The sequence below is a fragment of the Pseudomonas sp. AC255 genome (assembly GCF_979258175.1).
Window position 1 is genome coordinate 2848008 of record NZ_OZ409841.1, and the last position, 227230, is coordinate 3075237.

Annotated in this window: 198 protein-coding genes, 1 tRNA gene and 14 pseudogenes (2 of these 213 only partly in view); 97 read left to right on the top strand and 116 right to left on the bottom strand. The window is 59.7% G+C overall.

Features of this window, described 5'->3' with window-relative positions:
- Positions 1 to 713, top strand: the end of a protein-coding gene (gene katG, locus ACZZ0K_RS12990) for a catalase/peroxidase HPI (RefSeq protein ID WP_463559131.1). It extends 1564 nt beyond the left edge of the window; 713 of the gene's 2277 nt are visible here — the last part of the coding sequence; the start codon falls outside the window, past its left edge; the stop codon is at positions 711 to 713.
- Positions 714 to 822: 109 nt separating this feature from the next.
- On the opposite strand, the gene pepN is transcribed toward katG, so the two are convergent.
- From pepN to ACZZ0K_RS13020, 6 genes are read right to left on the bottom strand one after another with little or no spacing between them, the layout of a single operon-like run.
- Positions 823 to 3480, bottom strand: a complete 2658-nt coding sequence (gene pepN / locus ACZZ0K_RS12995) for an aminopeptidase N (protein WP_463559132.1) — start codon at positions 3478 to 3480, stop codon at positions 823 to 825.
- A 10-nt stretch (positions 3481 to 3490) separates the two neighbouring features.
- The gene (locus ACZZ0K_RS13000; protein ID WP_186569239.1) at positions 3491 to 4321 is read right to left on the bottom strand and encodes a DUF2797 domain-containing protein; all 831 of its coding nucleotides are present in this window, start codon (positions 4319 to 4321) and stop codon (positions 3491 to 3493) included.
- Positions 4318 to 4578 carry a YeaC family protein gene (locus ACZZ0K_RS13005; RefSeq protein ID WP_016774215.1) on the bottom strand — a complete coding sequence of 87 codons (261 nt, stop codon included), beginning with the start codon at positions 4576 to 4578 and terminating at the stop codon, positions 4318 to 4320. The genes ACZZ0K_RS13000 and ACZZ0K_RS13005 overlap by 4 nt, the downstream gene beginning before the upstream one ends.
- Positions 4579 to 4612: 34 nt before the next feature.
- Positions 4613 to 5482: a rhomboid family intramembrane serine protease gene (locus tag ACZZ0K_RS13010; RefSeq protein WP_463559133.1), complete on the bottom strand. Its 870-nt coding sequence runs from the start codon at positions 5480 to 5482 to the stop codon at positions 4613 to 4615.
- The gene (locus ACZZ0K_RS13015; protein WP_095179579.1) at positions 5479 to 6450 is read right to left on the bottom strand and encodes a metallophosphoesterase; all 972 of its coding nucleotides are present in this window, start codon (positions 6448 to 6450) and stop codon (positions 5479 to 5481) included. Before ACZZ0K_RS13015 ends, ACZZ0K_RS13010 begins: the two co-directional genes overlap by 4 nt.
- Positions 6450 to 7340, bottom strand: a complete 891-nt coding sequence (locus tag ACZZ0K_RS13020) for an NAD(+) kinase (protein WP_041480619.1) — start codon at positions 7338 to 7340, stop codon at positions 6450 to 6452. The genes ACZZ0K_RS13015 and ACZZ0K_RS13020 overlap by 1 nt, the downstream gene beginning before the upstream one ends.
- Positions 7341 to 7454: 114 nt before the next feature.
- Between ACZZ0K_RS13020 and ACZZ0K_RS13025 the strand changes: the two genes are divergently transcribed.
- Positions 7455 to 8405, top strand: coding sequence for a DUF1853 family protein (locus ACZZ0K_RS13025; protein ID WP_463559134.1), 951 nt, complete (start codon positions 7455 to 7457; stop codon positions 8403 to 8405).
- A 115-nt stretch (positions 8406 to 8520) separates the two neighbouring features.
- Here the strand turns inward: ACZZ0K_RS13025 and ACZZ0K_RS13030 are convergent, their stop codons facing one another.
- Together ACZZ0K_RS13030 and ACZZ0K_RS13035 are read right to left on the bottom strand one after the other, a co-directional pair.
- Positions 8521 to 9804 (bottom strand): arsenic transporter, encoded by a 1284-nt coding sequence (locus tag ACZZ0K_RS13030; RefSeq protein WP_463559135.1) that lies wholly within the window; start codon positions 9802 to 9804, stop codon positions 8521 to 8523.
- A 149-nt stretch (positions 9805 to 9953) separates the two neighbouring features.
- Positions 9954 to 10511 (bottom strand): NADPH-dependent FMN reductase, encoded by a 558-nt coding sequence (locus ACZZ0K_RS13035; protein ID WP_039763234.1) that lies wholly within the window; start codon positions 10509 to 10511, stop codon positions 9954 to 9956.
- Positions 10512 to 10694: 183 nt separating this feature from the next.
- Between ACZZ0K_RS13035 and ACZZ0K_RS13040 the strand changes: the two genes are divergently transcribed.
- Positions 10695 to 10925 (top strand): hypothetical protein, encoded by a 231-nt coding sequence (locus ACZZ0K_RS13040; RefSeq protein WP_041480622.1) that lies wholly within the window; start codon positions 10695 to 10697, stop codon positions 10923 to 10925.
- An 85-nt stretch (positions 10926 to 11010) separates the two neighbouring features.
- Positions 11011 to 11904 (top strand): LysR family transcriptional regulator, encoded by an 894-nt coding sequence (locus ACZZ0K_RS13045; protein ID WP_460093615.1) that lies wholly within the window; start codon positions 11011 to 11013, stop codon positions 11902 to 11904.
- Here ACZZ0K_RS13045 and ACZZ0K_RS13050 read toward each other — a convergent pair.
- The 4 genes from ACZZ0K_RS13050 to ACZZ0K_RS13065 all read right to left on the bottom strand — a co-directional run bounded on the left by ACZZ0K_RS13050 (position 11870) and on the right by ACZZ0K_RS13065 (position 15076).
- Entirely contained in the window at positions 11870 to 12484 is a 615-nt protein-coding gene (locus ACZZ0K_RS13050; RefSeq protein WP_016774208.1) for a GNAT family N-acetyltransferase, read from the bottom strand. The two genes, ACZZ0K_RS13045 and ACZZ0K_RS13050, sit on opposite strands and share 35 nt — an antisense overlap.
- A 300-nt stretch (positions 12485 to 12784) precedes the next feature.
- Positions 12785 to 13543, bottom strand: a complete 759-nt coding sequence (gene dnaQ / locus ACZZ0K_RS13055) for a DNA polymerase III subunit epsilon (RefSeq protein WP_150742734.1) — start codon at positions 13541 to 13543, stop codon at positions 12785 to 12787.
- A 213-nt stretch (positions 13544 to 13756) separates the two neighbouring features.
- Positions 13757 to 14227, bottom strand: a complete 471-nt coding sequence (gene rnhA, locus ACZZ0K_RS13060) for a ribonuclease HI (RefSeq protein WP_007910572.1) — start codon at positions 14225 to 14227, stop codon at positions 13757 to 13759.
- A gap of 90 nt (positions 14228 to 14317) precedes the next feature.
- Positions 14318 to 15076, bottom strand: coding sequence for a class I SAM-dependent methyltransferase (locus ACZZ0K_RS13065; protein WP_041480625.1), 759 nt, complete (start codon positions 15074 to 15076; stop codon positions 14318 to 14320).
- A gap of 66 nt (positions 15077 to 15142) precedes the next feature.
- Between ACZZ0K_RS13065 and gloB the strand changes: the two genes are divergently transcribed.
- From gloB to ACZZ0K_RS13110, 9 genes are all read left to right on the top strand, one after another.
- Entirely contained in the window at positions 15143 to 15910 is a 768-nt protein-coding gene (gene gloB / locus ACZZ0K_RS13070; protein WP_056786790.1) for a hydroxyacylglutathione hydrolase, read from the top strand.
- Positions 15911 to 16009: 99 nt separating this feature from the next.
- The gene (locus tag ACZZ0K_RS13075; RefSeq protein ID WP_041480626.1) at positions 16010 to 17473 is read left to right on the top strand and encodes a transglycosylase SLT domain-containing protein; all 1464 of its coding nucleotides are present in this window, start codon (positions 16010 to 16012) and stop codon (positions 17471 to 17473) included.
- A 333-nt stretch (positions 17474 to 17806) separates the two neighbouring features.
- Positions 17807 to 19639 (top strand): extracellular solute-binding protein, encoded by a 1833-nt coding sequence (locus ACZZ0K_RS13080; protein ID WP_258707939.1) that lies wholly within the window; start codon positions 17807 to 17809, stop codon positions 19637 to 19639.
- Entirely contained in the window at positions 19636 to 21477 is a 1842-nt protein-coding gene (locus tag ACZZ0K_RS13085) for an extracellular solute-binding protein (RefSeq protein WP_258707938.1), read from the top strand. The genes ACZZ0K_RS13080 and ACZZ0K_RS13085 overlap by 4 nt, the downstream gene beginning before the upstream one ends.
- 4 nt (positions 21478 to 21481) lie before the next feature.
- Entirely contained in the window at positions 21482 to 22555 is a 1074-nt protein-coding gene (locus tag ACZZ0K_RS13090; protein WP_095179573.1) for a microcin C ABC transporter permease YejB, read from the top strand.
- 1 nt (position 22556) lies between these two features.
- Entirely contained in the window at positions 22557 to 23576 is a 1020-nt protein-coding gene (locus ACZZ0K_RS13095) for an ABC transporter permease (protein ID WP_252885760.1), read from the top strand.
- Position 23577: 1 nt separating this feature from the next.
- Positions 23578 to 25188 (top strand): ABC transporter ATP-binding protein, encoded by a 1611-nt coding sequence (locus ACZZ0K_RS13100; protein ID WP_258707937.1) that lies wholly within the window; start codon positions 23578 to 23580, stop codon positions 25186 to 25188.
- A 19-nt stretch (positions 25189 to 25207) separates the two neighbouring features.
- Entirely contained in the window at positions 25208 to 26002 is a 795-nt protein-coding gene (gene fabI, locus ACZZ0K_RS13105) for an enoyl-ACP reductase FabI (RefSeq protein WP_003202751.1), read from the top strand.
- Between the two features lie 150 nt (positions 26003 to 26152).
- Positions 26153 to 29275 (top strand): hypothetical protein, encoded by a 3123-nt coding sequence (locus ACZZ0K_RS13110; protein WP_258707936.1) that lies wholly within the window; start codon positions 26153 to 26155, stop codon positions 29273 to 29275.
- A 267-nt stretch (positions 29276 to 29542) separates the two neighbouring features.
- Here ACZZ0K_RS13110 and ACZZ0K_RS13115 read toward each other — a convergent pair whose 3' ends face one another.
- The 4 genes from ACZZ0K_RS13115 to ACZZ0K_RS13130 are packed head-to-tail and all read right to left on the bottom strand — an operon-like array spanning position 29543 to position 33780.
- Positions 29543 to 30505 carry a sensor domain-containing diguanylate cyclase gene (locus tag ACZZ0K_RS13115; RefSeq protein WP_463559136.1) on the bottom strand — a complete coding sequence of 321 codons (963 nt, stop codon included), beginning with the start codon at positions 30503 to 30505 and terminating at the stop codon, positions 29543 to 29545.
- Positions 30506 to 30559: 54 nt separating this feature from the next.
- Positions 30560 to 31138: a hypothetical protein gene (locus ACZZ0K_RS13120; protein ID WP_056784654.1), complete on the bottom strand. Its 579-nt coding sequence runs from the start codon at positions 31136 to 31138 to the stop codon at positions 30560 to 30562.
- Between the two features lies 1 nt (position 31139).
- Positions 31140 to 33302, bottom strand: coding sequence for a xanthine dehydrogenase family protein molybdopterin-binding subunit (locus tag ACZZ0K_RS13125; protein WP_463559137.1), 2163 nt, complete (start codon positions 33300 to 33302; stop codon positions 31140 to 31142).
- 22 nt (positions 33303 to 33324) lie between these two features.
- A complete protein-coding gene (locus ACZZ0K_RS13130; protein WP_041478642.1) occupies positions 33325 to 33780 on the bottom strand; it encodes a (2Fe-2S)-binding protein in 456 nt (151 codons plus the stop codon).
- 248 nt (positions 33781 to 34028) lie between these two features.
- Between ACZZ0K_RS13130 and ACZZ0K_RS13135 the strand changes: the two genes are divergently transcribed.
- The gene (locus ACZZ0K_RS13135; protein WP_041478641.1) at positions 34029 to 34859 is read left to right on the top strand and encodes an alpha/beta fold hydrolase; all 831 of its coding nucleotides are present in this window, start codon (positions 34029 to 34031) and stop codon (positions 34857 to 34859) included.
- Positions 34860 to 35656: 797 nt separating this feature from the next.
- Here the strand turns inward: ACZZ0K_RS13135 and ACZZ0K_RS13140 are convergent.
- Positions 35657 to 35857: pseudogene (locus tag ACZZ0K_RS13140) on the bottom strand (GFA family protein); the annotation flags it as partial.
- Positions 35858 to 36020: 163 nt separating this feature from the next.
- On the opposite strand from ACZZ0K_RS13140, the pseudogene ACZZ0K_RS13145 reads away from it, so the two are divergent.
- A pseudogene (locus ACZZ0K_RS13145) lies at positions 36021 to 36853 on the top strand (AraC family transcriptional regulator).
- A gap of 142 nt (positions 36854 to 36995) precedes the next feature.
- On the opposite strand, the gene ACZZ0K_RS13150 reads toward ACZZ0K_RS13145, so the two are convergent.
- The 4 genes and pseudogenes from ACZZ0K_RS13150 to ACZZ0K_RS13165 form a co-directional block, all read right to left on the bottom strand.
- A complete protein-coding gene (locus tag ACZZ0K_RS13150; RefSeq protein ID WP_095179566.1) occupies positions 36996 to 37583 on the bottom strand; it encodes a LysE family translocator in 588 nt (195 codons plus the stop codon).
- Positions 37584 to 37809: 226 nt separating this feature from the next.
- Entirely contained in the window at positions 37810 to 40047 is a 2238-nt protein-coding gene (locus ACZZ0K_RS13155) for an ATP-binding protein (RefSeq protein WP_252883559.1), read from the bottom strand.
- A pseudogene (locus ACZZ0K_RS13160) lies at positions 40044 to 40648 on the bottom strand (biliverdin-producing heme oxygenase). Before ACZZ0K_RS13160 ends, ACZZ0K_RS13155 begins: the two are co-directional and overlap by 4 nt.
- A gap of 147 nt (positions 40649 to 40795) precedes the next feature.
- The gene (locus ACZZ0K_RS13165; protein ID WP_463559138.1) at positions 40796 to 41116 is read right to left on the bottom strand and encodes a hypothetical protein; all 321 of its coding nucleotides are present in this window, start codon (positions 41114 to 41116) and stop codon (positions 40796 to 40798) included.
- A gap of 161 nt (positions 41117 to 41277) precedes the next feature.
- Here ACZZ0K_RS13165 and ACZZ0K_RS13170 point away from each other — a divergent pair, with 161 nt between their 5' ends.
- Positions 41278 to 42396, top strand: a complete 1119-nt coding sequence (locus ACZZ0K_RS13170; RefSeq protein WP_252883558.1) for a carboxylate-amine ligase — start codon at positions 41278 to 41280, stop codon at positions 42394 to 42396.
- Here ACZZ0K_RS13170 and ACZZ0K_RS13175 read toward each other — a convergent pair.
- The gene (locus tag ACZZ0K_RS13175) at positions 42378 to 42809 is read right to left on the bottom strand and encodes a VOC family protein (protein ID WP_236169363.1); all 432 of its coding nucleotides are present in this window, start codon (positions 42807 to 42809) and stop codon (positions 42378 to 42380) included. The two genes, ACZZ0K_RS13170 and ACZZ0K_RS13175, sit on opposite strands and share 19 nt — an antisense overlap.
- 109 nt (positions 42810 to 42918) lie before the next feature.
- On the opposite strand from ACZZ0K_RS13175, the gene ACZZ0K_RS13180 reads away from it, so the two are divergent.
- On the top strand, positions 42919 to 44001 hold the full coding sequence (locus ACZZ0K_RS13180; protein ID WP_258707933.1) for a bifunctional transcriptional activator/DNA repair enzyme AdaA: 1083 nt from the start codon (positions 42919 to 42921) through the stop codon (positions 43999 to 44001).
- 58 nt (positions 44002 to 44059) lie between these two features.
- Positions 44060 to 44677, top strand: coding sequence for a DNA-3-methyladenine glycosylase family protein (locus ACZZ0K_RS13185; RefSeq protein ID WP_258707932.1), 618 nt, complete (start codon positions 44060 to 44062; stop codon positions 44675 to 44677).
- Positions 44678 to 44721: 44 nt separating this feature from the next.
- Here ACZZ0K_RS13185 and ACZZ0K_RS13190 read toward each other — a convergent pair whose 3' ends face one another.
- A complete protein-coding gene (locus ACZZ0K_RS13190; RefSeq protein ID WP_024012475.1) occupies positions 44722 to 45657 on the bottom strand; it encodes a LysR family transcriptional regulator in 936 nt (311 codons plus the stop codon).
- Positions 45658 to 45952: 295 nt separating this feature from the next.
- Here ACZZ0K_RS13190 and ACZZ0K_RS13195 point away from each other — a divergent pair, with 295 nt between their 5' ends.
- From ACZZ0K_RS13195 to ACZZ0K_RS13205, 3 genes are read left to right on the top strand one after another with little or no spacing between them, the layout of a single operon-like run.
- Positions 45953 to 46651 (top strand): CoA transferase subunit A, encoded by a 699-nt coding sequence (locus ACZZ0K_RS13195; RefSeq protein ID WP_016774135.1) that lies wholly within the window; start codon positions 45953 to 45955, stop codon positions 46649 to 46651.
- Between the two features lie 24 nt (positions 46652 to 46675).
- A complete protein-coding gene (locus ACZZ0K_RS13200) occupies positions 46676 to 47341 on the top strand; it encodes a CoA transferase subunit B (protein WP_258707931.1) in 666 nt (221 codons plus the stop codon).
- Between the two features lie 11 nt (positions 47342 to 47352).
- Positions 47353 to 48534, top strand: coding sequence for an acetyl-CoA C-acetyltransferase (locus ACZZ0K_RS13205; RefSeq protein WP_252869193.1), 1182 nt, complete (start codon positions 47353 to 47355; stop codon positions 48532 to 48534).
- Positions 48535 to 48753: 219 nt separating this feature from the next.
- Here ACZZ0K_RS13205 and cobF read toward each other — a convergent pair whose 3' ends face one another.
- Positions 48754 to 49509 carry a precorrin-6A synthase (deacetylating) gene (gene cobF / locus ACZZ0K_RS13210; RefSeq protein WP_258707930.1) on the bottom strand — a complete coding sequence of 252 codons (756 nt, stop codon included), beginning with the start codon at positions 49507 to 49509 and terminating at the stop codon, positions 48754 to 48756.
- The gene (locus ACZZ0K_RS13215; protein ID WP_258707929.1) at positions 49509 to 50078 is read right to left on the bottom strand and encodes a histidine phosphatase family protein; all 570 of its coding nucleotides are present in this window, start codon (positions 50076 to 50078) and stop codon (positions 49509 to 49511) included. Before ACZZ0K_RS13215 ends, cobF begins: the two co-directional genes overlap by 1 nt.
- A 318-nt stretch (positions 50079 to 50396) precedes the next feature.
- On the opposite strand from ACZZ0K_RS13215, the gene ACZZ0K_RS13220 reads away from it, so the two are divergent.
- The 8 genes from ACZZ0K_RS13220 to ACZZ0K_RS13255 all read left to right on the top strand — a co-directional run bounded on the left by ACZZ0K_RS13220 (position 50397) and on the right by ACZZ0K_RS13255 (position 58608).
- The gene (locus ACZZ0K_RS13220) at positions 50397 to 51251 is read left to right on the top strand and encodes a MurR/RpiR family transcriptional regulator (RefSeq protein WP_256811151.1); all 855 of its coding nucleotides are present in this window, start codon (positions 50397 to 50399) and stop codon (positions 51249 to 51251) included.
- 2 nt (positions 51252 to 51253) lie between these two features.
- The gene (locus ACZZ0K_RS13225; protein ID WP_252869191.1) at positions 51254 to 51898 is read left to right on the top strand and encodes a cysteine hydrolase family protein; all 645 of its coding nucleotides are present in this window, start codon (positions 51254 to 51256) and stop codon (positions 51896 to 51898) included.
- Positions 51895 to 53226 (top strand): type I glutamate--ammonia ligase, encoded by a 1332-nt coding sequence (locus ACZZ0K_RS13230; protein ID WP_041478625.1) that lies wholly within the window; start codon positions 51895 to 51897, stop codon positions 53224 to 53226. The genes ACZZ0K_RS13225 and ACZZ0K_RS13230 overlap by 4 nt, the downstream gene beginning before the upstream one ends.
- The gene (locus tag ACZZ0K_RS13235) at positions 53210 to 53962 is read left to right on the top strand and encodes an N-formylglutamate amidohydrolase (protein ID WP_056784608.1); all 753 of its coding nucleotides are present in this window, start codon (positions 53210 to 53212) and stop codon (positions 53960 to 53962) included. The genes ACZZ0K_RS13230 and ACZZ0K_RS13235 overlap by 17 nt, the downstream gene beginning before the upstream one ends.
- A gap of 53 nt (positions 53963 to 54015) precedes the next feature.
- Positions 54016 to 55365, top strand: a complete 1350-nt coding sequence (locus ACZZ0K_RS13240) for an APC family permease (RefSeq protein ID WP_076567476.1) — start codon at positions 54016 to 54018, stop codon at positions 55363 to 55365.
- A 118-nt stretch (positions 55366 to 55483) separates the two neighbouring features.
- Positions 55484 to 56500: an arginine N-succinyltransferase gene (locus tag ACZZ0K_RS13245; RefSeq protein ID WP_150635707.1), complete on the top strand. Its 1017-nt coding sequence runs from the start codon at positions 55484 to 55486 to the stop codon at positions 56498 to 56500.
- Between the two features lie 49 nt (positions 56501 to 56549).
- On the top strand, positions 56550 to 57584 hold the full coding sequence (gene astA, locus ACZZ0K_RS13250; protein ID WP_041478621.1) for an arginine N-succinyltransferase: 1035 nt from the start codon (positions 56550 to 56552) through the stop codon (positions 57582 to 57584).
- A 154-nt stretch (positions 57585 to 57738) separates the two neighbouring features.
- On the top strand, positions 57739 to 58608 hold the full coding sequence (locus ACZZ0K_RS13255) for an isocitrate lyase/PEP mutase family protein (RefSeq protein WP_024012471.1): 870 nt from the start codon (positions 57739 to 57741) through the stop codon (positions 58606 to 58608).
- A gap of 132 nt (positions 58609 to 58740) precedes the next feature.
- Here the strand turns inward: ACZZ0K_RS13255 and ACZZ0K_RS13260 are convergent, their stop codons facing one another.
- The 3 genes from ACZZ0K_RS13260 to ACZZ0K_RS13270 all read right to left on the bottom strand — a co-directional run bounded on the left by ACZZ0K_RS13260 (position 58741) and on the right by ACZZ0K_RS13270 (position 61965).
- Positions 58741 to 59043: a hypothetical protein gene (locus ACZZ0K_RS13260; protein ID WP_056784599.1), complete on the bottom strand. Its 303-nt coding sequence runs from the start codon at positions 59041 to 59043 to the stop codon at positions 58741 to 58743.
- 401 nt (positions 59044 to 59444) lie between these two features.
- Positions 59445 to 60683, bottom strand: a complete 1239-nt coding sequence (locus ACZZ0K_RS13265; protein ID WP_258707928.1) for a M20/M25/M40 family metallo-hydrolase — start codon at positions 60681 to 60683, stop codon at positions 59445 to 59447.
- 208 nt (positions 60684 to 60891) lie between these two features.
- A complete protein-coding gene (locus ACZZ0K_RS13270) occupies positions 60892 to 61965 on the bottom strand; it encodes a diguanylate cyclase (protein WP_095180274.1) in 1074 nt (357 codons plus the stop codon).
- Between the two features lie 188 nt (positions 61966 to 62153).
- Between ACZZ0K_RS13270 and ACZZ0K_RS13275 the strand changes: the two genes are divergently transcribed.
- From ACZZ0K_RS13275 to ACZZ0K_RS13335, 13 genes are all read left to right on the top strand, one after another.
- The gene (locus ACZZ0K_RS13275; protein WP_258707927.1) at positions 62154 to 63608 is read left to right on the top strand and encodes a flavin-containing monooxygenase; all 1455 of its coding nucleotides are present in this window, start codon (positions 62154 to 62156) and stop codon (positions 63606 to 63608) included.
- Positions 63609 to 63629: 21 nt separating this feature from the next.
- Positions 63630 to 64556, top strand: coding sequence for an alpha/beta fold hydrolase (locus ACZZ0K_RS13280; protein ID WP_463559139.1), 927 nt, complete (start codon positions 63630 to 63632; stop codon positions 64554 to 64556).
- 163 nt (positions 64557 to 64719) lie between these two features.
- On the top strand, positions 64720 to 66219 hold the full coding sequence (gene glcD / locus ACZZ0K_RS13285; RefSeq protein ID WP_122880115.1) for a glycolate oxidase subunit GlcD: 1500 nt from the start codon (positions 64720 to 64722) through the stop codon (positions 66217 to 66219).
- A complete protein-coding gene (glcE, locus tag ACZZ0K_RS13290) occupies positions 66219 to 67268 on the top strand; it encodes a glycolate oxidase subunit GlcE (protein WP_258707926.1) in 1050 nt (349 codons plus the stop codon). The genes glcD and glcE overlap by 1 nt, the downstream gene beginning before the upstream one ends.
- A 2-nt stretch (positions 67269 to 67270) precedes the next feature.
- Entirely contained in the window at positions 67271 to 68491 is a 1221-nt protein-coding gene (gene glcF, locus ACZZ0K_RS13295; protein WP_252883549.1) for a glycolate oxidase subunit GlcF, read from the top strand.
- Positions 68492 to 68577: 86 nt separating this feature from the next.
- Positions 68578 to 69957 (top strand): 2-oxoadipate dioxygenase/decarboxylase HglS, encoded by a 1380-nt coding sequence (gene hglS / locus ACZZ0K_RS13300; protein ID WP_258707925.1) that lies wholly within the window; start codon positions 68578 to 68580, stop codon positions 69955 to 69957.
- 447 nt (positions 69958 to 70404) lie between these two features.
- Positions 70405 to 70920, top strand: a complete 516-nt coding sequence (locus ACZZ0K_RS13305) for an Hcp family type VI secretion system effector (protein WP_007949952.1) — start codon at positions 70405 to 70407, stop codon at positions 70918 to 70920.
- Between the two features lie 134 nt (positions 70921 to 71054).
- A complete protein-coding gene (locus ACZZ0K_RS13310) occupies positions 71055 to 73103 on the top strand; it encodes a type VI secretion system Vgr family protein (RefSeq protein ID WP_252869180.1) in 2049 nt (682 codons plus the stop codon).
- Positions 73104 to 73976, top strand: coding sequence for a DUF4123 domain-containing protein (locus ACZZ0K_RS13315; protein ID WP_150741578.1), 873 nt, complete (start codon positions 73104 to 73106; stop codon positions 73974 to 73976).
- Entirely contained in the window at positions 73973 to 77392 is a 3420-nt protein-coding gene (locus ACZZ0K_RS13320; protein ID WP_258707924.1) for a toxin VasX, read from the top strand. Before ACZZ0K_RS13315 ends, ACZZ0K_RS13320 begins: the two co-directional genes overlap by 4 nt.
- Entirely contained in the window at positions 77385 to 78575 is a 1191-nt protein-coding gene (locus tag ACZZ0K_RS13325) for a DUF6708 domain-containing protein (protein ID WP_258707923.1), read from the top strand. The genes ACZZ0K_RS13320 and ACZZ0K_RS13325 overlap by 8 nt, the downstream gene beginning before the upstream one ends.
- Positions 78576 to 78693: 118 nt before the next feature.
- Complete coding sequence (locus ACZZ0K_RS13330; protein WP_258707922.1) at positions 78694 to 79191, top strand: hypothetical protein; 498 nt, start codon at positions 78694 to 78696, stop codon at positions 79189 to 79191.
- 154 nt (positions 79192 to 79345) lie between these two features.
- Positions 79346 to 80173, top strand: coding sequence for a glycosyltransferase family 2 protein (locus ACZZ0K_RS13335; protein WP_258708199.1), 828 nt, complete (start codon positions 79346 to 79348; stop codon positions 80171 to 80173).
- Between the two features lie 323 nt (positions 80174 to 80496).
- Here ACZZ0K_RS13335 and ACZZ0K_RS13340 read toward each other — a convergent pair whose 3' ends face one another.
- The 6 genes from ACZZ0K_RS13340 to ACZZ0K_RS13365 form a co-directional block, all read right to left on the bottom strand.
- On the bottom strand, positions 80497 to 81081 hold the full coding sequence (locus ACZZ0K_RS13340; protein WP_073474317.1) for a hypothetical protein: 585 nt from the start codon (positions 81079 to 81081) through the stop codon (positions 80497 to 80499).
- 86 nt (positions 81082 to 81167) lie between these two features.
- Positions 81168 to 81368, bottom strand: coding sequence for a hypothetical protein (locus ACZZ0K_RS13345; RefSeq protein ID WP_041478610.1), 201 nt, complete (start codon positions 81366 to 81368; stop codon positions 81168 to 81170).
- 11 nt (positions 81369 to 81379) lie between these two features.
- Positions 81380 to 81622: a hypothetical protein gene (locus tag ACZZ0K_RS13350; protein WP_056784562.1), complete on the bottom strand. Its 243-nt coding sequence runs from the start codon at positions 81620 to 81622 to the stop codon at positions 81380 to 81382.
- A 673-nt stretch (positions 81623 to 82295) separates the two neighbouring features.
- Positions 82296 to 83363: a lipocalin-like domain-containing protein gene (locus ACZZ0K_RS13355; protein WP_258707921.1), complete on the bottom strand. Its 1068-nt coding sequence runs from the start codon at positions 83361 to 83363 to the stop codon at positions 82296 to 82298.
- On the bottom strand, positions 83353 to 85821 hold the full coding sequence (locus tag ACZZ0K_RS13360) for an ABC transporter permease (RefSeq protein WP_463559140.1): 2469 nt from the start codon (positions 85819 to 85821) through the stop codon (positions 83353 to 83355). Before ACZZ0K_RS13360 ends, ACZZ0K_RS13355 begins: the two co-directional genes overlap by 11 nt.
- Positions 85821 to 86474: an ABC transporter ATP-binding protein gene (locus tag ACZZ0K_RS13365; protein WP_016774109.1), complete on the bottom strand. Its 654-nt coding sequence runs from the start codon at positions 86472 to 86474 to the stop codon at positions 85821 to 85823. The genes ACZZ0K_RS13360 and ACZZ0K_RS13365 overlap by 1 nt, the downstream gene beginning before the upstream one ends.
- A gap of 139 nt (positions 86475 to 86613) precedes the next feature.
- Between ACZZ0K_RS13365 and ACZZ0K_RS13370 the strand changes: the two genes are divergently transcribed.
- Positions 86614 to 88587 carry an alkyl/aryl-sulfatase gene (locus tag ACZZ0K_RS13370; protein WP_463559141.1) on the top strand — a complete coding sequence of 658 codons (1974 nt, stop codon included), beginning with the start codon at positions 86614 to 86616 and terminating at the stop codon, positions 88585 to 88587.
- Positions 88588 to 88805: 218 nt separating this feature from the next.
- On the opposite strand, the gene ACZZ0K_RS13375 is transcribed toward ACZZ0K_RS13370, so the two are convergent.
- Positions 88806 to 89657, bottom strand: a complete 852-nt coding sequence (locus ACZZ0K_RS13375; protein WP_463559142.1) for a helix-turn-helix domain-containing protein — start codon at positions 89655 to 89657, stop codon at positions 88806 to 88808.
- Between the two features lie 96 nt (positions 89658 to 89753).
- Here ACZZ0K_RS13375 and ACZZ0K_RS13380 point away from each other — a divergent pair, with 96 nt between their 5' ends.
- A complete protein-coding gene (locus tag ACZZ0K_RS13380; protein ID WP_463559143.1) occupies positions 89754 to 90698 on the top strand; it encodes a LysR family transcriptional regulator in 945 nt (314 codons plus the stop codon).
- Positions 90695 to 91714, top strand: coding sequence for an AraC family transcriptional regulator (locus tag ACZZ0K_RS13385; RefSeq protein WP_463559144.1), 1020 nt, complete (start codon positions 90695 to 90697; stop codon positions 91712 to 91714). Before ACZZ0K_RS13380 ends, ACZZ0K_RS13385 begins: the two co-directional genes overlap by 4 nt.
- A 140-nt stretch (positions 91715 to 91854) precedes the next feature.
- Here the strand turns inward: ACZZ0K_RS13385 and ACZZ0K_RS13390 are convergent, their stop codons facing one another.
- A complete protein-coding gene (locus ACZZ0K_RS13390; protein WP_463559145.1) occupies positions 91855 to 93552 on the bottom strand; it encodes a sulfatase-like hydrolase/transferase in 1698 nt (565 codons plus the stop codon).
- 389 nt (positions 93553 to 93941) lie between these two features.
- On the opposite strand from ACZZ0K_RS13390, the gene ACZZ0K_RS13395 reads away from it, so the two are divergent.
- From ACZZ0K_RS13395 to ACZZ0K_RS13475, 17 genes are all read left to right on the top strand, one after another.
- Positions 93942 to 95294, top strand: a complete 1353-nt coding sequence (locus ACZZ0K_RS13395) for a UDP-glucose dehydrogenase family protein (protein WP_252869170.1) — start codon at positions 93942 to 93944, stop codon at positions 95292 to 95294.
- On the top strand, positions 95291 to 96325 hold the full coding sequence (locus ACZZ0K_RS13400; RefSeq protein ID WP_041478601.1) for an NAD-dependent epimerase: 1035 nt from the start codon (positions 95291 to 95293) through the stop codon (positions 96323 to 96325). The genes ACZZ0K_RS13395 and ACZZ0K_RS13400 overlap by 4 nt, the downstream gene beginning before the upstream one ends.
- 14 nt (positions 96326 to 96339) lie before the next feature.
- A complete protein-coding gene (locus tag ACZZ0K_RS13405; protein ID WP_016774101.1) occupies positions 96340 to 97086 on the top strand; it encodes a sugar transferase in 747 nt (248 codons plus the stop codon).
- Positions 97086 to 97733, top strand: a complete 648-nt coding sequence (locus ACZZ0K_RS13410) for a CpsD/CapB family tyrosine-protein kinase (RefSeq protein WP_024012451.1) — start codon at positions 97086 to 97088, stop codon at positions 97731 to 97733. Before ACZZ0K_RS13405 ends, ACZZ0K_RS13410 begins: the two co-directional genes overlap by 1 nt.
- Positions 97734 to 97754: 21 nt before the next feature.
- Complete coding sequence (locus tag ACZZ0K_RS13415) at positions 97755 to 98777, top strand: polysaccharide biosynthesis/export family protein (protein WP_041478599.1); 1023 nt, start codon at positions 97755 to 97757, stop codon at positions 98775 to 98777.
- Positions 98778 to 98793: 16 nt separating this feature from the next.
- Complete coding sequence (locus tag ACZZ0K_RS13420; protein ID WP_252883538.1) at positions 98794 to 100386, top strand: GumC family protein; 1593 nt, start codon at positions 98794 to 98796, stop codon at positions 100384 to 100386.
- Positions 100383 to 101474, top strand: coding sequence for a glycosyltransferase family 4 protein (locus ACZZ0K_RS13425; protein WP_252883537.1), 1092 nt, complete (start codon positions 100383 to 100385; stop codon positions 101472 to 101474). Before ACZZ0K_RS13420 ends, ACZZ0K_RS13425 begins: the two co-directional genes overlap by 4 nt.
- Positions 101471 to 102841, top strand: coding sequence for an O-antigen ligase family protein (locus ACZZ0K_RS13430; RefSeq protein WP_095179533.1), 1371 nt, complete (start codon positions 101471 to 101473; stop codon positions 102839 to 102841). Before ACZZ0K_RS13425 ends, ACZZ0K_RS13430 begins: the two co-directional genes overlap by 4 nt.
- Positions 102838 to 103806 (top strand): glycosyltransferase family 2 protein, encoded by a 969-nt coding sequence (locus tag ACZZ0K_RS13435; protein WP_150635725.1) that lies wholly within the window; start codon positions 102838 to 102840, stop codon positions 103804 to 103806. Before ACZZ0K_RS13430 ends, ACZZ0K_RS13435 begins: the two co-directional genes overlap by 4 nt.
- Complete coding sequence (locus ACZZ0K_RS13440; RefSeq protein WP_041478594.1) at positions 103799 to 104935, top strand: glycosyltransferase family 2 protein; 1137 nt, start codon at positions 103799 to 103801, stop codon at positions 104933 to 104935. Before ACZZ0K_RS13435 ends, ACZZ0K_RS13440 begins: the two co-directional genes overlap by 8 nt.
- Positions 104936 to 104948: 13 nt before the next feature.
- Entirely contained in the window at positions 104949 to 105950 is a 1002-nt protein-coding gene (locus ACZZ0K_RS13445; protein WP_041478593.1) for a polysaccharide deacetylase family protein, read from the top strand.
- Positions 105947 to 107251 carry an oligosaccharide flippase family protein gene (locus ACZZ0K_RS13450; protein WP_463559146.1) on the top strand — a complete coding sequence of 435 codons (1305 nt, stop codon included), beginning with the start codon at positions 105947 to 105949 and terminating at the stop codon, positions 107249 to 107251. The genes ACZZ0K_RS13445 and ACZZ0K_RS13450 overlap by 4 nt, the downstream gene beginning before the upstream one ends.
- Positions 107248 to 109167: a hypothetical protein gene (locus ACZZ0K_RS13455; RefSeq protein WP_463559147.1), complete on the top strand. Its 1920-nt coding sequence runs from the start codon at positions 107248 to 107250 to the stop codon at positions 109165 to 109167. Before ACZZ0K_RS13450 ends, ACZZ0K_RS13455 begins: the two co-directional genes overlap by 4 nt.
- Positions 109168 to 109235: 68 nt before the next feature.
- Positions 109236 to 109925, top strand: coding sequence for a GNAT family N-acetyltransferase (locus ACZZ0K_RS13460; protein WP_095179528.1), 690 nt, complete (start codon positions 109236 to 109238; stop codon positions 109923 to 109925).
- 4 nt (positions 109926 to 109929) lie between these two features.
- A complete protein-coding gene (locus tag ACZZ0K_RS13465) occupies positions 109930 to 111117 on the top strand; it encodes a GNAT family N-acetyltransferase (RefSeq protein WP_252877833.1) in 1188 nt (395 codons plus the stop codon).
- Entirely contained in the window at positions 111089 to 111880 is a 792-nt protein-coding gene (locus ACZZ0K_RS13470) for a carbohydrate deacetylase (protein ID WP_315435657.1), read from the top strand. The genes ACZZ0K_RS13465 and ACZZ0K_RS13470 overlap by 29 nt, the downstream gene beginning before the upstream one ends.
- Positions 111881 to 111937: 57 nt before the next feature.
- Positions 111938 to 112630 (top strand): GNAT family N-acetyltransferase, encoded by a 693-nt coding sequence (locus ACZZ0K_RS13475; RefSeq protein WP_041478587.1) that lies wholly within the window; start codon positions 111938 to 111940, stop codon positions 112628 to 112630.
- A 126-nt stretch (positions 112631 to 112756) separates the two neighbouring features.
- Here ACZZ0K_RS13475 and ACZZ0K_RS13480 read toward each other — a convergent pair.
- Positions 112757 to 113553, bottom strand: a pseudogene (locus ACZZ0K_RS13480) (class I SAM-dependent methyltransferase).
- A gap of 139 nt (positions 113554 to 113692) precedes the next feature.
- Here ACZZ0K_RS13480 and ACZZ0K_RS13485 point away from each other — a divergent pair.
- On the top strand, positions 113693 to 114040 hold the full coding sequence (locus tag ACZZ0K_RS13485; RefSeq protein WP_150741558.1) for a hypothetical protein: 348 nt from the start codon (positions 113693 to 113695) through the stop codon (positions 114038 to 114040).
- 58 nt (positions 114041 to 114098) lie between these two features.
- Here ACZZ0K_RS13485 and ACZZ0K_RS13490 read toward each other — a convergent pair whose 3' ends face one another.
- From ACZZ0K_RS13490 to ACZZ0K_RS13500, 3 genes are all read right to left on the bottom strand, one after another.
- The gene (locus ACZZ0K_RS13490) at positions 114099 to 115529 is read right to left on the bottom strand and encodes a sigma-54-dependent transcriptional regulator (protein ID WP_150741557.1); all 1431 of its coding nucleotides are present in this window, start codon (positions 115527 to 115529) and stop codon (positions 114099 to 114101) included.
- Complete coding sequence (locus ACZZ0K_RS13495) at positions 115498 to 116976, bottom strand: sensor histidine kinase (protein WP_150741556.1); 1479 nt, start codon at positions 116974 to 116976, stop codon at positions 115498 to 115500. Before ACZZ0K_RS13495 ends, ACZZ0K_RS13490 begins: the two co-directional genes overlap by 32 nt.
- A 437-nt stretch (positions 116977 to 117413) precedes the next feature.
- Positions 117414 to 118862, bottom strand: a complete 1449-nt coding sequence (locus ACZZ0K_RS13500; protein ID WP_252879830.1) for a sensor histidine kinase — start codon at positions 118860 to 118862, stop codon at positions 117414 to 117416.
- Positions 118863 to 119268: 406 nt separating this feature from the next.
- Between ACZZ0K_RS13500 and ACZZ0K_RS13505 the strand changes: the two genes are divergently transcribed.
- The 6 genes from ACZZ0K_RS13505 to ACZZ0K_RS13530 all read left to right on the top strand — a co-directional run bounded on the left by ACZZ0K_RS13505 (position 119269) and on the right by ACZZ0K_RS13530 (position 125651).
- The gene (locus tag ACZZ0K_RS13505) at positions 119269 to 120615 is read left to right on the top strand and encodes a hypothetical protein (protein WP_252879829.1); all 1347 of its coding nucleotides are present in this window, start codon (positions 119269 to 119271) and stop codon (positions 120613 to 120615) included.
- A 35-nt stretch (positions 120616 to 120650) separates the two neighbouring features.
- A complete protein-coding gene (locus ACZZ0K_RS13510) occupies positions 120651 to 122879 on the top strand; it encodes an Ig-like domain-containing protein (RefSeq protein ID WP_258707912.1) in 2229 nt (742 codons plus the stop codon).
- 71 nt (positions 122880 to 122950) lie between these two features.
- Positions 122951 to 123415 carry a curlin gene (locus tag ACZZ0K_RS13515; protein WP_150741552.1) on the top strand — a complete coding sequence of 155 codons (465 nt, stop codon included), beginning with the start codon at positions 122951 to 122953 and terminating at the stop codon, positions 123413 to 123415.
- A 27-nt stretch (positions 123416 to 123442) separates the two neighbouring features.
- Entirely contained in the window at positions 123443 to 124894 is a 1452-nt protein-coding gene (locus ACZZ0K_RS13520; RefSeq protein WP_258707911.1) for a curlin, read from the top strand.
- 276 nt (positions 124895 to 125170) lie between these two features.
- A complete protein-coding gene (relB, locus tag ACZZ0K_RS13525; protein ID WP_123463680.1) occupies positions 125171 to 125377 on the top strand; it encodes a type II toxin-antitoxin system RelB family antitoxin in 207 nt (68 codons plus the stop codon).
- Positions 125367 to 125651: a type II toxin-antitoxin system RelE/ParE family toxin gene (locus ACZZ0K_RS13530; protein WP_252879826.1), complete on the top strand. Its 285-nt coding sequence runs from the start codon at positions 125367 to 125369 to the stop codon at positions 125649 to 125651. Before relB ends, ACZZ0K_RS13530 begins: the two co-directional genes overlap by 11 nt.
- Before the next feature lie 188 nt (positions 125652 to 125839).
- Here the strand turns inward: ACZZ0K_RS13530 and ACZZ0K_RS13535 are convergent.
- The 21 genes and pseudogenes from ACZZ0K_RS13535 to ACZZ0K_RS13635 all read right to left on the bottom strand — a co-directional run bounded on the left by ACZZ0K_RS13535 (position 125840) and on the right by ACZZ0K_RS13635 (position 149033).
- Positions 125840 to 126195: pseudogene (locus ACZZ0K_RS13535) on the bottom strand (DUF6124 family protein).
- Positions 126196 to 126714: 519 nt separating this feature from the next.
- Positions 126715 to 127575, bottom strand: a complete 861-nt coding sequence (locus ACZZ0K_RS13540; protein WP_150741549.1) for a CsgG/HfaB family protein — start codon at positions 127573 to 127575, stop codon at positions 126715 to 126717.
- A gap of 29 nt (positions 127576 to 127604) precedes the next feature.
- Entirely contained in the window at positions 127605 to 128036 is a 432-nt protein-coding gene (locus tag ACZZ0K_RS13545; RefSeq protein WP_258707909.1) for a curli assembly protein CsgF, read from the bottom strand.
- The gene (csgE, locus tag ACZZ0K_RS13550; RefSeq protein WP_038364891.1) at positions 128033 to 128425 is read right to left on the bottom strand and encodes a curli production assembly/transport protein CsgE; all 393 of its coding nucleotides are present in this window, start codon (positions 128423 to 128425) and stop codon (positions 128033 to 128035) included. The genes ACZZ0K_RS13545 and csgE overlap by 4 nt, the downstream gene beginning before the upstream one ends.
- Positions 128422 to 128961: a type II secretion system protein gene (locus ACZZ0K_RS13555; RefSeq protein ID WP_150741547.1), complete on the bottom strand. Its 540-nt coding sequence runs from the start codon at positions 128959 to 128961 to the stop codon at positions 128422 to 128424. Before ACZZ0K_RS13555 ends, csgE begins: the two co-directional genes overlap by 4 nt.
- Positions 128936 to 129310, bottom strand: a complete 375-nt coding sequence (locus ACZZ0K_RS13560) for a type II secretion system protein (protein WP_122610261.1) — start codon at positions 129308 to 129310, stop codon at positions 128936 to 128938. The genes ACZZ0K_RS13555 and ACZZ0K_RS13560 overlap by 26 nt, the downstream gene beginning before the upstream one ends.
- Positions 129311 to 129315: 5 nt before the next feature.
- Positions 129316 to 129752 (bottom strand): annotated as a pseudogene (locus ACZZ0K_RS13565) (pilus assembly FimT family protein).
- Positions 129753 to 129790: 38 nt separating this feature from the next.
- Positions 129791 to 131638 carry a secretin N-terminal domain-containing protein gene (locus ACZZ0K_RS13570; RefSeq protein ID WP_150741545.1) on the bottom strand — a complete coding sequence of 616 codons (1848 nt, stop codon included), beginning with the start codon at positions 131636 to 131638 and terminating at the stop codon, positions 129791 to 129793.
- Positions 131635 to 132144, bottom strand: a complete 510-nt coding sequence (locus tag ACZZ0K_RS13575; RefSeq protein ID WP_252885721.1) for a hypothetical protein — start codon at positions 132142 to 132144, stop codon at positions 131635 to 131637. Before ACZZ0K_RS13575 ends, ACZZ0K_RS13570 begins: the two co-directional genes overlap by 4 nt.
- Positions 132144 to 132692: a GspMb/PilO family protein gene (locus ACZZ0K_RS13580; protein WP_150741543.1), complete on the bottom strand. Its 549-nt coding sequence runs from the start codon at positions 132690 to 132692 to the stop codon at positions 132144 to 132146. Before ACZZ0K_RS13580 ends, ACZZ0K_RS13575 begins: the two co-directional genes overlap by 1 nt.
- Entirely contained in the window at positions 132679 to 133224 is a 546-nt protein-coding gene (locus ACZZ0K_RS13585) for a PilN domain-containing protein (protein ID WP_150741542.1), read from the bottom strand. Before ACZZ0K_RS13585 ends, ACZZ0K_RS13580 begins: the two co-directional genes overlap by 14 nt.
- A 1-nt stretch (position 133225) precedes the next feature.
- Entirely contained in the window at positions 133226 to 134029 is an 804-nt protein-coding gene (locus tag ACZZ0K_RS13590) for a hypothetical protein (RefSeq protein WP_252879824.1), read from the bottom strand.
- Positions 134010 to 135715, bottom strand: a pseudogene (locus ACZZ0K_RS13595) (GspE/PulE family protein). The gene ACZZ0K_RS13590 and the pseudogene ACZZ0K_RS13595 overlap by 20 nt, the downstream one beginning before the upstream one ends.
- An 81-nt stretch (positions 135716 to 135796) precedes the next feature.
- The gene (locus ACZZ0K_RS13600) at positions 135797 to 136330 is read right to left on the bottom strand and encodes a response regulator (protein WP_150741539.1); all 534 of its coding nucleotides are present in this window, start codon (positions 136328 to 136330) and stop codon (positions 135797 to 135799) included.
- A 234-nt stretch (positions 136331 to 136564) separates the two neighbouring features.
- Positions 136565 to 137326, bottom strand: a complete 762-nt coding sequence (locus tag ACZZ0K_RS13605) for a SurA N-terminal domain-containing protein (RefSeq protein WP_252879823.1) — start codon at positions 137324 to 137326, stop codon at positions 136565 to 136567.
- Between the two features lie 14 nt (positions 137327 to 137340).
- Positions 137341 to 138891 carry a cytochrome c/ABC transporter substrate-binding protein gene (locus tag ACZZ0K_RS13610; protein ID WP_258707907.1) on the bottom strand — a complete coding sequence of 517 codons (1551 nt, stop codon included), beginning with the start codon at positions 138889 to 138891 and terminating at the stop codon, positions 137341 to 137343.
- 9 nt (positions 138892 to 138900) lie between these two features.
- Positions 138901 to 139521 carry an SCO family protein gene (locus tag ACZZ0K_RS13615; RefSeq protein WP_258707906.1) on the bottom strand — a complete coding sequence of 207 codons (621 nt, stop codon included), beginning with the start codon at positions 139519 to 139521 and terminating at the stop codon, positions 138901 to 138903.
- Complete coding sequence (locus ACZZ0K_RS13620; protein ID WP_258707905.1) at positions 139518 to 140168, bottom strand: SCO family protein; 651 nt, start codon at positions 140166 to 140168, stop codon at positions 139518 to 139520. The genes ACZZ0K_RS13615 and ACZZ0K_RS13620 overlap by 4 nt, the downstream gene beginning before the upstream one ends.
- Positions 140169 to 140182: 14 nt before the next feature.
- On the bottom strand, positions 140183 to 142105 hold the full coding sequence (locus ACZZ0K_RS13625) for a YncE family protein (RefSeq protein WP_258707904.1): 1923 nt from the start codon (positions 142103 to 142105) through the stop codon (positions 140183 to 140185).
- Positions 142106 to 142399: 294 nt separating this feature from the next.
- Positions 142400 to 148225, bottom strand: coding sequence for a manganese-oxidizing multicopper oxidase MnxG (gene mnxG, locus ACZZ0K_RS13630; RefSeq protein ID WP_309475378.1), 5826 nt, complete (start codon positions 148223 to 148225; stop codon positions 142400 to 142402).
- 199 nt (positions 148226 to 148424) lie between these two features.
- Positions 148425 to 149033: a lytic transglycosylase domain-containing protein gene (locus tag ACZZ0K_RS13635; protein ID WP_258707902.1), complete on the bottom strand. Its 609-nt coding sequence runs from the start codon at positions 149031 to 149033 to the stop codon at positions 148425 to 148427.
- A gap of 206 nt (positions 149034 to 149239) precedes the next feature.
- On the opposite strand from ACZZ0K_RS13635, the gene gspG reads away from it, so the two are divergent.
- The 3 genes and pseudogenes from gspG to ACZZ0K_RS13650 form a co-directional block, all read left to right on the top strand.
- Positions 149240 to 149668 carry a type II secretion system major pseudopilin GspG gene (gene gspG / locus ACZZ0K_RS13640; protein ID WP_150741531.1) on the top strand — a complete coding sequence of 143 codons (429 nt, stop codon included), beginning with the start codon at positions 149240 to 149242 and terminating at the stop codon, positions 149666 to 149668.
- Positions 149669 to 149682: 14 nt separating this feature from the next.
- Complete coding sequence (locus tag ACZZ0K_RS13645) at positions 149683 to 150870, top strand: type II secretion system F family protein (RefSeq protein ID WP_252885717.1); 1188 nt, start codon at positions 149683 to 149685, stop codon at positions 150868 to 150870.
- A gap of 74 nt (positions 150871 to 150944) precedes the next feature.
- Positions 150945 to 151346: pseudogene (locus tag ACZZ0K_RS13650) on the top strand (hypothetical protein); the annotation flags it as partial.
- Between the two features lie 149 nt (positions 151347 to 151495).
- Here ACZZ0K_RS13650 and ACZZ0K_RS13655 read toward each other — a convergent pair.
- On the bottom strand, positions 151496 to 152395 hold the full coding sequence (locus tag ACZZ0K_RS13655) for a LysR family transcriptional regulator (protein ID WP_041478583.1): 900 nt from the start codon (positions 152393 to 152395) through the stop codon (positions 151496 to 151498).
- 159 nt (positions 152396 to 152554) lie between these two features.
- On the opposite strand from ACZZ0K_RS13655, the gene ACZZ0K_RS13660 reads away from it, so the two are divergent.
- Complete coding sequence (locus tag ACZZ0K_RS13660) at positions 152555 to 153577, top strand: alpha/beta hydrolase (protein ID WP_258707901.1); 1023 nt, start codon at positions 152555 to 152557, stop codon at positions 153575 to 153577.
- Between the two features lie 107 nt (positions 153578 to 153684).
- Positions 153685 to 155111, top strand: a pseudogene (locus ACZZ0K_RS13665) (mechanosensitive ion channel domain-containing protein).
- A 222-nt stretch (positions 155112 to 155333) separates the two neighbouring features.
- On the opposite strand, the gene ycaC reads toward ACZZ0K_RS13665, so the two are convergent.
- The 6 genes and pseudogenes from ycaC to ACZZ0K_RS13695 all read right to left on the bottom strand — a co-directional run bounded on the left by ycaC (position 155334) and on the right by ACZZ0K_RS13695 (position 161533).
- A complete protein-coding gene (gene ycaC / locus ACZZ0K_RS13670; RefSeq protein ID WP_016774080.1) occupies positions 155334 to 155957 on the bottom strand; it encodes an isochorismate family cysteine hydrolase YcaC in 624 nt (207 codons plus the stop codon).
- Positions 155958 to 156025: 68 nt separating this feature from the next.
- Positions 156026 to 157864, bottom strand: a complete 1839-nt coding sequence (locus ACZZ0K_RS13675) for an amidohydrolase (protein ID WP_042609477.1) — start codon at positions 157862 to 157864, stop codon at positions 156026 to 156028.
- A gap of 40 nt (positions 157865 to 157904) precedes the next feature.
- Positions 157905 to 158531 (bottom strand): antibiotic biosynthesis monooxygenase, encoded by a 627-nt coding sequence (locus tag ACZZ0K_RS13680; RefSeq protein WP_110646470.1) that lies wholly within the window; start codon positions 158529 to 158531, stop codon positions 157905 to 157907.
- Positions 158524 to 158937 carry a DoxX family protein gene (locus ACZZ0K_RS13685; protein ID WP_024012430.1) on the bottom strand — a complete coding sequence of 138 codons (414 nt, stop codon included), beginning with the start codon at positions 158935 to 158937 and terminating at the stop codon, positions 158524 to 158526. Before ACZZ0K_RS13685 ends, ACZZ0K_RS13680 begins: the two co-directional genes overlap by 8 nt.
- A gap of 635 nt (positions 158938 to 159572) precedes the next feature.
- Positions 159573 to 160495, bottom strand: a pseudogene (locus tag ACZZ0K_RS13690) (LysR family transcriptional regulator).
- 54 nt (positions 160496 to 160549) lie between these two features.
- A complete protein-coding gene (locus ACZZ0K_RS13695; RefSeq protein ID WP_056784490.1) occupies positions 160550 to 161533 on the bottom strand; it encodes an MBL fold metallo-hydrolase in 984 nt (327 codons plus the stop codon).
- Positions 161534 to 161769: 236 nt separating this feature from the next.
- Here ACZZ0K_RS13695 and ACZZ0K_RS13700 point away from each other — a divergent pair, with 236 nt between their 5' ends.
- Together ACZZ0K_RS13700 and ACZZ0K_RS13705 are read left to right on the top strand one after the other, a co-directional pair.
- Positions 161770 to 162201 (top strand): helix-turn-helix domain-containing protein, encoded by a 432-nt coding sequence (locus ACZZ0K_RS13700; RefSeq protein ID WP_041478577.1) that lies wholly within the window; start codon positions 161770 to 161772, stop codon positions 162199 to 162201.
- A gap of 134 nt (positions 162202 to 162335) precedes the next feature.
- Positions 162336 to 165185, top strand: coding sequence for an ATP-binding protein (locus tag ACZZ0K_RS13705; RefSeq protein ID WP_258707899.1), 2850 nt, complete (start codon positions 162336 to 162338; stop codon positions 165183 to 165185).
- Here the strand turns inward: ACZZ0K_RS13705 and ACZZ0K_RS13710 are convergent.
- On the bottom strand, positions 165150 to 166622 hold the full coding sequence (locus tag ACZZ0K_RS13710) for an ATP-binding protein (protein WP_252879816.1): 1473 nt from the start codon (positions 166620 to 166622) through the stop codon (positions 165150 to 165152). The genes ACZZ0K_RS13705 and ACZZ0K_RS13710 overlap by 36 nt on opposite strands.
- Before the next feature lie 90 nt (positions 166623 to 166712).
- Complete coding sequence (locus ACZZ0K_RS13715) at positions 166713 to 167663, bottom strand: GlxA family transcriptional regulator (RefSeq protein ID WP_258707898.1); 951 nt, start codon at positions 167661 to 167663, stop codon at positions 166713 to 166715.
- Positions 167664 to 167883: 220 nt separating this feature from the next.
- Between ACZZ0K_RS13715 and ACZZ0K_RS13720 the strand changes: the two genes are divergently transcribed.
- A complete protein-coding gene (locus tag ACZZ0K_RS13720) occupies positions 167884 to 168606 on the top strand; it encodes a pirin family protein (protein WP_056784475.1) in 723 nt (240 codons plus the stop codon).
- A 41-nt stretch (positions 168607 to 168647) separates the two neighbouring features.
- Here the strand turns inward: ACZZ0K_RS13720 and ACZZ0K_RS13725 are convergent, their stop codons facing one another.
- Positions 168648 to 169154 (bottom strand): hypothetical protein, encoded by a 507-nt coding sequence (locus ACZZ0K_RS13725; protein WP_236169324.1) that lies wholly within the window; start codon positions 169152 to 169154, stop codon positions 168648 to 168650.
- A gap of 180 nt (positions 169155 to 169334) precedes the next feature.
- Entirely contained in the window at positions 169335 to 170210 is an 876-nt protein-coding gene (locus ACZZ0K_RS13730; RefSeq protein ID WP_252885714.1) for a LysR family transcriptional regulator, read from the bottom strand.
- A gap of 111 nt (positions 170211 to 170321) precedes the next feature.
- Here ACZZ0K_RS13730 and ACZZ0K_RS13735 point away from each other — a divergent pair, with 111 nt between their 5' ends.
- From ACZZ0K_RS13735 to ACZZ0K_RS13745, 3 genes are all read left to right on the top strand, one after another.
- On the top strand, positions 170322 to 171521 hold the full coding sequence (locus ACZZ0K_RS13735; protein ID WP_252879815.1) for a YbfB/YjiJ family MFS transporter: 1200 nt from the start codon (positions 170322 to 170324) through the stop codon (positions 171519 to 171521).
- Positions 171522 to 171581: 60 nt separating this feature from the next.
- The gene (locus ACZZ0K_RS13740; RefSeq protein ID WP_252879814.1) at positions 171582 to 172580 is read left to right on the top strand and encodes an NAD(P)H-quinone oxidoreductase; all 999 of its coding nucleotides are present in this window, start codon (positions 171582 to 171584) and stop codon (positions 172578 to 172580) included.
- A 114-nt stretch (positions 172581 to 172694) separates the two neighbouring features.
- Positions 172695 to 173639, top strand: a complete 945-nt coding sequence (locus ACZZ0K_RS13745; RefSeq protein ID WP_252883514.1) for an alpha/beta hydrolase — start codon at positions 172695 to 172697, stop codon at positions 173637 to 173639.
- Positions 173640 to 173669: 30 nt separating this feature from the next.
- Here the strand turns inward: ACZZ0K_RS13745 and ACZZ0K_RS13750 are convergent, their stop codons facing one another.
- Entirely contained in the window at positions 173670 to 173999 is a 330-nt protein-coding gene (locus tag ACZZ0K_RS13750) for a hypothetical protein (protein WP_150741519.1), read from the bottom strand.
- Positions 174000 to 174195: 196 nt separating this feature from the next.
- Between ACZZ0K_RS13750 and ACZZ0K_RS13755 the strand changes: the two genes are divergently transcribed.
- Both ACZZ0K_RS13755 and ACZZ0K_RS13760 read left to right on the top strand, forming a co-directional pair.
- Positions 174196 to 174471 carry a hypothetical protein gene (locus ACZZ0K_RS13755; RefSeq protein ID WP_252883513.1) on the top strand — a complete coding sequence of 92 codons (276 nt, stop codon included), beginning with the start codon at positions 174196 to 174198 and terminating at the stop codon, positions 174469 to 174471.
- A 127-nt stretch (positions 174472 to 174598) separates the two neighbouring features.
- Entirely contained in the window at positions 174599 to 174814 is a 216-nt protein-coding gene (locus ACZZ0K_RS13760; protein WP_041478566.1) for a hypothetical protein, read from the top strand.
- 82 nt (positions 174815 to 174896) lie between these two features.
- Here the strand turns inward: ACZZ0K_RS13760 and ACZZ0K_RS13765 are convergent, their stop codons facing one another.
- The 3 genes from ACZZ0K_RS13765 to ACZZ0K_RS13775 form a co-directional block, all read right to left on the bottom strand.
- The gene (locus ACZZ0K_RS13765) at positions 174897 to 175184 is read right to left on the bottom strand and encodes a hypothetical protein (RefSeq protein WP_041478565.1); all 288 of its coding nucleotides are present in this window, start codon (positions 175182 to 175184) and stop codon (positions 174897 to 174899) included.
- A gap of 174 nt (positions 175185 to 175358) precedes the next feature.
- Complete coding sequence (rtcA, locus tag ACZZ0K_RS13770) at positions 175359 to 176384, bottom strand: RNA 3'-terminal phosphate cyclase (RefSeq protein ID WP_252869151.1); 1026 nt, start codon at positions 176382 to 176384, stop codon at positions 175359 to 175361.
- A gap of 161 nt (positions 176385 to 176545) precedes the next feature.
- Positions 176546 to 177772: an RtcB family protein gene (locus ACZZ0K_RS13775; RefSeq protein WP_252883512.1), complete on the bottom strand. Its 1227-nt coding sequence runs from the start codon at positions 177770 to 177772 to the stop codon at positions 176546 to 176548.
- 195 nt (positions 177773 to 177967) lie between these two features.
- Between ACZZ0K_RS13775 and rtcR the strand changes: the two genes are divergently transcribed.
- Complete coding sequence (gene rtcR / locus ACZZ0K_RS13780) at positions 177968 to 179572, top strand: RNA repair transcriptional activator RtcR (RefSeq protein ID WP_252883511.1); 1605 nt, start codon at positions 177968 to 177970, stop codon at positions 179570 to 179572.
- Between the two features lie 419 nt (positions 179573 to 179991).
- Here the strand turns inward: rtcR and ACZZ0K_RS13785 are convergent, their stop codons facing one another.
- Positions 179992 to 180207, bottom strand: coding sequence for a hypothetical protein (locus ACZZ0K_RS13785; RefSeq protein ID WP_252879812.1), 216 nt, complete (start codon positions 180205 to 180207; stop codon positions 179992 to 179994).
- Positions 180208 to 180621: 414 nt separating this feature from the next.
- On the opposite strand from ACZZ0K_RS13785, the pseudogene ACZZ0K_RS13790 reads away from it, so the two are divergent.
- Positions 180622 to 181180 (top strand): annotated as a pseudogene (locus ACZZ0K_RS13790) (site-specific integrase); the annotation flags it as partial.
- Positions 181181 to 181280: 100 nt separating this feature from the next.
- Here the strand turns inward: ACZZ0K_RS13790 and ACZZ0K_RS13795 are convergent.
- A complete protein-coding gene (locus tag ACZZ0K_RS13795; RefSeq protein ID WP_038364722.1) occupies positions 181281 to 182198 on the bottom strand; it encodes a LysR family transcriptional regulator in 918 nt (305 codons plus the stop codon).
- Positions 182199 to 182436: 238 nt separating this feature from the next.
- On the opposite strand from ACZZ0K_RS13795, the gene ACZZ0K_RS13800 reads away from it, so the two are divergent.
- The 4 genes from ACZZ0K_RS13800 to ACZZ0K_RS13815 all read left to right on the top strand — a co-directional run bounded on the left by ACZZ0K_RS13800 (position 182437) and on the right by ACZZ0K_RS13815 (position 186353).
- Positions 182437 to 183276, top strand: coding sequence for a pirin family protein (locus tag ACZZ0K_RS13800; RefSeq protein WP_038364720.1), 840 nt, complete (start codon positions 182437 to 182439; stop codon positions 183274 to 183276).
- 72 nt (positions 183277 to 183348) lie between these two features.
- Positions 183349 to 184428: an alkene reductase gene (locus tag ACZZ0K_RS13805; RefSeq protein WP_252879811.1), complete on the top strand. Its 1080-nt coding sequence runs from the start codon at positions 183349 to 183351 to the stop codon at positions 184426 to 184428.
- Positions 184429 to 184673: 245 nt separating this feature from the next.
- Complete coding sequence (locus ACZZ0K_RS13810) at positions 184674 to 185462, top strand: SDR family oxidoreductase (RefSeq protein ID WP_258707897.1); 789 nt, start codon at positions 184674 to 184676, stop codon at positions 185460 to 185462.
- Positions 185463 to 185660: 198 nt separating this feature from the next.
- Entirely contained in the window at positions 185661 to 186353 is a 693-nt protein-coding gene (locus ACZZ0K_RS13815) for a GntR family transcriptional regulator (protein WP_224789881.1), read from the top strand.
- A 61-nt stretch (positions 186354 to 186414) separates the two neighbouring features.
- Here the strand turns inward: ACZZ0K_RS13815 and ACZZ0K_RS13820 are convergent, their stop codons facing one another.
- The 10 genes from ACZZ0K_RS13820 to ACZZ0K_RS13865 form a co-directional block, all read right to left on the bottom strand.
- On the bottom strand, positions 186415 to 187941 hold the full coding sequence (locus ACZZ0K_RS13820) for a UxaA family hydrolase (RefSeq protein WP_038364712.1): 1527 nt from the start codon (positions 187939 to 187941) through the stop codon (positions 186415 to 186417).
- Positions 187938 to 189308: an MFS transporter gene (locus ACZZ0K_RS13825; protein WP_150741514.1), complete on the bottom strand. Its 1371-nt coding sequence runs from the start codon at positions 189306 to 189308 to the stop codon at positions 187938 to 187940. Before ACZZ0K_RS13825 ends, ACZZ0K_RS13820 begins: the two co-directional genes overlap by 4 nt.
- A 111-nt stretch (positions 189309 to 189419) precedes the next feature.
- Positions 189420 to 190346, bottom strand: a complete 927-nt coding sequence (gene kce, locus ACZZ0K_RS13830) for a 3,5-dioxohexanoate:acetyl-CoA acetone transferase (protein WP_007913166.1) — start codon at positions 190344 to 190346, stop codon at positions 189420 to 189422.
- A gap of 50 nt (positions 190347 to 190396) precedes the next feature.
- Entirely contained in the window at positions 190397 to 191110 is a 714-nt protein-coding gene (locus tag ACZZ0K_RS13835; protein ID WP_463559149.1) for a 3-hydroxyacyl-CoA dehydrogenase, read from the bottom strand.
- A gap of 23 nt (positions 191111 to 191133) precedes the next feature.
- The gene (locus ACZZ0K_RS13840; RefSeq protein WP_463559150.1) at positions 191134 to 191358 is read right to left on the bottom strand and encodes a 3-hydroxyacyl-CoA dehydrogenase NAD-binding domain-containing protein; all 225 of its coding nucleotides are present in this window, start codon (positions 191356 to 191358) and stop codon (positions 191134 to 191136) included.
- A gap of 322 nt (positions 191359 to 191680) precedes the next feature.
- Positions 191681 to 192901: an alpha/beta fold hydrolase gene (locus ACZZ0K_RS13845; protein ID WP_252879807.1), complete on the bottom strand. Its 1221-nt coding sequence runs from the start codon at positions 192899 to 192901 to the stop codon at positions 191681 to 191683.
- Between the two features lie 65 nt (positions 192902 to 192966).
- Entirely contained in the window at positions 192967 to 194355 is a 1389-nt protein-coding gene (locus ACZZ0K_RS13850; protein WP_150741511.1) for an MFS transporter, read from the bottom strand.
- A gap of 573 nt (positions 194356 to 194928) precedes the next feature.
- Positions 194929 to 195906, bottom strand: coding sequence for a saccharopine dehydrogenase family protein (locus tag ACZZ0K_RS13855; protein WP_252879806.1), 978 nt, complete (start codon positions 195904 to 195906; stop codon positions 194929 to 194931).
- The gene (locus ACZZ0K_RS13860; protein ID WP_016980706.1) at positions 195903 to 196304 is read right to left on the bottom strand and encodes a VOC family protein; all 402 of its coding nucleotides are present in this window, start codon (positions 196302 to 196304) and stop codon (positions 195903 to 195905) included. Before ACZZ0K_RS13860 ends, ACZZ0K_RS13855 begins: the two co-directional genes overlap by 4 nt.
- A 14-nt stretch (positions 196305 to 196318) precedes the next feature.
- On the bottom strand, positions 196319 to 197062 hold the full coding sequence (locus tag ACZZ0K_RS13865; protein WP_038364691.1) for an SDR family NAD(P)-dependent oxidoreductase: 744 nt from the start codon (positions 197060 to 197062) through the stop codon (positions 196319 to 196321).
- Positions 197063 to 197201: 139 nt separating this feature from the next.
- Between ACZZ0K_RS13865 and ACZZ0K_RS13870 the strand changes: the two genes are divergently transcribed.
- The gene (locus ACZZ0K_RS13870; protein WP_029240836.1) at positions 197202 to 198095 is read left to right on the top strand and encodes an AraC family transcriptional regulator; all 894 of its coding nucleotides are present in this window, start codon (positions 197202 to 197204) and stop codon (positions 198093 to 198095) included.
- Positions 198096 to 198100: 5 nt separating this feature from the next.
- Here the strand turns inward: ACZZ0K_RS13870 and ACZZ0K_RS13875 are convergent, their stop codons facing one another.
- Complete coding sequence (locus tag ACZZ0K_RS13875) at positions 198101 to 198565, bottom strand: nuclear transport factor 2 family protein (RefSeq protein WP_150741509.1); 465 nt, start codon at positions 198563 to 198565, stop codon at positions 198101 to 198103.
- A 123-nt stretch (positions 198566 to 198688) separates the two neighbouring features.
- On the opposite strand from ACZZ0K_RS13875, the gene ACZZ0K_RS13880 reads away from it, so the two are divergent.
- Positions 198689 to 199072 (top strand): winged helix-turn-helix transcriptional regulator, encoded by a 384-nt coding sequence (locus ACZZ0K_RS13880; RefSeq protein ID WP_038364687.1) that lies wholly within the window; start codon positions 198689 to 198691, stop codon positions 199070 to 199072.
- A gap of 14 nt (positions 199073 to 199086) precedes the next feature.
- On the opposite strand, the pseudogene ACZZ0K_RS13885 reads toward ACZZ0K_RS13880, so the two are convergent.
- The 5 genes and pseudogenes from ACZZ0K_RS13885 to ACZZ0K_RS13905 all read right to left on the bottom strand — a co-directional run.
- Positions 199087 to 199414: pseudogene (locus tag ACZZ0K_RS13885) on the bottom strand (hypothetical protein); the annotation flags it as partial.
- Positions 199415 to 199481: 67 nt separating this feature from the next.
- A pseudogene (locus tag ACZZ0K_RS13890) lies at positions 199482 to 199661 on the bottom strand (IS66 family transposase); the annotation flags it as partial.
- Positions 199627 to 199848, bottom strand: coding sequence for a transposase (locus ACZZ0K_RS13895; protein ID WP_080750778.1), 222 nt, complete (start codon positions 199846 to 199848; stop codon positions 199627 to 199629). The gene ACZZ0K_RS13895 and the pseudogene ACZZ0K_RS13890, both read right to left, overlap by 35 nt.
- Before the next feature lie 147 nt (positions 199849 to 199995).
- Positions 199996 to 200877, bottom strand: a complete 882-nt coding sequence (locus ACZZ0K_RS13900; protein WP_463559151.1) for a LysR family transcriptional regulator — start codon at positions 200875 to 200877, stop codon at positions 199996 to 199998.
- 84 nt (positions 200878 to 200961) lie between these two features.
- On the bottom strand, positions 200962 to 201498 hold the full coding sequence (locus ACZZ0K_RS13905; RefSeq protein WP_038364682.1) for a 2,4'-dihydroxyacetophenone dioxygenase family protein: 537 nt from the start codon (positions 201496 to 201498) through the stop codon (positions 200962 to 200964).
- 352 nt (positions 201499 to 201850) lie between these two features.
- On the opposite strand from ACZZ0K_RS13905, the gene ACZZ0K_RS13910 reads away from it, so the two are divergent.
- A complete protein-coding gene (locus ACZZ0K_RS13910; RefSeq protein WP_038364680.1) occupies positions 201851 to 202855 on the top strand; it encodes an LLM class oxidoreductase in 1005 nt (334 codons plus the stop codon).
- Positions 202852 to 203799: a nuclear transport factor 2 family protein gene (locus tag ACZZ0K_RS13915; RefSeq protein ID WP_150741508.1), complete on the top strand. Its 948-nt coding sequence runs from the start codon at positions 202852 to 202854 to the stop codon at positions 203797 to 203799. The genes ACZZ0K_RS13910 and ACZZ0K_RS13915 overlap by 4 nt, the downstream gene beginning before the upstream one ends.
- Positions 203800 to 203817: 18 nt before the next feature.
- Here the strand turns inward: ACZZ0K_RS13915 and ACZZ0K_RS13920 are convergent, their stop codons facing one another.
- From ACZZ0K_RS13920 to ACZZ0K_RS13940, 5 genes and pseudogenes are all read right to left on the bottom strand, one after another.
- On the bottom strand, positions 203818 to 204834 hold the full coding sequence (locus ACZZ0K_RS13920) for a LacI family DNA-binding transcriptional regulator (RefSeq protein ID WP_007913182.1): 1017 nt from the start codon (positions 204832 to 204834) through the stop codon (positions 203818 to 203820).
- Between the two features lie 161 nt (positions 204835 to 204995).
- Positions 204996 to 205957 (bottom strand): annotated as a pseudogene (locus ACZZ0K_RS13925) (cyclase family protein).
- Between the two features lie 47 nt (positions 205958 to 206004).
- A complete protein-coding gene (locus ACZZ0K_RS13930; protein WP_463559152.1) occupies positions 206005 to 207108 on the bottom strand; it encodes a glycerol dehydrogenase in 1104 nt (367 codons plus the stop codon).
- A gap of 63 nt (positions 207109 to 207171) precedes the next feature.
- Entirely contained in the window at positions 207172 to 207942 is a 771-nt protein-coding gene (locus tag ACZZ0K_RS13935) for an SDR family oxidoreductase (protein ID WP_258707895.1), read from the bottom strand.
- A gap of 654 nt (positions 207943 to 208596) precedes the next feature.
- Positions 208597 to 209535 (bottom strand): LysR family transcriptional regulator, encoded by a 939-nt coding sequence (locus ACZZ0K_RS13940; RefSeq protein WP_122597435.1) that lies wholly within the window; start codon positions 209533 to 209535, stop codon positions 208597 to 208599.
- A 121-nt stretch (positions 209536 to 209656) separates the two neighbouring features.
- Here ACZZ0K_RS13940 and ACZZ0K_RS13945 point away from each other — a divergent pair, with 121 nt between their 5' ends.
- Together ACZZ0K_RS13945 and ACZZ0K_RS13950 are read left to right on the top strand one after the other, a co-directional pair.
- Complete coding sequence (locus tag ACZZ0K_RS13945; RefSeq protein WP_038364666.1) at positions 209657 to 210583, top strand: alpha/beta hydrolase; 927 nt, start codon at positions 209657 to 209659, stop codon at positions 210581 to 210583.
- A gap of 485 nt (positions 210584 to 211068) precedes the next feature.
- Positions 211069 to 211386, top strand: a complete 318-nt coding sequence (locus tag ACZZ0K_RS13950) for a hypothetical protein (protein WP_191622360.1) — start codon at positions 211069 to 211071, stop codon at positions 211384 to 211386.
- A gap of 618 nt (positions 211387 to 212004) precedes the next feature.
- On the opposite strand, the gene ACZZ0K_RS13955 is transcribed toward ACZZ0K_RS13950, so the two are convergent.
- The 9 genes from ACZZ0K_RS13955 to thrS all read right to left on the bottom strand — a co-directional run bounded on the left by ACZZ0K_RS13955 (position 212005) and on the right by thrS (position 219457).
- Positions 212005 to 212081 (bottom strand) — tRNA-Pro (locus tag ACZZ0K_RS13955).
- Between the two features lie 89 nt (positions 212082 to 212170).
- Positions 212171 to 212527 (bottom strand): MerR family transcriptional regulator, encoded by a 357-nt coding sequence (locus ACZZ0K_RS13960; RefSeq protein WP_003179985.1) that lies wholly within the window; start codon positions 212525 to 212527, stop codon positions 212171 to 212173.
- Positions 212508 to 212810 (bottom strand): integration host factor subunit alpha, encoded by a 303-nt coding sequence (gene ihfA, locus ACZZ0K_RS13965; protein WP_002553164.1) that lies wholly within the window; start codon positions 212808 to 212810, stop codon positions 212508 to 212510. Before ihfA ends, ACZZ0K_RS13960 begins: the two co-directional genes overlap by 20 nt.
- 3 nt (positions 212811 to 212813) lie before the next feature.
- Positions 212814 to 215192, bottom strand: a complete 2379-nt coding sequence (pheT, locus tag ACZZ0K_RS13970; RefSeq protein ID WP_258707894.1) for a phenylalanine--tRNA ligase subunit beta — start codon at positions 215190 to 215192, stop codon at positions 212814 to 212816.
- A gap of 26 nt (positions 215193 to 215218) precedes the next feature.
- Complete coding sequence (gene pheS, locus ACZZ0K_RS13975; RefSeq protein WP_003226365.1) at positions 215219 to 216235, bottom strand: phenylalanine--tRNA ligase subunit alpha; 1017 nt, start codon at positions 216233 to 216235, stop codon at positions 215219 to 215221.
- A gap of 109 nt (positions 216236 to 216344) precedes the next feature.
- Positions 216345 to 216701 (bottom strand): 50S ribosomal protein L20, encoded by a 357-nt coding sequence (gene rplT, locus ACZZ0K_RS13980; RefSeq protein WP_002553161.1) that lies wholly within the window; start codon positions 216699 to 216701, stop codon positions 216345 to 216347.
- A 27-nt stretch (positions 216702 to 216728) separates the two neighbouring features.
- On the bottom strand, positions 216729 to 216923 hold the full coding sequence (rpmI, locus tag ACZZ0K_RS13985; RefSeq protein ID WP_002553160.1) for a 50S ribosomal protein L35: 195 nt from the start codon (positions 216921 to 216923) through the stop codon (positions 216729 to 216731).
- A 60-nt stretch (positions 216924 to 216983) separates the two neighbouring features.
- Entirely contained in the window at positions 216984 to 217535 is a 552-nt protein-coding gene (infC, locus tag ACZZ0K_RS13990) for a translation initiation factor IF-3 (protein WP_169432615.1), read from the bottom strand.
- A complete protein-coding gene (gene thrS / locus ACZZ0K_RS13995) occupies positions 217535 to 219457 on the bottom strand; it encodes a threonine--tRNA ligase (protein WP_024012407.1) in 1923 nt (640 codons plus the stop codon). Before thrS ends, infC begins: the two co-directional genes overlap by 1 nt.
- Positions 219458 to 219827: 370 nt before the next feature.
- Between thrS and ACZZ0K_RS14000 the strand changes: the two genes are divergently transcribed.
- Together ACZZ0K_RS14000 and ACZZ0K_RS14005 are read left to right on the top strand one after the other, a co-directional pair.
- A complete protein-coding gene (locus tag ACZZ0K_RS14000) occupies positions 219828 to 220130 on the top strand; it encodes a hypothetical protein (RefSeq protein WP_150635742.1) in 303 nt (100 codons plus the stop codon).
- A 290-nt stretch (positions 220131 to 220420) separates the two neighbouring features.
- Entirely contained in the window at positions 220421 to 220633 is a 213-nt protein-coding gene (locus tag ACZZ0K_RS14005; protein WP_003179963.1) for a cold-shock protein, read from the top strand.
- 65 nt (positions 220634 to 220698) lie between these two features.
- Here ACZZ0K_RS14005 and ACZZ0K_RS14010 read toward each other — a convergent pair whose 3' ends face one another.
- Both ACZZ0K_RS14010 and ACZZ0K_RS14015 read right to left on the bottom strand, forming a co-directional pair.
- A complete protein-coding gene (locus tag ACZZ0K_RS14010) occupies positions 220699 to 221016 on the bottom strand; it encodes an I78 family peptidase inhibitor (RefSeq protein WP_016774047.1) in 318 nt (105 codons plus the stop codon).
- 166 nt (positions 221017 to 221182) lie between these two features.
- A complete protein-coding gene (locus tag ACZZ0K_RS14015) occupies positions 221183 to 221485 on the bottom strand; it encodes a hypothetical protein (protein ID WP_252885707.1) in 303 nt (100 codons plus the stop codon).
- A gap of 129 nt (positions 221486 to 221614) precedes the next feature.
- Between ACZZ0K_RS14015 and ACZZ0K_RS14020 the strand changes: the two genes are divergently transcribed.
- Positions 221615 to 221815, top strand: coding sequence for a hypothetical protein (locus ACZZ0K_RS14020; RefSeq protein ID WP_016774045.1), 201 nt, complete (start codon positions 221615 to 221617; stop codon positions 221813 to 221815).
- 33 nt (positions 221816 to 221848) lie between these two features.
- Here ACZZ0K_RS14020 and ACZZ0K_RS14025 read toward each other — a convergent pair whose 3' ends face one another.
- The 6 genes in view from ACZZ0K_RS14025 to ACZZ0K_RS14050 are tightly spaced (at most 31 nt apart) and all read right to left on the bottom strand, a layout consistent with a single transcriptional unit that may run on beyond the window.
- The gene (locus tag ACZZ0K_RS14025) at positions 221849 to 222877 is read right to left on the bottom strand and encodes a nucleoside hydrolase (protein ID WP_056784434.1); all 1029 of its coding nucleotides are present in this window, start codon (positions 222875 to 222877) and stop codon (positions 221849 to 221851) included.
- A 31-nt stretch (positions 222878 to 222908) separates the two neighbouring features.
- Positions 222909 to 223313, bottom strand: coding sequence for a D-ribose pyranase (gene rbsD / locus ACZZ0K_RS14030; RefSeq protein WP_041478553.1), 405 nt, complete (start codon positions 223311 to 223313; stop codon positions 222909 to 222911).
- A complete protein-coding gene (gene rbsK, locus ACZZ0K_RS14035) occupies positions 223310 to 224227 on the bottom strand; it encodes a ribokinase (protein WP_258707893.1) in 918 nt (305 codons plus the stop codon). Before rbsK ends, rbsD begins: the two co-directional genes overlap by 4 nt.
- Before the next feature lie 24 nt (positions 224228 to 224251).
- Entirely contained in the window at positions 224252 to 225271 is a 1020-nt protein-coding gene (locus tag ACZZ0K_RS14040) for a LacI family DNA-binding transcriptional regulator (RefSeq protein WP_041478551.1), read from the bottom strand.
- 3 nt (positions 225272 to 225274) lie between these two features.
- Entirely contained in the window at positions 225275 to 226252 is a 978-nt protein-coding gene (locus ACZZ0K_RS14045; RefSeq protein ID WP_463559153.1) for an ABC transporter permease, read from the bottom strand.
- Positions 226249 to 227230 carry the 3' portion of a sugar ABC transporter ATP-binding protein gene (locus tag ACZZ0K_RS14050; RefSeq protein WP_258707892.1) on the bottom strand. The gene runs 572 nt beyond the window's last position, so 982 of the gene's 1554 nt are visible here — the last part of the coding sequence; the start codon falls outside the window, past its right edge; the stop codon is at positions 226249 to 226251. The genes ACZZ0K_RS14045 and ACZZ0K_RS14050 overlap by 4 nt, the downstream gene beginning before the upstream one ends.

Here is a 227230-nt window from a genome sequence, read left to right on the forward strand (position 1 = left end):
GGCAGGCCAACCAGCCCGAACAACTGGACAAAGTGCTGAGCACGCTGGAAAGCATTCAGAACGAGTTCAACGGTTCTGCTGCCAATGGCAAGAAGATCTCGTTGGCGGACCTGATCGTCCTGGCCGGTAATGCCGGGGTGGAAAAAGCCGCGCAGAACGCCGGGCATTCGGTGTCGGTGCCGTTTTCACCGGGCCGCGTCGATGCTTCGCAGGAGCAGACCGATGTCGAATCGTTCGGCTTCCTCGAACCGATCGCCGATGGCTTCCGCAATTACAGCAAAGGCAAATACACGGTTGCGGCAGAAACCCTGCTGATCGACAAGGCGCAGTTGCTGACTCTCACGGCACCAGAAATGACCGTGCTGCTGGGTGGTTTGCGGGTATTGAACACCAATGTCGGCCAGACGCGGCATGGCGTGTTCACCGATAAAACCGAAACGCTGAGCAATGACTTCTTTACCCACCTGCTGGACATGGGTGTGGAGTGGACCCCAACGTCACGGGATGCCGATGAGTTTGAAGGCCGTGACCGCAAGACCGGGGCGCCAAAGTGGACGGCGACGCGGGTGGATCTGGTGTTCGGCTCCAATGCGCAATTGCGCGCATTGGCCGAGGTCTATGCCAGTTCCGACGCGAAGGCGCAGTTCGTCAACGATTTCGTCAAGGCATGGACGAAGGTGATGAATCTGGATCGGTTTGATCTGCGTAAATAGCTGTTTGTTGTGCCAATGAAAATGCCGCTCGTTGAGCGGCATTTTTTGTTGATCGTTCCCACGCAGAGCATGGGAACGATCAATTAAAGGCCCCAACATTTAATCGGCGTTACGCCAGGCTTTTGCTCACCACTTCATACACATCACTGGACAGCGCCCCGGACGCCAGAATCCGCTCCAGCTCAGCCTTCATCAACGCCTGACGCGCGCTGTCGTATTTGCGCCAGCGGGTCAGCGGGGCCAGTTGGCGCGAGGCGATCTGCGGGTTGAAGCCGTTCAGTTCGATCACCAGATCGGCAAGGAAGCGATAACCGGAACCGTCCGCCGCGTGGAAGTTGATCAGGTTCTGCCCGGCGAACGCGCCGATCAGTGCCCGCACCTTGTTCGGGTTCTTGATGTTGAACGACGGGTGCTGCATCAACGCCTTCACCCGCGCCAAACCGCCCGGCAAGGTGCTACCGGCCTGCACGCTGAACCACTGATCCATGACCAGCGGATTGTCCTTGAAGTGCTCGGCGAAGCTGGCCAAAGCCAGGGCCTTCTGCTCTTCGAACGGCGAGTTGACCAGCACCGCCAGCGCGGTCAGGCGCTCGGTCATGTTGTCGGCAGCCTCGAATTGCTCCAGCGCCGCTGCCAACACTTCCGGCTTGCCGCTGAGCATCAGGTACGACAGGGCGATGTTCTGCAAGGCGCGACGGGCGAAGTGCTCGGCTTCGGCCACGTACGGAGTCTTTTTCGACAGATCGCGGTTGGCCTGATAACGCAGCCACAGCGCTTCGAACAAGCCTTCGGCGAGTTGCTTGCGGGCAAATTCGCGCGCGACATGAATCGCCTCGACGTCGGCCACTTCGCTGATCTCGGTGAGATAAGCCTCACCCGGCAGCGAGAGCATTTCGGCAACCATCGCCTGATCCAGCGACTCGTCGGACAGCACCGTGCGCAGCGCCGACACCAGACGCGGATCGAGCTTCAGGCTCTCGCCTTTCTGATGCTGGCCGATCAACTCTTGAAGCACTTGCACCGACAGTTGCTGACCGGCATCCCAGCGATTGAAGCCGTCGCTGTCGTGCTGCATCAGGAACATCAGTTGATCGCGGTTGTACGGGAAGCTCAGTTTCACCGGTGCCGAGAAGCCGCGCAGCAGCGATGGCAGCGGCTGTTCGTTGATGTCGACGAAGGTGAAGGTCTGCTCAGCTTCGGTCACCGAAATCACCCGAGTGGTGCCTTGTGCCGAAGCTTCACCAGCCAGACGCAGGGCGATTTCGTTGCCCTGGCTATCAAGCAGCCCGAGCTCGACCGGAATCACGAACGGCAGTTTTTCTACCTTGTCCGGGGTCGGCGGGCAGCTCTGGCGGAAGGTCAGGCTGTAGGTTTTCGCCGCAGCGTCATAGGACTCGCTGACGGCCAGACGCGGTGTGCCGGCCTGGCTGTACCAGCGTTTGAACTGGCCGAGATCAACGCCATTGGCATCTTCCATGGCCTTGACGAAGTCGTCGCAGGTCACGGCCTGGCCGTCGTGGCGTTCGAAGTACAGATCGCTGCCCTTGCGGAAGCCTTCGGCGCCCAGCAAGGTGTGGATCATGCCGACCACTTCCGAGCCCTTTTCGTACACGGTCAGGGTGTAGAAGTTGGAAATCTCGATGAAGCTGTCCGGACGCACGGCATGGGCCATCGGCCCGGCATCTTCGGCGAACTGGTGGGTACGCAGATAGGCCACGTCCTGAATGCGCTTGACCGTCGCCGAGTTCATGTCCGAGGAGAAACCGGCATCGCGGAACACCGTAAAGCCTTCCTTGAGCGACAGCTGGAACCAGTCACGGCAGGTCACGCGGTTGCCCGACCAGTTGTGGAAATATTCGTGGGCGACGATCGCCTCGACCCGCTGATGCGCGGCGTCGGTGGCAGTTTCGGCGCGGGCCAGCACGGCGCTGGAGTTGAAGATGTTGAGGCCCTTGTTCTCCATCGCGCCCATGTTGAAATCGTTGACCGCGACGATCATGAAGATGTCCAGATCGTACTCGCGACCGTACACCTCTTCGTCCCAGCGCATGGATTTCTTCAGGCTGTTCATCGCGTGCTGGCACTTGTCGATGTTTTCCGGCTCGACATAAATGCGCAGCGCGACGTTGCGCTGGCTCATGGTTGTGAAAGTGTCTTCGACGCACCACAGATCACCGGCGACCAGCGCAAACAGGTACGCCGGTTTCTTGAACGGATCTTCCCAGGTCGCCCAGTGCCGGCCGTCTTCGCCGGGGCCGGAAGCGATCGGGTTACCGTTGGAGAGCAACACCGGGTAGCTGTGCTGTTCGGCCACGACGGTGGTGGTGAACTTGCTCATCACGTCCGGGCGGTCGAGGTAATAGGTGATCTTGCGGAAGCCTTCGGCCTCGCACTGGGTGCAGAACATCGTGCCGGACTTGTACAGGCCTTCCAGCGCGGTATTGGTTTCCGGATGGATGCGCACGCTGGTGTCGAGGGTGAAGGTTTCACTGGTCGGTTGCAGCGTCAGGTGACTGTCGGAGACTTGATAGTCAGCGGCGCTCAGCTCCTGATCCGCCAGCGTCACCGACAGCAGCTCAAGTTGCTGGCCGTCGAGCACCAGCGGCGGCAGGCCGGCGCCGCGCTCCGGGTTGCGGCGCATCACCAGTTGCGCGTGAACCAGGCTGTGGTCCTCGAACAACTCGAAGGTCAGGTGGGTTTCGTCGATCAGGTACTCGGGCGCCTGATAGTCCTTGAGGTAAATCATCTTCGGTTGTTCGGTGCGCATGCTGGAATCCTTATTGATGCACGGCGAGCTGATAAGCCGTGTATTTACGAATGTTGATCACGCCGGTGTCGAAGATCAGGTACTGGCCCTTGATCCCCAGCAGCGTGCCTTCGGCAATCGGGTTCTTGTCCAGGTTGAAGCTGACGATTTTCGCCGGGTATTGCTCGACGGGATAGCGGATTTCCAGCGGTTCGACATCGGCAATCGTCTGAATCGCCTGTAGGCCGAATCGCTCCTGCAACCCTTGCAGGCCTTCGGCGCAGCTTTCGAACAACTGATCGCGCACCTGCGCCAGATCCACCGCCGCCGCATCACCTTTGAGCAGCGCGCGCCAATTGGTCTTGTCCGCCACCTGGCTGCGGAACAGGTCCTCGACAAACCCCGATTGCTGGCGTGTCGATACACGCATGATTGGCAAGGCTTGACTCGCACCCTGGTCGAGCCAGCGGGTCGGCAACTGTGTAGCACGGGTGATGCCAACCTTGATGCCTGACGAATTGGCCAGGTAAACCACATGGTCGGTCATGCAGAATTTCTCGCCCCACTCCGGATCGCGGCAGGTGCCGGCGTCGAAGTGGCAACGCTCCGGACTCATGATGCACAGGTCGCACTGCGCCAGTTTGGTCATGCACGGGTAGCAATAACCCTGACTGAAACTGGTTTTGGTCTTGCGCCCGCAATGGGTGCAGTGGATTGCCCCCAAAAATTCCAGACGCAGCGTGCTGCCGATCAACGGATTGACCGGCACCTCGACGTCATCCAGACGAAACGCGTACTGCACGTTCGACCCGTCCAGACGCGCCGACATTTTGCTGATTGCACCGCGGCCAATCTCGATCAATGGATGGCATCCGACTTGAACAGGATATTCGGCACTTCGATCGACTTCGACGCACACTCTTGCGGGCCCATGTAGCCAGTGCGCTGGTCTTCCGGCAGGTTCTGGATTTCCCAGGCAATCATCGCCTGCAACGACAGCTCGCGCTGTTCGGCAGTGAGTTTGTTGCCGTCGGACCATTTGCCGATTTCCACGGCCAGCTTCAGGCTTTCGTAGATGTCCGGGGTGATGTTGTTGATCATGTCGTTGAAAGAGGACATCAGGGTCTCCGTGCTCTTTGCTGAAACAAAAATGTTAGACGGCCAGTTTACGGCGGTTATACAAACCGCCCAACAAACCGGTAAAGCATCCGATGAGTAACCCGCTCAGGTGCGCGGCGTTGGCGATCTGGCCGAAACCTATCAGCGAGATCAGCCCGGACATGCACACCACCAGCCACACCAGCATCATCACCAGCACGCCGCGCGGCAAACGATAGGCCGGGTTCGGCGCCAGCAACTGGAAGATCCAGCAATGCCCGAGCAAGCCGTAAAGCACACCAGACAGACCGCCGAACAGGCTCGGGCCGCTCCAGACGAACTGGGCGTAGTTGGACACCAGACTGAACAACAGCGTCAGGCCGATCAGGTTGATGCTGCCCTGGCGCGACTCGATGCGCCGCCCCAGCTCCCAGTACCACATGCCGTTCATGGCCAGATGGAGGATGCCGAAGTGGATCAGCATCGGCGTCACCAGCCGCCACCACTGCCCCGCCGCGAGGCTGTCGGCCAGCGGCGTGAAGTGGATGTACTCACCGATCACGCGGAAATCGAGGAAGGTCAGCCAGCGCAGCGTTTCCAGGTTTTCGCCGAGGAAGGTCAGACCGCCGACGATCAGGCTCAACAGCAGAATGAACCCGGTGGCTTTGGCGTGTTTCAGCTGCTCGGCGAAGCTCGGGCGCTTGAAGGTCTGGCCCATGGGTACATCCAGTTGCTGATCCGGGTCGCCGGCCGGGAAGCGCTCGTACAAGGAACGCACGTCTTCGCTGATTTCTTCTGGTGCCCACAGCACCTGTTTGCCCGCCTCTTCGCTGACGCGATGGGGCACTTGCATGCGTTGCAGCAGTTTGACGAAACCGCTCAGATCCACCGCCAACGGCAGGCGCAATACCGCTACCGCACTCATTGCAGCACCTCCGGCCGCTCGACATCGACCCAGACAAATTTTTGCGGATCCAGGCGCGTTTCCTGATCCAGACGATAGGCCACCAGTTTGCCGTAGAGCACGGCGCTGTAATCCAGGCACGCGAGGTTCGGGCGGATCGGCGCCGGTTTGCCGCTGCGCCAGTAGTGGCCGACGAACAGCAACGGCTCGTCGACGCCGTAGCGCAGCAAGGAATTCTTTTCAGTGGACGTCAGCGGCGTCTGCGCGACAGGTTCCGGCAGTGCATCGGGCTGGAACACGATGTCGCCGTAGGTTTTCGGGTCGTCTTCCCAGAACTTGGTGCGGAAGAACGAACGCACCAGACCGTCGCCGCTGGTCATGGTCAGGCCGCCCGGCAGACGCATGTCGGTACCACGCAGCAAGCGATCGAACACAGTGCAGGCGAAGCTGCCGGGAACGGCCGAGGCCTGGAGAAAGTGTTCATCGACGCAGCCATTGGGGAACAACGCCCGCAGCGGCTCGATCAGCCCGGCGTCCCAGCACGCATGCACCACGCGGAAACGACCGGCATCGACGAACAGCGGCAGCTCGTAGAACCACTGCTGGAAGTCATGCCAGTCACCGGGATGGTCCTCGAATTGGCTCAGGGTTTCCTGCAACAGCCGCGCATGGCGCTTGGTGTGTTCGCGCACGAACTGCTTGCCGCTGCCCGGTGGCGCCGGGGTGACCCAGCCGAGCGCATTGAATTCATGGTTGCCCATGATGCACAGCGCCTGCCCCGCCTCGACCATGTCGTGAACGATGTGCAGCGCCTCGCGAATGCGCGGGCCACGGTCGATGATGTCGCCGACGAACACCGCCATGCGTGACGGATGCCGCCAGACCCCGCCCTGCTTGTGATAACCGAGACGGTCCAGCAAGTGTTCAAGGGTCATGGCGCATCCGTGCACGTCACCGATCAGGTCGTAACTGCGCGCGGGATCGAGCATCAGTCGCCTCCGCCCCCCAGCTTGCTGCCCCAGCCAAGCTTGGTGCGGCACACCTCGTAGTAATTGTGATCGAGCGGATGAATCAGGCGCAGCTTCTGCGCTTTCTTGCTCACGGTAATGGTGTCGCCCGGTGCGCAGGTGAAGTGGTTCTGGCCGTCGCAGGACACCTGCGGGTAGATCTGCATATCTTTGGACACGACGATTTTCAGCTCACTGTTGCCATCGACCACGATCGGCCGTCCCGACAAGGTATGGGGGTACATCGGCACAATCACAATAGCGTCGAGCTTGGGATGCATGATCGGCCCGCCGGCAGACAACGCGTAGGCAGTGGAGCCGGTCGGCGTCGCGACGATCAGGCCGTCGGCCTTCTGGCTGCAGACGAACTGGCCGTCGATGTACAGCTCGAATTCGATCATCCGCGTCGATTTGCCCGGGTGCAGCACCACATCGTTGAGCGCATCGCCCTGGCCGATGGCCTCGCCATGGCGACGCACTTCGGCTTGCAGCAGGAAGCGGTTTTCTACCAGATAGTGGCCGTCGAGCACTTCGGCGACCTTGATTTCCAGCTCGTCGGGGCGAATGTCGGTGAGGAAGCCAAGGCTCCCGCGGTTGATGCCCAGCACCGGAATATTGTGCCTGGCCAGCGCCCGCGCAGCGCCGAGCAGGCTGCCGTCACCGCCGACGACGATAACCATGTCACAAACTTCGCCGAGCATCTTGCGCGACGAGGTTTGCAGGCCATGGCCGGGCAGGACTTCAGCGATGGTGTCTTCGAGGATCACATGCAGGTGACGGTCGAGGAGAAAGCGTTTCAGTCGGCGGACGGTATCCAGCACCTGGGAACTGCCCAGGCGACCGATGATGCCGATATTACGAAATTGCTCCATGGGACCTCTGCGGACAATCGAAAACGCGAAAAGCCGATTATGGGCGAAAGCGCCAGATAGACAAAATCCTTTCAGCCTCAAGGGTGCACTCAGGTTTAAGGCTATGCTCGCAAGATGATCCTGTTCCCCGACTTGTTGCAATTGCCCCATCGATTACGCCATCCCGAAGTGCGGGACCTGGCGTGGGTGATCCTCGCGCCGCCGATGCTCGCTGCCACGCCGTGGCCCCAGCGCCATCCGCTTGCCGGCAGCGACTGGGTGCACGACCCGCAGCGCCTCGAACATTGGCTGCACCAGCTCGACCGCGACAGTTACGGCCTGCTGCAATGGCTGTCGCAGGCGCGCACCCGGCGTCTGGGTCTGTATTACGAGCGTCTTTGGCAGTTCGCCGTCTCGCATGCGCCGGGCATCGAACTGATCGCCGCCAACCTGCCAATCCGCCGCGCTGGGCACACCCTCGGCGAACTCGACATGCTGCTGCGTGACCGCGACGGCGTGCATCATCTGGAACTGGCGATCAAGCTCTACCTTGGCCCGCAGGATGGCGATGGCCGCGATCCCGCGCAGTGGCTGGGGCCGGGTTGTCATGACCGGCTGGATCGCAAACTGGCACATCTGGCCGAGCATCAATTGCCGATCTCGGCGCGCCCGGAAAGCCGCGAGGTGCTCGCGGCACTGGATATCGAAACCTTCAGCGCGCAGTTGTGGCTGGGCGGTTATCTGCTATATCCGTGGCCCGGGCACGCCGACTCACCGAACGGCGCGCATCCACAACATCTGCGTGGCAGCTGGCTGCATCAGAAGGACTGGCCGGCGTTTGTCGCACAGCGCCCGCCGGGCCGCTGGCAACCCCTGCCCCGCCATGCGTGGCTGGCGCCGGCGCATTACCCGGCGGATCAGGTCTGGACAGATGAGCACCTGCGTTTGTGGCTTGAAGACCTGCCAGCACTGGCCCCGGCGCAGTTGATGGTACGCCTGACCGAGAATGCCCAGGGCGAATGGGAAGAGGCGGAGCGGTTGTTTCTGGTGGCGGATCTTTGGCCGAATGTCCCCGGTCAAGCCTGAGATTTGTGGTGTCTGACCCAATTCGCGAGCAGGCTCGCTCCCACAGAGAAAGCATCTCAAATGTGGAATGCGATCCCTGTGGGAGCGAGCCTGCTCGCGAAAAGAGCAACTCGGTCTATAGGGATAGCCGCACCGCCAGTGCCGCCAACGTCACCAGCAACACCGGCACGGTCAACACAATCCCGACACGGAAGTAATAGCCCCAGCCAATATGGATGCCTTTGCGCTCCAGCACATGCAGCCACAACAACGTTGCCAGACTGCCGATCGGAGTGATCTTCGGCCCCAGGTCGCTGCCGATCACGTTGGCGTAGATCATCGCTTCCTTGATCACCCCGCTGGCCTGACTGGCGTCGATCGACAGCAAGCCGATCAGTACCGTTGGCAGATTGTTCATGATCGACGACAGCAGCGCCGTCAGCACCCCGGTGCCCATCGCCGCGCCCCACACGCCGTGGCCGGCGAATACATCCAGCCACCCGGCGAGGTAACCGGTGAGTCCGGCATTGCGCAGGCCGTACACCACCAGGTACATGCCCAACGAGAAAATCACGATTTGCCACGGCGCTTCTTTCATCACTTTGCGCGTGGAGATTTTGTGGCCGCGCGCGGCAATACCCAGCAGCAGCGCGGCACACACCGCCGAAATTGCGCTGATCGGAATGCCCAGCGGTTCGAGGGCAAAGCAGCCGATCAACAGGATCACCAACACCGCCCAACCGGCGTAGAACGTCGCTTTGTCGTGGATCGCGGTATGCGGGTTTTCCAGCTGTTCCGGATCGTAAGCGGCCGGGATGTCGCGGCGAAAAAACCACAGCAACATGCCCAACGTCGCCGCCACGCTGAAGAAGTTCACCGGCACCATGACCGCTGCATAACGGTTGAAGCCGATATTGAAGAAGTCCGCAGAAACGATGTTGACCAGGTTCGACACCACCAGCGGCAGGCTCGCCGTATCGGCGATAAACCCGGCGCCCATGACGAAGGCCAGCGTCGCCGCCGGTGAAAAGCGCAGCGCCAGCAGCATTGAAATCACGATCGGCGTGAGAATCAGCGCCGCACCGTCATTGGCGAACAGCGCCGAGACCAGCGCGCCGAGCAGCACCATGAAGGCAAACAGTTTGCGCCCACTGCCCCGCCCCCAGCGCGCCACGTGCAGCGCTGCCCAATTAAAGAAGCCAGCCTCGTCGAGCAACAGGCTGATGATGATCAGCGCGACGAAGGTGCCGGTGGCGTTCCAGATGATCTGCCAGACCAGCGGGATGTCCGTGAGGTGAACGACGCCAAAAATCAACGCCAGCACGGCACCCAACGTTGCACTCCAGCCGACGCCGAGACCTTTGGGTTGCCAGATGACGAGGGTGATGGTCAGCAGGAAAATCAGTGACGCAGCGAGCATTCGCAGAAGCCTTTAAATAGCGAAACGGGTGGAAATCGAACAAATGTGGGAGCGAGCCTGCTCGCGAAAGCGGTTTGTCAGACGCGAAATTGTTATCTGACAGTCCGCCTTCGCGAGCAGGCTCGCTCCCACAGTGAGTTTCGGTAAGTTTATTTCTTGTGTTGCTCGACGAACTGGCCGTAAGCATCGATGAATTTTTGCAGGAACGGCTTCACCGAGTCGCTCAGTTTGCCCGCTTCGTCGAACGCGTTACCGGCGCCGCCCAGGTAGGCTTCCGGCTGTTGCAGGCAATGGATATCAAGGAAAACAAAGGTCTGGCGCAGGTGCTGGTTGGCGCCGAAGCCGCCGATGGCGCCTGGCGATACGCTGATCACCGCACCGGGTTTGCCACTCCACGCGCTCTGGCCATAAGGACGGGAACCGACGTCGATGGCGTTCTTCAACGGTGCCGGGATCGAGCGGTTGTACTCGGGGGTGACAAACAGCACCGCGTCGGATGACGCCACTTTCTGACGGAAAGTGCTGTAGGCTGCCGGCGGAGAATCGCCGTCGATGTCTTCGTTGTACAGCGGCAGTTCACCGATTTCGACAATCTCGAGCTTGAGATTGGCCGGTGCCAGTTCGGCGAGGGCCAGTGCGACTTTGCGATTGATCGATGCTTTGCGCAGGCTACCGACCACTACAGCGACGTTGTAGACATTGCTCATGGATGACTCTCGATGGTCCGTGGGAAGAGTCGCTAGTTATAGATGATCCAGTGACATTTTCACCAGTGGTCATTGGTTTTTCCTGCGCGAGGAATATTTTTTTCCCGTAGGAAAACTTACCGAGCTTGCTGACGGTCTACAAAGCCGCAAATCAAGCGTTTTATCTCCAGAGGTTCTAAGCAGATGGCAGCAGTACTCGTCGGTCAGTTTCATGCAAGAGATGCGGAAGGCCGCGTTTATTCCGTGCATGAATTCCAGGAATCGAACCCGTCTGCAGACGGATCCACTGGCTCGGAGCCCATTTACAAACTCGCCATTGGCGATCGGGTCAACAAGGTCAGTGACAGCGAGTTTCTCCTGGTTCAGTCAGGCATTACCCTGATCCGCGAACCCGAGCCAACCGTTGCTTCATAACCCTGCATTATGAGCAGAAGTCATGCGAGCGGACTTGGGGTAGGATTCAGCGTCTGACCCCACCTGCTGAACATGGACTTCACGCATGCGTTTACGCCACATCGAAGTGATTCAGGCGCTCTTGCAGACCGGTCACCTGGGCACCGCCGCCGAATGGCTGCAACTGCCGGTGACCGAGGTCGAAGAGCGTTTGCGCGAAGCCGAGAGTCAGCTGGGGTTCATGCTGTTCGCCAGCGTTCGCGGTCGCCTGCAATCGACCCCCGAAGCGCGCGCCTTGCAAGTGGAAATCGCGCACATCTATGAGGCGCTGGAGCCGGTGCAGCGTCTGGCCAGCAGCCTCAAGCAATACCTCGCCCCACCCCTGCGCATCATCGGCACCCCGCCGCTGGCCCAACAATTACTGCCACAAAGCCTTGCGACCCTGCGTCGACGCCTGCCCGACGCACCGTGCAGCCTGCTCAGCGCGCCGACTCGCGACATCGTCCGCAGCCTGTTACTGCGCGAAAGCGATCTGGGCCTGAGCCTGCACGATCCCGAACACTCCGATATCCACTGCCAGCCGTTGGCCCAGGGCAAGCTGCAATTGCTCGCTCCGCACGGCTGGCTGCAGCCGAAACAGAAATACATTTCCCTCGCGGATCTGGCCGGTCAGGCCATGGTCGGTCTCGAAGGTCAGGATCCGCTGAGCCCGGCGCTGGAAAACAAACTTCAGGCCCTGCGCCCGGCGCCAAGCATTCAGACCCGCGTGCAGACCCATCAGATGATGCGCAGCATGGTCGAGGCCGGCGAGGGTCTGGCCATCGTCGATCCGTTCACCGCTCTGGGCGCCCGCGCCGGTGGTCTGGACGTCTGCCCATTGTCACCGGCGGTGCCGATCAGCCTCTACGCCCTGACCTTCAAACATGCCGCGCCGTCGGCGGCGATTCAGACACTGCTGACCATCGTCACGGAACAAGCCGAGGCGATGTTGTCGAGCTGAGTGGTTTTTCCAGCGGATTATCGAACAGGCGATACCAGAACAACGCGACTTCAGCGGTATGCGGATCGATGCCGCGATAGCGCAACTGGTCGATGCCGCCGATCACATAGCCGCAACGCTCATACAGACGACAGGCGCCGAGGTTGTTGTTCTGGGTTTCGAGCATGATGCCCGGCAGCTTCTTCTTGCGACTCCAGAACTGCGCGACATCAAGCAACGCCTTGGCCACGCCGTGGCGACGGGCCGGGGCATGCACCGCCAGCTCATCGATGTGGGCAAAGCCGTTCCAGTTGGTGCTGATCACCAGGTGACCGACCGGCTCGTCGTCCAGATACGCCATAAAAATCGCGCTGTCGGGCGCGTTGTGAAAGGCGCTGAATTCTTCGGGATCAATACCGTAGCACTTGCGGTACGGCACGATCGGCGTCACCGGCCACTGCTCGACCGGTTTGCCGATCACGGCAGCGCCGTAGGCAGCGACCTCGAAACTGAAGTCGCTGCCCCAGATATACGGCGCAAAACCTTCGTCGGCGACCCGCACCGACAACCCTGGGTATTTCGGATTCATGACCGGTTGCATACTGGGAAAAGTCCTCATTCCTTGACGCAGCCGACGGTGTCGACCTTACCGTCGCGATGGATGATTGCCAGCGCAAATTTCAACTCTTTGTACATGAGGCTCAGTGTCCTGAGGCGGCAGATTTGCACCTGACCAGTGCACTCAGGGTAGAGGGTTGCGACGAATGTGGCGAGAGTGGCAACTTGGCTCCATGTCGGCAAATGCAAAAAATCGCTGCCTTCCTGGTCCCTACTATGGGATGCAATCCCCATAGGAGCTGCCGAAGGCTGCGATCTTTTGATCTTCTGATCTTTTGATTTTTCAGACCTGCGCATCAGCCTCGGCAATCTGCGTCCACAACGCCGGCGCTCCCGCCGATTTGGCGATGATTTCCAGCCGCACCAGATGCGCCGCCAGTTCTTCTTCGGTCGCCCGGATGATGCGTGCTGGCTGGCGATCGACCGGCAGGCGGCGGATTTCGGTAGCCGAGTTGTCGGCGCCCTCGCCCGTGCCATTGCCGTCAGACGCGTTGCCAGCCAGCGACAGGCTGGTCTGGCCGCCGGTCATGGTCAGGTAGACGTCGGCGAGAATCTCCGAGTCGAGCAAGGCGCCGTGCAGTTCACGGCCGGAGTTGTCGACGCCGTAACGTTTGCACAACGCGTCGAGGCTGTTGCGCTGCCCCGGGTGACGTTCCCGGGCCATTATCAGGGTATCGAGGATGGTGCAATGCTGGGTGATATCGGCGCGATCGTGCTGGCCCATCAAGGCGAATTCGTTGTTGATGAAGCCAACGTCGAACGCCGCGTTGTGGATGATCAGTTGCGCGCCCTGGATGAACTCGAAGAACTCATCGGCAACTTCGGCAAAGCGCGGCTTGCCGACGAGGAATTCGTTGGTGATGCCGTGCACACCGATCGCGCCTTCGTCGCTCTCGCGATCCGGTTGCAGATAAACGTGGAAATGCCGGCCCGTCAGGCGCCGACCGATCAGTTCGACGCAACCGATTTCAATGATCCGGTGACCATCGGTCACCGGCATGCCGGTGGTTTCGGTATCGAGTACAACGGATCTGGTGGCCATCAGTGCTCAGCTCTCAACGGGTCAATCGTGCAAAAACGCGGATGTTAACACGCTGGACTCGAACCCTGTAGGAGCTGCCGAAGGCTGCGATCTTTTGATTTTTCCTGCAACAAGATCAAGAGATCGCAGCCTTCGGCAGCTCCTACAGGGGAATGCATTCCAATGTGGGAGCGAGCCTGCTCGCGAACGGCCACGCCACGGTTAGAAGCGAAATCAGCTCTGCTTGTAACCACGCACTTCGTCAACGCCACGATTGGCCAGTTGGTCAGCCCGCTCGTTACCGTGATGACCAATGTGCCCGCGCACCCATTTCCAGGTGACTTTGTGGCGATTGACCTGCTCGTCCAGCTCTTTCCACAGGTCGGCATTCTTTACCGGCTCCTTCGCAGCCGTTTTCCAGCCGCGCTTCTTCCAGTTGGCCATCCACTCGTTGATGCCTTTCATCACGTATTGCGAGTCGGTGACCAGCAGCACTTCGCAGGGGCGCTTGAGCGCTTCAAGGCCACGAATCGCGCCGAGCAGCTCCATGCGATTGTTGGTGGTGTTGGCCTCGCCGCCCCACAGTTCCTTTTCGACGCCCTTGCACACCAGCAGCGCGCCCCAGCCGCCGGGACCGGGGTTGCCCTTGCAGGCGCCGTCGGTGAACAGTTCTACGGTGTCGACGCTTTCCACGCTTTCGCTCATGCCAGTCTTTCCAGAAAAATGCCTGTCCTGCCAATCACGGATCGACAATGACCGCGACCGGGACAAGCCCGGCCACAAATAAAAGAAGATTTACGGTTCGATGCGGCGGCGGTTGACCTTGGCCATCGGCAGCGGAATCAGCTTGCCCATCGGCTCGCGGCGTTCCTGGCGCAACGGCCTGAGCCCCACCACGATCTTGCGCGCCACCAGCAGATAGAAGCCGCCGCCGGACAATTGCCAGTCACCGGCCTTGCGTTCCCAGCCGGCCAGACGGTTCTGCCACTTGGGTGATGCGAGCGGCGGACGATAGCATCCGAAGCGGCGTTTCTCCAGCGCGAAGCCCAGCAGATTGAGCCAGTCGGCGACCCGCGACGGCGAGATGCAGCGCGCCTTGCGCAGGGCATCATTGGCGAAGAAATGCCGCAGCCCCCAAGTGCTCCAGGGGTTGATGCCGATGATCAGCAGATGTCCGCCGGGGCGCACGCTGCTCGCTGCTTCACGCAGCAAACCGTGGGGCGACAGGCAGAAATCCAGGCCATGCTGCATCACCACCACGTCGGCGGCGTGCTCGCTCAACGGCCAGGCCTGCTCTTCGCAAACGATCTCGACTCCGGGCAACGGTGCGCCGAGACGCACGTTGCGCTGCACTTGCGGCGCGGCCGGCGGGGTTTCGGCGGACGGCCCGTAATGCACCAGATAACCGCCGAAGAAGCGCCCGAGCTCGTCGTCGAGCATGCGCCGCTCTTCATCCAGCAGAAATTGCCCGAGCGGCCCCGACAGCCATTCGCGGGCGGCGCTGATCAATGCCAGCCAGTCGGGATCGGCCTGAGCGAACGCTTTATCGGTCATGTCATTCTCCAACGCGCCAGGAACTACTAAGATGCGCCAATGTTTTCTGCTTGGCGAATTCCGACGATGATACAGATCAGTGCCCTGCCCGCGTTCACCGACAACTACATCTGGTTGTTACAGGATCATCAGACCCAGCGCTGCGCGGTGGTCGATCCGGGCGACGCCACCCCGGTGCAGGCGTGGCTTGACGCGCATCCGGGCTGGGTGCTCAGCGATATTCTGATCACTCACCATCACCATGACCATGTCGGCGGCGTCGAGCGCCTGAAAGCCGCGACCGGCGCCAAGGTCTACGGCCCGGCCAGCGAAAGCATCCCGGCGCGCGACGTAGCGCTCAAGGACAACGACAGCGTCAGCGTGCTCGGCTGGGACTTCGACGTCTATGCGGTACCCGGTCACACCCTGGGGCACATCGCCTATTACCACCATGGTCTGCTGTTCTGCGGCGACACCCTGTTCGCCGCCGGTTGCGGCCGGCTGTTCGAAGGCACACCCGAGCAGATGTACCGCTCGCTCAGCCGTCTTGCGGCCCTGCCGGAAGATACGCTGGTCTACTGCACCCATGAATACACCTTGAGCAATCTGAAATTTGCCGCCGCCGTCGAGCCGGGCAACCCGGAAGTCGCCGCCCGTCTGGAAAAGGTCACGCAGCAACGGCAGAACGGCGTGATGACGTTGCCGTCGACTCTGGCCCTGGAAAAGCTTACCAATCCGTTTTTACGCACTTCTGAAACATTGGTTACACAAAAAGTGGACGAACGGGAAGGCGCTCAAAACCGGGCGCCGAGCGAGGTATTTGCGGCTCTGCGGGCATGGAAAGACAAGTTCTGACGACCGCGCCGGCCGGGGCAAAAATTCTCAATGGTTGACCGCAGGGGGTGCGCTTTCTAGAATCGCCCGACATTTTTGCCCGGAACTTACTTCCAGCCAATGTCGTCATCCATACGTAAGTCCGTCAATTCAGATGCTTTGACCCGCCTGGCGCAAGCCATCGCGGTGGCTGTGTCCGCCACGCTGGCGGGTTGCTCCAGCCACGCTCCGCAGACTGAAGCGACGCATACGCCGAACATTGCTGCGCGAGCCAAGCAGAAGCCGATCTGGCTGACCGAGAAGCCCACTCCCGTGGCGCCCCAGGACATCTGGGAACGCATGCGTCAGGGCTTCCAGTTGCAGGAAGGCCTTGGCGTCAATCCGCGCATCGAACAACAACGCCTGTGGTTCGCCAGTAATCCCTCTTTTCTCGAGAATGCCGGCGAACGCGGCAGTCTCTACATTCATTACATTGTCGAACGCCTCGAAGAGCGCAACATGCCGCTGGAACTGGCCCTGCTGCCGGTGATCGAGAGCGCCTACAACCCGATGGCCTATTCCCGCGCCGATGCGGTGGGCCTGTGGCAGTTCATTCCGTCCACCGGGCGTTATTTCAACCTGCGCCAGACGCGTTTTTATGATGGTCGTCGCGACATTACCGCCTCGACCACGGCCGCGATGGACTACCTGACCCGCCTGCACGACATGTTCAACGGCGACTGGCTGCTGGCGCTGGCAGCCTACAACGCTGGTGAAGGCACCGTAAGCCGGGCGATCGAGCGCAACGAAAAGCTCGGCCTGCCCACCGACTACTGGAACCTGCCGCTGCCGGCGGAAACCCAGGCCTATGTGCCGAAGTTGCTGGCACTGTCGCAAGTGGTACTGGCGCCTGAAGCCTACGGCGTCAACCTCAACCCGATCGCCAACGAACCGTACTTCCAGGTCGTCGAAATCAACCAGCGCATGGACCTGTCCAAGGTCGCTGCGGTGGCGAACATCGATGAAGACGAACTGTTCCAGCTCAACCCCGCGTTCAAACAGCGCACCACCATCGACGGTCCGCAGCATTTGCTGGTGCCGACGTCCAAGGCACAACTGCTGACTGCCAGTCTGCAGACCATGCGCCCGGACGAACTGATCAGCCCACGCTCGCTGAAACCGGTGTTCGAAGGCGCCGATCCGTCGGAAGTGGCGCAGCTCAAACGTGCTTATCGGGTCAAGCGTGGCGACAACCTCGGCTCCATCGCCAAGGCCAACAAGGTCGAAGTCAAGGATCTGCAGCGCTGGAACAAGCTGACCGGCAAGAATCTCAAGGTCGGCCAGACCCTGGTCATGCAGGACAACACCAAGCGTGCCCCGGCGCGCAAGTCCGGCCGGGTCAACACCGTGGTCGCGGCGAATACCAAGACCAAAGGCAAGGACGAGAGCAAGCAGCAGACCCAGTACAAGGTCAAGCGCGGCGACACCCTGTATGTGGTGGCCAAGCGGTTCAACGTCGAGATGCAACATCTCAAGCGTTGGAACCCGGGTGCGGGCAAGGCACTCAAGCCTGGGCAGATGCTTACGGTTTATCAGCCGCACTGATTGAAGAGCCCCTGATATTTCAGGGGCTTTTTTTGGATGAAGTTTTTGTGGTGTGCTTTAGATCCATCCCACTCACCCCAGCCCTCTCCCCCAGGGGGGAGAGGGGAAAGGGAGCCGATCGGGGGCTTTTCAGAAACTGATTTCGACTCGGTATCGCACGTCGGTGCAATTCGCCCAGACACCACGATCAGTCCCCTCTCCCTCCGGGAGAGGGTTAGGGTGAGGGGCTCTTCGCGCAAACGATTAACCCGCCATTAACCCACATCTTTTTCCTGTCCAGACAAGCTGTTACTGTACGGCCCACAAAGCCCAAGCCGCTGGATCGGATCTGACTTGAAGCGTGCCCTCTCCCTGCTCCTGATCAGCCTGGCCTTGAGCTCACCCGCAAGCGCGACGATTACCGAAAGTCATGGTTATGCGCAGTTCGGCACGCTCAAGTACCCGGCCAGATTTACCCACTTCGACTGGGTCAACCCGCAAGCGCCCAAGGGCGGTACGTTGCGGGTGATGGCGTTCGGCACCTTCGATACGGTCAATCCGTACACCTTCAAGGGCACCAGCCCGGTCACCACAGCGAACTTCCTCCAGTACGGCATCAACGAGCTCAACGAGCCGCTGATGGTCGGTACCGGGCAGTATTCGCCGTCCGGCGACGAGCCGGCGTCGAGCTACGGTTTGATCGCACAATCGGTGGAGTACAGCGAAGATCGCAGCTGGGTCGTCTTCAATTTGCGCCCCGAAGCGCGCTTTCACGACGGCGCACCGATCACCGCCTACGACGTGGCGTTCTCCTATCGAACGCTGCTCAAGGACGGTCATCCGCTGTATCGCACGGCCTTGCAGGAAGTGCTACGGGTCGACATCCTCAACAAACAGCGCATTCGTTTCGTGTTCAAGCGCTCGGGCAATCCGCTGCTGATCCTGCGCCTGGGCGAGTTGCCGGTGCTGCCGCAGCATTACTGGAAAGACCGCGACTTCAAAGCCACCACGTTCGAACCACCGCTGGGAAGCGGGCCGTACCGCATCACGTCGGTCACGCCGGGCCGACAGCTGATGTTCGAGCGGGTCAAGGATTACTGGGGCAAGGATCTGCCGGTCAATCGTGGCAAGTACAATTTCGATCGCATGGACGTCGAGTTCTACCGCGACAGCGATGTCGCCTTCGAAGCGTTCAAGGCCGGTGAGTTCGACATCTACATCGAGCATCAGGCGAAGAACTGGGTCAACGGCTACAACTTCCCTGCTGTACGTCGTGGCGAAGTGATCAAGGCACAGGTCCCGCATCAGATTCCGACGCAGACTCAGGGCCTGTTCATGAACAGCCGCCGCGCGACCTTCGCCGATGTCAGGACGCGCGAAGCGTTGGGTCTGATGTTCGATTTCGAATGGACCAACCGCGCGCTGTTCAGCGATGCCTATAAACGCACCAGCAGCTACTACCCCAACAGCGAATTCACTGCGTCCGGCCTGCCGGTCGGCCATGAATGGCTGATGCTCAAACCCTACAAGGAGCAACTGCCGGCCCGGCTGTTTACCGAGCCGTTCACCCTGCCGAAAACCGACGGCCGTGGCATTCCGCGCGAGACTATGCGCAAAGCCCTCGCCCTGCTCGCCGAGGCCGGTTGGAAGCTCCACGGCCAGCGCCTGCAAGACAAAGACGGCCAACCGCTGCGCTTCGAACTGCTGCTGGTCAACCCGAGCCTGGAGCGGCTCTATCAGCCGTACATCGAAAACCTCAACAGCATCGGCATCGACGCGCGCCTGCGTACCGTCGATCGCGCCCAGTACAAACAGCGCCTCGACCAATTCGATTTCGACATGATCTCGATGACCCTCGGCCAGACCTTGAGCCCGGGCCTTGAGCAGTGGCAGTACTTCCACTCCAGCCAGGTGAACGTCAAGGGCAGCAAGAATTACGCGGGCATCGCCAATCCGGTGGTCGATCACCTGCTCGAACAGTTGCTCGCCGCTCGCACCCGCGACGAGCAGGTCGCCGCCGGCAAAGCGCTCGACCGCGTGCTGCTCTGGCAGCACTACAGCATTCCCAACTGGTACCTCAATTATCACCGTCTGGCCTACCGCAACCGGTTGGCCTTTGTCACCACGCCGCCCTACACCCTGGGCCTGAGCGCATGGTGGCTGAAGTCTTCGGAGAAAGATCGATGAACGCTGTTCGCACCCTGCTCGTGCAGGCCAGCGGCTTGCTGTTCGCCGGGCTGGCCTGGGCCGCCCCGCAACACGCCGTGACCCTGTATAACGAGCCGCCGAAATACCCGGCCGATTTCAAGCATTTCGATTACGTGAACCCTGATGCGCCCAAGGGCGGCGTGTTCCGCCAAGCCGGCTTCGGTGGCTTCGACAGCCTCAACCCGTTCATCAACAAAGGCGTGCCCGCCGATGACATCGGCCAGATCTACGACACCCTGACCAAACACAGCCTCGACGAGCCGTTCACCGAGTACGGCCTGATTGCCAGCAAGATCGAAAAAGCCGACGACAACAGTTGGGTGCGCTTCTACCTGCGCCCGCAAGCGCGTTTCCAGGACGGCCACCCGGTGCGCGCCGAAGATGTAGTGTTCAGCTTCGAGACGCTGACCAAGGAAGGCTCGCCGATGTTTCGCGGCTACTACAACGACGTCGCCGAAGCCATCGCCGAAGACCCGTTGAAAGTGCTGTTCAAGTTCAAGCACAGCAACAACCGCGAGCTGCCGCTGATCCTCGGCCAGTTGCCGGTCCTGCCGAAACACTGGTGGGCCAGTCGCGACTTCAACAAGGGCAATCTGGAAATCCCGCTGGGCAGCGGCCCGTACAAGGTCACCCAAGTGAAGGCCGGCCGTTCGGTACGTTACGAGCGGGTCAAGGATTACTGGGGCAAGGACTTGCCGGTCAACCGTGGTTTCTACAACTTCGACACGATGACCACCGACTATTACCGCGACAACACCGTCGCCCTCGAAGCACTGAAGGCCGGGCAGTTCGATTACTGGCTGGAGATGACCGCGAAGAACTGGGCCAGCGCCTATAACGTTCCGGCGGTCACCGAGGGCCGTTTGATCAAGGAACTGATCCCCAACAGCAACCCGACCGGCATGCAGGGCTTCGTCTTCAACCTGCGCCGCCCGGTGTTCCAGGATGTGCGCGTGCGTCAGGCGCTGGGGCTGCTGTTCGACTTCGAATGGACCAACAAGCAATTGTTCAACGGCGCCTACGTGCGCACCCGCAGTTACTTCGAGAACTCGGAAATGGCCGCCACCGGCCTGCCCGACGCCGAGCAACGGACGATCCTCGAACCGTTTCGCAGCAAACTGCCGGCCCAGGTGTTCAGCGAAGCCTTCGAAAATCCCAAGACCGACGCCAGCGGCATGATCCGCACCCAGCAGCGCGAGGCGTATCAACTGCTGCAAGAGGCCGGCTGGAAAATCGTCGACGACAAAATGGTCGACGCCACCGGCAAACCGGTGGTGATCGAATTCCTCCTCGCCCAGACCGAGTTCGAACGGGTGCTGCTGCCGTTCAAGCGCAACCTCAGCGACCTCGGTATCGATCTGGTGATCCGCCGCGTCGACGTCTCGCAGTACATCAACCGCGTGCGCTCGCGGGATTTCGACATGATGGTCGGCAGCTTTCCCCAGTCCAATTCGCCGGGTAACGAGCAGCGCGAATACTGGATGAGCGCCGCCGCCGACAAGCCGAGCAGCCGCAACAGCATGGGTCTGAAGGATCCGACCGTTGACCAACTGGTGGAAAGCCTGATCAACGCCGACTCGCGCAAGAGTCTGGTGGCCCACGCCCGTGCGCTGGATCGCGTACTGCAATGGGGCTACTACGTGGTGCCGAACTGGCACATCAAGAGCTGGCGCGTGGCTTACTGGAATCATATAGGCCACCCGAAAACCTCGCCCAAGTACGACATCGGCATCAATACCTGGTGGGTCAAGCCTGACGCCAAGCCTGCCGTAGAAGTCGAAACCCAACTGCAAGCCGACCCTGCGGGCACGGAGTAATCAGATGCTGGCGTATATCTTTCGGCGACTGCTGCTGATCATCCCGACCCTGTTCGGCATTCTGCTGATCAACTTCGTGATCATCCAGGCCGCGCCCGGCGGGCCGGTCGAGCAGATGATCGCCAAGCTCGAAGGTTTCGAAGGCGCCACGAGCCGGATTGCCGGCGGCGGTGCCGAAGTGGCGGTGGCCGGCTCGTCCTACCGTGGCGCGCAGGGGCTGGACCCGGCGCTGATCAAGGAAATCGAGCACATGTACGGGTTCGACAAATCGGCCCCGGAACGTCTGTGGATCATGGTCAAGAACTACGCGCAGCTGGATTTCGGCGACAGTTTCTTCCGCGACGCCAAGGTCATCGACCTGATCAAGGAAAAGATGCCGGTGTCGATCTCGCTGGGGCTGTGGAGCACGCTGATCATGTATCTGGTGTCGATCCCGCTGGGCATCGCCAAGGCCACGCGACACGGCAGCCACTTCGACGTCTGGACCAGTTCGGCGATCATCGTCGGCTATGCGATCCCGGCGTTCCTGTTTGCGATCCTGCTGATCGTGGTGTTTGCCGGCGGCAGCTATCTGGACTGGTTCCCCCTGCGCGGGCTGACTTCGAACAACTTCGATGAGCTGAGCCTGAGCGGCAAGATCCTCGATTACTTCTGGCACCTGGCATTGCCGGTCACCGCACTGGTGATCGGCAACTTCGCGACCATGACCCTGTTGACCAAGAACAGCTTTCTCGACGAAATCAACAAGCAGTATGTGGTCACCGCCAAGGCCAAGGGCCTGACCCGCCATCGCGTGCTCTACGGCCACGTGTTCCGCAACGCCATGCTGCTGGTGATTGCCGGTTTTCCGTCGGCATTCATCGGTATCTTCTTCACCGGCTCGTTGCTGGTGGAAGTGATCTTCTCTCTCGATGGTCTCGGCCTGATGAGTTTCGAGGCGGCGATCAATCGCGATTACCCGGTGGTGTTCGGCACGCTGTTCATCTTCACCCTGCTCGGGCTGGTGGTGAAACTGATCGGCGATCTGACCTACACCTTTGTCGATCCGCGTATCGACTTCGCCAGCCGGGAGCATTGAGATGAACCTGTCCCCTCTCAACCGCCGGCGCTTCGAACTGTTCAAGGCCAACAAGCGTGGCTGGTGGTCGCTGTGGCTGTTCCTGATTCTGTTCGGCCTCAGTCTGGGCGCCGAACTGATCGCCAACGACAAACCGCTGGTCGTGCATTACGACAACAACTGGTATTTCCCGGCGATCAAGCGCTATCCGGAAACCGCGTTCGGCGGCGAATTTCCGCTGGAAGCCAACTACAAGAGCCCGTACATCCGCGAACTGCTCAAGGCCAAGGACGCGTGGATTCTGTGGGCGCCGATCCCCTACAGCTACCAGAGCATCAACTACGACCTGAAAGTCCCGGCCCCGGCGCCACCCTCGACGGACAACCTGCTGGGCACCGACGATCAGGGCCGCGACGTGTTGGCGCGGGTGATCTACGGTTTCCGCATTTCCGTGCTGTTTGCGCTGACGCTGACCGTGCTGAGTTCGATCATCGGCGTGATTGCCGGGGCGCTACAGGGCTTTTATGGCGGCTGGGTCGATCTCGCCGGGCAGCGTTTTCTCGAGATCTGGTCGGGGCTGCCGGTGCTGTATCTGCTGATCATCCTTGCCAGTTTCGTCCAGCCGAATTTCTGGTGGTTGCTGGGCATCATGCTGCTGTTCTCGTGGATGAGCCTGGTCGATGTGGTGCGCGCCGAGTTCCTGCGCGGGCGCAATCTGGAATATGTGCGCGCCGCCCGCGCGCTGGGCATGCAGAACGGCGCGATCATGTTCCGCCACATCCTGCCCAACGCCATGGTCTCGACCATGACCTTCATGCCGTTCATCCTCACCGGCGCCATCGGCACCCTGACCGCGCTGGACTTCCTCGGCTTCGGCTTGCCGGCCGGCAGTCCGTCGCTGGGCGAACTGGTTGCCCAAGGCAAATCCAACCTGCAGGCGCCATGGCTGGGCATGAGCGCGTTTGCCGTGCTGGCGCTGATGTTGAGTCTGCTGGTGTTTATCGGCGAGTCCGCTCGCGATGCCTTCGACCCGAGGAAGTGAAATGAATCAGGACAATCTGATCGAAGTGCGCGACCTCGCCGTCGAATTCGGTTTCGGCGAGCGCGTGCACCGCGTGGTCGAAGGCGTGAGCTTCGATATCAAGCGCGGCGAAACCCTGGCGCTGGTCGGTGAATCGGGCTCGGGCAAATCGGTAACGGCGCATTCGATCCTGCGCCTGCTGCCCTACCCTATGGCGCGGCATCCGGCCGGCAGCATCAATTACGCCGGGCAGAACCTGCTGGATTTGAGCGAGAAGACCATCCGCCATATTCGTGGCAACCGCATCGCCATGATCTTTCAGGAGCCGATGACCTCGCTCAATCCGCTGCATTCGATCGAGAAGCAGATCAACGAAGTGCTCGGCATCCACAAGGGCCTGAGTGGCAAAGTGGCGACCAGGCGCACGCTGGAGCTGCTGGAAATGGTCGGCATCCCCGAGCCGCACAAGCGTCTCAAGGCGCTGCCCCATGAATTGTCCGGCGGCCAGCGGCAGCGGGTGATGATCGCCATGGCCCTGGCCAACGAGCCGGAATTGCTGATCGCCGACGAACCGACCACGGCGCTGGACGTGACCGTTCAGCTGAAAATCCTCGATTTGCTCAAGGATCTTCAGGCTCGATTGGGCATGTCGCTGCTACTGATCAGTCACGATTTGAACCTGGTGCGAAGAATTGCGCATCGCGTATGTGTCATGCAGCGCGGTTGCATCGTCGAACAGGCATCGTGCGCAGAGCTGTTCCGTTCGCCGCAGCATCCGTACACTCGGGAATTGCTCGGCGCGGAGCCCAGCGGCGGCCCGGCGAGCAATGAAATCGGCGCGCCGCTGCTCGAAGTCGAGGACCTCAAAGTCTGGTTCCCGATCAAGAAAGGCCTGCTCAAACGCACGGTGGATTACGTCAAGGCAGTGGACGGCATCAATTTCAGCCTGCCTCAGGGCCAGACCCTGGGGATCGTCGGCGAAAGCGGTTCCGGCAAATCCACCCTCGGTCTGGCGATTTTGCGGCTGATCGGCAGCAAAGGCGCGATCCGCTTTGAAGGCAAGCAGCTAGACTGCCTGACGCAGAACGAGATTCGCCCGCTGCGGCGGGAGATGCAGGTGGTGTTTCAGGACCCGTTCGGCAGCCTGAGCCCGCGCATGTGCGTCAACGACATCGTTGGCGAAGGCCTGCGGATACACAAGATGGGCACCGCGACCGAACAGGAAGCGGCGATCATTGCGGCATTGAAGGAGGTAGGTCTGGATCCGGAAACCCGGCACCGCTACCCCCACGAATTTTCCGGTGGGCAACGGCAGCGAATCGCCATTGCCCGGGCCTTGGTGCTGAAACCGGCGCTGATCCTGCTGGACGAGCCGACTTCGGCGCTCGACCGGACGGTGCAGCGGCAAGTGGTGGAGCTGTTGCGTTCACTGCAAGCCAAGTACAACCTGACGTATTTGTTCATCAGCCATGACCTGGCTGTCGTCAAAGCGCTGAGCCACCAGCTGATGGTGGTCAAGCATGGCCAAGTGGTCGAACAGGGAGACGCGCAAAGTATCTTTGCCGCCCCCCAACATCCGTATACACAGCAGTTGCTGGAAGCCGCTTTTCTGGCACCAGCCACTGCGCAATAACCTGAAAGAGGAGCAACACATGGGTTTTCTCGCCGGTAAGCGCGTACTGATCGTCGGTGTCGCCAGCAAGCTGTCCATCGCATCCGGCATCGCTGCCGCCATGCATCGCGAGGGCGCTGAGCTTGCCTTCACTTATCAGAACGACAAACTCAAGGGTCGCGTCGAAGAGTTCGCACAAGGCTGGGGTTCGAGCCCTGAGCTGTGCTTCCCGTGCGACGTGGCCAGCGATGAAGAAATCGCCAAGGTCTTCGAAGAGCTGAGCAAGAAGTGGGACGGTCTGGACTGCATCGTCCACTCCGTCGGCTTCGCCCCGGGCGACCAACTGGACGGCGACTTCACCGAAGCCACCACCCGTGAAGGCTTCCGCATCGCTCACGACATCAGCGCCTACAGCTTCGTGGCCCTGGCCAAGGCCGGTCGCGAAATGATGAAAGGCCGCAACGGCAGCCTGCTGACCCTGTCGTACCTGGGCGCCGAGCGCACCATGCCGAACTACAACGTGATGGGCATGGCCAAGGCCTCGCTGGAAGCCGGCGTCCGTTACCTGGCCGGTTCCCTCGGTCCGGACGGCACCCGCGTCAACTGCGTATCGGCTGGCCCGATCCGCACCCTGGCCGCTTCCGGCATCAAGAACTTCCGCAAGATGCTGGCTGCCAACGAAGCGCAGACTCCGCTGCGCCGCAACGTCACCATCGAAGAAGTCGGCAACGCCGGCGCCTTCCTGTGCTCCGACCTGGCGTCGGGCATCAGCGGTGAAATCATGTACGTCGACGGCGGCTTCAACACCACCGCTATGGGCAACATCGAAGAGTGATCTTCCTGTAGCCGATAGAAAAACCCGCCGGATCCGGCGGGTTTTTTTATGCCTGCAGAAAAGCTCGCCCAACTACATATGTACCGCCAACCACCCTGCCCTGCCTTTGATACTCGGCGCTCGATGCTTATCAGCCGCCAGGAGGCGCAGATGGACGACACACCGGTACACGAACAGACGCTGATTCACAATCTCATCGCAGAATTGACCGCCGTACCGGTGGTCAGCGCCGCCACACCGGCGCGCACGCTGGAGGTTCCCCGTGCATGCCGGCTGCGCGAATGGATGGAGCTTTACTGGAGCGCCCTCGAACGCCCCGAATTTCTCGATTGGGCCAGTGGCTTTAACATCGATCTGGACACCTTGCAGATCAAGGGCGATACCCTGCAAGCGCAATCACCCTCGAACGGCTCCAACGGCGTTCGCACGTTCACGCTGGAAGATGATTCAGGCTGGTGGCAGATGGCGCCGATGCTGCTGTCGATTTCCCAGCGTATCGATCCTGCGGGGCTGGGCCTGCCCTACATCGGCGGTAAATCCGCCAACCCGCTGTATCGGTTTCCACGGCAAGTGGTGCTGGCGTTCTACGGTTACCCGGAACCGCAAAACCAGATTCAGGCCCGAGTCATCCTCGCCGAGCTGAAGAAAACCGGGCTGGCGGCCATCGATGAAAACGGCCAGAGCACGTCGGCGCTAGTGAAGGAACGCAACGCGCAACTGGAAGACTTTCGGGCGATCGCCGATCGAATCGATGAAGTGTTGCTGGCGAGCGACCCTTTCGAGCAGCGAGGCTTTCTCGACACGCCGGTAACCCTCACTTCGGCCTCTGTTTCTGCACCCGCCAGAGGGCCGCGCCTCAAACTGGGCGAGCTTCTGGGCCGCTATGAGTTTGCGTTGCCGCAAGATGCCCGCGAAGCCAAGGCACTTGCGCAACGCCTGCGCCAGCAAAGCTGGCCGGCGCTGCCCTACGTCAGCGATTACGTGCAAAGCAACGACCCCATCCGCAGTTATCGTGAAGAATTTGGCGCTCTGGAAGATAACCGGCACATCGTGCGACGCCTTGAAGCGCTGAGCTGGAACAAAGCGCCCAAGGCCAAGATCGATTACGAGGAAATCAGCGAGCCCCATCCGGATTCTGCGCTGGCGGGACGGATGAAGTATGGCCAGCGTCAATTGCAGACACTCAGCGCCGATGAGGATTTTCAAGCCATCCTGCAGCAGCACGGACTGCCTGCCGACAGTCAATTGCTCGTCACCGAATCCGGTCATGTCGGTACTGCCAGCGTAAAGGGCTGGGTCACCCTGACGGCGCAGGTGGAAAAACAGGCTGATCTGAAACTCTTTCGCGACCAGCTCAAGGCCAAGGCAAGCAAAGCCGGCGGCGCCCTGCGCTCAAGCGGTAAAGTCACCCTTGGGCAAATGCTGCGCTTCTACAATCTGCTTTTGCCGAATACTGTCGAGCAAGCCCTCGCGCTGGTGAAATGGTTCAGGATCAATCTGCACACCCGCCCCGGGCATATGAATCACTGGTATCTGCTCGGCCAGCCGTGGACACAAACCGAACGGTTCACGGCGCAACAGCGTCAGAGCATCATCGACACCACACAGGCGTTTTTACCCGTAGACTCGCCGCCGTTGATCGACTACCTCAGTGAGGGTGTCGATACCGATCTGCCGCTCAAAACGCTCCAGGCAAAAGCCGACTACCTGATCAGCCGTATTCTGATCACACCGCGCGCGCAAACGCTGGGCAATCTGCTGGTGAAGAATCTGGGCGCTCCGGCGCAGGAGAAACGCCTGCTGGCCACCAACCGCGATCGCCTGTTGCTCGCTGCATTGATTCTCAGCCTGGAGCCGAACGCGGGTGAGGATTTGAACCGTATTGTCGTGCAACGTCTGGAGGGGCGTGATTTCTGGGGCGACAGCTATGACGAGGTACGCCGCTTCATTGATCGGCAGCCCGCTCTTGCATCGGTCAAAAACAAGACGTTGGCCACCCATCTGTTGTTGTCCGGTATAGCGCCGGAGTTTCTGACCCGGCATATTCCGCCATCACTCTGTTACATGAGCTGTTCGCGTTGGGTCAGGCTGAAGCAGGTCGTGCTGTATATCGAAAGCCAAATGCCGGGTGTGGCACGCCTGATGAGCTATGAGCAACTGAGCCAACTGACCAAAGGCCCGGCCCCCACGCACTTCTACAAATTCCTGCGCGAGGATTCCTGTGCCTCACTGGTCGTTGACTGGGCGGTTGCCAGAGGGCTGATCCAGCGCAACGCCGAATTTCCGGTGACTGTTTATGACGCCACGACGCTGAAGCAGGCCGATGTCCTGTTCCGCAACCACAATCGCCTGTTGAACGATCTTTATCGGCGGGCGTTCCTTTCGGCACCGCCCACTCCCGTCACGGTTGCCCTGGCCGATCTGCGCAAGGTGTTCAGCGATTCCCCCTACCTCACGGAGAAGGCGCTGTTTGTTGCAGACGCCAACCCGCAGACCTTTTCAGCGCATTACTCGCTGAGCGAATTGCATGTCGCCGGCAAGCTGACAGGGAAGCTGGCGGGATGGCAATCGAGCAATGCACAGTTGCAACTGGCCCCCATGCTTGCCTCGTTGCCCAGACTGCACAATGTGGCGACCTACTTCCATGCGGCACTGAGCGCACGCCTGAGGCAAATGAAGGACGCACATATCGCATTTCTCAAGGAAGCGTTCTGTCGCTTGCCGTTCGCGCAGCGAATCGACATCGAAGACCACGAGCTGGAACTGCTCGCCCTGCGGCCAGTATCGGCAGCCACGGACAAGCTGGCTGACGCCAGCACTGCGCCATTCGGCATCTTGGCGCTGCTGCGTGGGAGTCCAGCCAGAGTCTTCGAGATTTTCACTGGCAGGAATGAAGTGGTGCTGCGTCGCGATATCGACCTTGCATTACTCAAACCATCGGGGGCAAATGATGCGGCGAAATCGCTGCCCGTCGACGCCGAAGCCTACAGGCACGGCTCCCAGCCTCGCTTGAATGCCACTTGTAACGCGTTCATTACTCGCCTCGATATTCAGGGCGCACCCCTGGCGCAACAGGAGCGCGCCGCCGTGCCCGATACTTTCGCCTCCAACACAGTCAACGCCATCGCCAGCACTGCCGTCAGGCATCTGTTCGATGCTTTCAAAGCGCAAGCCTTGCAAGACGCATTGCGCGTGCCCGAACTCGAGGATGCCGCTGCGAGTCACGAGAAATGGCTGGCGTTTTACCAGAAGCTGAGCCCGCCCAAGCGCTGAGCACTGGCGAATCCGGCGATAGATCGGCTGACGCGTTCGCGAGCAGGCTCGCTCCCACATAAATGGTGCTGAACTGAAAAATCCTCCGCGCCATCGAGGCCTGTGGGAGCGAGCCTGCTCGCGAAGACATTCCATCAGCCAGCATCAAATTGCCTGACCCACCGCCATCGCGGGCAAGCCCGCTCCCACAGGAATTCAAGGTGAACTCACACCTCATTAACGTCACTGGACTCTGTGGGAGCTGGCTCGCCAGCGATGGGGCCGTTACTAACAGCCTTTCAGAGCTTGCTTGTGCGCATACATTGCGCCATCCGCATCGGCGAGCAGGCGATCAACGCTTTCGTGGCGTGTGGGGTCGTATTCGATCTGGCCGACGCTGAAGCGAATCGCGTAACCACGGTGCAGCGTGGCGTTGCGCTCTTCGAGGATTTCCTTGAGCCGCGCCATGATCCGCGTGGTTTCAACGTGGCTCGAGCCGGTCAGCAACGCGACGAACTCATCACCACCCAAGCGCCCGACCACATCGCTCTCGCGAAAGGCAATGCGCAACACATCGGCGAAGGTCTTCAGCGTACTGTCGCCTTCGGCATGCCCGTACAGATCGTTGATCTGCTTGAAGTCGTTGAGATCGAAAAACAGCAGCGTCGCCGGTCGGTTCAAACGTGCGCAGGCATCCAGCGCATGCTGGGCCAGTTGCTTGAAACCACGGCGATTGGACAGCAGCGTCAGTTCATCCATGCTTGCCATCTGCACCGCCGTCAGCTCTTGCTCGGCCATCTCCGCGAGGTCGCGCAACAAGGCACGCTCTTCGTCGTCGAGATGGCGGGGTTTGGTATCGATCAGGCACAAGGTGCCCATTTTGTTACCGTCCGGCACGGTCAGCGGATAACCGGCGTAAAAGCGAATATTCGGTGCGCCGGTGACCAACGGGTTGTCATGAAAGCGCAAATCTTCCAACGCATCGGGCACCAGCATCAGCTCGTTTTGCAAAATCGCATGGCCGCAGAACGAGACATCGCGGGATGTCTCGCTGACATCCAGACCCACACAGGACTTGAACCACTGGCGATCCTTGTCGACCAGCGTGACCAGGGCGATCGGCACGTTGAACAGGCGCTTGGCCAGGCGCGTCAGACGATCGAAACGCTCTTCAGGGGCCGAGTCGAGGTTGAGGCCGTGCAAGGCGTCGATTCGTGCAGCTTCATTGGCAGGTTTTCCGGGCACCAGCATGCGCACACTCCGTAGACAGTAATGCGTTCAGCGTAGCGCTTAATCGTCGGGGCATCACATTTGCGCCACCGGACACGGCCCGCCGGCATCGGCCCAGAGTTTGAACTGCGCGACGAAAATATCGTGCGGCACCGGCACCGGTGCGCGCCCTGCCCCGGGATTCCAGCCCCAGAGCACCAGTTTGTCTTCGCTGACGTGTTTTAACAGTGCGGCAAAATCCCGATCGCCGTTGCTCGCGCGGTCCTTGATCATCGCGCAGAGCTTGTCCGAGGGCAGGCCGATCCAGGCCATTTTGTGTGCCGCTGGCGGCAGGCTCCAGTGCGGCGCACCCGGCGGCGCATGGGGGCCATAACTGGCCGGCGGATTGCTTTCAGCGTGACAGGTGGCGCAGGGCAAACCGGCGGCGCCCTTGCCATCCATGCCGCGCACTACATTCATCGCGTGAGGGATGCCAGCGTCGAACTGCAACGGCGAATCGCCGGGGATGTGGCAGTTCTGGCAGCGCGGGCTCTGAAAGACTTTCTGCACCGTGGCGAAGGCTTTCAACGCCTGCTGATCCTCGGCAAACAGGTCCGAGGCATAGCCACCGAGGCCCAGCAACACGACGGTGCCCAACACAAGATGTCGTTTCATCTCACACCCCCGACAATTGCAGTGGCAGTTCGCGCAGGCGTTGCCCGGTCAAGGCGAACACTGCGTTGGCCACCGCCGGCGCGGTCGGTGGCACGCCGGGCTCGCCGATGCCGCCGGGTTTTTCACTGCTGGGGACGATGTGCACTTCCACCACCGGCATTTCGTTGAGCCGCAGCACCTGATAATCGTGATAGTTGGATTGCACGACGCCGCCGTCCTTGACGGTGAGCTTGCTGTGCAACGCCATGCCGAGACCGAAGGTGATGCACGATTCCATCTGCGCGGCGATGCTTTGCGGATTCACCGCAATGCCGCAGTCCACCGCGCAGACCACCCGATGCACGCGGATCGCCAGATTGTCCTGCGACACCTCCGCCACTTGCGCCACGTAGCTGCCGAACGACTCGTGCACCGCCACGCCCAGAGCATGCCCGTCCGGCAACGGCGCGCCCCAGTTGGCCTTCTCCACCGCCAGATTGAGCACGCCGAGATGGCGCGGGTGCGCCTTGAGCAGCGTTCGTCGGTACTCCACCGGATCCTTGCCCGCCGCCGTCGCCAGTTCATCGATCAGCGATTCCATGACAAAACCCGTGTGGGTGTGGCCCACCGAACGCAGCCACAACACATTGATGCCGGTCTGCGGCGAATGCAGGTCGACCTGATGATGAGGCAGATCCTTGATGTACGGACTGTCGGCCACGCCCTCGACCGAGGTGGCATCGATGCCGTTCTTGACCATCGCTGCCTCGAGCATCGTCCCGGCCATGATCGACTGGCCGACCAGCACATGCTGCCAGCTCATCGGCAAACCATCAGCACCCAGTCCGACCTGCGCCTTGTGCAGGTACATCGAACGATAGTAGCCGCCGCGAATGTCATCTTCGCGCGCCCACACGGTTTTCACCGGCAGGTCCGCCGCTTTCGCCACTTGCACCGCTTCGGCGACGAAATCCGAAGTCGGATTGGCACGGCGACCGAAGCCACCACCAAGAAATTCCGTGTGAATTTCGACCTGCTCGGGCTTGAGCCCGGTGATCTTGCTGGCGACCATTTGGTCGAGGGTCTGAAACTGCGTGCCAGTCCAGATTTCGCATTTGCCGGCGCTGATTTTCACCGTGCAATTGAGCGGTTCCATCGGCGCGTGGGCCAGGTAAGGCACGCTGTATTCGACCTCGATTTTTTTCGCGGCTTTGCCGAAATTGGCCTTGGCATCTCCAGCCTGCGTGGCCGAGGTGCCCGGCGTCGCTGCCAGTTTGCGGAAACTCTCCAGCAGCTTTTCACTGCTCATGTCGGCCAACGGCCCCAGGTCCCAATCGACCTTCAGCGCATCACGGCCCAGCTTCGCCGCCCAGAAATGCTCGGCCACCACCGCTACGCCGCTGGGCACCTGCACAACCTTGTGTACGCCGGGAATGGCCAGCGCTGCGGCGCCTTCGAAGGATTTCACCGTGGCACCGAACACCGGGGCGCGGGCGACCATCGCGGTCATCAGGCCTTCAAACTGCACGTCCATGCCGAACTTGGCGCGGCCGGTGATCTTCTCCGGGGTATCGAGGCGCTTGGTCGGTTTGCCGATGACTTTCCAGTCCTTGGCTTCCTTGAAAGTGATGGTTTTCGGGTCCGGCACCGGCAGTTGCCCGGCGGCATCGGCCAGTTCGCCGTAGGTCGCGCGTTTGTCCCCGGCGATGACCACGCCGGACTCCGTGCGAATCGTCGACGGGGCGACGTCGAAGCGTTTCGCCGCCGCTTCCACCAGCATCTGCCGCGCCGTCGCCCCGGCGAGTCGATAGCGGTCGAATTCCATCCAGGTCGACGTCGAGCCACCGGTGATCTGCATGCCGCCAAATGCCGGCAACCCGTAATCCGCCGCCGAGGCTGGCGAGTGTTCGACGCGGATTTTCGACCAGTCGGCGTCCAGTTCTTCGGCGATCAGCATGGTCAGGCCGGTCCAGATGCCCTGGCCCATTTCCGAATGACCGAGCAGCACGGTGACGCTGTTGTCCGCCGCGATGCGCAGAAACGCGTTGGGTGCGAAGGTCTTGTTCTGATTTTCTGCCGCCCGGGCAAAGCGGTTGGCCCCGGGCATCACAAACGCCACCATCAGGCCGCCGCTTAACAGTGCGCTGCCCTTGAGAAACCCGCGACGCGATACAGGACTGTTCATCGTTCCTCTCCCAGAGAATGACTCAGCCGATTTCGGCGGCGCGTTTGACCGCAGCGCGAATGCGCGGATAGGTGCCGCAGCGGCAGATATTGCCGGAGAGCGCCTGATCGATATCGCTGTCGGTGGGCTTGGGAATTTTCGCCAGCAATGCGGCGGCGGACATGATCTGCCCGGACTGGCAATAACCGCACTGCACCACGTCCAGCTCGGCCCAGGCCTGCTGCACCGGGTGCGAGCCATCGGTGGACAAGCCCTCGATGGTGAGGATTTTCTGCCCATGGGCGACGGCAGTCGCCGGGGTAATGCAGGAGCGTAAGGGCGCGCCGTCGACGTGCACGGTGCAGGCGCCGCACTGGGCCATGCCGCAACCGAACTTGGTCCCGGTCAGGTGCGCGATATCGCGCAGAACCCAGAGCAGCGGCATGTCGGCGGGGACATCGAGCTCTTGGTCCTTGCCATTGATATTCAGGGTCAGCATCAGCGGATTTCCTCAGGCTCACGGTGGTGCAAAGGGGCGTCGCTGTGGTCGCAAAAACCTACGGACGCCCGCGCTTATCCCTTTCAGCAAAGCCTAATTTGCGCAGCAAGCCAGACGTTGTGACCAGCGGTCATGCAGACCCCGGCATTGCTCCTACAGTTGATAACGGCTCGCACTGAGTCGTCGTATCTCTGCGCAACCGGTCCGCGAACCTCGCGGTTGTCCATCACAGGTCAGGAGTAACGAATATGGGCTTTGTCACCACTCGAGACGGCGTCGACATCTTCTACAAGGACTGGGGGCCGCGCGACGCGCCGGTGATCCACTTCCACCACGGCTGGCCGCTCAGCTCGGATGACTGGGATGCGCAAATGCTGTTTTTCCTGGCACAGGGCTTTCGGGTGATTGCTCATGATCGACGCGGGCATGGCCGCTCAAGCCAGGTCTGGGACGGCCACGACATGGATCACTACGCCGACGATGTGCTGGCAGTGGTCAATCATCTGGGTACGCGCGACGTTGTCCACGTCGGCCATTCCACCGGCGGCGGCGAAGTGATCCATTACATCGCCCGACATGGTCAGGACAAGGTCAGCAAAGCGGTATTGATAAGCGCCGTACCACCGCTGATGGTGCAGACCGAAAGCAACCCGGGCGGTTTGCCGAAATCGGTGTTCGATGGCTTTCAAGAGCAGTTGGCGGCGAATCGCGCGCAGTTTTATCGCGATGTGCCGAGTGGACCTTTCTACGGCTACAACCGCCCTGGCGCCGAGCCGGCGGAAGGAATCATCGCCAACTGGTGGCGCCAGGGCATGATCGGCGGGGCCAAGGCGCATTACGACGGCATCGTCGCGTTCTCGCAGACTGACTTCACCGAAGACCTGAAAAAAGTCACCGTGCCGGTGTTGGTGATGCACGGCGAGGATGACCAGATCGTACCTTACGCCAACTCCGCACCGTTATCGGCGAAACTGCTGCCCAACGGCACACTTAAGTCGTACCCGGGATTTCCGCATGGCATGCCGACGACGCAGGCTGAAACCATCAATGCTGATTTGTTGGCGTTTATTCGCGGTTAACCGCCTCAATCAGGCTTACTGCAATTGGCAAACACTGATCCCCTGTGGGAGCGGGCTTGCCCGCGAGGCGTCTCTCCAGTCCAATTATCTGCGAATGACACTCCGCTTTCGCGAGCAGGCTCGCTCCCACAGTTGGGATTGGATATATCCGTCAGAGACTGGTCGGCTGGAAGGCCGCCATCGCTGGCAAGCCAGCTCCCACAGTTGAAATTGGGTGTACCCGTCAGAGACTGGTCGGCTGGAAGGCCGCCATCGCTGGCAAGCCAGCTCCCACAGGGATCAGGGTAGGTCCGCTGTTCATTCGTATCTTTGAGATAGCTATCGCGAGCAGGCTCACTCCCACAGAAAAACAAAGCAGCGCAGCTGCCCGCGGCGCAGCCGCCCCACTCAACAATGAGCGCAAGCTCGAGTGCTTTTGATCTTGCTTTTGATCCACCGGCGACGTCGGAAGGCTGAGCGGAGGGATTGATCCGGGCGTGGGAGCGCAGCGACCGTCTGGCGCAGCCAGACACAGCGGAAGGAGGTGCAGCGAAGCAAACCGGAGCCGCTGCGCCCGGATCGATCCCGCAGCGAAGGAACCCGAGCCTGCGAGGGCCGAACGCAGGAGCAAGCGTTTTGGGTTACCTTTTTGGCGTTTGAAAAAGGTGACCCGCCGTAAGGGCGGAACCATAAGCAGCCGTTACCGCAGCAACGGATATGTACCCACTCAAAAACACCCCCACCGCCTGACAACAAGCCTTAGCGAGCAGACTCGCCCCCACAGAAATCGCAAGCGTGCTGAAGGCTGAATCAATCCCCTACCCCTCTGCCCGCCCTTCGCCTTCACGATCACCACGGTAATGCCTGGCCAGCGGAAAATCCGGCAACCACGATTCACGCCGCACAATCCAGCTCTCATAGGTCGGCTTCAACTGATCCGGCGCATCCAGCGCGCCGAGGTTCACCTCGACCTCATCAACACTGCGGTTGAACACCGACGAACCACAGCGCGGGCAGAAATCTCCATCGCGCCCCTGGTGTCACGCCCCCCAGAGCCTATAACAGTCGGCGCTGCAATGCAGGCGATGTTTCAGATGAAAGAACTTGATGTCGCCGCACTGCAACGGGCATTCGACGGCCAGAGCTAATACACTCAGGCGCTGACCTGCCGGGACAATCACGATGAAACACGCCGCTGCGAAAACCCCGAGAAAGCCCCGCGCTTCTGGCGCGACGACGCCCTGCCCTTCATCGAAGCGCGGGCCATCGCGGATGGGCGTGAAGTCTGTTATGCGCGGCATTCCCATGCGCACTTTTCCATCGGCGCAATCACCGCCGGGCGCAGCACCTATGTGCATGAGCAGGCGCAGTATGAGGTGGCGGCCGGCACCGTGGTGCTGATGAATCCCGGCGATGTGCACGCCTGCAATCCGATCGATGATCAGCCTTGGTCGTACGTGATGTTGTATGTCGAAACGCCGTGGCTGACGGATTTGCAGCATCAATTGGGGTTTGCCGGGGAGCTGGAATTCCGGCGATTTTCCGACACGCATCTGGCTGATGCCGAGCTGTTCGGCAAATTGATGGGGTTGTATGAGGTTTTGCTCGACGACCAAATGGAGGCGCTGGCGAAACACAGCGCGGCGGTAGAGTTTTTCAGTGATTTGCAGGTTCGCCTGAATCCGGCGGATGAGCCCGTCGATGAGCCGAATTTCAAGCTGGAACGCGCCGCTGATTTCATCCGTGGACATTGCACAGAAGTGCTCAGCCTCGAGGCAATTTGCGCGGCGGCGCAGCTGTCGCCGTCGTACTTGATTCGCGCGTTCAAGCAGCGTTACGGGATGACGCCCCATGCCTTCCTGGTCAACCAGCGCATCCAGTTCGCCCGCGAGCGCTTGCGCAGCGGCCAATTGATTGCCGATGTCGCGCTCCAGGCCGGGTTTGCCGATCAGGCGCATTTTCAGCGAGCGTTCAAACAACATCTGGCGGCAACGCCGGGGCAGTATCGCGGCTGACTTCATACTCGAAGTTGAACACTACCCCCTTGTGGGAGCGAGCCTGCTCGCGAAAGCGGTGTGTCATTCAACACTTCACTGACTGATCCACCGCATTCGCGAGCAGGCTCGCTCCCACAGGGGGTTGTGGTGGGCCTGTCAATCAAGTGAACAGCAAATAAAGCGCACTCACCGCCAGCAACAACGCCATCAACCGATTGAACCAGCGCATCCCTGCCGCATTGCTCAGATACCCGCGCAAGAACGTCCCGGCATACGCCCAGCAGCCCACCGACAGATAGCAGATCACCAGATACACCGCCGCAAATTGCCAGACCAGCCGCGCCTCGCCGTCGGCGACAAACGCGCCCATGCCGGCGACGCATGCCAGCCAGGCCTTGGGGTTGAGCCATTGCATCACCGCGCCATAGAGCATCGACGGCGCACGGCCGGACTCGCTGGTGTTCAGTTGGCCGTCATCGCTGGCCAGTTTCCAGGCCATGAACAACAGGAACGCCACCCCGGCCCATTGCACCACGCGGGTCATGAATGGCCACAGTTGCAACACCTCATGCAGGCCCAGGCCCATCAGCACCAGCAGCAGCACAAACCCCAGCGTCGCCCCGGCCACGTGCCGTTGGCTGGCGCGGAAACCGTACTGCGCGCCGGCGCTCAAGGCGACGATATTGACCGGCCCGGGGGTGATGGATGCGGCGAGGGCAAACGCCGCCATGGAAAGAATCAGACTCATTGCACACCTGCTTCAATCGAGGAACGAGGTGGCTACGGTAGCGAGCGGGGGATTTGCGGTATTGAAGAAAATGACCCTGAGGATACGAATCTGATCTGATCGTTCCCACGCTCTGCGTGGGAATGCAGCCCGGGACGCTCTGCGTCCCATTCAGAGCCGAACGCAGAGCGTCCGTAGAGGCATTCCCACGCAGAGCATGGGAACGATCAAAACCTACAGGGGGCACTCAGGCGAGGCGCGGCACGGTGAAGCGGAATTCGCTGCCCTGCCCCGGCTCGCTCTCGGCGACGATCTGGCCGCCATGAGCTTCGACGATGCCTTGAGTGATGTACAAACCCAGGCCAGTACCGGTCGGGTTGCCTTCCTTTATCGTCCAGTAGCGGTCGAACACATGCGGCAAGTGCTCCTTGGGAATGCCTTCACCACTGTCACGCACGATAAACACGATCTCGTCACCCACCGATTTGGCGTGCACGCCGACCGTGCCCATGCGCGGGGTGAATTTGATGGCGTTGCCCACCAGGTTCGACAGCACCTGAAACAACCGCTCAGGGTCGGCGTGGATGCGCAGGTCAGGATCGGCCTGGAAGGAAATGCTGATGTCCTTGTCATGGGCCAGCGGCGACAGCAACGCTTGTGCCTCTTCAAAGATGTGCCCGACCTCCAGCGCCTGCGGGGTGATGGAGTAGCGCCCGGCGTCGATTTTCGAGGTATCGAGCAGGTCTTCCAGCAACGTGTTCATCCGCGCCGTGGCCTGCTGCATGGTGTCGATCGCCGTGGAAATACGCCGTGAGGTGTGCGCACCTTCCGAACTGAAGGTTTTTTGCATCATGCCGCAGAGCATGGAAATCACCGTCATCGGGTTGCGCAGGTCATGGGAAACCACCGCCACCAGATCATCGCGCGCCTGCACCGCCGCCTGCTCACGACGGACCTGGCGGGCCAGATCGTTTTCCAGCGCCGAGCGGCGCAGATCGTTGGCGGCGAACCGGTCACCGTGGCTCCACTTGGTGGAGATCCCGGCCATCTCGACTTTCCAGATCTCGAACGAGGTGCGCGGACGCAAGCGCATCCCGGCGTCGGAGTTTTCCAGATCCAGCGGCTTGCGAGGGTCGCCGCTCCAGTTGATGTTTTCCTTCACTTCCGGACGGAACCACAGCACGCCGTTGTCCACCGGTTTCGGCAGGCTCATGGCAAGCACACCACTGGCTACCGACTGATACTGCGCCGCAGGTGGGTAAACGCTGGACAGGTGATGGCTGGCGAACACCGGCTCGCCGCGCGCCTGCAACCACTTGTGCAGCGCGCGAATTTCTTCCGGTTCAGGGCAGTTGCCGTAACGGTGCAATTGCTTGTCTTCGATGATCGCAATACCGCCGGCATTGACCAGCGCCATCAGCGTCGCTGGCTGCTGGGCGAGGCCGTCGAAAACGTTCTGCGGCGAATCGATCATCGCCTGATTCAGCCGCGACAGCGCTTCGACCTTCTCTTCACGCTGGCGGGTCAGTTCAAGGGTTTCCATGGCACTGATCTGCAATGAAAGGACCTGGCCGATGGTCTGGCAAGCCATGCGCAATTCATGCGGCACGTGCAACGGCTGGCGATTGCCGCAGCTGATCAGGCCCCAGAGCTTGTCGCCCTTGAGCAGGGAAATGCTCATCGACGACAGCACGCCCATGTTCTTCATGTACTGGCAGTGAATCGGCGAGACGCTGCGCAGCGTGGCGAAACTGAGGTCCAGCGGCGTCTGCGTGTCCGGGCGCAGCTTCGGCACCAGTGGCACTGGCTGATAATCGGCGTTGGGGATGATCCGCAACCAGTTGGTGCGATACAGCTCGCGCGCCTGCTCGGGAATGTCCGAAGCCGGGAAGAAAAGGCCGTTGAACACTTCCATCGACGGATCGGACGCTTCGGCGATGACCTGACCGTGGCCCTCTTCCTCGAAGCGATAGATCAGCACCCGGTCGTAACCGGTCATCGCCTGGATTTCCTTGACGCTGATGTCGTACAGGGCCTGCAGCGTGGTCGCCGCTTGCAGGCGCTGGAGCATGCGGCCCAAGTGAGTGTTGACCCCGGCGACGTTGCGCGGCTGGAAATTCTTCACATGAATTTCCAGCTCCAGAATCAGCACGCCCTGATGGCGGTGCAGCAAACCTTCGAATTCAGTGCCGTTGAGCTCGAATCGCAGCGGCGCCGCCTCGGAAAACGCTGTCTGCTGCAAGGCTTCGAGCACGTGCGCGGTGTGTTCGGCGCCGATCAGGCTGTGCAGCGGCTGGCCGATCAGCGATTCGGGCGCGCGGGCCAGCAGGGTTTCGACGTTGGCGCTGACCTGAATGATCTGCAGCGCAGGCTCGGTCAGGGTCAGCAGCAAACCATGGGGCTGGATCGCGCCAGGAAAACGGATCGGCTCGTCGGCACAGTTGGCCAGCAGTTCTTCAAAGGCTTGTGGGTCTTGCGGGTTCATGCCAGTACCTCCTGGCGCTCGAGCCACTGCTCGAAACAGCTGAATGTGGTTTGTGCTGCGCTGACCACGGCCGCGCGTTCGCTGGCCGCCATGGGCCGGTTGCTCAGGTATTCGATGAACTCGCGCCAGCGCCGCCCGGTGGCCGCGCCGTAGACATCGAGGAAGGCAGCGCCATTGTCGGCGTCCAGATTCAGCCGCGCGGCGATCTCCCGACGCAGGATCTGCCCGCCGAGAGTCGCGCCTTCGAGCACGTACAAAACACCGAGACTGGCGGCGCTGGAGTCGATGACTGGCAGATCTTCACACAGCGGCAAATCATCAGCGGTTGCCCCCAGTGCGCGCAGGTCGGCGCGCAGGATGTCAGCCTTCAGACGAGGCAGCAGATTGAAATCGTCCGGGATCGCGCCACTGACGAGCAACGTCTGTTCGAGCGGCTGATAGAACCCGTAATAGGCCGCCATCAAGCGCTCGAATGCGGGGGTATCGAGGGTATCGGTAAAAAAGGAAGGCGTTTTTCCAGTGCGATGTGCAGTTCGGCTGTGCCGGCCCGCAGATCTTGCAGCACCGGTGGCACATAAACCTCACGGGCCTTTGCTTGCATGTAGATCGCTCTTGGTGGGACCCGGCAGGGGCCATTCTGGGTGGGCTCGACGTGGGGGAATTTATCACGCCACGCGGCTTTTTCTGCCTGCCGAAGCGTTTTTTCTGTCGAACTGCGACCCTATGACAGGTTCAGAGTGGCGCCGGATCAGAAAAGTTCGACCGACGCCATTATCCTGCCACTGCTGACCACCTCAATCAGCGCCGTCGTTCTGCACCGATGGGTCGCCGTTGGCCGGTACGCTGCTGTCGGCAACGGGTTTCGAAGGATTGTTTTTTCGGCCCCGGGATAACCGGGCAGACCGCGAGTATCGTCCGGCGTCATGACATCCTCGTTATCTCGACTAACGTCCCAGTCGGTGGTGGCGTTGGGGTCTTCATCGCGCCCGGCCGTGCCGATGGCGAAGCCGTCGTCGTTGGGATTGACGGTTTGGTTAAGCGCTTTGTCGTTGCTGGATGGGTTGCTCATGTCTGCCTCCAGAACACGTTGATCGGACTTGTTTGGAAACGCCTTGGCCGCTCAAGTGCAATGGACAAGACCAACGGTGCATTCGCGGGGCACTGGTCGCCTGGCGTGAACCACCGCAACGGCGCACGGTTCTCAAGAGAACCACTTGCTCGAGCACTGTCATGAGCCACCCGCGATTCGGCATTGAGGAAGAGTACTTTCTCACTGACCTGCTGAGCCTGCGCATGGTCGGCAGCCCGCCACCACAGGCCATCGAGGCTTGCCGGGCGGCGCTGGGCGTGTGGTTTGCCACAGAGATGTTTCAGGGCCAGATCGAAGTCGCTTCGCCGGTGTTCAGCGACTTTGTGCACGCTGGCGATTTTCTCCGTGGCAGCCGTCAGGCTTTGGGTGCAGCCCTTGAACCGTTTGCTCTGGGCGTGCTCAGCGCCGGCAGTCATCCGCTGGCCGACTGGCGCGAGCAGGTTCCGACCGACGAGGAACATTTCCATCATCTTTTCGAGCGCTACGGCCATGTTGCCCGGCGCAGCGTGTTGTCGGGCCTGCATGTGCACGTCGAGGTGATCGAGCCGCTGGATCGCATCGCCGTGATGAGCGAAGTCCTGCCGTGGACGCCGCTGCTGTTGGCACTGAGCTGTTCGTCGCCGATCTGGGATGGCGCCGCCAGCGGCTTCATGAGCTATCGGCAGACCGCGTGTGACGAGTGGCCACGCATGGGCATCCCGCCGCTGTTCGCCGATCAGCGCCATTACGACGAGCACTTGGCGTTTCTCACGCGCATCGGCGCGATCAGCCAGCCCGGCGAGTGCTGGTGGGGCGTGCGTCCGGCCGTGCGTTTTCCGACCCTGGAACTGCGCATGACCGACGCTTGCCCTCGCGTCGACGATGCGCTGACCCTCGCGGCGTTCTTTCGCGTTCTGGTGGCTCACGCCAGTGCGCAGCGGCGGCCAGGATTGCTCTATGACCAGACCGCACGTTCGATGCTGGAGGAAAATCGCTGGCGGGCCAAACATCAGGGGATTCATGCGCGCTTTTTGGTCGAAGGCATCGACGGCGACTGTTCGCTCGCGCAATGGCTGGAACTGGCCGAGCAGCGTTTTGCCGAAACGGCCCAGGTATTGGGCGCGGCGCAGTTGTTCGAGCGTGCCCGGACGATCATCGACACCGGCACCAGCGCCGATCGGCAACTGGCGCTGTTCAATCTGGCGTCTGAACAACCGCAAAACGGCCGTTCGGCCCTCGGGCAAGTGGCCGAGCTGCTGCTTCAGGAAACCGCTGGCTGATCGCTCTCGGACGGGCCTTTGAGTTCGACCTGATTGCCGTCCGGGTCAAAGCAGTACAGCGACAAGCCGTAACCCTCGGCGCCAAAACGCCTGGCGGCTTGTTCAACGGTCAGCCCGAACGATTGCAGATGGGCGATGAGCGCGGCTTCGTCGAACGGTTCGATGCGCAGGCAGAAGTGGTCGACATTGCGTCGCTGCGCCTGCGCCGCGCCACCGCCCTTGCGCCCGAGTTCGCCCGCCAAATCGACGAGATCGATCATCGACGTACCGGCCCGCAGGTGCACCAGCCCCAGTGGCTGGTTATGCCTGACCACTTCGGCGCCAAACACCCTGGCGTAGAAATCGATGCTGCGCTGCAGGTCGGCGACGCGCAGAACGATGTGATCAATGCGCTGAATGGAAAAGGGATGCATGGGTTGGCTTCCTCGAAAGCGGCGACACGCCCATTGTGCTGCACAAGGGAAAAAATTCACTGTCGATTTTTCGGTGGAGCCATCGACAAAGCGGATTTACTCTCTGGCTATGAACATACCAGCCGCTGCCCTGCCGCCCCACGCCGAAATGGTTCGCGCCATGCTCGAGCGCGACACTGCCTATGAAGGCGTGTTCTTTACCGCCGTGAAAACCACCGGGATCTTTTGCCGCCCCAGTTGCACGGCGCGCAAGCCGAAACCGGAAAACGTCGAATTCTTCGCCCACGCCGACGAATGCCTGTGCGCTGGTTACCGCGCCTGCCTGCGCTGCAAACCGCTGGACGCGGCAGCCATTGCCCCGGACTGGGTGCAGCGCCTGCTCAATGCGGTGGACGCCGATCCCGAACGGCGCTGGAGCGATGCGCAATTGCTCGCCGAGGGCATCGAACCGCTGAAACTGCGACGCTGGTTCAAGCAGCACTTCGGTATGACGTTCCACGCCTGGCTGCGCACACGTCGCCTCGGCATGGCCTTGGGCGGGATCAGGCAAGGCACGTCGATCGATCACGCGGCGTTCGACTCCGGCTACGAGTCGCTCAGCGGTTTTCGCGATGCGTTTCAGAAGTCCTTCCACATCACCCCGGGCCGTGCGGCCAATAGTGAGCCGTTGCTGTTCACCCGCCTGACCACGCCGCTGGGGCCGATGATCGCCATGGCTGAGCAGCGTGGGCTGGTGTTGTTGGAGTTTCTCGATCGACCGGCGCTGACCCGCGAAGTCGAAGCGCTGCAGAATCGTTATGGCTACGCGGTTGCGCCGGGGCATAACGCCCACTTGCAGCAGATCGAGGTGCAACTGGCGGATTATTTCGCCGGCAAACTGACTCAGTTCAGCGTGCCGCTGCACCTGCCCGGCAGCACTTTCGCCCGTGAGGTGTGGGCGGCGCTGCTGCAAATTCCCTATGGCCGCACGAGCACGTACGGCGCCATCGCGGCAGGCTTGGGCAAACCCGGCGCCAGCCGTGCCGTCGGCCTGGCCAACGGGCACAATCGGTTGTCGATTGTGGTCCCGTGCCACCGAGTGATCGGCGCAGACGGCTCGCTGACCGGTTATGGTGGCGGACAACCGCGCAAGGCGTTTCTACTCAGACTGGAAAACGCCGCACTGCAAATGACTCAACAATTGGCTTTTTGAGCCGTGCGATCCAACACGCAAACAGGGATTTCGATGAGTACGTTCGAATCACCGCAACATGGCTGACATGTATGAGATGGCCAGCGCTTTTCTGGCCGCGATAGACAATGACTGGCAACGCCATATCAACGCCGTCGGGCCATGTCGGCATCAGCCACATCCAGCGCGCGACCCGTATGAATCGCTGGTACGGGCGATTGCCTATCAGCAACTGCACCCCAAGGCCGGCGATGCGATCCTTGGGCGTTTGGTGGAGTTGTTCCCCGGCCAGGCGTTTCCGCGTCCGCAGCAGATTCTGGCTACCGAGGTCGAGCGCCTGCGTGCTTGTGGTTTTTCGGCGAGCAAGATTGCGACGATTCAAGGGATCGCCCAGGCGACGCTGGACGGCGTGGTGCCGGATTACCCGACTGCGCGGGCGATGGACGATGAAACCCTGATCGAACGCCTGACCAGCCTGCGCGGGGTCGGCCGCTGGACCGTGGAGATGCTGTTGATCTACAGCCTGGAACGTATGGACATCCTGCCGGCGGATGATTTTGGCGTGCGTGAGGGATATCGGCGCTTGAAGGGACTGGAGGTGCAGCCGACGCGCAAACAGATGATCGAGATTGGCCAGGCGTGGAAACCTTATCGGACGGTTGCGGCCTGGTATCTGTGGCGCGTGGCCAAGGTTTAGACCGCGTTATCGTTCTTCGCGAGCAGGCTCGCTCCCACACTGAATCAGCGTTCGACGCTCTGTTTCCGCGTTCCTGGGGTGAGGGGGAAATCGAACTGGCGCTGCAAATCTTCAGCCTTGAGAATCTCGAACAACGCCTGCGCCGCCGCCGACAGTTCATTGCCCGGCTCGGTCAACACACCAATCGCCCGTTCCACCGAATCATTCAAGGTCAGGCAATGCGCGCCCAGCTCACGCATTTGCCCCGCGCACAATGCCGGCACCGCGCTGACCCCAAGCCCGCTGGCAACCATTCGCCCTACCGTCGCCAATTGATGGCTCTCGAACTCCACCGGCAACTTCATTCCGCGCGCCTGCAAATGCTCTTCCAGCATCACCCGCACCGTTGATGGCCGCTGCAGGGTGATGAACGGTTGCTCCAGCAAGGTCTGCCAATCGATGTCGGCGCGACCGGCCAGCGCTGAATCGGCCGGCACCACGGCGACAAAGCGATCGACATACAAAGGCGTGAATGTCATCGACGTGCTCTGCATCGGCGCGAACGCCACACCGAGTTCAACCTGACGATCGCGGACCATTTCCAGCACTTGCTCGTTGATCACGTCGTTGACCGTCACGTTGACGTTCGGATAACGCGCGCGGAAGCTCTTGAGAATCGGCGGCAGCAGATTGCCGGCAAACGACGGCATCGCCGCCAGCGTCACGCGTCCGCGCTGCAGGCTGAAACGCTGGCGCATTTCGTCTTCGGCATTGTCCCAGTCGGCGATCAAGCGGCGCGCCAGCGGCAGCAGGGACTCGCCTTCCGGGGTCAACGCCACGTTACGCGTGTTACGGCTGAACAGACGCCCTCCCAGGCCCTCTTCCAGCGCCTTGATGGTCAGGCTGAGCGCCGATTGCGACAAATGCAGACGCTCGCAGGCCACAGCGAAGCTCAGGCTATGGGCCACGGCGAGAAAGGCCCGGATCTGTTTGATGGTCATGTCGCTTTGCTCCAGTTGCGAGCGGCAAGCGTCAAGCTGCAAGCCGTGATGCGATGGCCCTGATCGTTCCCACGCTCCTGCGTGGGAATGCAGCGCGTGACGCTCCGCGTCACTGGACGCGGAGCGTCCCTGGAGGCATTCCCACGCGGAGCGTGGGAACGATCATCGCCGAACGCGTATTGGTGAGATTTATCAATCAATCCACCTTAAAAATCAACTTAACAAATATATCCAGCAGAGAGACACTCCAGTCATTCGGCTAGCCAGCCGCCCGCAAATAATAAAAGAGGTGCCTATGGCAGGTTTCGACAAGCGTGTGTATTCCTACGAGGAAGCGATGGCCGGGCTGGAAGACGGCATGACCGTTATCGCCGGCGGCTTTGGTCTGTGCGGCATTCCGGAAAATCTGATCGCCGAGATCAAGCGCAAGGGCACCCGTGACCTCACCGTGGTTTCCAACAACTGCGGCGTCGACGGTTTCGGTCTCGGCGTGCTGCTCACCGACCGCCAGATCAGCAAAGTCATCGCCTCCTACGTCGGCGAGAACAAACTGTTTGAAGAGCAACTGCTCAAGGGCGAGATCGAAGTCATCCTTACCCCGCAAGGCACCCTCGCCGAAAAAATGCGCGCGGGCGGCGCCGGCATTCCGGCGTTCTTCACCGCCACTGGCGTTGGCACCCCGGTTGCTGAAGGCAAGGAAGTGCGGGAATTCAAGGGCCGCAAATACCTGATGGAAGAATCCATCACCGGCGACTTCGCCATCGTCAAAGGCTGGAAGGCCGACCATTTCGGTAACGTCGTTTACCGCCACACTGCGCAGAACTTCAATCCGCTGGCCGCGACCGCCGGCAAGATCACCGTGGTCGAAGTCGAGGAAATCGTCGAGCCCGGCGAACTCGACCCGACGCAGATCCACACCCCGGGCATCTACGTCGACCGGGTCATTTGCGGCACGTTCGAAAAACGCATCGAACAGCGCACCATCCGCAAATAATTCAGGCCTACGGAGAACAACAACATGGCACTTACCCGCGAACAAATGGCTCAGCGCGTCGCCCGCGAAATGCAGGACGGCTACTACGTGAACCTCGGCATCGGCATTCCGACCCTGGTCGCCAACTACATCCCCGAAGGCATGGAAGTCATGCTGCAATCGGAAAACGGCCTGCTCGGCATGGGTCCGTTCCCGACCGAAGAAACCATCGATGCAGAAATGATCAACGCCGGCAAACAAACGGTGACGGCACGGATCGGCGCGTCGATCTTCAATTCCGCCGAATCCTTCGCGATGATCCGCGGCGGCCATGTCGACCTGACCGTGCTCGGCGCGTTCGAGGTCGACGTCGAAGGCAACATCGCCTCGTGGATGATCCCCGGCAAACTGGTCAAGGGCATGGGCGGCGCGATGGATCTGGTGGCCGGCGCCGACAACATCATTGTCATCATGACCCACGCCTCGAAGGATGGTGAGTCCAAGCTGCTGGCCAAGTGCAGCCTGCCACTGACCGGTGCCGGCTGCATCAAGCGCGTGCTGACCGACCTCGCGTATCTGGAAATCGAAAATGGCGCTTTTGTCCTCAAGGAACGCGCACCTGGCGTCAGTGTTGAGGAAATCGTCGCCAAAACCGCTGGTAAACTGATCGTCCCGGATCACGTACCAGAAATGCAGTTCGCTGCCCAGTGAGGAATTCGCACATGCAAGACGTCGTCATTGTTGCCGCCACGCGTACTGCGATCGGCAGTTTTCAGGGCTCCCTGGCCAATGTATCCGCCGTAGACCTGGGCGCGGCGGTGATCCGCCAGTTGCTCGAGCAGACCGGCCTCGACGGTGCGCAGGTCGATGAAGTGATCATGGGCCAGGTGCTCACCGCTGGCGCCGGGCAGAACCCGGCACGTCAAGCCGCAATCAAGGCTGGCCTGCCCCACGCCGTACCGGCCATGACCCTGAACAAGGTTTGCGGTTCCGGCCTCAAGGCTCTGCACCTGGGCGCGCAAGCGATCCGTTGCGGCGACGCCGAGGTGATCATCGCCGGCGGTCAGGAAAACATGAGCCTGTCCAACTACATCATGCCGGGTGCGCGCACCGGTCTGCGCATGGGCCACGCGCAAATCGTCGACACCATGATCAGCGATGGCCTGTGGGATGCGTTCAACGATTACCACATGGGCATCACTGCCGAGAATCTGGTCGACAAATACCAGATCAGCCGCGAACAGCAGGACGCCTTTGCTGCCGCGTCTCAGCAGAAAGCCGCCGCTGCGATCGAGGCCGGGCGCTTCGTTGATGAAATCACGCCGATCCTGATCCCCCAGCGCAAAGGCGATCCGGTCGCGTTCAAGGTCGACGAGCAGCCACGCGGCGATACCACCGCACAATCTCTGGCGAAACTGCGTCCGGCGTTCAAAAAGGACGGCAGCGTCACCGCTGGCAACGCCTCGTCGCTGAACGACGGTGCCGCCGCCGTGATTCTGATGAGTGCCGAGAAAGCCAAATCGCTGGGCCTGCCGGTTCTGGCCAGGATTGCCGCCTACGCCAACGCTGGCGTCGACCCGGCGATCATGGGCATCGGCCCGGTATCGGCGACCCGCCGCTGCCTGGACAAGGCCGGCTGGAACATCGACCAGCTCGACCTGATTGAAGCCAACGAAGCGTTCGCTGCGCAATCGCTGGCCGTGGCCAAAGACCTGCAATGGGATCTGGACAAGGTCAACGTCAACGGTGGCGCCATCGCCCTCGGTCACCCGATCGGCGCATCAGGTTGCCGCGTGCTGGTGACATTGCTGCACGAAATGCTCAAGCGCGATGCGAAAAAAGGTCTGGCGACCTTGTGCATCGGCGGCGGTCAGGGCGTGGCTTTGGCGCTGGAACGCGGCTGATACGGAGTTCTAGGTTGACGGCGGATCCACGACATCCGCTGTTGGCTGGCAACAAAAAACCCGGTGCGATTTGCGTTGCACCGGGTTTCTTTTTGCCTGTCTACAATCGGTGGTGAATGTTCTGACCCCTTCGCGGGCAGGCTCGCTCCCACATTCTGCAACGCATTTCCCTGTGGGAGCGAGCCTGCTCGCGAAAGCGCTTGTTCAGGCGCCAACCACTCAAGGCTTGCGTAACAGATAGGTATCCATAATCCACCCATGCTCCGCTCGCGCCGCCTTGCGCACCCGTTCGATCTCATCGGCCACTTCCGCCAGCCGGCCGCTGAGCAGTATCTCGTCCGGCGTGCCCAGGTAAGCGCCCCAGAAAATCTCGGTCTGCCGATCCGCCACCCGCTGGTACGAATCCTCGGCATCGAGCATTACCACCAGACTGTCCGCTTCACTCACCTGCCCCGCCGCCAATCGCCGGCCTGTGGTGATTTCTACTGAGCGACCAATCGTGTTCAAAGGTATTTTGTGCTGCGCAGCCAGGGCCTGAACGCTGGTGATCCCCGGTATCACTTCGTATTCAAACTGACAGCGGCCTGATGCCTGAATCGCCTGAAGAATCCGCAGTGTGCTGTCGTATAACGCCGGATCGCCCCAGATCAGGAATCCGCCGCACTGGCCGTCGGACAATTCTTCGTTGATCAGCCGCTCGAAGGTTTGCTGCTTGGCGAGGTTCAGTGCATCGACGCTCGCCGTGTAGTCGACATCGCCGCGCTCGCGCTCCGGACTGCTGGCTTCGACAAAGCGATGTGCGTGGTCGGTGATGTAGCGCTCGCAGATCTCGCGGCGCAGATCGATCAGCGTCTGCTTGCTCTGGCCTTTATCCAGCAGAAAGAACACATCGACCCGATTCAGCGCTTTCACCGCCTGCATCGTGATGTAGTCCGGATTGCCGGCGCCAATGCCGATGACCAGCAGCTGTTTCATCAGAATTCCTCTTCAAGGGCCATGCCCGGCAAGCGCAGACGCCAGATACCGTTGAAACGCAGCTCGATCACCGACAGCGGCTCGACGTCGATCGCATTGAACGCTGCGCCCTGCAGCACCTGCATCAGCGCCGCGCGAATGACGAACGGATGGGTGACTGCCACTACATGTACTGGGGTTTCGGCGATGGAGTCCAGCCACATTGAGACCCGCTGCGTCAGTTGCCTGACCGATTCGCCGCCGTGGGGTGCGGCTTCAGGATCGGCCAGCCAGGCTTGCAAAGCCTGGTTTTCATTGGCTTGCAGATCCTTGATCGATTGGCCGTGCCAGCGTCCCCAATCGCAATCGCGCAGGGCTTGATCAAGCTGCGCATCGACGCCAAACCACGCTGCCGTTTGCCGGGTACGCAGCTCAGGCGCGCAAATCAGTCGCCGTGGCGGGGCGAATCGCGCCCTCCACGCGTCAGAAGCTAAATGCAACTCTTCAACAGGCTCGTCCGTAGGAAAACGCGCCAGTTTCTGTGCGACGGTTCGCGCATGGCAAATCAGTGTCAAACGGCTACTTGGCACAAGCAGGTTCTCGGTCGAAAGATAAAACAAACAATGGCACACAGCCGATACGCGTCGCATTGTGCCGTAAAACATCGGCGTTCAGGGTTGTCACCGGCCCGTCGCTGAGCTTGGGATAGGCAATGTCTGACACAGCAATCGGCAAAGGACTACAACAGCGCGTTACTTCGACGTAGCCCTTATTACACGGGCACCTTGCACACTTTTGGTGCTCGAAAAACCTGTACAAAAATTCGCTAGACATGTAGCACCCATTACATAAATACTCTTTTAACGGAATGTGAAACAAATTCGACACCCCATCCAGCAGGAGCCCGGATGCCCCCTCTCAGAGACCTGATCACCGACCCCGGCCTGGACCTGACGCCGTCGGAGCGCAAAGTCGTTCGCGCCCTGCTTGATCAGTATCCACGCAACGGTCTCGGGCCTATGGCGCGACTGGCCGAACATGCCGGTGTCAGCGATCCGACCATCGTGCGTCTGGTGAAAAAGCTCGGTTTCGGCGGTTATGCCGAATTCCAGGAAGCACTGCTCAGCGACATGGACCATCGCCTGCGTTCACCGCGCACGCTGTTGCAGCCGCGCTCGCAGCAGAACAAGGACGATGCCTGGGCGCATTACCTGGCGGACAGCCAGCGTTTGCTGGTCGACACCCAAGCCCTGACCCAGCCTGAGGACGTGCGCATCCTCGTGGAATGGCTGCTCGACAGCCGCCATCAGGTCTACTGTTTTGGTGGCCGCTTCAGCATTCTGCTAGCCAACTACCTGCTCAACCACCTGCGTCTGCTGCGTCCCGGCTGTTTCGCCATGGAAGATAACGCGCTGCTGCCTGACCGCTTGTTCGACCTGCAACGTCAGGACGTGGTGCTGGTGTTCGACTACCGGCGCTACCAGACCCAAGCTTTGCGCGTTGCGCAGGCGGCGAAAAACAACAACGCGCGAGTGGTGTTGTTCACCGATGTCTACGCCTCGCCGCTGCGCGAATTGGCCGACCTGATCATCAGCGCGCCGGTGGAATCGGCGTCGCCGTTCGACACCATGGTGCCGGCGCTGGCGCAGGTCGAGGCGTTGATTGCCTGCCTGACCTTGCGCGTGCCGGACCCGGCCGATCGCCTGGAAGGCATCGATGCCCTGCGCAACGATTTTGCGACTCACCTGCTGGAGGACAAATAAGGATGTTCAGCCTTCCCCACCGCTCGCCACGGGACCTGCCGTTTGCGACCGACCACACCGCTTTGTTGCTGGTGGACATGCAGCGCGCCTGGCTCGAACCGCAATTCGACCCGCACCTGAGCGGCGCGGATGCCGAGTATTTTCTCCAGCGCACGCGCAGCCAGGTGGTGCCCAACCAACAGCGCCTGCTTGGCGCCTTTCGTCAGGCGCAGCAGAACGTGCTGCACACGATTATCGAAAGCCTGACCGCCGACGGTCGCGACCGCTCGCTGGATCACAAACTGTCTGACATGCACTTGCCCAAGGGCAGCGTGCAGGCTCAGGTCATCGCTGAACTGACCCCGACCGAAAACGAAATCGTGCTGCCGAAGACCTCCTCCGGGGTGTTCAACTCGACCAACATCGATTACGTGCTGCGCAATCTGCAAACCCGGCATCTGATCATCGCCGGCATCGTCACCGACCAATGTGTGGACATGGCCGTGCGCGACGCCGCCGACCGTGGTTATCTGGTGACGCTGGTAGAAGACGCCTGCGCCACTTACAGCGCCGAACGCCATCACGCCTGCCTCAACGCGATCAAGGGTTACTGCTGGATCACCGACACCGACACCGTGCTCGGTCGTCTGCGGGAGATGCAGCCATGAGCCCGCGCCTGACGCCTTTACCGATGACCACGCTGGTGACAACTGACCTGATCGGCATCACCCGGGGCCGCTCGTTTCCTAGCGATGAGCTGGAGCATTACCAGGCGGCGGGTTGCGGCTGGGTCCCCGCCAACAGCGCGTTGACGCCGCAGGACATCATCGCCTCGAGCAGTCCGTGGGGCGCGTACGGCGATCTGCGGCTGATTCCGGATCTGAGCAGCCGCGTCACTGTCGGCAGCGGCCCGGACGCCAATGCACCGGTGCTGGATTTCATCCACGCCGATATTCGCGAGACCGACGGCCAGGCCTGGGGCGCCTGCCCACGCACATTGCTGCGCGATGAAATCGAGCGCTATCACGATGAGTTGGGGTTGCAGGTCAACGCCGCCTTCGAACATGAATTCAACCTGCACGCAGGCATTGCCGAACACGCGGCGTTCTCTCTCGAAGCGCAGCGCCAGGGCGCCGAATTCGGCGGCTGGCTGCTCAGCGCCCTGCGCGCCGGCGGCGTCGAGCCGGAAATGTTTCTGCCGGAATACGGCAAGCACCAATACGAAATCACCTGCCGCCCGACTCTTGGCGTAGCGGCGGCGGATCGTGCGGTCAACGTGCGCGAAATCACCCGGGAAATCGCCCGGCAAATGGGCCTCGACCTGAGTTTTGCGCCGAAGACTGCCGCCGAAGCGGTGTGCAACGGTGTGCACCTGCACGTCAGCCTGCTCGACCTGGCCGGCCAGCCGATGTTGTACGACGCCGGCACCAGCAACGGCCTGTCGAGCATCGGTCAGCATTGGGCTGCCGGAGTCCTGCATTTTCTACCGGCGCTGTGCGCGTTCACCGCGCCGACGCCGCTGTCCTACCAGCGTTTGCAGCCGCACCACTGGAGCGCCTCCTATGCGTGTCTGGGGCAGCAGAACCGTGAAGCGGCGCTGCGCATCTGCCCGACCGTGACCCTGGGCGGCAAGTCCGCCGCGCAGCAGTTCAACCTGGAATTTCGCGCCATGGACGCCACCGCCTCGCCGCATCTGGCCATGGCCGCGCTGCTGATTGCCGGGCGGCTGGGGATCGAACAACGTCTGGCGCTGAACGCGATCACCGACGAAATTCCCGATTCACTCAACGACGAGCAACGCAAGGCCCGGGGCATCGTCGCCCTGCCCGCCTCGCTGGCCCAGGCGCTGGATTGCCTGCGCGACAGTGCAGCGTTCAATGAATGGCTGCCCAAGCCGTTGCTCGACACGTATTACGCCCTGAAAACCGAGGAACTGGCGCTGACGGAACAGCTCTCGCCCGCTGACCTGTGTGAGCACTATGCACGCCTGTACTGAATCCGCCGAGCTTGGGTTGTATACCCGCCCGGTCTACACCCTGAGCCGCGAGGACTCGACGAATCCGTTGATCCTCGTGTGCGAACACGCCAGTCGATACATCCCCGACGCCCTGAACAATCTGGGCCTGGACGAGGCGGCCGCACGCGAACATATCGCCTGGGACATCGGCGCGCTGCAACTGGCCGAACAGTTGTCGGAACAGCTTGGCGCTACCCTGCTCAGCGCCAACTATTCACGGCTGCTGATCGACCTCAACCGACCGCGCCATGCGCCGGACAGCATCCCGCTGCAGAGCGAGATCTACCCGATACCCGGCAACCGCGAACTCGACGAAGCGACCCGCGAGTACCGCCGGCAGACCCTGTTCAAACCGTTTCATGCGCGCTTGCAGATGTTGATCGACGAGCGCATTGCCAAAGGTCTGCCGGTGCGGGTGGTCGGCATTCACAGTTTCACCCCGGTGTATTACGGCCAGCCGCGACCGCTGGAAGTCGGCGTGTTGTTCGGCCAGGCCAAAGACTATGCCCTGCGTTTGCTCGACGGGCTGCAAGTGCATCCGCTGAAGGTGGCGGGCAACCAGCCGTACAGAATTGATCCCTTGGGCGACATGACCGTGCCGGTGCACGGTGATGCCCGGGGCCTTGAGGCGGTGCTGATCGAGGTGCGCAACGATCTGCTGCGCAGCCCCGAAGCAGTGTCGCGCTGGGCCGGCTACCTCGCACCTTTGCTGTAAATGACGGACCGATAAACATAAACCGACCGATGGCTGACAAGGAGTTGCGCTTCATGGAAATTGAAGAATTCGGCTACAAGCAAGAGTTGAAACGTAGCCTGACGCTGACCGATCTGGTGGTGTACGGGATGATCTTCATGATCCCCATCGCCCCGTTCGGTGTGTATGGCTACGTCAACGCCGAAGCACCGGGGATGGTGCCGCTGGCGTACATCATCGGCATGGTGGCGATGCTGTTCACCGCCCTGAGTTACGGCAGCATGGCCAAGGCCTTTCCGGTTGCCGGCTCCGTATATTCCTACGCGCAACGCGGCCTTAATCAACACGTCGGCTTCATCGCTGGCTGGCTGATGCTGCTCGATTACCTGCTGATTCCGCCGCTGCTGTACCTGTATTCGGCGATGGCGCTCAACCATTTGTACCCGGACATTCCCAAGGTCGGCTTCATCCTGGCGTTTCTGGTCAGCGCAACATTCGTCAACCTGCGCGGCATCACCTTCACCGCGCGGATGAACATGCTGTTCCTGCTGGCACAACTGGTGGTGCTGGGGATCTTCCTGTTCTACGCCTGGAACGCCCTGCACAACGGTGGCGGTAACGGTGAGCTGACGCTGGCGCCGCTGTATCACCCGGAAACCTTCAACTTCGCTCTGCTGATGCAAGCGGTGTCGATCGCCGTGCTGTCGTTCCTCGGCTTCGACGCGATCTCCACCCTCGCCGAAGAAATCAAGGAAGATCCGGGCCGCAGCGTCGGCAAGGCAGCGCTGATCACCCTGGCGGTGATGGGCACGATTTTCGTCGTACAGACGTGGATTGCCACCGATCTGGCGGCGGGCATGGGCTTCAAATCCGCCGACACCGCGTTTTATGAAATTGCCGAAATCGCCGCTGGCAGCTGGCTGGCGACCCTGACCGCCGTCGCCACGGCGCTGGCCTGGGGCGTTGCTGTAGCGATCACCTCGCAGGCCGCCGTCTCGCGTCTGCTGTTCGGCATGGCCCGCGACGGCAAGCTGCCGAAGGTGCTGGCCAAGGTCCACCCGAAACACAACACGCCGTACCTGAGCATTTATCTGGTGGCGGTGTTGTCGCTGCTGATCTGCTACCTGTTCATCGACGCGGTCGACATCCTCACCTCGCTGATCAACTTCGGCGCCCTCAGCGGTTTCATGCTGCTGCACCTGACGGTGATCAACCACTACTGGCGTCGGCAGAAGTCGGGACAGTTTGTGCGCCATCTGCTCTGCCCGGTGATCGGCTTCATCATCGTCGCCGCCATCATGTACAACATGGGCGTCGATGCGCAGAAACTCGGCCTGATCTGGATTGCCCTGGGCCTGGTGTACCTGTTCTTCCTCAACAAGCTCGGCGCCAGCACAGCGCTGCCCGATCCGAGCAAAGGCTGACAAGAAAAAGAGCGGCGTCTGACAACAAATCAGGCGACCGCCGATTCAACGCGTGGACACCGACAGTGATAGTCAGGTTCGGCGAATCGGCCGAATCTTTTGATACAGGAGTACATCCATGCTGGTCTTACGCCCAGTCGAGCAGAATGATCTGCCCCAGCTACAGCGCCTGGCCCGCGAGAGCCTGATCGGCGTGACTTCGCTGCCGGATGACAGCGAACACCTGCGCGAAAAAATCGCCGCGTCGTGCGCGTCTTTCGACAGCGCCGCCACAGCCCAGGGGCCGGAAAACTATTTCTTTGTGCTGGAAGATCTCGAACGCCAGCAATTGGTCGGCTGCTCGGAAATCCTTGCCACCGCCGGCTTCAAGGAGCCGTTCTACAGCTTGCGCAATCGCCACTTCACCAGTGCTTCGCGGGAATTGAACATCGAGCATGGCGTGCCGGCGCTGTCGCTGTGCCATGACCTCAGCGGGCATACCTTGCTGCGCGGTTTCCACATCGATGCAGCATTGGTGCGTACGCCGTTTTCCGAATTATTGTCGCGAGCGCGCCTGCTGTTCATTGCTGCGCATGCACAGCGGTTCTCCGAAGCGGTGATCACCGAGATCGTCGGCTACAGCGACGAGCAGGGTCACTCGCCGTTCTGGGATGCGCTGGGCAAGCACTTTTTCGACCTGCCGTACGCGGAAGCCGAGCGCCTGTGCGGGTTGCAGAGCCGCACGTTCCTCGCCGAACTGATGCCGCAATACCCGATCTACGTACCGATGCTGCCGCAAGCGGCGCAGGATTGCATCGGCCGCGTGCACCCGGACGGCCAGGAAGCGTTCGACATCCTCGCGCGGGAAGGCTTCGAAACCAACAGCTACATCGACCTGTTCGACGCCGGCCCGACCCTGTATGCGCGTACCGCAAACATTCGCTCGATCGCTGGCAGCCAGACCGCCATTGTCCGCCAACAAGTATCGACCGACGCCCGTGGCCGTTACCTGCTCAGCAACGACGCCCTGCATGACTACCGCGCGATTGTCACCGAACTCGACTATCACCCTGATCAACCGCTGCCCCTGACACCCGCCATCTGCGCGGCACTGAAAGTCAGCGAAGGCAGCTCGATACGGCTGGTCGCTCTGTGAGCCGCGTTAGCCATCCGCGCCTGAATCGGTACGCCAAAGGAGTTGGAGCATGATTGTCCGTCCGGTAAAAGTCAGCGACCTGCCTGCCTTGATGACCCTCGTCGAACAGGCAGGGCCAGGTTTCACCACCCTTCCGGCCAACGAAGACCGCCTCGCACATCGAGTGCGTTGGGCACAGCGCGCATTCGCCGAACAGGTGGAGCGCGCCGATGCCGATTACCTGTTTGTCCTCGAGGATGATGAGCAGCGCGTGGTCGGTGTCAGCGCGATGGCCGGCGCCGTTGGCCTGCGCGAGCCCTGGTACAACTACCGGCTCGGGGTGACCGTCAGTTCGGCACCGGACCTGGGCATTCAGCGGCAGATCCCAACGTTGTTCCTCAACAACGAACTGACCGGGCAATCGGAGCTGTGCTCGCTGTTCCTGCGCCATGACCAGCGCAACGGCAGCAATGGCCGCCTGTTGTCGCTGGGTCGTCTGCTGTTCGTCGCCGAATTTCCGCATCTGTTTGGCGAGAAGATGATCGCCGAACTGCGAGGCAGTGCCGATGAAAACGGTTGCTCGCCATTTTGGGACAGCCTCGGCCGGCACTTCTTCCAGATGGATTTCACCCACGCCGATCACTTGTCCGGCCTGGGCAACAAAGCCTTTATCGCCGAACTGATGCCGCGCCAGCCGCTGTACACCTGCCTGCTCACCGAACAGGCGCAGGCCGCGATCGGCCAGACTCACCCGAACACCCAGCCCGCGTTGAAGATTCTTCAGGCCGAGGGTTTCACGCACAAAGGCTATATCGACATTTTCGACGGTGGCCCGGTCATCGAAGCGCCGATCCGCAGCATCCGCACGGTGCGCGACAGTCTCGAACTGACCTTGAGCCTCGGCACCCCGGACGAGCAGGCGCCGCTATGGCTGATTCACAACCGCCGATTGGAAAACTGCCGTATCACCGTGGCGCCCGGGCGACTGGTGGGCAATAGCCTGGTTGTCGATCGTCTCACTGCCAAACGCCTGCAACTGCAGCCGGGCAATTCAGTGCGCGCAGTGCTCCTGCCCCATCAACAGCAACATGCCGTGGCGGCCTGATATTTCCGGCACGGGAGATTAAACCTTTCAGCCGCCAGTCCTGCCGCGCAAATTCGTCATGATTCTTGACCCATTCGCGTGATAGCCTTTTCACTCTTCGGCGTTGACACCTTTGCTCAAGCCTTTCCATTCCTTATGTATTGGTGGAACTCGTATGACCAGGCTTTCCCATCAAGATTTGCGCCGTAACTTCCGTCAGCTGCTGGCCTCCGACACCTGCTACCACACGGCTTCGGTATTCGACCCGATGTCCGCCCGCATCGCCGCTGACCTTGGTTTTGAAGTGGGTATTCTCGGCGGTTCCGTGGCCTCCCTGCAGGTGCTTGGCGCGCCGGACTTCGCCCTGATCACCCTCAGCGAATTCGCCGAACAGGCCACGCGCATTGGCCGCGTCGCCCAATTGCCGGTGATCGCCGACGCCGACCACGGCTACGGCAACGCTCTTAACGTGATGCGCACCATCGTCGAACTGGAACGCGCTGGCGTCGCTGCACTGACCATCGAAGACACCCTGCTGCCCGCGCAATTCGGGCGCAAATCCACCGACCTGATCACCGTGGCCGAAGGCGTCGGCAAGATCCGCGCGGCGCTGGAAGCCCGGGTCGACACCGAGATGGCCATCATCGCCCGCACCAACGCTGGCATTCTGCCGAATCAGGAAATCATCAGCCGCACCCGCCAATATCAGGCGGCGGGCGCTGACGGTATCTGCATGGTCGGCGTGCAGGACTTCGATCAGCTGGAACAGATCGCCGAACATCTGACCGTGCCGCTGATGCTGGTCACCTACGGCAACCCGGCCCTGCGCGACGACAAACGCCTGGCCGAACTGGGCGTGCGCGTGACCATCGACGGCCATGGCGCCTACTTCGCCGCGATCAAAGCAACCTACGACAGCCTGCGCGAACAGCGACAGATCTTCACCCAGGCCGCCGATCTGAGCGCGACCGAGTTGACCCACACCTATACCCAACCCGAGGAATACATTCTCTGGGCCAAGGAGTACATGAGCGTCAAGGAGTGACGGTGTGCCCGGGCTGACGCCATCGCTGGCAAGCCAGCTCCCACAGGGTTTTGTGTTGCACCAATAATCCATGTTTGGTCGCATAACCTGTGGGAGCCTGGCTTGCCAGCGATGAGGCCAGCCGCGGCACCGCTAAACCGGCGTCTTATACCCCTCCTCCCGCTGCGCCGCCCGCGCCTGAATCACATTCAAAATCGCACAGCCCTCGCGCATCAGCAGATGAACCGCGCTGGTCACCCGCGTCAGATCACAATCGGAGATGCCCTTGAGGTTGAGGCTGGCGAAAGTGTCAGCCAGATCACGCACGACCAAAAACCGGTGCATCGCACAGGCGGCCATGTCGCTGAGTTCAGTGTGGGTATTGATGAAGAGCACCGGCGATTCGGCGTCGTAGGTGTCGATGGGGAGGTAGCGCGGCATTACTTGGTCGGTCATAGAGTTCACTCCAGAAAGGTCAGGTTCTGTATTCGACCGGCCAAGATCGTCGCAGAGTTATCTGCGAACCGAGACTATAAGAGCCGCGCCCAACGGCCGCAACCAGAGCTTCTGTCGGACTTTTCGGTATTTTTTGTGCGCCGTCCTCGACTGCCACTTTTCCCACAAAAGCCCCTCACCCTAGCCCTCTCCCAGAGGGAGAGGGGACTGATTGGGGGATGCTCTGGATCTACGCCGACGTGAGAGATCGCGTTGAATGCGAATTTGAATTCAACTTGATCTGGCGGTTGCCACATGGACCACAAACAACGCGGTCAGTCCCCTCTCCCTCCGGGAGAGGGTTAGGGTGAGGGGCCGATTTCTCTGGCACCCCGCCCGGCCTCGTCACACCGCAAACCCCATCACCGCGGCTTGGCCAACTCCATGATCATCCGTGACAACAAATAAATCCGCGGCGCCACGCTCGCCACCTCGGCATATTCCTCAGGCGTGTGAATATTGCCGCCGACAATGCCGAAGCCATCCAGCGTCGGCGTCCCTACGCCTGCGGACAGACTGGCATCCGCCGCGCCACCACTGCCCTCCTCGGTCAGCTTGCGGCCAATCTCGCCGTAAATTCCCTGGGCCATGGCCATCAGGCGATCCGACTCGGCCGTTTGTGGCATCGGCGGCAAACCGCGCTGCAGAGAGGTTTTCACCTCGGTCTCGGCAATCAACTTGTCCTGCGAGACCCGCGCCAGATCCTTCTCGATACGATCGAACTCCTCCGGCACCACCGCGCGCACGTCAGCCTTGGCCGTGGCCTGGTCCGGGATTACGTTGGTGCGATCACCGGCCTTGAGCACGGTAAAGTTGATGGTGGTCTTCTTCGCTTCATCGCCGAGCTTGCCCAGTTGCAGAATCTGGTGCGCTGCTTCCATCGCCGCGTTCCGTCCCAATTCTGGCGCGACCCCGGCGTGGGCGGCTTTGCCTTTGACTTCGACCAGCGCCGTCGCACTGCCCTTGCGCCACACCACCAGGCCATCGGCCGGGCGCCCCGGTTCGAGGTTGAGGGTGACGTCGTGCTGTTTGGCGGTTTTCTTGATCAGGTCGGTGGCGACGTCCGAGCCGGTTTCTTCGCTGGCATCCAGCAGGAAGGTGATCTGCGCGTAATCCTTGAAGTCGAGGTTCTTCAGCACTTTCAATGCGTAGATGCCGGCGACGATGCCGCCCTTGTCGTCCATTACACCCGGCCCGTAGGCGCGGCCGTCCTTGATGTGGAAAGGCCGCTCGGCGGCGGAGCCTTCCTTGAACACAGTGTCCATGTGCGCCATCAGGAGAATCTTCGCTTTCCCGGTGCCTTTGAGCGTGGCCAGCACGTGGTTGGATTTTTCCGGGGTGTTGGGCACCAGTTCGATGGTGGCGCCGAGTTTTTTCAGTTCATCGATGGCAATGTCGCTGACCTGTTTCAGGCCCGGCTCATAACCTGAGCCGGAGTCGATATTGACCAGTCGCTCCAACATTTTCAGGGCTTCGGGCTGATACTGCTCGGCATCGGCGAGCACTTGTTTGTGCGGTTCGGCGCAAGCGCTTACGGCCGAGAACGCCAGGGACAGACCGAGACTGGCGGCCAGCAGAGAGCGGGGAAATGAGAACGTCATGAAGCAGTCCTTGTTTCGTGTCGGGGGACTTCAACCGTAACCGACATCGGCGCAAGGCTCTATAGCGAATGCGACACTGATCTAACCGACAACACATACCCCGGTGGGAGCGAGCCTGCTCGCGAAGGCGTCGTGGCAAACGATATTGATACCGCCTGACCCAGCGCTTTCGCGAGCAGGCTCGCTCCCACAGGTATCAGCTCGCCCGTCAGACCGAATCCAGCAGCGCCTGCCTCGGCTTGTTGTCGCTGTTGCAGATCACCCGATTGCGCCCACTGGCCTTGGCTTCGTACAACGCCTGATCGGCCTCATCCAGCCAACGCGTGGCGTCGGCATGACTCGGGTCGTACGCGGCCAGGCCAATGCTCAGACTGACCTTCAACGCCGGGTTCTGCTCGTAGCCCATCACCGCAAAACGCTCGCGCAAGGCTTCCATCGCCTGAGCCGCGTTGAACAGTGGCAGCTCCGGCAAAATCACGCAGAACTCGTCCCCGCCATAGCGCCCCGCCACATCCGTGGCGCGCAGATTCTGTTTGAGCAGTTTGCTCAACTGGCGCAGGACGATATCGCCAGCGACATGCCCATAGGTGTCATTGATCGCTTTGAAGTGGTCGATGTCGATCAGCGCAATCGCCGCGCCCTGCTGCTGGCGTTTGCAGCGCTGGAACGCGAGGTTCAGCTGATCCTTCCACGCGCCATGATTGAGCAGGCCGGTCAGGCTATCGGTGCGACTCAACGCCAATAGCTCGCGCTTGTGCCGACCGAGGGTCGAGGCCTGGCGAAAGCAGATCCAGCCCAGCGCCAGCGGATACAGCAACAGCAACGGCAAACAGGCGTACAGCTGCAGCGGCGTTGTTGGCGGGATGAACGCCGGCGCAAACACCACCAGCCCTACGCCCATACCGAGCAACTGCACCGCCGTGCCCGCCAGCAAAAACCGCCCGCCACCGATGGCGACGTTGTTCATCGCCATCATCGAAATCGTGGTAGCGCTGGGCAAGGGATTGAACTGCATGGCGGCGACCCAGAAGCCGCCCATGAATGCATCGATCAGCAAATTGCGGTGTTCGGCGCGAAACGGCACGCTCGAGCTTCGCGCCCATAGAAAGGCCAGATGCGGCCAGACCAGGCCGTTGAACAGCATCAGGCCCCACACCCACAGCGGCGGATCGAGCGCGTGCATCGCCACGCTGACACACATCAGCCCGAGCAGCAGCCCGAACACCCGCGACCTGTACAGCCTCCTGGCCAGTGAAAGTCCCTTTCCTCGCGTATTTCCCATAAGGGCCTCGACCGCGCGATGCATGGTTACATCCCGACAAGGATGTGTCCGGAGTCTATCAGGGCGCCGCTAAATAGCCATCACCGGCCAGCGGCCTGAATAGAGCGCTATCAGCGCCGCACGCGCGGCCCAGAGTTGGCTATAAATGAAAGAGGGGAAATGGAAAAACAACTATAAAAAGGGGGCACATGCATACCTACGCTGTGTTGATCATCGGCAGCGGTTTCGGCGGCCAGTGCGCGGCGGTCAACCTGCTCAAGGCCGGAATCGACGACTTTCGCATTCTTGAACGACGCGATTTTTTCGGCGGCACCTGGTGCCAGAACACCTACCCCGGCGCAGCGGTGGACGTGCCGTCGCCGCTGTATTCGCTGTCATTCGCGCCCTACCGCTGGTCGCAGATGTTCGCCGAACAGGCGGAACTGCGTCGCTACACCGAACAGCTGATCGAGCAGTTCGGTTTGCGCGACCGCGTGGAGCTGGGGGCCGATGTCGAGCGGGTCGAATGGGACGAAGCGGAAAAGCGTTGGTTGGTGCACACCCGCGCCAGAGGTACTTTCCGAACCCAATTCCTGATCAACGCTTCCGGGCCGTTGAGTCAGCCGGTCATCCCCAACTTTCCTGGGATGGATCGCTTTCAAGGCAAGACTTTTCACACAAATAATTGGGATCACAGCTACGACTATCGCGGTAAACGCGTGGCGATCGTCGGCAGTGGTGCCAGCGCCGCGCAGGTGATCCCGGCGATTGCGCCACAAGTCGAACACCTGCATGTATTCCAGCGCACGCCGCATTGGGTGCTGCCGCGTGCCGATCGCAAATTCGGCCGTTTCCAACGCTGGCTGCTCGGTCTGAAGCCGGCGTACAAGCTGCTGCGCTGGCTGATCTACTGGCAATTCGAAACCCGGGTGATCGCCTTCAAATACTCGAGACCGGCGATTCATCTGGTCCAACAACATGCGCTGCGTTTTCTCAAGCGCCAGGTTCCGGACCCGCTGCTGCGGCAAAAACTCACTCCGGACTTCACCATCGGCTGCAAACGCGTTTTGGTGTCCAGCACGTACTACCCGGCGCTGAGCCGCGCCAACGTCACGTTGCACAGTCGCGAGCACGGCATCGCTTCGATCGACGAAAGCGGGATCAACACCGTGGACGGTGAGCATCTCGATGTTGATCTGATCGTCTGGTCCACCGGTTACGACGCCACCGACGGGGTGATTTCCTACCCGGTCAGCGGCAAAAACGCGGTGCAACTCAGAGATGTCTGGGCCGAATACCCGCGCGCCTACCTCGGCACCAGCCTGCCGGATTTCCCCAACCTGTTTATCGTCACCGGGCCGAACACCGGCATTGGCCACACCTCGGCGCTGTTCATCATCGAATCGCAGATGAACTACATCCTCGACTGCATCCGCACCGTACGGGCCAAAGGCCTGAGCAGCATCGAAGTGCGCCGTGACGCAGAACGTACCTACACTGCAATGATCCACCGGGAAATGCAGCGCACGGTGTGGAAGTCCGGTGGTTGCCACAGTTGGTACCAGAGCAAGAGCGGTCATGTGATCGCGATGTTTCCCGGCTTCAGTTTCAGCTATCACCTGCTGACCCGGGCGCTGAAACCGGCCGACCATATTTTGTCCTGAACACGTATAAGGAAGACGTCGATGCTTTTGCTGTTTGTCGCACTCGCGGTTTTCGTGGCCTGGAGCTGGTTGAGTTACCCAGCGGTCGGCCATTGGTTGTACAACCTAACCATGGCCAGCGAGGCCAAGTTGTACAAATTGCACAAGATCGAAGTGCCGATCGCCGAGATGACCGTGTCGACCTGGCAAGGCGGGCCGTACGAGGCGTCCAGCGCGATCCTGATGCTGCACGGCTTCAGCGCCGACAAAAACCTCTGGCTGCGCTGCGCCCGGCATTTCGTCCGTCAGTATCGGGTGATCATTCCGGATCTGGCCGGCCACGGTGAGACTGGCTTCAAGGCTGGCGGCGGTTACGACATTGCGGTTCAGGCCAAACGCATGATTCAACTGCTCGACGTCTGCGGCGTGGAGAAAGTCCATGTCATCGGCAACTCCATGGGCGGCTATATCGCCGCGTGGCTGGCGGCAACCTATCCCGAGCGCATCGCCTCGCTGGCGTTGATCGACCCGGCCGGCGTCACTGCACCGGAGCCGAGCGACATGGAGCGCCATCTGGCGCGCGGGCACAATCCGTTCCTGATCAACTCCCGCGAAGAATTTCAGCGCTTCTACGCGATGACCATGGAGTCGCCGCCGTGGGTGCCGAAGCTGGTGCTGGACGCCGTCGCCCAGCGCTACGAGCAACAACGTGACGAGCTCGAAGAAATCTTCCGCGACTTCCGCGCCAGCCCGCCGATGGAGCCGAAACTGGCCGAGATCAAATGCCCGGCGCTGTTGCTCTGGGGGCGCAAGGATCGCCTGATCGACGTCAGCAGCGTGCCGGTTTGGAGCAAAGGCATCGCCAATCTCGAAGTGGATGTGTGGGATCACGTCGGGCACATGCCGATGGTCGAACAGCCGGGAAATACCGCGCGGCTGTACGGGGAGTTTCTGGAACGACAGCGATGAAGATGGATACTCGCAATGCCCCAGGTTGCGCAACTGATCGTTCCCATGCTCTGCGTGGGAATGCCTCAGGGGACGCTCTGCGTCCAGTGACGCAGAGCGTCACGGGCTACATTCCCACGCAGAGCGTGGGAACGATCAGCGGAGACAGAAGGTTGGCGTTCCCATGAACATCCTTTACGACGAACGCCTCGACGGTCCGTTGCCCGAGGTGAACAAGGGCGAATTGCTCAAGGCTCTGCAACAAGCCCTGCCGGACCTGGACATCCTCTGGCGCGAAGATGAACTCAAACCCTACGAATGCGACGGTCTCTCCGCCTACCGCACCACGCCGATGCTGGTCGCCCTGCCCCGGCGCCTGGAGCAAGTGCAAACCCTGCTGAAACTCTGCCATCAGAACAACGTGCCCGTGGTCGCGCGGGGTGCCGGCACTGGGTTGTCCGGCGGCGCCCTGCCACTGGAAAAGGGCCTGCTGCTGGTGATGGCGCGGTTCAACAACATCCTGCACATCGACCCCGCTGCACGTATCGCGCGGGTTCAGCCGGGGGTGCGCAATCTTGCTATCTCCCAGGCGGCGGCCCCATTTGGCTTGTATTACGCACCGGATCCGTCGTCGCAGATCGCCTGTTCGATCGGCGGCAACGTCGCGGAAAACGCTGGTGGCGTGCATTGTCTCAAGTACGGCCTGACCGTGCACAACGTGTTGAAAATCGAAGTACTGACCATCGAGGGCGAACGTCTGACGCTGGGCTCCGAGGCGCTCGATTCAGCCGGTTTTGACCTGCTCGCCTTGTTCACCGGCTCCGAAGGCCTGCTGGGGATCATCACCGAAGTCACGGTGAAACTGCTGCCCAAACCGCAAGTCGCCAAGGTCCTGCTCGGCAGTTTCGATTCAGTCGAGAAGGCCGGCCGAGCGGTTGCCGAAATCATCGCTGCCGGGATCATTCCCGGAGGCCTGGAAATGATGGACAACCTGGCCATTCGCGCCGCCGAAGATTTTATCCACGCCGGTTACCCGGTCGACGCCGAGGCGATTCTGCTGTGCGAACTCGACGGTGTCGAAGCCGACGTGCACGACGATTGCCAGCGCGTACGGGAAGTCATGACAGCGGCCGGCGCCACCGAGGTGCGCCAGGCCCAGGACGAAGCCGAGCGCGTGCGTTTCTGGGCCGGGCGCAAAAATGCGTTTCCGGCGATCGGCCGGTTGTCGCCGGATTATTACTGCATGGACGGCACCATCCCGCGCCGCGAATTGCCCGCTGTGCTGCAAGGTATCGCCAGCCTCGGCGAGGAATATGGCTTGCGCGTGGCCAACGTGTTCCACGCCGGCGACGGCAATATGCACCCGCTGATTCTGTTCGACGCCAACCAGCCCGGGGAGCTGCATCGCGCCGAGGCATTGGGCGGCAAGATCCTCGAACTGTGCGTGAAGGTAGGCGGCAGCATCACTGGCGAGCACGGCGTCGGCCGCGAAAAAATCAATCAGATGTGCGCGCAGTTCAACAGCGACGAGTTACTGCTGTTTCATGCAGTGAAAGCCGCGTTCGATCCGCAGGGCCTGCTCAATCCCGGCAAGAACATTCCGACCCTGCACCGCTGCGCCGAGTTCGGCGCGATGCACATTCACGCCGGGCAACTGCCCTTCCCCGAGCTGGAGCGATTCTGATGGCTGATTTCGATGCCGCCAACGCCCTGCTCGATCAGGTCAACGCCGCGCGGGCCAATGCCACGCCGCTGAAGATTCAGGGCGGCAACAGCAAGGCGTTTCTCGGTCGCGAGGTGGCCGGCGAAGTGCTCGACACCCGTGCTCATCGCGGCATCGTTCAATACGATCCGACCGAACTGGTGGTCACCGCACGTGCCGGCACGCCGTTGTCCGAGCTGCTTGCGGCGCTGGATGAGGCCGGGCAAATGTTGCCCTGCGAACCGCCGTCCTTCGCCGACAGCGCCACGGTCGGCGGCATGGTCGCCACGGGACTGTCCGGACCTCGCCGGCCGTGGTCCGGCTCGGTACGCGACTTCGTTCTCGGCACGCGGGTGATCACCGGCCTCGGTCAGCATCTGCGCTTCGGTGGCGAAGTGATGAAAAACGTCGCCGGTTATGACCTGTCGCGACTGATGGCCGGCAGTTTCGGTTGCCTCGGCGTACTCACCGAAGTGTCGCTGAAAGTCCTGCCGAAACCGCGCCAGTGCCTGAGCATTCGCCTCGATATCGACTGCGCTCGGGCCTTGAGCAAACTTGCCGAATGGGGCCAGCAACCGCTGCCGATCAGCGCGGCATGTCACGATGGCCGGAGCCTGTACCTGCGTCTGGAAGGCGGCGAAGGTTCGGTAACGGCGGCGCATCAACGGCTCGGTGGTGAGCCGTTGGACTCGGTTTTCTGGCGCGACCTCAACGAACAGCGCCTGAGTTTTTTCGACGAAGGTTTGCCGCTGTGGCGCCTGTCATTGCCGAACAATCTCGGCCCTCTCGAGTTGCCCGGCGAGCAACTGATCGACTGGGCCGGCGCGCAACGCTGGGTGAAATCCGAAAGCTCTGAGATTCACGCACTCGCCCATTCCTTGGGCGGCCATGCAACGTGCTTTACCCACGGTGCCACCGACTCGCCGTTTCAACCCTTGGCGCCAACCCTGTTGCGCTACCACCGGCAACTCAAGGCACAACTCGACCCGCAAGGGCTGTTCAACCCCGGGCGAATGTACGCGGAGGTCTAGCCATGCAAACCACCCTCAGCGAGCAATCGCGAAAATTGCCCCGGGCTGGCGAAGCGGAAAAGATCCTGCGCACCTGCGTGCATTGCGGCTTCTGCAACGCGACGTGCCCGACCTATCAATTGCTCGGCGATGAACTCGATGGCCCGCGCGGGCGCATTTACCTGATCAAGCAAGTGCTGGAAGGCGCACCGGCCACCGAGCAGACGCAACTGCATCTGGATCGTTGCCTGTCGTGCCGCAACTGCGAAACCACCTGCCCGTCCGGCGTCGATTATCACAACCTGCTCGACATTGGCCGCGCAGTAGTCGACAGCGCGGTGCCGCGCCCGGCCGCTCAGCGCTTGCTGCGCGAAGGCTTGCGTGCGTTGGCGCCCAATCCCGGTTTGTTCAAGGGCTTGCTGCGCATGGGCGCGACCTTTCGACCGCTGCTGCCGCGCCTGCTGGAAAGCAAACTGCCGCAACACTTGGGTGTTATGGGGTCGCGCCCCGCTCCTCGGCATGCGCGCCGGGTGTTGTTGCTCGAAGGCTGCGTGCAACCGGGTCTGTCGCCGAACACCAATGACGCGACCGCGCGGGTGCTCGATCGCCTGGGCATCAGCGTCACTCCGGTGAGCGAGGCGGGTTGCTGCGGCGCGCTCGACTATCACCTCGACGCCCAGGCCAAAGGTCTTGACCGCGCTCGACAGAACATCGACGCCTGGTGGCCGCACTTGCAGAATGGCGCCGAAGCCATCGTGCAAACGGCCAGTGGTTGTGGCGCGTTCATCAAGGATTATGGGCATTTGCTTGCGGACGACCCGATCTACGCCTCGAAAGCACGCCGGATCAGCGAAATGACTCGGGATCTGGTGCAAATCATCGCCGAGGAACCGCTGGAGCAAGTGTGCGCCGCCAGCGAACGACGCATCGCCGTGCATTGCCCGTGCACGTTGCAGCACGCACTGAAACTCGGCGGCGCCGTGGAAGCCGTGCTGACCCGACTCGGCTTCAACCTCACACCAGTGCCGGACGGCCATTTGTGCTGCGGCTCGGCGGGCACTTACTCGCTGACCCAACCGGTGCTGGCGCGGCAACTGCGTGACCAGCGACTCAACGCTCTGGAAAGCGGCCGGCCCGAGTTGATCGTCACTTCCAATGTGGGCTGTCAGAGCCATCTGGCGAGCGCCGGGCGCACGCCGGTCAGACACTGGGTCGAGCTGGTGGATCAGTCGTTGGCAGAATGAAGTTCGTAGGATTCTTCGTTTGCCCGCGTGGGCGAAGGCTGCGATCTTTTTCGGCATCCATTTCGTCACCGTGGCAGGAATTTTTCATGACCGTGCAGCCGTTCGTCAGCCCCGACCTGATCCGCCAACGCTTCTCCCGAGCGATGTCCGACATGTACCGCGAAGAGGTGCCGCTGTACGGCGCGCTGATGGAACTGGTAGAAAAAACCAATCGCGAAGTGCTGGCACGTCAGCCTGACATCGCCGGACAGCTCAAGCGCACCGGCGAAATCGAACGCCTGGACATGGAACGCCACGGCGCCATTCGCGTCGGCACCGCATGCGAGCTGGCCACCCTCGCCCGCCTGTTCGCGGTGATGGGCATGCAGCCAGTGGGTTATTACGACCTGACTCCGGCGGGTGTGCCGGTGCATTCAACGGCGTTTCGCGCGGTGCATGAAGAAGCGCTGCAGGTCAGCCCGTTTCGCGTGTTCACCTCGTTGCTGCGCCTGGAGCTGATTGAAGACGCCGAATTGCGTTCGTTTGCCGAGTCGGTACTGGCCCGTCGTTCGATTTTTACTGAAGAGGCGTTGCGCCTGATTGAACAGGCGGAAACGGCAGGCGGACTGAATGACGACGAAGCCGCAGAATTCGTCCGACAGGCCCTGGAGACTTTTCGCTGGCACCACAGCGCCACCGTCAGCGCCGCGCAATACCAAAAACTCAGCGCTCAGCACCGCTTGATCGCCGATGTCGTTGCGTTCAAAGGCCCGCATATCAATCACCTGACCCCGCGCACGCTGGACATCGACACCGTTCAGGAGCAGATGCCTGCCCATGGCATCACACCCAAAGCGGTGATCGAAGGTCCACCACGCCGCAACTGCCCGATCCTGCTGCGCCAGACCAGTTTCAAGGCGCTGGACGAGCCGATCGCCTTCACCGATCAGCCCGAAACCCGTGGTAGCCACAGCGCGCGCTTCGGCGAAATCGAACAACGCGGCGCCGCCCTCACGCCCAAGGGTCGCGCGCTGTATGACCGCTTGTTGAATGCCGCTCGCGATGAACTGGGCGACTTCCCCAATGAAGCCAATGCCGCACGCTACAACGCGCTGATGACTCAGCACTTTGCCGAATTTCCTGACAGCATCGAGGGCATGCGCGAACAGGGGCTGGCGTACTTTCGTTATTTCGCTACGGAAAAGGGCATCGCGGCGCACGGACTTGGCGAATCGTCCCTGGAGGACTTGCTGCGCGATGACTACGTGAAAGCGGAGCCGCTGGTGTACGAAGATTTCCTGCCGGTGAGCGCAGCGGGGATTTTTCAGTCGAACCTGGGGGATGCCGCACAGGCGCATTACGCCGAACACTCCAATCGACATGCTTTCGAACAGGCGCTGGGGCGTTCGACCATTGATGAGTTGGGGTTGTATGCCGAGACGCAACGGCGGTCGATTGAGGAGTGTTTGACCCGACTCGCGCGTTAAAACATCAAAAGATCGCAGCCTACGGCAGCTCCTACAGGGGAAATGCATTCCAAATGTAGGAGCTGCCGCAGGCTGCGATCTTTTGATCTGAAGCTATGAGGCAATCTTTGCCTCCATAGCAATCTTTGCCTCCATAAAGGCATCTGGCCATTGTGCGCAAGAAGTTGCGCAGTGGCCCGTAATATTTCAGGGCCTAAATCCTCTGCAGCTCAGGCGGCGCAAGCCCTGCAGCCAAGTGCGCAAGAAGTTGCGCAGTACTGCGCAACTTCTTGCGCACTTTCTCCCGACTTTCCCGCTGAAAATCGCCCCGAATGATCACCGACTACCGTGGCGCCCCCGCCATCCGGGCACCGCGCAAAACCTGGCACGCTCCTTGATAACTCTCAGCCACCCACCGGGCGATTTCGCCTCCGGGCACCCTAACTTTATCCGCAAGGAGAGCACCCCATGGCAACACCAGCGTACATGTCGGTTACCGGCGAAAAACAAGGCCTGATCACTGCCGGCGCTTTCACCGCCGACTCCGTTGGCAACACCTACCAGGAAGGCCACGAAGACCAGGTTATGGTTCAGGCTTTCACCCACGACGTGATCATCCCGCGTGACCCGCAATCCGGTCAGCCAACCGGTCAGCGCGTACACAAGCCAGTTGTGATCACCAAGGTCTACGACAAGGCTTCGCCACTGCTGCAAGCAGCTCTGACTTCCGGCGAGCGCATGAGCGAAATCGTTATCCAGTGGTACCGCACTTCGGCTCAAGGCACCCAAGAGCACTACTACACCACCAAACTGGAAGACGCGATCATCGTCGCCATCAACAACAAAATGCACAACTGCCAGGATCCAGGCAACGCGCACTTCACCCACCTGGAAGAAGTGCAGTTCACCTACCGCAAAATCACCTGGACCCACGAAGTATCCGGTACTTCGGGTTCCGATGACTGGCGTGCTCCAGTCGTTTAATTACGGCTGACCGTTACACGCATCGGCCAGCTCTGCTGGTCGATGTTGTTTACGCCCCTCCAGAATTTCGCGTACGTTGAGCCGCTTTTTTGCGGCCGTCGACGAGCGCCGCTGTACAGCACGAGGAACAAGGGATGTTCGCGCCGGCCAATGAAACCCACTTTGCCCTGACCATCGAAGGGCTTTCCGCCGACTTTCAGGTGTTTACCCTCACCGGCCGGGAAGCCATCAGCCAGCCTTTTGTTTTCGAGGTGGAACTGGTCAGTGAGCAGCCGTCGCTGGACCTCGAAACCCTGCTGCACAAACCGGCCTTTCTGCAGCTGTCGCCTGACGGCAGCGGCATCCATGGCCAGATCTACCGCGCCGCGCAAGGCGATTCCGGCAAGCGCCTGACTCGTTATTCGGTGACGCTGCGCCCACAACTGGCGTATCTCGCGCACCGCATCAACCAGCGCATCTTCCAGAACCTCAGCGTGCCGAAAATCATCGGCATGGTGCTGGAAGAGCACGGCATCCAGAGCAACGCCTACGAATTCAAGACCGGTTCGATCTATCCTGAACGCATCTACTGCGTGCAATACGACGAGTCGGATCTGCACTTCATCCAGCGCCTGTGCGAGGAAGAAGGCATTCACTTCCACTTCCAGCACAGCGCCAACGCGCACAAGTTGGTGTTCGGTGACGACCAGACGGTGTTCCCGAAACTGGCCCCTGTGCCCTATCAGCAAGACTCGGGCATGGTCGCCAGCAACCCGGTGATCAAGCGTTTCGACCTGCGCCTGGAAACCCGCACCAGCCGCACCACCCGCCGCGACTACGACTTCGAAAAACCGCGTCTGACCCTGGAAAGCGAAAACCGTGGCGACGCCCTGCCCGACCTTGAAGACTACGATTACCCGGGGCGCTTCATCGACCGCGAGCGCGGCAAACATTTGGCCAAACGCGCCCTCGAACGCCACCGCAGCGACTTCCAGCTCGCCGAAGGCAAGAGTGATCAGCCACTGCTGGTCAGCGGCCATTTCCTCGCCCTGACCGAACACCCGAAAGCCAAGTGGAACGACCTGTGGCTGCTCACCGAAGTGCTGCATGAAGGCAAGCAGCCGCAGGTGCTCGAAGAGTCGGTGACCAGCGACACCACGGCGCTGAAAGACGATTTCCACCAGGGCTACCGCAACCGCTTCCAGGCCACGCCGTGGGACGTGCCCAATCGCCCGCCGCTACGCCACCCGAAACCGCGCATCCTCGGCAGCCAGAGCGCAGTAGTCACCGGCCCCAAAGGTGAAGAAATCCACTGCGACGAGTACGGCCGGGTCAAAGTCCAGTTCCATTGGGACCGCGAAGGTCAGGCCGACGACAAGACCAGTTGCTGGCTGCGCGTCTCCAGCGCCTGGGCCGGCGCCCAGTACGGCGGCATCGCCATCCCGCGCATCGGCATGGAAGTGCTGGTCACGTTCCTTGAAGGCGACCCCGATCAACCGCTGATCAGCGGCTGCCTGTACCACAAGGAAAACACCGTCCCCTATCCACTGCCGGCGAACAAGACCCGCAGCACCTTCAAGACCCTGAGCTCCATGGGCGGTGGCGGCTACAACGAACTGCGCATCGAAGACAAAAAAGGCCAGGAACAAATCTACCTGCATGCCCAGCGCGACTGGGACGAGAACATCGAACACGACCAGAAAATCCGCGTCGGCAACGAACGCCACGACACCGTCGAAAAGAACAGCTACAGCGAATTCAAGGCCGAAGAACACCACACCGTCTACGCCGACCGCAAAGTCGAGGCGCGCGCTAACGATCATCTGACCGTGGGCGTCAATCAGCACATCAAGATCGGCACCGGCCAGTTCATCGACGCCGGCCAGGAAATCCACCTTAGCAGTGGCATGAAAGTGGTGATGGAAGCCGGTGCGGAGCTGACCCTGGTCGGCGGCGGCAGCTTCATCAAGATTGATGCTGGTGGCGTGACCATGAGCGGCCCGGTGATCAACATGAACTCCGGCGGCAGCCCGGGCGTTGGCACGGGCGCCGCGCCGTTGATGCCCGGGCCGTTGAAGCAAGCTGATACGGATAAAGCCGGGCAGTTGCTGGTGCCAGCGCAGCGGCAGGCGTTGATGCAGAAGAAGCCGATTTGTGCGGTGTGCGAAGCAGCCAAACAGGCTGCACAAAGGGAGCTACATTAAATGATCGAGCTACCGCCACTTCCGATTGATCTGCCATGGGAAACCCCAGCTTATCTGCTGCTGGATGGCGTCAGTGTTCCCGATCTCGCGCAGCAATTGTTTCAATGGGATAACCAAGCCTACAGCCTGTACCAGTCCACTCGCTGGCAGGAGTTGTCAGATATTTCGCCCTATCTGATCGAGCTTAAAGGTGCCAGCGATCCGCTCTTGGCGTACTTCAGAGAACATGCGGCCGAGGAGTGGGGTTATCTGCTGTTCAGCGACGCAGATGCGCATTCGTTGTGGGGCCATTGGCGTCACTTGCTGAGCGTGAAGCACCCGAGTGGCATAGAAGTCATGCCCCGTATTGCCGACCCTGCGGTCATGCACCAGCTGTTTGCATTGGCAGAAAAAAAGGGCAGCGCGAAATGGTTCGGACCGGTCAGACATGTCTGCCTGCCGGACGGAGTTGGCATCAACTGGCATCAACACATTTGCCACCGACCCGCTATAGCCGAACCCGAGACCTATCGTTTGACGGATGAAGAACTCACTGCGTTGGGCGAAGTAGAATTTCGTAACTTCATATCTGATCTAAATGAGCATTTGCATACGTACTTTGCGGACTTCATGGCGACTTTTGCATCTGAAGATCGTCGGCCCTATGCGCAAGCACTCGCGGAAGATGCCTATCAAAAGGGTTTCGCTTCTGAACAGGAAATCACCCTCTATGCGAACGTTTTCGGCTATCTCGCTGGTGAGCCGGTCACTGATCATCCCGACATCGTTCAGCTACTCGCGCAATCGACGTCTGAAGCACCACTGAAACGCGTTGAGCGCGCTGCAGAACTGGCCGAACGCCGTGCCGCCGATCGACAAGGAAGCCAATCGTGACCACTCAACAACCGCCTAAACCCAGCGCCAACACCGCCGCAATGGCCAAGCCGGCGAAAGACACCCGAGTGCCGATGGGTGTGTGCCCGTTGATGAACAAGAAAGTGCAACTGCTACCTCTGCGCTATGGCCTGGTCCAACATCTCGATCCAGCTGCCGAGGTGTCCATGCCGTACAAAACCAAAAGCCAGCCGCTGGGCATTCGTTTGCTGCGCGATGGGTATCTGTACATCATCAATGGCACCACCGGTTACTTGCACGAATACCGGATCGAGAAAGGCCAGATCACCAAGCTGCTGTGGAACAGTCAGGAAGTATCGGCCGACACTCGGACCAGTTCAGTCGGGGAACCGCATCTGATTTTCACTCGATCTCACACGCTTTACGCCAGTTATTCCGAGATTCAGTGGACAGCTTTCAAATGCTCGCAAGTGCTCAACTCCAAGGATGAGCGCAAACGCTTGATGCAGCAGCTCGAGTTGACAAGCGCCTGCCCGGAAAAGGGTGGCGAGCATTTGCTGAGTAAGCAGCAGGCGGAGAGCTGGCTGGCCGAGGTCAAGGAGGATCAGTCTCGATCCGATGCCAAACCAGAGGGTTCGAATCAGCAGGAAAGCGTGGCCTATCACTGGGAGGATCAGCCACTCTTCAAGCAAACCACCATTGAAAGTCTGACCAGTAACGTGCAAGGCCCGTACAAGAACGACTACCTGTTTCTGGTGCTACGAGACGACATTGGCGTGATGCGTGATCTGGCCAGTGCGCAGTTGAAAGTGGCTGACTGGATTGAACAATGGAGTGCTGATGAACGATGCCAGGCTCAATACCTTACTGGCTCTTACATACAGTCGCTCTACGACGTCAATGGGCCCCGACTTGACGCTCTGAGCAAAACAGACCCTGATATCAAGTCGTTGAAAGACGACACCAACGAAGAGCAGCAGAACAAGATTTATGAGTATCTGAAGGTTCGCCGGGATAACAGAGATCCGGGGATCTATGGAGACGAAGCGCACTGGCGAAAAATGGCTGAAAAGGATCCTTATGCCCGTGCGTACATGGACATGACGGATTCGCTGGGCAATCCGTTATACCGTAAACATCAAGACACCTTGAATAAACTGAGCCTGCAAAGCTGGTACGCATTGCATGGCAAGGAGCTCGGTCAGCGTGGCGTCGATGACTTGGTTAACCGACCGGAGATGGAGGCATTTCTCCTCAAACAGCAAATACTGCTGAGCCACTGGCACGGACGGTTGAAGAACATTCGTGATGATCGCCTGACGATGTTTACCAGTGGCTACTTCCACGGAGCCGCCTGGTACTACGATTTCAAGCTCGATGCGCAAATCAAGCATCGTCTGGAGACTGAATTCGTCTGTGTCGCCGCGATGTGTGCTGACCCGAAGGCCGTCGCGAAACTTGCGGCTTACATGGAAGCCAATCTGCTGACCGTCGTACCTGGGCTGGACACGCTGACTCTGGCCGCACAAGTCGACGTAGCAAAAAAACTCGCGGACTTGAGCAGTTTCTCGATCAACGTGATCTCCGCCAAGGAAAACCTGGCCAACGTCAACGTCCTGACCAATCAGTTCCACAGTTTGATGACCGAGCGCCTGCCCAACTACGCCAAACTGAACACTCAGTTCATGGGCATGCAAAGCTTGCTGGACGAGGCCTATAACCCAGCTCGACAGATGAAAATTGCCGATCAGTTGGACAAAGCTCACGTAGCCTTCGCGCGTGCACAAACCGTCGATCCCAACAGCTACATTCGCGAAATCGGAGCGCCTGCGCGTTTACAGTTACTGCGAGAGTTTTCCCGGCAAGGGCTGACATTGCGTGCAGCGTCTGCCGCCGAAATCAACGCCTTCAACCTTGCCCGAGATCAGGCGTTGGACCTGCGCGGCCAGTTGAAGGAAACCTACAAGCTGCGCAATCGCGAATTGTCCCGGCAAACCACCGGCTCCGCCATGCCGGGCAGTGAAACGCAGTACAACCAACGGATTGCCCAGATCAAAAATTCGCTGTTACCTTTGGAACAGAGGCTCTGCGATGCGTTGACTGTAGGCGGAGACAGCCCGGCAAAAATCGGCACGGTGATCGAAGGTCTGGATCCGCAATTGCGGGCAGAGATGGGCCGGACCGTACGAGACTTCCGGGCTACAGGGACATTCAATAAGCCGCTCGCAGGGGTCATGAGGTCGAAGGGGGATGGGATCGCGTTTGCGTTGTTTGTGATTCAGGGGCAGAAGTTTATTGAAGCGCTGAATACCTTTGTAAGAAAAGAAAATCGTTCACTAAGTGACAAAATAGCTTTCACCGAATCATTCGTAGGTATGACAGCAGCTGGCTTTGCAACAGTTCAAGGCCTTTCAGTAACCATCTTTCAGTCTCATATCGAACAGATGGAAAGCGTTGGAGGTAAACTGAATACAATGAGCCGACTGGGACGATGGACCGGAATCGCGGGATTTTGGGCATTCGTATCAGGTGGCGTAGTTGCATCGCTAGACTTAGGAAAACACTCATTGCAGTGGGGTAAAGCGTTAGCGGAAGGCGATTACAAAGCCTTGGGCGCCACCACACTGCAGATAAGCGGTGACACCATGCTAGTCGGTACCAACACTTGGGCGGCCAAACACACCGGCTCAGTCGTGAAGAACATCATGAAGACACCGACTGAGCTACGTGCATTGGCATGGGCTGAAGCCAGCCCTCGACTTTTAGCGATAGGCGCGCGCGCAAATCTAATAGGTTTGATCGCTACCGCCCTGCAATTGGTAGGGGAAGGCCTTTACAACTACTTCAATCTAGACGACCTGCAAAAGTGGATGCGGAGCAGCGCTTGGGGGAACAAGACCGAAAACCGTACCGCACAGGATGAGTGGAACGAATTGGCAAAAGTTGTGCAAAAACCTACCTGCGAAATGATCCGCGATGCCAAACAGACCTATTTGAAACTGGTAGTTCCTGGTGTGAGCACACAGGAAATGGACACCCGCAAATTACAGTTGAAAGCGTACGAGCAGTATCGCGACACTCCAAAAAATATTGGATACGCGCCAGGTCCGTTCCCGTTAAGGTGGCAGGAACGCTCGTCCGCTTGGGTCACCCGCTTTGTTGTGGTTAGCAAAAGCAACGAGGCATTGACACTCCACCTGCCGATAAGTGACTCGCTGCAAACCACCGATTTTGCCTTGGCGCTGAACATCGCCTATCAATTGGAAGCCGAGCGCGACATCATGCACGAAACCTGTTTTGTACTTCGTGACCTGCATATCACTGGCGCATCATATAAACGCACCCCAACGCGAGGTGTCTTTAAGGTAGAGTCCGTAGACACATTGCCGAATGGCATAAATAAATCTCAATTCATTTTGTTCAAACAAGAAGACCTGGCGACTGTCGATGTTTAAGAGCCTTTTGAAGCGCAAAGATAAAATCGTATCGACCGAAGCCGCACCAGATATACGCAGCAAGCGCCCAAACGCGGGGGAAATCCGCGATAGCGGGTTGAATGAAACTCTATTTCTCTCGCCATTGCCCGTTTACACAGGACAGACGCAGTCCTCTCGTAGAAATTTTTCGGAGGTGAATGACACATTTTTAGAGCTAGGTGGGAGTAACTGGGGGACCGTTGAGCAGGGAAAAATATTAGCGGCAGGACTATGGTTCCCCATATTTCTGGCGTTCATAATGCCAAGCCTTGTGATTGCTTACGGAGTGATTTTTTACCCCGAGAACTTTAGTGATCCGTGGCGCGAACTATTCGGTTTTATTCAAGTGTCCATAAGTGTTTCCCTACTCTCCTTTCTTCCGATAGGCGCTTACGTCTACGGAATGATCTCTAGCGTCTACTCATCAGCAAAAACCTACCCCGTCCGCTTCAACCGCCAACGCCGCGAAGTCTGCTACGTCGACAGCAAAACCCGCCGCGTCCTCATCGTACCTTGGGAAAGCGTCGTCGCCTGGGTCTCCAACACTCAGGGCGTCACCAGTTATGGCGCTACTCGCCAGTACACGTTCGGCATGGGTCTGGAGGATGAGGAGCAGGACAAAGTGCAATTCCTCCTGCTACCACAACCCAGCGATGCACATGCTTTAGGGATGTGGACTTCAATTCGTAATTACATGGAAGACGGTCAGTTGGTAGATGCTCCAAACCCGATGCTCAAGGCACTGGGTTTGACTCCATCCGGTGATCGGCTCAAACCGTACGAAGGCCTACACACTTTTGAAATCGAACGCGAAGACGCACGCGCGATGGGGTCGCTGGACGAGGGTGGCGACGAACTGACGCCCGAGCAGCGCGAGCATTACGGTTACTCGAAAAAATCCCGTTGGCCACTGCGCCGCTGGTACATGTGGCGCGTGCTGAGCTTCTGGAAGATGCCTTACATGCTAGCCGAATGGGCGCATCGCAAAGGGCGGCCTACCCTTCCGGAGCAAGTGCAGACATGGTCTGAGGCGTTGCCACCAGAGCAATGGGCCAAGCCCAGCGCTGCATTGGTGAAAGCCAATCAAATGGTCAAGACTGCCTTGGACAAAAAAGGCGCCACGTTCGTCGAAGCGTGCAAAGCGGCGGGTTTGCATGGATGAAATGTGAGCAACCAAGGTCGTCTATTTCTTTGAATTTTTAACATCTGTTAAAACGTAAAGCCGATTTGTTTCGGTTTATCCGAGGCCATAAGTCGGAAATTTCGAGTCTGAAAACCCAATGAATATCCGTCAGATAACGCTTGCCAATCGATGGACCGCAACCTTTCAAAACATCGGCGAGTTTCGCATGGGCGTCGAGGGCTGGGGCTTGCTTCTACAGGGTCCGAATAACCAGACGATCAAATACTTCGCAGACCAGATTGTTCTAGCGAACGACGAGGACGGCAACCAAGCCAACACCTGCATCCTGCTCTCGGTCGATGGTGTTTACGGCTGTTTGCATACGGCCGTAGACGGCGACTGGGTGATCGATTTTGCACGAGGGATGATTGCCCCTCATCGAGTAACGATTCGCCACCATCACGACGCTTACGACGAAAGCCTCGCACTATACGAACAGCCGGCCTTCAAACGTGCGCGCCAGTACATCAGTGTTGTCGGAAAACACATCTATCTGACTTTTCCGCTAACCAGAGATGAGGATTTTCCCAAGGTATGGGACGAATACCTGGCAATCCGCAAGCGCCAACTGGATGAGCTTTACTTCGCAACCTGATGAACGCATGGCTACATCCGGTAAGCATCCCAACCGTTTTACGTCCTCACACTTCTCCAGTGTCCCCCCTCCCAAATTAAGCTTCACCTAAGCTTCCCCGCTAGCATCCCGGCTCATCAACCTGTCGTCTTGAGCCGTGATGAGTCCCTCCGACATGAAAGCCTTCGATCTGCCTACCCAGCCGCATCCCGACTTCAGTCTGGTTCTGGTCAATTACAAAACCCCGGACATCACTCGCATGTGTCTGGAGCTGTTGCGCGAGCATGTCCAGGCGCAGGGCATTCCAGTGTGGGTGGTGGACAACGATTCGGCGGATGCCAGCCTCGATTATTTGTGTTCGCTGGACTGGATCAATCTGATCGAGCGGCCGTCGCCCGGTAAGGAAATGGGGCATATTGCCCATGGCAAGGCGCTGGATCTGGCCTTGGCGAAAGTTGAGACCGATTATTTGTTTCTGCTGCACACCGATACCTTTGTCTACGACATGGAAGTGTTCGCGATGATGATGCGCGAATGCACGAAAAGTGCGGACATGGCGGCGGTGGGTTGTGTTGAGCAACTTGATCGTGGGTTACTGCGTGATACCTGGCGGTTAACTTCGCGGTTCTGCAAACATCATGTTCGTCGGCTAAAAGTTCATTTCGGCCTGCGTTCGAAACCACCACGCCCGTATAAAGAAACGCATCTGAAAAGTTTCTGTACGCTGTGGAATGCGCGTTTGATGAAGTCGCTCGGGCTGCACTTCTGCATGGATGAGGAGGTGCCTGGTTACACGCTTCAGGATCGAATGGTCGGGTTGGGCTATGGCGTCAGGTTCCTCTCGCCGCGGAAGATTTTCCGCTATCTGGATCACATCCAGGCCGGCACCGTCGCGGCGGCAGGCACGTATGGCAAGGATCATCGCCGGACAAAAATGTACCAGCAGACACTCAAGCGCTTGCAGGGGCAGCATGGCAAAACCGGTATGCAGGCTTCGACTTGATCGAAAACAATAAAAAAGGGCGACTGCAAAGTCGCCCTTTTTGTTTGCAGATTCTGTATACAACTTTCGCCAGTAGTGGAGTTCGCCCAGTGTTACGGCCTGGCAATCCTTGCACCGGTAAAGAGCCCTGACACTGGGCGAACGCCGAGGATTTTAATTCAAACAAGTGGACCTGTCGTCATGGGCAAACATGAAATTTTTGCACTGAAAAGTTAAAAACTGTGTTTTGCCGATTTATCCCGGGAATTGTCTTACAAAAACCTTTATATGATTGCTCTCATACATAAAGTTGTACAAGAGCAATAAACTTGTAGAGTTAATACTCAACTATCGTGCTGACTGGTCACTTTCAGGATATCGGTATAAGTGACAATAACGCTCTGCCCTACTTTCAGATCTTTCAACTTGGCCTGAATCTCCGGCTTCTTCACATCGAGCGTCTTCGATTGTCCGGACGGATCTTGGAGGGTGACCTGATTGGTCTTCAAATCGATTTTGCTGATTTTCAGCTGCACCTGAACCTGACGATAGGCCTCGCCGCCCGGGTTATCGCTGCCCGGGGCCTTGCGCAGTTCGCCGGTACGTTCGGTGGTGCCCGGCAGACCTTTATCCACGTCTGTATCGAGATAAGCGGCGACAGATCGCTGCACCTCGATCTTCACCAGGTCCCCTACTTTGAGATTGGCAAGATTTTTCGCTTTGTCGCTGAGCTGAACGTGGACCTGACGTCCCTCGGGGCCTTCCAGCACGACCTGGTGATTGGCCGGGTCGACGGCGAGCACTTTGGTGGTAACGGAATCGGCCTCAACGACGGCGGATAACGGAATGTCGGCAGCCAGAGCGCCGAAACTCGTGACAGAAAGCAGCGTTGCGAGAGTGATGGCCTTGGCCAGAGCGTCGAGCTTCATATGCATTACTTTCCCTGTGATGAAATGGCGACACCCGCCACCGAAAACACTTCAGCGGCGGGCGTGCCAGTGAGCATAGACGCTGTTCAGGGCTTGACTTGGGTTTGTGGCCCACGGGTATGTGGCTTGGCGGTCTCTTGCGCAGTGGATTCGCCACTCGGCGTGCCCTTGCCGCTGTCCTGCCGCTGCTTGGGATCGGTCGGGCGCAGGGCATCATTGTCGCGCTCGGTTTCGCCGGCCGGGCGTGGCTCGTCGGGGTTGTCGTTCTGGTTGTTGGTGGTATTCATGGCAGGAGTCCTCAGGCTTCGGGATCTTCGAGTTCGCGGGCGACGTTGACCTCGGGTGACTGCTTGTGCAGATCGTCGGCTTTGGCGCGCATCAACTGCCATTGCTCAAGATCGATTGCGCCTTGGCCGAGCAGGTCATCGGCGATGCGTTGCAGATCGAGGTAGTGAGCGTCAGGGGAGTTCTGCCAGTAGGCTTGATCGTCGAACAGGCGCTGCCAGGTGTCGAGGTCTGGGGGTTGCAGGTCGTCGCTCATGGGTGAGTCCGAAAATGGCGGGTTTCTGGGTAGAGCGTATTGGCGAAGGGAGAGTTCCGAGCGGTTTGATTAGTGGTGACCTTGCTGACGCCATCGCTGGCAAGCCAGCTCCCACAGGGATTGGGGTTAAGCTGTAATTCATCGGTGTTTTTGAGATAGCTATCGCGAGCAGGCTCACTCCTACAAGAGCAAGAGCAAGAGCAAGAGCAAGAGCAAGAGCAAGAGCAAAAGCAAAAGATCGCAGCCTTCGGCAGCTCCTACAGTCCCACGTTCACCTATAGGCCGAGTGTCAGCTCGCCTGCTCTTGATCTTGATCTTGATCCACCGGCGACGTCGAAAGGCTGAGTGGAGGGATTGATCCGGGCGTGGGAGCGCAGCGACCGTCTGGCGAAGCCAGACACAGCGGAAGGAGGTGCAGCGAAGCAAACCGTAGCCGCTGCGCCCGGATCGATCCCGCAGCGAAGGAACCCGAGCCTGCGAGGGCCGAACGTAGGAGCTAGCGTTTTTTGCTTACTTTTTTGGCGCTTGTAAAAAAGTAAGTCGCCGTAAGGGCGAAACCCTAAGCAGCCGTTACCGCAGCAACGGATATGTACCCGGTCAAGCAGAACAAATCATCGCTCGACAAAAAGCCTTCGCGAGCAAGCTCGCTCCCACAGGGAAACTGCACCTACCGTTAATATCCGGTCATTTCCAGATAGCCTTGGCCAGGATGGCTGCCATCAATCTTCACCGGCCCTTCCCAGTACGGGATACGCAAATTCATCCACGCATTGCGGTTGATCGCGTCAACGCTGATATCGAGTTTCTTGTCTGGAATGCGGATCGACCATTTCACCGGCATCGGCCGATCAGCAACCTTGGCCGTATCCTGCGGCACAAGGCTGATCTGCTCGCTGCGCAACGTCTGAATCTGCCCGTCAGCGGCGATCCAGGTGCCGGTCAGATAAGGCGCGCCGGTCTTCTGCCGCATGCGATAAAGCATCACGTGTTCGCCGCTGTCCAGATGCAGCGAGAACCAGTCCCAGCCAGTTTGATTGGCGGTGAGTGGCTGACTGCTCCACTCGCGATCGAGCCACGCCGGGCCGCTGACGGTGTAGGTCTGGCCGTCGATCTGCAGCGTGCCGCTGGCCTGGAAAAATGGCTGGCTGTAGTAATACGACGCCTGGCCTTCTTCGGATTTCTGGCTGAAACCCTGGTCGCCTTGCAGCACCAGCGGTCGGCTGGAGGTAAGGCGCAGTTGATAAGCGAAATTCTTGTCACGAGCACTGAGTTGCATATCGCGCAACGGATCCTGCGCCTGGCTGGCAAACATCCAGTCGTCGATCCACGCCTCGAACGGCGCCAAGCGCACACCAGCCTGGCCTACTCCGCCCCGGGCGTAGCGCTCGGCGGCATGATGCACCGCGCGCGAAGTGACTGCCGCATGGCCCAGCCAGATCGTTTGGTTGCCCCAACCGGCCTGCTCGGCGACGGGTTTCAGGGCGCTGCGAAACAGCGTCCATTGCACGCCGAAGTCATTGCCCTGCTGATCCTTGAGGTTGGCGGTGACGTACCACCACTCAATGCGAAAACCATCATGCGCGCCATGATCGGCCGGAAAGCTGAATACCCGACCGGGCACCACCGGGGTGAAGGATTGCGCCTGATCGCCCATGCCGGCAAAACCCTTTTCCTCGGGTGCAGGCTGATCGCAGCCAGCGAGCAGCAGCGCAATCATCAGCACGAGCCATTTAGTCCTCATGGGCAAACGTCCTCAGCAAGTCCGCCGGTTGCGTGCGGTACAGCGAATACAGCGGCCATGCCGAAGCCAACAGAGTCGCCAGCAAGGCCAGGCCCGTCAGTTGCAGCAACTGCAACGGGAACACCCGCAACGGCAAGCGCCAGCCGAACGCCTGCACGTTGATCACCGCATCGAGGCACCACGCCAAAGCGATGCCCAACGGCAGCGCCAACAGCAACGTCAATACGGCAAGCAGCCAGGTCTGACCGAGGTTGAGCAGCATCAATTGTTTGCGCGTAACGCCCAGCGCCCACAGCGGTGCGAGCTGACTGAGGCGACTCTGGCTCTGAGTGAGCAGACTGATGAACAGCGCCACGCCAGCCACGGCCAGGGTCAGGCTGTTCAACGCCGCCGTCGCAGCAAAGGTGCGTTCGAAGACTTGCACCGACCAGCCCTTGAGCCGCGCCTGATCGACGATGCGGTTGTCATCCAGCGCAAAACGCGCCTGCAAGGCGTTGAGCAGCGCTGGAATCTGTGCTGGATCGATACGCAAATTGAAGCGGTTCGGCGTGAGTTGCGGCCAGCCGCGCAGCAGGTGCTCACTGCTGATCAGCACGTGACCCTTCGGATTGCCGTAGTCGGCGTAGATGCCGACGATGCGCGGCGACCATGTGCCGTTCGGCGTGGGAATGTTCAGATGCTCGCCCGGCTTCACTTTCAGGCGTCGTGCCAGTTGTTCACTGAGCATCACCGCATCGTCCGTGGCCAGTTTGCCCCACGGATCGCTGCCACTGCTGTCGAGCAACGGCCAATGCTGGCGATAGTACGAGTGGTCGATGATGCCGTAGACATCGGCCGGCCAGCCTTGCAGCGTCACCGAAACCTGCCAGTTGGGCAGCACAGCGGTCACGTCGGGCTGCTGCTTGAGCCAACTGTGCATCTCGCGGGCCTGCGCCGGATTGGCCGGGTTGATGTACAACTCGGCGCTCAGGCGTTGTTCGAGCCAGTCGTTGAAGGTCTGGCGAAAACCGGCGGTCATGCTACCGGCGCCGATATTGGCGGCGAGCGCCAACAGCAGCGCCATCAGCGCCAGACTCAGAGCTGGCAGTTGCTGGCGGCAGTCGGCGAGAAACCACTGGCCGAGCACCGAACGACTGCGCCCGAGCAACGGGTTCAACAACGCGCTGAGCAACACCGGCAAGGCCAGAGCGGCACCGAGCAACAGCCCGGCCATGAGCACGAAACCGCTGCTCAGGCTGTCGCCCCAGATCAGCGCCGCCAGCGCAATTGTCAGCAGCGCTGTCGCCAGCCAACCCTGTCGGCGCAACCAGCGCGAATACTGTTGATGCCACGCCTGCGGATCGGCCACCGCCAGCAATGGCAGGCGCGCCGCCCGCAGCAGACTGTTGGCCCCGGCCAGCAACGCGCCGAGCAGGCTCAGCCCTATGCCGCTGAACCACCACCAGGGACTCAGGCGCAACTGCCCCGCCACTTCCGCGCCATATAAACCGCGCAGGCTGGCGGCGACGTCCGGCAGCAGCACGCTGGCCAGCCAATAGCCGCTGATCACACCGAATAATCCGCCGATCAGCGCCAGCACACCCAGTTCAACCACCAGACATGCGATCAGCATTCGTGCACTGACGCCACAGGCGCGCAAGGTGCGCAGCAAACCTCGGCGCTGTTCCAGAGCGAGGCCGATGGCGGCGTGGACGATGAACAGGCCGACCAGAAACGACAGAAATCCAAGGGCATCGAGATTGAGGTGAAAGCTCTCGGTCAGCCGCGCGAGGTTGTTTTCTTCGCCGCTACTCTTGAGCTGCAAGCGATCATTGAAACTGGCCGGTAATTCTTGATGAAAGTCCTTGGGTAGCAGCAGTCGCGACAATTGCTCGGGTTGTTCGAGCAGGCGCTGCGCTACGCCGATGTCGACCAGCAACAGGCCCGGCGCCATGTCCTTCTGCGCGAGCAGTGGCGGCAGGGTTTGGCCGTTTACGGTTTGCGGTGTATCACCTTCGCGCAAGCCGAGAATTTGCAGGGTGTCCGGAGAAATCCAGGTGCCGCCCGGCGGGCTGAAAAACTCGACGATGCGCTCGATCGGCATCGCCTGCCCGGCTACTGCCGAATCCGACGGCAGCGACACCGGCTCGATCCCCATCACTTGAATGCGTTGATCTTCCTGGCCCTTGAGCGTCAGCCGGCCCTGCAACACCGGTGACACTGGCCAGCCCTGACGGCGCAATTCGATAAACCAGCGCTGTGGAAACAGCGCCCCATTCGGCGTGCTGAGGCTGGCCTGCGGTTCGCCGCCGATCATCTGGCTGGCCCGCGCGTAGCTGTCACGTGCCTGACTGTTCAGCGCCTCGACGCCGGTGAGCAGACTGGTGGCCAGCCACAACCCGGTCAGCACGCTGAAAAACTGCACTGGATGGCGCCGCCAGTGGCTGAGCAGCGCGCGCAGGGTTTGCCGCCAGATCATCAGGCGACCCGCCCGTTCGACAACACCACACGCTGGGCCAATCGCGCCGCGACGCGCTGACTGTGGGTGACCATCAGCAGGGTCGTCGGCGTGTCATCGAGCAATTCGAGCAACAGCCGCAGCACTTCATCGCTGGTCGCTTCATCGAGGCTGCCGGTGGGTTCATCGGCCAACAGCAATTTCGGCTGCGAGGCCAGTGCGCGGCCCAATGCGACTCGTTGCTGCTGACCGCCGGAGAGTTGCTCGGGATACCGCGAGAGCAGATCGCCCAGACCCAGACGCTGCACCAGATGCGCTTGCCAGCGTGGCTCATGGCGCCCGGCGAGGCGCGCCTGAAAGGCCAGATTGTCTTCCACGCGCAGGCTGCCGATCAGGTTGAACTGCTGAAACACCAGACCGATTTCCGTGCGTCGCCAGTTGGCCAGTTGCGCTTCGCTCATGGCTTCCAGACGATGTTCGCCGCTGCGGATGCTGCCGCTGTCGACCTTGTCCAGCCCCGCTACCAGATGCAGCAGCGTGCTTTTGCCACTGCCCGATTCGCCCATCAGCGCCAGGCTGCCACCGGCCTCCAGCGTCAGGTCGACGCCTTGCAGCACCGGCAACAATCCCTGTGGCGTGGCATAGCTTTTGAAAACGTCGCGAACCTCAAGCATGGGCAAACCCGATCAGTGAACCTGGGCCTAGGATAGCGGCCCTGAATGGTTTTTGTCCGCTGATGATCATCGTCAACCCAGCGCCGCGCCCTAAGCTGCTGGCTGTTCGGCCATAACGATAAAAAAACCGGAGACACCCATGACCCGTTTCATCCTGAGCCCGCGTGGCCTGCTGACCTGCCTGATCACCACTTGCCTGAGCCAGCCGTTGCTCGCTGCTGACGGTCCGGTGGCGCCGAGCGTGCAAACCGCCGCAAGCAACGCTGCCGTACTGCAAACCCTGCCTTTCAGCGACCGCACCGATTTCGAATCCGTCAGCAAAGGCTTGATCGCACCGTTCAAGGGCCAGATCAAGGATGCCGCCGGCAAAGTCATCTGGAACGTCAATGCCTATGATTTCCTCGCCAAAGACAAGGCGCCGGAATCGGTCAATCCGAGCCTGTGGCGACTGGCACAGCTCAATGCCCACGCCGGTCTGTTCGAGGTCAGCCCCAAGCTGTATCAGGTACGCGGTCTCGACCTCGCCAACATGACCATCATCGAAGGTGACGACGGGCTGATCATCATCGATCCGCTGACCATGGCCGAAACCGCCAGGACGGCGCTGGATCTGTACTACGCCCATCGCCCGCGCAAACCGGTCGTCGCAGTGATCTACAGCCACACCCATGTCGATCATTTCGGCGGCGTGCGCGGTGTGATCGACGAGGCCGATGTCAAGTCCGGCAAGGTCAAGGTGTATGCGCCAGCGGGCTTCATGGAACACGTGATGAGCGAGAACGTCATGGCCGGAAACGCCATGAGCCGCCGCGCGCAGTACCAGTTCGGCAGCCTGTTGCCGCGCAGTGAAAAAGGTCAGGTCGATGCTGGCCTCGGCAAGAGCGCGCCCAGCGGTGGCACGGTCACACTGATCGCGCCTACCGATCTGATTGCCGAGCCGTTGGAAACCCGCACCATCGCTGGCCTGCAAGTCGAATTCCAGCTCACCCCAGGCACCGAAGCGCCCGCGGAAATGAACCTTTATCTACCGCAGCTGAAAGCCTTGTGCATGGCCGAAAACGCCACGCAGATGATGCACAACATCCTCACCCCGCGCGGTGCGCAGGTGCGTGACGCCAAAGCCTGGTCGCAATACCTCGATGACAGCCTGGCCCGGCACGGCGACAAGGCCGACGTGCTGTTCGCCCAACACAACTGGCCGACCTGGGGTGGCGAGCGGATTCGTACTTTGCTCGCCGATCAGCGTGACATGTACGCCTTCATCAACGACCGCACCCTGCACTTGCTCAACCAGGGCCTGACGCCGCTGGAAATTGCCGAAGCAATCAAGAAACTGCCCGGCTCGCTCGATCAGAAGTGGTACACCCGTGGCTATTACGGCTCGCTGAGTTTCAATACGCGCGCGGTGTATCAGCGCTACATGGGTTTCTACGACGGCAACCCGGCCAACCTCAATCCGCTGCCGCCGGTCGATGCGGCTAAACGCTCGGTCGAGGCCATGGGCGGTGCCACGTCGGTGCTGGAAAAAATGCGCAGTGCGATGGCCAGCGCTGACTACCGCTGGGCCGCGCAGTTGGGCAGCCAGTTGCTGTTCGCCGATCCGGACAACGCGGATGCCCGCAACGCTCAAGCCGAGACTCTGGAGCAGTTGGGGTATCAAAGCGAGAACGCCACCTGGCGCAACATGTACCTGACCGGTGCGATGGAACTGCGCAACGGCGTACCACCGCAGTCTGCCAATACCGTATCGGTGGACATGGTCCGGGCGATGAGTCCGGAAATGTTCTTCGACTACCTCGCGGTACGCCTGGACAGCGACAAAGCCGTGGCCCATGACCTGACGCTGAACTGGACGTTCGACGATGTGCAAAGGGATTTCACCCTGACCTTGCGCAACGGCGTGCTGACTCACCGCGCCGGTCTGAATCCGGCGGCGGATGCGAGCGTCAGCCTGAGCCGCGATACGCTGGAGAAGATCAGCCTGAAGCAATTGGACTTCCCGACGGCGATGCAAAAAGGGCTGGTGAAGTTGCAGGGCAATGGTCAGAAATTCGGATTATTGATGGGCAGCCTGGATACGTTCGGGCCGCAGTTCAATATCGTCACGCCGTAAGTCAAAAGCCCCTCACCCTAGCCCTCTCCCAAAGGGAGAGGGGACTGACCGTGTTGGATGTACGAGATACGCCGAGGTGGGATACCGAGTAGAACTCAGATTCCGAACGCCATGAAGATCGGCTCCCTTTCCCCCTCGCCCCCTTGGGGGAGAGGGCTGGGGTGAGGGGGAAATCTTGCTGGCACCCTCAATAACGATCAATCACCTCAATCCTGCTTTCAACAAACCTGCCCCGGATTCAACCGGAACTGCTTCGGCGTAATCCCGAACTGTTTGCGAAACGCGCGGATAAAGTTGCTCGGCTGGCGATAACCCAGCCGCTCAGCGATCCGCTCGATCGGTTGATCGCCCGCCGTCAGCCAGTGCCGCGCCATCGTCAGATTGTCCTCACGCGCAGGCGCACAAGTTGCAGCGTGCCAGTGGCGCAGCATGCTCTGGTGCAGAAACGGGTTGGCGCCCAGCAAAGCCTGATCGAGCCTGGAGCGCGGCAAGGTCAGGCACAGATGCTCGCCCTGCTCCACCGCGATACCCACTCCACGCAGCCAGCCACCGGCCATTTGCGCCGGGCGCAGGCTGACACTCACAAACAAATCTCCAGGCGCCCCGCCGAGTCGACGGGCAATGTTGCGCACCAGCGTTATCGCCGCCGCATCCAGAGCGAAATGATGGAGCTGCCCCTGCAGCGAACGCAGGCGCAAACGAGCCACGTCGCCTGCCTCGACCAACTCCACCGCAACGTAATTGATCACCCTTGGCAAGCAGTCAATGAAGCACTTCAGACTGGCACGCAGGGTCGCGGCCGAGTCGAGCAGAATATTCAGTCCTTGCAGGCAATCGGTCGCCATTCCGTCGGCCAGTTCGCAGCCAAACGTCGGCGCTACCCCGGCCCATTCACACTCACGCCACAACCGTTCAAGCGCTTGTGCGGCGATCAATTGAGGCTGCCCGGCGAGCACAGACGGGCAGATCCCCACGCGCGCCATCAAGCGTTGCGGGCACAGCCCGGACTGGCGAGCATGCGCGAGAATCGTGCGGGTGAACGCGCTGGAGGCGAACAGAGGCTGAGACATGAAGGCGGCCATCGAAGAACAGGCGTGTACTTATGCCAGCGGACGTGCTATCGATCCAATGCATTAAAAGTATTCACAAAATGCAGGAGACGCATGATGGATCTTCGCCAGCTTCGCCACTTGGTCGCCCTCGCTGATTACCGCAACTTCGGTCGCGCCGCCGAGGCGATCAACCTCAGCCAACCAGCGTTCAGCCGCAGCATCCAGACTCTGGAGCGTGACCTTGACTGCGAGCTGGTCGAGCGCAGCAGCCGTGAGTTTCGCCTGACCGGGCAAGGCCAACTGGTGCTGCAACATGCGCGGCGCCTGCTCGCTGGCAGTCAGGCGCTGCACAACGAATTGACGCAATACAACGGCCTCACCGGCGGCGAACTGCAATTCGGTTGCGGCCCGTATCCGGCGCAAGTGCTGGTGCCGGAAGCGCTGGCCGATTTCATTCAGGCGCATCCGGCGATTCGCACGCGGTTTCATCAGGGCGACTGGCAGCAATTGACGCTGTGGTTGCGCGAGCAGCAGATCGAGTTTTTCGTCGCCGATGCGCGGCACTTCGTCAGCGATCCGCAGTATGAGGTGCACCTGCTGCGCACGCGGCCGGGACGGTTTTTCTGTCGCGCTGGCCATCCGCTTGCCGCGCAACGAGACCTGCGCTTGCGCGCCCTGCTCGATTACCCGATCGTCGGCACGCGCATTCCACCGATGATCCGCAAGGTGCTCGCCGATATCCTCGGTGAGCAGGACTTCACCCCGAGCGTCGAGTGCGCACAATTTGACGCGATCCAGCGCGTAGTGCTGCGTTCAGACGCGGTGGGGCTCGCCACGCTTGAGGCCTTGCGTGAACAACTTGATCGAGGCCTGATCGAGCTGCTCGACTTTGTCGACGTCCCCCATGACGAGGCGGCGCTGCAATTGGGTTACGGCATCGTCAGCCGCGCCGGTTTTACCCTGACGCCAGCAGCGCGGGCGATGATCGAGGCGATCCTCAGCGTCGATCAGCGTTTGCTGGCGGCTAACGGAGCGACGGGAGACGCGCGCGCAACATGAGCAAAACCCATCCGCAACCCGTCAACGCTTTTTACGCGCCGACCCTGCTGCCGGCCATTGAAGAATTGCTCGCGCGCGGCGTTACCCAAGGCGCAATCGAAGCGCAGCTGCGCCGCAGCCTGTTCGATCTGCGCACGCCGTTCACGCGCATGCCGCTGCTGATGTCACGGCGCTTCTGGGCGTTTGCCGTGGAACAGAGCGGGGATCCACTGATCGGTCTGGCGGCGGGTGAACGTTTCGTTTCGACGGCCAGCAACGGGCTGACCTATCTGTTCGATGTCGCCGTGTCGCTGGAACGTGCCTGTGCGTTTTTCGCCGAGTACTTTGCGTTTTTCAACGGACATTTCCGTGTGCAAATCCTGCGTAAAGATGACGGCGTAACACTGCGTCTGGTCGAAGCCGGCAGTCTGGGTGCTCCGGCGGCGCTGACCGATTACCTCCTCGTCAGCCTGTGCAGCCTGGTGCGACGCAAATTGCTCGCCAGCGGCGTGAATCGTGATCCGGTGCTAGGTGTGGCACTGGCATCGGCAAGCCGCGAGCAGCATCAATCGGCATTGCGCGCCCCGGTGAGCGCAGAGCAATCATGCGCGGCGATTTATCTGGATCCTCAGCTGTTCGTGATGCCGTTGACACCGGGCAATCCGGCATTGGAGACAACGCTTGTCGATCTGCTGGAACAGACCCGACGTCTCAGTGAATCGACCTTGCTCGGACAGCTCAGCGATTATCTGATCGAAGATCTGGCGACAGCGGATTGGCAGCAGTTCTGTGTTACACAGCATTTGCTTGAGCGCACGGCGGCAAGGCGTTTGAAGGCGTTGGGCTGGACTTTCAGCGAACTGCTTGATGAGCATCGCCGCTATCGTGCCGAGGACCTGCTGCAATCCGGGGCGCTGGAGCTGGTCGAAGTGGCTGATCGGTTGGGTTACAGCGATGTGCAGGGATTCAACCGGGCTTTCGCGCGCTGGCTGGGGTGCGCGCCTGGGGAGTATCGCGCGCGGTGGCTGAAGCTTTGAATTGGCTGGTGTCAGTGCTGGCCCCATCGCTGGCAAGCCAGCTCCCACAGAGGCCAGTGCTGACACAGGATTTGTGAACAACCTCGAACCCTGTGGGAGCTGGCTTGCCAGCGAAGAGGCCCGCCCGAGCAATCAAAAACTCACTGCCCCGAAGCCACACTCGCCGGCGCCCGCTCAGGCGTAACAATGCTGCCCAGATCGATATGCTTCCACTCAGGCTTGGCCCCCAAGCGCGCATTGAAGCGGTAGTTGAAAGTGAACTCATCCGCCGTCGGCACGCTCAGCGGTTTGCCATATACCGCTTCGATTGCGCCCAAGTCGTAGCCCATCACCTGCAACAGTGTCGGGAAGATGTTGTAGTGGCTGGAGCGGTCCTTGTTTGCCGGCAGATTCGCCGCCCAGTCCGGCGCCTGCAATCCACGGCCCTGAATCACCACCAGCGGCACCAGCCCCTCCTCTTCCACCGGGTCGCCGCCGCAATGGGTATTCAAGCCCGGGTTGCCGCGCTCATGCAGATCCTGGCCATGATCGGAGGTGTAGATCAGCAGCGCATTGTCCAGGTTGGCTTGGGCAAACACCCTCGCGAAGAACTCGCCGACGTTCCACAACAGCGTGTTCTTGTAGGCGTTGCGATACAGCACCCAGTCATCCGGCTGGCCATTGAAACCGGGGCGTTCGCCAGTGTCGGCGACTTCGGTGAACTGCCCGCGCGGCAGCGTCGGCCGGTAGGCCATGAACGCGTCCGGGTATTTGTCATGCACCGGAAAATGCGCGCCGACCTTGTTGATCACGATCAGCTCGGGGCGATCGTCATTGAGCAATTCGATCAGCTTCGCCGCTGCCGCCATATCGCGGTCGCGCACGCTGGTCTGGTCGAATTGCACGAAACTGTCGATGTCGTTTTTCTCGGCAGCGGTCATCAGGTTCTGCAGGTTGCCGGCCGTGCGTTGGGCGTCGATGTACACCGTGCCGAGCCCGGCCTTCTTCGCGTACTGCCAGATCGACGGCAACGTGCTGTTGATGCGCCTGTAATCGGCGCGGGTGCCGCCGTAGCGCAAGGTGACGTTGGTGTCGGCGCTGCAGTTGGCAATGGACGCGGCATAACCGAAGTTGAAGACATCGACCCCGGCCGGCGCTTGCTTGAGGTTGCTGTGCACGCCGAACGGCGCGTTGATGTCGAGGTAATTGCCGGAAATGCTTTCGTCGATGATCAGCACGATGTCGTGGCCGACGGCGGGCGTGGCGCGCGCAAGCGTCACCGCTTCACGGGGGCCGACGGTGTCATGCAACGCTTCGTAGGCAAACAGGTTGAGGTAGGCCAGCGGCGTGTACATGATCGGCAGACCACGTGCGCCCTCACCCGCACGTAAAAACAGCAAAGCGCTGAGCATCAACACGCCGATGACCGGAGCCGCTACCCGCAACGTATTGGGTATGAACAGCGCATGACGCGGCTTGAGTCCGATGCCGAATAACAGCAGCAAGCCACTGAGCAGCGCGCGCAGGATCGCGTCGCGATACTGATAGGCCGCTTCCTGAATGAAGCCGCCGGAGTACACCAGCGAGACAAAATCGCTGTACCTCAGGTAATCCGCGGTGACCCGGGTGTAAACATCAAAAAAAACCGCTGCGGCAAACATCGTTAATGCGAACACATGTCGAACGAGAGCCTGACGTATATAGGCACTTAGATATAACGCGAAAGTAAGCGCCAAAAACATCGCGCCAAAAACAAGTGCATTGAAACCCCACCCGATAGCATTTAACCGGTCCAGATAATAGTCGGAAAAGAGCAATAGATAGGCAACTAAAAGCAGTTCCTTGGCGTATTTGAACATGGCGATACCGGCCGTCCGAAATGGGAAGTTGTCAAAGCTTTGTCGGTTAGAACCTGACACTAGCACCCGGCCATCAAAGCGCAAGAAATGACTGATAGCCGGGTAAAGCGTCAAAAAAACGGTGACTCAAATCTGACACACCCGCGGGGATGAAAGCCTTTAATTTCGGGGACTTAGACCGTCTGTCGGTTAAATTGAATCTGAACAAATCTGCAAAGAAACAACAAATTCAATCGCAGCAATGACTTGATGGCCAATCGCCAAAAACGCCTCAAGTGTTATACCCGTGCAACATGTCATTTTGCTGACACGCTTTTCAAACCCTGCGCTATACCCCTTTAACAATCTCATTCCGTAGTTAACTTTTCTGGTTTTATTGAGGTGCGCAGATGGACGTGAGCGTATTTGGCACTGGCTATGTCGGACTTATACAAGCCGCTGCACTTGCCGATGTCGGTCATCGGGTTTTATGCATTGATATTGATCCGAACAAGATCAAACAACTGCAACAAGCGGTACCGCCCATCAGTGAGCCAGGCCTGTCCGCAACACTTGAAGAAAACATCAAGGCCGGGCGCTTGTTGTTCAGCACCCAGGCCAGTGATGCGGTGACTCACGCCGAGCTGATTTTCATCGCCGTCGGCACCCCGGCGGACGAAGACGGCTCCGCCGACCTCAGCCATGTGCTCAACGTCGCCCGGCAGATTGCCGGCCTGATGGAGGCCGATCGCACGCTGATCATCAAATCCACAGTGCCGGTCGGGACTGCCGATCAGGTTCTGGCCACGGCCACCAACGAATTGCTGCAGCGCGGCAAAACCGAGCTGCAGGTGCGCGTGGTATCCAACCCGGAATTTCTCAAGGAAGGCAGCGCCCTCGCCGACTGCATGCGCCCGGACCGGATCATCATCGGCACCCGCGACGACGCTGCCCGCGAGCAGATGAGCGAGCTGTACGCGCCGTTCTGCCGCAACCACGAAAAACTGATGTTCATGGACAACCGCAGCGCCGAGCTGACCAAGTACGCGGCCAATGCGATGCTCGCCACCCGCATCAGTTTCATGAACGAACTGGCCAATCTCACCGAGCTGCTCGGCGCCGACATCGAAGCGGTGCGCAAAGGCATCGGCTCCGACCCGCGCATCGGCTACCACTTCATCTATCCGGGCTGCGGCTTCGGTGGCTCGTGCTTTCCCAAGGATCTGCGGGCCTTGCTGCACACCGCCGAACACAACGGCATGCCGTTGAAACTGCTGCGCAGCGTCACCGACGTCAATGACAGCCAACGGCACATCCTGTTCAGCAAACTGCGCGCGCAGTTTCCGCAAGGCCTGGCCGGCAAATCCATCGCGGTCTGGGGCCTGGCGTTCAAACCGAACACCGACGACATGCGCGAAGCCCCCAGCCGTTACCTGATGGACGCGTTGTGGGCCGAAGGCGCCAGCGTGCAGGCCTACGATCCGGAAGCCATGTCCGAGTGCCGACGCATCTACGGCTATCGCAACGACCTGCACTTGTGCGCGACCCGCGACGACACCCTTGAAGACGCCGACGCGCTGGTGATCTGCACCGAGTGGAAAAACTTCCGCGTGGTCGATTTCGAGCTGCTCGCCGAGAAGCTGCGTTCGAAAGTGATCATTGACGGGCGCAACCTGTACAACCCGGAACAGGTAGCCGCCGCCGGCCTGCATTACAGCGGTATCGGTCTGCGCCACATCGCCCCTGAAGGGCTGCGGCCATGAAGATTCTGGTGACCGGTGCCGCCGGTTTCATTGGTGCCCATTGCGTCCTGCGCTTGCTGCGCGACGGGCATTCGGTGGTCGGCCTGGACAATTTCAATCACTACTACGACCCGCAGCTCAAGCACGACCGCGTGCAGTGGGTGCGCGAGCAGGTCGGCGATTTTCCGCTGGCGACGGTGGATCTGGCCCACGCTTCAGCGATCGACGCGTTGTTTGCCCGCGAGCAGCCACAAGTGGTGATCCATCTGGCCGCGCAGGCCGGGGTGCGTTATTCGCTGGACAATCCACGGGCGTATCTGGACAGCAACCTCAACGGTTTCCTGAACATTCTCGAGAGCTGCCGCCACCACCCGGTCGAACACCTGATCTACGCCTCGTCGAGTTCGGTGTACGGCGCCAATCAACACACGCCTTACTCGGTCAAGGATGGCGTCAACCATCCGCTGTCGCTGTACGCCGCGACCAAAAAAGCCAATGAACTGATGGCGCACAGCTACAGCCATCTGTTCGGCATTCCCTGCACCGGCCTGCGCTTTTTCACCGTGTACGGGCCTTGGGGTCGGCCGGACATGTCGCCGATCCAGTTCGCCCGGGCGATCAGCGAAGGCGAGCCGCTGAAGCTGTTCAATTACGGCGAGCACCAGCGCGATTTCACCTACATCGACGACATCATCGAAAGCATCGCACGCCTCATCGATCAGCCACCGCAAGCCAATCCGCAGTGGGATCGCGAGCAGCCCGACCCGGCCAGCAGCATGGCGCCGTGGCGTCTGTTCAACATTGGCGGGCAGCAGCCGGTTGCACTGAAAACCTACCTCGCGCTGATGGAAAAACATCTCGATCGGCAAGCCATTGTCGAGCTGCTGCCGCTGCAACCGGGCGACGTGCTCAACACCTGCGCCGAGGCCAGCGATCTGGCCCAGGCCACCGGATTCCAGCCCCGAATAGAACTGGATGAAGGACTGGGCCGCTTCATCGCCTGGTTCCGCGACTACTACCCCACTGCCCGTGCGCCGCTTGCGGCTGATTGAATGCGGAGGACGCCATGACTGGACATGAAAGAAGTGTGTCGATTGCACAGATGCGCCCTGACAAGCGCGTCGACCCGGAACATCGCATGCGCCTCGACGCGGCGATCCATCGTCAGGGTCGCGGCTGGCTCAGCGGCCGCGATGGCGGCCGCCCATGGCAGCTGTCGCGGACCAACCGGGTGGTCGCCTGCCTCGGCGCGCTGACGATTCTCGTGCTGATCTCGCCAGTGCTGCTGGGCCTGGCCCTGGCCATCAAGCTCACCAGCCCGGGGCCGGTGCTGTTCGTGCAGAAACGCACCGGTTATCGCGGGCGCAAGTTCGGCATGTTCAAGTTCCGCACCATGGTCAGCAACGCCGAAGAACTCAAAGAGTCGCTGCGCCACCTGAACAAACACGGGGCTGACGCCATCGACTTCAAGATCGACAAGGACCCGCGCGTCACCGGCATCGGCAGTTTTCTGCGGCGCACCAGCCTCGACGAGCTGCCCAATCTGATCAACGTAGTGACCGGCGACATGCGCCTGGTCGGCCCTCGTCCGACCTCGTTCAACGCCTACCGCTACAAGGACAATCACCTCGCGCGTCTGGCGATCTACCCCGGCATGACCGGTCTGTGGCAGATCTCCGGACGCAGCAACATCGACTTCGACCAGCGCGTTGAGTTGGACCTCAGCTACATCGCCGAGCAGAGCCTTCTGCTTGATCTGAAGATTCTGTTGAAAACCCCCTTCAAAGTATTCAGCGGCCACGGAGCAAGCTAATGGACGGTTCAACCAATAAAAGCCTGAGCATCGCCAGCCCCAGCGAATCGAATCTGACTTCGACCGTGCTGGATCTCGATCTGCGCATTCTGTTCCTGACCGCCGCCAACCCCGGCGCCGGCACCACCACCAGCGCTCTGGCACTGGCCAGTCAGCTGGCGCAGATGAGCAGCGGCCAGGTGCTGCTGGTCGACGCCAGCCAGTCGGCGAACAACCTCACCCAGCAGATGAACCTCGGCAAGGAGCGCGGCCTGCGCGACCTGCTGTTCAACCCGGGCAACCCGCCGCTGTTGCAGGACTGCGTGGTGCAGGTCTCGAGCCTGCCCTTCCATGTGCTGCCCAACGGCCGGCCGATCCGCACGCTGGAACACCTGACCGCCGAGCGCCTGAGCCCGTTGCTCGACCAGTTGGGCAGCCAGTACCGCTTTGTGGTGATCGACGGCGACGCGGTGTATTCCGCCGCCGACACCCTGGTCATCAGTACTCAGGTCGACGGTGTGGTGTTTGTCGTGCGCGCCGAAGACACCCGCTGGGAAGTCGCCCAGGCCGCTGTGCAACGCCTGACTCAGGCCGGGGCGAAAGTGGTCGGCAGCGTGTTCAACCGGCGCAAGTACTACATGCCCAAATGGCTTTACAAAAACCTGTAAGCGAACGCAAAGGATGACGCCATGAACGCCAGAATGCTTGTCCTGCTGTTGCTGCCGCTTGCGGGCTGCTCCAGCACTTCCGACACCCAGAACATGCCGGTGAATATTCTCACCGCCTCCCCGGCCAACGCCCAGGCGACCGATATGCCGAAGATCGAGCAGACCCTGCGCCCGCAGGATGTGCTGGACGTGATCTTCCATATCAGCACCAGCGGCTCGGACGCCTACCGCGTGCAATCGGGCGACCAGATCGGCCTGAATTTCACCGCCGCCAGCCAGCTCAACGGCAATCAACTGGTGCTGCCCGACGGCACCATCGAACTGCCGGGCGCCAACACCTCGGTGAAAATCGCCGGGCTGACCAGCGAAGAAGCGCGCCAGGAAATCCAGCGCGTGTATCAGCGCAAACAGCTGTTCCAGCCCAACCGCAATCAGCTTACCGTGCAGATCATCAGCCCCTTGAGCAACGAGCAGAACCTTAAAAGTGCGCTGAACCACCCGGCCACCGGCATGAGCCGCGAGATCACCGTCGGCACTGACGGCTACGCGAGTTTTCCGGAAATCGGCGCCGTGCCGCTGCAAGGCATGACCGTCAATCAACTGGAAACCTTCCTCAACAAAAAGTACGCGCAACTGCCGGGCCGCATGACCGTGGACGTGCTGCTCAAGTCCACCGCAGGCAACGAGATCTACGTGCTCGGCGAGGTCGCACAACCGGGCTCGTATCCGATCCGCCGGCCGGTGTCGGTGCTCGAGGCGCTGACCCTGGCGCGCGGTACCAACGTCAAGGCGCGGCTGGATTCGGTGGTGATCATGCGGCGCAACGGCAATCAGGTGAAAGCCGTGCGCTACGACGTCGAAAAAGCGCTGTCCGGCGACGCCCCGCAAATCGCCTACCTGCAACCGGACGACATGCTCTACGTGCCAAAAACCAAACTGGCCAGCGCCGGCGAACTCGCCCGCCAACTGGCTGATGTGGTGCTGTTCCAGGGCGTCGGTTTCAGCTTCGGCTACCGCGTCGACAACAAAGACAGTGACAACTAACTCACAGGTGACCGACATGAACCCAAAGGAAAACTACCTGCATGAGTTCTTCAGGATTTTCTTCGCCAACAAGCAACTGGTGAAGCGCGTCTTCCTGACCTTTGCAGTCATCGCCCTGCTCCTGCCGTTGCTGCTCAAACAGAGCTTCGATATCACCGCGCAGGTCATCGTGCAGTCGAAAAAACTCTCTCAGGGCGACGCCACCACGTCGCTCACGGTGGACAACGCCACGTTCATTCCGCCGTCGCTGGCGGACATGGAAACCGAGAGCAACATCCTCCGCTCGCCAGCACTGATCCGTCAGACCATCAGCGAACTGCGCGACAACGGTGAATACAGCCCGCCACCCGGGGTGTTCGCCAAGTTGCTTGGCGAACCGTTCAAGCGCTACGTCTCGACACCGCTGCGCGAGTACGTCATCAACCCGCTGCGCAACGGGCTCGGCATGGAAACCGATCCGGTACGTGACACCACCCTCGACGCCCTGACCCAGCAAGCCGTCGACAGCCTGAAAATCGAAACCCTGCCCGGCTCCAACGTGATCTCGATCACCTACAGCTTCCCGGATCCGCAGCAAGGCACGACGTTTGTCAGCGCCCTGCTGCAGAACTATCTGGTCAGCCGTCAGGCCCTGCAATCGATCGACTTGCCGCAGTCGTTCTACGAGACCAAAAAGCACCAGTATCAAGTGCGTCTCGATGGCCTGGAAGGTAATCGTCAAGCACTGCTGGAAAATGTCGGCGCAGCGGATCCGAAGGAGGAAATCACCTTCCGCCTCAACGCCATCAACACTGAAGAACAGGCGCTGAACCTGTATCAGGACCGCCTGCTGCAAAGCCAGCGCTGGCTCGAATATCTGAAAACCGCGCTCGCCGCCGCCAGCAGTAGCAAGCTCAACGACTACACCTTCCCCTACACCTTCACCACCACCGTCGACAACGTGGCGTTCGAGGACCGGGAAATCAAACAGATGGGCGAGCAACTAACCAGCCAGGTCAGCCGTTACATGAACGATCTGGCGGTGTTCCAGCCCGGCAGCGAACCGATGCTGTTGACCCGCGAGCAGATCGCCCGCACCCGTCAGCAGTTTCTCAAAGTGGTGAGCAACCGCATCCAGGAACGCACCGCCGATCTGACCGTGGTCAAGCAGGTGATCGAGCAGAAAACCGCGCGCATCGCCGAGTTCAAGAACCGCATCCGCGACCTGCAGCAGACCCAGAGCAAACTGCGCCAGATGGACACCGAGATCGATGCGCTGCACGCAGCGTTCTCGACCTATGCCCAGCGTTTTGCCGAAAGCAGCACCACGCGCTCGCTCAACGATGACCTGTCCAACGCCCGGGTACTCAGCCCGCCGTTCGAACCGACCGAGGCAGCCTTCCCGAAACCGCTGCTGATCATCCCGTTCGGGCTGTTCACCGGTCTGCTGCTGGCAATCGCGTTCGTCTACGTGCGTGAGTTCTTCGATCACCGCTTCAAGCATCCGGCGCAAATCAGCCATGAGCTGGGCCTGCCGGTGCTGTTGGTGCTCAACGAAGAAACGTCGCAGCCGGGCAATCCGCACAAGAACTGGACCATGCCGAGCCTGGTTCACTGGGTGCGCAATTGAACGCGGTGTCCACCCCAATCGTCGCCCTGCCGATCATTCATTTGCTCAGCAGCGGCGGCTTCTACGGGGCCGAGCGGATGTTGCTGGATCATTGCCTGGCCACGCCGGGGCAGCATCAGGTGCTGTTCCTCGACGCACCGCCTGAGCTGATCTCGCGCTTTCGCGAGGCTGGGGTGGACGCTCGCGCTTGTTCAGGGCCGGGCGAGCTGTTGCGGCACTTGCGTCAGCGCCGTGGCGACAAACCGTTGCTCAACACCCACAACTTCAAAGGCCTGCTGTTCGGCTGGGTCGGCGCCACGCTGTTGCGCCTGCCGCTGGTGATCACTCAGCACGGCTTCACCCCACGCAGTCGCAAGCAGAAGTTCTACACCTGGCTAAGCCTGCAACTGTGCCGCACGGCGTCGGTGAAACGGGTGGTCTGCGTGGCGGAAAGTATCGCCGTGCTGCACCGTCAGGCCAACGTCCGGACGGAGAAGTTGCAGGTGATTCCAAACGGTTTACCAGCGGCGCCAGCGATGCCGTCGCTGGCAGAGCGGCAACGCTGGCTGGCCGGTTACGTCGGGCGGTTGAGCAGCGAGAAAGGCCCGGACCTGTTCCTCGATGCGCTGATCGCATTGTGTCACCAGCATCCGCAACTGGACGCGGTGATGCTCGGTGACGGACCGGAACGCGAGGCCTTGCAGGCGCGCATCGATGCTGCCGGGTTGCAGCAGCGGATTCGCCTACCGGGCTACCAGACGGCGATGCAAGGCTGGTGGCAACAACTCGATGCGCTGGTGATCAGCTCGCGCACCGAGGGCACGCCAATGATTCTGCTCGAAGCGATGCAGGCCGGCGTGCCGGTGGTGGCGTTCGCGGTCGGCGGTATTCCCGATGTCCTGCAGGACCGTCACAACGGCCTGCTCGCGGCGCCGACGGATACCGCCGCCCTCGCCCGCCAGCTCGACACACTGCTGGCCGAACCGAAGCTGGCCGCGCAGTTGCGTGAAAACGCCAGACGCACCCAACAGGAACGCTACGACCTCAAGGCTTTGGCCGAACGCTGGTCGCAGCTGTACATCCACACGGCACGGGAGACACGCGCATGATTTTCCCGCTCTCGATCGTCAGTCTGTTCGCCCTGGTCAGCCTCGGTCTGCTGGCCAGTCCCTGGCCGTATCTGGCGCCGGGGGCGGTGATTGGCCTGGTCGGTTTCACCGTCCTGTACCGCAAGCCGACCTGGGGCCTGCTCGGCATTGCCGCGCTGGTGCCGTTCGAAGGGTTCTTCAAAGACAGTTCAGTGTCGGGAAGCAAGTTGCTCGGCGCCTCGCTGGCGGTGATCGTGATGCTGCAACTGGCGCTGCACCAGATTCCATCGCAACGCCTGCGCAGCAACCTGTGGCACTGCCTGATCGGCTTCATGGTTCTGTATTTTCTCAGCCTGCTCAATACCGATGACATGGGCATGTCGCTGGGGCATCTGCGCGAACTCAGCGTTGGTCTGGTGCTGTTTGTCATTACCTTGTTGATCGGCCGCGAACTGAACCTCGACCTGTTCGCCCGGCTGGTGACCCTCGCCGTCACCGCGACCTGCGCCATGGCAATGTTCTCGGCGAAGTTTCAGGATCAGGGCCGCGCCGCCGGCCTGCTCGAAGACCCCAACGCCTTCGCTATGCTCATCGCCTTCGCCATTCCTCTGGGTCTGCTGCTGGTGATCCGCAGCCCGAACCTGCTGCACCGCTTGTTCTGGGGCACCTGCTGCCTGCTGTTGCTCGGTGGCATGACCAAGACCGAATCGCGTTCCGGGCTGGTGGTATTGGCGTTGAGCCTGCTCATCGGCATCTGGCACTACCGCGCGCAACTGACCCACATCCGCCCACGGCACCTGGGTTTCGTCATGCTCGGTGCGGCCATCGTGATTCCGCTGGCGATCTACGCCATGCCGGCCGGTTACATGGCGCGGATCCAGTCATTGAGCATCCTCAGCGCCGGCTCCAAGGCGCAGGACGAATCCCTCGGCCGCCGTGCTTCCTACATCGTCGTCGGCGGCCAGATGATCCGCGAACATCCGGTGCTCGGCTCCGGTCCCGGCACCTTCCCACTGCATTACGCGACCACCGGTTACGCCAAGGCGTTTTCCGCCAACCGCAAGATCGGCGATCTGTACCGCCGCGCCCACAACACCTATTTGGAAATCTTCAGCGAACTGGGCGTGCCTGCCGGGCTGTTCTTCGTCGGCATGCTCGGGCTCGGTCTGTACAACCTGATTCGCGCGCGGGCGGCGTGGATGCTGCGCGGTGATGGACATCGGGCGGACATGATGACCCACATGGGGGTGAGCTTTCTGTCGCTGACCCTGTTCCTGATGTTCCTCAGCGCGCCGAACCAGAAATACGTGTGGATCATGCTGGCGCTGACCAGCGTCCTGCGCATCAAGGCCGAGCAGGCGCCACTGACCCCGGAGACGCAGGCATGAAGCGGATCAGCATCGTCATCCCGATGTACAACGAGGCGCGGCACATTGGCCGTACCCTGCTCGCCGCGCAGAAAGCCGCACACGCGGCCAACGTCGAGTGCGAGCTGATCGTGGTCGACAACGGCTCGACCGATCAGGGTCCGCAGATTGCCCGGCAGTTCGGCGCAACCGTGCTGAGCTTGCCGGGGCTGTTGATCGGCGCTCTACGCAATCGCGGCACGGCGATCGCCAGCGGGGAATGGCTGGCCTTCATCGACGCCGACGTGGAAATGCCTGAAACCTGGTTGCAGCCCTTGTTCGACATCCAAGCCAGTGGCCAAGCCGATGTGTTCGGCCTGGATCTGCATACGCCGGCCGAGGCGCCATGGTTCGCCACGGCCTGGCAGCGGCGCACTTCGCAGCCGTCGCACCGCGTCAGCCACAGTGTCGATTGGCTGCCCAGTTCCAACCTGCTGATGCGTCGCGACTGGTTCGACAAGGTCGGCGGTTTCAACGAGGCCCTGCGCACTGGCGAAGACAAGGAATTCACCCTGCGCCTGCACGAACAGGGCGCGCGTCTGCTGTCGGTCAATGACAAGGTCGCGCTGCACTGGGGTTACGAGATGAACTGGCGCGAATGGATGGGCAAGGAAATGTGGCGTCAGGGCAGCCATCTGCAACTGCTGCGCACCCATGGCATGAGCCTGCGCCTGCTGCGCTTTCCAATATTGTCGTTGTTGGTGTGGATCCTCGATTTCCTGGCGATTTCCGCACTGCTAGACGGCTTTCCCCATCACGCGGCGGTGATGGTCACCCTGACCGTGATCCCCGGTCTGGTCCTGAGCGTTCGCCAGAGCATCAAGCACCGCGATCCGATTCTGCTCCTGCAACTGTGGGGCCTGCACTGGCTGCGCCTGCACCTGGCCGGCGCGGCGTTCATTTTGAGTCTGTGTCAGTGGAACGCAAGGAGGCCTGCCCGTGGCTGAGTTCATTTTCTGGATGTGCCTGTTGCTGCCGGTCTACGCCTACGTCGGCTACCCGCTGTTGCTGACGATCCTCGCGCCGCTGTTTCCAGCGTGGCGACACACGCCGGCGCCGCCGCTGAACGTCAGCATCGTCATCGCCGCGCACAACGAGGCGCGGCATATCGAGCACAAGTTGCGCACGCTGCTGGCCCAGGATTATCAACCGGCAACGCTGCAGATCATTCTCGCCAGCGACGGCTCTACCGATGACACCGTGGCCTGCGCGCACAAAGTGATTGATCCGCGCATCACCGTGCTTGACCTGCCGCGTCAGGGCAAAGCCGCCACGCTGAATGCCGGCGCGGCCCTGAGCAGCGGCGACATTCTGGTGTTTACCGATGCCGACAACCAATGGTCACGCGACACTCTCGGCCACTTGCTCGCGCCGCTGAGCGATCCACAGGTCGGCGCCTGCGCCGGGCACATGGTGATCCCGGTTACTGGTGGCGGCCTGAGCATCGGCGACAGCCTGTACCGGCATTACGAAGGCTGGTTGCGCCGGGTCGAGAATCGCACCGGCTGCATGGTCTCGGCCGACGGCGCCCTGCTCGCCCTGCGCCGCGAGCTGTTCCAGAACGTACCGGCCGAGGTCAACGACGACTTCTTTATCAGCACCTGCGCGCCGGTAGCCGGCAAGCGCATCGTCTACGTTCCCGAAGCGCAAGTGATCGACCATGGCGTCGACGAGGCGGACAAACAGTTTCGCCGCCGGCAGCGCGTCACCGTCGGCGGCCTGCAAAGCCTGGCCCAGCGCCGCGAGCTGCTCAACCCGCTCAAGCATGGCCTGTATTCCCTGGCGTTGATCAGCCACAAACTGATCCGCCGCCTGGCGCCGGTACTCCTGCTGCCATTGCTGCTGAGCAATTGCTGGCTGTGGGACGAGCACGCTTTCTATCGCCTGAGCCTGATCGCGCAACTGTTCGGCTACAGCGTGGCAATTGCCGGGCTGCTGGATGCGCAACACCGCTTGCCGAAACCGTTCCGCCTCGCCGCGTTTCTGCTGGTCACCCTCGCCGGGATGAGTCTCGGCCTGTGGCAGTTCCTGCGCGGTCAGCGGTATGCCCAGTGGAATCCGGAACAGAACCGTTAAGAGGACCGAAGCCATGGCGATCAAACAACTGATAAAAAGCACCAGTGGCTGGCTCTATCTCAACTCGCCGGTGGGCCGTCAGCAGTTGCAGGGCGCGGGGGTGATTCTGATGCTGCACCGCGTGCTGTCCAATGACCGCGCCGCCGACCTGCCGCACCGCAATGAACTGTGCGTCGGACCGAAAGCGTTCGAGCATTTGCTGGTGTGGCTGCGCAAGCATTTCGACTGCGTGCCGCTGATGGAAATTCTCCAGCCCAACGCCCTGCGCAGCGAGCGCCCACGGGTGGCGCTGACCTTTGACGATGGCTGGCGTGACAACGCCGTCAACGCCTTCCCGTTGCTGCAGAAACACCAGGTGCCGGCGAGCATTTTTCTCTCCACCGATTTCATCGGCAGCCGCCAGCGTTTCTGGTGGGAAAGCCTTGGCGAAACCCTATGGGGCAGCCATGGCGATAAAGCACGCATGCACCTGATCGAATGCCTGCATGCGCGCAAACATCCGCTGCCGGTGCTGCTCGACGACATCGATGTCGAGCGCCGCAGCCTGGCGCTGCTGCATTACCTGCAAGGGCTGAAAAGCCTGGCCCCGCAGGAGCTGGAAGAACTCACCGACGAATGCCCGAAGGACTCGCTGCCACAGGCACTGGATTGGCATCAGGTGCGGGCAATGGAAGCCTCCGGTCTGGTGCGGTTCGGCCCGCACGGCGCCAGCCACGCAATCCTCACCGGTCTCGATGATGCGCGCCTGAGCGAAGAAATCCGCCGCAGCCGCGACGCATTGAACAACGGCTGCAACCGACCTCTACCGGTCTATTGCTACCCCAACGGCGACAACGATGATCGCGTTCGCCAGCAGGTCGCGGACCACGATTACCCGTTTGCGCTGGGCACCGGCACCGGGATCTATCGCGGCGACGGCGATCCGCTGAACCTGCCGCGTTTCGGCGTCAGCCAGCGCACCGCGCGCCATCCGCAATTGCTGTCTTGGCGGATCTACCGGGGAGCGCGGCCATGAGCCGAGGCAACTACCTCAAGCACCTCGCGTTGAGCATGGGCACCAAGCTGGCGATGATCGCCTTGCGTTTGCTGCGCAACGTCTTGCTCGCGCGGATTCTCGGCCCCAGCGAACGCGGCCTGTTCGCCCTGCTCAGCACCCTGCCGGATCTGATCAGTGCGGCCACCAGCGGCGGTTTGAATTCGGCGGTCGGTTATCAGGCGGCCAAGCAGCGGCCGATGGGTTTGCTGCTCAGTCAGGTGCTGGTGTTCGGCTGTCTGCTGGCCGGTTTGCTGACTTTGCTGGTGGTGGCGCTGGTACGCGAATTTGGCACGCAACTGGACGTGACCACGCAACTGGGCCTGCTCGCCTGGCTGTTGCTGCTGGCGGTGCCGTTGACCGTTTTGAAAAGCGGCCTGCTGACCCTGCACAACGCCTCGGGTGGCGTGATCGCGTTCAACGTCTTGCGCCTGATCGAATCGCTGGCGCCGCTGTTGCTGTTCGTCGCACTGTTCTGGATGTGGCAGAGCGCGGCGTTGGAGGCAGCGCTGATCAGTTGGCTGGCCGGTATCAGTCTGGTGGTGCTCGCCGGTTGGGTCTGGTTGAAGCGGGCGCAGCCATTGCAGTTGCAATGGGATCGCGCCAGCCAGAAGGAGCTGCTGCGCTACAGCGCGCGCAGCCATCCCGATCTGCTGTTCCAGCAAGTGATTTTGCGCTCCGATTACCTGTTCATCGGCGCCCTGCTCGGCAGCACCGCGCTGGGCCATTACGCCATGGCCAGCGCTGCTGCCGAATTGCTGTTGATCGTCCCCGAAGCGGTGACCACACCGCTGATGAAACGCCTGCTGCAACAGGATGAAGGCATGGACAAGGTCACTCCGCTGGCGCTGCGCCTGACCGCGACGGTGATGCTCGGCGCCTGTTTGAGCATGGCCGTGATCGGCGAGTGGTTGATCGTCACCCTGTTTGGCGCTGCCTACCAACCGGCGTACCCGGCGCTGCTGGCGTTGCTGCCGGGGCTGTTGGGTCTGTGCTACGCGAGCATTCTGCGCCTGGACTTGCTGGGCAAGAATCGCCCCGGCTCGGTGTCGTTGTTGATGGGCCTGGGCGCGCTGCTCAATCTGGCGCTGAACCTGGTGCTGATTCCGGCCTACGGCATCGTCGGCGCCGCCGCCGCATCATCGATGGCCTATCTGGCGGTGACCGTGGCCATGCTCGTGCTGTATTGCCGTTTGAGCGCTGTGCCGTTCTGGCAAACCCTGATCATCCTGCCCCGCGACGTGCTGCCGATGTGGTCGATGCTGCAGAGGAAACCCGCATGAAAGGCTGGTACCTGCTGTTCGGTCTCGGCCTGTCGCTGGACGCTTTGGCGGCGTCGATGCGCTGGGGCGAGATTCGTGACGGCAGTCTGTTTCTGCAAACCGATCAGCCTGACAGCGTGACCGTGCGCTGGACCCCGGCGTGGCAAGCGGATGCCAACGAAGAGCAGCTGTACCTGCTCGACGGTCGCGGCAAATTGCTCGGCGAACGCGTGATCAAGGCCAGCGAAACCCGTGGCAGTCAGACCTGGCCGCTGCTGCCCGGCGCGGCGAGTTATCGACTGGAAATTCCCGGCTACAGCTTCCGCCACTACCGCATCGAACACGATGAACGCACCGTTGCCCTGTTTGCCCCGGCCAAAGTGCACTTCAGTGCCGAAAGCAAAAATGGCGACGTGCTGTATTTCAAAGTCGCGGCCGGTGAGCATGCAGTGCTCGCCGGCAAGTTTCACGGCGGCGTCACCGCGCTACAGGCGCAGCGGATCGGCGACCACCAGGCGCTGACTCTCGCACTAAAGCCCTATCGCGCCTATTGGCAGTTCGATCAGGTCGCGTTGCCAGTCAGCCCCCGCGAGCAGGTCTGGCGCCTGCAACTGCAGGGCAGCGGCAAAGCGGCGTTCTGGCTTGATGGCACGACTAATCTGTTTGCGCAGAATCCGCAGCAACTGCAACCGCTGCGCGAAGAGATCGGAGATGTCCGGCTGGTGCTGCACGACAAAGTCCTCGGGCGCACGCCGGATCTCGGTATTGCCCTGCCCTACGTGATGCCGCCCGCAGCCAGCCATGCGCTGCTCGATGCGCTGAAACCGACGGCAGCGAGCTATTACAGTTTCGTCGACGTCACGGCGCAGAACCCGCAATTCGAAGACGCATTCCGCCGGGTCTATCAGCAGCGCTTCGGCATTCGCAACGACATCACCCTGCTGGCCGGCAGTCAGCGCCAGGCCGATCTGCGCGCCGACGTGCAGAGCAACAGCGGCCTCGACGCCTGGCTGGCGAGCACCCGCGCGCTGGGCGGCAATGGCACGCATTACATTGGCTTTGCCGACGAACCCAATCTCAACTATTCCAGCTACGGGCAATATCAGGCGATTTTCACCAGCATGGCCCGTCAGGTGCGCAGCGACCCGGCGAATGCCCGCGCCGGTGTGCGCATCGCCATGCCGGCCAGTTCGCGACTGGTCAACGGCCCGTTCGCCGATAACGCGGCGGACAAGCGCGGAATCGATTGGGCACGGCGCCTGCTCAGCGAGTCAGCCGATCAGGTCGATGCACTGGCCTGGCATGAATGGATGATTCGCGATCTGCTCGCCACCCGCGTCTACCGCGACAGCGTGCGCCGTGCCGCCGAACTGGTCGGCCGCGACGCCAATGGTCAGCCGCGCAAGGCCTTGCTGCTCGATCAGACCAACCTGTCCAGCGGCTCCAGCCTCAGCCCCTACGATCAGGAAACCCACTACACCTCGCTGTGGTGGGCCTCAGTGGTGATCAATGCCTCGCAGGACGGTTTGCTGAGCATGCTCAACTGGTTTCAGGCCGCTGACGAACCGCATTACCCCAAAGGCATGTTGCGCGTGTTGGGCGACGATCGCTTCGAGCTGAAACCGGTCGGCCTGGCCCAGCAATTCATCGCCCGCCACTGGCTGCACCAGGTGCTGCAACTGGACAACGACGCCTTCGAGGTGGATGTGCTGGCGATGGCCGGCGACGAGCAGCGCACGTTGCTCGGAGTGAACAAAGGGACGCGCCTGCAACGCGTCGATCTGAGCGGCGCCAGGTGCCCGCTGAACCATGGCGCCCTGCGTTACTTCGGCGCCGACAATCGCAGCCGCGACGCACCGTTTGCCTGCGACAACGGGCGCGTGCGTTTCGAACTGCCGGGGCAAACCCTGTTTGCCCTGAGCTGGAGCGCTTCATGAGCCGCCCTTCGATGCTCTGCCGCGCGGTCTTGATGCCGCGCATGGCACCTTCATCAGGAGAAGAGACCATGGATGTTTTGCAAAAACTCAGCGGACATATTCGTCGTAAAGGCCTGCGAGCGACCTTGGGCAAGATCCGCAAACTGTACATTTTTTCCCATCAGCAACTGCTGTGGATGGAGCGCGACCTGGTCAGCCCGGTGCCGCCGCACAAGCTCAAACCCTATCCGCCGCTGCGCGTGGTCAGGATCACCGCGGACAACGCCAGCGCTTTCGCGCGTTACTTTGGCGACCGTGTCGGCACGATGGCCGAGCTGGCCAAAGAGGGCCACACCGGGCACATGCATGTCGACGAGCAAGGCGATGCCGTGGCGTTTATCTGGGGCACGCCGCGCAGTTATTTCGATCGGCACTACTACGGCTGCCGATTCCCGGTGAAGCCCGGCGAGTTCTTCGAGTTCGGCGGCGAACTGGCCCGGGCCTACTGGGGGACAGAGCTGTCGGTGGACCTGCAATTGCGCCTGTGGGAAGCCATGGCCGCCCAGGGCTGCCGAAAAGTGGTCGATGTCTGTGAGTCGACCAACATCCCGGCACTCAAGCTGCATCTGCGCATGAGCTATACCGAACAACGGCGGATCATGAATATCTACACGCTGTTCGGCCGCTGGCGCTTCTATCGCGAAACCCGCTACAGCGGTTCGCGCCTGGCGGCGCTGGGTAAAACTTCCCGTCCACCTGTCAACGCAACGGCGGCCTGAACCTATGGTGATGCGATTCGAATGGTGCACATCCCTGTGCGCCGCCGACTTCCCGGCAACCGCGTATGAAACGCTGCGCCTGGGCGTGACCGACCATACGCCGTTCAACAATCTCGGCTGGTTATGTGCGGCGGAACAGGCTCTGGGTGAGGATCAGCGCCTGCACATTCTGCTCGGTTGGGAAGCCGCAGAACTACGCCTGTGCCTGCCGCTGGTAGCCAGCCGCGAGCGCTTCGCCGGCGTGCCGTTTCGGGTCTTGCATCACTTGGGTTATCCGCTGGCTGATCGTCTGGCCCTGCTGTCGTTGCTCGGCGGCGCGGACATGCACGAGGCGCTGCTGTTGATTCGCCAGCGCCTGCCCCATGCGCTGCTGCAACTCAATGAATTGTCGGAGCCTGCGGGTGAAGAAAGTGCCGTCACCGCATGGATGGCGCGCAGTTCTACGGCCGAGCGACGCCTGAGCTGCCGGGTGCCAGTGCATCTGATCAGCGAAGCCGACCATCAGGAAGTCTCCGGCGACCCGCGCTACAAACTGCGCCGGGCACGCAAACGGATTGCCGCGTGCGGTGCGCAGATCCGCCGGATTACCCCGGATGCGCTGAGCATGGCTGCCTTGTTGCAGACCATCAGCGAAGTCGAGGCGGTGAGCTGGAAAGGCGATGAAGGCGTCGGGATTTTCGCCACACCGCGCAGTCGCCAATGGATCGAACGCGCCTTCACCGCCCTCGCCGGCCAAGGCCTGGTACGCGTGGTGATGCTCGAGCTGAACGGCCGCTGCATCAGCTATCGCCTCGGCCTGCTCGAACAGGGCCGGCTCTACGATTACAACCTCGCCTTCCTGCCGCAGTACGCCGATCTCGGCAGTGGCCGGGTGTTGCTGGAGGAATGGATTCGCTGGGGCCTGGACGAGCACTGGCGCTGGATCGATGCCTCGCGGGTCAGCCTGGAAAACTCCAGCCATCAACTGCACGAACGCATGACCGGGCAATTGGAACACTGGCGCTGGAGTTTCTATTCGTGGCGCCCAAGTGGGCTGGCATTGGGTCTGGCGCTGCGCATCTGGTATCGCTGCAAGCCCGCCGTGCAGCAGTGGCGCACCAGGCGCGCCAACAAAAAATCTGCAGCACTGGTGCAACCTGTCGCAATCACTCCGGAGGGCGGCCATGCCTCGCCAAGTCATAGTCAACGCTGATGACTTCGGTCTCAGCGCCAACGAAAACGCAGTGATCTTCGCTGCCTTCCAGGCCGGCCTGATCAGCTCGGCCACGGCCATGGCCAACATGCCGGCGTTTGAAGCCGCCTGCACCATGGCCCGCCATCCGACGCTGCAAGGTCGGGTCGGCTTGCACTTCAACCTGACCTATGGACGCCCGCTGAGCCAAGCGATCCTGGGGCGGCGGACCTTTTGCGATGGCAACGGCGTGTTCGACCTCAACCTGCCCCGCCACAGCCTGTGGCTGAGTCGCGCAGACCGTGACGCGGTGCGCGCCGAGTTACAGGCGCAGTGGCAACGCTGCGTCGATCACGGCATGCGCCCGAGCCATATCGACTCGCACCAGCACGTACACAACATCTGGCCGATCGGCGAAGTCGTCGCGAAGTTTGCCGCCGAGCAAGGCGTACCGATTCGGCTGGCGCGCAACCTCGGGCACAACCTCACGTTGCCCAAGCGCCTATTCAAGGGTTTGCTCAATGGCCGTTTGCAGAGTCTGGCGCGGGTCACCGCCGATTACGTCTGTACACCGGTGGACCTGCGCAATGCCAGCGTCCCCAGCGACGGCGTGCTGGAAATCGTCGCCCACCCGACCCGCCTCGGCGTCGATTTCGGCGATGCCTATCTCGACTCCGGCGATTCTTTGAGCGAGGTACTTGAGCAGGGTTTGAGAGGCGTCGCGCGAGTCTCGTATGCCGACCTCAATCGAGAGGAAGCGCAGGGCGCTACGGCGCTCGAATGAATCACCGCTGTAACGACACTCACCACAACATCCGGGCCAAGACCCTGGAGGGGCATCATGAGCATCATCACCAAAGTGCAAGATCGCATCAGACAGAAAGGCCTGGGCCGCACCGTCGGCACGTTGTGGAAACGCTACGTGTTCTTCCACTGGGAACTGCTGTGGATGGAGCGCGACCTGGTCAGCCCGGTGCCGCCACACAAACTGCGCCCGTATGAAGGCCTGCGCAAAGTCGACATCACCCCGGAGAACGCCGTGGCGTTCAGCAAACACTTCGGCGACCGTGTCGGCACCATGGCCGAACTGGCTGCCGAGGGCCACACCGGGCACATGTACCTGGACGCCGATGGCCACGCCGTGGGCTTTATCTGGGGCAGCATTCGCGACTACCACGACCGCCACTATTACGGCTGCACCTTCCCGGTCAAACCCGGCGAGTTCTTCGAATTCGGCGGCGAAATGATCCGCGCCTACTTCGGCAGCAGCCTGTCGGTGGACGTGCAGGTTGCACTGTGGCAAGCGATGGCGGCGCAGGGTTGCACCAAGGTGGTCGACGTTTGCGAAACCCACAACATCCCGGCGCTTAAACTGCATATCCGCATGGGTTATCAGGAACAGGGCCGGGTGACCCACGTTTACTGCCTGTTCGGCCGCTGGAAATTCTTCCGCGAAACCCGCTATGAAGGCTCACGCCTGGATCCGCTGCGCAAACCGGGCCGGCCGGTGGTAAGTGCCGCGGCGCAGGCTTGATCCGGCCTTGTGAAATGTGGCGGTCGCAAGGCCGCCATCGCGAGCAGGCTCGCTCCCACATTGGAATGCGTTTCCCTGTGGGAGCGAGCCTGCTCGCGAAGAGGCCAGCCGTCGCAAAAAAGGTTCTCAGGCCTTGCTTGCCACCAGGCTAAAGCACATCGGCAGCTGCGCCTGCTGGTTCAGGTAGCAGTCATACACCTCTTCCCGGTTCGAATGCGCATATTCCTGAAAATCCACAATGCTCAGCCCCGCTCCAATGGCGCCGCTGAAGATCGCGCCCAGCGTATGCACGAACCAGTACGACTTTGCCGCCGGCTGCTCGACTTTACCTACGTAAACGATCGGCTCTTGCTGCACAAACGGCTCGGCACGGAAATACGAGCTGGCGAGGCGGAAAGGATCTTCAGCCCCTGGATCAACCATTTCCAGAAACGGATGGGTTTCGTAGATCACCAGTTTGCCGCCCGGCTTGAGCACCTGCGCGACATGACGGAAGAATTCGCCGATGTCAGGCATCCAGTTGAGTACCCCGATGGTGATCAGGGCGACGTCGAAGCGGTTATGCAGCGATGCGGGCAGATGGTGGATATCGCTCTCGACGAATTCGGCAGTATGCGGCGAGCGGCTGTTGAGCTCGCGGGCCTGCTCAAGAAACGCTGCCGATTGATCGACGCCGACGACACTGCGCGCACCCAGCGCAAACAGCGACAGGCTCTCCCGACCGTTATTGCAGCCCAGTTGAATCACGTCTTTGCCGTCGACTTCCAGCAAGCCGCGCAAGGTGTCATCGAGGCAGCAAAACTCCCCTGCGCAACATCGCTGAGCAATGCCTGCCAGTCCGGTGAATCCTGATGATGGCGAGCGGAATCGTTCCACGCCTGTCGATTGCTTTCGATGGCGGTTTTGGGGTTGGGCACTTCCATGGCGCTACTCCGGGTGAAGCTCGTGATTGAGCGGATGCGAGTCTAGATCATCGTGGCGATCGGGCGTGTTGCAAACTTGTAAGCGGTTTCACAGCTATAGTTAACAGCCTTGGGGAAAACCGCACTCGCAGGTGCCGCCATGCTAAAGCTCGATCGGCTGCTGTTGACTGGTTGTCTGCTCGCTGCCACTGAGGCGCAAGCGCTGGACAGCAATTTCATTTATTACGGGCCCAACCAGCCCTTCGCCCACCCTGCTCCGTACTCGCTGAATGCCACGCCGCCCAGACCTTACGAGGACACCGCGCCAGGAGACTTCATCGTGCTCCCGGGGGGCCAGGAGTTTACCGATTCACAATTGCCGACCGTGGCGGATGCGACGGTGCGGGTGTTTATCCGCACCTACGATGCCGAGCGCGGCATTTACGTGAATGACGAGGTGCTGGATCCGAGTTGTGTCCTGGAGTGCCTGAGCCGGCAGCAACACTGAGGCTCACACGTCTTGCAGACACCAGGTTTCCCCTGTGGGAGCTTGCGCTGCGTCCGCTTTACCACGGCCGCTTGTCCGGACGGGCCAGTCCGAGTTTTTCGATGCGGTAACGCAGCATGTCACGGCTCAGACCCAGCAGGCGTGCGGACTTGGTGACGTTCCAGTCGGTTTTGTCGAGCATCTTGCGCACCATGTCGCGCTCGACTTCCGGCAGGTTCATCGACTCGGTATTGCTCGCCGGGCGCGGTTCGTAATGCAACGGCGCTTCATGCATATGCAACGGCGGCTCATCGACCAGGCTCATGCACACGTTCAATTGGTGCGCGGCGATGGTATCGCTGGGGGCCAGCAGCACGGTTTGCTCAAGCATGTTGCGCAGTTCCCGCACGTTCCCGGGCCAGGTGTAGCTCAGCAACAATTCCTCGGCCTGTTGACTGAAATGCAGATTCGACTTGCCATACCGCTTGCCATGGCTGGCGAGGAAATGCCGGGCCAGCAGCAGGATGTCATCGCCACGGGCATACAGGCGCGGGACCTTGATCGAGATGATGCGCAAACGGAAAAACAGATCGCGCCGAAACTTGCCCTGCTGAACCATTTGTTCCAGATTGCAGTTGGTCGCGCTGATCACCCGCAGATTGACCTTGCGCTCTTTCACCGAGCCCACACGGCGAATCGTCCGGTCTTCGAGCAGTTTGAGAATCTTCGCCTGCAGCAATAAATCCATTTCCCCGATTTCATCGAGAAACAGCGTGCCGCCATCGGCCGCTTCCACCAGCCCGACGCGACGATCCTTGGCGTCAGTGAAGGCGCCCTTCTCATGCCCGAACAATTCCGACTCGACCAGATTCGACGGGATCGATGCGCAGTTGAATTCAATGAACGGACCTTTGCTGCGCGGGCCGTCAAAGTGCAGCGCCCGGGCCACCAGTTCCTTGCCGGTGCCGGTCTCGCCTTCGACCAGGACCGGCGGCAGATCGGTGTTGGCCATGCGCCGCTCGGCATCGAGCAACTGTTCGATGGTGTGTTTCAGATACTGCATCGGCGACGAATCGCCAATCAGCGCCTGCACCCCGGATTTCTGCGCCTCGCGTTCCTGATAGAACGACAGTGTGCGTTCCAGCCGCTCGGTAGCCAGGGCTTTGTCGAGGAGCAATTTGAGTTCCTGCAGTGCGACCGGTTTGGTGACGTAATGAAAGGCGCCCTCCTTCATCGCCACTACGGCGTCTTCGACGTTGCCGTAGCCGGTCATCATGATCACTTTCAGATCCGGCGCGCTGATGCGCAGCTTCTGGATCAGTTCGTGACCGCTCATGCCTGGCAACGAGTTGTCGGTCAGGACGATGTCCGGCATGAAGCTGCCCAGTTGCTCCAGCGCGTCTTCGGCCGTATGGCAGACAGTCACCTCGAAGTCCTTGCGCTCCAGGTAGGTCTGAATATTCTCAGCCAGCAGTTCGTCATCCTCGACCAGCAGAATGCTGTGTTCCATATTCCCCTCCCGATGCCACTTTGAAGTTGAGACTGACGCGGGTTCCCTCCTGCTCGCGACTGGTCAGGACGACCGAGCCCTGGAAACGCTCCATGATGCGTTTGACCAACGCCAGGCCAACCCCGAGGCCGCCCTGTTTGGTGGTGAAAAACGGTTTGAACACCGACAACTGCTGCTGTGCGCTCATGCCCTTGCCGGTGTCGCTGAGGGTCATGCGCACGCTGTCGGGCTGCGGCGTTTCGAATTCGATGCTGAGCACCCCGCCCTTTGGCATGGCTTCGAGGGCGTTGGCAAAAAGACTGTTGAGGATTTGCGTGAGCAGCACCTGCTGGCTGACGATCGCTGGACAGTGCTGCCGGCTGAATCGCACCTCGACATTACTGCGTTTGATCAACGCATCGAACGCGCCAATCGAGTCCTCGACCGCCATGACCAGATCCACCGCTTCGCCGTCGTCACACATCGGCCGCAGCGATACCAGCAATTCGCGGACCCAGCGCGACATGCGGTCGACCTGACTGATGATGTCGCCGATGTTGCGCTGCGCCGCAGGGCTGGCGATGTCCTGAGCCAGTTCGGCGCTGGAGCGGATGGTCGCCAACGGGTTGCGCAGGCTGTGCGCGACCGCCGAGGACATCTCGCCCAGCGCGACAAAGGTTTCGTTACTGACCAGCTGTTGCTGCTGGCTCTGCAGCAGCTTCGCCGCCCGTCGCACAATCCAGAACAAAGCGAGAAAAATCGCCGCGCCACCGAAAAACGTGGCGGCCCAGATCGAGGCGAAACCGCGATCGATGCGATCGACCAGATCCGACGGCTCCTTGTATACCTCGACCATCGCGACGACTTTGCTTTTGTCGGCATTGAACATCGGGATGTAGTTTTCAATGAACAGGTATTTCGGCTCACGCAGCAGGCGCTGTTCCGGGCGCTCCTCGTCGATCTTGTGATAGCTCGACGAGACCGGCACTTTCATTTCGAACGACTCGTCGAGTTCGTCGTCATCCTTGATGTGCACGCCGATCAGCTCGGCATTGGTCGACCAGATCACTGTGCGATCCAGCGCGTAGACGGTAGCGAGAAGAATGTCCGGCAGATGCTCGACATGGTCGAGAAATTCAGTGCGGGCAGAGACGTGTGCGGCCAGATCGACATCGGGATAGTGGTTGTCCTGACGCGGATCGAGCATTTCGCCCATGGTCCGCGCCGCCGTGATGTTGGCGTGGCGCATTTCCGCCTCACCGATGGCCTGGATGAATTGCGCGGTCAGCAACGCGTCGCGCTCAACACTCTCGGTCACCACAAACCGCGTGGAGATATAGCCAAGGCCAAGTGCGACGGCGGCGATGATGGAAAAACTCGCGAGCGAAAACCAGCGCAGCAGATTGAACTGTTCGCGCCAGCCCTTGCCGGTCATTGCAGGCGCCTTTCGTGCTTCCAGTCGCTGCATGGGATTGCCCCGGGAGATTGCTGCGAGTCGCTGACAACCATCAGTGTAGGTGGCTCTGACCGCGACACACGGCTCAGTGATTGTATTTTGCCGCTATTGCAGGTGACTCATTCGCAGTCGCCTAGCGCGCTCGAACAGCCGCACAAAATCAACGACAGATAGACGCTCAGAGGCGTCAGCAGGAAGGTATTACTCGGATCACGCATTGCTCTGTCCATTTCCAGCCGCCTCGTCAAGGAAGGGGTGACGGGTGCTTTGCAATGAGCGCGCCAATAAATAATTTGAATTTAAAACAATGACTTGGATGCTCTGATTGATCGCTCGCTCCCCGTGACCGGGGCTTGACACCCATTACTGGGGGAATTCACAAATTTGCGGATTTGAACAACCCCCTGCAGAGCCGCCGAAGGCTGCGATCTGTTGATGTTGATCGTCAATCAGTGGGCCAGTTGAAAGGCCAACCGAACGGTGGTGCCCTCGCCTTCGCGGCTATCGAGCGTCACGCCTCCGCCGAAGCGTTCCATGATGCGTTTGACCAGCACCAGACCGACCCCCAGACCACCGGTCTTGGTCGTAAAAAACGGCCGGAACGCCATCATCCGTTGCTCTTCATTCATACCTTTGCCGGTATCACTGAGCACCACGCACACGCCTCGATTGTGGGTGGACTCAAGCTCGACGGTCAGGGTGCCGCCCTTGTCCATGGCCTCCAGTGCATTGGCCAACAGGCTGTTGAGTATTTGCGCCAGCTGCACCTGCTGGCTCAGCACCATGGGTATGCTCGGCGGCTGAAACACCACGCGTACACCGGCCCGGGCGATCTGCTGCTCGAAAGCGACGAGGCATTCGTGCAGCGTCGCCACCAGATTGACCGGCTCAGGGTCATCGTTGAGTGGACGCAGGGACTGCAGCAACTCGCGCACCCATTTCGACATGCGGTCAACCTGACCGATGATGTCGTTGACGTTTTTCTGTGCCGGGCCCGCGTCGAGCTCCAGGGCCAGTTCGGCGCTGGAGCGAATGGTCGCCAGCGGATTGCGCAAGCTGTGCGCTACGGCGGAGGACATCTCCCCCAGCGCGACAAAGGTTTCATTGGCGATCAGCTGTTTCTGCTGGGCAGCGAGCAGAATCGCTGCGCGTCGCACGATCCAGTACAAGCCCAGGTAGATCAAGCCGCCGCCCAGTGCGGTGGCCAGCCAGATCAGCGCCAGGCCGCGCTCCATGCGGTTAATCAGGTCTTTGGGTTCTTTATAGATCTCGACCATCGCCGTGACGTTCTTGCCGTCGGCGTCGAACAACGGAATGTAATTTTCGATGAAAATGTAATCCGGCGGCGTGAGAAACTTTTGCTCCTCACGGGCCTTGTCGACATTGTGGTAGCTGGCCGACACCGGGATCTTGTCATTGAAGGCACGATCGAGATCTTCATCGGCATGAATGTTGGTACCGATCAGCGCCGGATTGGTCGACCAGATCACTTGTCGATCCGGTGCATAGATATTCGCCAGGATGACGTCTGGCAGGTGCTCGATATGATCCAGGAACTCGCCCCGGGCAGCGGCACGGACTTGCGGGTCGACGTCAGGAACGGATCGGTCCTGACGCGGGTCGAGCAATTCGCCCATGCTCCGGACGTTGGCAATGGAGACGTGGCGCACCTCGGCCGAGGCGATGGCCTGGATGAACTGCGCCGTGAGCAAGGCATCGCGCTGCACGCTTTCTTCGATCACGAACCGCGTCGAAACCGTGCCCAGCGCCACCGCCACGGTAGCGATCACCGCCATGCTGATCAGCGAAAACCAGCGCAGCAGATTGAACGGCCGCTTGCGCGAGCCCGACTGCTGCTTGCCCTCCTGGAGCGGAAGCGAACTGGACTGCATGTTCATGGCGGCGATTCCCGAAACGTCTCCATAGGTATAGTCCACGGTTGGGGGATTGCCCGGATGCGGGGACAGCGGTGCGTTCCCCCGAACACCATCCATCTCTATGGGATCGAGCCTGCTCGCGAAGGCGGTGGTTCAGTAGACATATGCCTCCCAGGATGTTCCTTTCGCGAGCAGGCTCGCTCCCACAGGATCTACACCCGACAGCCGTTCAGTGTTCATCCCCAGCGCCCCCAACTCTGGGGGCATTCGCCCTTTCCCCGCAGGCCACGAAGCTGATCATGTTGCCCGCCACGCCCTCTATCCCGGCCATTTCCCGCCAACCCACGGCACCTTGGCATGGAAGGTGTACAGCCCCCTTCAACTGACCCGTCCCAAGGGGCAGGCACTTCGATAGAGGGCTTAACTCATGCACCCTTTACTGTCCAAAACCGCGACCGTCCTGGTCGTGAGCGCCTTGGCCCAGGGCATCGCCCAGGCCGCACTGTTTGCTGTCGATCCCGGCCCGTACACGTCGGCGACCGGCGGTTTCGCCAGTTGGTATCAGGATTCCCATGGCCGCACCCTGGACCTGTGCCTGTCGAAGGCGCTCAGCTCCCGTGTACCCAGCGCTCCGGGCGCGCCGTCGTACATGTGCTCGCTGCTGCCGACCCCCGGCGTTTTCGACGACGCGCAACCAATCGTCTTCCCGACAAACTTCCCTGACGAAGCGTTCTGGTTCACTGGCGAGACCGCCATCGTCGACGCTGCGCGCGGAATTGATCTGGGTTATGTCAGTGCCATCGAAGCCGCGTTTGCTGCCGAAGAACCGGTAGAAGGCGATCAAGTCAGCTTCGCGCGGATCCGCATTCGGGTCGACGTGCCCACCGCCGGCACCTACGTCATCACCCACCCTTACGGCGTCGACGTCTTCAACATCGATACCCCCGGGCAGCGGGCGATCAACATGACCCGCGACATCGGCATCGGCACGCCGCAAACCTACGACGGCGCGCTCAAGGGCGACATCGGCCCGTTCCTGCGCAGCGTCAACGGCCCATACACCGAGACCAACCCGGTATCCGGCGCCGCCGAGCAATTCGTCGGCGATCCGAACCTCAACGAGGCCGTCACCGGCAGCCCGTTCAACACCAACTTCGTGCGCATCGAAGGGCCCAACGGCCTCGACCTGCGAACGACCACGTTCGCCGTCTCGGGCAAATTATCAGCTGTGGTGCGGCCAACGCCGCTGATTACTCAGCGCAGCACTTACTCACGCAGGGCCGGCGCCAGTGCACCAGTGGCGCAACAGGACGTTTTCGTCCTGGCACCACCAGCCCCCGGCACCGCAGCAGTCACCAGCAACACGCCCGTGCTGAACATGAGCGAAGCCGACTCCACCGGCAGTTGGTATGCGCAATCGCCCGCCAACCCGACCTTGCCGACCACGCTGCAAGTCACTGCCGACAACCACTTGGCTATCGCCAGCAGCACACCGACCACCCTGCCGATGACCCTCACCGATCTGGTGGTGATCCAGCGCGCCGAATACAGCCTGAGTTCCGGGCAGTTGACGCTGGTGGCATCGACCAGTGACGAAACCTCGCCGCCCGTGCTTACCGCCAGTTCCGTCAGCGGCGCCGCCATCGGTGCGCTGGGCGGCGACGGCGCGGTGAAAACCCTGGCCACCGGCATCTCGCCGATCCCGCCCGCCAAGGTTCGCGTGACGTCGTCCAACGGCGGCAGCGATACCGAAGAAGTGGTCATCGTGCAATGAACGCTCACATGCCCAGATCCGCATCAGGAGGCATCATGAACAAGTGGCCACGCTTTGCGCTCAACGCGCTCGGGCTCGCTCTTTCGCTGACCGGCAGCGCTTATGCGCAACTGGCCGCCGTCGATCCCGGCCCCTACACCTTCGCCACCGGGAAATTCCCGATGTGGTATCAGGACGAAAACCAGCTGTCGATGGAGCTCTGCCAATCGCGCGCCGCCAGCTCGCGCGTGGCGGCTACCACGCCGCCGGCCTACATGTGCATTCTGCTCGCCGAGCCAGGCATCTTTGATGATGCCCAGCCGATGATTTTCCCGGACAACTGGCCACCGGAGGCCTTCTGGTTTCTGGCCGAAACCACGATTGCCGACAACGCTGCCGGTTATGGCGTGGACGCCTATGTCGCGGGGATAGAAGCGGCATTCGCCTCGGAAAATCCGGTGGACGGTGATCAGCAAAGCTTCGCGCGGATTCGCATCCGGGTGAACGTGCCCCTTGCCGGCACCTATACGATCACTCACCCCTACGGTGTGGAAACGGTCAACGTCACCGCGCCGGGCCGGCGTGCGATCAATATCACCCGCGACATCGGCATCGGCGCGCCGGGCAATTTCAGCGGTGCTGTCGGTGGTGCCATCGGCCCGTTCCTGCGCAGCGTCAACGGTCCCTACACCGAAGTGAACCCGGACACCGGCGCCACGGAAACTTTCGTCGGCGATCCGAACCTCAACGAAGCCGTGACCGGCAGTCCTTTCAACACCAACTTCCTGCGCATCACCGGGCCGGCGGGAACCATCCAGTCAAACGCGTTCAGCCTGTCCGGGAAAGTGCTCGATAACCGTCAGCAGACGCAGGTGGAAATCGACCGTGCCACCTATCGTCGCACCGCTGCAGGTGTGCGCGCTGAGGTCTTCGCCAAAGCAGACAGCAGTTCGTCACTGTGTTTCCGGGAAACCATCGCGCTGTTGCCCGGGCCGCCAGCAACGCCGTGCCAGACCAGTCTTCTGGGCGACAACAACGGTTTGTTTTTCGGCCAGCGTCTGGGCTCCGGCGCGGTACCTGCGGTGGTCGTGGTAACCGCGACCAACCCGACCGGCAGCACACGGCCGACCGCCGTGTCGGCCAAGCTCACCGACGTGGTGAAAGTACAAACCGCGCGCTACAGCTGGGACAACCACAGCCTGCTGATCGAGGCGACATCGACCGATGAAGTGGCGATTCCGGACATGGTTGCCCAAGGCTATGGACGCCTGTCGAAGAACGGCACCCTGCAACGCATCACCGTCGCCGACCTGACCCAGCCTCCGGCTAGCGTGACGGTGAAATCTGCTGCGGGCGGCAGCGACACCGAAGCTGTCGTCGTGGTCGGCACTGCGCCGGACACCGGTGAAAATCAGGCGCCGATCAGCAATGCCGACAGCGGCAGCACCAGTTTCGGTGTGCCGATCACCCTCAGCGTGCTGACCAACGACAGCGACCCTGATGGCGATAACCCGCTGGGTATCACTGCGTTGACTCAACCGGCTGCCGGTCAAGGTACCGTCGCGCTCAGCGGCAGCGCCGCTGTGGTTTACACCCCGCCAGCGGTAGTCAATGCGCCGCTGACCACCAGCTTCACCTACAAGGCGCAGGACGCCAAAGGCCTGGCCTCGGCCAATCCCGCCACCGTGACAATCACCGTCGCACCGAACCAGGCACCGACCGCCGTCGCCGACAGCGTCGCCACCCTGGGCGTGGCGATCCCGATCAACGTGCTGGCCAACGACACCGATCCGGAAGGCAACGTGCCGCTGGCCGTCGCCAGCCTGACCCAACCCGCCGCTGGACGCGGCACGGTCAGCAGCAACGGTACGGTGATCACCTACACCCCACCGGCCACCGTGACCACCGCATTCACCACGACCTTCACCTACATCGCCCGGGACGCCTTCGGTGCCCTGTCGACGCCGGCCACGGTCACCGTGCAAGTGTCGCCACGGCCAGCGGCGGAGACGTTCGCCGTCACTGCGTCCACGGTGCAGGCGCGCTCCGGCGGTCGCTTCAACTGGGACTTCACCGGCACCTCGTCAGTGACTACCGGCAACACCATCACGGTGCAGGTCAGCACGCCAACCGGCGTCGTTACGCTGGGCAGCACCACGGTACCTGTGACCGGTCGCTGGCGGCTGACGCTGAACAACACGCTGGTGGTGCCATCGGCCAACCCGACCGCGACGATCCGTTCGTCCCAGGGCACCGTGCGCACGGTGTCGGTGACCACGCTCTGAGCCTGCGCCCCGGCCGCTCGTGAGCGACCGGGGCGAGGTCTTGAAGGTTAACGCCTTAAAGGATTTACGCCATGAACACGCCGACCGCCGCCCTGCTTTGCCTGCTTGTGCTGTGCAGCACAACGGGCGCGCGCGCCGACGACCTGATGGAAAACGACGACCTGGCCCCGACCAGCAGCGACCTCGGCGAACTGCCTGCACCCGTGGGTCAGCAAGCCCTGATCGATCAACTCGGCCAGGCCAACGTCGCCCTGCTGCAACAGAACGGTCAGTCGCTGCTCGGGCAGATCGTGCAAGCGGGCAGCAATCAGGAGGCGTACATCCTGCAACAGGGCAGCGACCTGATGGCGCTGATCAACCAGAACGGTTCCGGCAACGCCGCCTACATCACGCAGAACGGCAGCCACAACCGCGCGCAGATTTCGCAAAACGGCAACAACAACGACGCCAGCATCGTGCAGGCCGGCACGGGGCTGCAAAGCGCCGTGACCCAGTCGGGCAACGGCATGAGCGTTTCGGTCAAGCAATACCGCTAAGCACTGCACATCATCGGAGAGTTCATCATGTTCAAACTGACGCCCCTCACCGCCGCCCTGCTGGTCATGATCAGTGCCCAGGCCATGGCCGACGACAGCCTGTCCAACCAGAGCCAGGCCGGCACCGCCAACATCGCGGATGTGAAACAGACCCAGGCCCCGTTCAGCAGCGCCACCCAAACCCAACAGGGTCAGGGCAACGACGCCGCCGCCGTGCAGGATCACGCCAGCAGCGCGATCACTCAGGACGCCGTCGGCGACTACAACGCGGCCTACGCCGAACAGCTTTACGAGGACAACGCCACCATCACCCAGCAACAGATCGGCGCCTTCAACACCAGCCACGCCAGCCAGTCGCTGGGTTTCGGCTCAGCGAACAGCGCGCTGCAACAGCAGCAAGGCACCGGCAATTTCTCTTTCGTCTACCAGGATTCGCAGAACGGCAGCGAGGCGAAAACCTTGCAATTTGGCGACAGCAACGAAGCCAACATCGAGCAACTGTATGAAGGCAGCGGCAACAGTTCGGTCATCACCCAATACGGCACCGCCAACTACGGCACCGCTGAACAAGTGCTGCACAACGGCGGGCAGATCGGCATCAACCAGGCCGGCGAAAGCAACTACGCCTATGGCGATCAGCGCAACGGCACCGGTGGCAACATCACCATCAACCAGTTCGGCAGCCTCAACGGCACAGAGATCTGGCAAGACGCGCAAACCGCCAGCCAGGCCACCGTCAACCAGTACGGAGACAGCAACGAAACCGTGGTCGACCAGAGCTTCGGCGAAAACAACGCCGCCGCCGTCACCCAGGTCGGCAATGCCAACGCGATCTACGCCGACCAGTTCGAGTCGGTCAACTCGACGCTGGCGCTGTATCAGGTGGGCAACGGCAACGTGCACTTTACCTACCAGAACGGCGACAGCCACGTGCTCAGCGCCACCTCCGCAGGCAACGACAACAAGGTCTACGCCAGCAACTGGAAAGGCCCGCAATCGGGCGGTCAGTTTGGCAGCGGCCAGCGTGCGACCGTCAGCCAGGCGGGCAATGGCAACATTGCCAACTTCACTCAGGATGGCGTCGGGCATGTGATGACCACCAATCAAACCGGGACAGGCAACAAGACCACGGTCAGTCAGGCTGAGTCGTATAACGAGCTGTACTTTGATCAGAATGGTAGCGACAACATTTTGATCTCGGATCAGCGCGGGACGACCAACCTGATTCAGGGTTCTTCGAATGGCACCGGCAACAGTGCTGAGTTCGATCAATCCGGGACTGGCAACCAGGCGTATACCGCGCAGTTGTATGGCAGCGACAACATGATCACGGTGAAACAGGCGGACACGATGAACGTGGCGTATGTGACCCAGGGCGGGACGGGGAACATTGCCAATGTCGATCAGAGCGGGGTGACGCAGACGGCGAATATTCAGCAGTTCGGGTCGGCTAACCAGGCGACGGTTTTGCAGCAGTAGGGGTTGGGTGTTGATGGGCCGCGATTCTCTGGTGAGGGGGTCGCGGTTTTTTTGTGGGCTGACGCTTGAGTTGCGTCCTACGGAAAACGGAACGTTTTCAGAAATTCGGGGAGTTTTCTGACAAGTTCTGGCGGTTGGCCGTCGGAAGTGCAGGCTCTAGGATTTGCCGGGACAACTTGATCCTCATGGAGCTTGGCCTACATGCAATTCATCCAGACAGCGACGACAGCGATACCGTTAACGAATAGACTTCGAGGCACCAAACCCGGAGGTTCTATGATCGACCCGTCCTTGATCGACCCACTATGCCCGGTTGTTTCGGATCTTGATCCCGAGGAGCAGGCTGCGAGTTATGACCGCTGGTTTCGGGCCGAAGTACAGGCCTCTCTCGATGATCCGCGTCCGAGTATTCCTCATGAGCAAGTGATGGAGGAAATGAATGCCTTGATGGAATCTATGCGCAAAAGCGCAGATGCAGATTAAGTGGCGACCCAAGGCCCGGGTCGAACTCTCGAAAATCCTGAAGTACATTGGCGAGCGAAATTTTGAAGCGGCGACTGCACTTCACAAGTCCGTCGTGAAAGCTACATCTGCGCTTTGTTGGCATCCACACCTGTATCGCAAAGGCCGCTCTCCCGGCACTCGAGAGATTGTGGTAAGCCCCAACTATCTCGTCGTTTATCAAGTGGCGGACCACATTGAGATTGTGAGCATCCTGCATGCGCGTCAGGAGTACCCTCGACGCGACCCCGGTTAAGATCGCTTCCTCGTCTCGACACAAGAAACCGTGCCTCCCGTGGAGGTACGGTTTTCTTGATCGTTCCCACGCTCTGCGGGGGAATGCCTCTCGGGACGCTCCGCGTTCCAACTTGCGAATTTTACGCAGAGCGTCAAGGGCTGCATTCCTTTGCTGCGCGCGGGAACGATCAATCAGCCATCCTTCAACTAGACGTGATCCAGCGCTTGATTGACGCCCAGTTCACCCAGCATGACGACTTGTGCGATGCCCAGTGCGGTTTTGCGCTGTGAGGTTTCCAGCGAGGCGGCGAAGTTGCTGAGCATTTCGCTGGCCGAGCCCAGGGTTTCGCTGGCGTTGGCCAGCAGCGATTCGGTGTTGTACCTGGGATTGGCGAGGTACATGGGTTCCGGCTCGTTGGTGCTGGATATGATATGGGCGGTGGGATTGAGGTAGAAATCGAGGACGCGGTCGGCGGCTTCGTGGAGTTTTTTACTGTCGACCGAGGCGTAGGGGGATGTGGTGTTAGTGTCTGGTTCTGGGGGTTGGGTGTTGGTTTTTTCATGATTATTTGCCCTGTATTACGGTTATAGGGGCAGCAACAACGCAAGTCAAAAGCCGAACACCCGCGCTCTTCACCACTCAATAGGCCGAGTGTCAGCTCGCCTGCTTTTGATCTTGATCCACGGGCGACGTCGGAAGCTGAGTGGAGGGATTGATCCGGGCGTGGGAGCGCAGCGACCGTTTGGCGAAGCCAAACAAAGCGAGAGGAGGTGCAGCGAAGCAAACCGTAGACGCTTCGCCCGGATCGGTCCCGGAGCGAAGGAACCCCGAGCTTTGGCGAGCAGGCCGCATGCAGGAGCAAGCCTTTTGGGTTACCTTTTTGCTGGGCCGGCACTCCGGCGTTTGGAAAAGGTGACCCGCCGTAAGGGCGGAACCCTAAGCAGCCGTCACCGCAGAAACGGATATGTACTCAGTCAAAAAGAACCCCAGCGCCTGACAAAAGCCTTCGCGAGCAGGCTCGCTCCCACAATTGGAACTGGGTACATCTGCCAGAGATTGGTCGACCCGAAGGCCGCCACGTTCACTCCGCCTCAGGATCAATCTTGTTCTGCGTCAAATACCGATTCAACACATCATCCTGCGAAGGCGTAGAAGCGTCCCCCGCCACCTGCCACAACCGCCGCTCAATCCCCTGCGCCACCATATGCCCCACCGCCGCCTCAATCGCTGACAGAACACAAAGCTGCGCAGGCTCATTCGTCGTGTACCCGACCTCAGCCTCAAGCAACTTCTTGAACTCGATGAATTTGAAAATCCCGGCACTGCGCGCCACCGAATAAATCGTCTTGCTGGTCATCACATTCGCCAGCACCTGCCCGCTACGCACATCCACCGCACGCAAATTGACGGTCACCTGATCCACCCGATATTCGCGCTGCAGATCAATCCCCAAATACCGCGCCCCTTCCCCACCGCTACGCACATTCGTGTCATACGCGATGATCCCGCCTTCGAGCATCATGTTCGCCGCCTGCAACGGTGGCAGCTCACCCTGAATATTCACCGGCGTATTCGGCTTCTTCTGCGAGGCGCGAATGATCTTGCGTTCGGTCAACAGGTTCTGCAGCCCTTCGCGCTCCAGCACGACAAACCAGCCGCTGGCCTGCATCGCATCCATCAACATCGACGCCGCGCCCTGGGTCACGCTGGTGGAAAACGAACTCGCCGGGGTCGGTTTGTATTGCCCGGTCTGGTCACGGAAGCCGTACACCACTGCCATCAATCGCCCCTTGGGTCGCGGCATCTTCAGCAAATCGTAATAGGTCGAGGCCCTGGGGGTCAGGGTCGGGGTTTCGGTGTCCTGCTCGGCCGACATCGGCTCGCGCAGACTGCACCCTTGTAACGTCGCCAACAGCAGCCCTAGCGCGATGATCTTTTTCATGTCCGTCACTCCCCGGAACCGTCAGCCCGTCATGGGTTGAGGCCGTTCACCTGAATTTCCGAAACCTCACCGGTCGCTCGGTCGGTCACTTCAATGCTCAGTGCCCCGGAGTCGTCGATGACATTGACGATAAAAGTGTCAGTGGACAGGCTCCCCGTATTGCCGGTGGAGATGTTGTCCAGCAACTGCCCTAGCAGCCGCGATTGCAATTGACTGGAAAAACGCTCCAGCGCTGACGTGCCGGCCACTGTCGAGCGGCTCTGGATGTCCGGGTCGTCGTAGTCGTTTTGCGCCTGGGCGTTGTTGAGCAGCCAGGTGCCATTGAGCGGGTTGCCGCCAAACGATGGGTTGACCGGCGTGTAGACCAGTTCGGTGGCGTGGACAGCGGCGGCGCTGGCGAGCCCGATCAACAACCCCGAGATCCAGAATCCGCTGCGCCGTGAGAACGTTGTGCTGTTCATAATTCGTCCTTCTCAAGGTCGGTGGTGTCCTGCAACAGTGCCTCCAGCTTGCGCTGGACAACCTGGCGGCGAACCCAGTCGGCGGCCGCGTAGGCCTCGTCCTTCAGTTCCACGGTGTTCGGCGGCAGGAAGCGCCGATAAACCAGGCGTTGCTGATATTCCACGGTCACCAGGCTGCCCCAGCGCGCGTCGGGGCGCTCGCGCACCACCAGGTTGAAATCCATCGGGCTTGTGTCGCGCAGGCGTTCACTGAACGAGTAGTAAAAGTCGTGGCCGATGTGCGAGATCGTGTCATCGACGATGAAGCCCATCATCTCGTCTTCTTCACCGGCCTGAGCGCAGCACGCCGCCACGGTGAAAATCAGCGCGCACCACCACTGACGAGTCATGGCTGCAATGCCTGGGGCAGGTTCGACTGGTTTTTCGCAGGCCCGCTGGCGCCATCAAGAAAGGCTTTTTCGGCAACGAACTGCCAGTCCGAATAACGCTGCATACCCTGGAAATCCGACCATTGCGTCGGGAAGTCCGCCTGCTTCAACGGTACCTCGGTCGAGGCACTGTTGAGGCCGGTGATGCGTCCGTCAAAACCGCGTTGCAGCGCCCATTCGCCCTGTCCGACCGGATCCGGGTAGAGCTGACGCAGGTGATGTTTCGCCTCGGGAAAACGTTGATCGTCGAGCAGATCGGCCAGTTCTTTCGGGTACTGCGCCAGCCCCGGCGAGCTGCGGTAGTAGCTGCGCAACGCCTGTGCATACTGGGTCCCGACCCAGAGCAACTGATGCTCACGGTCGCGACGCGCGGTGGTCGACCACAACTCGCCAGCACTGGCCAGGCCCATGCCCATCAGCACAATCAGGAACAGCACGCCCAGGTAGGTAAAACCACCCTGCTGCGCGCGGTTACCACTCCGAATACTGGCTGCCATCACGCGCCCTCCCGGTAGCACCGCTCTTGATGTCGGCCACGCCACCGGCTACACCGTCCGGTGGCGCAATCAGCACCCACTGGTCTTTGCGTTCGGTAATCGGGTCCAGGGGCGCATTACGCAGGTAACGTTGTTCGATCAGTTGCTCGATGGAGTCGGGGTAGCGGCCGGTGTCGCCGTAGAAGTGATCCAGCGCCTCGCGCATTGCCGACAGACTCTGGCGCAACGTGGTTTCCTTCGACGCTTCGAGGCTGTTGAAGTAGCGCGGCAATGCGATGGTCATCAGCGTGGCGATGATCGCCATCACCACCATCAGCTCCAGCAAGGTAAAACCTTTTTCTTGGCGCATGAGGTTCACCACTCGCGGTAGGCGATGCCGTTGAGGCCCTTGCCCCGGGCGTGGGAGTAGACGTCGAAAACGTCCTCGCCATCGCGCGGATTCTGAGCCGGACTGTCGTAGGCGCGCAGGCCCCAACCCCTTCATCGTCACGCTTGGCCGGCACCAGCGGATCGCGCGGGATGCGGCGTAAGAAGTAGAACTTGGCGCCCTTCGCGCTGCGCACATCGCGCACGCCCTCGACCAGCACTTTCAGGTTCGGCGGGTAGCCGCTGGTGTTCAGCGACTTCTCGATGTAACCGGCATCGAACGCTCGTTTGTAGGCGTCGATGGCATCGCGAATCTGATATAGCGCATTGCGCAATTCCTGCTCCTTGCCACGCCGCACCAGGGTCTCGGTCAGTGGCGCGGCCATGCTTGCCAGCAAGCCGATCAGCGCCAGCGTCACCACCACTTCGATCAGGGTGAAACCGCGTTGCGAGGCGTTCATGATCAAGGCTTCTCGACGCTGACACGGGTGGTCGCCACGGCCGAGTCGCCGACTGCACGCGGCTGCGCGGCAGGTGACGGCACCACGTAGCTCTGCGAACGATCCGGGGCCTGAATGTGCATGCTGGTTTCAGTGCCAGTGGAGAACTCCATGTCCGAGGGGCTCTGGTACGGCAGGTTGCGCACGATCCGAGGAGTGATCGACAACACCAGCTCGGATTTGCCAACGGTGTCCTTGTTGCTGCCAAACAGCCGACCCAACCCGGGAATATCGCCAAGGCCGGGAATCTTGTTACCCGTGGCGCCGTGGTCATTGCGCATCAGTCCGGCGAGGATTTGCGTTTCGCCGTCATGCAGGCGCAGTGTCGTCTGCGCATTGCGGGTATCGACCTGCACCGGAATCGTGCCCTGACGGGTCGGTTCCAGCGGCGTAGCGTTACTCACTTCGAGGGCGATCTTGATCGCCACCTCGTTGTTCAGATGCACCGTCGGCTGCACTTCAAGCTTGAGACCGACGTCCAGGTAAGTGACGCTCTCGGTGATCACCGGGCCTTGAGTCGACGGCACCGACGTGGCGCTGATGATCGGCACCCGCTGACCGATGTGAATCCGCGCCTGTTCACGGTTGCTCACGCGAATCACCGGGCTGGCGAGGGTGTTGATGTCGTTGTCCTGCGCATTGATCTTGGCTTGTGGCGAAGGCGAGATCGAGATGCGGCTGGAGTTGATGCCCTTGAGCTGGTCGAGCAGGGTCACCGCCGAGCCATCGCTGTTGACCACGCCGAAGGTGTTCGGCCATTGCAGGCCGAGGTCGAGAATGCGCTGGGTGGCGACTTCCATCACTTCCACTTCAAGCACCACTTCCGGATTGGACTGGTCTTGCGACTGCAGGAGTTTTTCGGCCATGCGCACGGCGTCTGCGGTGTCGCGCATGGTCAGGGTGTTGAGGCGTTCGTCGACAAACACGTCGCGGGTCTTGAGCATGGTCTTGACCATGTTCAGGGCGGTGTTGGCATCGATGCTGGTCAGGTAAAAGGTGCGCATCACCAGTTCCTGGTAATCCTTCACTTTCTGCGGCGAATCCGGATAGATCAGCAAGGTATTTTCGTTCACCACTTTCTGGTGCAACTGATTTTGTTGCAGCAGCAGGGTCACCGCGTCTTCGATGCGCACGTCACGCACGAAGATGGTGGCTTTCATGTCCGGGCGCAGGTCCTTGTCGAAGATGAAATTCAGCCCGGCGACCTGCGACAACACTTCGAAAATGGTCTTGAGATTGGCGTCGCGAAATTCCAGGGTCACCGGGCGATCAAGCTTGGTACGCAACTGCGGATAGACGATGACGTTGCGGCTTTGCACCAGACGGATGTTGCCCTGCAGCTCCAGCGCACCTTCGTTGTTCGGGTCGAGTTCGAGGATCTGTCTGACCTGGCGGTCGGCGCCGTAGATGTCGCCGCGACGCAAGTCGCCACGGGCCAGTTCAAGCTTCTCGTCCATGCTGCGCAGGTAGTCCATCTGCTTCAGGGCATCCTGGGCACGGCGGTTATTCGGCTCGATGGTTAACACACGGTTGTAGGCGACACGCGCGGAAGCGAAATCGCGCCGTGCGCGGTCGGTGTCGCCGGAGGTCAGCAATGCGGTGATTGCCTTGGCCCGGCCGCTGTTGAGCAGCAGGTGCAATTCGGTGTCGCGCGGGTCTTCACGCAACCCCTCCTCGATTCGGGCCAGCGCCGCCTCGTATTGCCCCTGTTCGATCAGGTCGGCGGCTTCCTTGTTGGCCACTTGTGCGGTGCTACAGGCAGCCAGCCCGGCGCACAGGCCGACACTCATCAGCAAACGGGATCGGTTCATTGCGTGCTCCCCACAGACAGGGTCTGCGACAAATGCAAAGGCAGGTAGACCAGACTCAGTTCCAGATCGGAAATGCCGGTGATCTTCCAGGTGTCGTCGATCACATCCCCATTGCGCACGACGTAGATTTTCTCGCCGCTCTGCAAAAACACTTGCAGGTCGCTGCGGTCATGCAGCTTGCCGACAAATTGAAACGGCAGCGGTGGCAGGCTTGGGGCTTGCGCCACCGGGGCGGGGTTGACGGCAATTTCAGTGACGCTGGCCAGGGTCGGCGCGGCTTTCCAGGTCTTGGCGGCGAACAGGTCGCCGGCCGGGCTCAAGTCCTTGATTGGCGCCGCCTTGACCCTGACTGCCTGTTCGCCATGGCGGGCGGATTTCACCGGCGTGTTGACGGTCACTTCGACCGATTCCGGGTCTTCGCCTGGCGAGAAGAACTCCGGCAACCAGGCCAGCGCCGCCGCCACACCGAAGAACCCGAGCCAACCTGTCACGCGCCTGGTATTCATCACGACCTCGACAGGTAAAGGGTCAAACGGATCCGCCCGTTGAGGTCGGTGTCGCCAATCTTCTTGCGCTGCAATTCGAGGTCTTCCACCACCACCGCCGGCAACTGCCCGAGCAGCGCATGCAGGAAGCGCCGCAGTTGCGGATAACTGCCACGCACCGGCAAGAGAATCTGATAGCGCGCCAGGTGGGTTTTCGGGTCGACGCCAAGGGCGTACTCGCCGCGCGCCAGGGTGATGTGTTCCTGCGCCGCGAGCGCATAGATGCGATCGATCGCCACGGTGGCCTGCGGTTGCGCCGGCAGCTTGTTGCGAAAGTCATCAAGCTGACGCTGCGGCACCACGGGCGGCGCGATGCTGCCGTCTTCGACCTGGGCGAGATAGTCGCTTGCCTCCTGCGTCTGTGACGTGAGCTGCTGCAACGACTGCCACCCAGGCAACAAGCCAGCAAGCGCCCAGGCCAGTGCAACCAGTAACAGCGCCAGCCCGGCCAGGCCCGGAATACCAAGGCCCTGCAAGTATTCGTGGACGATCAGTCTAGGGATTCGCATCGCCTGTCTCCCAGGTTGCCGACAGGTTGAATTGCACCGGTTGTTCCGGCGATTTGACGACGATCTCGTGGCTCAGCAGCGACACGTCGGACAGCTCGTCACTGGCCTCCAAGCGCTTGTGGAAATCGAGCATGGCTTGCAGATCCCGCGCTTCGGCACTGATGCGCACCTGGCCCTTGCGCGCATCCGGGGTCAGGCTCAGCAGCGCGACGTCATCACGCGGCAGCGCTTCGAACATGGCGAACAGGCGTTCCCAGGGGCGGCGCAGTTGCTGGGAGACCTTGCGCATCTCGGCGAGGTTCTGCGCCTGCTCGCGGGTTTCTGCCGGGCTTAACGTGCTCTTGCTGCTGTTATCGCCAGTGAGCTGTCGCTGGGTCGTCTGCAAGTGACCTTGCTGTTGTTCCGACTGGCCATCGAGATGCTGTTGTACGCCCAGGCACAGCAGCGCCAGCACCACACCGCCGCCGAGCAGCCCCCAGCCCAACGGGCCGGAACGTGGCCGCGGCTGAAAATCCAGATTGAGCGCGCGCATGTCAGGCCACCGCCCGGGACATGACATACAAGCCGTCACGCACGTTCATCGAAGCGTCTTCAAGGCTGCACAATTGCACTCCCGGCAAGTCTGGCTGCGCATCAAGGCGGGCTGGCGCGTGCAGGTAAACGTTGAAGGCGCGCTCGCTGGTCGAGGCTTGCAGCTGCCGTTCGCGACCGATCAACGCACTCAGCGCGCCATCGCTGTCGCTGCCGCCGACCGAGCGCACACTGGCCCAGCGCCCTTCCCTTGCGAGCAACAACACGCTGCGTTGCGGCTCGGCCACCACGAACAGGAAATCGCCGGCATCCAGGCTTTTGTCGAAACGGTTGAACGCCGCCATCAAATACGGTTGCACCGAGCGCAGGCGCAGACCGCGAGCGCTGACCAGTGTGCGCAAGCGATCGAGCAAATCCTGCGGCAAGGCACTGGCGATGCGGTCGTAACCGGCCGGTTCGGCGGACAGCACCAGACTCCACGCCTGATTCGCCGCACCGAACAGATCTTCAAAACACAGTCGGGCAAAGCCGCGCAATTCTTCAGGGCTGCTGATCTGCGCGCTCCACGGCACCAGGCAGAAACGGCTGAAGTGGCCGGAAATCACCACGCTGACTTCGGCGCCGGCGCGGGCGTGCTCACCGAGCAAGCGATCGAGGGTGTCGAGCGCCACCGCGTAGCTCTGGAAGCCTTCGTCGATGTAACCGACGCTGCCCAGCCACAGGGTTTCGCTGCCCCGCCGCTGCCCCAGGCCAACGCCGCTGGCACCGAGCACGGCGATAAAACGCTCACGCGATAAAAGTGACACGATTGATCTCCTCCAGCGTGGTGCGCCCCTGCTCTACCAGCTCCAGCGCCGATTCGCGCAACAGGCGCAAACCACGGGCGCAGGCCAGAGCCTTGATTTGGGTAATCGGTTGGCGCTCGACAATCATCTGCCGCAGTTCGTCGTCCAGGTGCAGCAACTCGGCAATCGCCGTGCGTCCGCGATAACCGCTGCCCCGGCAGTGGCCGCAGCCCTTGCCATGGACGAAGTGGTAGTGCTCGACTTTTTGCGGGTCGAGGCCCGAGGCGCGCAACTCTTCATCGCTCGGCCTGACCGGTGCGTTGCAACTGGTGCAGACCAGGCGGATCAGGCGCTGAGCAAGAATGGCGTTGAGCGCCGAGACCAGGCTGTAGGGGTCGATTTCCATTTGCGTGAAGCGGCCAATCACGTCGAAGACGTTGTTGGCGTGGATGGTGGTGAACACCAGGTGACCGGTGAGCGCCGATTGCACGGCGATCTGTGCGGTATCCGGATCGCGGATTTCGCCGACCATGATCTTGTCCGGGTCATGGCGCAGGATCGAGCGCAGACCACGGGCGAAGGTCAGGCCTTTTTTCTCGTTGACCGGAATTTGCAGCACCCCCGGCAGTTGATATTCGACCGGGTCTTCGATGGTGATGATCTTGTCCACGCCGTGGTTGATCTCGGTGATCATCGCGTACAGCGTGGTGGTCTTGCCGCTGCCGGTCGGGCCGGTCACCAGCACCATGCCGTAGGGCTCGGCGGCGAGGCGGCGAAGCTGGCGCAGGGTTTCGTCTTCGAAGCCCAGCGCCTGCAATTGCACGCCGCAGACCTTGTCGGCAAGATCCTGTTTGTCGAGCACCCGCAGCACCGCATCCTCACCGAAAATGCTCGGCATGATCGACACACGAAAATCGATCTGGCGACCACTGATGCCGATCTTGAAGCGCCCGTCCTGCGGCACGCGCTTTTCGCCGATGTCCAGCTCGGCCATGACCTTGACCCGCGAGATCACCTGCTCGGCGAACTCGCCCCCTGGACCTTGCTGATGTTGTTGAGTACGCCGTCGATGCGGTACTTGATCACCAGGCCGTTGCCCGTGGTGCCGAGATGGATGTCGCTGGCGTGCATCTTCAGCGCGTCGTACAGGGTCGAGTTGACCAGTTTCACCACGCTGCTGGCGTCTTCGCTGATACTCGTCAGCGACAGACTTTGCAGGGTGTCGATTTCGTGATGGGTGTCGTCTTGGGCATTCAGCGAGTCGACGGCGTGGAAGCTTTCTTCATGGCGGGCCAGATAGGCCTTGAGGTCATCGGCGTGGACCAGATACAGCGGCGCGCCGTGCAGGGAGTCGTCTATCCAGGCCAGCCGCGCCGAATCGAAGGGGTCGGCGAATACGCCAATGACTTCGTCGTCGTGGCGCAGCAGGATGAACTCACGTTTGAGGCATTGCGCGAGGGTGACCCGGTCGAATACCGGCGTCGCTTGAAACAGGGTGTCGGTGGCCAGCACCGGGTAATGCAGGGTGGCGCCGAGGCAATCAATGAACGGCATCGGCGCCAATTCGCACAGCACGCCGAGCGCATCGAGAACCCGTTCCCCGGAACTGGCGGCCCGCGCCCGGGCCTGGGCGAGTTGCTCACTGGAAAAGCGTACCGGCACACTTTCCGGGACCAGCGGTTCGACGACAACGGACAGACGTTCCATGGCTTGCTCTCCAACCGGGGCCTGAAGCCCTGTCGGCGCGGCAAACTCTGGCGGCTAGTGCCGGAACGTCTGATCGCGCCATTACTCCCCGGTGAGCATCTGATCGTCGTCCGGTGCCATGGCCGTCGCGCGACTTCGTCGCCGATCCGCCAACACCCAACTGCCATCGTACAACTGCAACGGGAAGCTCTCGGTCCTGCTCTGGCGTCGTTCGACAAACCCTTCGGAAGGGCTCGCACCGGGTTTCACTTCACGCTTGATGCCTAAAAGGTCGCAGACAGCTCGGGCCAGTTCCGCCAAGGGAAAGGGTTTGAACAGGATGTGGCTGACCCCCAGTTGCCGCGCCCGCTCACAGACTTCGGCGGTCGGGTGACCCGTTATCAGCACAAAATGGCACGTCCTGTTCTGGCGGACGGCGTCGAGCACCTCAAAACCTTCCATATCGGGCAAGCGGTAATCGAACACCAGTACGTCGGGAGCAAACGCTTCGGCCAAACCGATACCCGTCGCTCCGTCATGTGCAATCCGGACGTCCAGCCCTTGCGCCGACAGATAATCCTGAAGGTTCTGTGCAAGCAGCTGTTCGTCTTCGACAACCAGTACTTTGTTAACCAAGGTCGACTCCTTGAAGCAGCAGATCCGGCAGATGAAACCTTGAGCCCGGGTCTGGTGGAGTGTGCCTTACTCTCGGTAACGCACACTTCATGCCAGGCGCAATGCCAGAATTTTTAAGTCTTCATGTCCTTGAATTCAATGACAATGCCCGCTCGTCCCGGTGCCCCGTTCCCCAGAAACGGGGAAGCACCTGAATGGGCATCGAAGCCATTCCCCACTATTGGGGGAGAAGCTTCAATCGTCGTCAATTCGTTCGATCCTGTTCTGCGACCGCAATTGTGCGAGCACCTGACGACGAGCCTGGGCCTGTTGCTGTCGCGCGCGTTCGCCCCCGACTGATTCCAGCCCTTGCATACTTGAGACATCACTCGCTTCCCAGTGGTTCTGTAGATAGACCAGGTGCCAGCCGAACGGTGAGCGCACCGTTGCGCTGACGAAACCCGCCGTGGCAATGATAGACGCTCGCATCTGCATCAAGCGTAGCTGCGCTTGTGCCTGTGTGGCGGCATCGGCATCCGGCGCAACCTTGATCAGCATTTGCTGCGTGCGGGTGAAACGCTGGCGCAGCAATGCGGCAAACATTTGCTGCGCGGCCAGTTCACGAGCCAGGTAATCGCGGTACGACGCCTCGTCGAAGCCGGCTTCCTGTAACCGCCGGCTGAAGGGTTCAGCGCCGCCAAGTGCGGTGCGGGTCTGATTGATCTGTTGCTGCAGCGTTTGCTCGTCGATACGCACGCCGCGCTTGCGTGATTCCTGCCACAGCAGTTCGCGGTCGATCAGCGCATCCAGCGCGGCCCGGCGCAGTTGCCTGTAGGCCTTGGGATTACGAATGCTCGCCACGGCGCGGCCCTGATCTTCCAGGTATTCGGCGAAATAACGCTCGAGACGAAACTGCGAAATTTCCTCGCCATTGACCCGCGCCGCAGCCGGCCCGTTACTGGCCCACGCCGCCGGCAAACAGCAGATCAGCAGCCACATCAGGGTGATGAGTTTCATGAGCGGAGCCTCCGTCAGGGGCTGGCAACAATCGGTTTATACGGCGCCACCAGGTAGAAGCGCTGATCGGGCAAATCCACCGTCACCACATGGGCGCCGTTCAAGCCCAGGCGTCGCCCGGGGCCGAAATTCAGGCGCGGCGTCAGGCCGGTGTCGAAATCGTGCAGACCTTCGAGAGCGGCAACGAGTTTTTCGCGGCTGGCATCCCGGCCGGCCCGCTTCATGCCTTCGCCGAGCAGCAACATCGAGGCGTAGGCGCCGACCTGCAGCACCGCATGTTGCGCGCCCAGCCCTTGCCCCTCACGTAACGTCGACAGCGCCATGCGCCCGCTTTGCGTCCAGTCGCTGGGCACGAAGGGATAGGCGAGAAACACTCTCCGGGAAAAGCCTTCCGGTACTTGCAACAGATCGCCGGCGACCTGGCTCGAGGCGGCAAACAGATACGGCACCTGGCCGGCGTTACGCAGGCGAGTGGCCAAGCGGCTGAAACCGCCGTCGCTGCCCAGATAGAATACCGAGCGCGAACCCAGTGGCAGTTGCTCGGCTGCCGGGTCGTAGGTGTGCAAGCTGACCTTTTCCCAGCCATGCCCCTGCAGATACTTACCCAGGCTTTGCGCCGCTTGCGCCTGTACCGGGTCGTCGGGATAGGCAATCAGCGTCGGTCCCTGCAACACCCGCAAGCTGCCCGTGGCGTAATCGGCCAAGGCCAGCAGTTGCTCACGCAGCCCGGGCAACGGCTCGAAAATCTGCACGCTGCTCTGCAGGGCGCCAGGCATCGATAACGGACCGATCAGCGGCATGCCGGCCTGTTCCAGCAGCGTCGCCAATTCGCTGTCGAGGGCCGGCGCCAGCGGCGCGATCAAGGCGAACACCTGCTCGTGCTCGATCAATTGGCGCAAGGCCAGTTCGGCACTGCTGCGATCCGGGCCGGGATCGATCACCGTTAAACGCACCTGCCGGCCATGAATGCCGCCCGCCTGATTGATTCTCGCGACACTACCGTTGAGCACCGCTGCCACCGTCATGCCCTCCTCGGCCAACGGTCCCTGGCTGGGCAGCAAGGTACCCAGGTGCAAGGTTTCGTTGTCGAGGCCGGGGTCGCGCTCGTCGGCGAGCCGTTTGAGGTACGCGGTGAGGTTGCGCTGGTCCTTCATCGACAGGACAAAGCGCGGCATGCTCGGGTCGAGGCGATTGCCTGCGGGATCGCGGCCCTGTTCGATGACCCTCGCCAGACTGGTTTCGGTGTAGGCCGGGTAGCGCCGACCGTTGACCTGTTGCTGGCCGTAAATGCTGGTCAGCCGCGCCCAGTTCAGTGGCGGTGGACGCACACCGCCTTCAGGCCGGCCGAGGCCATCGGCGCCGTGGCAGTTGGCGCATGGCAGGCTGGTCGCCGGCAGCGCCACGTCCGCCGCACCCACCCGCGCCATGACTGGCTCGCCGCTGTCCGACAGCCCTTCCCGGTACAGACGCTTGCCGGCCGCCTCCTCAAGCGTCAACGGCTGAGCTGTGGCGCCGACGCTGATGCCAAGGAGCAGAATCAGGGCGAGTGAGCTGCCAGGGTTCATGGCGCAGGCTCAGCGGCCGGCCACAGGCATTGTCAGCAACTGCAAGCGCTGGGCAATGGCGGCGGCCGGGGCATCGGGGCGGATCTTGCTCCAGCGTTTGTTGGCGACGTCGCCGACGATCAGCTGCGTGGAGTGCTGCTCCGGGGTTGGCACGATCTGGCCGATGCGGCTCAGCACCAGATCCATCTGCGCCTTGTCGCCGGTAAGAAAAAACCAATGAGGATCATCGGAACCCTGCTTCAAGGTGTAAGCCTTGAGCACCGCCGGCGTATCGCGCAGCGGATCACTGGTAAGGGAAATGAAAGTGATCCCGTCAGCCTTGTCACCCAACAGCTCGCGGACTTCCTTGAGCTTGCGGGTGATCAGCGGGCAAGCATCATTGCAACTGGTGAAAATCACGTTGAGCAGGACCACGCGGTTCTGCAAGGCGTCGCTGTAGAAGCGCAAGGTCTGTCCGTTCTGATCCTGCAACGGCGTGTCGGTAAACCAGGCCTGTGCGTCGTGAGTGCCTCTGGCCGGCGCGGCGACAACGGTCGTCGGGGCGTCGGGCGCGTGGCCTTCATGGGCAAACGCGACGTTGCTGAAAATCCAGAAACACACGCTCAGCGAAATCCAGTCGAGCATTCTCATGGCTGATGCTCCATGGCGATGGCGGTGTGTCTGGCATGGGTGCGCAGGCCGCTGAGCTTTTCGACTTCCTTGCTGAGCAGCGCCGGATCGGTGAAACCGTAGTAGCGCGTCCAGTGACGGCTGTCGCCATCGCCGACCAGAATCAGCGGCTGGTGGCTTTTGAAGTCGCCGCTGAAACTGCCGAGGCCTTTGAGGGTTTCATTGATCGACTGGGGCGAGCCGGTCAGCCAGCTCCACCCCGGCCCCTGCTGAAAGCTGCGGGCATATTCCTGCAGGCGCTTGGAGTCGTCGCGCTGGGGGTCGATGCTGATCGACACCAGTTGCACCTCATCGCCGACCCGCGCACCGAGTTGTTTCTGCACCTTGCCCATGATCGACGAGACCACCGGGCACACCGTGGTGCAACTGGTGTAGATGAAGCTCATGACGACAATCTTGCCCTGCACCAGATCCGGCTCAAGGCGCACGCTCTTACCATCCTGGTCGAGCAATGGCACGTTGGCAAACTTCACCTGGGCGTGCTCCTGGCTGCTGAGTGGCGGCGCCGTATGCCCGGCATGCTCGTCTGCGGAATGGGCCCGGGCTTGTTGGATGCCGACGCTCAACAGACACAGGGTCAGCACACCACTGGATGCAAATCGGTTCATGTTCAAACTCCTCTTCAGCGCGTCTGGCCCGGCGCTACCCGAACACTGGCAAATGTCTTGTCGTCGAAACCGGCCCCCAGCGACGCTGCACGCACATGCAGGTACCAGGCGCCACTGCGGTCGAGGGTGACAGGCGCTTCATACACGCCGTCGGCGACTTCCCGCGCGGCGACCTCACGCGGGTGAGAGGTGGGCGCCAGGTAATAGCGCAATTGCACGTCTTTCACACCGCTGCGCTGTTGTTTCTGCTTGCCTTGCACAATGCGGAACCGGACCACGTACGGGTCGTTGAGCGCAGCGGTGGTCTTGTCCAGAAGAAACTCGACCTTCGGCTGACCGAGTTGTTTTGCCACCGCGCCATCGACCTCGATCAGCGCGCTGAAGCAGTGAATGATGTTCGGTTGATTTAGCAGGAACGCCACATCGAAACGCCCGGCTGGCGGCAGTTTCACCCGGGCGCTGTAAAGCCCCGGCGAGACCTCGCGCAGGCTGCGGTCGATGACCATGGCCGCGCGGGCGATCTGGCCACGATTGGGATATCCGGACATCGGCGCGTTCATGCCTTCGGCGTAGAAGTAAGTGGTGTTGTCCACCGGGTTGACGACGAACACCGCGTTGTCGTCGCGCGATACCGCGAGGCTCGACGCAAGCGGCAAATCACCGGCCATGCGCGGTGGTTGCGGGCCGGCTTCGAAGCCCTGGATGATGGCCTGGCGACCCTCGCCCAGCGAAGCCAGATTGATCATGCTGACCTTGGGCGAGGCAAGTCCGCGCACGTAGGCATAGGCTTGGGTGAACACCACCTGGTAGGGCTCGGCGGAGACTTCGAGGTCATGGATCGCCGTATCAGTAGCCGCGTCGATCACACTGGCGCGGTTAGCCAAAGTGTTGAGCACCACGCCGAAACGCCCGTCAGCGCTGAAACCCATTGGACCGAGGCCTTGCTGCAACTTGATCACCCGGCGCACGGCGTGGCTGTTGGCGTCGATCACCGTGACGGTGCCGTCCTTGCCGTCTGCCACATACACCGCGCCGGACAATGCCGAGTAGGCAACCGACAAAGGGTGGGAGCCGGTTCTGACCTGCTTGACGATGGCCAGGCTGGCGCTGTCGATCACGCTCAACGTGCCGTCGTCGCGGTTACTGACGAAGGCAAAGCGGCTGTCCTTGCTGAAGCTGATTTCGTGATGACCGCGGCCGGTCGGCAAATGTTTCAGCGGCTTGAGGCTTTGGCTGTCGATCACTGTGACGCCGGAGTCTTCGCTTTGGCTGGCGTTATTGCCGACCCAAAGCAGGCGTTCATCCGGTTGCAGCGCGACGCGCACCGGTTGGCTGCCGGCCTTGATCGAATCGAGCACCTTGAACTGCTCGCTGTCGATCACTGCCACTTCGCCGGCGGTGGGCATCGACACGAATACACGTTTGTTGTCGATCGGGGTGACCCAATCCATCGGCGGCTGTTTGAGTTCAATCCGCGCCAGGGTGCTGGTGATGCCGCCGACCGACACCGAGGGATCGACCACCGCGATGCTGGCATCACGGTTCATGACCAGCAGGAAATAGCTGTTGAGGTCGAGCAACGGGCGCGCGCCGATGTTGGACTTGAGGAACACACCGACGCGCGCCTTGCAGCTCTGATCGCGGCCCTGGGCCTGATCAGCGGCGACCGTTTGCGCATCGATCCACGCCCCCGGCGCCACACCGGACAAGGCCTGCCCGGAAGCGCTGTCGGTCACGCGAAACTGCACATCGGCGAATTCGCCTTCGCGCAGTTTGCCGTCAGCGGCAAGCGGTTTGAGGTTGAAGTCTACCGTCACGCCGTCGCGGTTCAGCGTCTGACCGGCCCCGGTTTGCGCCAGCGCAATCTCACTCAGCGTCAGCAACGACCCGGCCATGGCCAGCGTAAAAATACCGATGATGTTGATGATCCTGTTCATCTAGCACTCCCCTACCTCTTCATCTGGCAAAACACCGTCTCCTGTGGGAGCGAGCCTGCTCGCGAAGGCGTCTTCAGCGCCACCCTCGAAACCGAATTGCTCCCATTCGCGAGCAGGCTCGCTCCCACAAGGGAATTGCATCCATCCCACTCCCTCACTGCCACCATTGCCCACTGTGGGAGCGAGCTTGCTCGCGAAGGCGTCTCCAGCGTCACCCTTAAAAACCGAGTTGCCCCCATTCGCGAGCAGGCTCGCTCCCACAAGGTTTTGCATTTACAGGCCTTGCGTATGAGCTTACTGCCCCTGCGGTGCCGGTTCCGCTTCGTTGGTGACACGCAGCAACCCCCACAATCCCGAGGTGTTGCCGTAGGCGCCGTAGTCGCGGAACAGGTAATCGCCCGGTATCGCGTTGCTGCCGCCGGCGCTGGGGATCATGAAGCTGAAGTGCGCCGCCGGGAGGATGCTTTCGTGGGCGCCGATGTACATCGACATCGGGTTGTAGCCAAAGCGCACCGAACCGACGCCCGGCGAGCCCATCGGATAACCGCCGGTATCGCTCTTCTCGGCCTGGAACGGGTTGACCGACCAGACATGTCCGTCGAGCTGGAAGGTGCTGCCACGACTGCCGCCGCTGGGCATCAAAATGTGCGTGCGCAACGGTTGCCCCGGTTTCGCGTAGAGCACCGGCGTTTGTGGATCGCCGCCGACCAGCGCATTGCTGTAAGCCATGTGCGCGTTGGCCATATCGCCGTAACCGGCGCCGCCGGCATGCCCGAACGGTGCGTCAGGCGCGAGGCCGAAGCGATACCACAGCGGTTCGGTCTTGTAGTTGATCGCCATGCTCGAGTTGTCCTGCGGATCGGTCGGCACGCCGAAGCCCTCGGCAGCAATCCCTTCCACCGGCCGGCCATTGGCCCAACGGGTGTTCAACGCCTTGTGCCAGACCATCGCGAAATCACGATAAATGGCTTGCCCCGGCGCTGTGACGGTGGCGTTGACCTTGCGTACATCGTCCACCCAGGTCGCGCCGATCGGCAGGATGCTCATCGCTGCGCCAAGACCTTTTTGCGGCTGCTTGATCACGTCCGCCGGGGTGATGTTCAAGCCGCCGAACTCCACCGCCGTGGCATTGATGTTGTCGACACTGCGGCCCAACTGCGTCACCGGTTTGCCTTCACGCTCCAGATGACCGGCGTAGTACTGATAGGTACGGGTCGGGTACGCGCCGCTGTTGCCGACACGCGGTGGCACGGTCTGGATCGGGTTGGCGCCGACGTTGGCACCGTCGGATTTGGTGATGTCGTAGGCCAGCAATTGCGCGTGCAGGCCGACGTGGCTGGACGGCCGCATCAGGTTGTTGCTGAAGGTGGTCGAGCCCAGACCACTGTTGCGATCACGCTTGACCATGCCTTGCATCACCGCAGTCTGGGTCAGGTCAGGCATCACGCTCGGCAAACGGTTTTCCAGGGTGATGTTGATGCAATCCCCAGCCGCCGCGCGCAGCACCAGCGGTTCGACCGGGATGCCGGGTTTGAGCTTGCCGCTCACCGGATCCAGATCCGCTTTGCGTACATACAGAATGGCCGTCGGGTCATGCAGCGGCCCGCTCTGCCCGCCGATGGTGATGGTTTCGCCGTCCTCCGGATCGGTCACCGTGACTTGGGGAATGCTCACCGTGCGCGAGTTCAGCACCAGGGTGCCACCGGCCGGATTCAGCGGCCCGCCGACATGCTGGCCGAGTCCTGCGGAATCGCCGATTGTCAGGCCCAGGGCATTGCCGAGAATGTCGTTGGCCAGCGCGGCGACCACTTCATAGTTGCGCTGCACAGTGGGCCGCGTGCCAATGCCGTTAGGGTTGGCGCCATAGCGCGGGCAACTGCCCTCAAATGCAACGGTATTGCGCATGCCCGCCGGGCTTGGATTGTTAGGGATGGCGAACAGGTCTGCGCGTTTGGCGGTGTAGTTGCGCATCACGCCCCAGATACCGCTCCAGTAACCCTCGATCGAAGCGTCCATCGAGTACAGATAATCGCCCGTGGTCGCTGCCGAGCTGGAGAGCATCGACACCGGCGCAATGAAGCCCATCTGTTCGGAGATGCCGATCATCTGCGAGGCGCGCCAGCCGGAGTTGGAACTGTTGCCGAAACCGGAACCGCTCTGCAGCCATTTCACGCCATGCAGGGTCACGTTGTGTTCCTCCTCATGGCCCCCGGCATGCACCCGCAGCCGGACGTTGTCGCCGGTGTAGGTGCGCAGCATCGGTGTGAACGGGTCGCCCGGTTCGGCACCGCCCTTGTTGATGTGCGGCGGGAACAGCGTGGTGCCGCCGGTAGGCCCGGTGGCCGAGGTGAGCAGATTCGGCGCCAGGTTCATCGCCGGGATCGCCCGGTCGGTGCGGCTTTGCATGGCGAACGACAGATCACCGCCGAGGCCGTCGGCCTGCATGCCGCGCTTGCCATCCGGGCCGACCTTGTTCGGATCGTACACGCGCAGGGCCAGAGGCTCGTTGCGGTAATTGACGACGAACATGCCCGGGTCATCCACCGAAATCGCCTGCGGACACGGCCGGCTCGGACAGCCCGGCACCTGACCGCCCTGCACTTCCACCACGCCTTCAAGCAGAGTGCTGGCGTTGTTGCGCACCGGCGGATTGATCGCGTAGCGGAAGCTGTCGGCGGTGGCCGGGAAGGCTTGCGCATTGGGCACGCCATTGGGTCCGGCACCGACGTAGACGCCGGCTTCATAGGCGTGCTGGAAGTCGCTGTATTCAAGGAAGAACTCGCGGAAGCTGTCGTTCTTGCCGTCGCCATCGAGGTCACCGGTGTTGATCACCGCTTGCCACGACGTCGGCCCGCCGTCCTGACGCGCGCCGCTGTACAACGGCTCGCCGGTCTCGGCGTGCAGCCAGGTCGAACCGGCCGGCTCCGCCAGCACCGTGGCGTACAGCCCGATCTGCTGGTGCGTCGATGGGCCGAGGTGGTCGTGGGTGAAGATCGTGCCGAGGCCGCGATCAACACCTTTGATGTTCACCACCGGGTCGACGAACCAACGCTGCATCGCCGTGCGCGCGCCAACCCAGTCAGCCCGTCCGTACTGACCGAAGAACGGGTGTGCCTTGGCTTTCGGGCAGGCTTGAGTACCGTCGCGCGGGTCACTGCCCTCGCACTGGTTGAATGCACGGATGGCGTGAATGCGTTCCTGCACAGCGCCCGGGGAAAGCACACCGTCCTCATAATTCCAGCCGTTGGACGAACCGTCGGCGGAAGTCAGGTCCCACTTCGGCAAGTGAATGTGCTGACCGATCACGTCGGTCGGTGTGCGCACTTGGTAATCGTCCATCTCGTAGGTGGCCGGGACCAGGTTGGTTTGCTGGTACTGCACGCAGTCAAAGGTGTTCATGCGCATCACCAGCGGCTCTGGCGGACGCTGTTTGGTGATCACCGGCCAGGCGTCTTCCCATAGCGCGAGAATGCGCGCCTGCGGGAAGTGATAACCAACTTTGTTGTACACCGCATCGAACTGAATATTGGCGGCCTTGTAGATCCGTGGCCGGTCGGCGGTGAACGTCGAGGCACCGACAAACGACAGGCCATCGATGCGCTCGCCGCTGTTGAATTCACCGCTGCCGGCGCTATTGGTCAGGCGCTTCTGCCGGTCGTCCATGCACGGTTCGTAGTAGGGCGCGCCGGCCATCGGCAAGGCGCCGTTGGTACGGAAAGCCTTGGCTACCACTTGATTACCGGGCAGCAAGGCATAGCTCGGGTGATCCTTTTTCGCATGGAAGGCCATCGCGGCCTGTTCGACCTCGGTGCCCTCCTCCGGCATGTAGATCGGTTTGGCCCGCACCACTTCCTTGGAAAAATCCAGCGACGTGGTCACTGTGTGCGCCTCACCGCCAGCCGATACGCCATCAAGGGCGTGGCGCTGCAAACCGCCGTCCCAGCCACCGGACTGGGCCGGGTCAAGGTTGGCCCACAGCGCCTTGCCGCTGGCCTTGAGCGCTTGCGCGGTGGCGGCGTCGAGCATGTCCAGCGGCGGGGTTGGCGGACGTTGGCCGACCGAACTTTCCATACCGCCGATCCAGAACGGATAGCCAGGGTTTTTCAGGCTGCCATCGGCGTTGCGGTTGGCTTCGCTGCGATCGACCAGCGCCAGGGAGCCGATGGCTTGACCACCAGCGTCGCCGCCATGGTGCTCGCCGTCATCATCGCCCTCTTCTTCGTCATCCTCGTCATCATGGCCGGCGACCAGGGTTTCACCGATTTTCGGCACGACCACGACTTTGCCCGGCATCGGCGCCATGGCTTTGCCCGGCAGCGGCACGATCGCCGGAATCGGTGTGCCGGCGACGATCTCGCCGTCCGGCAAGGCCCGTGCGCCTGCTGCCGGTTTGCCGCTGCGCAGTGCAAACGGTTCGCTGTGATAGCCATCGGCGCCTTGCTGCGAAACGTCGAGCCGGGTGCCCTCTTCGAACACATCATGCACCCGCCACATGGCCCACATGCCCTGGGCAAAGTGCGGATAGAAGTGGCAGTGATAGATCGCATCGCCCGCCACCCGATTGCGGTTGCCCGAACCGCCATTGGCGATCTCATAGGTGTAACCGGCACCGGGACCGATGCCTTGGGCGTCAACGTAATCGGAGTTGTCGTCGTTGGGGTTGAACAGCCATTGATGGCCGTGCAAGTGGAAGATGTGCTGCTCGTGACCGTTGTGGGTATTGCGAAATTTGACGAAGTCACCGATGTAGCTGTGATTGACGTTCGACGGCTCGGACGGGAACAGCGCCATGGTCGCTTTCACGCCAATCTGATCGGCGTTCGGGGTCTGCCCGGGAGCGATGTTTTCCAGCCCGGCGTTGGCCGGCACATCGACCAGCATGGCTACGTCGCCAACGGTGTGCGAGCTGAGAAAAAATTCCTCATAGGCACAGGACAGGCAATCATGCATCGGCCCTACACCCAGGCGATTGGCGACGACTTCGGCGCCCATGCCGCCGGAGCCGTAATTGATCATGAACGAATCGCGGGTCGGTTCCAGCACATGGGCCATCACCGGGTCGGCCCAATAGGCGGGGAATGCCTGGGTGGCAGCGGTTTCATCCTGAAATTGCGAAGCGAAATCGCGGAACGGCTCCAGTCGATTCGGGATCGCCGGGTTGCGTTTGCCCACCGACTCCAGCGGATAAGTGCTGGGCGGGAAGCTGCCGTCGGCGTTGCTGCCCATCACGATCGCGTCACTTTCACTGGAGATGATTTCGCTGCCGTCGACCATGTTGATGATCGGCGTGCCGGCCTTGCCTTCGCGCAGCCACGGTTCGCGTTGCGGATAGCGCGCCTGGTAGTCGACGATCGGCTGCCCGGCCGGTGTGCGCCCGCTGGTGGCCAGGCGCATTTCTTCTTCGGTCAGCGTATTGCGGTAGCTGCGGCCGCCCTTGGGCAGCACCACCACTTGGCCGAACAGCCCGTTGGCGACGTTGCCCGCCGCGCCCTCGCCACCAAACGTGGCACCTCGACTGCTCACGGCAAACGCGCCTTCGCGCTCGGCAAACAGAGTGTAGGAACGGCTGGCTCCCGGCACTATCAAGGTGTTGGGGTTACGCCCGGTAAACGATGAAATATCGTCGATACTGTTGACCGCTTGCAGGCCGTTGACCTGGAAACCGATGTGGCGGTCAGCCACTTGCTCATCGACCTTGAACGCGCCAAGCGCATTGGGATTTTCCTCACCTTCCGCCCCTTCGACATGCTTGTTCGGGTTGGCCTGATAGTCGAGCAGGTTCTGCAGATTGATCGTCAGGCAGTCCCCTGCCGCCACCCGCAATACCAAGGGCCGTGGACGCTTGTCAGGCCGCAGCGCAACCTTGCCCGGCACCGCCACGCCACCGTACGCCAGCGACACGTCGTGCTCATCGACCACGTCGCGGCGCAGGGCGAACATCATGCCGTTGGCGTTTTGCGCACCGAGGCGGTTGAACATCAGCGGCTGATCGAACGCCACGACGTTGGCCACCAGGTTGCGCTCGCAACGTACCGCCGCGCCGGCCAGTTCGACGCTGAGCAGCGAGGCCATTATCAACAACCCGTTAATCAGGGATGGAGCGAGAGGAAAGCCAGCCATGATCGGTAACCTCGTGTTGGGTGCTCTTGGGAACACTTCTGGACAAATGTCCCGGAGCAAGCCGCGTGCCACAAAAAATACTTACGTATATCAACCAGTTAACGCGACGACCTGAGAATCCGGGGATATTCCCCACCCGCTTGCCCCACTTTTCGGGCCTGCCCGGTTGGCCCCGAAAGTGGGGAATCGGGTGAAGGGGTCACAACGGCGCATCCATCGCCAAACCCTGCAGACGCCGGTACTGGCGCAGCACATTCGGCACATAGCGCTGGGTTTCGGCGAACGGTGGAATCACCCGACCACGGCTGAGCACCGCATCCGGCCCGGCGTTGTAAGCCGCCACGGCGAGGGTGATGTCGTTGTTGAACAGGGTCATCAGACGCTTGAGGTATCTGGCCCCACCCTGGATGTTGGCCTTGGGGTCATAGACGTCGGTCACGCCCAGCTCCCGCGCGGTGTCGGGCATCAATTGCATCAGCCCACCCGCGCCTTTGGCTGAAGTGGCGCCGGGGTCGTAACGCGACTCGGCGTTGATCACCGCGTGCAACAGCGCTTCTGGCAATTGGTTGACTTTGGCCGCTGCGGAAACCAGCTCTGCGTAAGGCTGATTGGCGATCATTTGTGGCTGCTGATCGAGGCTGGCCACTGCGGCGTCCGCCTCGTGAATGACTCGTTCGTAAGTGCGTCCGGGCCGGTGCACGTTGGACAGTACGTAGCTGCCATTGGCTTCCACGGAGATGAAGACATCGGCTTGCGCGGCGCCGCTGAGCAGCACACATCCGAGCAATCCACTGGCGAGAAATTTCATGTCGGGCCTCCCCGGACCAGCCGCCGATAAAGTGGGGGAAATGCCCCAGTGGCCGATCACGATCGAGCCCTACGCAAGCACTGTGCCGCTTCCTGAAAGGCCCGAATGACAAGGGCTCCAGCGCGACTGATGATTTCCTGCGGGGCTGAGCATGGCAATTGCATAGGCCCTTGTGGCGACTCGATTGCCATCTATGGGAGATCATCATGAAGCTGCCCTTTCGTCCGCGTGGCCAACGCGGTTTCACCCTGCTTGAACTGCTCGTGGTGCTGGTGGTGCTCGGCCTGCTGGCCGGCATCGTCGCGCCGAAATACTTCGCTCAGCTCGGTCGCTCCGAGGTCAAGGTGGCCAAGGCGCAAATCGAAGGTTTGAGCAAAGCGCTGGATTTGTACCGCCTGGAAGTCGGCCATTACCCGTCGACCGAACAAGGCTTGCAGGCGCTGGTACTGGCACCCAGTGACGAGGCGAAATGGACCGGCCCATACCTGCAAAAGAAACTGCCGCAGGATCCATGGGGCCGTAACTACGCCTACCGCTATCCCGGCGAAAACAGCGAGTACGACTTGCTGTCGATGGGCAAGGACGGCCAGCCCGGCGGCGAAGGCGAGAACGCTGAAGTCACCAACTGGCAATGAGCGGAGCGCGGCCCATGCAATTTCATCTCAAAGCGGTCGGCAAGGCCGGCGTGGTGTCGATGCGCGTCGAAGCGCCGGGGGACAGCGAGGCGCGGCGGATTGCCGAGGACCAGGGTTTGCGGGTGCTCAGTGTGCACGCCGCCAAGCACTGGCATGCGCTGAAACTGCGTCAGCGCGAAACCTTCAACCTGGTGCTGTTCAGCCAGGAACTGACCACCCTGCTCAACGCAGGCCTGCCACTGATCGATGCGCTGGAAAGCCTCGCCGAAAAGGAAAGCGCCCCCGCCGCGCGCAAAACCCTCAGTGAACTGGTGCGCCTGCTTTACGAAGGCAAATCCTTCTCACAGGCGCTGGCCCAGTTGTCGGCGGTTTTTCCGCCGTTGTACGTGGCGCTGGTGCAGTCCAGCGAGAAGACCGGCGCGGTCGGCGATGCGTTGGGGCGTTACGTCAGTTATCGCCAGCGCATGGACGAGGTGCGGCAGAAGATCATCAGCGCTTCGATCTATCCGATGCTCTTGCTGGTGGTTGGCGGTGGTGTTGTGTTGTTCCTGATGGGCTACGTGGTGCCACGTTTCAGTCTGGTATTTGAAGGGCTGGGCAATAACCTGCCGTGGCTGTCGCAGGTATTGATGAGCAGCGGCATGTTTCTGCATGCGCACCAGGCGCAGTTCTTCGTTGCTCTGGGGGCGCTGGTCATTGCCCTCGCCGTCGCGCAAAAACAACCGGCGTTTCGCCGTGGGCTGGATCGACTGGTGGAGAAACTGCCGGCGGTGCATCAACGGATTTTCATGTATGAGCTGGCGCGGTTCTATCGCTCGCTGGGGATCCTGCTGCAGGGCGGGATTCCCCTGGTGACGGCAATGGGCATGGTCCGCGGCTTGCTCACCGTGCCCTCGCGCACGCGCCTGGATCAAGCCTGCGAACGGGTCCGCGAGGGCCAGTCCTTGTCGGCCGCGCTGGAGCTCAATCATTTGGTGACGCCGGTATCGCTGCGCCTGCTGCGTGCAGGCGAGCAGTCCGGCAACCTCGGTCAGATGATGGAGCGCAGCGCCGACTTTTACGACGAGGAAATCAGCCGCTGGCTGGAATGGTTCGTGAAACTGTTCGAGCCATTGCTGATGACGTTCATCGGCCTGCTGATTGGCGTCATCGTGATCCTGATGTACATCCCGATTTTCGAGTTGGCCTCCAGTATTCACTGACCACGGGAACGGGTCGGATCCTGGCAGCAACGCACTGTACGTTCCCAAACAAAACCATAAAGACGGAGAACGATATGCAGATCAAAAAACTCGTGCTGGCAATGGCCATCGGCGCCGTTCTGTCAGCGTCTACCGTACTGATTACGGACAGTTTGCCCGGGGTGTCCACTGCACATGCCAAGGATGGGGGAAGCGGCGGCGGTAGTGGTGGGAGCGGCGGAGGCGGAGGTGGTGGTCACGGTGGCAATGGTGGAGGAAGTGGCGGTAATGGCAGTGGCGGAGGAAGCGGTGGCGGCGGCCACGGCAGCGGTGGCAACAGCGGCAGCGGTAATGGCGGCAACAGTGGCCACAGCGGCAGCGACCATGGATCGAGCCATTCGGGCAACAGTGCGTCTTCCTCTTCCGGCCGCAGCGGCACCCACGCCGAACCCGGGGATGACCATGGCGTGCATGTCGGCGGCGAACCGGGCGATGACAAGCGCGCCAACTGAGCGACTTTAGAAGCACCGACAATTTACTGTGGGAGCGAGCCTGCTCGCGAAAGCGTTGGTTCAGTCAGCACCTCAGCGTCTGAATGATCGCCATCGCGAGCAGGCTCGCTCCTGCAACTTGGTCGGCATAGGGATCAAAGATTCACATGACTCTGGTTAAGCCGCTCACGCAAAAACTCCACCAGCGCCTGCACCGGCCGCGAAGCCTGGCGATGCTGCGGATAAACTGCCGACAGGGTCAGCGGCTCCGGGCGTAAATCATCCAGCACCGGTACCAGCCGCCCGTCCTTCAGTGCCGCACCGACGATGAAGGTCGGCAGATAGGTAATGCCCATCCCCTGCACCGCTGCGTCTCGCAGCAGTTCGCCGTTGTTGACGCGCATGCGGCCGGCGACGTTGATCAGCAGCGGTTTGCCCGGCGCTTCGTTGAAGCGCCATTGCACCGAGCGCCCGTGGCCGTAAGGCAGGCAGTCGTGGCTGTGCAGGTCTTCAGGCTTTAGCGGTGTGCCGCGTTCGGCGAGGTAGGCCGGGCTGGCGCAGTAGACCCGTTCGATGCTGGCGATACGCCGGGCGATCAGTGTCGAGTCTTCCAGTACGCCGATGCGCAGGGCCAGGTCGTAGCCCTCGCCGAGCAGGTCCACCGGGCGATCGCTCAGATCCACCTCAACGGTGACTTCGCGATAACGCTGCAGGAACAGCGGTAGCAGACAACCCAGATGCGCCACGGCAAACGACAACGGCGCGCTGAGGCGAATCGTGCCGCGCGGCTCGGCGGTTTCGCCGGCGATGCCCTGCTCGACCTGCTCTACCTCACCCAACAAGCGCAACGCCGATTCGTAATAGCTCTGCCCCAGCGGGGTGACGTCGAGGCGGCGGGTCGAGCGATTCAACAAGCGCACACCGAGGCGCTCTTCCAGTTGCATCAAACGGCGGCTGACGAACTGCTTGGACAGTCCCAACTGATCGGCCGCAGCGGTGAAGCTGCCGGAGTCCATGACCTGGCAAAAAATACGCATGTCTTCGAACGGGTTCATTGTCACTCTCTGGTGGACAGTTAAACGCTTTATAGCCGCTTTTTCGCTTTTCAGCAGCCCATTAATCTGTGCTCACGGTGTTGCTGAGACCGCAAACCCAGTGCCACAGCAGCCCACAACTCAGGCAAAAAAATCAAAATCATTAAAAGGATTTCCACCATGAACATCGTCAAGAAAACCCTAGCCGCGTCCCTCCTCGCCCTGTCCGTCAGCAGCGCATTTGCCGCAGGCAGCCCCGGCGTCGAACACAACACCCAAGCGTTCCTTGATGCCCTCGCCGCTGGCGGAGGTCGTCCGCTGGAGCAACTGAGCCCGAAGGACGCCCGTGCAGTGCTGACTGGTGCCCAAGCTTCGGTAAAGGTTGATCTGTCCGGCGTGGAAGTCAGCGACAAGGCGATCAAGGTCGACGGCCAGACCATCAACCTGAAAGTGGTGCGCCCGGCCAAGGTCAAAGGCGAGTTGCCGGTGTTCATGTTCTTCCACGGTGGCGGCTGGGTGCTGGGTGACTTCCCGACGCACCAGCGCCTGATCCGTGATCTGGTGGTCGGCTCTGGCGCTGTTGCGGTGTATGTCGATTACACGCCATCGCCGGAAGCGCAGTACCCGACCGCGATCAATCAGGCTTACGCCGCGACGAAATGGGTGGCCGAGCACGGCAAGGACATCGGTGTCGATGGCAAACGTCTGGCGGTGGCCGGCAACAGCGTCGGCGGCAACATGGCGGCGGTCGTGGCGTTGATGGCCAAGGAGCAGAAAGCCCCTGCCCTGCGCTTCCAGCTGTTGATGTGGCCGGTGACCAATGCGCAATTCGACGACGGTTCTTACCAGCAATTTGCCGAGGGACACTTCCTTACCAAGGGCATGATGCAGTGGTTCTGGGACAACTACACAACCAACCCGGCCGAGCGTGCGCAGATCCATGCCTCGCCGCTCAAAGCCAGCGCCGAACAGCTCAAGGGCCTGCCCGCTGCGCTGGTGCAGACCGCCGAGTTCGACGTGCTGCGTGACGAAGGCGAAGGCTATGCGCGGCATCTGGATGCAGCCGGCGTGCCGGTGACTTCGGTGCGCTACAACGGCATGATTCATGACTTCGGCCTGCTCAATCCGCTGAGCCAGATTCCGGAAGTCAAAGCGGCGGTGCGTCAGGCGGCGGCTGAACTGAAGACTCATCTGAATCCATAAAAGCGAAAGATCGCAGCCTGCGGCAGCTCCTACCCTGGAATACCATTTCCTGTAGGAGCTGCCGCAGGCTGCGATCTTTTTCTCACTAGCGTCGCGGAGTACCGGTCATGACTGTTTTCTACGCCCACCTGCTGTCCTGGAGCGCCGTCCTGTTGCTGCTCGACGCCGCGCTCTGGCATTTCTCGCCCTTCAGCCATCGCGCGCCGCGAGTCGGTGTGCGTCTGGCACTGTTTCTGGCATTCAGCGCGCTGGTGATCAACGCCGGTGTCAGCCCGTTGCAGGCGCCGCTTTTCGCTGATGATCGCGTGGCACAACTGGGGGCGACGGCGCTGGGGATTCTCTGGTGGTTGTACGCAGCACGGGTGCTGACCGAAGTGATCGGCCTGGCGCTGATGCGCCGCATCGGTCACAGCGGTCGCTTGCTGCAGGATGTCATCGGTGCGCTGGTGTTTCTGGTCGCGATTGTCGCGGCGGCCGGTTACGTGCTGGAACTGCCGGTCAAAGGTCTGCTCGCCACCTCCGGGGTGGTCGCCATCGTGGTCGGTCTGGCGCTGCAAAGCACCCTCGCCGACGTGTTTTCCGGCATCGTCCTCAACACCACCAAGCCGTATCAGGTGGACGATCTGGTGATGATCGACGGCGTCGAAGGCAAGGTCTTCGATATCGACTGGCGCGCCACGCACCTGCTGACCAGCGCCGGCACCATGGCCGTAGTACCGAACTCGGTGGCGGCCAAGGCGAAAATCGTCAATCTCAGCCGGCCGAGCAACATGCACGGTGTCTCGATCAGTATCAAAGTGCCGAACCACATTCGTCCGCGTCGGGTATTGGATGCCCTTGATCGCACTCTGCAGGGCAGCAGTTCGCTGTTGCTCAGCCCGGCGCCGAAAGCCGTACTCAAAGAAGCCGGCGAAACCATGTCGGAATACGTTGCCAGCGGTTTCATCGCTGAGCTGGGCAAGAAGAGCGAAGTGCGCAATCAACTGTTCGACCTCGCCCATCGCCATCTCGAAGCCGCAGGTATTTCGCGCCATCCCGACGGCGTGATCGAACCGTCGAGCCGCGCCCGTGCGTTGCTGGATGAGGTGAAGATTTTCCGCTCGCTGAGCAGTGAAGAGCGCGATCGCCTCGCTGAATCGATGGTCGCGCAGCAGTACACGGCCGGTCAGGTGGTGCTGGATCTGGACGAGGTGCCGGACAGTCTGTTCGTGATCGCCACGGGCGTGGTCAGCGCGACGGTGCCGGACGGCAATGGCCAGACCGAGGCCGGGCGCATGGGGCCGAGCGAAGTCATGGGCGAACAGAGCATTCTTGCCGATACACCGTCGCAGGCGACGTTCACGGCGCTGACGTCGAGCATCATCTATCGTCTCGACAAACAGTTGACCCGTGAGTGCATGGACAAGCGCAGCGAAGTCGGCCGGGCCTTGAACAAGTTGCAGGCGGTGCGTCAGCAGAACAGTCGCCTCGCGTTGATGGCCAAACCGGTGGCGGTGAAAAAAGGTGGTTTTTGGGGTGGTTGCAAAAACGCTGATCTGAAACTTTGAAGATCAAAAGCTCACCCCTCATCGGAACGCCGCCCGCCCAGCCCTCACCCCCTAAGGGGGCGAGGGGGAAAGGGAGCCGATCTCCATGCGTTTCAAGAGCGGAGCTCGGCTCGGTATTGCAGGTCGATGCAACTCTTGCAAACAACGCGGTCAGTCCCCTCTCCCTCCGGGAGAGGGCTAGGGTGAGGGGCTTTTGACTTTCGACCAGATTACTTGGCAGTGAACTTGGTGTAGCTGTTGATCAGGTTGCGATAGTTAGGCAGACGCTCGGACAGCAGATGCGCCAGGCCTTCCATGTCGTTGCGCCAGTCGCCTTGCAGCTCGCAAGCCACAGCGAACCAGTTCATCAGGTGTGCACCGGCGGCCGACATCCGCGCCCACGCCGCTTGTTGCACGGTGGTGTTGAAAGTACCCGACGAGTCGGTGACCACGAACACTTCGAAGCCTTCAGCAATCGCCGACAGGGTCGGGAAAGCTACGCAAACGTCGGTCACTACACCGGCGATGATCAGTTGCTTGCGGCCGGTGGCCTTGATCGCTTTGACGAAGTCTTCGTTGTCCCAGGCGTTGATCTGGCCTGGACGCTGAATGAACGGCGCGTCAGGGAATTGCTCGAGCAGTTCCGGCACGATCGGGCCGTTTGGACCTGCGTCGAAGCTGGTGGTCAGAATGGTCGGCAGCTTGAAGAACTTGGCGATGTCGCCCAGTGCCAGCACGTTGTTCTTGAACTCGTTCGGCGAGAAATCCTGCACCAGCGAGATCAGACCGGTCTGGTGATCGACCAGCAGGACGACGGCATCATCTTTGTTCAGACGCTTGTAAGGAACGCTCATGGCAAAACTCCTGGATGGATGGTTGTTGCGGGAAGCGCCGGCCCTGATGACCGGCGCTTTTTTCAAACTCAGAACGCGAAGCAGGAACAGCCGAACGCGCCCCAGAAACCGGCGAAATCGCTGACCGGCGCATTCGACATCCGCGCTTTTTCATGGCTGTGGGTGTGCACGGCGCACGGCCCGCTGCACTGGTGAACCTGCGCCTGCAGTGGCGAGTTCGGGCGCCAGTGGCCCGGGACTTTGACTACCGGCGACCAGTCCGGCAGCACCGGAATCGAACGCGGGCCGAGGTCTTCGAAGTCGCCGGCGGCGTAGACGATCTTGCCGCCGACCACGGTCATCACCGACTCGATCCACTTGATCGCTTCTTCCTCAACGCTGAAGAAGTCCGCGCTCAGTGCCGCGAGGTCTGCCAGTTGGCCGACGCGGATCTGGCCCTTCTTGCCCTGCTCCGAGGAGAACCAGGCGCTGCCATGGGTGAACAGCTCCAGTGCAGTGCTGCGTGGCAAACCTTCTTCGTAAAGCGCCAGACCGCCAACGGTACGGCCGCTGACCATCCAGTACAGCGAAGTCCAAGGGTTGTAACTGGACACTCGGGTGGCGTCGGTGCCAGCGCCAACCGGTACGCCCTCGGCGAGCATGCGCTTGATCGGTGGCGTGGCTTCGGCGGCTTGTTTGCCGTAGCGATCGACAAAGTATTCGCCCTGGAACGCCATGCGATCCTGAATCGCGATACCGCCGCCCAGCGCTTTCACACGCTCGATGTTCTGCGGGGTGATGGTTTCAGCGTGGTCGAAGAACCACGGCAGACCGTTGAACGGAATGTCGCGATTGACCTTCTCGAACACATCGAGCATACGGCTGATCGATTCGTTGTACGTGGCGTGCAGACGGAACGGCCAGCGCTGCTCAACGAGGTGGCGTACCACCGGCTCGAGTTCCTGTTCCATGGTCTGCGGCAGGTCTGGACGCGGCTCGAGGAAATCCTCGAAGTCGGCGGCGGAGAACACCAGCATTTCGCCGGCACCGTTGTGGCGCAGGTAGTCGTCGCCCTGATGCAACTTGACGCTGCCGGTCCAGTTCTGGAAATCGGTCAGCTCTTCTTTCGGCTTCTGGGTGAACAGGTTGTAAGCGATGCGTACGGTCAACTGGTCGTCTTTGGCCAGTTGCTCGATCACTTGGTAATCGTCCGGGTAATTCTGGAAACCACCACCGGCGTCGATTGCACTGGTCAGGCCCAGGCGATTGAGCTCGCGCATGAACTGGCGGGTCGAGTTGACCTGATATTCCAGCGGCAGCTTCGGTCCCTTGGCCAGTGTCGAGTAGAGGATCATCGCGTTCGGCCGCGCGACCAGCATGCCGGTCGGGTTGCCGTTGCTGTCGCGGACGATTTCGCCACCCGGCGGGTTTGGCGTGTCGCGGGTGTAGCCGGCCACGCGCAGGGCAGCGCGGTTGAGCAGCGCACGGTCGTAGAGGTGCAGGATGAACACCGGAGTATCCGGCGCGGCCTGGTTGATTTCTTCCAGGGTCGGCATGCGTTTTTCGGCGAACTGGAACTCGTTCCAGCCACCGACCACACGCACCCACTGCGGGGTGGGCGTGCGATCGGCCTGATCCTTGAGCATGCGCAGCGCGTCGGCGAGCGATGGCACGCCTTCCCAGCGCAGTTCGAGGTTGTAGTTCAGACCGCCGCGAATCAGGTGCAAGTGCGAGTCGTTGAGGCCAGGGATGACGCAGCGGCCCTTCATGTCGACCACTTGTGTGGCGCTGCCCTTGAGGGCCATGGCCTCGGCATCGTTACCGACGGCGACGAAGCGGCCATCCTTGATCGCCACCGCACTGGCCAGTGGTTTTTCCCGGTCTACGGTATGAAATTGGCCATTGAATAAAATCAGATCGGCGCTCATCGCAGTTCCTCAAGCGAAAGTGAAAAGAAGCAAACCCCGCTCAACGCGGCGAAGTTTCTTGGGAATCGAGGTGTTCATGGGCCTGACTGGCTTCCAGCCACGGGGTGAACAGACGGGTGACCGGCGGCATCACCACGTAGACCACCGAGAGGACGATGGTCAGGGTAATCAGGAACGTGGCGACCACGTAGTTGGACAGAAGCGGATGCAGCGCCAGCAGCGGGCCCCAGATCAGCGGCACCAGCAGGGTGTGCGGCAGAATCACCAACAGTGTGACGACAGCCTGCTTCCAGCGCGGCGGCGGCGAGCCGGCCTCGGCCAGCGGTGTGAACCAGAACTCATTGACCGGCGCGACTTCGGTCTGATCACCGTCAGCCAGCATCGGTGCGGCTTCAGCCACCAGCGCCTGACGCTCGGAGGATTCCAGCCAGCCCTGCATCGCTTCGGTGGAGCTAAAGCGCAATACGCAAGTGTAGAAATCCAGACGCCCGCGCTTGCCGCGCACCACGTCGACACCCAAATGCCCTTCGCGCTGCCCGGCGACGCGCACGATATTGCGCAGCCATGCTTCATACGCCGATTCGAAACCGGTTTTGACCGAGTGTTTGATGATCAACGTGACGGTCTCATCGGCCCCCGGTGCTTGTGAATTGAGGACTTCAGGCATAACGCAGCACTCCGGGCAAACGAACAGGAATCGCCAGCCGTCCCGGCCCGGCAATCAATACGGTGGTGAAAAGAATCAACAGCAACCAGCCAAACTGCCCTTCAGCCACACTCCATTGCGGATGCACGACCAGCAGCGCCACGAGCAGTACAAAGAGAATAGGCAAACAAGCCAATCGCGCCAGCACACCGGCGACGATCAGCAACGGGCAGAGGACTTCGGCGAAGATCGCCAGGATCAGGGTCAGGTGGGCGCCGAGGTGGAACGGGTCTTCGATCAGTTGCAGCTGCGCGGTGAAGTCCAGCAACTTCGGCAAGCCGTGCACCCACAACAGAAACAACCCGCCGCTGACCCGCAGAAACAGCAACCCGATGTCGCGCGCCTGTTCATCCCTCGTAGCAATCATGACCCGACCCTTTGAATGTCATTGACGGGAATCATGCCAAGGCCGGCGCGGGAGAAATTGGATGGGTGTGCTTAGTTGCTTTTCAGGTCTTTGATGTTCTGCCGCCAGCCACAAAACAATGTGGGAGCGAGCCTGCTCGCGAAGGCGTCAGGTCAGCCACATCCACATTGACTGACACACCGCTTTCGCGAGCAGGCTCGCTCACACAGGTTTTTGTGGTGACCAACAATGTTCATTCCACCCCGTATCCCTGTGGGAGCTGGCTTGCCAGCGATTGGTCGGCACATCCACCACCTTCTTTGACGGACCCACCGCAATCGCTGGCAAGCCAGCTCCCACAAGTCTATGTGCCGAATCACAAAGCCCGGTCAGCCCCGAATTTCTCTGTGGGAGCGAGCTTGCTCGCGAAGGCGTCAGGTCAGTCACATCCACACTAACTGACACACCGCTTTCGCGAGCAAGCTCGCTCCCACAGGGATTGGCGGCGTGCACTCAATTTGCAGACTGCCACAAAACAATGTGGGAGCGAGCCTGCTCGCGAAGGCGTCAGGCCAGTCACATCCACACCAACTGACATACCGCTTTCGCGAGCAGGCTCGCTGCCACAGGAGAACTGCTTGTGTAATCGAGGGCGCTTAAAGCGCCGGAATATCCAGCGGCGCCGCCATGAACTGGCTGATGCGCGAGCGCAGCCACTTCTCCGCCGGGTCGTTGTCATGCACCCCGCTCCACGCCATGGACAATTGCGCGGCATCGATCGGGAATGGCGGATCTTCGGCACGCAGGGCGCAGCCTTCAACCAAGGCACAGGCGGCGTAGTCCGGCACCGTCGCGATCATCTCGGTACCGGCGAGCAAGGCGCGCAAGCCGCTGAACTGCGGTACGCCGAGAACGACTCGGCGGCAACGGCCGATCTTGGCCAGATCCAGATCGATATTGCCGCTCAGATCACCGGAGAACGACACCATTGCATGCGGACGTTCGCAATATTCGTCCAGGGTCAACGGCCCCGGACGGTCGTCGCCGCGCAGCACTTTGCAGGGAATATCACGCAGCTTCTTGCGCTTGGCGTTGGCCGGCAGATCCGTGGTGTAGCTGACACCCACGGAGATTTCCCCGAAGCCAACAGCGCCGGCATCAACAGATAGTTGGCGCGGCGCACCACCACGACGATCCCCGGCGCCTCCTGCTGAAGCTGGCGCAACAGCGGTGGAAACAGACCGAACTCGGCGTCGTCCGACAGACCGACGCGAAATACGTCGCAACTGCTGGCCGGTTCGAACTCCTTGGCGCGGCTGACTGCGCCGGAAATCACGTCCATTGCCGGTTGCAATTCCTTGAGGATCGCCAGCGCCCGCGCTGTCGGCTCCATGCCGCGACCGTTGCGCAGCAGCAACGGATCGTCGAACAGATCACGCAAGCGCCCCAGCGCCGCACTGACCGCCGGCTGGCCCATGAACAGTTTTTCCGCCACACGGGTCAGATTCTTTTCGAACATCAGCGCTTCGAAAATCACCAGCAGGTTCATGTCGACGCGGCGCAGATCGTTACGGTTCATGGGTGTGGTTTCCTTATCGGTGTCAGACGCTTTTTGCCACAGGCGTTGGGCACTTTACTCGATCAATGGCACTTTCGCCGCGCGTTTGTAGGGGCCGTACTCCACCGGCACCCATTGGAAATGTTTGCCCTCGGCGGTGATGTGGCCGATGCCCGGGAACGGCAGATGCGCTGCCGTCACCCAGGTCTTGCTCGCTGCCGCAGCACTGAACACTGCCTGACGACTGCTGATCGCTTGCTGACTGTTGACGTCGAAACCGATCGACACTTCCGGGTGCAAAAACTGCACCGCCAGGTTATGCACCAGATCGCCCATGAACACGATGCTCTGCTGCTGCGAATTGAAGCGATATGTGGTGCTGCCCGGCGTGTGGCCGGCTTCCAGGGTTGCTTCGACCAGTCCCGGCAGTGGCGACTGCCCGGCGGCAAACGTCTTGAAGCGACCGGCGGCAACATAGGGCGCCGTAGAGTCCCGGGCTATCTTGAAAAACTCTTTTGCGCCCGCCGGGGCCTTGGCCAGCGCTGCCGGATCGAGCCAGTAGTCGGCCTCGGCTTTGGCTGCAAACACGGTGGCGTTGGCGAACACCGGTTTCTTTTCGGCGTCGACCAGACCGCAGACGTGATCGAGGTGCAGGTGCGTCAGCAGAATCGTGTCGACCTGTTCAGGCTTGTAACCGGCGGCCTGCATGTTGGCCGAGAGTTGGCCTGCGGTGGCGCCGATGCACTGCCCTGCGCCCGTGTCGACCAAAATCAGTTGTTTGCCAGTGTTGACCAGAAAGGCATTGAACGCCGTCTGCACGCCAGGGGTTTCAATCGAACGGCGCGCAAGCAGCGCGCGAATCTGACTCTGGCTCATGCCCTGCAACAACTTCGGCGACAAATCGTTGTAACCGTCGAACAACGCGGTGACTTCGTAATCGCCGACAGCCAGCCGGAAATAACCCGGCGCCTGAGTGCCAACCTGCGGTGCCTGCGCCATGGCGCCGGACATTGCCAGCACGACCGCCAGCGTCGTTGCCGCTTTCACCAAGCTTTTCATTGCATTCCCCTTTGAACCTGGCCAACGGCGGCCGTGCTTTGTCGACATCGTCGCGCAAAGCGCCGGGCGCTGACTTGCAAGGATGTGCTGAGTTCCAGCCTGAGCGAGGAAATTAACAACGATTAACTCGTCAGTCTCAAGGCATCGCCCAACAATGAAGCCCTCTGCGCAGCGTTGCTTTTTTGACCTGAGGGAATGCGCCGACCGTGCCTTCCCCACCGACACGGACCTTGGCCATGGCTTATCTACAGCAATCCGTCGCCCTCGCCCCTGCCAGCGAACCGCGTAAAAACACGACTGGCGGACTCAGTCCGCAGCGCGAACGCCAGATCAAACAGTTGATCCTGGATCGCTTGGGCGAAAGCCTCGAAGTGGCTGAACTGGCCCGGGCATGTGCACTGTCACGCAGTCATTTCTCCCGCGCATTCAAGTGCAGCACCGGCCTGTCGCCACAGGACTGGATCCGCGCCCAGCGTCTGGCTCGAGCCAAGTTGCTGATCCAGCACACCGACTTGAGCCTGACGCAAATCAGCCTCGAATGCGGCTTCTGCGATCAGGCGCACTTCTGCCACATGTTCACCCGCAGCGAGGGCATCAATCCCTTCGCCTGGCGCTGTCGAGTCATGGATAAACCGAAAAACACCGCAGCGCAGCCTGCGGTGTTTTGACTGCTGCCGTTACGCCACCCGTTGCACTGATGCTCAAACCTGAGGATTATGCCCGGACACCCTGGATCAGACGGCCTGCGCATGCGCCAGGCACTGATTCGCCCTGTCCGCCGCATCACCGCAGGAGCGCGCTGTTGAGTTTTTCCCCGAATCAGGCCATTGCGTTTGGCCCCTATCGGATTCATCCCGGGCAACGATTGCTACTTGAAGGCCAACAGCCTTTGCGCCTGGGACGGCGGGCGATGGACATCCTCCTGATTTTGCTGGCCCATGCCGGTGAAGTGGTGAGCAAACAGCAATTGATGGCCGGGGTCTGGCCAGACAGTGTCGTTGAAGACATCAATTTGCGCGTGCACATGGCGGCGCTGCGCAAAGCGCTTGGCGACGGGCAGAACGGCCAGCGCTACATCGTCACCGTGGCGCAGCGCGGCTACAGCTTTGTCGCACCGTTCGTGCTCGACAGCATCGAAGCAACGCCTGCGGTCGCCGCGCCCCGGCACAACCTGCCGCTGCGTCGTACGCGGATGATCGGTCGCCAACCCCTGATCGATCACTTGATTACGCAACTGCCGCGCCGACGCTGCATCACTCTGGTCGGCCCCGGCGGCATTGGCAAGACCACCGTCGCCCTGCGTGTCGCCGAACAATTGCTCGACCAGTATCGCGACGGCATCCGCCTGGTGGATCTGGCGCCCATCGCCGATCCCGCGCTGATCGGCTCGCATCTGGCGACGCTGCTTGATCTGTCCGCAGCTGAAGGCGATGCGCAAGCTGGTCTGGTCGACGGCCTGCGAGAACAGCAAATGTTGTTGGTGATCGACAACTGCGAGCACTTGATTGATGCGGTCGCCGCGCTCAGCGAGCAGATTCTGCGGGGGGCACCAAAGGTGCATATCCTGGCGACCAGCCGCGAGAGCCTGCGCGCTGAGGGTGAGTTCGTGCAGCGTCTGGAATCGCTCGAATGCCCGTCCATGTCGACCCCGATGGAGCCGGCCCAAGCACTGGGCTTTGCTGCGATGCAGTTGTTTGTCGAGCGCGCCACCGCAGCCAGGGAAAACTTCCGACTGAGCCACGCCGAGTTGCCGCAAGCGATCGAAATCTGCCAGCGCCTGGACGGCATTCCGCTGGCACTGGAACTGGCCGCCGCGCAGGTCAGCGAATTGGGCATGGACGGATTGCTCAAGCAATTGCGCGAGGGTTTGCCGCCATTGTCGGCCGGACACCACAGCAGCGCCGAACGCCACCTGACCCTGCGCGCGACGATGGACTGGAGTTTCAACCTGCTCAACGTCTGCGAGCAAACCTGTTTGCGGCGACTGGGGATTTTCCGCGGCAGCTTCACCCTCGCCTCGGCAGCAGCGGTGATCATCGGCCAACAGATTGATCCCGGCGCGGTGTTCACCGCCGTCACGCAATTGGTGGCCAAATCCCTGCTGAGCGTCGAAGTGGGCGACGAAGATGTTTTCTATCGCTTGCTCGACACTACCCGCCACTACGCACTGGAAAAACTCGAGCAGGCCGACGAGCTCAGCGCAACCCGCCAACGCCACGCCGAGCGCTGCCTGACACTGATGCAGCAGGCGCAGGCGGATTGGGACAATACTCCGACTGTATTGTGGATGGAGCGCTATGCCCGGGGTCTGGAGGATTTGCGCGCGGCGCTGGACTGGAGCCTCAACGGCCCGGGACCGGATGAGCTGGGGGTGCAACTGGCAGCCGCGTCGGCGCCTTTGTGGCAGGAGCTGTCGTTGCTGCGCGATTACAGCCGCTATGTGCGCCGGGCACTGAGTCTGCTGGAGGCTTCGCCAGCAGACTCGCTGCTACCGCCCTGCCCTCGCCTGCAAATCGCCTTGAAACTGGCGCTCGGTAGCGCCAGCTATCACACCTGGGGCGGCACGCCCCAAACCATTCAGGCCTTCGTCGACGCCTGCCAATTGGCCGAGGAACACGGCGATCTGGCCGGGCAACTGCGTGCGATATCGGGGCATATGGCGGTCAATCTGAGTTGCGGGCATTACCGCATGGCTTTGGCCCAGAGTGAGCAATTCGACCGCATCGGCCTGCACGGCGAACCGCTGCTGTCACTGAGCACACATCGCTTGCGCGTGCTGGCCCTGCATTATGCCGGCGACCAGCCGCAGGCACGCGTACATGCCGAGCAGGTGCTGCAACGCATGGCGCACAGCGGCCATCTCAATCGTTTCACCCATGGTTTTGGCGTGCAATACGACCAGAGCGTCGCTTCGCTGACAGTACTGGCCCGAGTGCTGTGGTTGCAGGGTCTGCCCGAGCAAGCCTGGCGCGCCGCACGCCAGGCGCTGGACATCGCCGTGCAGATCAATCACGGCACATCGATCTGTTACACCCTGGCGCTGGCCAGTTGTCTGATCGCTCATTACAACGGCGACCATGTAAACGCCCGCGCGCTGCTGCAGTTGCTGCTGGAACAATCGCAGAAGCACTCGGTGCTGCTGTTCAATAACTGGGGCCGGCAGTATGCGCAGGTGATCGATCCGGATAATGCCGTGCCCGTACCAGCACAGAGCAGCGGTCTGATTCGGGAAGTGATGGTTACGCTGGATGAGCGTTTTGTCGATGATGCACTGGTGGAGCGCGCGCGCAATGGCGATGCGGGATGGAGTGCAGCGGAGATATTGCGGGCGCGGGCGGCGGCATTGTTGAAGGGTTCATCCTGTGGGAGCGAGCCTGCTCGCGAATCGGCCCGCTCAGACACCGCTGAAACCCGAGAAGCCGAACAAACCCTGCAACAAGCTCTGGCCATCGCCAGAAGCCAGGGCGCCCTCGCTTGGGAACTGCGCAGCGCCACGGACCTCGCCCGATTATGGCAGCGCCAGTCCCGCCATCGCGAAGCATGGGATTTGCTCAGCCCCATTTACCAGCGCTTCACCGAAGGCTACGCCACACCGGACTTGCGCAAGGTCCGCCTGCTACTCGACAGCCTCCACGAGCAGTGCCCGGCCTGAAGCGTTGCGCGTTCTGCTGAGATAGCGCGCATGGCGCTGTTTCAGTTCGAACTTGTCGTCACTGCGCTCGAACTGATCACGAGCATAGCGGCGCACGGTGTTGAGCATCCAATAGCGGGCCGTCGCACGGTTGGGTTCTCGAACAAGCAACGATTTGCGCGCCAACCCTTCGATTATCGCGGACAGTCTGGAACCCGCCAGATCCGCGCTGCTGATCACACTCAGTGCGGCCTCCAGGGTAAAGCCCGCGCTGAATACCGACAGACGCAGCAGCACACGCTGCTCCATTGCCGTCAGGTACTGGAAGCTCCAATCGATTGCAGCGGCCATCGACTGATGGCGCGGTTCCGCGGTGCGCCGGCCTTGGCCAAGCAACTGCAGGCCGTTTTCAACCTGTGCCTGCAAGCCGATCAAGCCCAACGCGTCGATCTGCGCAGCGGCGAGCTCGATCGCCAGCGGCAGACCGTCCAGTTGACGGCAGATCTCGCGCACACCTGGCAAATCCTGCTCACGCAAACAGAAGCCATGCTGCCGTGCCCGCGCGCGATTGACGAACAACTGCACCGCCGGATAGCCCATGGCTTCTTCGACGGTGTTCAATGTCGAGCGCTTGGGAATCGCCAACAGAGGCACGTAATGAACGGTCTCCTGCGCGACTTGCAAGGCTTCGCGGCCGGTGACCAGAATCGACAGGCGAGGCGCAGCATGCAACAGCGTTTCCGCCAGTGCCGCACAGCTGTCGCGCTGGTGGTCGCAGTTATCCAGTATCAACAAGGCGTGCCGGCCGGTCAGTGCGAAAAAGTCTGTCTTCAGGGTGTGCAACAGGCGCTCGAGCAATGGAATGTCATCTTCGAGGCTGGCAAGGTCGACCCACCACGCGCCATCGCGAAAGTATTGCAGGAGCAATTCCGCCACGCGCAATGCCACAGTGGTCTTGCCAACACCCGGCGCACCGGTAATCGTCATCAAGCGGCATACCGGCATTTGTCGAACCAGACCACCGATCAAGGCGTCGCGCCCACTGACTGGCGTCAGTCGTGCCGGAAGATTGTGCAGGGGCGTGAGCGCGGCAGCGGGCATGGTCAGCGCATCACTGGTGCCCTGCTCCACCGGGGCGACAAAACTGTAGCCGCAGTGCGCCACGTGAATGATGAAACGCTGCCCGTTTACGCCGTCACCCAGTGCGCGTCGCAACGCCGCAATGTGCACCCGCAGGTTGATCTCTTCGACGACCGAGGTCGGCCACACTCGAGCAATCAACTGCTCTTTGCTGACCACCTCACCCGCGTGTTCGAGCAGCGCCTGAAGGATGTCCATGGCGCGCCCGCCCATGCGCAACGGCTGCTCTCCTTCAAGGACCAGACGTTGGCGCACATGAAAGGCGTAGGGGCCGAAACGCAGCACTGAACCGTGGCTTGTGTCGTTGTGATTATTCATGCCAAACATCTTGGCACTCTCGCGTGACGATACAACCGCCAGAGCCGACGCAGCACGGACATCCCGCTGCGTCAGACGGACAGAACCGCTCTAGCTGAACTGTTCGCGGTATTGTAACGGCGTAAGACCGAGCTTTTCGGCGAACAACGAGCGCATGTGCCGAACGCTGCCAAAGCCACTTTTATAAGCGATGGTTTTCAGTGGCAGATCGCTGGTTTCCAACAGGTTTCGCGCGCAGTCAATGCGGGCATTCTGCAAAAACTCCATCGGCGTCATATTGACGTCACGGGCGAACAGGCGAGCAAAGTGCCGTGCGCTCATGTTCGCCAATCCAGCCATGCGCTCGACGGTGAACGCTTCATCCAGATGTTCAAGGACGTAATTCTGTGCGCGGGTGATGGGCGTTTCTTGCGGTGAGACTGCCGCCATCAACGGGCTGAACTGCGCTTGACCGCCCTGGCGCTTCATGACCACCAACAAGACCTTGGCAACGTCCTGGGCGATTTTCTTGCCGTGATCTCTGGCCACCACCGCCAGCGCCAGGTCGATGCCGGCCGTAACGCCACCGGAGGTGATGAGATTACGATCCTCGACGTAGATCTGATCGGTGGTCACCGTGGTTTTCGGGAAAGCCTTGATCAGCCGTTCGGTGTAGTTCCAGTGCGTGGTGACGCGATAACCATCAAGGAGGCAGGCGTGGCCGAGGATGAATGCGCCAGTGCAAATCGAACCGTAACGCTCCGCGCGCGGCACGGCTTTTTTCAACCAGCCAAACAGCTCGGGAAATCTCTGGTTATAGGCGCCGGGTCCGCCCGGCACCAATAGCAGGTCATAGCGCTCGGCCGCTTCGTCGATGTGCAAGTCAGCCTGAACCTGCACGCCGTTGGACGCCCTCAGCAAGCCGCGCGCTGTGCCGAGAGTCGTCAATTGATAGTGCAGATCAGGTTTCAGATAACGGTTGGCGACTGAAAACACCTCCAGCGGCCCCGCCATGTCGAGCATCAGAAAGTCAGGGAACAGCACCATTGCCACGGTTTTCATGGGAGGTTTCACACATATTCAAGGGTCAATACGCACGCTTCAGCCAAGGCATTATGGCGGACCGAGTGTTCAGGAGCGTGATCGAATGGGTGAACCATAACGCAAAACTGTCAACCTGAGCCGGACAGTCTTTCAATTTCCATCTACTTATTGCCTCACCGGGTAACCAGTAACCTTCTCCTCACTCGGACGAATTCACGTCCCGCCAGGAGATTTCATCATGCTGACTCTTCGCAAAGCCTCCGATCGCGGCCTCGCCAATCACGGCTGGTTGAAGTCGTTTCACACCTTTTCTTTCGCCAGCTACCGCAACCCGCGTGAACAGGGTTTCTCCGATCTGCTGGTGATCAACGATGACCGGGTCGCCGCCGGCAAAGGCTTTGGCCAGCACCCGCACCGCGACATGGAGATCTTTTCCTATGTGCTCGAAGGCGCGCTGGAACACAAGGACACCCTCGGTACTGGCTCGGTGATCCGCCCTGGGGACGTGCAATTGATGAGTGCCGGCAGCGGCGTGGCGCACAGTGAGTTCAACCACTCGGCCACCAAGCCCGTGCACTTTCTGCAAATCTGGATCGTGCCGGATGTCAGTGGCGCCAAGCCGCGCTATCAACAGGAACACTTCAGCGCGCAGAAAAAACGTGGTCGCCTGCAACTGATCATCTCGCCGGACGGTAGCAATGGCTCCCTGAAAGTCCGTCAGGATGCGCGGGTCTACGCCGGGTTATTTGACGGCGAGGAAAGTGCCACGCTGAAATTGCCGGCCAATCGTTACGCTTACGTGCACGTTGCGCGTGGCAGCGTCGAACTCAATGGCCAAGCCTTGCAGGAAGGCGACGGCGTGCGGGTTCGTGAAGAACAGCTGCTCACCTTGAGCAACGGGGTCGATGCCGAAGTGCTGGTGTTCGACTTGCGGCCTCAGGAGTTGCCGGAAATGCCATGATCTGGCGCGATGCAGAACGGCCTTCCACTGAAGGCCGTTTTTTATTGCGGCGGCACTGCTGAGGGTTGTACGACAGGCTTGGGTGACGATACCTCTTTGCCAATCTGAATCGCTGCCAGCGTGGTTTGTATCGTGGTCAACACCGCCGCCTGATTGGCAAAATGTGCGCCAACCAGCAAGGAAGCCACGCCGAGGAAATGCACAGTGGTGGCAGCCCAGTAATTGGCCTTTACCGTCGATGCCTGTCTGATCGCTTCCCGCGATTCGTCGGCGATTTTCTGCACGCCCATCCACATCAGGTCATAACGCTTGTCCCGTTCCTGCAGGGCCTTGTCCCGTTCAAGATAGACCTTGTCCCGCTCTGCCTGAGCAGCCAGGAACCCGCGAATGTCGGCGCGCATTTCTGCCACGCGGCCATCCATCCTCGTCTCGATGGTTTCTATCCTGGCATCGAATTCTTCGCGACTTATGCTGCTCATGATTTGCCTGTCCCGCCCCGCGTCCGATCTGTCCGTGACTGCATATTGATTCACTTCCCTGATTTTCAATTCGACACCTTTCTGCGGCTACGCGGCCTTCCCTGGCTCTTCGTTTCGATGCGTCACTGAGGTCTGCATCGAGCTGCAGTGACAATAGAACTCATCACGGACTACAACAAGCCGGCCCATTCTGTCTCGGACGTAGGCTGTTTCGTCAGCAGTTGTAGCCTCGGCAAAACCCTGAACCACTTATTCGTTTTCCAGCGCAAAAGCCTCAACGATCTGCTCGATGACCGCCCGTACCCGCGCGGTGTGACGCAGGTCGGCGTGGGTGACCAGCCACACTTCATACGGCAGCGGCCGGGTCCGCTCCGGCCAAAGTCTGACGAGGCCATCGCGTTCGCCCATGTATACCGGTATCTCGCCTATCCCGAGGCCTGCGGCAAGGGCTCGACGCACCAAAAGGCTGGAGCTGAGCGTGGCGACGATGCGTCCGCGGGTCAACGGTTCAGAGACCAGCGTTAGGTCTTTTTTGCTCTGTAAGTACGGCTGATACACCACCAGATCATGGCCCTCGAAAGCGTTGCCGGGCTGCGGTTCTTCATGGCGCTCGACATAGGCCTGTGCTGCGAAAAGTCCTACAGGCCAACGGGCGATTCGCCGAGCGATGAGATCCGGGTTATCCGGCCGAGTATTGCGCACCGCGATATCGGCTTCGCGCTTGGCCAGACTGAGGATTTGCGTCGACGCATCCAACTGGATCTGCACGTCGGGGTGCTGGTCATGCAGGCGCGCCATCGCCGGGATGATGAAGTCGATGGCCATCGAGTCGGTGGTACTGACCCGTACGTTACCGGTCAGACGATCGTCCAGCCCGTGGATGTGCCGCTCCAGTTCCAGTGCCGAATGCTCCATTTTTTCCACACTTTTACGCGCCGCTTCACCAACACTGGTCAGCGCGTAGCCATCGGAGGTACGCAGGAACAGCGTCGCGCTCAAAGACTTTTCCAGCGCGGTAATACGCCGCCCGACAGTGGCCTGGTCCACGCCCAGAACTCGTGCAGCTCCGCGCAAGGTGGACTCGCGACAGACCGCCAGAAAAACCCGCGCATCATCCCAATTCATGCTGATCCTCATCGAAGCATTTTTGCATCACTCTGCCGCTTAATCGCTGCATATGCGCAGCCAGGATAGCCGATAAGCTGAGCGCCATACACCTCTTGTGAGATCGCTATCATGCGTACTGCAAATTCCTCCGGCATCTGGCTGCCGATCTTCGCCGGGCTTTGCGCCAGCCTGGTCAGCATTGGCCTGGCGCGTTTCGCCTACACGCCGCTGATCCCTTCGCTGATTCAGGCACAGTGGTTTTCCGCCAATGATGTCGTCTATCTCGGCGCGGCCAATCTGGTTGGCTACTTGATCGGCGCCCTGCTCGGTCGTCCCATGGCCCATCGACTGGGTAACCGCAACGCCTTGCGCCTGATGATGCTCGCGGTCACGGGAGCATTTTTTGCCTGTGCTTATCCGCTCTCGGTGAGCTGGTTCTTCGGCTGGCGTTTGCTGTCCGGCATTGCCGGTGGCGCGATCATGGTGCTGGTGGCGGCAACCGTGCTGCCTCACGTTCCGGCGGCGCGCAGAGGCTTGGCCAGTGGCGCAATCTTCCTTGGCATCGGCCTGGGGATTGCTGGCTCCGGCACCATCGTGCCGCCACTGCTGACTCTTGGCTTGCAGGCAACATGGCTGGGGCTGGGCGCGCTGGCGTTGTTGCTGACCGCGTTGAGCTGGTTCGGCTGGCCTGCGGATACCGCGCACCCTGTGGCTGCGCACGCAACGTCGGCTGATGAGCCGACACCGCCGGGCGTCTACCTGTTGTTTGCTCAATACGCGTTCATGGCCGCCGGGCTGGTGCCTGCCATGGTGTTTCTGGTGGATTACGTGGCTCGCGGACTGGGCGCCGGGGCGCATATCGGCGCAATGGTCTGGGTGATGTATGGCCTGGGAGCGATTGTCGGGCCGGTGACGTACGGTTTTCTGGCCGACCAGCTTGGTGCACGCACTGGCATTCGCGTGGTGCTGGTAGTTCAAGCCATTGCCCTCGGTTTGCTCGCCGTCTCCCATGCGTTTCTGGCGCTGGCTTTACTGGCGGTGATTCTCGGCTCGTTCCCGCCGGGCATCGTGCCTCTGGCTTTGGCCCGCGTGCATGAGCTGGTGCCGTCGCATCACCGTCAGCAGATCGCCTGGAGCCGTGCCACTGTGTCATTCGCAACCTTTCAGGCGCTGGCCGGGTTTGCCTATTCGGCATTGTTCAATGCCTCGGGCGGCCAGCACACGCTGCTGTTTGTGATCGCCGCTGGCGCAATCGTCGTGGCTCTACTGCTGGAGCTAGCCATGCGCTGGCTGCCCTCTGCTAATGAAACGCGCTGCGCGGCGAACTGAGGGGAATCATTGCACCCTGTCTGCGCTCCCATCTACACGACCTTCTCCACAGGAATCGACATGTCACTGCCTAAAGAAATGACCCGTATCGAAATCACCCAACCCGGCGGCCCTGAAGTATTGCAAGCCAGGCGCGTATCTCTGCCCACTGCTTCCGAGGGCCAAGTGCTTATCCGCGTTCACGCTGCCGGCATCAATCGCCCGGATGCCTTGCAGCGCGCCGGCAAGTACCCGATGAAACCCGGCATGGACCCGATCCCCGGTCTGGAAGTGGCTGGCGAAGTGGTCGCGGTTGGCGCCGGAGTAACGCGTTTCGCGGTCGGCGATCGGGTCTGCGCGCTGACCAATGGCGGCGGTTACGCCGAGTATTGCGCGGTTCCGGCCGGCCAGACTTTGCCTGTGCCGGATGGAGTCGATTGGGTCCAGGCCGCCGCGATTCCGGAAACGTTTTTCACCGTCTGGGCCAACCTTTTCGGCCTCGGCGCCGCCAAGGCCGGGCAGCGCGTGTTGATTCACGGTGGCACCAGCGGTATCGGTACCACCGCGCTGATGCTCTGTCGTGAATTTGGCATCGAGGCGTTTGCTACCGCAGGCAGTGCTGAAAAATGCGACGCGATCCGTCAGCTTGGCGGGCAACCGATCAACTATCGTGAGGAAGATTTCGCCGAGGTCATTGCCCAGAAAACCGCAGATCAAGGCGTGAACGTGATTCTCGACATCATGGGTGGCTCGTATCTGAACGGCAACATCAGCGCACTGGCAATGGATGGCCGACTGGTGATGCTCGGCTTTCTCGGCGGCGCCCGCGCCAACGACATCGATCTGTTGGCGATCCTCGGCAAACGCGCGGTGGTCACCGGTTCGCTGCTGCGCGCGCGTACCGCTGCGGAAAAAGCCGCCATCGCCGATCAACTGCAAGAACACGTTTGGCCTGCCCTCAGCGCCGGGCGCTGCCTGCCGATCATCGACAAGGTTTACCCGCTGGCTGACGCGGCTCAGGCCCATGCCCGCATGGAGGGCGGCGATCATATCGGCAAGATTGTGCTGCAAGTGGGGTGATCGATTGCAGCATCTTGTAATCGTTGGGCGTGCACGGTGGTCGAAAAACAGTCACGCGCAGACCGAGGCATCTGGTAAAAAGCGTTCTTTGTCTGCGCTGTGGTGAAACGATTAATGTTCCTGTCCTTCCTGACCCGCCTGCGACGCCGCCGCTTGGCATTCGCCATGATGGCCGCGCTGATCATTGGCGTGCCGACGAGTTGTGCGGTGCTGGAACACACCGAGCGCAAACTGTTGTTTCGCATCGAGCCGGGGACCGCCGGCTGGTATCGCGGTCTGCCCGGCAGCGTTCAGGAACTCGATCTGCAACCGAAGAGTTTCAAGGCCGGGCAGAACATCCATGCCTGGTGGTGGCCGGCGGAACGTGCCAATGCCCCGGCAATCCTTTACTTGCATGGTGTGCGCTGGAACCTCACCGGACAGTTATTCCGCATAGAACAACTACGCGCGGCGGGCTATTCGGTGCTGGCCATCGATTATCGCGGGTTCGGCCAAAGCAAGGGTGATCTACCATCCGAAAGCAGCGTTTATGAAGATGCCCGCGTGGCCTGGGAGCGCTTCCAGCTGCTGCAACCGGACCCGAACAAGCGCCTGATCTACGGCCACTCTCTCGGCGGTGCGGTGGCGATTGATCTGGCGGCCGAGCTCGGACAGAACGCGGCGCGCAACAACACACCTCTGCCGGTTCGCGGTCTGGTCATCGAATCTACCTTCACTTCTCTCGCCGACGTAGCTGCCGCCGTGGCCAACACCTCGCTTCCTGTGCGTTGGCTCCTGTCGCAGAAATTCGATTCCATCGACAAGATCGCCGACATTCACATGCCACTTTTGGTGGTGCATGGGCTGGCTGATGCCTTCGTGCCGCCGCGCTTCAGCGAGCAACTGTTCAATGCCGCTGAGCAGCCCAAGCGCCTGTTGTTGGTGCCCGGAGCAACGCACAACAACAGCATGGCGCTTGGCGGTCAGGGGTATCGCAAGGCTCTGGATGCGTTGATGCAGAGCAAACCGTTGCCGCGGGTGGCCGGGCCGGCAGTCGCCAAGGGTTCTGGCGATTCCTGAGCTGTGTAAATCAGTCCTGAGAAACCGGCATCAGCGCCGAGCCAACTCATGGCGTACGCATTGTTCGTAATAGGTCTGCTTGACCGCTGCCGGTTTAAGCTTGGAGCTGCTGTTGTAGGTCTGCTCGGTAATCCCCATCGCTGTCATGCGCATCCAGGGTTGCTGGAACCGGCGAACCTGCAATTGCTTGCGCGCGCCATACAGTGAAACTCCTGACAATTTCGATCGCTGCGCCCCGGCAGCGATATCCGAGCCCCAGGTGCAGGCAAAGCGATGGCCCTTGCTCAACTCTTTTGCCTGCACTCCCGAGGCGGTCAAAGCCAGGGAAAGCGTCACAACGGTGATGACAATCGTGCGCATATAGCCAACCTAACCTTTTGAAAAAAGGCGATTTTGCCGGTGCAAAATACCTATGGGGGCCAGCAATTTGCCTGCTGTCGCGAGATTTCTGATCCGGCTGAATACAATCAGGCTTCGCCGCTCGTCCAGTACTGCGCACCTTTGGCAGACAGGCTTATCCAAAGCAGTACATCCCACCGCGTAGAAGGCCCACGTGATGAACAAGAAAATCTTCGCAATGTCGTTTTTCAGTCTGTGCTTGATTGGCCCGCTCCACGCTTGGGCAGCCGAAACAACAGCGGGCGCTGCCACCCCCGCCACCGCCCTGCCCGGTGTCAATCATGCACAAAGCTCTAGTGACCATGATGAGAAGGCCAACAAGAAAGGTGAAGAGTCTTCAGGCGCCAATGCGGGCTCAGAACCGCATGAGACGGAGAAGGATGCGGCGACGTCGAGCGACTCCGACGATCTTGAGAAAAAACCCGCTCAGTAACGACGGACTTTGCTATTCATAACGAAATACCGACGCCGAACTAGCGCAATACAGGGTGATATCAATATGATGCGCGCACTGGCCACCATAGAAGGTGGCCAGAGGAAAATACATCCAAGGAATGCAAATGAAAGATTTCGTCATCGGCGTCAACAACATCGTTCTCTACATCGCACTGGCGGTCATCCTGATCGTTTCCCTCTTCATGATGAGCCAGAGCTTTCTTTCGGGTCTCGGCATGTTCGTAGGCGGCACCCTGGGCTGGTGCATCGTCTCTGGCTTCTGGTTTGTGCAATCGGCGACCTACGAAGAACTGCGCAAGCTGAACTCGAAAACCAGCTGATCTGCGCCGAGCATTCGTTAAAGAAAAAGGCCAATGTCATCGACATTGGCCTTTTTATTTCAGCTTCGAAAGGACTGATTAGTCATTGCTTGGTGCACTGAGCGCCCAGTCCCATGCCCATGGAACCCAGGGCAACCATCGGGCCGCTCGGCAGTTCGCACGTATATTCGCCACTTTCGGTTTGCGCGGTGTAGAAGGTTGTATTGAAGTCGCTGCGGATATTTGAAACCTTGATTACGGGTTTGCCGATGGTGGTCTGTGCGCGATTCTTGAGATCACTCTCTCCCGGTTTGACGGTCTGGCATCCAGTAACTGCGAGCGCCATTGTTGCGAATAAAGCGAGAACCGGGATAGTCCTTGATGAGTTCATTGCAGATCGACCTTTTTGATTTTCATACCGGAGAAATACTGGCAATAACCTGCCAAGCGAAAGGACTTTAAGGTCGAGCCAGACCGGGGGCAATTAGGTCGGATGTGCTAATGGCTGAAGGCTAGCCTCACCTGCGATGAGGTTGTGCAACTGCTTTCCGGTTGCCGGCCGCTGTTAATCGGTTTGGAAAACGTCTACCCGCAAGCGATCGCCGCCCTCCTCTCGGCAATCGATACGGACCGGCAAAAACAGGTGAATGACTTCGATGTTGCTGCGCAGATGATCAGTCATGCGCGGCGTGGTGAACGATCCGCCACCGGCCAGCGCCATCGGCAACAGCAACTGATCGGCCAGATGCTCAGCGACCGCAGCATCACTGCGCAACCAGTCGACAGCCTGATTGATTGCGGCATCGGCCACCTTCTCGGCGCGTAACGACACTTGGCCAAATGCGCTGAACACCTCAGTGACATGCTCGAAAACGTACTCCAGCAATAACACATTGCCCGGGCCGCGTGCCGGATCAAGCGCCACAGGTTGCAGCGCCTCCTCTGGCCAGTTCAAACGCTTGGCCACCTGACTCAGCTCTCGCTGAGCGACAGTAGGTGCGAGACCTGCGGTCAGCGCCAATGCGCGTCGTGAGACTGCCTCGCCGCGCTCACACAGGTCCAGGCGCGTGAGGCGCGAGGGCTGCACCTTCACCGCAATTTCGCCACCGCCAGCCGGTACGAAACCATGACGCAGCAACTCCAACTCGACATCGCCGCCCATGCGCCGCAGCAGCGGCAACCAACTGCGCGACAGGAAATCCGTCGGCGGCGCCAGCGGATTATGCGTGCCACCGGAGATCGTCACCCGACTGGCCTTCGATGCCCGCAACAAGGCTGGCAGCAACGTCTGCAGCACCAGCGTGCAGCTGCCGGCCGTGCCGATAGCGAACTGAAAGTCGCCGCCGCGAATTTCGCCCGGTTCGAAGCTCAGGCCTTGCGACCCCAGATGCGCACCAGATATCTGTGCACCACAAACCTCGCCCGCAGCCATCACGGCTGTCAGGTGCTGACGCAGCAATCCCGGACGACTGCGTCTGGCGCGAATCTGTTTAATGCGAAACGCCCGACCTGTCACCATCGACAGGCTCAGCGCACTGCGCAACACCTGGCCGCCACCGATGGCACCGTCCAGTTCGATTATCTCTTTCATTGCAAATCCTTACGCGTATAGCCCGACGGTGTCTCTGAGGTACCGTTAAACCGTCGTGGGTCTTCCTGAGTTACGATCAATATTGATAATTCGCGCTTCAGCTCAGCCGCGATGAACCGGGGCAGCGCCGGACGCAGAATTCTCGCCAGCACTGTAGTTCCTTAGCCTTTGACGCACACCACCTGACGCAGGGTGTGCAGCACTTCCACCAGCTCACGCTGGGCGTGCATGACTTTGTCGATGTCCTTGTAGGCCATCGGAATTTCGTCAATCACCGCTTCGTCCTTGCGGCACTCCACATGGGCGGTGGCGCGGATCTGATCGGCAACGGTGAAGGTATTCTTGGCCTTGGTTCGGCTCATGGTGCGGCCGGCGCCGTGGCTGCAGGAACTGAACGACTCTGCGTTGCCCAGACCGCGAACGATAAAGCTCTTGGCGCCCATCGAGCCCGGAATAATCCCCAGTTCGCCCTTCTTCGCTGACACCGCGCCTTTGCGGGTAATCAGCACGTCCTCACCGAAATGCCGTTCCTTCTGCACGTAATTGTGGTGGCAGTTGACCGCCTCCAGCGCCACTTCGAACGGCTTGCGGATGATCTGCCGCGTGGCCTGAACCACCGCACGCATCATCAGTTCGCGGTTCTGTCTGGCGAAGTCCTGCGCCCAGCCCACCGCTTCCACATAGTCATCAAAATGTCGGCTGCCTTCTTCGAAATAGGCCAGGTCACGGTCCGGCAGGTTGGCAATATGCTGACGCATATCAGCTTGGGCCATCTGGATGAACAGGTTGCCGATAGCGTTGCCGACACCGCGCGAACCGCTGTGCAACATGAACCACACCCGGTTGGCTTCATCCAGGCACACTTCGACGAAGTGGTTGCCACTGCCGAGCGTCCCCAAGTGCCCACGGTTGTTGGTGTTGGCCAGTTTCGGATACTTGTCGGTGATCAGTTTGAAGCGCGGCTGCAACCCCGCCCAGGCCTGATCGGCTTGCTGAGGAATCTCATCCCAGGCGCCTTTGTCTCGCCGCGAACGATTCGAACTGCGGCCATGTGGCACCGCTTGCTCGATGGCGCTACGCAGTCCGTGGAGGTTGTCCGGCAGATCCGAAGCCATCAGCGATGTACGGGCAGCGATCATTCCACAACCGATGTCGACGCCCACCGCTGCGGGAATGATCGCGCCGACCGTTGGAATAACGCTGCCGATGGTTGACCCCTTGCCCAGGTGCACATCCGGCATCACCGCCAGATGCTTGAAGATGAACGGCATTTTTGCCGTGTTCATCAACTGTGCGCGGGCTTCGTTTTCAACCGGGACACCTTCGGTCCAGAGTTTGATGGGCTTGCCGTTGGAGACTTCGAGAAGCTGGTAGGTTTGGTCTTTCATATCTTGGTGTCCATGTTCGTTTCCATCAGCATTGCAGCCGCTGTGCCAGCTTTGGATGCGGCCATGGTTGTTTCTGCTATGTTTTTGATTTTAATAACTTTTATCTCTGATTGGACGAGGCTCGATAATCTATGAAAGACAAATCCGGCTAGCAAAATTATCATTGCATATCGTCATTTATCTTATGAGATAAGCATGCCCAACAAACGCACGGTCGCCATCGGATTTATCGGAGCCACCCTGGATCGTGTCGGCAAAGGTGCCAGCCGTTGGAATTATTGGCGACCAAGCGTAGGTCTGTGCCAACAAACAGAACTCCCTATCCATCGGCTTGAATTGATTCACGGCCTGGACGCGCGCGACGTCAGCCTCGCCGAGCGTGTCCGAGTGGACATCCAGCAGATTTCTCCGAGCACCGAAGTGCGCCTGCATCCAATGTCACTGCGCAATCCTTGGGATTTCGAAGAGGTGTACGGCGCACTGCACGACTTCACCACTGCGTACAATTTTGACACTGAGCACGAGGATTACCTCGTCCACATCACCACCGGCACCCACGTCGCACAGATCTGCTGGTTCCTGCTCACCGAGGCGCGCTATCTGCCAGCCCGGCTGATTCAGACCTCCCCCGCCAAGCGCAAGAACGATAACGAGCCCGCCTGCGGCACTCACGCGCTGATCGATCTCGATCTGTCGCGCTATGATCGCATCGCCTCACGCTTCGCCAGCAAACGTCTCGAAGGCCTCGAATTTCTCAAGTCCGGCATCGCCACGCGCAACCCGGCCTTCAACCGCTCCATTGAACAGATCGAGCGCGTAGCCCTGCGCTCAAAAGCGCCCATGCTGCTGATCGGCCCGACCGGCGCCGGCAAATCCTTCCTGGCGCGGCGCATCTACGAACTCAAACGCAATCGCCATCAGATGCAGGGACGCTTTGTCGAAGTCAACTGCGCCACTTTGCGTGGCGACGGCGCGATGTCGGCCTTGTTCGGCCACGTCAAAGGCGCCTTCACCGGCGCGCAAAACGCTCGCGATGGCCTGCTGCGCGCCGCAAACGGCGGCATGCTGTTTCTCGATGAAATCGGCGAGCTCGGCGCAGACGAACAAGCGATGCTGTTAAAGGCAATCGAAGAGAAACGCTTCTTCCCGCTGGGCTCGGACAAGGAAGTCGAGAGTGATTTTCTGATAATCGCCGGCACCCACCGCGACCTGCGCAGCCGCGTCGCCGAAGGCCTTTTTCGCGAGGACCTGTACGCAAGGATCAACCTCTGGACATTCGACCTGCCCGGCCTCGCCGGCCGCCGCGAGGACATCGAGCCAAATATCGATTTCGAACTGGAACGCCACGCGCGCGAACATGGGCAACGCGCGCGTTTCAATCTCGAAGCACGCCGACGCTACCTGGCCTTCGCCAGTTCACGTGAAGCAGCGTGGCTGGGCAACTTTCGCGAACTGTCTGCGTCGATTACACGGATGGCGACTCTGGCCGACAGCGGACGCATCGATGAAGCGCAGGTAGATGATGAGATCGATCGATTGCGATATGCGTGGGGGTTGGCGCAACCCACTGCTGTATCAACTGAGTTGCCGGGAGATAGCGATAGCATGGACCTGTTTGATCGCTTACAGCTGAAGGCGGTTATAGAGGTATGCCGGCAGGCGGACAGCCTGTCCGATGCCGGCCGACAGCTGTTCGGTGTTTCCAGGCAGGCCAAGGCGCAACCCAATGATGCCGATCGCTTGAGGAAGTACCTGGCGCGGTTCGGACTTGAATGGGGCAAGTTAGTGGACACGAAGTGAAGCACAGCGCTCTTGATCACACTGCTTCAATGATTACTGTAGAAAAAATGAATTAGCCGCCTGATCTCTCGGTCAAGAATTATGAACGCAGTAAATCTGACGAGGTGACAGCAATGACTATCCAGGCAGAGACACTCGTACAACTGACCGAAGCGCTCCAAGAGCGAGGCATGAAAATGGTCTCAGACGTCCATTTCACCCGCGCACCCTATCGATACAACCATCGCTGGATCTGCATCGTTGAGTGAACATGCTTGTTGCCGGCGCCTGGATCGAAGCTTCCAGCCGCCGGCGCCGCTCGGCTTCGCCCACCCAAGCCCAAATAACCGTCTGCGCCCGGGGATGTCGATAGAGGGTTGGGCGGCAATAAAAACCCGGCGCGATGGCCGGGTCTCGTGAACTATTACAATTGATCGGGCTTACTTAGCGCCGCCATTATCTCGGCCCGTCTGGGCGTCCTGATCAGAGCCAGGATTGCCGGGTGGCGGATTCCAGTCCTCTGGTCGTTCGCCGGTACCCTGCTTCGGCTCAGAATCAGCCTGCTCCAGGCCGGAATCATGACCCTCGCCAGAATCAGGGGTTTGTTCGTCTGGTCCCGGATATGGCGCTTCAGGGCCATTGTTGTCGTCGATCATCATTCTCTCCCGTCAGTGGCGCAGGGGCTGCGCTTAATAAGTAAGAGAAGATCGGCGCACAGAGAGTGCTATTTGGTCGACGAGCGGACTTTCTTACTAATCCAAACACTTGGTGATGCGAGTCGCAGGCGTGATCGAGTAGCCCCGCAAATCTCACACACATGAAAAAGGCCAATGCTGTGAACATTGGCCTAGATCATTGAAAAATATGGTCGGGACGGAGTGATTCGAACACTCGACCCCTAGCACCCCATCTCCTTTTTCATACTTCTTAAAAGACTCCAGAATTTTATTGTGGATTTTTCAAGGCGAGTATTTACGTGAGCTCCAGCGGTGTTCTGCTCTACGAGAGTCCAGTAACGTCCATCAAGAGCCGACGTTTTTGTGGGGGTAAAAGTAGGGGGAGTCTGTTTCATGGCCAAAATCACCATCAAAGAACTTGAAGCACTAACTGCCAACGATGCCGGCCGAATCCTCCGGGAAGATGGCGATCTAGCCAGTCGAATTGCAGTGCACAAGGACGGCGCGTCGGTCAGCTTTTTCTATCGCAATCGGTGGGGCGGGCAAAACAAAGAGTACGCCTGCGGGTCTTGGCCGCGCAAATTACTGACGGACATCCGCAAGGTACGCAACCAAGACCGAGCGCTCACCGATGAGCAGATCAATCCCAACGAGCATAAGAAAACCGTCAAGGCATAGACATACGCCGCTGCTAACGTAGAGGCCGAACAAGTAAAAACGACGAAGGTGCAAACGCTGACCGTCCAGGACCTGATCAAGGCCTGGCTGTTGGATGGCGTCGCGCGTAAAGATGGCAACTCAGTTGGGCCAGAAAGCGCCAACTTGGCGGGCCTTGTTGGTCGAGGGCAATCCGACGGAACTGGTCGACATCACCCCACTGACCCCTGTCGACTACGAAGCCGAAAGAAACCGCTTCCTTTCACCGGCGGAGCTGTTGGAACTGCACAAAAAAGGTGTTGAGGACGGGCGCAGGCACTTCCTGACTTTTCACTGCATCCCTGCCCCCTTCTTTCGAAGACAACTGCTTGAACGATACTTGGGCAATGTGTTGATCAGGAACGAGCCGTCACGGGGAATTCTTGACCCTCTAGCTTCTCCATAACCAACTCAATGAATGCAGACACAGCTAGCGGCAAATGTTGCCGACTGGGGTAAAGCACGTGCAGGCCGTATCCGGTTCTATGGTACTGCGGAAGCACAGACACAAGGCGCCCTGTCTGAAGATCAGACTTTGTCATGGCGGGCGGCAGCAAGGCAATTCCTAGCCCGGCCAACGTCGCCTTGCGCAAAGCTTGGGCGGTGTTTCCATTGAAACGGCTAGTGACCCGCACTTCTTCCGCTGCACCATTTGGCCCATGGAGAGTCCAGGTAGTGACGCCACTAGGATGACCAAAAGTTACACAATCATGATTGACCAAATCTCCAAGCGAATCAGGTACGCCTCTTTTTCTGAGGTAATTCGGGCTGGCCACCAGACCTTCGTTACCAGCTCCAAGGAGTTGGCGACCCACATATCCTGAGTCTTGTAACGCTCCGCCTCGAAACGCAATGTCGATACGATCAGCGATCAAATCGGCGCGTGCATCACTCAGCACAAAGTCGACGTGTACCCGTGGATGCGCCTCGAGAAAATCGGCTACCCACTCCATAGGAAAGAAGTCGAAAAAATCAGCCATTGCCGCAATGCGGACGGTGCCACTCGGCTCTTGGTTTCCTGTCATCAGCTGCTCACCAGCGTCAATCAGTCCATCCACGGCTCCACAGCATCGCTCGTGAAAAGCCTCGCCAGACTGGGTGAGTGTGAGCTTGCGCGTGGAGCGCTGCAGCAGCCTTGTACCGAGTTGAGCCTCAAGCTGTTGAACCCGCCGGCTTAAGGTGTTTGAGGGCATTCCAAGCTGCCGTGCTGCCTCAGCGAAACTACCGCTGCGCACCACTTTTACAAACAATGCGACGTCATTCAGATCGATCATCTTGCTGCCACCCACTCCAAAAATGGATCAGTTCAATCCAATTATGCCATCTAATAAAGCAATCAATAGACGCATATCCTTCAGTCATTGCTGCAGCTGACCTTCACTTGCCGGAATCTCCTGCGGGCTGACCGTCAAGGCTTTTCGGCATCACTGAGTTCATCCACATCCAGTCCAGGCAGCCGGAACTCCGCTCGACGACATCGTCTGTCGGCAAGGGAGAACAAAGAGAAAACATATGACCGCCACCGTAGTAGTTCGACCACGCGCCATTGTCCATCGTACTGAAGGAACCACACATGGCCCCATAACGAGGCTTATGAGTCCAGGTGATCTAGGAGAGCTGTTGAAACCGTTTATTTTCCTGGACATTTTCAGTCTGAACGCCAGTGGTAGTAAGTCGAGTTTTGGCATGCATCCGCACTCAGGAATCGCAACGGTTACCTTCATGACAAAAGGGGATGTCTCTTATGAGGACACCACTGGGGCGACCGGTCTACTGCTCGCGGGTGGTGTTGAATGGATGCAGGCCGGCAATGGGGTGTGGCACGACGCTACGCTAGCAAGCGAGTCCGCAATACAGGGATTCCAGCTCTGGGTGGCATTGCCGCCGCCGCTTGAAAACGCTCCCGCGATGAGTACCTACCTTGATCCGTCGCAAGTTCCACAAGTGGGCCCAGCACGGGTACTACTGGGACGTTACGGGGCAGCCAAAAGCCTGATCGAAGTACCGAGTGAAATGAACTATCTCGCCGTGAGCTTAAAAGACGGTGAGCACTGGCGTTACACCCCACCGTCCGGTCACAACATTGCCTGGCTCGCGGTTAGTTCAGGAAGTCTGGATGCAGGAGGGTTGGTCAATGTCGGCGAATTAGCTGTGTTCGAAGAGTCAGAGCACCACATCAACTTCATCGCGAAAGGCGATTGCTCTTTCGTGATGGGCTCGGCGGTAAAGCATCCGTACGACCTGGTAACAGGTAACTACTCGGTTCACACGAGCAAGGCAGCTCTGGCGCAGGGCGAAACGGAAATACAGCGGATTGGTACACGGCTGCGGCAGCAAGGACGGCTCAACTAGCGCCGCTCAACCCGGCGTGAAAATCATCTCGACGATAACTATCCAACACCCCAAATCATACTGAGGCACGTCATGACAGTGAGCAATCTCAACCTTCTTTTGTCCCCCACCCGAATCGCCAACCTCCCCCTGAAAAATCACATGGTGATGGCGCCGCTGACGCGAAGCCGGGCTGGCCAAGGCGATGTTCCAACTTCCACAGTAGTCGAGTATTACCGTCAACGTGCAAGCGCCGGCCTGATCATTACTGAGGGTTCCCAGGTCTCGGCTCAAGGCAAAGGCTACATGAGAACACCGGGCATTTTCACCAACGAGCAAATCGCCGGCTGGAAACACGTGACCGACGCCGTGCATGCAGAAGGCGGACGGATATTTCTCCAGCTCTGGCACGTTGGGCGCCTGTCACACTCCCTGGTACAGATCGATAATCAGCTGCCGGTAGCCCCCTCAGCGATCAAGGCTGATGGCGAGATCTACACGCCTGAAGGATTGAAGCCTTACGAGTCGCCACGGGCTCTGAGTCTGCATGAAATTCCTGGCGTGATCGCGGATTTTCGCCAAGGTGCTGAAAACGCGAAGCGTGCAGGTTTTGACGGTGTGGAAATACATGGCGCGAACGGTTACTTGATCGATCAGTTCCTGCGCGATGGCACCAACACCCGAACCGATTCATACGGCGGCTCTGCAGAAAATCGCGCTCGGTTTCTTAAGGAGGTTGTGGAGTCGGTCATCGAAGTATTCGGGGCTAGCCGCGTGGGCGTTCGCCTGTCGCCGATTTTTAATTACTTCTCCATGAGCGACAGCGATCCCCAAGCGACTTTCAACTATGCAGCGAAAATGCTCAGTCGCTACGGGCTAGCCTACATTCACGTAGTAGAAGTCGGTGCGGGTTCATTCGACTTCAGAGAACTGAAGCGTCGTTTCGCAGGCACCTACATCGCCAATGGGGGCTATGACGCGGAACGCGCAGAAACGTCCCTCAGAGAAGGAAATGCTGATCTGGTGTCCTTTGGCACTGCGTTCCTGGCCAACCCGGATCTGGTAGAGCGATTCGAACAGGGTGTCGCATTGAATGACGCAGACCCGTCCACCTTCTATCAGGGTGAGGAGCGAGGTTATACGGATTACCCGAGCATGGCCCAGATCCGATAACGATGTAGTGCTGAGGTAAGCGCAGTCGCCGCCGGCTGCCACTCGCAGAGTAATCGGGCCGTAGATTGCAATGCTGAACCGGGGTAGGAGTCTGCGCCCTCCCCGGTAATTCACCTGCAAACCTGCGGCAAGCCTGTCTTGACAAATAAACTGTGATCACATATCACTTAATGAGGTTTTCTTGTCTACGCACGCCGTAGCCACGAAAGAACTCATGAACAAAAATAAGACAGGACGCATTAGCTATGAACGTGATGAAGCGGCTGACACCCTATACCGGATTGAGAGTTTTGATTTCCGGTGGGGCAGCAGGCATTGGCGAATCGATCGCGGCTGCATATCTCGAAATTGGGGCAAGAGTCCATGTATGCGATGTAAGTGAGCAGGCGATCGCACAATTTCGTGAGCGCTATCCAGAGGCTTTGGCCACATTGGCCGACGTCTCCGACGCTGCTCAAATTAAGCGAGTCTTCGAGATACAACAGGATTGGGTGGATGGGCTCGATGTACTTATCAACAATGCAGGCATAGCAGGGCCGACCGGCGGAATCGACAAAATTAGCGATGCAGAATGGGAACAGACAATAGACATCAATCTCAATGCGCAGTATCGCTTCGCTCATCATGCTGTCCCCCTCCTAACGAAGTCAGAACACGCACACATCATTCATATTTCATCGGTCGCGGGGCGCTTAGGCTATGCCTGGCGGACTCCATACGCCGCGGCCAAGTGGGCCATCGTTGGTCTTATGAAGTCATTGGCAGCCGAGTTGGGCGAAAAAGACATTCGAGTCAACGCACTGCTGCCAGGCATCGTCGAGGGCCCGCGCCAGGATCGCGTCATCAGTGATCGCGCCAAACAGTTAGGCATTTCAGAGCCGGAGATGCGCCAACAAACATTGAAGAAAATATCATTGCGCCGGATGACTCCACCCGAAGACGTGGCAGCAATGGCCTTATTTCTATGCTCTCCTGCTGCTAACAATGTGACAGGACAAGCGATCAGCATCGACGGCAATGTCGAGTATCTTTGATTAGTCAGACCTACACGTCTCGCCACCGACCTTGGTAGCGAGACGATTATTGCGCGTGTGCTAGAGAGCTCGTTTCTCCCGGATTCCGTCACTTTCTTTACCGACACATCCGTGATCACAGTTGTCTCATTTTCCTATGCTGGCTGATCGAACCTGCCTATAATTCTCGCCATGAACCTATCCACACTCGTAACGCCCATGATCCGCCAGACTCTCAGTGCGGACGTTTATGCCCAGCTGCGTGATCTGCTGATAAGCGGACGCGTTATGCCTGGGGAAAAGCTCTCGCTCAGATCTATAGCGGATGCTCTTGGTGTTAGCGTCATGCCAGTGCGAGAGGCTGTTCACAGGTTGGTCGCCGAGCAAGCGCTTGAAATGGCGGCTAATCGATATATTCGCGTTCCTGTACTGACAGTCAGCCAATTCCGGGAAATCACCAGTATCCGGTTGAATCTGGAGGGGCAAGCTGCAGCTCGTGCTGCGGAACTTGTTGATTCGCAGGCGCTGGCTGAGATTGAAAAGATACACGAGGCATTTTGCGCAGAGTTTGCAAAAGGCGCTCCCGATGAGTCACGGCTGATTACGCTTAACAAAGAATTGCATTTCGCAATTTATAATCAGGCGGACATGCCCATCCTGCTTCAGATAGTTGAGTCCCTGTGGCTGAGAATAGGGCCTATCATCAACTATGACCTACGATCTGGCACTGAGCGTGTGGTTCAGCGAGTGCAAGCCAGTCATCACGCAGCGATGGTTGATGCTTTAAAGAAGGGTGACTCCGTTGCCGCCTGTGAATCACTGCAAGATGACATCAAAAGTGCTGCCGAGTTTATCCTGAATACAGGGGCGCTGATCGTTGCCGATGCGCACAAGCCTGTCGAAGTTGATTAACCTCATCAACAAGGTTTAAAAAAAGGCGCCCTGATATCAGGACGCCTTTTTTGTTCGCTCATTACATCTGAGCGCCGATCATCCAAGGCACTGTTTCTTCATTGCCGACGCCCAACGCCTCGCTTTTGGATTTTTCTCCAGAAGCCACTCGTATGAGCATGTCGAAAATCTCTTTACCCTTCGATTCAAGGGTGGCATCGCCATCCATGACATCCCCGCAGTTGATGTCCATATCATCCTTCATGCGAGTGTACATTTTGGTATTCGTCGCAAGCTTGATCGAAGGAGCAGGTTTGGCGCCAAAGCACGAGCCGCGTCCGGTGGTGAATGCAACGAGGTTTGCGCCGCTGGCGATTTGGCCAGTGGCTCCCATCGGGTCGTAGCCAGGTGCATCCATAAACACCAAGCCTCGAGCTGTGATTGGCTCGGCGTAACGGTACACCCCCATGAGTGCGGAGGAGCCGCTTTTGGCAACTGCGCCTAAAGACTTTTCAAGAATGGTCGTCAGGCCGCCAGCCTTGTTGCCAGGTGTGGGGTTGTTATCGATGCTGCCTTTTTCGCGGTCTGCGTAGCTTTCCCACCATTTGATAAGGTCGACGATACCTTGGCCAACCTCACGGGTTGCAGCGCGACGAGTCAGCAGGTGTTCAGCGCCGTAGATCTCCGGCGTTTCGCTAAGGATGGCCGTTCCACCTTGCGCTACGAGCATATCGACAGCCACGCCGAGGGCGGGGTTGGCCGTGATGCCCGAGTATCCGTCTGAACCGCCGCACTGGAGCGCCACGGTCAGGTGCCGCGCCGAGACCGGCTCGCGTCGGCACTCGTTGGCAACCGGTAGCATCGATTCCACGGCGGCAATGGCGGCATCCGCTGCGTTACGGGTTCCGCCAACGTCTTGGATGACCACGGGAGCGATAAGCTTGCCGGTCTCGATGCCCTGGGCCATGAACAGCGCCCCCATCTGATTGGCTTCACAGCCAAGGCCGATGACCACCACGCCAGCGAAGTTGGCGTGCTTGATGAACCCGCCTAGCGTGCGCCGCAGTTGGTTCACCCCCTCGCCATTGTGCTCTATGCAGCAACCGAAGCTGTGGGTGATCGGCACCACACCGTCCACGTTTGGGTAAGCATCCAGCACACCGTTTCGCGAGAAGTGTTCAACCACCATTTTGGTAACAGTGGAGGAGCAGTTCACAGTGCTCACTACACCAATGTAGTTTCGAGTTGCTACTCGCCCGTCAGCGCGGACGAAACCTTGGAATGTCACAGGAGAGGCTGCAGGCGACGCGACTTTGGCATCCTCGCCGAACGCGTAGTCTCGCTCGAACGCCGCCATCTCCAGATTGTGCGTATGCACGTAATCGCCTGGCTCGATGGATTTAGTAGCAAAGCCAATGATCTGGCCATAACGCAGAACAGGATCACCTGGGTTTACGTGTGCAAGGGCGATTTTGTGCGCTGCGGGCACATCGGCGAGCACCACGATATTACCGAACTCCGTGACCACGGTTCCTTGAGGTATCGAAGCGCGTGCGATTGCAACATTATCGTCGGGATGTAGTTTAAGTGCCAGGGATGTACTCTTCATTTTGTCCTCGCATTATCAGTAATACACGGCGCAGCCTGGGGCAATACAATGTTGTCCCGCGTTTTTGTAGTAATCGTTTCTTGTGCCTGACGTAGTTTCAAACTCAGGAATGCCGCGAGCGTTAAAAGAGCCGCTACAATAATGAGTCCATTCTTCGTACTCCCAGTAGTTTGTTCAACGAATCCCAGAAGTGAAGGACCGAAGAAACCACCAGTAATACCAAAGGTATTCACTAACGCCAGACCCGCCGCCATACCTGCTCCCGCCAGTCTTGAACTGGCAAAGAGGAATATCACAGGCTGAACAACGAAAAACATCGATGCCGTAAGAGTGAATCCTATTAGAGCTATCAGTGGAGTGGTAAAGGCCGCGATGGTCAATCCAGCCGACATCAGGAGCAGCCCACCGAACATTATTTTGCGTGAAACCTTCGGAGTAGTTGCATACTTTGGAAGAAACGCTGCCCCGAGTGCTGCTGCGATCCATGGGATTGAGTTTAACAATCCTATTTGTAACGATGACAAGCCTCCATACGTGCCAATGATGCCCGGCAAGAAGAAAATTACCGAATACACACTAACTTGGTGGAGGAAGTACACCGCGATCGCAAGCCAAATCTGAGGAATTTTAAGAACGCCCTTAAAAGAATGACCTACATTGCCGGAGGCGATTTCTTCATCATGTTCTTTCTTCAGAACTTGCTCTACTTCAGTGACTTGTTCCTTTGATAGCCAACTTGCCGTAGATGGGCCGTCCGGAAGCTTTCGCCAAATCACGACGGAGAATAGAACAGCTGGAATTCCCTCCAAGAAGAACAGCCACTGCCAGCCGTGCCAACCCCAGATTCCATCCATCTCTAACAGCAGCCCGCCAACCGGCCCGCTGATGATGTTCGCGAGACAGACCCCGATTAGAAAATAGCCACTGGCTCGTGCCCTTTGCTCACGACCAAACCAATAGGTTAAATAGAGCATTACACCTGGGAACAATCCGGCTTCAGCTGCGCCCAGTAGCGCGCGGGCAATGTAAAACGTAGTCTCATCGGTAATGAAGGCCATACCGGCAGATAACAGTCCCCAGGTGATCATGATCCTGGTGATCCAGAGTCGTGCCCCTACCCGGTGCATGATCAGGTTACTGGGTACCTCCATGAGTGCATAGGTAAGGAAGAAGAGCCCTGCCCCAAAACCGTAGGCGGCAGCGGAAATACCCAAGTCTACTGCCATGTGTGTTTTGGCAAGTGAAATGTTAGTTCTGTCTAGAAAGCTTATAACGTAAGCAAAGATTAACATCGGCATTAGTTTGCGAAACATTAAAGCGTTCAGCGACTGTCCCTTTTGTATTTTTGTATGGGTCGTAGCTAACATGGTTCATTTTCTCCTCATGAGGATAAGTTGCTAAGGCTCGGGTGTTGTGCCGCGACCTTTAATTATCAAAATATCCTCTAGATAGACTTTATAGGGGGTGAGTGCCCGCGCTTAGAAATTGACGTTATCGCCACCTTTGAGCTTCAGGATTTCCCTCGCGTCAGCAGGTGTCGCCACTTCAAGTGAAAGCCCTTCGAGAATTTTGCGCATACGCGAGACTTGGTCTGCGTTGCTTTTTGCCAATTGGCCCGGCCCGTCCCAAAGCGAGTCTTCAAGACCCACACGCACGTGCCCTCCAAGCGTGGCTGATTGAGCACCAATGCTCATCTGCTGCTTTCCTGCTGGAAGAACCGACCACTGATAGTCATCTCCGAAGAGACGATCAGCTGTGCGACGCATATGCAGGACATCCTCAGGGTGACCGCCGATACCGCCCAAAATGCCGAAAACCGATTGGATCAAAAATGGGGGTTTGATGAGGCCGCGATCAATAAAATGTGCAGCGGTGTAGAGATGCCCAATGTCATAGCATTCGATTTCAAAACGGGTACCGTTCTCACTGCATGACTCGAGGATGTGGGCTATGTCGGTAAATGTGTTTTTGAAAATGCGGTCATGGCTGCCGGCGAGGTATGGTTCCTCCCAAGCGTGTTTGAACTCCTTAAACCGATTGAGCATTGGGTAAAGACCCATGTTCATCGTGCCCATGTTCAGTGAGGCCACTTCCGGTTTGAACTGATGTGCTGGACGAAGTCGATCTTCAAGCGACATTGTCGGTGCGCCACCTGTAGTCAGGTTGATCACCACATCGCTAGCCTCTTTGATAGCCGGCAGAAACTGCTTAAACAGTTCCGGATCCTGAGAGGGGCTGCCATCAATTGGGTTACGAGCATGTAGGTGAACAATAGAGGCGCCAGCCTCAGCTGCCCCAATCGCCGCTTCAGCAATTTGACCTGGTGTTACCGGCAGGTAACGGGACATGGAAGGTGTATGAATTGCGCCGGTGACCGCGCAAGTGATGATGACTTTACGAGCCATGGTGACCTCCTGGTTACTTTTATTTTGGTGTTCAGGATGAAGTGATGCCGTCAGGAATTTGGTGCTTGACGCTTGTGCGCAGCGAGAGCCATAAGGCGGCGGTCACGCCAAGCGGATCGCAATGCAATGCCTTCAAGTTCAAGTTTTTGGCGGCGCTCGTCATGTACTCGGGCGACTGCTGATTCCGACCAGTCAAAAGCATTTTCGGAATTGATCGTTTCGCGATTTTGCTGACCGTAGCGTTTGGCATAGTCAGATACGCCGGCAGGGGCGTTGAGATCGATAGTTTCGAAGGGGCCCATAAATGACCAGCGGAGGGCGAGTCCATCTTTGAGCACCCGATCAATATCCTCCGAGCTGGCAAAGCCTTCCTCATGCAATTTGAAGCATTCGTTGAGGACTGCTGCTTGGACTCGGTTCAACAAGAAGCCGTGGATCTCTCGGGATAGAACGACAGGGCTCTGCCCTGCTGCGGTGTAGATCTCATGCGCTCGAATCATCACTTCAGATTCTGTCCACGGCGCAGGGCAAAGCTCCACAAGAGGAACTAAGTAAGGTGGGTTGGTAGGGTGTGCAACTACGCAGCGCCCCCGACCTGGTAGATCTTTAGTGAACTCGGAGGCCGGTAACCATGAAGTTGAACTGGCAAGAATCGCGTCCTTGGGCGCCAACGCATCCATTCGACTGAAGATATCGATTTTCGCCTCTACCGTTTCCCGAACGTTTTCCTGTACGAGCACTACATCACGTAGCGCATCAGCCAAGTCGGGAACGCAAGTAATGCGTGTCAGTACGGTGAGGGGGCGTCATTAAGAAGATCGAATTCTGCGAGCTCATTAAGCCTCGCTTCGATGTAGGCATGGCTGTTCTGCATTGTCTGCAGATCCATATCGTGTAAACGCACCGGATGTCCTGCCCGAGCAAAAACAATCGCCCAAGCTCTCCCAATCAGGCCCGCGCCAACGATTGCAATGGGGCCACGCTCTGTCGCAGATGGAGTTGTACTTCGCATGATGTTCTCCAAATTTTGTATTTATGTTTAGGAGTAATCGTTTGAGCGGTTGGTGAACAATGCTGACGCTCAGATGTTCGCTCTGAGACAGATGCTATCTACTGTGATCACAGATCACAAGAAAATAATTCTGATTGTCTGACGATCGGCTATGCAAAGAATTCGAGAGTCGAGATGGCACCTGCAAGCGGCATGAGCCTCAGTGGGTCGGCGCGCTTCAGGTTTTTGTGCGGGAATAGAAAAGGGTTTTTCGGGATTGAACCTTCGCGTTAAATAAACGCAGAAAAGCCCGCCTGACGAGCGGGCTCCTCAATCAGATCTTTCAGCCTGCGTGGCCGTGACCCGCTTCACGAAGGAAAGCGCGTACCGTGTCACAGAACTCCAATGGGTTCTCAGTCATTGGATAGTGGCCAGTACCTGCGAGCACGGCGATCTTACTGCCGGGAATGCGAGATGCTGTCTCCTCAACCTTCTCTTGGTACACCAACCAATCCGCGTCACCGCGCAGAAGTAAAACAGGCGCTTTGATCTTTCCAACTTGTTGCCGCTGATCAAAGTTCGCATAGCCTGTGAGGTCACCCTTCATCACCTGCGGCGTGGTTCGCGAGATCTGCCACACCACCTCCCTCGCACGATCTGGTGGAGTGCGATTGCCCGTCATCGAACGAGACCAGGCACCGATGATCTCTGGCCCATTCATGAGCAACATATCGAGGAAGAACTCGGAAACCGTCGGGGTAAAGTCTGCCCCTTCAGCTGAAATGATCGCGCTGTACGCATCGGGCCGACGTGCCCCCAATTCCAGCACCAGATTGCCACCCATCGAGCATCCCATGATGGCGGGTTTCTCAAGTCCCAAGGCCTCCATAAGGTGCTCATTGAACTCCGCATGGCGAGTGAGGCTGTGGAATGGGCCTGATTCGGGTAGCTCTGATTTGCTGTGCCCGGGGGCGTCAATTGCAATGACGCGGAACTCATCTGAGAGACCGTCCAAGACGTGCCTGTACATCAGAGAATCTTGTGATGCTGCGTGGAAGCAAACGAGTGGACGACCCTCCCCTGATTCTTCGTAGTAAACGCGAATTCCATCAACAACAATGTACCGTCCTACCGTCTCTTTCCCCGACGGCTTAGGCCCGGGAGAGTACGAGACTGGTGGGTTATTATTGGCTTTCCCTACACGCTTCATTGCGTCGAACGCGCGGGCCATCACATCTACGTACTGCCATGCAGCGACCACGTTGCCCTCAAGCTCAAGTTTTCCCAATCCTGGGGACAACGCTTCAAACCAGTCGATCTTTCCGTCAAGAACGCGCTGCCACTCATCATCAGCACCAGACACGATGATGTCAGCGCCCAACGGGCTTCCTTCCGGGTAAACCGCAACGACTTTACCGGCGAGAACCGCTAGCGTTGAGAAACCTGTGCTGTGCTTGAATTGAATGCGCCCATCAAAATAGCGAGCAGCGGCAGTCCAATCAGCATCACCGTTTAACTCGTCGGCGAATTGGCTCAACCATTTGGCATCTTTAATAAGGGTCATGACTTTCTCCTAGCTTTAGCAATCCCCAAGGGGATTTTCTTGTAAGTGCAGGTACGATCGGTTCGTTACAAACCCATGTTGCAAGAGGACTTCGATACCAGCGCCTTGTCGTACTTAAGGAACCAGCCGGTAGTTTCTCGGGTGAAGAAAATGGTGATGATGGCCGCCAGTACCATGAGACCGGAGATAAAGTAGAGCGCGTAGTTGTAGCCCGCAGCCTTCTCAAAGCCACCACCTGCGCCGATGAACATCCCGATCACGAATGGCCCAAAGCCACCGGCGTAAATACCGACGTTGACGATTGAGCCCGCCAGGCCAGTCGTGCCTTGCTTCGCAGAGTCAAACGCAATGGCATACAGCAACGTGTAGGGCGCGTTCATCGCGAACCCAGCAAACAACTGAATCGCGATAAGCCAAGTCAGACTGACGGATGAGTATTTGAAGAGGTACATGCCCACCGCAAGCCACGCGAAAACAAGCACTAGGCAAAGTTTTCGGCCTGCACGGTCTGAAATCCATCCCCAAACGATCTGGCCGATACCACCGGTGATCGTGAAGAGCACCGAGTAAGCAGCTGCCTCTGCGAAGTTGTAATGGGCAACAAAAGCCAGGTACTGAGGTAGCCAGAAGCTGATGCCGAAGTAGCCAACGATTGCAAACATCGAGATTAGAGCGATAGCGGAGATGTTCGGATTTTTCATTGCGGACTTGAACGCACCTTTGGGCACCTCCACCACACCTTGTACCGCTTCCATTGATGGAGGGGTCTCACCCACCGCTTGAGCGTGTTCAACAAAAGACTCGTAACGCTTCTTCGTACTGAACCACCAGTAGGCCGAAAAGATGATGATCATCGGTACTGGGAAAAGCAGGAATGCCAAGCGCCAATTTTCCGGGCCATAAGCGTGGAGTAGAGCACTGATCGCTAAGCCACCGATCAATGTGCCCCAAGGGTATCCGGTGTGATGAAGTCCTAGGGCGAAACCACGGCGCTCCTTCGACCACCACTCGGACAAGGAGGTGACTTCGATGGCTTCGCCAGCACCGCCAAATGCGTGAGACATCACTTGCAGCGCGACAAGCACTCCAAGCGAGCCAGTCAAGAAATTGAGGCCGGTCAGAAAGGTGAATAGCGTGTAAGCAATCACGATTGGCAGGTGGCGGTATTTACGCATCCATCCCTGACCGCCTTTATCAGCCCAAATCATGCAAGGCACGGCTATCAAAGATGTAGCGATCGTGATGAACGCGGCAAGCAATCCAGTCAGCTCAGCGCTTGTCTTGAACTCGCTGGTGATGGAGGGCAATACCATAAAGAACATCTGGCGGGAGTTGGCATCCATGGCATACACGAGCCACAAAAGAGCCATCGCGCCCCACGAGGCTGCACCTGCTCCTTTTGGCACACGATTGACCGCAGGTAATGCTTCGATTTTGTCTTGAGCAAATCCCATGGGGATATCTCCGGGTATTTATTTTTATTCTCCGGCTGAGGATCGGTGTTTTGCACACATACGCCTCAACATCCGAGATGATCCAGCACTTGTCGTACTGCTCACCATGGACAGAGGTTATGGCTCAATTTCAGGGCTGAATATAGCTGGCAAAGCACACCTGCTGTGACCGCCAGGAACAGGTCAGTGGCACAAAATGAGAGAAGCGCCAGCGAAGCATTTGGCTAAGTAAATACTGGGGAGTAGGTCTCAAATTTTTGAGAGCTCTGTTGGGCACGGATCAGGAGGGGAAATTACAGAGAGGTGGAGTATTGGCTCCCTTGTGCAGGAGCCAAAGTTGCAAGCTTGCGCGGAGGTAGAGCGAAAGTAAGCGCGGGGCCGTAGTGGCTGTCAAGGTAAGCGTCCGGCTAACTCACCTTCCAAAGTCCAGCATTAAGGGCGATGGTGGCCGCGTATTTTAAGCGGGCGCGATGACCCTTATCTCCCAACGCCTGATCGCCCACAGTCGCCCCTTAGTCGTTGTTTTTCGATTAATAACGTCAGGGCAGCATTCACTCGGCTGCCCAACTCTGGCTAGAAATCGGTGATTGTTGTACCGGCTACGGTTTCGGCGAAACCGACGCCGAGCAGGTGTGCCGGGGTTTCAAAACCTGCACGCCGTTCCCCGCTCAGCACTCGGCGTGCCGCCTCAACCGCCGCCAGCGGTGTGTAGGTGTACCCGTTGACGGTCTCGATCACCGAGCGGGCCACGCTGCTATCTGCATCCACGACCTCGGCCACGGCCAATGCTCGATGCGCCAGACGCTGCTCTTCACTCGGGCCTTCCGGCAATAGCGAGAGGTCGCCCTCGGGAAACGCGGCATCCGGGATGTGCACGTACACGGCTATGTTAGGGATACCTGTGGAGCGCCAGCCCGTCACCAGATCCCCGAATGACAATGGCACACACAGCTTTGGGCCAGCGCCAAAATCAAACTCGCGGGGAGGCTGGTCGGGGGCTGCCACGAGTTCCCCTTCAATACGCACCAGAACCCCTGCGCCGATGATCTCACTCACGCTTGATGCCGAGCCGCGAGACATGGGGCCTGCCACTTGCAGCGCCAATTTCAACGATTGGGGTCGTTCAACCCTGGCTGCGACATGCAGAGCCAGGCAGTCGGTCGGCACCACGTCCCAGCCAACGCCAGGCAACAACATGACACCCGCTTGCGCAGCTTCGAGATTCAATGACTCGGCCAGCCGGTAAACGTTTATCTCTGCGGTGATGTCGAGGTAGTCCACACCTGTCCCGATACAGGCGCGCATCAAAGGCTCTGCGGTATATGCGAATGGCCCGGCGAAATTCAGCAGCACGCTGATACCGTCCAATGCGTCTGCCGTCACATCTTCAGCGCCAAATACGCGAAAAGGCAGCTCCAGTTCGGCGGCCAGAGGCGCCAGCCGGTCAGCGCTACGGCCTGCCAAAATCAGATCCAGGCCCACCGCTTTGGCGCGCTGCGCAGCCATGCGTCCGGTGTAGCCGGTCGCACCATAAATCATCAGAGTTTTCATTGGGCGTGCTGCCAGTTCTTGTAAACGAATTCGAGGCTATAGCCGTCCGGGTCGAGGACATTGGCCGCGTAGTAGTTCGGGTCGTAATGCAGACGTGCGCCGGGAGGGCCATTATCTGTTGCGCCTTGGGCGATCGCCGCTGCATAGGCGACATCGACCTCGGCACGGCTATTGGCGACGAAACCTACGTGCACCGCCTGTCCCTCCACTACCCCTTCGCGCAGCCAGAAGAACATTCGGCCATGGGCGCCAAAGCCCTTGAGGTCAGGATGACCAGGAGGCCCGTCCTTGCCGTCGTAATCCAGACGCGCCGTGATGCCAAGCGGCGTCAGTGCTGCCTCATAAAAGTGTATCGAGCGCTTGATGTCGCTTACCGAGAGAAAAATATGATCGAGCATGGAGCCTCCATGATTCAGATGATGTAGCCGCCTGCGACTTCGATGGTTTGCGCGTTGATCCAGGCGCTTTCCTGAGAGAGCAGCATCGCAATAACACGAGCGACGTCTTGCGGCTCGCCCACCCGGCCCAGTGCTGTCTGACCGGCTAGCATGGCTTCAAACTCATCGTTCAAACCGCCCCCCAGCTCAGTACGAATGGCACCAGGCGAAACCGCATTGGCACGAATACCGCGCTCACACAATTCTTTCGCCATGTAGCGGGTCAGCACTTCGAGACCGCCTTTAAATGCGGCATACGGCGCGACCCCTGCTGTCGCAACGCGTGTTGTGGCACTGGTCAAGTTGACGATGCTCGCGCCATCTTCAAGTAGCGGCAGCAGCGTTTGAGTGAGGAAGAAAGGCCCCTTGAGGTGCACTGCGAACAGACCGTCGAATTGCTCCTCGCTGACTGACTCCAGCGGGTTGAACAGACCGTAGCCTGCGTTATTTACCAGACCTGCCAGCGTGTTTGTGCCCCAGGTAATTTCCAGAGCGGAGACCACGGCATCACGAAATGCAGCAAAGCTTGAGGTGTTACTCACGTCCAGCCGCAGCGCAACCGCCTTGCCGCCAGCTGCCTCGATTTGCCGGACGACCTGGTGAGCTGCATCAGGATTCTGGTTGTAGGTAAGGATGACGCCCATCCCCCGTTCGGCAATATGGAGAGCAGCGCTGGCGCCGATGCCGCGACTGCCTCCGGTGATAACGATGACGCCCATGGTGCACTTCCCGTATCGATGACTTGAGCCTCCACAGTAGAGTCCCCGGCTATCCAGAACGTGGCCATTCCTACTCGAAACCTGCCTGTTTCTGCTTTTTGCTTGCCAAGTCCCAAACGAGACGGGCAGGATCCAGCCCATGACCACACAATTGAATGAACTGCGAGCCCTGACCTCAAGTGCTGAAAATCGGCGCACTGAGACAGGAATTCCCAGGGTAGCCATGGTGCAGGGTGAGATTCCCGAGCACATGCTGGCCGCCGTCTACGAGCCGATGATCAACCTGATTCTCCAGGGCAGTAAAACCATGACCGTCGGGGAGCAGACGTTGCACTATGACCCGGCGACGTACTTCGTGATGTCCATCGAGCTGCCCGCCGTGGGCACAGTTCATCCGGCGTCGACCGGAGAGCCTTATCTCGCGGTAAGCCTGACGCTCGACCCGGTGGCGCTAACCACGCTGCTGGCCGACCTACCTCTTCCGGCTGATCGCCATGACCAAGATCCGGGTTTTTCAGTAGCGCCGGTCACGCCTCAGTTGATGGACGCTTGGGTGCGCTTGCTGCGCTTGATGGGTGACCCGCAAAGTATCGCCGCCCTGGCGCCCGCATACGAACGCGAGATCCTCTACCGCGTACTCCAAGGCCCTCACGGCTGGATGCTGCGTGAAATCGCCGCGCCGGACTCTGCGATGGCCCGCGTCAATCAGGCCATTCAGTGGATCCGCCGCGACTTCGCCGAATCTATTCGGGTAGAACATATGGCAGAGAAAGCAGCGATGAGCGTTTCGGCATTTCACCGACACTTCAAGGCGGTAACCACGCTGAGCCCTCTGCAATATCAGAAACGTGTACGCCTGCTTCAGGCTCGCACCCTTATGGTTGCCAACGCCAGAAGCGTCACTGCGGCTGCCTTTGAAGTCGGGTATGAAAGCAGCACCCAGTTCAGCCGAGATTACGCAAAAGTCTTCGGGCTACCGCCCTCACGAGACGCTGCGCGCATTCAGCACGAGAGTAAAGTTTCAAGGGCCTGATCAGATCAAATACCGGCGAGGACTGCGGGATCTCCCGTCCGCCAGACGTTGTCCACCACGATGTGCTGAATGCGCCAGGTTTCACCCTGCCTGACCAGCTTCACGTCGTAACGGTTTTTCATGAGATAGGAACGGGAGTGATCAGTTTTCAAAACATGTTGGGCTTCTACCAACGCATCCAGCACCGCCTTATCCCCTTCAAGGGTGACGCGGGGATTGTTCACAGAGTGCGTGGTATCGACTTGGCTAAGTGACGTCATGAGGGCCTGTACGATGGTGTCACGACCTTCAAGAACAGGGTATTCGAAACCGGCTTTGGCTGCTGCGGGCCGGAAATCAGAAGCGGCACTATCTGTAAGCACCGAGGCCATAAGCCCGGCATCACGAAGATCAATACTTGCAGCGTAGTCATATAAAGCTTCGGCGACTGCAAGCTTGTCAGCGGTTTCTTGATCGTATTGAGAGGACATGGCTAACACCTTAATTTAAGTAAGGCCTCAGGGTATAAGATGCGAATCAAATAACAATTACGCACTTTAAAGTAATCAGGTATATCCAAATACACCACATGCGCGAGCGCGGGGGCGTGATCCATGATTAATACCAACATCGACATATCAAGCGGGACGGCCAGCTGTCCAAGCCGCTATTTGTTGGATCAGATCGGTGACAAGTGGACGATGTTGATTCTCACGACACTGTGTGAAAAGCCGCTTCGCTTTAACGAACTGAAGCGGTGCCTGGACGGTATCACTCAAAAAGCGCTGACCCAGGCGCTCAGAAGACTCGAACGCAACGGGATCCTTGCGCGCCGTGTCATACCCTCTTCACAAGTTGGGGTGGAGTATCGAATCACGCCGCTGGGGCGGACACTGGAAGAACCTTTCAAAGCTCTACATATCTGGACGATTGTGCATCTGGCGACAGTCGTTAAGGCGCAATTGGATTTTGATGAGCGCGAAGCAGAAGCGGAATGACACTGCTGGATCACTCAGCTCACAGCTGCAAACATGCCAGCGATAATCCTGGCATCGAGCAAAGCGTGGTGTGGCAACTCCGCACCTTCGCGGGTTGGCTGGAGCGTCGTTGCATCGGTAGGAAAATTACGAACGATCCTGGGCTAGCGTCCGTCCTCATAAACCAAGTCGCAAAATAAGCTCCCAGTCGTAATTAGGGGCGTCAGTGAAGATCTCGACTTCTTCATTGAACGACGTCAGAAATCCGAGCGGCGTTGACCTAGCGCCAACAATGGGCCGTGAGTCCCTCCCGCCCCATAGCTGCTGGAGCACGATTTCCTTAACGAACTCACTACAGTCTTCTTATCGCGTAAGCGTCCGCCCACCTCGCCTTGCGTAAGTCAGGCCGGCCCCCACTGATGCGGCAGCAGCTACGCGCATGTTCCCCGGCACGACTGCGGCTGAAGTCATACACAACTGCTTTCAGTGCCGAAAACGGCGTCGTGCTGTAAGCCCAGACGTAGGCCCGGCGGTTTTTCTTCTCGCCTGGCGTAAGTATTTGAACCGGCGTTTCGTCAGCGTGAATCACGCCCTGGTTCAGCACCGCTTTTAGCGGTACGAATGCCGGTAGTGAAGTCGCTGGAGGGCTGGTCTCGATAGAGCGGCATCCATTTGCGGACGACGTTGGCATTGATGCCGTGGTTGATGGCGACACTTGATACGATTGCGCCAGGTTGCAGGCATTCCTGAACGACTTGGGCTTTGAATGGTTTCGGATAAGAGCTTCGTTGGCGCATGGAAATCTTGGCGATGAGGGTGATCGCGTCCGCTTAAAAATACGCGGACACCATCGCCCTTAAAATTTGAGTTCGGAAGGTGAGTTCGCCGGACGCTTACCTATCAATTCGCTTCGGGTAGCCATCTCACGACCTTCCATGGATGTGCTATCCATTTTTTTGGAAAAACTCGATGAAAACTCGGATGCGGGGACTTAGATGTTTTCTATCCGAGTAGAGCAGGTAAATAGGCTCTAAGATCTCCGCTTTGTACTCGTCAAGCAGGAGCACCAGCGATCCGTCCTGAATGTCTTTTCCAATATGGAAATCCGCAAGGCGGACTATACCCGCACCTGATTTGGCCATATCTCTCAGCAGCTCACCCTGGGTAAAGGATCCTCGAGGCTTCACAGGGGTCGTCACACCTAGGCCATCTTGGATAAAGGCCCATTTGTTCCAAGGGCTGGCAAAACTGAAGTTAAAGCATCGATGATTCATCAGGTCTTGTGGCTGCTGCGGTGTTCCATACTTTTCCAGGTAGTCAGGTGAAGCACATAGCAACCATTCACATTCGCCTATCTTCTTTGCGATTCTGGAAGAGCTCGGAAGAATCCCGCTATGGATGGCTATGTCCAATCCCTGCTCGAACTGGTCAACGAACTGAGCGCCTAACTGAATCTCGACATCAAGACCGGGATAAGTGTCGAGGAATTCCGGCAACCAAGGCACGATCTGCTGCTTCGCAAAAGAGGTCATCGTGTGTATGCGAAGCGTGCCACTGACCCTTGAAGGAAGCCCTTCTGCCAGAGAGTCAGCTTCACTCATCGCCTCAACCACAGCTTTCGCACTGCGCAGATAAGCAGCCCCCTCCTCCGTCAGAGTGAGGACTCGGGAACCCCTCTGGAAAAGTCGAACCCGAAGCCGATCCTCTAGCCGTGCTATCAATTTACTGATGGCCGACGGAGTCATCTCATGCGCCCTGGCGGCAGCAGAAAAACTTCCGCACTCTGTTGACCAGATGAAGGCTAGCATTTGGGAGTATTGATCCATTTCGGTACGCTCCTTACGCGACTGAATCTACCTGTTTTTCTACACAAAAAAACGCGCCGTAGCGCGTTCTTTTTTGAACCAAAATCAGCGAATGAACTGCTCGATATAATCGTCCGGCAAGCCCAAATTTTTGTAATGACTACGGGCAGCTTCCAGTTTGGTGAAAACGTCTTCATAGCCAACCGCGATACCCTGTGGGTCGACGTAAGTGTAGCCACCCTGAACGTGGAACCAAGTAATCATTTCTTCGACATCTTCAGGCACGAACAGAGTGTGCGTCTCCCCTGGCGGCTCGAATGCAAAGGAGCCTTCATCAGCAACCCAATCGTGTTCGAGGTAGTACCAACGCCCCTTCAACACGATCGCATGTACTGCACCTGAGTGGCGGTGACGAGACAAAACCCCGCTCTGCCGCACTCGGAGCAAGTTGATGTAGTACCCACCGCTAACGCTCAGCAGCAGTGGTTTGAAAGATACTGACTTGGTGACAGGCACCCAGAGATTATCGTCTTCGAGCCAAGTGGTCATAACGCCTGGATGCACCATGTCTGGAGACATGAAAGGCACCTGCGGCAAAGCATAAGGAATGGCAAGTTCATCAGGTTTAACGGGCGTATTCATTATAATTTCTCTCAACGTGTGACTGGCGAGCGAGCCAGGATTTCAATCGCTGAGTGAGAGTAGGTGATGCTCTCGCACAGGAGAATACTCAGAAATTCACACCATCTGTGACCACTCGTCACAGCGCGTAAGACTCATCCCGTTGAAGGCCGCGACTCATCTAAGACGCCTACTGCGGACGAGTTCAAGCGATTGACCCAGCAGATTTTTCATTGAGTGGATAGCGGCCACCAGTGGATCGCGCCCCATCAGAGGGGACACATTTTCCCCAATACCTTCACTACCATGCAGACCTGTTCATCTGAAAGCCGCTTACCCAGTAGTAATCGGCTTGAAATAATGAGGTTTAGCAATGACTTCTCTCAGCCCTTCCCTTGAGCTCAGTCCCGAGCTTGCAGCTCATCCGGCCTATTCGCGAGTGTTCCAGCCCGAAGGCCTCACCTTCGGATACATCATGCCCTTGGAGGGCTATCCGAATTCACCGTTTCCCACGCTGCAGGATCATCAACGCCTTGCTCGCATCGCGGACGAGGCTGGATTCGCAAGTCTGTGGATGAGAGATGTGCCCTTCTATGACCCGAGCTTTGGTGATACTGGTCAAATGATCGACCCGTTTGTATATCTGGGATATCTGGCTGCTGTTACCAAAAACATTGCCTTGGGCACAACGGGCATCGTTCTTCCGTTACGTGAACCACTGATCGTCGCTAAGCAGTCCGTTTCGGTCGACCAGCTAACCGGCGGTCGTTTCTTGCTAGGGCTATCCAGCGGAGATCGCCCGATTGAATATCCAGCATTCGGGATTGATTTCGAAGCGAGAGAAGAACGATACCGGGAAGGCTTCGAGCTGATTAAGACAGTCACTGAAAACAGCTTCCCAAGCGTCTCAACCAAACTTTTCGGCCAGCTGGAAGGCTTGCTAGACATGGTACCCAAGCCAGTTGGCCCTCGACTCCCCATGATTGTCGTGGGCCGGGCCCGTCAGACGCTTGAGTGGATAGCGAATAATGCCGATGCCTGGATTTGGCATCTGAGCGACTTCAATCGTTTGCCGGGCCTCATCCGCGAGTTCCGTTCTGCCAGCCAGACCGGCAATGCAAAACCATACGGCTACGCGACATTTTTCGATCTGGCGAAGGATCCGAGTACACCGCTGGAACGCGGCTACAACGGAATAAGGATCGGGCGTAATGCTCTCGTGGAGCTCTGGAAACGGCAACAGGATGAAGGTGTTTCACACGTCGCACTGAATATCAAACCTCTGCAGCGACCAGCCGCTGATGTCCTGGAGGAGATGGCTGAGTATGTCCTGCCACACTTTCCCATAGGCCAACCTGCCTCGCAGGTGACCCAGTGACCGGCTCAAATGATCGCACCGAAATTAAGGGCGTTATAGCCACCTTTCTGGAAGCCTGGGAGAGCGGTAATTGGGAATCTGCCGGGGATATATTCACTGACAATTGCCAGTTGGTGACAAGCCACATGTCCGCTCATGAGGGTGGACGCAAGATTGTCAGAGCTTTCCAGCAAGACCGTGTCAAGGCTGATGGCTTTTCAGTGAAGGCAACCAATCACTATGTGGGTGGTGGAGAAACCGACGCCAATTTCAGTTTCTACGCCTATGGCCATATCAGCAAAGCCACAAAGTCGGCCACGCTCGGATTTGGTATGACTGTCACAGGCTCTCTGAAAAAGACAGCAGGCACCTGGCGCCTCGACAGCGTGCTGATTGCCTTGAATTGGGTAACCGGGGACTACTCGCTTGCAATTCACTGGCAGCTTCCACCAGGTGACGATGGATGGAGGATTGGCGATCCAGCCCCCACCATCGTTAGCGAGCTGAATTCGCCATGGCTTGCTTTCCCTAACTCAACGCCTTCGGTACCCGGCGAGGAGTGTATTGCTGAAACCTACGCTCGTTACTCATGGGCGCTGGATCAGGCTGACATGCAGCTACTTGCCCATTGCTTTGCCAACGACGCCGCTGGTGATTTCCAACCGATGGGCCTTATTGAAGGGCGCCACGCGATCATCGGCTCCTTCAAAGAGTTCCGCAGGCCCTGGCCGTGGATGCAGCATTTCGCGGACGTGCTGGAGATCAAGTCCGACGAGGAAAAGGGTGTAGCGGAAATGATTGTCGGCAGAGTCATTCCTGGAAACTCACACACGCAAGATGGCACGCCTCTCTATGGCGCGCATTACCGAATGCGGCTTCGTCGCAAGCATGAGGGCTTCTGGCAACTGACCTGGAGCGAGTACCGCCCAGGCTGGTTCAATGCCAATGAAGCACCAAGAGTTTAGTCCCTTCCTGGAACCGCTCTAGGGCCGTGGCGCCGTACTATCTCGGACGACGAGTTCGATTTGTATGCGCTCGCGGCGTGCAAGTGGGCGCCCCTCGATCAGCGCAACGATGTTGTTGGCGCTGCTGATACCAATTTTCGAAGTCGGCACCCTGACGGTCGTCAGAGCTGGCACGTAGGCAGCCGCGAACTCGATATCATCGAACCCGCTGACTGATAGTTCTTTGGGGACGTCGATCCCATTGGAGCGCGCTTCCGCCAACGCTCCGATACAGGTGAGGTCAGTGCTGCAGACAATGGCCGTAGGCTTGGGGTTAAGCTCCATAGCAATCCGCAGCCCGGCGCGCCCTCCCTCAATCGTGAATGGCTGCTCAATAATCCGTTCACTTGAAAGCTCTATCCCTGACTCGAGTAGCTGAGCGGTGATTCCTTTCAGACGGTATTTTGCCCGTTCGTTGTTAGAAACAACTCCACTGATCATGGCGATACTTTGATGACCAAGGCTAAGCAGATGCTTGGCTATCAATCGACCACCCTCCTCATTGCTGAATCCCACGCAGTGATGGTCGTGAGCACCATCTAGCGACCACATGAGAATGAATGGGCATTGGGCGGCAGTTAGTGCTTCATAAATTTCAGGACTATGTTCAGTACCCACTAACAGTAGGCCTTCAACGCCCCGCTCAATCATGTTCCTTACGTTTACCAGTTCCTGCGCCTGGTCGTATTCATGGGAAGAAATGATTAAGTGATATCCAAGCTCCGTTAGCCTTAACTGGAGGGCCTGGACAGCTTCAGCGAACGCAGGGTTGTTAAAAGTAGGAAAAACGGCTCCGATGCTGTGCGTGCGCCTGGATGCCAAAGCACGCGCGGCCCCGTCTCGCACGTACCCGAGCTCTTGAACAGCTGCTTGTACTTTGGCCAGCGTGGCAGGTTTCACTAAGTGCGGGACAGCCAATGCTCTTGAAGCACTCCCCATCGAGACGCCCGCCAATTCAGCCACATCCTTGAGCTTCGGTTTCTCGATTTTTTTCATTGGAGATTCAGCATCCTCGATCGTAGCGCGGAGACAGGACGATCAGAAGAACGCCCTCGATTTGCGCAGAGGATGATAAGCCAACAGCCTGCCGTTCGGGAGCCGTTAATTGGAGGGAAAAACCTGAGAGCAGCGTTTCTGCTGCCCCCAGGCAAAAACACTTATTTAATGACGATCGGATTCACAGGAGCTCCGGTTCCCCCAACGACCTTTAGAGGGGCTGCGGTATAGAGAAACGTCCACTGACCGTCCTCAGCGCAGTCCTCAGCGAGAGGATCAAGCTGAGCGATCTCAGTGAGAGTAATGCCCAAATTCCTCATGAGTGCGTTGTGCAACGGCAACGCAACCCCTGACACGGGATCGACGGTGACTTCGTTAGCAATGGTGTCGGTGACGATGTTCGGAATTTCCATCTCCTGAAACCACTTCACCAGCTCAGGGCTGTAGGTCAGGCCTGGCTCGATAAAGTCTTTGTAGAACTCTTCCGGGTCGCGTTTATAAAACGAGCCGATCCATCCAGTGCGGATGATGAGAATGTCGCGCTTGTTGATAGAGACACCTTGAGCCCGGGCCGCAGCCATTAAATCCTCATGGTTGAACGTTTCACCTGCATCCAGCACGTCTTTACCACGGTGGCGCGCTATGTCGATCAGAATGCCTCGGCCAACGATGCCTTTTTCACCCAATGGAGCAACGCTCGCCTTGGCCAGGGAACCGATAGTGGTATCGGCACTGTAGCCATTCCAAATCTGATCGTCGTACCAGACATGCCCAAGGGCGTCGTACTGAGTTGACCCTTGAAGATGAAAAACATCACGTCGTCGGCGAACTCGTAAGAGCCCGGAAAATGTGGGCCTTTGCCACAGTTGTAGTGACCACGATCCATGATATTCATGCGTTTTGACTGGGAGCGACCAGGCCAGACCGGGTCACCAGCAGGATCTGCCATCCGCACCTGCAAAGTAAATGTCTTGCCTTGCTTGACCTCTTTGACCCCTTGGAGAACTTCGATACCTGTAAGGTAGTTGAGTGAGCCTACCTCATCATCCGGGCCCCACTTACCCCAGTTCTTAGGGGAGTCTTTGAGCAAGTCATGAATATGCGGAACGGTCTTGTCTGTCATTTTCTGAGCCTCTTTTATTCTTGGATTAGCTGTGCTGCATTTAGCGGTTAGTTGAAACGTTCAAATCGTTGTCCCAGCTCGTCGGCACGAGCGAGTCCTCGGATGAGTCGTTCAGCCGTAAGGGCTGGCGCCATATTTTTCGCGTACACCGCACCCAGTGTTGCCTGGACGACAATGTCCAATTCCTCAGAGGTAAACGGAGACGTCTGGCCAAGGCCGTCGAGGGTGACGGGAAGATTCACATCATTCAGAAGCTGAGCGACCTCTAGGATCTCTGAGTCTGGGCGCTCTTCGACGGACATCTGCACCAGCGTCCCGAATGCGACAAGCTCACCATGCAGCATGGAAGTAATCGCAGGAATTGACGTAAGACCTCGCACAAGCGCATGGGCTAACGACAAGCCGCCACTCTCAAACCCAACGCCACTGATAAGGACGGTTCCTTCAACAACCCGCTCGACATCATCATTAACCTCGTGCCGGCCTACTGCTTGGTAAGCGCTGTACCCGTAGGTCATAAGCGTCTTAAACACAGCCTCTGTTAGCAGCAATGCCGTGTTCAACGCTGGAGTACCAAATGAGTTATTGCCTCCGGCAGACTGACATTGTTGCGCCTCAAACTTTTTACTGATGGCGTCGCCGATGCCTGCGGCGAAAAACCTTACAGGCGCACGGACAATCACTTCGGTGTCCACGACTACTGCAGAGGGGTTCATGTTCAGGTACTCGACACCAACGACCTTGTGCGCTTCGTCGTAAAGCACAATCAAACGGCTGGTTGGGGCGTCGCTGGAAGCAATGGTCGGGCATACGACAATGGGGACATTAAGCTGAGCAGCCATCCCTTTAGCCGTGTCAATTGTCTTACCCCCGCCCAAAGCGATGATGGTGTCTGGCCTGTAATCTGCTGATCGCTCACAGAGAGACGCAATTGCAGCTTTAGTGCATTCACCAGGAAAAACGATACTGTTCGCCTCGAAGCCATGCTCTGACAATGCATTCCCTACCTCAGGCCACAGATGCCTCGAGACGAACTCGTCGCACAAGACCAATGGGCGCGATTGCCCCATATCGGAAAGGATTCTGCCAAGCTGCTTTAGCGCGCCTGGCCCTTGCTCGTATCGGCCAGGAAAACCCATTGTTCGAACCATGCCACCACCCGCTGCTGAAAAACTGTGAGATAAATCGTTACGTTGAATACGAGCCCGGATGGATCAGCGCATCAACCAGCCACCCGCCACATCCACAATTTGGCCCGTGATGAAGTCGCTGTCGTTTGAAGTCAAAAAGCATGCTGCTTTAGCTACCTCAAGTGGCGTTCCAAGACGGCCCAACGGAGTCTCATCAACGACTGCCTGGTTCGCTTGCGCAGAAACGGTTTTTAGAAGCGGCGTTTCGATTCGTCCCGGAGCCAGTGCGTTTGCAGTAATGCCATAGGGCCCGAGCTCGCCTGCCAGGTGACGGGTAAAACCGATAATCGCGGCTTTAGTAGCGCTGTAATGCGCCGCGACAATAGGCAAATAGGCGCTACCGGCGACGGAAGACATGTTCAGGATTCTTCCAAAGCCGCGCTCAACCATTCCCGGCGCGATTGCCCTAACCAGGTTGAACGAGCCAGTGAGGTTGATGCCGACGACCCTTTCCCATTCCAGAGGATCCATTTCCCAAATCGGTGCGGGTGCGCCCTGATGTTTGGGTGACACGCCTGCATTGTTGATCAAGGTGTCGATCGGGCCGAGCTGCTCACTAAGCTCAAGACAGGCTCGACTGCATTGAGCGAAATCTGATACGTCAGCTTTAGCCCAAGCCACCAAATGTCCGGCAGCACTGAGTTGCCGGGAAAGCTCGGAAACTGACTGTTCGTCGAAATCTACCAAGGCAACCCGCGCGCCCTCCTCGCAGTACAGCCGGGCAATTGAGGCACCGATGCCCCCTCCTGCCCCGGTAATGAGAACTGTGCGTCCTGAATGTCGAAGATTCGTCATGCCAAATTCCCCGCGCTGAAAAAACAGAAACAAGAGGCGGTGATGCTCAAACGCGTCCGATGCCGCACTGGCTGACCGAAAATTTTGGACTCATGTAGGCGGGTGGTTTTAGGAGATTTGCGTGGCGAAGCCAGTGCCCCCGTGCCGGAGCGGTCTGTGACTTTAGGTAAGAGAGTGGCGAGGGCAGCCTGCGTCGTTGACCGAGCGAAGGCTAATGATGCAGTGATCATTATGATCTCCAGACTTGCCTAGGAAAACGGCAAATATGAATCGTTTCATTCTCACAGCCTGCGGACCTAAGCCAACAAAATCTGTGGTTTTTTCACGACTCTATTTTTGTATTTATTCTCGAAAGAGATATTTATGAAGCGCTTCATTTTTATTCGGATATTTGACCGCTGTCAAGCGATCTGCATGGTCACTTCCCCAGCAAGGAGCGCCAGTAGTTCCGACGAAACGCAGTCATGAGCATCTGCGCCAATCATATTGAGGATGTGGAAAACACCGGCGCACTAAGCCTATGAGGCACCAGCTCCTTTGGCAGATGCACGGAATACGGGCGCAGTGCCCACGCCTGGAAGTCGGTGCTCAAGTGAAATGAATACGCGATGCATATGTTGGGTATCGACTAGTCGTGCGGGCTTCACTCACGGGTCAGGCAGAATGAATGCCTTCCGCAGAATGCTGATCCCATGGTGGGCATGGTGACCAAGCCTCCACGAGCTTATCGATGAAGAGTCGAATTTTTGGAGAGAGGTGCCGCTTGCTAGGGTAGATCACCCGAATAGGCTCTGCGGCCTCTGCATACCCAGCGAGCAATTGAACAAGCTTGCCGCTCCTCAAATCGTCGTTCACCACGTAGGAAGGAAGAGTCGCGATGCCCAGGCCAGCTACAGCTGACTGGTGTAATGACTCAGCACTGTCCATCTGTAGCCTTCCACCATGAGTAACGGACACAGAGCTACCATTCACGCGAAAATTCCAAGGAAGCAATCTCCCACCGCTCACGAAATGCAGGCACTGGTGCTCGGATAAATCCTCCGGCGTTTTAGGCTCGGCATGCTCAGCCAAATATTTGGGGGAAGCGCAGGTAATCATTTGTTGGTAGGCCACAGTGCGCGTTAACAACCGAGAATCTTCCTTCGGTGGCCCGATGCGCATGGCCAAATCAAATCCCTCATCGATCAGATCGACCAGCCTGTCAGAAAAGGTGATATCCACGCTCAGGGAGGGCCAATCCTTAAGGCAGCACTCAATGTGCTGAAGGACATGAAGTCTGCCCAGCGCAACCGGCAGACTCATCCGCAGTCGCCCACTGGGTGTCGAACGACGAAACGCAAGGGCATCCTCCACGTCGTCCAGATCCTGAAGAACGCCCACACAGCGCTCATACAGAACCTGGCCGTCATCCGTCATGCTTAAACTGCGCGTAGTGCGATTCAGTAAACGTACCTGTAAACGAGCCTCGAGCCTGACTATCGACTTCCCCACTGCAGAGCGCGTAAGGCCAAGCTGTTTTGCCGCCGCAGTGAAGCTTCCAGCGTTTACCGAGCTCACAAACGCGGCAATATCATTCAGGTTATGGAGTTCCATAGGGCCTCGGTGGTCTCAACGTTCGGGCGGCTTAGCACCTGTTATGGGGAACCCTATTCCCCAATACTAAGCATAGTATCTCAATTAGCTAATCCACTCCCAACGATCAATTGAGGTCATTATGAACACTAAAGTCCAAGCAGCCGTCCAAACCTGGGCCAATAGCCTTAGCGATCTGGTACCCGTTCTTAAGGGAATCGATACCACCACAAAAATGACCGACATCCGCGACTCTTACGCAAAAATGCTCGCGCAAAATCCAGCGCCAGCTGGCGTTAAATTCGAAGCAGTCGACATGGGTGGCGTACCAGGCACACTGGTTACTCCGGACGAGATCAAAACCGACGCGGTCGTGATGTACATCCACGGCGGCGCCTACATTGTAGGACGTCCAGACGGCTACCACGGTATCGGCGGCAACTACGCGAAAATGCTCGGTGCTCGTGTGTACATGCCGGACTACCGCCTCGCTCCTGAGCACAAGTTCCCAGCATCAATTGACGACACATTGCGCGCTTACGAATGGTTGCTTGAGCAGAAAATCCCGGCTAACAAAATTGCGTTCTCTGGCGAGTCGGCTGGCGGCGCAATGGTCGTCAGCGTCATGGTCGCGGCTAAATCGAAAGGGCTTCCATTGCCTGCGGTTGGCTCCTCCATCTCACCATGGGCGAACCTTGAACACACCGGTGCTTCCATGAGCAACCGTGAAGGTCTGGATCCTCTGAACTCCAAGCCTGTCTTGGACATCCTCGCCAGAGCATTCCTAGGCGACACATTGGCCAATCATCCTCTGGCCTCACCTGTGTTCGCGGACGTCACCGGTCTTCCACCAATCTTGGTGCAGATCGGCGAGAACGAGCTGATGTTGAGTGATGCAATGCGCCTTGCAACTCACCTGGCTGATAACCGGGTTCGCGTGAACCTGGAAGTATGGCCTGCGATGTTCCACGCCTGGCACTTCTACGCCACCATGCTGCCAGAAGGTCAGCAGGCTATGGAAAGTTCCGTTCGCTTCATCGAGGCTGGCTTGGCCAACGCTAACCGCTAAAACGCAGAACAACCGCGATGGCTTTTCCTGCTGTCGCGGTTTTACTAATGCTGTTCCACAAAAGCTTCATCAGGCTAATAAAAAACCTGAGCAAGCGCCCTGCCCAACTCTTGTCACTTACCCCCTTCTTGGCAGGTCATGTCCACTGAACTCAGAACATGGTTTTTCCGGTGACACGAGACCGCAGCACGATCAATCCCCGAGTCTACCCCGTCGTGCGCCACCTTAGAGCATCATCCGCATCACGGCGCGACCAGGCACCATGGAATGAATCGCAAGCAGTTTCTCGAGCAACCGGACATGCTCGGCCTCATCGAGTGGCTAATCGAAAACCTTCCCACTCTTCCAGTACATCTGAAGGTCGCGCGCAGTAGGCTCGTGCGCAACGCGATCGACTGCAAGGTTCAACGTATCGAAGCGGCGAATACCAGTGGGGCGGGAATTGGGAGAGGGTCAAGGCGGAGCTGCGCCGGCTGCGCATTCGCTTGCGTTTGGCGGTTCGCGCCCGCGATGAGTTCGCCACGCATGGAGCCTGCGAAGCGATCCTAGCGTGGGGAAAAGTCGATGGCGCCGTCGGATTCCTCAAGAATCAAATGCACGACAAGAACTTGATGAATTACCTAAAGCAGTGCCAGGCGCTTCTCGCGCTGGACCGCAAGCAGCAGCTCAACCACCTCACCAAGCAGAACATCCTAAGATTCGACTCGGGCATGACTAAGATCCATGCCCTGCTCGACACCACTGGCTCTCCAATCTATGACGGCCGGGTCGGTGCCGCCATCGCGCTGCTCTACTGCCTGTAACGCCAAGGCACCGGCACCACTGCGCCGCAGGTAGTGGACTTCGCCTGGGGGCCAGGGATCGGCGACCAGATTCGAAACCCAAAACACTTAATGCTTGGCTACAACGGTACACCGCAACTCTCCACCACCAGTCACCACCTTTGGGCACGGCGCCAGCTCCAATTAGGTTGGATCATCCGCGCGGTACTAGAAGGGTCCGAACTATTCGCCAAGCAGCCTCAGCTGGTAGACCGCTGCCACGCCTTTGAAGCTGGATTATTCATGATGGGCTATGACATACGCAGTCTAGTCCCCGACGGCTATACGATCCCAGTGCCGCCCAAGCCTAACTACCGGGTACGCAGGATGACCCGAGCGACCTGAGATAAACAAGCTGATGGTTGACCCGTATGTAGTTCTCAATAAGCAGGAAAATAGTCTTAAACACTCAAAAACGTCAGGACCGAAGAGAAAGACCAAACAACATTGGTAAAGAGACCACGCGTGAGCGCCAAAGCCTGCGTCCGCCCACGCGGAAGCCGTGAGGATTCCACCCAGAGCCGGTGGTTTTGTGGGGGTAAAAACGACCAAACATAAAAAAGGGTCGCGAGATAAAATCTCGCAACCCCTTGAATTATATGGTCGGGACGGAGTGATTCGAACACTCGACCCCTAGCACCCCATGCTAGTGCGCTACCGGACTGCGCTACGCCCCGACTGATGTTGCATCCCGTTCTTCACCTCGAAGAACGCTCAAGAATATATCGCAAGCTTTTGAAAACTGGAAGTATTCAAACGCAGCTTTTTATTTCTTGAGTACCACCAGCACATCTTCCAATTCGGCAATCATCTGCCGAATCATCTGTTTGTACTGCGTGGTGTCATCTTTGGCTTCGTCGCCGGACAGGCGCAGACGTGCGCCGCCGATGGTGAAACCCTGATCGTAAAGGAGCGCGCGGATCTGCCGGATCATCAGCACGTCCTGGCGCTGATAATACCGGCGGTTCCCGCGGCGTTTGACGGGGTTGAGCTGAGGAAACTCCTGCTCCCAGTAGCGCAGCACGTGTGGCTTTACGGCACACAGCTCGCTGACCTCACCAATGGTGAAGTAGCGTTTGCCCGGGATAACGGGTAGTTCGTCGTTATGACTTGGTTCCAGCATAAGCCTCAACTCGGGCCTTCAACTTCTGCCCTGGACGAAAGGTGACCACACGGCGAGCCGTGATCGGGATTTCTTCTCCCGTTTTCGGGTTGCGGCCAGGCCGCTGGCGTTTGTCCCGAAGGTCGAAATTGCCGAAACCGGACAATTTGACCTGCTCGTTGTCTTCAAGAGCGTGCCTGATTTCTTCGAAAAACAGTTCGACCAATTCCTTGGCTTCCCGCTTGTTCAGGCCCAGCTCTTCATACAGACGTTCCGCCATCTCAGCTTTCGTCAAAGCCCCCATACGTCACTTCCTTAACGTGGCGTTCAACCTTTGTTCGAGCGAGGTGAGGATATTTTGCGTCGTCGAATTCACCTCATCGTCATTAAGAGTGCGCGATGGATGCTGCCAGGTCAAGCCGACTGCAAGGCTTTTTCTATCAGGATCAATACCTTTACCCTGATACACGTCAAACAGCCTGAGCTCTGTGAGCCATTCGCCTGCATTTTCACGGATTACGTCCAGTACAGCCGAGGCCGCGACGTCTTTGTGCGCGATCAGTGCAAGGTCACGACGCACTTCAGGAAAGCGCGACAACTCGTGGAATTTCGGCATTTTACCGAGCGCCACTTCCGCCAGAACCAGCTCAAAGACGAACACCGGACGATCCAGCCCCAGCGCCTTCGACAGCTCAGGGTGAATTGCACCGATATAGCCTACCTCGCGACCTTCACGCTCGATGCGCGCGGTTTGACCCGGATGCAGCGCTGGGTGTTTGCCCGGAGCAAAGGTGAACGAATCCAGGGCACCGGCAAAACCCAGTACAGCCTCCACGTCAGCCTTTACGTCGAAGAAGTCGACAGTATCCCGCCCCTGCGCCCAGCCTTCCGGCAAGCGACTCCCGCACACAACCCCGGACAGCATCGGTTCTTGCTTCAAGCCTTCAAGCTGACCAACGAAGCGCAGACCGCTCTCGAACAGACGCACGCGATCCTGCTGACGGTTGAGGTTGTGCTGCAACGCCTTGACCAGACCTGGCCACAACGACGAGCGCATGGCGGCCATATCGTTGGAGATCGGATTGGCCAGCAACAGCGGCTCGACACCAGGACTGAACAGTTCGAACTGACGCGGATCGATGAAGCTGTAAGTGATCGCTTCTTGATAACCACGAGCAACCAGCAGACGACGCAGCTCAGGCAGATCACTACGCGCTTCGGCCTTGGCTTGCGGCGCCAGACGCGCTTGCGGGTAGCGAACCGGCAAACGGTTGTAACCGTAAAGACGCGCCAGCTCTTCGATCAGGTCGACTTCCAGGCTGATATCGAAGCGGTGGCTTGGCACTTCAACGCGCCATTGACCTTCGCCGTCAGCGGCAATGTTCAGGCCCAAGGCACTGAGCAGGCGCTCGACCTGTGCCGAATCCATCTCCATGCCGAGCATCTGAGTGATGCGCTGAGCGCGCAGAGTGATCGGTGCAATCGATGGCAGATGTTGTTCGCTGACGGTCTCGATGATCGGACCAGCTTCGCCGCCAGTGATTTCCAGCAGCAGGCCAGTGGCGCGCTCCATGGCTTCACGAGCGAGTTGCCAGTCAACGCCACGCTCGTAGCGATGCGAAGCGTCGGTATGCAAGCCGTAAGAACGTGCCTTGCCGGCAACCGCAATCTGATCAAAGAACGCAGATTCGAGGAACACATCACGGGTGGTCGCGGAAACACCGCTGTGCTCGCCACCCATGACGCCGGCGATCGCCAGTGCACGAGTGTGGTCAGCGATGACCAGCGTATCGCTACGCAGGCTGACTTCCTGACCATCAAGCAGAACCAGCTTTTCGCCCTCTTCAGCCATGCGCACACGAATACCGCCATTGATTTCGGCGAGATCGAAAGCGTGCAGCGGTTGGCCGAGCTCGAGCATGACGTAGTTGGTGATATCGACGGCAGCGTCGATGCTGCGCACGTCGGCGCGACGCAGACGCTCAACCATCCACAGCGGGGTTGGCTTGGACAGGTCGACGTTACGGATGACCCGACCCAGGTAACGTGGGCAGGCCGCCGGGGCCAGCACCTCGACCGAGCGGACTTCGTCGTGTACCGCTGCAACCGCAGCCACCACAGGACGGGTTACCGGCACGGCGTACAGCGCGCCGACTTCACGAGCCAGACCGGCCAGGGACAGGCAGTCGCCACGGTTCGGGGTCAGGTCGACCTCGATGCTGGCGTCTTCCAGATCCAGATACACACGGAAATCTTCGCCCACCGGCGCATCGGCCGGCAGCTCCATCAGACCGTCGTTGCCCTCACCGACCTGCAGCTCTGCCTGCGAGCACAGCATGCCGTTGGACTCGACGCCACGCAGCTTGGCCTTCTTGATCTTGAAGTCGCCCGGCAGCTCTGCGCCAATCATGGCGAACGGAATCTTCAGGCCCGGGCGCACGTTTGGCGCTCCGCACACGACCTGGAAGGTTTCCGCGCCATTGCTGACCTGGCATACGCGCAACTTGTCGGCGTCCGGATGCTGCTCGGTGCTCAGCACCTCACCCACCACCACACCACTGAATACGCCGGCGGCCGGAGTAACGCTATCGACCTCAAGACCGGCCATCGACAGACGGGCAACCAGCTCGTCGCGATCTACCTGCGGGCTGACCCAGCCACGCAGCCATTGTTCACTGAATTTCATCCTGCTCTCCTAAGAATTCGTTACGACTAGCGAAATTGCGCAAGGAACCGCAAGTCGTTGTCGAAGAACAGACGCAAGTCGTTCACGCCGTAACGGAGCATGGCCAGACGCTCGACACCCATGCCGAAGGCAAATCCGGAGAACTCTTCCGGATCGATGCCAGACATGCGCAGCACGTTCGGGTGAACCATGCCGCAGCCCATCACTTCCAGCCAGCCGGTCTGCTTGCAGACGCGGCAGCCTTTGCCGCTGCACATCACGCATTCCATATCGACTTCAGCGGATGGCTCGGTGAACGGGAAGTACGAAGGACGGAAACGCACGGCCAGTTCTTTCTCGAAGAACACCCGCAGGAATTCTTCGATGGTGCCTTTGAGATCGGCAAAATTGATATCGCGATCGACCAGCAGGCCTTCGACCTGGTGGAACATCGGCGAATGGGTGATATCGGAGTCGCTGCGATAGACGCGGCCCGGACAGACGATGCGGATCGGCGGCTGCTTGGATTCCATGGTGCGGACCTGTACCGGCGAGGTATGGGTGCGCAGCAACATGTTGGCATTGAAATAGAAGGTGTCATGCATCGACCGGGCCGGGTGATGGCCTGGGATGTTGAGCGCTTCAAAGTTGTGGTAGTCGTCTTCGACCTCAGGGCCTTCGGCGATGCCGTAGCCAATGCGGGTGAAGAACTGCTCGACGCGCTCCAGAGTCCGGGTGACCGGATGCAGACCGCCAGAGGTCTGGCCACGGCCCGGCAATGTCACGTCGATGGATTCGGCAGACAGTTTGGCAGCCAGCTCGGCTTCTTCAAACAATGCCATGCGCGCATTGAGAACGCCTGTAACACGTTCCTTGGCAACGTTGATCAGCGCACCGACTTGCGGACGCTCTTCGGCCGGCAGATTCCCCAGGGTCTTCATCACCTGAGTCAATTCGCCCTTCTTGCCAAGGTATTGAACCCGGATTTGCTCCAGGGCATTGATATCTTCAGCGCTTTGCACAGCCTCTAGTGCTTGAGAGACCAGCGCATCCAGGTTTTCCATGTACAGACTCCAGATACAAAATAGGGGAAGAGCTTGAAGGCTCTTCCCCTATTTATGACGTTTAACACCTGGCCCCACAGAGGTGAGGCCGGGTGACTGTCGGGGGTACTTAAGCCAAGGTGGCTTTAGCTTTCTCGACAATCGCAGCAAACGCCGCTTTTTCGTTCACTGCCAGATCAGCCAGAACCTTACGGTCGATCTCGATGGACGCTTTTTTCAGGCCAGCGATGAAACGGCTGTAGGACAGACCGTTAACACGAGCACCAGCGTTGATACGAGCGATCCACAGAGCGCGGAACTGACGTTTTTTCTGACGACGGTCACGGTAGGCGTATTGGCCTGCCTTGATTACCGCTTGCTTGGCAACACGGAATACGCGGGAGCGTGCGCCGTAGTAGCCTTTAGCAAGTTTCAGAATTTTTTTGTGACGCTTACGGGCAATGACGCCACGCTTTACACGAGCCATGAGTTACTTCCTCTATTCTTGACTAAATTAACGAAGGCGCAGCATGCGCTCGACTTTTGCCACGTCAGACGGATGCAGCAAGCTGCTACCGCGCAGTTGACGCTTACGCTTGGTCGACATTTTAGTCAGGATGTGGCTCTTGAAAGCGTGCTTGTGCTTGATGCCGTTAGCAGTTTTCAGAAACCGCTTGGCAGCACCACTTTTGGTTTTCATTTTTGGCATGTTCGGATACTCCGCATTCAGTTGATAAACATAATCAGAAGGCCTGCCGTGCCCTGTTGATTACTTCTTCTTTTTCGGGGCGATGACCATGATCAGCTGGCGTCCTTCCATCTTAGGATGCTGTTCGACCGAACCGTACTCGAGCAGGTCTTGTTCAACCCGCTTGAGGAGTTCCATCCCCAGCTCCTGGTGGGCCATCTCACGGCCGCGGAATCGCAAGGATACCTTGGCCCTGTCCCCGTCACTCAGGAAACGTACCAGGTTGCGCAGTTTTACCTGGTAATCCCCTTCCTCCGTCCCTGGACGAAACTTGATTTCTTTAACCTGAATCTGCTTCTGGTTTTTCTTCGCCGCGGCAATCTGCTTCTTCTTCTCGAAGATCGATTTGCCGTAGTCCATCACCCGGCAAACAGGCGGGACTGCATCTGCGGAAATTTCCACCAGATCAAGCTTTGCTTCTTCAGCGATACGAAGCGCTTCATCAATCGAGACGATGCCAATCTGCTCGCCATCAGCGCCAATTAACCGAACCTCGCGTGCCGAGATATTCTCGTTGATCGGGGCTTTCGGTGCAGCTCGTTTATCTTGTCTCATTTCACGCTTAATAATAATTACTCCGAATCTGGGCGACCACGCCGGGAAACCGCTTGCGCGAGAAACTCAGCGAACTGGGCGACGGGCATCGAGCCCAGGTCAGCACCTTCACGAGTACGCACAGCGACAGTCTGCATCTCGACTTCCTTATCTCCGATAACCAAAAGATAGGGAACCTTGAGCAAAGTATGCTCGCGGATTTTAAAGCCGATCTTTTCATTTCTCAAGTCGGACTTGGCACGAAATCCGCTTTCGTTGAGAGTTTTTTCAACCTCTGCAACAAAATCTGCCTGTTTATCAGTGATATTCATGATCACCGCCTGGGTCGGCGCGAGCCACGCAGGGAAAGCACCTTCGTAGTGCTCGATCAGAATCCCGACGAAACGCTCGAACGAACCGAGGATCGCGCGGTGCAACATCACCGGGTGTTTGCGGCTGTTGTCTTCAGAGACGTATTCAGCGCCCAAACGGACAGGCAGGTTAAAATCGAGCTGCAAGGTACCACACTGCCAGACTCGACCGAGACAATCTTTCAGCGAGAACTCGATCTTTGGCCCGTAGAAAGCACCCTCGCCCGGCTGCAGATCGTACGGCAGGCCAGCAGAATCAAGGGCTGCAGCCAATGCTGCTTCAGCGCGATCCCACAGCTCATCGGAGCCGACGCGTTTTTCCGGACGAGTGGACAGTTTCATCTCGACTTCGGTAAAGCCGAAATCGCGATAGACATCCATGGTCAGCTTGATGAACGCAGCGGACTCGGCCTGCATCTGCTCTTCGGTGCAGAAGATGTGCGCGTCGTCCTGAGTGAACGCTCGCACGCGCATGATGCCGTGCAACGCACCCGACGGCTCGTTACGGTGGCAAGCACCGAACTCGGCCAGACGCATCGGCAACTCACGGTAGCTTTTCAGGCCCTGATTGAACACCTGCACGTGGCATGGGCAGTTCATCGGCTTGATGGCGTAGTCGCGGTTTTCCGACTGAGTGGTGAACATGTTGTCGGCGTAGTTGGCCCAGTGCCCGGATTTTTCCCACAGGCTGCGGTCGACGACTTGAGGAGTCTTGATCTCAAGGTAGCCGTTGTCGCGCTGGATCTTGCGCATGTACTGCTCGAGCACCTGGTACAGAGTCCAGCCATTCGGGTGCCAGAACACCATGCCCGGGGATTCTTCCTGGGTGTGGAACAGGCCCAGACGCTTGCCGATCTTGCGGTGATCGCGCTTCTCGGCTTCTTCGATGCGCTGGATGTACGCCGCCAGCTGTTTCTTGTCAGCCCAGGCGGTGCCGTAGACGCGCTGCAATTGCTCGTTCTTGGCGTCGCCACGCCAGTAGGCGCCCGACAGCTTGGTCAGCTTGAAGGATTTCAGGAAACGCGTGTTCGGCACGTGCGGACCACGGCACATGTCGACGTATTCTTCGTGATAGTACAGACCCATGGCCTGCTCGTTCGGCATGTCTTCAACCAAACGCAGCTTGTAATCTTCGCCACGAGCCTTGAACACTTCGATCACTTCAGCGCGCGGAGTGACTTTCTTGATGACGTCGTAATCTTTCTCGATCAGTTGCTGCATGCGCTGTTCGATAGCCGCCATGTCTTCCGGCGTGAAAGGACGCTCGTAGGCGATGTCGTAATAGAAGCCTTCGTCGATGACCGGGCCGATGACCATCTTCGCGGTCGGGTACAGCTGTTTGACCGCATGGCCAACCAGGTGCGCGCAAGAGTGGCGAATGATCTCCAGCCCCTCTTCATCCTTTGGCGTAATGATTTGCAGGGTCGCGTCGCTGCTGATGATGTCGCTGGCGTCGACCAGTTGGCCATTGACCTTGCCGGCGAGCGTAGCCTTGGCCAGACCTGCACCAATGGATGCGGCGACCTCGGCTACGGAAACCGGGTGATCGAATGAACGTTGACTGCCGTCGGGAAGAGTAATAGTTGGCATGGCGCCTCCTCTCCTAGTGGTGACCCCTACCAAAGGTCACGTGGGTTGGGATGAGCCAGTACAAGATCCGATCCAGGCCATTCAATGACGAACGCCTGCCTTACAGCGGCAGGAGCCTTGCGGCCAACCGGAAAACCGAACCAGAGTGACTGGGATTCAAATCGGAAAAATTCGCACGCCGACCGCTTCGGGACTGAAGGTCATCCGAAGCCTGAGAACGCTTGAGCCCGGCATGCTAGCACAGATGAGCGGTCGCTTACGTCCTGATTTGGCAGAAGGCGAAATGTCCGTTTTTATGCCAGAGTGCTGAACTTGATCGGCCTTTGCGCCCTCAGATAATAAGACATTGACCCACAAGGAGCATCCTCGCATGCGTCTGAAAAGCTTATTCGCCGTCGTCGCCCCCGTCGTTCTGCTGCTGCCACTGAGCGCCCATGCCGACTGGCCGAAAGGCGAGCGCGAGAAGTACATGGCCCAGTGCACTGAGGCTGCAACCCAGCAAATCGGTGCTGCCGCGGCGAAATCCCACTGCGCTTGCGGAGCTGACGCCATCAAGTCCTATCCGGCCAGCGACATTCAGGCGCTGATGGACAACAAGGCGACGCCTGAATTGCAAAAGAAAGCCCTTGGCCAGATCACCAAATGCAAGGCAAATACCGCCCCGAAAAAATAAGAAAACCGGTCATTAACATCGGCTGAAAGGCGGAAAAAAGTGCTGGAAATGAGGCTTTTCAGACGATTTATGCAGGTTTTACAGGTTTTTTTATCGTCTTTACGTTTCGCTGAAAGCCTTTCAAACCGGGGCTTTCAGCGCAACAAGGTGGTAAAGAAAACACGACTGATTGGCAAACAGCACGTCCGGGGGGCTACCAAAGCGAACATTTCGACTATGATACCCGGGTGTGCCCAGTTGGCCTGAGCAGCACAGCACTACTGAAAATATATGTTTCTTGGAGATACACCATGTCTAATCGCCAAACCGGCACCGTTAAATGGTTCAACGATGAAAAAGGCTTCGGCTTCATCACTCCTCAAGGTGGCGGTGACGACCTGTTCGTACACTTCAAAGCTATCGAATCCGACGGTTTCAAAAGCCTGAAAGAAGGCCAGACCGTCTCTTTCGTGGCTGAGAAAGGCCAAAAGGGTATGCAAGCTGCACAGGTTCGCCCAGAGTAATTTCTCGGCGCACTAAAAAAACCCCGTCCTGGTGACGGGGTTTTTTATGCCTGACACAAAAGGACTCAGCCGCAGTTGACGCGAGTAACTACCAGGTTGTTGTCGGTGTTCAGGTTCAGGCGATCGGAGCGGTATTCCAGGGTGATCATGTCGTTCGGCTTGAGGAAACGCGCATTTTGCGCCCCAGCCTTGGCACGCGCCTGATCCAGCAACTCAGGGGATGCCTTCTTGCCGATGGCAAATTGCGCTGCCGATGCTTCGCAGCGGCTATTTCCTGATTCAGCCGCCACGGGCTCCTTTGCCGACTCGCTGGAGGTTGTGCTGCAACCAGCCAACAGAGCAGCGGCCATAAGTGCACCCAGTGTCGCGAACTTCAAAGGCATGAAGCCTCCTTGTTTTCAAATGTTTAAGCAGAGATCGTGCGACCGCCAATGCGGCGTTTGGTTTCAAGGCTCAAGCCATGCCCTGCCCCACGAGCGGAAAAATGCCGAGTGTGCCTGAGCCGCCCTGTCCGGCTCATCAAACATTCGTGACTGAATATTAACGACCTCAATAAACGTCGATGTAGTCGTAGGGCGGATTCGGCCAGTTGTCTTTGAGTGCGTTGAAAATCTGCATCACCCAGACTTCATCGCTGGCTGCGACGTTACCCACATAGCCCGCCCCCTTCGCCCAGGTTTCCAGGCGAAACAGCAGACCCTCGATATCCTGCCCACCGGTCACCGTAGACAGATAGGCAATGCCATCTTTGGTCACGCGCAATTGGTTGTGCACGTCGTCACTGCCCGAGGCAAGCAATTGGCGCACTGCTTCGAGTGTGAGGCCGTCAGGGGTATTCAAATCAATCTGCACAGCGGGGTCCTTTGCAAGCCGGAAAAGACCAAGTGTCGCATAGCGCTCCGCTCATGCCTAAGTCGCAGTGCCAAATGCCGCACAAAATGGTTAACTCGAAAACAGACATCCTGACCTTTCGAGCCTCCCATGACCAGTGTAAGCATCGACGCCGCCATCAACGCCAAATGGGCCGAAGGACACAGCTCTTACAGCCCCGGCACGACGGAAGAATTGGCGCTGATCGGCATTGATTTACTGGTCAAGGAGTTGGGGATAGAAGCGGCGCAGCATTTTATCAATCAGGTATTCGAACGCTATCCGATCGGTCAGGCCGAACAGCCGCAGTGAAAACCCGCAGGCAACCGCCTGCGGGTTGACGACTTATTTCAGGCGTTTCAGGCGCTCGGTCAGCAGATCAAAGAATCCCTGGGCGTCGCCATTTTCGACCCAGAATGCATTCTTCGGCGCTTTCAAGCCGTCGTACCAGTCGACAATGGTCTGGCCGAATGTCGGTCCTTCACGGCTATCCACCACGACGTTGACGGCCCGACCGGTAAACAACTCAGGCTTGAGCAGATACGCCACAACCGTCGCGTCATGCACCGGGCCACCGGGAATGCCGTAGTGCTCCATATCGCCCTTGATGTATTCGTTGAGAATGTCGCCGACGATCTTGCTCGCATTGTTGTTCAGCGCGGCGATCTGCTTCAGGCGTGCATCGCTGGTCAGGATCTTGTGGGTCACGTCCAGCGGCAGATAAGTGAGTTTCACCCCGCTCTTGAGCACCACCTCGGCAGCCTGCGGATCGGCGAACAAGTTGAATTCAGCCACAGGGGTGATGTTGCCACCGTTGAAATGCGCCCCGCCCATGATCACCACTTCCTTGATGCCCTGAACGATTTCCGGCTCCTGGATCAATGCCAGAGCCAGGTTGGTCTGCGGACCGAGCATGGCAATGGTGATGCTGTGCGGTTTGGCCGATTTAAGAGTGTCGATCAGATAATTGACCGCATTGCCTTTCGCCAAGCCTTTCTTCGGTTCGTGAACCGTGACGCCTGACAAACCTTCCTTGCCATGAATGTTCTCGGCGTAGATCGGCGTGCGCATCAGCGGCTTCGGTGCGCCAGCGTAAACCGGCACGTCTTCGCGCCCTGCCCATTCGCGAGCGAGTCGCGCGTTACGCGAAGTCTTGTCCAGGCGCACGTTGCCGGCGACAGTCGTTAACGCGCGGATATTCAATTCATCCGGCGACGCCAGCGCGAAGAGCAAAGCGACAACGTCGTCAGCGCCTGGATCGGTGTCGATGATCAAATCGATTTTTTCAGCGGCCTGAACGCCGGTCGCAGTTATCACAGACAAAAGCAGCAGGCTCCGGACCAGTTGATGAAGTTTTGCAGCATAGCGTTGCATAGCGCATTCCTTGTGCAGGTGATATCGGAAATCAGAATGTAACCCCGGCGACCAGAACGATGTTGCAGTACGGCTGACATTCTCCTGTACGAATGATCGCCCTGGCTTGTCGGCTAAGCACCTTGAACTGCTCGTGGGTGAGCAGATCCCTACGGCCCAGCGCGCCCTCTTCGTTCAACGCGTCCAGATCGGCCAGCGCCGTGGGTTGTTTGTCGAAGATCTCTTTGGCCAGCACATGGCTCTCTACCTGCATCTCGCTGAGTACAACTTTCAGCGTGCTGACGAAATCAGGGATGCCATGGGTCAGTGCCAGATCAATCAACTCGACACCCGGTGGCACGGGCAAACCGGCATCGCCAATCACGACCATGTCACCGTGGCCAAGAGAAGCGATCAGTCGCGACAGCGCGACGTTAAGCAGAGGAGTCTTTTTCATGCGGGTTTGAACGCCTGTACTTCGGACATGGTTGGAATCGACGGTTGCGCACCGGCGCGGGTAACCGACAGTGCAGCGGCGATCTGCCCGTAGCGAATCGCCTCGGCCTCAGTCTTGCCATCGGCCAGCGCAGCGGCAAAACCGCCGACGAAAGTGTCGCCCGCCGCCGTGGTATCGACCGCCTTCACGGTCGGCGCGGGAAAATGTTCGAAGCCGTTACCGTTGGCGAACAATGAGCCTTGCGACCCTAACGTGACGATGACTTTGCCCGCGCCCATGGCAATCAACTGAGTGGCAGCCGTTTCTGCCGACTGCAGCGAGTCGACAGCGAGCCCGCTCAATGCGGCGGCTTCGCTTTCGTTGGGAATCAGATAGTCGATGGCGGCAAACCAGTCAGCCGGCAAAGGACGGCTGGCCGGCGCCGGGTTGAGGATGACGGTTTTGCCCAGTTCACGCGCGCGCTTGAGCGCATGCCCGACCGTCGCGTCGGGAATCTCGAGCTGACAGATCACAACATCGGCGGCCTGTAAAACCGCATCAAAGCGGTCGATCACTGCCGGCGTCATCGCGCCGTTGGCACCGGCGACAATCACGATGGCGTTCTGGCTGTCGTCATCCACCACAATCAGCGCTACGCCACTGGAATCCTCTACGACACTGACAGCCTCGCAGTCGATGTGCTCGGCGAGCAAGGCATCGCGCAATCGCACACCGTAGTCGTCATTTCCGACGCAACCGATCATTGCCACCTTAGCGCCCAAGCGCGCAGCAGCAACCGCCTGATTGGCGCCCTTGCCGCCAGACACCGTGGCAAAGGAATGACCAATCAGCGTTTCACCGCCGCGTGGCAGCCGTGGCGCCCGGGTGACCAGGTCCATGTTCAGGCTGCCTATTACCACTACATTTGCTGGCATACATCACTACTCATCAATTCGGTTTCAGCGATATTCGGTGAACACGCCGGACAGCGGCGCGGTCGATTCGCGCAGGACAATGCTCGGGGTCACGATGCGTTGATCGGTGCCCGAATCCGGCGCAGCAATTCTGCGCAACAGCACTTCGGCGGCCATCTCGCCCAGTTGCAGGATCGACTGGCCGACCGTGGTCAGCGCCGGATAGACATAACGGCTCATCTGAATGTCATCGAAGCCGATTACCGACAGCTCGGCCGGCACCCGGACATTACGTTCAGCCGCCGCACGCAGCACACCGATGCCAATCATGTCGTTACCGGCAAAAATTGCGCTCGGCGGATTGCTCTCGAGCAGCCGGGCTGCGGCGTTGTAACCGCCGGTGCTGGTGAAGTCGCTTTCGAGCATACGCTCCTCGCGCACCTCGATTCCCGCTTCTCGCAGCGCTCGGCAATAACCGGCCTGACGCATTTGCGCCACGCTGGTACTGGCCGGACCGCCAATGGTGGCGATGTCGCGATGCCCCAACTCGAGCAGGTGACGGGTTGCCAGATAAGCGCCGTATTCATGATCGATACGCACCAGATCGGCATTTACACCTTCCAGGCCCCGGTCAACGATAACCATCGGCGTCTTCACGCCTGCCAGCCCTTGCGCCAGACCAGTGTCACCGCCGGCGGAGGCGACGATCAAACCGTCGATACGTTTTTCCAGCAACACGCGCAGATAACTGCGCTGCTTGTCCGGATTGTCGTCGGAGTTACAGAGGATCACGCAGTAACCGTTGCGCTCGCAGTAATCCTCGATTCCGCGCGCCAATTCAGCGAAGTACGGGTTGAGGCTGTTAGGCACCAGCAGGCCGATGGTCGCCGTGGTTTTGGCTTTCAGCGAGCGCGCCACGGCACTGGGCACGTAGTCGAGGCTCTTGATCGCCGCCTCGACTTTGCGCCGCACTTCTTGACTCACCGGGCGGGTGTTGTTCACCACGTGCGACACGGTCGTGTAGGAAATACCCGCAAGCGCCGCTACATCCTTGATCGTTGCCATGGTTCAGCCTCGGCGACTGGCGCGTTGACTGCGATAGGTGTCGAGCACCACGGCGATAACAATTACCGCTCCGGTGATGATGCGCTTGGTCGGCTCCGTCGCACCAATCTGTGCGAGACCGGCCGCGAGCACGGAAATGATCAGCACGCCAAAGAAAGTACTGATTACCGAACCGCGTCCACCCATCAGGCTGGTACCACCGATAACCACCGCCGCGATCACTTGCAGTTCCAGACCCGAACCTGCGTTCGGGTCAGCCGCCTCCAGACGCGAAATCTGAAACAGAGCGGCAATGCCCGCCAGCAGGCCCATAAGGCTGAACACCAGAATTTTGTAGGGCTTGGGATCGATCCCGGCCAGCCGCACGGCTTCTTCGTTGGTGCCGATGCCGATCAGGTAGCGGCCGAAAACAGTGCGAGTCAAAACTGCCTGCGCGATGAAGATCACCAGCAAAGCGATGATGAACGAGGGTGAAATACCGAACGCGATCGGATTCGACAGCCAGGCGAACGCATCGCCGATGTACGCAGTCCGCGACCCGGTCATCTGATACGCCACACCGCGGGCCATTTCCAGCACGCCGAGGGAGACGATGAACGACGGAATCCGCCAGGCCACGGTGATCGAGCCAGTGATGGTCCCGGCCAGAGCCGCCACCGCCATGCCGAGCAGCGCCGCTGGCAAAACGCTCCAGCCCCAGCCGAGAATCGCAACGCTGACCGTCGATGCGGCCAACGCCAGCACCGAGCCGACGGACAAATCGATGCCGCCGATGATCAGCACAAAGGTCATGCCCACGGCCAGCACCATCAGGTCGGGAATCTGGTTGGCCAGGGTGCTGAAAGTGTTGTACGAAAGGAAATGGCTGCTCAGAACCGAGAACAGCGCAATCATCGCCAGCAAGGCACCGGCCAGGCCCAGATATGTGCCCAGGCCGAAGAAATTGCCACTACGTTTACTGGCAGAAGATGCAGTTTTCATGGGAGATCCCTAGGCGCTGCCTCATTGAGCAACGCATCACGTTTTTGGTAGCCGGCGAATGCGGCGGCAAGCAAATCATCCTGGGTCCAGCTGTCGCGCTCGAAGGTGTCGATCAGACGCCCCGCCGAAAGCACGCCGATCCGGTCGCAGATCAGCATCAACTCGCGCAAGTCACTGGACACCACCACCAACGCCTTGCCCTGACGGGTCAACTCGCCGAGCAAACCGTAAATATCGAACTTGGCACCGACATCGATTCCACGAGTAGGCTCGTCGAACAGCAGCACCGAACAGTCGCGCTCCAGCCAGCGGCCGATCACGACCTTCTGCTGATTGCCGCCGGACAGCTCCGAAACCAACTGCGTCGGGCTCGAGCTGCGGATGCGCATGGCTTCGATCTGACGCTGCGCCAGGGAAATTTCGTCGCCATTGTTGACGAAACCGCCACGGGAGATTTCCGGCATGTTACCCAGGGCGATGTTGGCGCTGATCGACTGACTGAGCAGCAGCCCTTCGCCCTTGCGATCTTCGGTGATCAACGCGATGCCATTGCGTACGGCATCGACTGGCGAGCGAACACTCACGACCTTGGCCGGGGAGCCGAGCGCGATGGTGCCGCTGTCGGCAGCATCGGCACCGAATATCAGCCGCAGCAATTCCGTGCGCCCTGCCCCGATCAATCCGGAAATACCGAAGATCTCCCCGGCACGCACCTCGAAAGAGACGTCGCGGACTTTGTCAGAGCGGGTCAGCCCTTTGACCGTCAACGCCGGAGCGCCGATCTTGCGCGGCCCCATGTCGATGTGTTCGCCCAGTTCGCGACCGACCATCAAGGTGACCAGTTGCTCGCTGTTGTAGTTGGCCATCGGCTCGACGCAGACCAGGTTGCCGTCACGCAGCACGGCAATACGCTGCGCCACCCGCGCCAGTTCTTCGAGGCGGTGAGAGATATAGATGATGGAAACGCCGCGGGCCTGC

What these genes read in the sequence shown, in the direction of transcription:
- ACZZ0K_RS13605 (WP_252879823.1), bottom strand. Translation starts at nt 137,326, where the DNA reads ATGAAACTCATCACCCTGATGTGGCTGCTGATCTGCTGTTTGCCGGCG.
- ACZZ0K_RS13280 (WP_463559139.1), top strand. Translation starts at nt 63,630, where the DNA reads ATGCTTTTGCTGTTTGTCGCACTCGCGGTTTTCGTGGCCTGGAGCTGG.
- ACZZ0K_RS13085 (WP_258707938.1), top strand. Translation starts at nt 19,636, where the DNA reads ATGAACGCTGTTCGCACCCTGCTCGTGCAGGCCAGCGGCTTGCTGTTC.
- pepN (WP_463559132.1), bottom strand. Translation starts at nt 3,480, where the DNA reads ATGCGCACCGAACAACCGAAGATGATTTACCTCAAGGACTATCAGGCG.
- ACZZ0K_RS13580 (WP_150741543.1), bottom strand. Translation starts at nt 132,692, where the DNA reads ATGCGAATCCCTAGACTGATCGTCCACGAATACTTGCAGGGCCTTGGT.
- ACZZ0K_RS13380 (WP_463559143.1), top strand. Translation starts at nt 89,754, where the DNA reads ATGGATCTTCGCCAGCTTCGCCACTTGGTCGCCCTCGCTGATTACCGC.
- ACZZ0K_RS13800 (WP_038364720.1), top strand. Translation starts at nt 182,437, where the DNA reads ATGACCGCCACCGTAGTAGTTCGACCACGCGCCATTGTCCATCGTACT.
- ACZZ0K_RS13075 (WP_041480626.1), top strand. Translation starts at nt 16,010, where the DNA reads ATGTCGTCATCCATACGTAAGTCCGTCAATTCAGATGCTTTGACCCGC.
- ACZZ0K_RS13875 (WP_150741509.1), bottom strand. Translation starts at nt 198,565, where the DNA reads ATGTCCTCTCAATACGATCAAGAAACCGCTGACAAGCTTGCAGTCGCC.
- ACZZ0K_RS13325 (WP_258707923.1), top strand. Translation starts at nt 77,385, where the DNA reads ATGTTTAAGAGCCTTTTGAAGCGCAAAGATAAAATCGTATCGACCGAA.
- ACZZ0K_RS13195 (WP_016774135.1), top strand. Translation starts at nt 45,953, where the DNA reads ATGGCAGGTTTCGACAAGCGTGTGTATTCCTACGAGGAAGCGATGGCC.
- ACZZ0K_RS13470 (WP_315435657.1), top strand. Translation starts at nt 111,089, where the DNA reads ATGCCTCGCCAAGTCATAGTCAACGCTGATGACTTCGGTCTCAGCGCC.
- ACZZ0K_RS13850 (WP_150741511.1), bottom strand. Translation starts at nt 194,355, where the DNA reads ATGGGATTTGCTCAAGACAAAATCGAAGCATTACCTGCGGTCAATCGT.
- ACZZ0K_RS13545 (WP_258707909.1), bottom strand. Translation starts at nt 128,036, where the DNA reads ATGAACAGCACAACGTTCTCACGGCGCAGCGGATTCTGGATCTCGGGG.
- ACZZ0K_RS13450 (WP_463559146.1), top strand. Translation starts at nt 105,947, where the DNA reads ATGAGCCGAGGCAACTACCTCAAGCACCTCGCGTTGAGCATGGGCACC.
- ACZZ0K_RS13375 (WP_463559142.1), bottom strand. Translation starts at nt 89,657, where the DNA reads ATGTCTCAGCCTCTGTTCGCCTCCAGCGCGTTCACCCGCACGATTCTC.
- ACZZ0K_RS13910 (WP_038364680.1), top strand. Translation starts at nt 201,851, where the DNA reads ATGACTTCTCTCAGCCCTTCCCTTGAGCTCAGTCCCGAGCTTGCAGCT.
- ACZZ0K_RS13245 (WP_150635707.1), top strand. Translation starts at nt 55,484, where the DNA reads ATGCTGGTCTTACGCCCAGTCGAGCAGAATGATCTGCCCCAGCTACAG.
- ACZZ0K_RS13090 (WP_095179573.1), top strand. Translation starts at nt 21,482, where the DNA reads ATGCTGGCGTATATCTTTCGGCGACTGCTGCTGATCATCCCGACCCTG.
- ACZZ0K_RS13570 (WP_150741545.1), bottom strand. Translation starts at nt 131,638, where the DNA reads ATGAACCGATCCCGTTTGCTGATGAGTGTCGGCCTGTGCGCCGGGCTG.
- ACZZ0K_RS14045 (WP_463559153.1), bottom strand. Translation starts at nt 226,252, where the DNA reads ATGAAAACTGCATCTTCTGCCAGTAAACGTAGTGGCAATTTCTTCGGC.
- ACZZ0K_RS13430 (WP_095179533.1), top strand. Translation starts at nt 101,471, where the DNA reads ATGATTTTCCCGCTCTCGATCGTCAGTCTGTTCGCCCTGGTCAGCCTC.
- ACZZ0K_RS13400 (WP_041478601.1), top strand. Translation starts at nt 95,291, where the DNA reads ATGAAGATTCTGGTGACCGGTGCCGCCGGTTTCATTGGTGCCCATTGC.
- ACZZ0K_RS13390 (WP_463559145.1), bottom strand. Translation starts at nt 93,552, where the DNA reads ATGTTCAAATACGCCAAGGAACTGCTTTTAGTTGCCTATCTATTGCTC.
- ACZZ0K_RS13490 (WP_150741557.1), bottom strand. Translation starts at nt 115,529, where the DNA reads ATGGAACACAGCATTCTGCTGGTCGAGGATGACGAACTGCTGGCTGAG.
- ACZZ0K_RS13615 (WP_258707906.1), bottom strand. Translation starts at nt 139,521, where the DNA reads ATGAGAATGCTCGACTGGATTTCGCTGAGCGTGTGTTTCTGGATTTTC.
- ACZZ0K_RS13330 (WP_258707922.1), top strand. Translation starts at nt 78,694, where the DNA reads ATGAATATCCGTCAGATAACGCTTGCCAATCGATGGACCGCAACCTTT.
- ACZZ0K_RS13825 (WP_150741514.1), bottom strand. Translation starts at nt 189,308, where the DNA reads ATGTTAGCTACGACCCATACAAAAATACAAAAGGGACAGTCGCTGAAC.
- ACZZ0K_RS13150 (WP_095179566.1), bottom strand. Translation starts at nt 37,583, where the DNA reads ATGAGTCTGATTCTTTCCATGGCGGCGTTTGCCCTCGCCGCATCCATC.
- ACZZ0K_RS13700 (WP_041478577.1), top strand. Translation starts at nt 161,770, where the DNA reads ATGGCTTATCTACAGCAATCCGTCGCCCTCGCCCCTGCCAGCGAACCG.
- ACZZ0K_RS13185 (WP_258707932.1), top strand. Translation starts at nt 44,060, where the DNA reads ATGGCTGACATGTATGAGATGGCCAGCGCTTTTCTGGCCGCGATAGAC.
- rplT (WP_002553161.1), bottom strand. Translation starts at nt 216,701, where the DNA reads ATGGCTCGTGTAAAGCGTGGCGTCATTGCCCGTAAGCGTCACAAAAAA.
- ACZZ0K_RS13895 (WP_080750778.1), bottom strand. Translation starts at nt 199,848, where the DNA reads ATGCGCCAACGAAGCTCTTATCCGAAACCATTCAAAGCCCAAGTCGTT.
- ACZZ0K_RS13785 (WP_252879812.1), bottom strand. Translation starts at nt 180,207, where the DNA reads ATGATCGACGACAACAATGGCCCTGAAGCGCCATATCCGGGACCAGAC.
- ACZZ0K_RS13385 (WP_463559144.1), top strand. Translation starts at nt 90,695, where the DNA reads ATGAGCAAAACCCATCCGCAACCCGTCAACGCTTTTTACGCGCCGACC.
- ACZZ0K_RS13415 (WP_041478599.1), top strand. Translation starts at nt 97,755, where the DNA reads ATGAACGCCAGAATGCTTGTCCTGCTGTTGCTGCCGCTTGCGGGCTGC.
- ACZZ0K_RS13815 (WP_224789881.1), top strand. Translation starts at nt 185,661, where the DNA reads ATGATCCGCCAGACTCTCAGTGCGGACGTTTATGCCCAGCTGCGTGAT.
- ACZZ0K_RS13515 (WP_150741552.1), top strand. Translation starts at nt 122,951, where the DNA reads ATGAACACGCCGACCGCCGCCCTGCTTTGCCTGCTTGTGCTGTGCAGC.
- glcE (WP_258707926.1), top strand. Translation starts at nt 66,219, where the DNA reads ATGGCTGATTTCGATGCCGCCAACGCCCTGCTCGATCAGGTCAACGCC.
- ACZZ0K_RS13765 (WP_041478565.1), bottom strand. Translation starts at nt 175,184, where the DNA reads ATGAACTCATCAAGGACTATCCCGGTTCTCGCTTTATTCGCAACAATG.
- ACZZ0K_RS14020 (WP_016774045.1), top strand. Translation starts at nt 221,615, where the DNA reads ATGACCAGTGTAAGCATCGACGCCGCCATCAACGCCAAATGGGCCGAA.
- ACZZ0K_RS13465 (WP_252877833.1), top strand. Translation starts at nt 109,930, where the DNA reads ATGGTGATGCGATTCGAATGGTGCACATCCCTGTGCGCCGCCGACTTC.
- ycaC (WP_016774080.1), bottom strand. Translation starts at nt 155,957, where the DNA reads ATGAGCGTTCCTTACAAGCGTCTGAACAAAGATGATGCCGTCGTCCTG.
- ACZZ0K_RS14010 (WP_016774047.1), bottom strand. Translation starts at nt 221,016, where the DNA reads ATGCCTTTGAAGTTCGCGACACTGGGTGCACTTATGGCCGCTGCTCTG.
- rbsK (WP_258707893.1), bottom strand. Translation starts at nt 224,227, where the DNA reads ATGCCAGCAAATGTAGTGGTAATAGGCAGCCTGAACATGGACCTGGTC.
- rtcA (WP_252869151.1), bottom strand. Translation starts at nt 176,384, where the DNA reads ATGAAAGAGATAATCGAACTGGACGGTGCCATCGGTGGCGGCCAGGTG.
- ACZZ0K_RS13870 (WP_029240836.1), top strand. Translation starts at nt 197,202, where the DNA reads ATGACCACACAATTGAATGAACTGCGAGCCCTGACCTCAAGTGCTGAA.
- ACZZ0K_RS13030 (WP_463559135.1), bottom strand. Translation starts at nt 9,804, where the DNA reads ATGCTCGCTGCGTCACTGATTTTCCTGCTGACCATCACCCTCGTCATC.
- glcD (WP_122880115.1), top strand. Translation starts at nt 64,720, where the DNA reads ATGAACATCCTTTACGACGAACGCCTCGACGGTCCGTTGCCCGAGGTG.
- ACZZ0K_RS13795 (WP_038364722.1), bottom strand. Translation starts at nt 182,198, where the DNA reads ATGATCGATCTGAATGACGTCGCATTGTTTGTAAAAGTGGTGCGCAGC.
- csgE (WP_038364891.1), bottom strand. Translation starts at nt 128,425, where the DNA reads ATGACTCGTCAGTGGTGGTGCGCGCTGATTTTCACCGTGGCGGCGTGC.
- ACZZ0K_RS13710 (WP_252879816.1), bottom strand. Translation starts at nt 166,622, where the DNA reads ATGAATAATCACAACGACACAAGCCACGGTTCAGTGCTGCGTTTCGGC.
- ACZZ0K_RS13735 (WP_252879815.1), top strand. Translation starts at nt 170,322, where the DNA reads ATGCGTACTGCAAATTCCTCCGGCATCTGGCTGCCGATCTTCGCCGGG.
- glcF (WP_252883549.1), top strand. Translation starts at nt 67,271, where the DNA reads ATGCAAACCACCCTCAGCGAGCAATCGCGAAAATTGCCCCGGGCTGGC.
- ACZZ0K_RS14040 (WP_041478551.1), bottom strand. Translation starts at nt 225,271, where the DNA reads ATGGCAACGATCAAGGATGTAGCGGCGCTTGCGGGTATTTCCTACACG.
- ACZZ0K_RS13410 (WP_024012451.1), top strand. Translation starts at nt 97,086, where the DNA reads ATGGACGGTTCAACCAATAAAAGCCTGAGCATCGCCAGCCCCAGCGAA.
- ACZZ0K_RS13165 (WP_463559138.1), bottom strand. Translation starts at nt 41,116, where the DNA reads ATGAGCAACCCATCCAGCAACGACAAAGCGCTTAACCAAACCGTCAAT.
- ACZZ0K_RS13635 (WP_258707902.1), bottom strand. Translation starts at nt 149,033, where the DNA reads ATGAAATTTCTCGCCAGTGGATTGCTCGGATGTGTGCTGCTCAGCGGC.
- ACZZ0K_RS13575 (WP_252885721.1), bottom strand. Translation starts at nt 132,144, where the DNA reads ATGAATACCAGGCGCGTGACAGGTTGGCTCGGGTTCTTCGGTGTGGCG.
- ACZZ0K_RS13505 (WP_252879829.1), top strand. Translation starts at nt 119,269, where the DNA reads ATGCACCCTTTACTGTCCAAAACCGCGACCGTCCTGGTCGTGAGCGCC.
- ACZZ0K_RS13820 (WP_038364712.1), bottom strand. Translation starts at nt 187,941, where the DNA reads ATGAAGAGTACATCCCTGGCACTTAAACTACATCCCGACGATAATGTT.
- ACZZ0K_RS13045 (WP_460093615.1), top strand. Translation starts at nt 11,011, where the DNA reads ATGCGTTTACGCCACATCGAAGTGATTCAGGCGCTCTTGCAGACCGGT.
- ACZZ0K_RS13065 (WP_041480625.1), bottom strand. Translation starts at nt 15,076, where the DNA reads ATGACCGATAAAGCGTTCGCTCAGGCCGATCCCGACTGGCTGGCATTG.
- ACZZ0K_RS13720 (WP_056784475.1), top strand. Translation starts at nt 167,884, where the DNA reads ATGCTGACTCTTCGCAAAGCCTCCGATCGCGGCCTCGCCAATCACGGC.
- ACZZ0K_RS13455 (WP_463559147.1), top strand. Translation starts at nt 107,248, where the DNA reads ATGAAAGGCTGGTACCTGCTGTTCGGTCTCGGCCTGTCGCTGGACGCT.
- ACZZ0K_RS14025 (WP_056784434.1), bottom strand. Translation starts at nt 222,877, where the DNA reads ATGCAACGCTATGCTGCAAAACTTCATCAACTGGTCCGGAGCCTGCTG.
- ACZZ0K_RS13270 (WP_095180274.1), bottom strand. Translation starts at nt 61,965, where the DNA reads ATGGGAAATACGCGAGGAAAGGGACTTTCACTGGCCAGGAGGCTGTAC.
- ACZZ0K_RS13775 (WP_252883512.1), bottom strand. Translation starts at nt 177,772, where the DNA reads ATGAAAGACCAAACCTACCAGCTTCTCGAAGTCTCCAACGGCAAGCCC.
- ACZZ0K_RS13220 (WP_256811151.1), top strand. Translation starts at nt 50,397, where the DNA reads ATGCCCCCTCTCAGAGACCTGATCACCGACCCCGGCCTGGACCTGACG.
- gloB (WP_056786790.1), top strand. Translation starts at nt 15,143, where the DNA reads ATGATACAGATCAGTGCCCTGCCCGCGTTCACCGACAACTACATCTGG.
- ACZZ0K_RS13235 (WP_056784608.1), top strand. Translation starts at nt 53,210, where the DNA reads ATGCACGCCTGTACTGAATCCGCCGAGCTTGGGTTGTATACCCGCCCG.
- ACZZ0K_RS13880 (WP_038364687.1), top strand. Translation starts at nt 198,689, where the DNA reads ATGATTAATACCAACATCGACATATCAAGCGGGACGGCCAGCTGTCCA.
- ihfA (WP_002553164.1), bottom strand. Translation starts at nt 212,810, where the DNA reads ATGGGGGCTTTGACGAAAGCTGAGATGGCGGAACGTCTGTATGAAGAG.
- ACZZ0K_RS13420 (WP_252883538.1), top strand. Translation starts at nt 98,794, where the DNA reads ATGAACCCAAAGGAAAACTACCTGCATGAGTTCTTCAGGATTTTCTTC.
- ACZZ0K_RS13335 (WP_258708199.1), top strand. Translation starts at nt 79,346, where the DNA reads ATGAAAGCCTTCGATCTGCCTACCCAGCCGCATCCCGACTTCAGTCTG.
- ACZZ0K_RS13230 (WP_041478625.1), top strand. Translation starts at nt 51,895, where the DNA reads ATGAGCCCGCGCCTGACGCCTTTACCGATGACCACGCTGGTGACAACT.
- ACZZ0K_RS13110 (WP_258707936.1), top strand. Translation starts at nt 26,153, where the DNA reads ATGGACGACACACCGGTACACGAACAGACGCTGATTCACAATCTCATC.
- ACZZ0K_RS13730 (WP_252885714.1), bottom strand. Translation starts at nt 170,210, where the DNA reads ATGAATTGGGATGATGCGCGGGTTTTTCTGGCGGTCTGTCGCGAGTCC.
- ACZZ0K_RS13625 (WP_258707904.1), bottom strand. Translation starts at nt 142,105, where the DNA reads ATGAACAGGATCATCAACATCATCGGTATTTTTACGCTGGCCATGGCC.
- cobF (WP_258707930.1), bottom strand. Translation starts at nt 49,509, where the DNA reads ATGAAACAGCTGCTGGTCATCGGCATTGGCGCCGGCAATCCGGACTAC.
- ACZZ0K_RS13560 (WP_122610261.1), bottom strand. Translation starts at nt 129,310, where the DNA reads ATGCGCCAAGAAAAAGGTTTTACCTTGCTGGAGCTGATGGTGGTGATG.
- ACZZ0K_RS13310 (WP_252869180.1), top strand. Translation starts at nt 71,055, where the DNA reads ATGTTCGCGCCGGCCAATGAAACCCACTTTGCCCTGACCATCGAAGGG.
- ACZZ0K_RS13190 (WP_024012475.1), bottom strand. Translation starts at nt 45,657, where the DNA reads ATGACCATCAAACAGATCCGGGCCTTTCTCGCCGTGGCCCATAGCCTG.
- ACZZ0K_RS13005 (WP_016774215.1), bottom strand. Translation starts at nt 4,578, where the DNA reads ATGTCCTCTTTCAACGACATGATCAACAACATCACCCCGGACATCTAC.
- ACZZ0K_RS13445 (WP_041478593.1), top strand. Translation starts at nt 104,949, where the DNA reads ATGGCGATCAAACAACTGATAAAAAGCACCAGTGGCTGGCTCTATCTC.
- thrS (WP_024012407.1), bottom strand. Translation starts at nt 219,457, where the DNA reads ATGCCAACTATTACTCTTCCCGACGGCAGTCAACGTTCATTCGATCAC.
- fabI (WP_003202751.1), top strand. Translation starts at nt 25,208, where the DNA reads ATGGGTTTTCTCGCCGGTAAGCGCGTACTGATCGTCGGTGTCGCCAGC.
- ACZZ0K_RS13555 (WP_150741547.1), bottom strand. Translation starts at nt 128,961, where the DNA reads ATGGCAGCCAGTATTCGGAGTGGTAACCGCGCGCAGCAGGGTGGTTTT.
- ACZZ0K_RS13170 (WP_252883558.1), top strand. Translation starts at nt 41,278, where the DNA reads ATGAGCCACCCGCGATTCGGCATTGAGGAAGAGTACTTTCTCACTGAC.
- ACZZ0K_RS13240 (WP_076567476.1), top strand. Translation starts at nt 54,016, where the DNA reads ATGGAAATTGAAGAATTCGGCTACAAGCAAGAGTTGAAACGTAGCCTG.
- ACZZ0K_RS13275 (WP_258707927.1), top strand. Translation starts at nt 62,154, where the DNA reads ATGCATACCTACGCTGTGTTGATCATCGGCAGCGGTTTCGGCGGCCAG.
- ACZZ0K_RS13900 (WP_463559151.1), bottom strand. Translation starts at nt 200,877, where the DNA reads ATGGATCAATACTCCCAAATGCTAGCCTTCATCTGGTCAACAGAGTGC.
- kce (WP_007913166.1), bottom strand. Translation starts at nt 190,346, where the DNA reads ATGGCTCGTAAAGTCATCATCACTTGCGCGGTCACCGGCGCAATTCAT.
- ACZZ0K_RS13360 (WP_463559140.1), bottom strand. Translation starts at nt 85,821, where the DNA reads ATGATCTGGCGGCAAACCCTGCGCGCGCTGCTCAGCCACTGGCGGCGC.
- ACZZ0K_RS13855 (WP_252879806.1), bottom strand. Translation starts at nt 195,906, where the DNA reads ATGAAAACTCTGATGATTTATGGTGCGACCGGCTACACCGGACGCATG.
- ACZZ0K_RS13255 (WP_024012471.1), top strand. Translation starts at nt 57,739, where the DNA reads ATGACCAGGCTTTCCCATCAAGATTTGCGCCGTAACTTCCGTCAGCTG.
- ACZZ0K_RS13355 (WP_258707921.1), bottom strand. Translation starts at nt 83,363, where the DNA reads ATGAGGACTAAATGGCTCGTGCTGATGATTGCGCTGCTGCTCGCTGGC.
- rbsD (WP_041478553.1), bottom strand. Translation starts at nt 223,313, where the DNA reads ATGAAAAAGACTCCTCTGCTTAACGTCGCGCTGTCGCGACTGATCGCT.
- ACZZ0K_RS13035 (WP_039763234.1), bottom strand. Translation starts at nt 10,511, where the DNA reads ATGAGCAATGTCTACAACGTCGCTGTAGTGGTCGGTAGCCTGCGCAAA.
- ACZZ0K_RS13485 (WP_150741558.1), top strand. Translation starts at nt 113,693, where the DNA reads ATGCTAAAGCTCGATCGGCTGCTGTTGACTGGTTGTCTGCTCGCTGCC.
- ACZZ0K_RS13930 (WP_463559152.1), bottom strand. Translation starts at nt 207,108, where the DNA reads ATGGTTCGAACAATGGGTTTTCCTGGCCGATACGAGCAAGGGCCAGGC.
- ACZZ0K_RS13205 (WP_252869193.1), top strand. Translation starts at nt 47,353, where the DNA reads ATGCAAGACGTCGTCATTGTTGCCGCCACGCGTACTGCGATCGGCAGT.
- pheS (WP_003226365.1), bottom strand. Translation starts at nt 216,235, where the DNA reads ATGGAAAACCTGGATGCGCTGGTCTCTCAAGCACTAGAGGCTGTGCAA.
- ACZZ0K_RS13475 (WP_041478587.1), top strand. Translation starts at nt 111,938, where the DNA reads ATGAGCATCATCACCAAAGTGCAAGATCGCATCAGACAGAAAGGCCTG.
- ACZZ0K_RS13315 (WP_150741578.1), top strand. Translation starts at nt 73,104, where the DNA reads ATGATCGAGCTACCGCCACTTCCGATTGATCTGCCATGGGAAACCCCA.
- ACZZ0K_RS13265 (WP_258707928.1), bottom strand. Translation starts at nt 60,683, where the DNA reads ATGACGTTCTCATTTCCCCGCTCTCTGCTGGCCGCCAGTCTCGGTCTG.
- gspG (WP_150741531.1), top strand. Translation starts at nt 149,240, where the DNA reads ATGAAGCTGCCCTTTCGTCCGCGTGGCCAACGCGGTTTCACCCTGCTT.
- ACZZ0K_RS13920 (WP_007913182.1), bottom strand. Translation starts at nt 204,834, where the DNA reads ATGAAAAAAATCGAGAAACCGAAGCTCAAGGATGTGGCTGAATTGGCG.
- ACZZ0K_RS13180 (WP_258707933.1), top strand. Translation starts at nt 42,919, where the DNA reads ATGAACATACCAGCCGCTGCCCTGCCGCCCCACGCCGAAATGGTTCGC.
- ACZZ0K_RS13805 (WP_252879811.1), top strand. Translation starts at nt 183,349, where the DNA reads ATGACAGTGAGCAATCTCAACCTTCTTTTGTCCCCCACCCGAATCGCC.
- ACZZ0K_RS13740 (WP_252879814.1), top strand. Translation starts at nt 171,582, where the DNA reads ATGTCACTGCCTAAAGAAATGACCCGTATCGAAATCACCCAACCCGGC.
- ACZZ0K_RS13585 (WP_150741542.1), bottom strand. Translation starts at nt 133,224, where the DNA reads ATGCGCGCGCTCAATCTGGATTTTCAGCCGCGGCCACGTTCCGGCCCG.
- ACZZ0K_RS13050 (WP_016774208.1), bottom strand. Translation starts at nt 12,484, where the DNA reads ATGCAACCGGTCATGAATCCGAAATACCCAGGGTTGTCGGTGCGGGTC.
- ACZZ0K_RS13510 (WP_258707912.1), top strand. Translation starts at nt 120,651, where the DNA reads ATGAACAAGTGGCCACGCTTTGCGCTCAACGCGCTCGGGCTCGCTCTT.
- ACZZ0K_RS13755 (WP_252883513.1), top strand. Translation starts at nt 174,196, where the DNA reads ATGAACAAGAAAATCTTCGCAATGTCGTTTTTCAGTCTGTGCTTGATT.
- ACZZ0K_RS13760 (WP_041478566.1), top strand. Translation starts at nt 174,599, where the DNA reads ATGAAAGATTTCGTCATCGGCGTCAACAACATCGTTCTCTACATCGCA.
- ACZZ0K_RS13745 (WP_252883514.1), top strand. Translation starts at nt 172,695, where the DNA reads ATGTTCCTGTCCTTCCTGACCCGCCTGCGACGCCGCCGCTTGGCATTC.
- relB (WP_123463680.1), top strand. Translation starts at nt 125,171, where the DNA reads ATGATCGACCCGTCCTTGATCGACCCACTATGCCCGGTTGTTTCGGAT.
- ACZZ0K_RS13645 (WP_252885717.1), top strand. Translation starts at nt 149,683, where the DNA reads ATGCAATTTCATCTCAAAGCGGTCGGCAAGGCCGGCGTGGTGTCGATG.
- ACZZ0K_RS13940 (WP_122597435.1), bottom strand. Translation starts at nt 209,535, where the DNA reads ATGGAACTCCATAACCTGAATGATATTGCCGCGTTTGTGAGCTCGGTA.
- rtcR (WP_252883511.1), top strand. Translation starts at nt 177,968, where the DNA reads ATGCCCAACAAACGCACGGTCGCCATCGGATTTATCGGAGCCACCCTG.
- ACZZ0K_RS13040 (WP_041480622.1), top strand. Translation starts at nt 10,695, where the DNA reads ATGGCAGCAGTACTCGTCGGTCAGTTTCATGCAAGAGATGCGGAAGGC.
- rnhA (WP_007910572.1), bottom strand. Translation starts at nt 14,227, where the DNA reads ATGAGCGAAAGCGTGGAAAGCGTCGACACCGTAGAACTGTTCACCGAC.
- ACZZ0K_RS13225 (WP_252869191.1), top strand. Translation starts at nt 51,254, where the DNA reads ATGTTCAGCCTTCCCCACCGCTCGCCACGGGACCTGCCGTTTGCGACC.
- ACZZ0K_RS14005 (WP_003179963.1), top strand. Translation starts at nt 220,421, where the DNA reads ATGTCTAATCGCCAAACCGGCACCGTTAAATGGTTCAACGATGAAAAA.
- ACZZ0K_RS13540 (WP_150741549.1), bottom strand. Translation starts at nt 127,575, where the DNA reads ATGAAAAAGATCATCGCGCTAGGGCTGCTGTTGGCGACGTTACAAGGG.
- pheT (WP_258707894.1), bottom strand. Translation starts at nt 215,192, where the DNA reads ATGAAATTCAGTGAACAATGGCTGCGTGGCTGGGTCAGCCCGCAGGTA.
- ACZZ0K_RS13905 (WP_038364682.1), bottom strand. Translation starts at nt 201,498, where the DNA reads ATGAATACGCCCGTTAAACCTGATGAACTTGCCATTCCTTATGCTTTG.
- ACZZ0K_RS13370 (WP_463559141.1), top strand. Translation starts at nt 86,614, where the DNA reads ATGACCCGTTTCATCCTGAGCCCGCGTGGCCTGCTGACCTGCCTGATC.
- ACZZ0K_RS13020 (WP_041480619.1), bottom strand. Translation starts at nt 7,340, where the DNA reads ATGGAGCAATTTCGTAATATCGGCATCATCGGTCGCCTGGGCAGTTCC.
- ACZZ0K_RS13715 (WP_258707898.1), bottom strand. Translation starts at nt 167,663, where the DNA reads ATGAAAACCGTGGCAATGGTGCTGTTCCCTGACTTTCTGATGCTCGAC.
- ACZZ0K_RS13100 (WP_258707937.1), top strand. Translation starts at nt 23,578, where the DNA reads ATGAATCAGGACAATCTGATCGAAGTGCGCGACCTCGCCGTCGAATTC.
- ACZZ0K_RS13860 (WP_016980706.1), bottom strand. Translation starts at nt 196,304, where the DNA reads ATGCTCGATCATATTTTTCTCTCGGTAAGCGACATCAAGCGCTCGATA.
- ACZZ0K_RS13460 (WP_095179528.1), top strand. Translation starts at nt 109,236, where the DNA reads ATGGATGTTTTGCAAAAACTCAGCGGACATATTCGTCGTAAAGGCCTG.
- ACZZ0K_RS13025 (WP_463559134.1), top strand. Translation starts at nt 7,455, where the DNA reads ATGATCCTGTTCCCCGACTTGTTGCAATTGCCCCATCGATTACGCCAT.
- ACZZ0K_RS13500 (WP_252879830.1), bottom strand. Translation starts at nt 118,862, where the DNA reads ATGAACATGCAGTCCAGTTCGCTTCCGCTCCAGGAGGGCAAGCAGCAG.
- ACZZ0K_RS13260 (WP_056784599.1), bottom strand. Translation starts at nt 59,043, where the DNA reads ATGACCGACCAAGTAATGCCGCGCTACCTCCCCATCGACACCTACGAC.
- ACZZ0K_RS13845 (WP_252879807.1), bottom strand. Translation starts at nt 192,901, where the DNA reads ATGACCCTTATTAAAGATGCCAAATGGTTGAGCCAATTCGCCGACGAG.
- ACZZ0K_RS13200 (WP_258707931.1), top strand. Translation starts at nt 46,676, where the DNA reads ATGGCACTTACCCGCGAACAAATGGCTCAGCGCGTCGCCCGCGAAATG.
- ACZZ0K_RS14000 (WP_150635742.1), top strand. Translation starts at nt 219,828, where the DNA reads ATGCGTCTGAAAAGCTTATTCGCCGTCGTCGCCCCCGTCGTTCTGCTG.
- ACZZ0K_RS13175 (WP_236169363.1), bottom strand. Translation starts at nt 42,809, where the DNA reads ATGCATCCCTTTTCCATTCAGCGCATTGATCACATCGTTCTGCGCGTC.
- ACZZ0K_RS13935 (WP_258707895.1), bottom strand. Translation starts at nt 207,942, where the DNA reads ATGACGAATCTTCGACATTCAGGACGCACAGTTCTCATTACCGGGGCA.
- ACZZ0K_RS13655 (WP_041478583.1), bottom strand. Translation starts at nt 152,395, where the DNA reads ATGAACCCGTTCGAAGACATGCGTATTTTTTGCCAGGTCATGGACTCC.
- ACZZ0K_RS13095 (WP_252885760.1), top strand. Translation starts at nt 22,557, where the DNA reads ATGAACCTGTCCCCTCTCAACCGCCGGCGCTTCGAACTGTTCAAGGCC.
- ACZZ0K_RS13130 (WP_041478642.1), bottom strand. Translation starts at nt 33,780, where the DNA reads ATGCTGACCCTGAATATCAATGGCAAGGACCAAGAGCTCGATGTCCCC.
- ACZZ0K_RS13405 (WP_016774101.1), top strand. Translation starts at nt 96,340, where the DNA reads ATGACTGGACATGAAAGAAGTGTGTCGATTGCACAGATGCGCCCTGAC.
- ACZZ0K_RS13340 (WP_073474317.1), bottom strand. Translation starts at nt 81,081, where the DNA reads ATGAAGCTCGACGCTCTGGCCAAGGCCATCACTCTCGCAACGCTGCTT.
- ACZZ0K_RS13960 (WP_003179985.1), bottom strand. Translation starts at nt 212,527, where the DNA reads ATGCTGGAACCAAGTCATAACGACGAACTACCCGTTATCCCGGGCAAA.
- ACZZ0K_RS13680 (WP_110646470.1), bottom strand. Translation starts at nt 158,531, where the DNA reads ATGCCTGAAGTCCTCAATTCACAAGCACCGGGGGCCGATGAGACCGTC.
- ACZZ0K_RS13840 (WP_463559150.1), bottom strand. Translation starts at nt 191,358, where the DNA reads ATGCGAAGTACAACTCCATCTGCGACAGAGCGTGGCCCCATTGCAATC.
- ACZZ0K_RS13675 (WP_042609477.1), bottom strand. Translation starts at nt 157,864, where the DNA reads ATGAGCGCCGATCTGATTTTATTCAATGGCCAATTTCATACCGTAGAC.
- ACZZ0K_RS13395 (WP_252869170.1), top strand. Translation starts at nt 93,942, where the DNA reads ATGGACGTGAGCGTATTTGGCACTGGCTATGTCGGACTTATACAAGCC.
- ACZZ0K_RS13610 (WP_258707907.1), bottom strand. Translation starts at nt 138,891, where the DNA reads ATGAACCCTGGCAGCTCACTCGCCCTGATTCTGCTCCTTGGCATCAGC.
- hglS (WP_258707925.1), top strand. Translation starts at nt 68,578, where the DNA reads ATGACCGTGCAGCCGTTCGTCAGCCCCGACCTGATCCGCCAACGCTTC.
- ACZZ0K_RS13530 (WP_252879826.1), top strand. Translation starts at nt 125,367, where the DNA reads ATGCAGATTAAGTGGCGACCCAAGGCCCGGGTCGAACTCTCGAAAATC.
- ACZZ0K_RS13810 (WP_258707897.1), top strand. Translation starts at nt 184,674, where the DNA reads ATGAACGTGATGAAGCGGCTGACACCCTATACCGGATTGAGAGTTTTG.
- rpmI (WP_002553160.1), bottom strand. Translation starts at nt 216,923, where the DNA reads ATGCCAAAAATGAAAACCAAAAGTGGTGCTGCCAAGCGGTTTCTGAAA.
- ACZZ0K_RS13120 (WP_056784654.1), bottom strand. Translation starts at nt 31,138, where the DNA reads ATGAAACGACATCTTGTGTTGGGCACCGTCGTGTTGCTGGGCCTCGGT.
- ACZZ0K_RS13155 (WP_252883559.1), bottom strand. Translation starts at nt 40,047, where the DNA reads ATGAACCCGCAAGACCCACAAGCCTTTGAAGAACTGCTGGCCAACTGT.
- ACZZ0K_RS13305 (WP_007949952.1), top strand. Translation starts at nt 70,405, where the DNA reads ATGGCAACACCAGCGTACATGTCGGTTACCGGCGAAAAACAAGGCCTG.
- ACZZ0K_RS13685 (WP_024012430.1), bottom strand. Translation starts at nt 158,937, where the DNA reads ATGATTGCTACGAGGGATGAACAGGCGCGCGACATCGGGTTGCTGTTT.
- ACZZ0K_RS13015 (WP_095179579.1), bottom strand. Translation starts at nt 6,450, where the DNA reads ATGCTCGATCCCGCGCGCAGTTACGACCTGATCGGTGACGTGCACGGA.
- ACZZ0K_RS13495 (WP_150741556.1), bottom strand. Translation starts at nt 116,976, where the DNA reads ATGCAGCGACTGGAAGCACGAAAGGCGCCTGCAATGACCGGCAAGGGC.
- ACZZ0K_RS13660 (WP_258707901.1), top strand. Translation starts at nt 152,555, where the DNA reads ATGAACATCGTCAAGAAAACCCTAGCCGCGTCCCTCCTCGCCCTGTCC.
- ACZZ0K_RS13620 (WP_258707905.1), bottom strand. Translation starts at nt 140,168, where the DNA reads ATGAACCGATTTGCATCCAGTGGTGTGCTGACCCTGTGTCTGTTGAGC.
- mnxG (WP_309475378.1), bottom strand. Translation starts at nt 148,225, where the DNA reads ATGGCTGGCTTTCCTCTCGCTCCATCCCTGATTAACGGGTTGTTGATA.
- ACZZ0K_RS13365 (WP_016774109.1), bottom strand. Translation starts at nt 86,474, where the DNA reads ATGCTTGAGGTTCGCGACGTTTTCAAAAGCTATGCCACGCCACAGGGA.
- ACZZ0K_RS13865 (WP_038364691.1), bottom strand. Translation starts at nt 197,062, where the DNA reads ATGGGCGTCATCGTTATCACCGGAGGCAGTCGCGGCATCGGCGCCAGC.
- ACZZ0K_RS13345 (WP_041478610.1), bottom strand. Translation starts at nt 81,368, where the DNA reads ATGAATACCACCAACAACCAGAACGACAACCCCGACGAGCCACGCCCG.
- astA (WP_041478621.1), top strand. Translation starts at nt 56,550, where the DNA reads ATGATTGTCCGTCCGGTAAAAGTCAGCGACCTGCCTGCCTTGATGACC.
- ACZZ0K_RS13945 (WP_038364666.1), top strand. Translation starts at nt 209,657, where the DNA reads ATGAACACTAAAGTCCAAGCAGCCGTCCAAACCTGGGCCAATAGCCTT.
- ACZZ0K_RS13125 (WP_463559137.1), bottom strand. Translation starts at nt 33,302, where the DNA reads ATGAACAGTCCTGTATCGCGTCGCGGGTTTCTCAAGGGCAGCGCACTG.
- ACZZ0K_RS13115 (WP_463559136.1), bottom strand. Translation starts at nt 30,505, where the DNA reads ATGCTGGTGCCCGGAAAACCTGCCAATGAAGCTGCACGAATCGACGCC.
- ACZZ0K_RS13135 (WP_041478641.1), top strand. Translation starts at nt 34,029, where the DNA reads ATGGGCTTTGTCACCACTCGAGACGGCGTCGACATCTTCTACAAGGAC.
- dnaQ (WP_150742734.1), bottom strand. Translation starts at nt 13,543, where the DNA reads ATGGCCACCAGATCCGTTGTACTCGATACCGAAACCACCGGCATGCCG.
- ACZZ0K_RS13350 (WP_056784562.1), bottom strand. Translation starts at nt 81,622, where the DNA reads ATGAGCGACGACCTGCAACCCCCAGACCTCGACACCTGGCAGCGCCTG.
- ACZZ0K_RS13435 (WP_150635725.1), top strand. Translation starts at nt 102,838, where the DNA reads ATGAAGCGGATCAGCATCGTCATCCCGATGTACAACGAGGCGCGGCAC.
- ACZZ0K_RS13010 (WP_463559133.1), bottom strand. Translation starts at nt 5,482, where the DNA reads ATGAGTGCGGTAGCGGTATTGCGCCTGCCGTTGGCGGTGGATCTGAGC.
- ACZZ0K_RS13750 (WP_150741519.1), bottom strand. Translation starts at nt 173,999, where the DNA reads ATGCGCACGATTGTCATCACCGTTGTGACGCTTTCCCTGGCTTTGACC.
- ACZZ0K_RS13695 (WP_056784490.1), bottom strand. Translation starts at nt 161,533, where the DNA reads ATGAAAAGCTTGGTGAAAGCGGCAACGACGCTGGCGGTCGTGCTGGCA.
- ACZZ0K_RS13520 (WP_258707911.1), top strand. Translation starts at nt 123,443, where the DNA reads ATGTTCAAACTGACGCCCCTCACCGCCGCCCTGCTGGTCATGATCAGT.